The sequence below is a fragment of the Pseudomonas sp. HS6 genome, from assembly GCF_023375815.1.
Lineage (GTDB): Bacteria > Pseudomonadota > Gammaproteobacteria > Pseudomonadales > Pseudomonadaceae > Aquipseudomonas.
The window spans coordinates 5,080,356-5,311,041 of the sequence record NZ_CP067412.1 but is presented as its reverse complement, the minus strand read 5'-3'; the positions used below and the strand labels follow the sequence as shown (position 1 = coordinate 5,311,041).

Annotated in this window: 199 protein-coding genes, 10 tRNA genes and 1 pseudogene (2 of these 210 only partly in view); 88 read left to right on the top strand and 122 right to left on the bottom strand. The window is 60.4% G+C overall.

What is annotated here, in order from left to right:
• From JJN09_RS24075 to JJN09_RS24060, 4 genes are all read right to left on the bottom strand, one after another.
• Nucleotides 1-481, bottom strand: the 5' end (the start) of a protein-coding gene (locus JJN09_RS24075; protein ID WP_249484063.1) for a HAMP domain-containing sensor histidine kinase. 1,013 nt of this gene lie to the left of the window's left edge; 481 of the gene's 1,494 nt are visible here — the first part of the coding sequence; the start codon lies at nt 479-481; its stop codon lies off the left edge, out of view.
• A gap of 102 nt (nt 482-583) precedes the next feature.
• Nucleotides 584-1,654 carry an SCO family protein gene (locus JJN09_RS24070; RefSeq protein ID WP_249484062.1) on the bottom strand — a complete coding sequence of 357 codons (1,071 nt, stop codon included), beginning with the start codon at nt 1,652-1,654 and terminating at the stop codon, nt 584-586.
• Nucleotides 1,655-1,671: 17 nt separating this feature from the next.
• Nucleotides 1,672-4,479, bottom strand: a complete 2,808-nt coding sequence (locus tag JJN09_RS24065; RefSeq protein ID WP_249484061.1) for a multicopper oxidase domain-containing protein — start codon at nt 4,477-4,479, stop codon at nt 1,672-1,674.
• 158 nt (nt 4,480-4,637) lie between these two features.
• On the bottom strand, nt 4,638-6,086 hold the full coding sequence (locus JJN09_RS24060; RefSeq protein ID WP_249484060.1) for an ATP-binding protein: 1,449 nt from the start codon (nt 6,084-6,086) through the stop codon (nt 4,638-4,640).
• A 307-nt stretch (nt 6,087-6,393) separates the two neighbouring features.
• Here JJN09_RS24060 and JJN09_RS24055 point away from each other — a divergent pair, with 307 nt between their 5' ends.
• The 6 genes from JJN09_RS24055 to JJN09_RS24030 all read left to right on the top strand — a co-directional run bounded on the left by JJN09_RS24055 (nt 6,394) and on the right by JJN09_RS24030 (nt 12,790).
• A complete protein-coding gene (locus JJN09_RS24055) occupies nt 6,394-7,737 on the top strand; it encodes a hypothetical protein (RefSeq protein WP_249484059.1) in 1,344 nt (447 codons plus the stop codon).
• Nucleotides 7,738-7,772: 35 nt separating this feature from the next.
• A complete protein-coding gene (locus JJN09_RS24050) occupies nt 7,773-10,007 on the top strand; it encodes an Ig-like domain-containing protein (RefSeq protein ID WP_249484057.1) in 2,235 nt (744 codons plus the stop codon).
• Between the two features lie 104 nt (nt 10,008-10,111).
• Nucleotides 10,112-10,576 carry a curlin gene (locus tag JJN09_RS24045; protein WP_249484056.1) on the top strand — a complete coding sequence of 155 codons (465 nt, stop codon included), beginning with the start codon at nt 10,112-10,114 and terminating at the stop codon, nt 10,574-10,576.
• Nucleotides 10,577-10,602: 26 nt separating this feature from the next.
• Entirely contained in the window at nt 10,603-12,054 is a 1,452-nt protein-coding gene (locus JJN09_RS24040; protein ID WP_249484055.1) for a curlin, read from the top strand.
• A 270-nt stretch (nt 12,055-12,324) separates the two neighbouring features.
• Nucleotides 12,325-12,531, top strand: coding sequence for an antitoxin (locus JJN09_RS24035; RefSeq protein ID WP_085613439.1), 207 nt, complete (start codon nt 12,325-12,327; stop codon nt 12,529-12,531).
• Entirely contained in the window at nt 12,521-12,790 is a 270-nt protein-coding gene (locus JJN09_RS24030; protein ID WP_249484054.1) for a type II toxin-antitoxin system RelE/ParE family toxin, read from the top strand. Before JJN09_RS24035 ends, JJN09_RS24030 begins: the two co-directional genes overlap by 11 nt.
• A gap of 272 nt (nt 12,791-13,062) precedes the next feature.
• On the opposite strand, the gene JJN09_RS24025 is transcribed toward JJN09_RS24030, so the two are convergent.
• The 22 genes from JJN09_RS24025 to JJN09_RS23920 all read right to left on the bottom strand — a co-directional run bounded on the left by JJN09_RS24025 (nt 13,063) and on the right by JJN09_RS23920 (nt 36,860).
• On the bottom strand, nt 13,063-13,254 hold the full coding sequence (locus JJN09_RS24025) for an antitoxin (RefSeq protein ID WP_249484052.1): 192 nt from the start codon (nt 13,252-13,254) through the stop codon (nt 13,063-13,065).
• 71 nt (nt 13,255-13,325) lie between these two features.
• Nucleotides 13,326-13,706, bottom strand: coding sequence for a hypothetical protein (locus JJN09_RS24020; protein ID WP_249484051.1), 381 nt, complete (start codon nt 13,704-13,706; stop codon nt 13,326-13,328).
• A gap of 926 nt (nt 13,707-14,632) precedes the next feature.
• Entirely contained in the window at nt 14,633-15,493 is an 861-nt protein-coding gene (locus tag JJN09_RS24015) for a CsgG/HfaB family protein (protein WP_249484050.1), read from the bottom strand.
• 29 nt (nt 15,494-15,522) lie between these two features.
• Nucleotides 15,523-15,954: a curli assembly protein CsgF gene (locus JJN09_RS24010; RefSeq protein WP_249484049.1), complete on the bottom strand. Its 432-nt coding sequence runs from the start codon at nt 15,952-15,954 to the stop codon at nt 15,523-15,525.
• Nucleotides 15,951-16,343: a curli production assembly/transport protein CsgE gene (gene csgE, locus JJN09_RS24005; protein WP_249484047.1), complete on the bottom strand. Its 393-nt coding sequence runs from the start codon at nt 16,341-16,343 to the stop codon at nt 15,951-15,953. Before csgE ends, JJN09_RS24010 begins: the two co-directional genes overlap by 4 nt.
• The gene (locus tag JJN09_RS24000) at nt 16,340-16,891 is read right to left on the bottom strand and encodes a type II secretion system protein (RefSeq protein WP_249484046.1); all 552 of its coding nucleotides are present in this window, start codon (nt 16,889-16,891) and stop codon (nt 16,340-16,342) included. Before JJN09_RS24000 ends, csgE begins: the two co-directional genes overlap by 4 nt.
• The gene (locus tag JJN09_RS23995; RefSeq protein WP_096821322.1) at nt 16,866-17,240 is read right to left on the bottom strand and encodes a type II secretion system protein; all 375 of its coding nucleotides are present in this window, start codon (nt 17,238-17,240) and stop codon (nt 16,866-16,868) included. The genes JJN09_RS24000 and JJN09_RS23995 overlap by 26 nt, the downstream gene beginning before the upstream one ends.
• A 5-nt stretch (nt 17,241-17,245) precedes the next feature.
• A complete protein-coding gene (locus JJN09_RS23990) occupies nt 17,246-17,719 on the bottom strand; it encodes a type II secretion system protein (protein WP_249484045.1) in 474 nt (157 codons plus the stop codon).
• 2 nt (nt 17,720-17,721) lie between these two features.
• Nucleotides 17,722-19,569 carry a secretin N-terminal domain-containing protein gene (locus JJN09_RS23985; protein WP_249484044.1) on the bottom strand — a complete coding sequence of 616 codons (1,848 nt, stop codon included), beginning with the start codon at nt 19,567-19,569 and terminating at the stop codon, nt 17,722-17,724.
• A complete protein-coding gene (locus JJN09_RS23980; RefSeq protein WP_249484043.1) occupies nt 19,566-20,084 on the bottom strand; it encodes a hypothetical protein in 519 nt (172 codons plus the stop codon). The genes JJN09_RS23985 and JJN09_RS23980 overlap by 4 nt, the downstream gene beginning before the upstream one ends.
• Complete coding sequence (locus JJN09_RS23975; RefSeq protein WP_249484042.1) at nt 20,084-20,632, bottom strand: GspMb/PilO family protein; 549 nt, start codon at nt 20,630-20,632, stop codon at nt 20,084-20,086. Before JJN09_RS23975 ends, JJN09_RS23980 begins: the two co-directional genes overlap by 1 nt.
• Nucleotides 20,619-21,164 carry a PilN domain-containing protein gene (locus JJN09_RS23970; RefSeq protein ID WP_249484040.1) on the bottom strand — a complete coding sequence of 182 codons (546 nt, stop codon included), beginning with the start codon at nt 21,162-21,164 and terminating at the stop codon, nt 20,619-20,621. The genes JJN09_RS23975 and JJN09_RS23970 overlap by 14 nt, the downstream gene beginning before the upstream one ends.
• A gap of 1 nt (nt 21,165) precedes the next feature.
• On the bottom strand, nt 21,166-21,969 hold the full coding sequence (locus tag JJN09_RS23965; RefSeq protein WP_249484039.1) for a hypothetical protein: 804 nt from the start codon (nt 21,967-21,969) through the stop codon (nt 21,166-21,168).
• Nucleotides 21,950-23,656, bottom strand: coding sequence for a GspE/PulE family protein (locus JJN09_RS23960; RefSeq protein WP_249484038.1), 1,707 nt, complete (start codon nt 23,654-23,656; stop codon nt 21,950-21,952). The genes JJN09_RS23965 and JJN09_RS23960 overlap by 20 nt, the downstream gene beginning before the upstream one ends.
• An 83-nt stretch (nt 23,657-23,739) precedes the next feature.
• On the bottom strand, nt 23,740-24,273 hold the full coding sequence (locus tag JJN09_RS23955; protein WP_249484037.1) for a response regulator: 534 nt from the start codon (nt 24,271-24,273) through the stop codon (nt 23,740-23,742).
• Nucleotides 24,274-24,508: 235 nt separating this feature from the next.
• Entirely contained in the window at nt 24,509-25,270 is a 762-nt protein-coding gene (locus JJN09_RS23950) for a SurA N-terminal domain-containing protein (protein ID WP_249484036.1), read from the bottom strand.
• 15 nt (nt 25,271-25,285) lie between these two features.
• On the bottom strand, nt 25,286-26,836 hold the full coding sequence (locus JJN09_RS23945; RefSeq protein WP_249484035.1) for an ABC transporter substrate-binding protein: 1,551 nt from the start codon (nt 26,834-26,836) through the stop codon (nt 25,286-25,288).
• 9 nt (nt 26,837-26,845) lie between these two features.
• Nucleotides 26,846-27,466, bottom strand: coding sequence for an SCO family protein (locus tag JJN09_RS23940; protein WP_249484034.1), 621 nt, complete (start codon nt 27,464-27,466; stop codon nt 26,846-26,848).
• Complete coding sequence (locus tag JJN09_RS23935) at nt 27,463-28,113, bottom strand: SCO family protein (RefSeq protein ID WP_249484033.1); 651 nt, start codon at nt 28,111-28,113, stop codon at nt 27,463-27,465. The genes JJN09_RS23940 and JJN09_RS23935 overlap by 4 nt, the downstream gene beginning before the upstream one ends.
• A 13-nt stretch (nt 28,114-28,126) precedes the next feature.
• The gene (locus tag JJN09_RS23930) at nt 28,127-30,049 is read right to left on the bottom strand and encodes a cytochrome D1 domain-containing protein (protein ID WP_249484032.1); all 1,923 of its coding nucleotides are present in this window, start codon (nt 30,047-30,049) and stop codon (nt 28,127-28,129) included.
• Nucleotides 30,050-30,226: 177 nt separating this feature from the next.
• Nucleotides 30,227-36,046, bottom strand: coding sequence for a manganese-oxidizing multicopper oxidase MnxG (gene mnxG, locus JJN09_RS23925; RefSeq protein WP_302851918.1), 5,820 nt, complete (start codon nt 36,044-36,046; stop codon nt 30,227-30,229).
• A 202-nt stretch (nt 36,047-36,248) separates the two neighbouring features.
• Nucleotides 36,249-36,860, bottom strand: a complete 612-nt coding sequence (locus tag JJN09_RS23920) for a lytic transglycosylase domain-containing protein (protein WP_249484031.1) — start codon at nt 36,858-36,860, stop codon at nt 36,249-36,251.
• Between the two features lie 202 nt (nt 36,861-37,062).
• On the opposite strand from JJN09_RS23920, the gene gspG reads away from it, so the two are divergent.
• From gspG to JJN09_RS23905, 3 genes are all read left to right on the top strand, one after another.
• Entirely contained in the window at nt 37,063-37,491 is a 429-nt protein-coding gene (gene gspG, locus JJN09_RS23915; RefSeq protein WP_102622369.1) for a type II secretion system major pseudopilin GspG, read from the top strand.
• Nucleotides 37,492-37,505: 14 nt separating this feature from the next.
• Complete coding sequence (locus JJN09_RS23910) at nt 37,506-38,693, top strand: type II secretion system F family protein (RefSeq protein ID WP_249484030.1); 1,188 nt, start codon at nt 37,506-37,508, stop codon at nt 38,691-38,693.
• Nucleotides 38,694-38,769: 76 nt separating this feature from the next.
• On the top strand, nt 38,770-39,369 hold the full coding sequence (locus JJN09_RS23905; protein ID WP_249484029.1) for a hypothetical protein: 600 nt from the start codon (nt 38,770-38,772) through the stop codon (nt 39,367-39,369).
• Between the two features lie 169 nt (nt 39,370-39,538).
• On the opposite strand, the gene JJN09_RS23900 is transcribed toward JJN09_RS23905, so the two are convergent.
• Nucleotides 39,539-40,438 carry a LysR family transcriptional regulator gene (locus tag JJN09_RS23900; RefSeq protein ID WP_249484028.1) on the bottom strand — a complete coding sequence of 300 codons (900 nt, stop codon included), beginning with the start codon at nt 40,436-40,438 and terminating at the stop codon, nt 39,539-39,541.
• 162 nt (nt 40,439-40,600) lie between these two features.
• Between JJN09_RS23900 and JJN09_RS23895 the strand changes: the two genes are divergently transcribed.
• Both JJN09_RS23895 and JJN09_RS23890 read left to right on the top strand, forming a co-directional pair.
• Nucleotides 40,601-41,617, top strand: coding sequence for an alpha/beta hydrolase (locus JJN09_RS23895; protein WP_249484027.1), 1,017 nt, complete (start codon nt 40,601-40,603; stop codon nt 41,615-41,617).
• Between the two features lie 63 nt (nt 41,618-41,680).
• Entirely contained in the window at nt 41,681-43,108 is a 1,428-nt protein-coding gene (locus JJN09_RS23890; RefSeq protein ID WP_249484026.1) for a mechanosensitive ion channel family protein, read from the top strand.
• 296 nt (nt 43,109-43,404) lie between these two features.
• On the opposite strand, the gene ycaC (JJN09_RS23885) is transcribed toward JJN09_RS23890, so the two are convergent.
• The 5 genes from ycaC (JJN09_RS23885) to JJN09_RS23865 form a co-directional block, all read right to left on the bottom strand.
• Nucleotides 43,405-44,031 (bottom strand): isochorismate family cysteine hydrolase YcaC, encoded by a 627-nt coding sequence (gene ycaC, locus JJN09_RS23885; RefSeq protein ID WP_096821302.1) that lies wholly within the window; start codon nt 44,029-44,031, stop codon nt 43,405-43,407.
• Between the two features lie 66 nt (nt 44,032-44,097).
• Nucleotides 44,098-45,942 (bottom strand): amidohydrolase, encoded by a 1,845-nt coding sequence (locus JJN09_RS23880; RefSeq protein ID WP_249484025.1) that lies wholly within the window; start codon nt 45,940-45,942, stop codon nt 44,098-44,100.
• A gap of 45 nt (nt 45,943-45,987) precedes the next feature.
• Nucleotides 45,988-46,614 (bottom strand): antibiotic biosynthesis monooxygenase, encoded by a 627-nt coding sequence (locus JJN09_RS23875; protein ID WP_249484024.1) that lies wholly within the window; start codon nt 46,612-46,614, stop codon nt 45,988-45,990.
• Complete coding sequence (locus JJN09_RS23870; protein WP_085698570.1) at nt 46,607-47,023, bottom strand: DoxX family protein; 417 nt, start codon at nt 47,021-47,023, stop codon at nt 46,607-46,609. The genes JJN09_RS23875 and JJN09_RS23870 overlap by 8 nt, the downstream gene beginning before the upstream one ends.
• 182 nt (nt 47,024-47,205) lie before the next feature.
• Nucleotides 47,206-48,126 carry a LysR family transcriptional regulator gene (locus JJN09_RS23865; RefSeq protein WP_134826157.1) on the bottom strand — a complete coding sequence of 307 codons (921 nt, stop codon included), beginning with the start codon at nt 48,124-48,126 and terminating at the stop codon, nt 47,206-47,208.
• A 210-nt stretch (nt 48,127-48,336) separates the two neighbouring features.
• On the opposite strand from JJN09_RS23865, the gene JJN09_RS23860 reads away from it, so the two are divergent.
• Nucleotides 48,337-48,738 (top strand): helix-turn-helix domain-containing protein, encoded by a 402-nt coding sequence (locus tag JJN09_RS23860; RefSeq protein ID WP_249484023.1) that lies wholly within the window; start codon nt 48,337-48,339, stop codon nt 48,736-48,738.
• 7 nt (nt 48,739-48,745) lie between these two features.
• On the opposite strand, the gene JJN09_RS23855 is transcribed toward JJN09_RS23860, so the two are convergent.
• Nucleotides 48,746-49,315 (bottom strand): flavodoxin family protein, encoded by a 570-nt coding sequence (locus tag JJN09_RS23855; RefSeq protein ID WP_249484022.1) that lies wholly within the window; start codon nt 49,313-49,315, stop codon nt 48,746-48,748.
• Between the two features lie 332 nt (nt 49,316-49,647).
• Between JJN09_RS23855 and JJN09_RS23850 the strand changes: the two genes are divergently transcribed.
• Nucleotides 49,648-52,434 (top strand): winged helix-turn-helix domain-containing protein, encoded by a 2,787-nt coding sequence (locus tag JJN09_RS23850; protein WP_249484021.1) that lies wholly within the window; start codon nt 49,648-49,650, stop codon nt 52,432-52,434.
• Here JJN09_RS23850 and JJN09_RS23845 read toward each other — a convergent pair.
• Complete coding sequence (locus tag JJN09_RS23845) at nt 52,396-53,868, bottom strand: winged helix-turn-helix domain-containing protein (protein ID WP_249484020.1); 1,473 nt, start codon at nt 53,866-53,868, stop codon at nt 52,396-52,398. The genes JJN09_RS23850 and JJN09_RS23845 overlap by 39 nt on opposite strands.
• A 90-nt stretch (nt 53,869-53,958) precedes the next feature.
• Entirely contained in the window at nt 53,959-54,909 is a 951-nt protein-coding gene (locus tag JJN09_RS23840) for a GlxA family transcriptional regulator (RefSeq protein ID WP_249484019.1), read from the bottom strand.
• Nucleotides 54,910-55,122: 213 nt separating this feature from the next.
• Between JJN09_RS23840 and JJN09_RS23835 the strand changes: the two genes are divergently transcribed.
• Nucleotides 55,123-55,845 (top strand): pirin family protein, encoded by a 723-nt coding sequence (locus JJN09_RS23835; RefSeq protein WP_249484018.1) that lies wholly within the window; start codon nt 55,123-55,125, stop codon nt 55,843-55,845.
• Between the two features lie 51 nt (nt 55,846-55,896).
• Here the strand turns inward: JJN09_RS23835 and JJN09_RS23830 are convergent, their stop codons facing one another.
• Both JJN09_RS23830 and JJN09_RS23825 read right to left on the bottom strand, forming a co-directional pair.
• The gene (locus JJN09_RS23830; RefSeq protein WP_249484017.1) at nt 55,897-56,802 is read right to left on the bottom strand and encodes a hypothetical protein; all 906 of its coding nucleotides are present in this window, start codon (nt 56,800-56,802) and stop codon (nt 55,897-55,899) included.
• A 232-nt stretch (nt 56,803-57,034) separates the two neighbouring features.
• On the bottom strand, nt 57,035-57,928 hold the full coding sequence (locus tag JJN09_RS23825) for a LysR family transcriptional regulator (RefSeq protein ID WP_249484016.1): 894 nt from the start codon (nt 57,926-57,928) through the stop codon (nt 57,035-57,037).
• A 145-nt stretch (nt 57,929-58,073) separates the two neighbouring features.
• On the opposite strand from JJN09_RS23825, the gene JJN09_RS23820 reads away from it, so the two are divergent.
• From JJN09_RS23820 to JJN09_RS23810, 3 genes are all read left to right on the top strand, one after another.
• Nucleotides 58,074-59,072, top strand: a complete 999-nt coding sequence (locus JJN09_RS23820; protein WP_249484015.1) for an NAD(P)H-quinone oxidoreductase — start codon at nt 58,074-58,076, stop codon at nt 59,070-59,072.
• 112 nt (nt 59,073-59,184) lie between these two features.
• On the top strand, nt 59,185-60,135 hold the full coding sequence (locus tag JJN09_RS23815; protein WP_249484014.1) for an alpha/beta hydrolase: 951 nt from the start codon (nt 59,185-59,187) through the stop codon (nt 60,133-60,135).
• A 151-nt stretch (nt 60,136-60,286) separates the two neighbouring features.
• On the top strand, nt 60,287-60,700 hold the full coding sequence (locus JJN09_RS23810) for a VOC family protein (RefSeq protein ID WP_249484013.1): 414 nt from the start codon (nt 60,287-60,289) through the stop codon (nt 60,698-60,700).
• A 56-nt stretch (nt 60,701-60,756) separates the two neighbouring features.
• Here JJN09_RS23810 and JJN09_RS23805 read toward each other — a convergent pair whose 3' ends face one another.
• On the bottom strand, nt 60,757-61,086 hold the full coding sequence (locus JJN09_RS23805) for a hypothetical protein (RefSeq protein WP_096821286.1): 330 nt from the start codon (nt 61,084-61,086) through the stop codon (nt 60,757-60,759).
• Nucleotides 61,087-61,417: 331 nt separating this feature from the next.
• Between JJN09_RS23805 and JJN09_RS23800 the strand changes: the two genes are divergently transcribed.
• Complete coding sequence (locus tag JJN09_RS23800) at nt 61,418-63,391, top strand: acyltransferase family protein (RefSeq protein ID WP_249484012.1); 1,974 nt, start codon at nt 61,418-61,420, stop codon at nt 63,389-63,391.
• A 538-nt stretch (nt 63,392-63,929) separates the two neighbouring features.
• Here JJN09_RS23800 and JJN09_RS23795 read toward each other — a convergent pair.
• The 9 genes from JJN09_RS23795 to thrS form a co-directional block, all read right to left on the bottom strand.
• A tRNA-Pro gene (locus JJN09_RS23795) sits at nt 63,930-64,006 on the bottom strand.
• 89 nt (nt 64,007-64,095) lie between these two features.
• The gene (locus JJN09_RS23790; RefSeq protein ID WP_003179985.1) at nt 64,096-64,452 is read right to left on the bottom strand and encodes a MerR family transcriptional regulator; all 357 of its coding nucleotides are present in this window, start codon (nt 64,450-64,452) and stop codon (nt 64,096-64,098) included.
• A complete protein-coding gene (gene ihfA, locus JJN09_RS23785; RefSeq protein WP_002553164.1) occupies nt 64,433-64,735 on the bottom strand; it encodes an integration host factor subunit alpha in 303 nt (100 codons plus the stop codon). The genes JJN09_RS23790 and ihfA overlap by 20 nt, the downstream gene beginning before the upstream one ends.
• Before the next feature lie 3 nt (nt 64,736-64,738).
• On the bottom strand, nt 64,739-67,117 hold the full coding sequence (gene pheT / locus JJN09_RS23780) for a phenylalanine--tRNA ligase subunit beta (protein ID WP_249484011.1): 2,379 nt from the start codon (nt 67,115-67,117) through the stop codon (nt 64,739-64,741).
• Nucleotides 67,118-67,143: 26 nt separating this feature from the next.
• Nucleotides 67,144-68,160: a phenylalanine--tRNA ligase subunit alpha gene (gene pheS, locus JJN09_RS23775; RefSeq protein WP_085732504.1), complete on the bottom strand. Its 1,017-nt coding sequence runs from the start codon at nt 68,158-68,160 to the stop codon at nt 67,144-67,146.
• Between the two features lie 109 nt (nt 68,161-68,269).
• Nucleotides 68,270-68,626 carry a 50S ribosomal protein L20 gene (gene rplT, locus JJN09_RS23770; protein ID WP_007913489.1) on the bottom strand — a complete coding sequence of 119 codons (357 nt, stop codon included), beginning with the start codon at nt 68,624-68,626 and terminating at the stop codon, nt 68,270-68,272.
• 28 nt (nt 68,627-68,654) lie between these two features.
• On the bottom strand, nt 68,655-68,849 hold the full coding sequence (gene rpmI, locus JJN09_RS23765; RefSeq protein ID WP_002553160.1) for a 50S ribosomal protein L35: 195 nt from the start codon (nt 68,847-68,849) through the stop codon (nt 68,655-68,657).
• 60 nt (nt 68,850-68,909) lie between these two features.
• A complete protein-coding gene (infC, locus tag JJN09_RS23760) occupies nt 68,910-69,461 on the bottom strand; it encodes a translation initiation factor IF-3 (RefSeq protein WP_172604547.1) in 552 nt (183 codons plus the stop codon).
• Nucleotides 69,461-71,383: a threonine--tRNA ligase gene (gene thrS / locus JJN09_RS23755; RefSeq protein WP_249484010.1), complete on the bottom strand. Its 1,923-nt coding sequence runs from the start codon at nt 71,381-71,383 to the stop codon at nt 69,461-69,463. The genes infC and thrS overlap by 1 nt, the downstream gene beginning before the upstream one ends.
• Before the next feature lie 382 nt (nt 71,384-71,765).
• Between thrS and JJN09_RS23750 the strand changes: the two genes are divergently transcribed.
• Nucleotides 71,766-72,065 carry a hypothetical protein gene (locus JJN09_RS23750; protein WP_249484009.1) on the top strand — a complete coding sequence of 100 codons (300 nt, stop codon included), beginning with the start codon at nt 71,766-71,768 and terminating at the stop codon, nt 72,063-72,065.
• 292 nt (nt 72,066-72,357) lie between these two features.
• Nucleotides 72,358-72,570, top strand: a complete 213-nt coding sequence (locus JJN09_RS23745; protein ID WP_003179963.1) for a cold-shock protein — start codon at nt 72,358-72,360, stop codon at nt 72,568-72,570.
• 72 nt (nt 72,571-72,642) lie between these two features.
• Here the strand turns inward: JJN09_RS23745 and JJN09_RS23740 are convergent, their stop codons facing one another.
• Together JJN09_RS23740 and JJN09_RS23735 are read right to left on the bottom strand one after the other, a co-directional pair.
• On the bottom strand, nt 72,643-72,960 hold the full coding sequence (locus tag JJN09_RS23740; protein ID WP_249490843.1) for an I78 family peptidase inhibitor: 318 nt from the start codon (nt 72,958-72,960) through the stop codon (nt 72,643-72,645).
• A gap of 166 nt (nt 72,961-73,126) precedes the next feature.
• Nucleotides 73,127-73,432: a hypothetical protein gene (locus JJN09_RS23735; RefSeq protein WP_192560243.1), complete on the bottom strand. Its 306-nt coding sequence runs from the start codon at nt 73,430-73,432 to the stop codon at nt 73,127-73,129.
• A gap of 135 nt (nt 73,433-73,567) precedes the next feature.
• Between JJN09_RS23735 and JJN09_RS23730 the strand changes: the two genes are divergently transcribed.
• The gene (locus JJN09_RS23730; RefSeq protein ID WP_085712027.1) at nt 73,568-73,780 is read left to right on the top strand and encodes a hypothetical protein; all 213 of its coding nucleotides are present in this window, start codon (nt 73,568-73,570) and stop codon (nt 73,778-73,780) included.
• A 33-nt stretch (nt 73,781-73,813) separates the two neighbouring features.
• Here JJN09_RS23730 and JJN09_RS23725 read toward each other — a convergent pair whose 3' ends face one another.
• From JJN09_RS23725 to JJN09_RS23690, 8 genes are all read right to left on the bottom strand, one after another.
• Complete coding sequence (locus JJN09_RS23725; protein WP_096821274.1) at nt 73,814-74,842, bottom strand: nucleoside hydrolase; 1,029 nt, start codon at nt 74,840-74,842, stop codon at nt 73,814-73,816.
• Nucleotides 74,843-74,886: 44 nt separating this feature from the next.
• Nucleotides 74,887-75,291 (bottom strand): D-ribose pyranase, encoded by a 405-nt coding sequence (rbsD, locus tag JJN09_RS23720; protein ID WP_249484008.1) that lies wholly within the window; start codon nt 75,289-75,291, stop codon nt 74,887-74,889.
• The gene (gene rbsK / locus JJN09_RS23715) at nt 75,288-76,205 is read right to left on the bottom strand and encodes a ribokinase (RefSeq protein WP_249484007.1); all 918 of its coding nucleotides are present in this window, start codon (nt 76,203-76,205) and stop codon (nt 75,288-75,290) included. Before rbsK ends, rbsD begins: the two co-directional genes overlap by 4 nt.
• A gap of 24 nt (nt 76,206-76,229) precedes the next feature.
• Entirely contained in the window at nt 76,230-77,249 is a 1,020-nt protein-coding gene (locus JJN09_RS23710; RefSeq protein ID WP_249484006.1) for a LacI family DNA-binding transcriptional regulator, read from the bottom strand.
• A gap of 3 nt (nt 77,250-77,252) precedes the next feature.
• Nucleotides 77,253-78,230: an ABC transporter permease gene (locus tag JJN09_RS23705; RefSeq protein ID WP_025111208.1), complete on the bottom strand. Its 978-nt coding sequence runs from the start codon at nt 78,228-78,230 to the stop codon at nt 77,253-77,255.
• A complete protein-coding gene (locus JJN09_RS23700) occupies nt 78,227-79,780 on the bottom strand; it encodes a sugar ABC transporter ATP-binding protein (protein ID WP_249484005.1) in 1,554 nt (517 codons plus the stop codon). The genes JJN09_RS23705 and JJN09_RS23700 overlap by 4 nt, the downstream gene beginning before the upstream one ends.
• Before the next feature lie 55 nt (nt 79,781-79,835).
• Nucleotides 79,836-80,795: a sugar ABC transporter substrate-binding protein gene (locus JJN09_RS23695; RefSeq protein WP_249484004.1), complete on the bottom strand. Its 960-nt coding sequence runs from the start codon at nt 80,793-80,795 to the stop codon at nt 79,836-79,838.
• 201 nt (nt 80,796-80,996) lie between these two features.
• Nucleotides 80,997-81,449 carry a hypothetical protein gene (locus tag JJN09_RS23690; RefSeq protein ID WP_249490842.1) on the bottom strand — a complete coding sequence of 151 codons (453 nt, stop codon included), beginning with the start codon at nt 81,447-81,449 and terminating at the stop codon, nt 80,997-80,999.
• Nucleotides 81,450-81,796: 347 nt separating this feature from the next.
• Between JJN09_RS23690 and JJN09_RS23685 the strand changes: the two genes are divergently transcribed.
• The 3 genes from JJN09_RS23685 to JJN09_RS23675 all read left to right on the top strand — a co-directional run bounded on the left by JJN09_RS23685 (nt 81,797) and on the right by JJN09_RS23675 (nt 84,049).
• Nucleotides 81,797-82,885 carry an asparaginase gene (locus tag JJN09_RS23685; RefSeq protein ID WP_249484003.1) on the top strand — a complete coding sequence of 363 codons (1,089 nt, stop codon included), beginning with the start codon at nt 81,797-81,799 and terminating at the stop codon, nt 82,883-82,885.
• Nucleotides 82,886-83,064: 179 nt separating this feature from the next.
• Nucleotides 83,065-83,355: a DUF1654 domain-containing protein gene (locus tag JJN09_RS23680; protein WP_096821268.1), complete on the top strand. Its 291-nt coding sequence runs from the start codon at nt 83,065-83,067 to the stop codon at nt 83,353-83,355.
• Between the two features lie 4 nt (nt 83,356-83,359).
• A complete protein-coding gene (locus JJN09_RS23675; protein WP_249484002.1) occupies nt 83,360-84,049 on the top strand; it encodes an endonuclease in 690 nt (229 codons plus the stop codon).
• A gap of 53 nt (nt 84,050-84,102) precedes the next feature.
• Here JJN09_RS23675 and JJN09_RS23670 read toward each other — a convergent pair whose 3' ends face one another.
• Both JJN09_RS23670 and JJN09_RS23665 read right to left on the bottom strand, forming a co-directional pair.
• Complete coding sequence (locus JJN09_RS23670; protein ID WP_249484001.1) at nt 84,103-85,014, bottom strand: siderophore-interacting protein; 912 nt, start codon at nt 85,012-85,014, stop codon at nt 84,103-84,105.
• A gap of 87 nt (nt 85,015-85,101) precedes the next feature.
• Nucleotides 85,102-85,470, bottom strand: coding sequence for an SPOR domain-containing protein (locus JJN09_RS23665; protein WP_249484000.1), 369 nt, complete (start codon nt 85,468-85,470; stop codon nt 85,102-85,104).
• Nucleotides 85,471-85,720: 250 nt separating this feature from the next.
• On the opposite strand from JJN09_RS23665, the gene csrA reads away from it, so the two are divergent.
• Nucleotides 85,721-85,915: a carbon storage regulator CsrA gene (csrA, locus tag JJN09_RS23660; RefSeq protein WP_003179932.1), complete on the top strand. Its 195-nt coding sequence runs from the start codon at nt 85,721-85,723 to the stop codon at nt 85,913-85,915.
• Nucleotides 85,916-86,129: 214 nt separating this feature from the next.
• On the opposite strand, the gene JJN09_RS23655 is transcribed toward csrA, so the two are convergent.
• Complete coding sequence (locus tag JJN09_RS23655) at nt 86,130-86,585, bottom strand: DUF2214 family protein (protein ID WP_249483999.1); 456 nt, start codon at nt 86,583-86,585, stop codon at nt 86,130-86,132.
• Nucleotides 86,586-87,029: 444 nt separating this feature from the next.
• On the opposite strand from JJN09_RS23655, the gene JJN09_RS23650 reads away from it, so the two are divergent.
• On the top strand, nt 87,030-87,323 hold the full coding sequence (locus JJN09_RS23650; protein WP_249483998.1) for a hypothetical protein: 294 nt from the start codon (nt 87,030-87,032) through the stop codon (nt 87,321-87,323).
• Nucleotides 87,324-87,597: 274 nt separating this feature from the next.
• Here JJN09_RS23650 and JJN09_RS23645 read toward each other — a convergent pair.
• Nucleotides 87,598-87,674: transfer RNA gene (locus JJN09_RS23645), tRNA-Val, on the bottom strand.
• 184 nt (nt 87,675-87,858) lie between these two features.
• Between JJN09_RS23645 and JJN09_RS23640 the strand changes: the two genes are divergently transcribed.
• Entirely contained in the window at nt 87,859-89,142 is a 1,284-nt protein-coding gene (locus JJN09_RS23640; protein ID WP_249483997.1) for an FAD-binding oxidoreductase, read from the top strand.
• 51 nt (nt 89,143-89,193) lie between these two features.
• On the opposite strand, the gene JJN09_RS23635 is transcribed toward JJN09_RS23640, so the two are convergent.
• From JJN09_RS23635 to leuC, 23 genes are all read right to left on the bottom strand, one after another.
• The gene (locus JJN09_RS23635; protein WP_249483996.1) at nt 89,194-90,165 is read right to left on the bottom strand and encodes an XdhC family protein; all 972 of its coding nucleotides are present in this window, start codon (nt 90,163-90,165) and stop codon (nt 89,194-89,196) included.
• A gap of 2 nt (nt 90,166-90,167) precedes the next feature.
• Nucleotides 90,168-91,403 carry a cytochrome c gene (locus JJN09_RS23630; protein ID WP_249483995.1) on the bottom strand — a complete coding sequence of 412 codons (1,236 nt, stop codon included), beginning with the start codon at nt 91,401-91,403 and terminating at the stop codon, nt 90,168-90,170.
• A 2-nt stretch (nt 91,404-91,405) separates the two neighbouring features.
• Nucleotides 91,406-91,945, bottom strand: a complete 540-nt coding sequence (locus JJN09_RS23625) for a (2Fe-2S)-binding protein (protein WP_249483994.1) — start codon at nt 91,943-91,945, stop codon at nt 91,406-91,408.
• The gene (locus JJN09_RS23620) at nt 91,938-94,769 is read right to left on the bottom strand and encodes a xanthine dehydrogenase family protein molybdopterin-binding subunit (RefSeq protein ID WP_249483993.1); all 2,832 of its coding nucleotides are present in this window, start codon (nt 94,767-94,769) and stop codon (nt 91,938-91,940) included. Before JJN09_RS23620 ends, JJN09_RS23625 begins: the two co-directional genes overlap by 8 nt.
• 421 nt (nt 94,770-95,190) lie before the next feature.
• Nucleotides 95,191-95,267: transfer RNA gene (locus JJN09_RS23615), tRNA-Asp, on the bottom strand.
• Nucleotides 95,268-95,361: 94 nt separating this feature from the next.
• Nucleotides 95,362-95,438, bottom strand: a tRNA-Asp gene (locus JJN09_RS23610).
• Between the two features lie 55 nt (nt 95,439-95,493).
• Nucleotides 95,494-95,569: transfer RNA gene (locus JJN09_RS23605), tRNA-Val, on the bottom strand.
• 90 nt (nt 95,570-95,659) lie between these two features.
• The gene (locus JJN09_RS23600; protein WP_249483992.1) at nt 95,660-96,436 is read right to left on the bottom strand and encodes an SDR family oxidoreductase; all 777 of its coding nucleotides are present in this window, start codon (nt 96,434-96,436) and stop codon (nt 95,660-95,662) included.
• A complete protein-coding gene (locus tag JJN09_RS23595; protein WP_249483991.1) occupies nt 96,433-97,644 on the bottom strand; it encodes an O-succinylhomoserine sulfhydrylase in 1,212 nt (403 codons plus the stop codon). The genes JJN09_RS23600 and JJN09_RS23595 overlap by 4 nt, the downstream gene beginning before the upstream one ends.
• Before the next feature lie 80 nt (nt 97,645-97,724).
• Nucleotides 97,725-99,230, bottom strand: coding sequence for an amidophosphoribosyltransferase (purF, locus tag JJN09_RS23590; RefSeq protein ID WP_007956466.1), 1,506 nt, complete (start codon nt 99,228-99,230; stop codon nt 97,725-97,727).
• 41 nt (nt 99,231-99,271) lie between these two features.
• Nucleotides 99,272-99,832: a CvpA family protein gene (locus tag JJN09_RS23585; RefSeq protein WP_007956464.1), complete on the bottom strand. Its 561-nt coding sequence runs from the start codon at nt 99,830-99,832 to the stop codon at nt 99,272-99,274.
• Between the two features lie 98 nt (nt 99,833-99,930).
• The gene (locus JJN09_RS23580; protein WP_249483990.1) at nt 99,931-100,593 is read right to left on the bottom strand and encodes an SPOR domain-containing protein; all 663 of its coding nucleotides are present in this window, start codon (nt 100,591-100,593) and stop codon (nt 99,931-99,933) included.
• On the bottom strand, nt 100,577-101,884 hold the full coding sequence (folC, locus tag JJN09_RS23575; RefSeq protein WP_249483989.1) for a bifunctional tetrahydrofolate synthase/dihydrofolate synthase: 1,308 nt from the start codon (nt 101,882-101,884) through the stop codon (nt 100,577-100,579). Before folC ends, JJN09_RS23580 begins: the two co-directional genes overlap by 17 nt.
• Nucleotides 101,881-102,801: an acetyl-CoA carboxylase, carboxyltransferase subunit beta gene (gene accD, locus JJN09_RS23570; protein WP_249483988.1), complete on the bottom strand. Its 921-nt coding sequence runs from the start codon at nt 102,799-102,801 to the stop codon at nt 101,881-101,883. Before accD ends, folC begins: the two co-directional genes overlap by 4 nt.
• Nucleotides 102,802-102,993: 192 nt before the next feature.
• Nucleotides 102,994-103,608 carry a phosphoribosylanthranilate isomerase gene (locus JJN09_RS23565; RefSeq protein ID WP_249483987.1) on the bottom strand — a complete coding sequence of 205 codons (615 nt, stop codon included), beginning with the start codon at nt 103,606-103,608 and terminating at the stop codon, nt 102,994-102,996.
• 64 nt (nt 103,609-103,672) lie between these two features.
• Entirely contained in the window at nt 103,673-104,497 is an 825-nt protein-coding gene (truA, locus tag JJN09_RS23560; RefSeq protein ID WP_173861340.1) for a tRNA pseudouridine(38-40) synthase TruA, read from the bottom strand.
• Nucleotides 104,498-104,648: 151 nt separating this feature from the next.
• Entirely contained in the window at nt 104,649-107,330 is a 2,682-nt protein-coding gene (locus tag JJN09_RS23555) for a FimV/HubP family polar landmark protein (protein ID WP_249483986.1), read from the bottom strand.
• A 209-nt stretch (nt 107,331-107,539) separates the two neighbouring features.
• Entirely contained in the window at nt 107,540-108,550 is a 1,011-nt protein-coding gene (locus JJN09_RS23550) for an aspartate-semialdehyde dehydrogenase (RefSeq protein WP_249483985.1), read from the bottom strand.
• Nucleotides 108,551-108,662: 112 nt separating this feature from the next.
• Nucleotides 108,663-109,775: an aspartate-semialdehyde dehydrogenase gene (gene asd / locus JJN09_RS23545; RefSeq protein WP_249483984.1), complete on the bottom strand. Its 1,113-nt coding sequence runs from the start codon at nt 109,773-109,775 to the stop codon at nt 108,663-108,665.
• 66 nt (nt 109,776-109,841) lie between these two features.
• On the bottom strand, nt 109,842-110,924 hold the full coding sequence (leuB, locus tag JJN09_RS23540; RefSeq protein ID WP_249483983.1) for a 3-isopropylmalate dehydrogenase: 1,083 nt from the start codon (nt 110,922-110,924) through the stop codon (nt 109,842-109,844).
• A gap of 69 nt (nt 110,925-110,993) precedes the next feature.
• Entirely contained in the window at nt 110,994-111,761 is a 768-nt protein-coding gene (locus JJN09_RS23535) for a class I SAM-dependent methyltransferase (RefSeq protein WP_249483982.1), read from the bottom strand.
• 144 nt (nt 111,762-111,905) lie between these two features.
• Nucleotides 111,906-112,550, bottom strand: coding sequence for a 3-isopropylmalate dehydratase small subunit (gene leuD, locus JJN09_RS23530; protein ID WP_249483981.1), 645 nt, complete (start codon nt 112,548-112,550; stop codon nt 111,906-111,908).
• Nucleotides 112,551-112,560: 10 nt separating this feature from the next.
• Entirely contained in the window at nt 112,561-113,979 is a 1,419-nt protein-coding gene (leuC, locus tag JJN09_RS23525) for a 3-isopropylmalate dehydratase large subunit (protein WP_096821194.1), read from the bottom strand.
• Between the two features lie 140 nt (nt 113,980-114,119).
• On the opposite strand from leuC, the gene JJN09_RS23520 reads away from it, so the two are divergent.
• The gene (locus tag JJN09_RS23520) at nt 114,120-115,010 is read left to right on the top strand and encodes a LysR family transcriptional regulator (RefSeq protein WP_085711996.1); all 891 of its coding nucleotides are present in this window, start codon (nt 114,120-114,122) and stop codon (nt 115,008-115,010) included.
• Between the two features lie 68 nt (nt 115,011-115,078).
• Complete coding sequence (locus tag JJN09_RS23515) at nt 115,079-118,357, top strand: PAS domain S-box protein (protein WP_249483980.1); 3,279 nt, start codon at nt 115,079-115,081, stop codon at nt 118,355-118,357.
• Between the two features lie 46 nt (nt 118,358-118,403).
• Here JJN09_RS23515 and JJN09_RS23510 read toward each other — a convergent pair whose 3' ends face one another.
• The 10 genes from JJN09_RS23510 to gltX form a co-directional block, all read right to left on the bottom strand.
• Nucleotides 118,404-118,847, bottom strand: a complete 444-nt coding sequence (locus JJN09_RS23510; protein ID WP_085711994.1) for an Hsp20 family protein — start codon at nt 118,845-118,847, stop codon at nt 118,404-118,406.
• Between the two features lie 120 nt (nt 118,848-118,967).
• Nucleotides 118,968-119,927 (bottom strand): tRNA-dihydrouridine synthase, encoded by a 960-nt coding sequence (locus JJN09_RS23505; protein WP_249483979.1) that lies wholly within the window; start codon nt 119,925-119,927, stop codon nt 118,968-118,970.
• 35 nt (nt 119,928-119,962) lie between these two features.
• The gene (locus tag JJN09_RS23500; RefSeq protein ID WP_249483978.1) at nt 119,963-120,424 is read right to left on the bottom strand and encodes a thioesterase family protein; all 462 of its coding nucleotides are present in this window, start codon (nt 120,422-120,424) and stop codon (nt 119,963-119,965) included.
• A 47-nt stretch (nt 120,425-120,471) separates the two neighbouring features.
• Nucleotides 120,472-121,305 carry an alpha/beta fold hydrolase gene (locus tag JJN09_RS23495; RefSeq protein ID WP_085732470.1) on the bottom strand — a complete coding sequence of 278 codons (834 nt, stop codon included), beginning with the start codon at nt 121,303-121,305 and terminating at the stop codon, nt 120,472-120,474.
• Nucleotides 121,306-121,335: 30 nt separating this feature from the next.
• The gene (locus tag JJN09_RS23490) at nt 121,336-121,875 is read right to left on the bottom strand and encodes a TetR/AcrR family transcriptional regulator (RefSeq protein WP_007956432.1); all 540 of its coding nucleotides are present in this window, start codon (nt 121,873-121,875) and stop codon (nt 121,336-121,338) included.
• Nucleotides 121,876-122,056: 181 nt separating this feature from the next.
• A tRNA-Glu gene (locus tag JJN09_RS23485) sits at nt 122,057-122,132 on the bottom strand.
• A 78-nt stretch (nt 122,133-122,210) separates the two neighbouring features.
• Nucleotides 122,211-122,286 (bottom strand) — tRNA-Ala (locus JJN09_RS23480).
• Between the two features lie 53 nt (nt 122,287-122,339).
• Nucleotides 122,340-122,415 (bottom strand) — tRNA-Glu (locus tag JJN09_RS23475).
• A gap of 79 nt (nt 122,416-122,494) precedes the next feature.
• Nucleotides 122,495-122,570: transfer RNA gene (locus JJN09_RS23470), tRNA-Ala, on the bottom strand.
• A gap of 202 nt (nt 122,571-122,772) precedes the next feature.
• Complete coding sequence (gene gltX / locus JJN09_RS23465) at nt 122,773-124,254, bottom strand: glutamate--tRNA ligase (protein ID WP_249483977.1); 1,482 nt, start codon at nt 124,252-124,254, stop codon at nt 122,773-122,775.
• Between the two features lie 230 nt (nt 124,255-124,484).
• Here gltX and JJN09_RS23460 point away from each other — a divergent pair, with 230 nt between their 5' ends.
• A complete protein-coding gene (locus JJN09_RS23460) occupies nt 124,485-125,534 on the top strand; it encodes an HlyD family secretion protein (RefSeq protein ID WP_249483976.1) in 1,050 nt (349 codons plus the stop codon).
• A gap of 49 nt (nt 125,535-125,583) precedes the next feature.
• Nucleotides 125,584-127,074: an MDR family MFS transporter gene (locus tag JJN09_RS23455; RefSeq protein WP_249490841.1), complete on the top strand. Its 1,491-nt coding sequence runs from the start codon at nt 125,584-125,586 to the stop codon at nt 127,072-127,074.
• 139 nt (nt 127,075-127,213) lie between these two features.
• Here the strand turns inward: JJN09_RS23455 and uvrB are convergent, their stop codons facing one another.
• Nucleotides 127,214-129,229, bottom strand: a complete 2,016-nt coding sequence (gene uvrB, locus JJN09_RS23450) for an excinuclease ABC subunit UvrB (RefSeq protein ID WP_249483975.1) — start codon at nt 129,227-129,229, stop codon at nt 127,214-127,216.
• Nucleotides 129,230-129,565: 336 nt separating this feature from the next.
• On the opposite strand from uvrB, the gene JJN09_RS23445 reads away from it, so the two are divergent.
• Both JJN09_RS23445 and JJN09_RS23440 read left to right on the top strand, forming a co-directional pair.
• A complete protein-coding gene (locus JJN09_RS23445; protein ID WP_249483974.1) occupies nt 129,566-130,762 on the top strand; it encodes an amino acid aminotransferase in 1,197 nt (398 codons plus the stop codon).
• Nucleotides 130,763-130,874: 112 nt separating this feature from the next.
• Complete coding sequence (locus JJN09_RS23440; RefSeq protein WP_007956421.1) at nt 130,875-131,075, top strand: hypothetical protein; 201 nt, start codon at nt 130,875-130,877, stop codon at nt 131,073-131,075.
• On the opposite strand, the gene JJN09_RS23435 is transcribed toward JJN09_RS23440, so the two are convergent.
• Nucleotides 131,072-131,302: a hypothetical protein gene (locus JJN09_RS23435; protein WP_249483973.1), complete on the bottom strand. Its 231-nt coding sequence runs from the start codon at nt 131,300-131,302 to the stop codon at nt 131,072-131,074. The two genes, JJN09_RS23440 and JJN09_RS23435, sit on opposite strands and share 4 nt — an antisense overlap.
• Before the next feature lie 228 nt (nt 131,303-131,530).
• Between JJN09_RS23435 and JJN09_RS23430 the strand changes: the two genes are divergently transcribed.
• A tRNA-Asn gene (locus JJN09_RS23430) sits at nt 131,531-131,606 on the top strand.
• A gap of 124 nt (nt 131,607-131,730) precedes the next feature.
• Here JJN09_RS23430 and JJN09_RS23425 read toward each other — a convergent pair.
• Complete coding sequence (locus JJN09_RS23425) at nt 131,731-133,251, bottom strand: nucleobase:cation symporter-2 family protein (protein ID WP_249483972.1); 1,521 nt, start codon at nt 133,249-133,251, stop codon at nt 131,731-131,733.
• Nucleotides 133,252-133,506: 255 nt separating this feature from the next.
• Between JJN09_RS23425 and JJN09_RS23420 the strand changes: the two genes are divergently transcribed.
• Nucleotides 133,507-133,797 carry a BrnT family toxin gene (locus JJN09_RS23420; RefSeq protein ID WP_249490840.1) on the top strand — a complete coding sequence of 97 codons (291 nt, stop codon included), beginning with the start codon at nt 133,507-133,509 and terminating at the stop codon, nt 133,795-133,797.
• Entirely contained in the window at nt 133,794-134,123 is a 330-nt protein-coding gene (locus JJN09_RS23415) for a BrnA antitoxin family protein (protein ID WP_249483971.1), read from the top strand. The genes JJN09_RS23420 and JJN09_RS23415 overlap by 4 nt, the downstream gene beginning before the upstream one ends.
• Before the next feature lie 3 nt (nt 134,124-134,126).
• Here the strand turns inward: JJN09_RS23415 and JJN09_RS23410 are convergent, their stop codons facing one another.
• The gene (locus tag JJN09_RS23410; protein ID WP_249483970.1) at nt 134,127-134,954 is read right to left on the bottom strand and encodes an arylamine N-acetyltransferase; all 828 of its coding nucleotides are present in this window, start codon (nt 134,952-134,954) and stop codon (nt 134,127-134,129) included.
• Nucleotides 134,955-135,152: 198 nt separating this feature from the next.
• Between JJN09_RS23410 and JJN09_RS23405 the strand changes: the two genes are divergently transcribed.
• Nucleotides 135,153-135,740 carry a GNAT family N-acetyltransferase gene (locus JJN09_RS23405; RefSeq protein ID WP_249483969.1) on the top strand — a complete coding sequence of 196 codons (588 nt, stop codon included), beginning with the start codon at nt 135,153-135,155 and terminating at the stop codon, nt 135,738-135,740.
• Nucleotides 135,741-135,746: 6 nt separating this feature from the next.
• Here the strand turns inward: JJN09_RS23405 and JJN09_RS23400 are convergent, their stop codons facing one another.
• From JJN09_RS23400 to JJN09_RS23390, 3 genes are all read right to left on the bottom strand, one after another.
• Nucleotides 135,747-137,189 (bottom strand): mechanosensitive ion channel family protein, encoded by a 1,443-nt coding sequence (locus JJN09_RS23400; protein WP_249483968.1) that lies wholly within the window; start codon nt 137,187-137,189, stop codon nt 135,747-135,749.
• A 149-nt stretch (nt 137,190-137,338) separates the two neighbouring features.
• On the bottom strand, nt 137,339-137,965 hold the full coding sequence (gene ycaC / locus JJN09_RS23395) for an isochorismate family cysteine hydrolase YcaC (RefSeq protein ID WP_249483967.1): 627 nt from the start codon (nt 137,963-137,965) through the stop codon (nt 137,339-137,341).
• A gap of 159 nt (nt 137,966-138,124) precedes the next feature.
• A complete protein-coding gene (locus JJN09_RS23390) occupies nt 138,125-138,991 on the bottom strand; it encodes a pirin family protein (RefSeq protein WP_249483966.1) in 867 nt (288 codons plus the stop codon).
• A gap of 104 nt (nt 138,992-139,095) precedes the next feature.
• Here JJN09_RS23390 and JJN09_RS23385 point away from each other — a divergent pair, with 104 nt between their 5' ends.
• Both JJN09_RS23385 and dkgB read left to right on the top strand, forming a co-directional pair.
• Nucleotides 139,096-140,004 carry a LysR substrate-binding domain-containing protein gene (locus JJN09_RS23385; protein ID WP_249483965.1) on the top strand — a complete coding sequence of 303 codons (909 nt, stop codon included), beginning with the start codon at nt 139,096-139,098 and terminating at the stop codon, nt 140,002-140,004.
• A 116-nt stretch (nt 140,005-140,120) separates the two neighbouring features.
• Complete coding sequence (gene dkgB, locus JJN09_RS23380) at nt 140,121-140,924, top strand: 2,5-didehydrogluconate reductase DkgB (RefSeq protein WP_249483964.1); 804 nt, start codon at nt 140,121-140,123, stop codon at nt 140,922-140,924.
• 4 nt (nt 140,925-140,928) lie between these two features.
• Here dkgB and JJN09_RS23375 read toward each other — a convergent pair whose 3' ends face one another.
• The 7 genes from JJN09_RS23375 to JJN09_RS23345 form a co-directional block, all read right to left on the bottom strand.
• On the bottom strand, nt 140,929-144,147 hold the full coding sequence (locus JJN09_RS23375) for a transporter substrate-binding domain-containing protein (RefSeq protein ID WP_249490839.1): 3,219 nt from the start codon (nt 144,145-144,147) through the stop codon (nt 140,929-140,931).
• Between the two features lie 14 nt (nt 144,148-144,161).
• Nucleotides 144,162-144,788, bottom strand: a complete 627-nt coding sequence (locus JJN09_RS23370) for a response regulator transcription factor (RefSeq protein ID WP_249483963.1) — start codon at nt 144,786-144,788, stop codon at nt 144,162-144,164.
• A gap of 145 nt (nt 144,789-144,933) precedes the next feature.
• The gene (locus tag JJN09_RS23365) at nt 144,934-145,365 is read right to left on the bottom strand and encodes a chemotaxis protein CheY (RefSeq protein ID WP_249483962.1); all 432 of its coding nucleotides are present in this window, start codon (nt 145,363-145,365) and stop codon (nt 144,934-144,936) included.
• 109 nt (nt 145,366-145,474) lie between these two features.
• Entirely contained in the window at nt 145,475-146,191 is a 717-nt protein-coding gene (locus JJN09_RS23360; RefSeq protein WP_085711975.1) for an MgtC/SapB family protein, read from the bottom strand.
• Nucleotides 146,192-146,244: 53 nt separating this feature from the next.
• The gene (gene mgtA, locus JJN09_RS23355) at nt 146,245-148,944 is read right to left on the bottom strand and encodes a magnesium-translocating P-type ATPase (protein WP_249483961.1); all 2,700 of its coding nucleotides are present in this window, start codon (nt 148,942-148,944) and stop codon (nt 146,245-146,247) included.
• Between the two features lie 493 nt (nt 148,945-149,437).
• Nucleotides 149,438-150,775: a lysine N(6)-hydroxylase/L-ornithine N(5)-oxygenase family protein gene (locus tag JJN09_RS23350; RefSeq protein WP_249483960.1), complete on the bottom strand. Its 1,338-nt coding sequence runs from the start codon at nt 150,773-150,775 to the stop codon at nt 149,438-149,440.
• 133 nt (nt 150,776-150,908) lie between these two features.
• Nucleotides 150,909-151,391 carry a sigma-70 family RNA polymerase sigma factor gene (locus JJN09_RS23345; protein WP_302851917.1) on the bottom strand — a complete coding sequence of 161 codons (483 nt, stop codon included), beginning with the start codon at nt 151,389-151,391 and terminating at the stop codon, nt 150,909-150,911.
• Nucleotides 151,392-151,715: 324 nt separating this feature from the next.
• Between JJN09_RS23345 and JJN09_RS23340 the strand changes: the two genes are divergently transcribed.
• The 3 genes from JJN09_RS23340 to JJN09_RS23330 are packed head-to-tail and all read left to right on the top strand — an operon-like array spanning nt 151,716 to nt 156,255.
• Nucleotides 151,716-152,879 carry an efflux RND transporter periplasmic adaptor subunit gene (locus JJN09_RS23340; protein ID WP_249483958.1) on the top strand — a complete coding sequence of 388 codons (1,164 nt, stop codon included), beginning with the start codon at nt 151,716-151,718 and terminating at the stop codon, nt 152,877-152,879.
• Entirely contained in the window at nt 152,880-154,853 is a 1,974-nt protein-coding gene (locus JJN09_RS23335) for a MacB family efflux pump subunit (RefSeq protein ID WP_249483957.1), read from the top strand. It abuts the gene before it with no gap.
• A 7-nt stretch (nt 154,854-154,860) separates the two neighbouring features.
• A complete protein-coding gene (locus JJN09_RS23330; RefSeq protein WP_249483956.1) occupies nt 154,861-156,255 on the top strand; it encodes an efflux transporter outer membrane subunit in 1,395 nt (464 codons plus the stop codon).
• A gap of 58 nt (nt 156,256-156,313) precedes the next feature.
• Here the strand turns inward: JJN09_RS23330 and JJN09_RS23325 are convergent, their stop codons facing one another.
• The gene (locus JJN09_RS23325) at nt 156,314-157,939 is read right to left on the bottom strand and encodes a PvdJ/PvdD/PvdP-like protein (RefSeq protein ID WP_249483955.1); all 1,626 of its coding nucleotides are present in this window, start codon (nt 157,937-157,939) and stop codon (nt 156,314-156,316) included.
• Nucleotides 157,940-158,156: 217 nt separating this feature from the next.
• Between JJN09_RS23325 and pvdM the strand changes: the two genes are divergently transcribed.
• The 5 genes from pvdM to JJN09_RS23300 all read left to right on the top strand — a co-directional run bounded on the left by pvdM (nt 158,157) and on the right by JJN09_RS23300 (nt 166,090).
• Entirely contained in the window at nt 158,157-159,527 is a 1,371-nt protein-coding gene (pvdM, locus tag JJN09_RS23320) for a pyoverdine-tailoring dipeptidase-like protein PvdM (protein WP_249483954.1), read from the top strand.
• Entirely contained in the window at nt 159,524-160,810 is a 1,287-nt protein-coding gene (locus tag JJN09_RS23315) for an aminotransferase class V-fold PLP-dependent enzyme (RefSeq protein ID WP_249483953.1), read from the top strand. Before pvdM ends, JJN09_RS23315 begins: the two co-directional genes overlap by 4 nt.
• Nucleotides 160,811-160,847: 37 nt before the next feature.
• On the top strand, nt 160,848-161,735 hold the full coding sequence (locus JJN09_RS23310; RefSeq protein ID WP_249483952.1) for a formylglycine-generating enzyme family protein: 888 nt from the start codon (nt 160,848-160,850) through the stop codon (nt 161,733-161,735).
• A 109-nt stretch (nt 161,736-161,844) separates the two neighbouring features.
• Nucleotides 161,845-163,494: a cyclic peptide export ABC transporter gene (locus JJN09_RS23305; RefSeq protein ID WP_249483951.1), complete on the top strand. Its 1,650-nt coding sequence runs from the start codon at nt 161,845-161,847 to the stop codon at nt 163,492-163,494.
• A gap of 115 nt (nt 163,495-163,609) precedes the next feature.
• Nucleotides 163,610-166,090, top strand: coding sequence for a TonB-dependent receptor (locus JJN09_RS23300; RefSeq protein WP_249483950.1), 2,481 nt, complete (start codon nt 163,610-163,612; stop codon nt 166,088-166,090).
• A 56-nt stretch (nt 166,091-166,146) separates the two neighbouring features.
• Here JJN09_RS23300 and JJN09_RS23295 read toward each other — a convergent pair whose 3' ends face one another.
• From JJN09_RS23295 to JJN09_RS23265, 7 genes are all read right to left on the bottom strand, one after another.
• Entirely contained in the window at nt 166,147-167,103 is a 957-nt protein-coding gene (locus JJN09_RS23295; RefSeq protein WP_249483949.1) for an alpha/beta hydrolase, read from the bottom strand.
• Nucleotides 167,104-167,211: 108 nt separating this feature from the next.
• Nucleotides 167,212-180,873, bottom strand: coding sequence for a non-ribosomal peptide synthase/polyketide synthase (locus tag JJN09_RS23290; RefSeq protein WP_249483948.1), 13,662 nt, complete (start codon nt 180,871-180,873; stop codon nt 167,212-167,214).
• A 13-nt stretch (nt 180,874-180,886) separates the two neighbouring features.
• Nucleotides 180,887-188,722 (bottom strand): non-ribosomal peptide synthetase, encoded by a 7,836-nt coding sequence (locus tag JJN09_RS23285; RefSeq protein WP_249483947.1) that lies wholly within the window; start codon nt 188,720-188,722, stop codon nt 180,887-180,889.
• Entirely contained in the window at nt 188,719-192,120 is a 3,402-nt protein-coding gene (locus JJN09_RS23280) for an amino acid adenylation domain-containing protein (protein WP_249483946.1), read from the bottom strand. The genes JJN09_RS23285 and JJN09_RS23280 overlap by 4 nt, the downstream gene beginning before the upstream one ends.
• A gap of 187 nt (nt 192,121-192,307) precedes the next feature.
• Nucleotides 192,308-193,291, bottom strand: coding sequence for a TauD/TfdA family dioxygenase (locus tag JJN09_RS23275; protein WP_249483945.1), 984 nt, complete (start codon nt 193,289-193,291; stop codon nt 192,308-192,310).
• A 39-nt stretch (nt 193,292-193,330) separates the two neighbouring features.
• The gene (locus tag JJN09_RS23270; protein WP_249483944.1) at nt 193,331-194,071 is read right to left on the bottom strand and encodes a thioesterase II family protein; all 741 of its coding nucleotides are present in this window, start codon (nt 194,069-194,071) and stop codon (nt 193,331-193,333) included.
• Between the two features lie 72 nt (nt 194,072-194,143).
• Nucleotides 194,144-195,316, bottom strand: a complete 1,173-nt coding sequence (locus JJN09_RS23265; RefSeq protein ID WP_102621948.1) for an MFS transporter — start codon at nt 195,314-195,316, stop codon at nt 194,144-194,146.
• Between the two features lie 208 nt (nt 195,317-195,524).
• Here JJN09_RS23265 and JJN09_RS23260 point away from each other — a divergent pair, with 208 nt between their 5' ends.
• The 4 genes from JJN09_RS23260 (at nt 195,525) to JJN09_RS23245 (ending at nt 199,752) form a co-directional block, all read left to right on the top strand.
• Nucleotides 195,525-196,325, top strand: a complete 801-nt coding sequence (locus JJN09_RS23260) for a glucose 1-dehydrogenase (RefSeq protein ID WP_249483943.1) — start codon at nt 195,525-195,527, stop codon at nt 196,323-196,325.
• Nucleotides 196,318-198,144: a glycoside hydrolase family 15 protein gene (locus tag JJN09_RS23255; protein WP_249483942.1), complete on the top strand. Its 1,827-nt coding sequence runs from the start codon at nt 196,318-196,320 to the stop codon at nt 198,142-198,144. The genes JJN09_RS23260 and JJN09_RS23255 overlap by 8 nt, the downstream gene beginning before the upstream one ends.
• Before the next feature lie 308 nt (nt 198,145-198,452).
• Nucleotides 198,453-198,842, top strand: coding sequence for a hypothetical protein (locus JJN09_RS23250; RefSeq protein ID WP_249483941.1), 390 nt, complete (start codon nt 198,453-198,455; stop codon nt 198,840-198,842).
• Nucleotides 198,843-198,852: 10 nt separating this feature from the next.
• Entirely contained in the window at nt 198,853-199,752 is a 900-nt protein-coding gene (locus JJN09_RS23245) for an alpha/beta fold hydrolase (RefSeq protein WP_249483940.1), read from the top strand.
• Here the strand turns inward: JJN09_RS23245 and JJN09_RS23240 are convergent.
• Complete coding sequence (locus JJN09_RS23240; RefSeq protein WP_249483939.1) at nt 199,721-200,704, bottom strand: GlxA family transcriptional regulator; 984 nt, start codon at nt 200,702-200,704, stop codon at nt 199,721-199,723. The two genes, JJN09_RS23245 and JJN09_RS23240, sit on opposite strands and share 32 nt — an antisense overlap.
• Before the next feature lie 88 nt (nt 200,705-200,792).
• On the opposite strand from JJN09_RS23240, the gene inhA reads away from it, so the two are divergent.
• From inhA to JJN09_RS23225, 3 genes are all read left to right on the top strand, one after another.
• On the top strand, nt 200,793-201,479 hold the full coding sequence (gene inhA, locus JJN09_RS23235) for an isonitrile hydratase (protein ID WP_249483938.1): 687 nt from the start codon (nt 200,793-200,795) through the stop codon (nt 201,477-201,479).
• Nucleotides 201,480-201,710: 231 nt separating this feature from the next.
• Entirely contained in the window at nt 201,711-202,502 is a 792-nt protein-coding gene (locus JJN09_RS23230; RefSeq protein ID WP_249483937.1) for a CPBP family intramembrane glutamic endopeptidase, read from the top strand.
• A 102-nt stretch (nt 202,503-202,604) separates the two neighbouring features.
• Complete coding sequence (locus JJN09_RS23225; protein ID WP_096822476.1) at nt 202,605-204,170, top strand: PAS domain-containing methyl-accepting chemotaxis protein; 1,566 nt, start codon at nt 202,605-202,607, stop codon at nt 204,168-204,170.
• A gap of 526 nt (nt 204,171-204,696) precedes the next feature.
• Here JJN09_RS23225 and JJN09_RS23220 read toward each other — a convergent pair.
• Together JJN09_RS23220 and JJN09_RS23215 are read right to left on the bottom strand one after the other, a co-directional pair.
• Nucleotides 204,697-205,056 carry a DUF6124 family protein gene (locus JJN09_RS23220; RefSeq protein ID WP_249483936.1) on the bottom strand — a complete coding sequence of 120 codons (360 nt, stop codon included), beginning with the start codon at nt 205,054-205,056 and terminating at the stop codon, nt 204,697-204,699.
• A gap of 88 nt (nt 205,057-205,144) precedes the next feature.
• Nucleotides 205,145-205,510: a DUF6124 family protein gene (locus JJN09_RS23215; protein ID WP_249483935.1), complete on the bottom strand. Its 366-nt coding sequence runs from the start codon at nt 205,508-205,510 to the stop codon at nt 205,145-205,147.
• 430 nt (nt 205,511-205,940) lie between these two features.
• Between JJN09_RS23215 and JJN09_RS23210 the strand changes: the two are divergent.
• The 31 genes and pseudogenes from JJN09_RS23210 to bfr all read left to right on the top strand — a co-directional run.
• Nucleotides 205,941-206,375, top strand: a pseudogene (locus tag JJN09_RS23210) (EF-Tu/IF-2/RF-3 family GTPase); the annotation flags it as partial.
• A gap of 157 nt (nt 206,376-206,532) precedes the next feature.
• The gene (gene rpsJ, locus JJN09_RS23205) at nt 206,533-206,844 is read left to right on the top strand and encodes a 30S ribosomal protein S10 (RefSeq protein ID WP_003186070.1); all 312 of its coding nucleotides are present in this window, start codon (nt 206,533-206,535) and stop codon (nt 206,842-206,844) included.
• 80 nt (nt 206,845-206,924) lie between these two features.
• Complete coding sequence (gene rplC / locus JJN09_RS23200; protein ID WP_007955641.1) at nt 206,925-207,560, top strand: 50S ribosomal protein L3; 636 nt, start codon at nt 206,925-206,927, stop codon at nt 207,558-207,560.
• Nucleotides 207,561-207,572: 12 nt separating this feature from the next.
• Nucleotides 207,573-208,175: a 50S ribosomal protein L4 gene (gene rplD / locus JJN09_RS23195; protein ID WP_003228735.1), complete on the top strand. Its 603-nt coding sequence runs from the start codon at nt 207,573-207,575 to the stop codon at nt 208,173-208,175.
• Nucleotides 208,172-208,471: a 50S ribosomal protein L23 gene (gene rplW, locus JJN09_RS23190; protein ID WP_002555488.1), complete on the top strand. Its 300-nt coding sequence runs from the start codon at nt 208,172-208,174 to the stop codon at nt 208,469-208,471. The genes rplD and rplW overlap by 4 nt, the downstream gene beginning before the upstream one ends.
• 14 nt (nt 208,472-208,485) lie before the next feature.
• The gene (rplB, locus tag JJN09_RS23185; RefSeq protein WP_003186055.1) at nt 208,486-209,310 is read left to right on the top strand and encodes a 50S ribosomal protein L2; all 825 of its coding nucleotides are present in this window, start codon (nt 208,486-208,488) and stop codon (nt 209,308-209,310) included.
• A gap of 16 nt (nt 209,311-209,326) precedes the next feature.
• Nucleotides 209,327-209,602 (top strand): 30S ribosomal protein S19, encoded by a 276-nt coding sequence (gene rpsS / locus JJN09_RS23180; RefSeq protein WP_011336172.1) that lies wholly within the window; start codon nt 209,327-209,329, stop codon nt 209,600-209,602.
• 11 nt (nt 209,603-209,613) lie between these two features.
• Nucleotides 209,614-209,946: a 50S ribosomal protein L22 gene (rplV, locus tag JJN09_RS23175; protein ID WP_003103908.1), complete on the top strand. Its 333-nt coding sequence runs from the start codon at nt 209,614-209,616 to the stop codon at nt 209,944-209,946.
• A gap of 13 nt (nt 209,947-209,959) precedes the next feature.
• Nucleotides 209,960-210,646: a 30S ribosomal protein S3 gene (gene rpsC / locus JJN09_RS23170; protein WP_003176422.1), complete on the top strand. Its 687-nt coding sequence runs from the start codon at nt 209,960-209,962 to the stop codon at nt 210,644-210,646.
• A gap of 12 nt (nt 210,647-210,658) precedes the next feature.
• On the top strand, nt 210,659-211,072 hold the full coding sequence (gene rplP, locus JJN09_RS23165; RefSeq protein ID WP_003228729.1) for a 50S ribosomal protein L16: 414 nt from the start codon (nt 210,659-210,661) through the stop codon (nt 211,070-211,072).
• Nucleotides 211,072-211,263 carry a 50S ribosomal protein L29 gene (gene rpmC, locus JJN09_RS23160; RefSeq protein WP_002555481.1) on the top strand — a complete coding sequence of 64 codons (192 nt, stop codon included), beginning with the start codon at nt 211,072-211,074 and terminating at the stop codon, nt 211,261-211,263. Before rplP ends, rpmC begins: the two co-directional genes overlap by 1 nt.
• Nucleotides 211,264-211,265: 2 nt before the next feature.
• Nucleotides 211,266-211,532, top strand: coding sequence for a 30S ribosomal protein S17 (rpsQ, locus tag JJN09_RS23155; RefSeq protein ID WP_003194644.1), 267 nt, complete (start codon nt 211,266-211,268; stop codon nt 211,530-211,532).
• A gap of 23 nt (nt 211,533-211,555) precedes the next feature.
• Nucleotides 211,556-211,924 carry a 50S ribosomal protein L14 gene (gene rplN / locus JJN09_RS23150; protein WP_002555479.1) on the top strand — a complete coding sequence of 123 codons (369 nt, stop codon included), beginning with the start codon at nt 211,556-211,558 and terminating at the stop codon, nt 211,922-211,924.
• A gap of 11 nt (nt 211,925-211,935) precedes the next feature.
• Complete coding sequence (gene rplX, locus JJN09_RS23145; protein WP_003186046.1) at nt 211,936-212,250, top strand: 50S ribosomal protein L24; 315 nt, start codon at nt 211,936-211,938, stop codon at nt 212,248-212,250.
• A 20-nt stretch (nt 212,251-212,270) separates the two neighbouring features.
• Nucleotides 212,271-212,810, top strand: coding sequence for a 50S ribosomal protein L5 (gene rplE / locus JJN09_RS23140; RefSeq protein WP_003210069.1), 540 nt, complete (start codon nt 212,271-212,273; stop codon nt 212,808-212,810).
• Nucleotides 212,811-212,823: 13 nt separating this feature from the next.
• On the top strand, nt 212,824-213,129 hold the full coding sequence (gene rpsN / locus JJN09_RS23135) for a 30S ribosomal protein S14 (RefSeq protein ID WP_003228726.1): 306 nt from the start codon (nt 212,824-212,826) through the stop codon (nt 213,127-213,129).
• 209 nt (nt 213,130-213,338) lie between these two features.
• The gene (gene rpsH, locus JJN09_RS23130) at nt 213,339-213,731 is read left to right on the top strand and encodes a 30S ribosomal protein S8 (protein WP_003228724.1); all 393 of its coding nucleotides are present in this window, start codon (nt 213,339-213,341) and stop codon (nt 213,729-213,731) included.
• Between the two features lie 12 nt (nt 213,732-213,743).
• Nucleotides 213,744-214,277, top strand: a complete 534-nt coding sequence (gene rplF / locus JJN09_RS23125; protein WP_025129400.1) for a 50S ribosomal protein L6 — start codon at nt 213,744-213,746, stop codon at nt 214,275-214,277.
• A 10-nt stretch (nt 214,278-214,287) separates the two neighbouring features.
• Nucleotides 214,288-214,638: a 50S ribosomal protein L18 gene (gene rplR / locus JJN09_RS23120; protein ID WP_003186037.1), complete on the top strand. Its 351-nt coding sequence runs from the start codon at nt 214,288-214,290 to the stop codon at nt 214,636-214,638.
• Nucleotides 214,639-214,641: 3 nt separating this feature from the next.
• Nucleotides 214,642-215,142, top strand: coding sequence for a 30S ribosomal protein S5 (gene rpsE, locus JJN09_RS23115; RefSeq protein ID WP_007955637.1), 501 nt, complete (start codon nt 214,642-214,644; stop codon nt 215,140-215,142).
• Nucleotides 215,143-215,144: 2 nt separating this feature from the next.
• Nucleotides 215,145-215,321: a 50S ribosomal protein L30 gene (rpmD, locus tag JJN09_RS23110; RefSeq protein WP_003176408.1), complete on the top strand. Its 177-nt coding sequence runs from the start codon at nt 215,145-215,147 to the stop codon at nt 215,319-215,321.
• 3 nt (nt 215,322-215,324) lie between these two features.
• Nucleotides 215,325-215,762: a 50S ribosomal protein L15 gene (rplO, locus tag JJN09_RS23105; RefSeq protein ID WP_003228720.1), complete on the top strand. Its 438-nt coding sequence runs from the start codon at nt 215,325-215,327 to the stop codon at nt 215,760-215,762.
• On the top strand, nt 215,763-217,091 hold the full coding sequence (secY, locus tag JJN09_RS23100) for a preprotein translocase subunit SecY (RefSeq protein WP_003228718.1): 1,329 nt from the start codon (nt 215,763-215,765) through the stop codon (nt 217,089-217,091).
• A 27-nt stretch (nt 217,092-217,118) separates the two neighbouring features.
• Nucleotides 217,119-217,235 carry a 50S ribosomal protein L36 gene (gene rpmJ, locus JJN09_RS23095; protein ID WP_002555468.1) on the top strand — a complete coding sequence of 39 codons (117 nt, stop codon included), beginning with the start codon at nt 217,119-217,121 and terminating at the stop codon, nt 217,233-217,235.
• A 130-nt stretch (nt 217,236-217,365) separates the two neighbouring features.
• Nucleotides 217,366-217,722, top strand: a complete 357-nt coding sequence (gene rpsM / locus JJN09_RS23090; RefSeq protein ID WP_009045849.1) for a 30S ribosomal protein S13 — start codon at nt 217,366-217,368, stop codon at nt 217,720-217,722.
• 30 nt (nt 217,723-217,752) lie between these two features.
• Complete coding sequence (rpsK, locus tag JJN09_RS23085; protein ID WP_002555466.1) at nt 217,753-218,142, top strand: 30S ribosomal protein S11; 390 nt, start codon at nt 217,753-217,755, stop codon at nt 218,140-218,142.
• Nucleotides 218,143-218,160: 18 nt separating this feature from the next.
• Nucleotides 218,161-218,781: a 30S ribosomal protein S4 gene (rpsD, locus tag JJN09_RS23080; protein WP_003176404.1), complete on the top strand. Its 621-nt coding sequence runs from the start codon at nt 218,161-218,163 to the stop codon at nt 218,779-218,781.
• A 22-nt stretch (nt 218,782-218,803) separates the two neighbouring features.
• Entirely contained in the window at nt 218,804-219,805 is a 1,002-nt protein-coding gene (rpoA, locus tag JJN09_RS23075) for a DNA-directed RNA polymerase subunit alpha (RefSeq protein WP_003186012.1), read from the top strand.
• A 42-nt stretch (nt 219,806-219,847) separates the two neighbouring features.
• Nucleotides 219,848-220,234, top strand: a complete 387-nt coding sequence (rplQ, locus tag JJN09_RS23070; protein ID WP_007955635.1) for a 50S ribosomal protein L17 — start codon at nt 219,848-219,850, stop codon at nt 220,232-220,234.
• Between the two features lie 238 nt (nt 220,235-220,472).
• Nucleotides 220,473-221,927: a catalase gene (locus JJN09_RS23065; RefSeq protein WP_249483934.1), complete on the top strand. Its 1,455-nt coding sequence runs from the start codon at nt 220,473-220,475 to the stop codon at nt 221,925-221,927.
• Nucleotides 221,928-222,076: 149 nt separating this feature from the next.
• The gene (gene bfr, locus JJN09_RS23060; RefSeq protein ID WP_085733015.1) at nt 222,077-222,544 is read left to right on the top strand and encodes a bacterioferritin; all 468 of its coding nucleotides are present in this window, start codon (nt 222,077-222,079) and stop codon (nt 222,542-222,544) included.
• A gap of 65 nt (nt 222,545-222,609) precedes the next feature.
• Here the strand turns inward: bfr and uvrA are convergent, their stop codons facing one another.
• Nucleotides 222,610-225,444: an excinuclease ABC subunit UvrA gene (gene uvrA, locus JJN09_RS23055; protein ID WP_249483933.1), complete on the bottom strand. Its 2,835-nt coding sequence runs from the start codon at nt 225,442-225,444 to the stop codon at nt 222,610-222,612.
• A gap of 191 nt (nt 225,445-225,635) precedes the next feature.
• Between uvrA and JJN09_RS23050 the strand changes: the two genes are divergently transcribed.
• The 3 genes from JJN09_RS23050 (at nt 225,636) to JJN09_RS23040 (ending at nt 229,034) form a co-directional block, all read left to right on the top strand.
• Entirely contained in the window at nt 225,636-227,033 is a 1,398-nt protein-coding gene (locus JJN09_RS23050; RefSeq protein ID WP_007955631.1) for an MFS transporter, read from the top strand.
• Between the two features lie 9 nt (nt 227,034-227,042).
• On the top strand, nt 227,043-227,561 hold the full coding sequence (locus JJN09_RS23045; RefSeq protein WP_003228709.1) for a single-stranded DNA-binding protein: 519 nt from the start codon (nt 227,043-227,045) through the stop codon (nt 227,559-227,561).
• A gap of 267 nt (nt 227,562-227,828) precedes the next feature.
• A complete protein-coding gene (locus JJN09_RS23040; RefSeq protein ID WP_249483932.1) occupies nt 227,829-229,034 on the top strand; it encodes an acyltransferase in 1,206 nt (401 codons plus the stop codon).
• 65 nt (nt 229,035-229,099) lie between these two features.
• Here JJN09_RS23040 and JJN09_RS23035 read toward each other — a convergent pair whose 3' ends face one another.
• The gene (locus tag JJN09_RS23035; RefSeq protein WP_249483931.1) at nt 229,100-230,257 is read right to left on the bottom strand and encodes a glutathionylspermidine synthase family protein; all 1,158 of its coding nucleotides are present in this window, start codon (nt 230,255-230,257) and stop codon (nt 229,100-229,102) included.
• 2 nt (nt 230,258-230,259) lie between these two features.
• A protein-coding gene (locus tag JJN09_RS23030; protein WP_249483930.1) for a DUF1190 domain-containing protein crosses the window boundary here: on the bottom strand, nt 230,260-230,686 show its 3' portion. It continues 272 nt past the right edge of the window; only the last 427 of its 699 coding nucleotides appear in the window; its start codon lies beyond the right edge, outside the window — the gene reads right to left on this strand; its stop codon occupies nt 230,260-230,262.

Here is a 230,686-nt window from a genome sequence, read left to right as displayed (position 1 = left end):
ACTCGTCCAGCTCGTCGTCGTCCTCGAATTTCACGCCGACCAGCTCCGGGTTGGTCGACCAGATCACCGTGCGATCCAGGGCATAGACCGTCGCCAGGAGGATGTCCGGCAAGTGTTCGACATGATCGAGAAATTCGGCCCGCGCCGAGACATGCGCCAGCGGGTCGACATCGGGGAAGTTCTTGTCCTGACGCGGGTCGAGCATTTCACCCATGGTGCGCAGCGGCGTGATGCCGGCGTGGCGCATTTCCGCATCGCCGATGGCCTGGACAAATTGCGCCGTGAGCATCGCATCGCGCTCTACGCTTTCGGTGACCACGAACCGCGTGGAGATATAGCCCAGACCCAGCGCCACGGCGGCGATGATGAAAAAACTGGCCAGCGAGAACCAGCGCAGCAGGTTGAACTGTCCGCCCCAACTCTTGATGGCTGCTGCCGCGACGTTCGGCGCAGGTATTTTTTGTTCTTCCAGTCGTTGCATGGGGGTGCCCTGGCATTTTGTATCGAACCGGTTACAGCCACCTCACGAGTGAGTGTAGGTGGCAATGACCGTGACACAGGTCTCAATGATGCTATTTAGCCGCTAGCGCATGCGACTCACCGTTTCGCTGCTTGTGTCCGGACTTATTGGCGTCAACGCCCCGTCAGCCAAGGGCTGCGCGGTTGGGTGCTGACGCTCGGTTTCATCGCGCAGGAAGTCGATGATCGACTGCGCTGACTGTTCGTCGAGGCGCAGATTGGGCATCGAAATCCGCTCGTATTGTTCGAACAGTTGCAGCGCGATCGGGTCCTTTTCCGCCAGTACCCGATCCGGTTCGCGGATCCAGCGGTTGAGCCAGGCCGGGTCACGCTGGCGGGTCACGCCGATCAGGTCCGGGCCGATGTTGCGCATGCCGATGCCTTCGCCGTCCTGTGGGCCGAGGCTGTGGCACGAAGCACAACGGGTGCGGAACAGTTCTTCGCCGTTGCTCGGCGGCCGAATTTCCGGCGCATTGGCATAGCTTTCCTCGATGCTTGGCTGCTTCCAGTTCTGCAAGGTGTTGGCCAGTTGATCGGCGAGAATCCACGGATTTTCGAACGGCGAGGCCTTCATCCAGCGCCCGGTGCTCTGGTTGCCGACAATCAGGCTCAGGTTGTGATCCTTGGTGCGGCCGTTGTCGACGCCTTCGATGAACAGCCCGAGTTTCTTGCGCAGGTCGGTGACGTCTTCGAATTCGCCAGTGAGGAATTTCCAGCCGGGGCCAACCTTGAAGCGTTGCGAATAAGCCTTGAGCACTTCGGGGGTGTCGCTGAGCGGATCGATGGTGATCGAGTAGAAAAAGATGTCCTGCCCGACCCGGTCCCCCAGCAGTTTCTGCACCTGGCGCAGGCGTGCAGTTTCCAGTGGGCAGGAGTCGCTGCAGGAGGTGAAGATGAAATTGATCACCACCACCTTGTCTTTGATCAGGTCATCGAAAAAGCGCACCTGCTTGCCGTCCTGATCGGTCAGCAGGGTGTTGGGGAAATAGTCGCCACCCCACGGGGTGGCGGATTCGCTGGCGCCTTCGGGCAGCGCTTGATGAGCGATGAGCACCTGACTGCCGAGCAGGCAGGTGACCAGCACCAGGATCAAGTGCATGCCAAGGGCGCGGGAGCGCGGCGTTGGCTGGGTCATGTCGGCTCCCTCCCTTTTCATTTCTTCACGGTCACTTGCGGGCCGAAGCCATCGCCAGCGCGGAAGGTTGGCAGCGCGGCGGAGTTGACGTAGCGCACGCCATCCCAGCTCGGCAGCGGTGTCGGCATCAATTGCAGTTGGCCGGGCTTCTCAAGGTCCCAACGCAGCAGCATCGAGTTGTCCTCATGCTGGGTGTTGTGACAGTGCTCCATGTAGGTCCCGGCGAACTCGCGGAAGTTGATCGCCATTTCCACGCTGTCCAGCCCGTCGGCTTCCGAACCGATGCGATAGACGTCCTTGCGCGCCCATTTTTCCCACTCAGGCGGGGCCTTGCCGCCACGGCTGAGGATGATCCCTTCCTCGAAGTGCACGTGCACCGGATGGCTCCAGCCCTTGCCGCCAAGCTTGATATTCCACACCTCCAGAGTGCCGAACCCGGCGGTGCCTGCGTCGGTCGGACCGCTGGCCAGTTTGGTCGAAGCGTTCAACCGGCGCGGGTCCATGTGGAAGCCGAAGCCACCATCGGTCTTGACCGTCCACGGTGCTTCATCGGTGCCGTCGCTGCGGCCGAAGGTGAAGGTGCGGTGACGGGCGTTGGCCAGCAGCGCTTTGTCGGCGGCGTTGTCGCGGTGGATTTTCAGCGGGATCATCACCATGCCTTCGGCCTTGCCCGGTTTGGCCGGTTCGTAGGCTGCCGGGTCCATGGCCAGGTCCTGGCCGGTGAAAGGCTTGACGTTGAGCTGCAAGACCTTGCCCACCGCCGGATCGCCCTTGTCCCACTGCGGGCCTTTGCTGGTCTGTTTGATCACCGCCAGGTACTTCTCGGAGAGCACGTCGGACAGCGAGATCGTCTCTTTCGGGCCTTTGCCGTCGTCCTGGGCCTGGAGGTTGACGAAGAACAGCTTGTCGCCCGGTTTGATGCCGTTTTTCGAGAAGTTGACGATGATGTCGAACCGCTCGGCGATGCCCTGGGTCGGCAGGATCGCGTTGTGGTTCTGTTTGTCGCCGTCGGCGTCGAGGTCCATCGAGCCGTCGAACGGCACGCTGTGTTCCATGATGTTGCCGTCGTTGGCGATCATGTGGAACGGCACGCGGCTGTAGGAAACACCGGAGTTCTTCGGCCCCTGGAATTCACCGCTGGTGCCTTTGATTTCCCGTACCAGAGCGAGTTTGAAGTAACGCGACACAGAGCCGTTGAGGATGCGGAAGCGATAACTGCGGGCGCGTACGTCGAGGGTCGGTTTCCACTGCCAGTTGACCAGCACCTGATCGCCGATGAAGCCATCGGTGTTGAACGGGTTGAACCACAGTTGGCCTTCCTGATCCCAGGCCTTGTCCGCGAACACCAGGTTGACGTCGTAGTCGCGGTTGCCCCACGGCAAGGCGCTGCCGCTGGGGAAACGCAGGTTGACCCCGTCGTTCACCGATTCGTTACCGCGATCCAGGGCGCTGTAGTAGTTCATCATCGCCGCGTTGCCCTTGTAGACGTTCTGCGCGGTGAAATCGAGCATGTGGTCGTGGAACCAGTGGGTGCTCATGGTTTCGCGCCAGTCGCCACGGATCTTGATAGTGCCGTGGTCGCAGGTCTTCTTCGCCGGTGCAAGGTCGTTGACCCACAGGGTTTCCCCCGGTGCGCAGGGGAACGCCGCGCGGGGATCTTCAGCCTTGGTGTTGATGCTGTCGTAACCGGCGAGCTGGATCGGCCAGCGATAGTCGTAATACTGGCCGGGGAAGAAAAACGCGTTGGCATAGCCATCGCTTTCCGCCGGCGAATGGCCGTTGTGTTCGTGGGTGGTGATGGTGTGCAGACCGAAACCACGGTTGGCCGCCGGATCAATCGGCAAGCCATTGTAGTGACGCATGATCACCGGTTGGCCGTAGCGCACCATCAGCAGTTTCGGTGGCAGCGTGCCGTCGAATGTCCACACCGAGTTGTGGTTCTGCACCGGCATCGCCGGGTGGAAACGCGCATCGACGCCCTTGGCCGTGCCATCGGTTGCCGGCACGCCAGCGACGTTGTGGTACAGCCCGCCGGGGCCGAACTCGCCGACGGCATAACCGTGCATCTGCCGACTGTCACGCAGGCCACCGTTCAGACGTGCACCGGTTTGTACGGTCTTGTAGGCGACTTGGGGGTAGAACTCGTTCCAGCGCTGGTGAGCCCAGCCTTTTCCCGGTGGCCGGCCTTCGGCGGATGAGCCGATGTGACGGTTGAGGAACAGTTCAATTTGCGACTGCCACGGGTTGCGGTCGACCACGTTGGAGAACTGACTCGGGAACGGCGTCAGCCCCGGTTGACGCAAAAAGGCGTCCAGCGCGGTGCCGGGTGGCGCACTGCGGGCGATGCTGTTCGGGTCCTGGGCCGGTGCCGGACCGATGGCGGCCGGTGGAAAGCTCAGCGGCGCGGCCGGGGTGGTCGGGTCGAGTTTTTCCGGGCCGAACTCTTCGAACAGGACGATTTGCTGAGTGAACGGCTGGGCACCGTACAACGGGCTCGGCTTGCCATTCGTGGGGTAATTGAAACTGGTCTGCACGGTCGGCGGCAGGATGTTTTCCGAACGCGTGGTGTTGCGCGTGCCTTTCACCCCGTCAGGCAGATCGAAGGAATCTTCGTTGGCCTCGGGCATGGTCAGGATGGCGTTGAGTGCCGCCGGCTCATCGGCCGGCTCGTCGTAATACGCCGACGGGTCGGAGGTTTCCGGCTGGTTCTCGTCATCAATCGGGCTCGCTCGAACCCCGGCCATGGTGCCGAGGGTCAATGCCAGAAAGACGCTTAACGGCGTCAGCAGGAATAACTTGTTGGGGTAACGCGTTGCTCTGTCCATCACCAGCCGCCTCATCTAAGGAAGGGGTGATGGTGTTTTGCAATTACCTCGCCAAAGTATTAATCCCCGCTGAAACAAGCCGTTACAGACGCTGTTGGATTCCCCACTCCCCGGTGACCGGGGGCTGACACCCGCTCCTGGGGGAAGTTCACCCCAATTTACTGGATGAGTTGAAACGCCAGACGAACGGTGGTGCCCTCGCCTTCGCGACTGTCCAGGGTCACGCCGCCGCCGAAACGCTCCATGATCCGCTTGACCAGCACCAGCCCCACACCGAGCCCTCCCTGCTTGGTGGTGAAGAACGGCCGGAAGGCCATGCTGCGCTGTTCCTCGTTCATGCCTTTGCCGGTGTCGCTGAGCATGACGCTGACGCCGCGATTATCCGTGGGCTCCAGCGTAATGGTCAGCGTGCCACCCTTGTCCATGGCCTCCAAGGCGTTGGCCAGCAGGCTGTTGAGAATTTGCGTCAGTTGCACCGGTTGGCTCAGCACCATCGGTGTCTGCTGCGGATGAAACACCACCTGCACACCGGCCTTGGCGATCTGTTGCTCGAACGCGACCAGACTTTCATGCAGCGCCGCCACAAGGTTCACCGGCTCCGGTTCGTCGTTGAGCGGTCGCAGCGACTGGAGCAGTTCGCGCACCCACTTCGACATGCGATCGACCTGGCCGATGATGTCCTTGATGTTCTTCTGCGCCGGCCCCGCATCGAACTCCAGGGCCAATTCGGCGCTGGAGCGGATGGTCGCCAACGGATTGCGCAAACTGTGCGCCACCGCCGAGGACATCTCACCCAGCGCGACAAAGGTTTCATTGGCAATCAGTTGCTTTTGTTGCGCCGCCAACAGAATCGCCGCCCGGCGCACGATCCAGTACAACCCCAGATAGATCAGCCCGCCGCCCAGCGCGGTGGCCAGCCAGATCAGGGTCAGGCCGCGCTCCATGCGGGCGATCAGGTCTTTGGGTTCCTTGTAGATCTCGACCATCGCCGTGACGTTCTTGCCATCGGCGTCGAACAGCGGGATGTAGTTTTCGATAAAGATGTAATCCGGCGGCACCACGAACTTCTGTTCTTCACGGCCCTTGTCGACGTCGTGATAACTGGCCGAAACCGGAATCTTTTCATTGAACGCCCGGTCGAGATCGTCATCGGCATGAATCCGCGTGCCGGTCAGCGCCGGGTTGGTCGACCAGATCACCAGGCGATCCGGCGAGTAGACATTGGCGAGGATCACATCGGGCAAATGCTCGATGTGATCGAGAAATTCACCCCGGGCGCTGGCCCGTGCCCTGGGGTCGACATCGGGAAAGTCGTTGTCCTGACGCGGGTCGAGCAACTCGCCCATGGTGCGGATATTGGGGATCGAGACGTGACGCACCTCTGCCGACGCGATGGCCTGAATGAACTGCGCGGTCAGCAAGGCATCACGCTGCACGCTCTCTTCAATCACGAAACGCGTCGACACCGTCCCGAGCGCCACGGCCACCGTGCCGATCACCGCCATACTGATCAATGAAAACCAGCGCAGCAGATTGAACGGCTGCTTGCGCAAACCCAGGCGCAGGCTGCTCTCCTCGACCGGTAGCGATTTTGACTGCATGTTCATGGCGGCGACTTCCCGATACGTCCCTATAGGGTTATAGCCCACGGTTGGGTGATTGCCCGGATGCGGGGGGTGAACGGCCCCACGATCACCGATCTGCAAATCCGCCTTGCCGATTGATCCCCACAATCCCCAATCCTGGGGACTGTCGCCCGATGTCCGCGCTGCAAAAAATCTCCACCCGCACTCGCCAACCCTTGCGCCACGGGCCTCTCCCGACCGTTACGCGGTCGTTGGTATGGAAGTTGTAAAGCCCCTCTGCAACTGACCCACCCCCAAGGGGCAGGCACTTCGATAGAGGGATTAACTCATGCACCCTTTACTGTCCAAAACCGCGACCGTCCTGGTCGTGAGCGCCTTGGCCCAGGGCATTGCCCAGGCCGCTCTGTTCGCCGTCGATCCCGGCCCCTATGCCCCGGCGACCGGCGGATTTGCCAGTTGGTATCAGGACACCCACGGTCGCACGCTGGATCTGTGCCTGTCCAAAGCACTCAGCTCGCGCGTACCGAGTACGCCCGGCGCCCCTTCGTACATGTGCTCGCTGATTCCGACGCCCGGTGTGTTCGACGACGCCCAACCGATCGTCTTCCCGACCAACTTTCCCGACGAAGCGTTCTGGTTCACCGCCGACGGCACTGTTGTCGATGCGGCCCGGGGCATCAATCTGTCCTACGGCTCGGCCATTGAAGCTGCGTTCAGTGGCGGTGATCCGGTGGAAGGCGACCAGATCAGCTTCGCCCGGATCCGTATTCGGGTCGACGTCCCCACCGCCGGCACCTACGTGATCACCCACCCGTACGGCGTCGACGTGTTCACCGTCGACACCCCCGGTCGCCGCGCGATCAACATGACCCGTGACATCGGCATCGGCAGTCCGAAAACCTACGACGGCGCGCTCAAGGGTGACGTCGGGCCGTTCCTGCGCAGCGTCAACGGGCCCTACACCGAAACCAATCCGGCGGGCGGTGCCGAGCAATTCGTCGGCGACCCGAACCTTGAAGAAGCGGTGACCGGCAGTCCGTTCAACACCAATTTCATCCGCATCGAAGGCCCCGGCGGCATCGACCTGCGCACCACGGTGTTTGCCGTCTCCGGCAAGTTGTCGACGGTGGTTCGGCCAACGCCGCTGATCACCGAACGCAGCACCTACTCGCGCAAACCCGGCGACAGCGCCCCGGTGGCCCAACAAGACGTGTTCGTCAAAGCTCCGCCTGCCCCGGCCACCGTAGCCGTCACCAGCAGCACGCCGGTGCTTAACCTCAAAGAGGCCGACAGCACCGGTAGCTGGTACGCGCAATCGCAGGTCAACCCGACCTTGCCGAGCACGCTGCAAGTGACCGCCGACAACCACCTGGCTATCGCTACCAGTTCGCCGACCACCCTGCCCATGACCCTGACCGACCTGGTGGTGATCCAGCGCGCCGAATACAGCCTGAGCTCCGGGCAACTGACGTTGGTGGCTTCGACCAGTGACGAAACTTCGCCGCCGGTACTCACCGCCACCTCCGGCAGCGGCGCCGCTATCGGTGCGCTGGGCGGCGACGGCGCAGTGAAAACCCTGACCACCGGGATCACCCCGATTCCACCGGCCAAGGTGCGAGTGACGTCGTCCAACGGCGGCAGCGATACCGAAGAAGTGGTCATCGTGCAATGAACGCTCACATGCCCAGATCCGCATCAGGAGGCATCATGAACAAGTGGCCACGCTTCGCGCTCAACGCGCTCGGGCTGACAATCTCGCTGACCGGCAGTGCGTTCGCGCAACTGGCCGCCGTCGACCCCGGCCCCTACACCTTCGCCACCGGGAAATTCCCGATGTGGTATCAGGACAACAACCTGCTGTCGATGGAGCTCTGCCAGTCGCGCGCCGCCAGCTCGCGAGTGCCGGCCGCCACCCCGCCGGCGTACATGTGCACCCTGCTGCCCGAGCCGGGGATTTTTGACGACACACTGCCAATGGTGTTCCCCGACAACTGGCCGCCGGAAGCCTTCTGGTTCCTGGCTGAAACCAATATCCCCAACAACGGCGCCGGTTTTGGTATGGACGCCTACGTCGCCGGGGTAGAAGCGGCCTTCGCCTCGGAAAACCCGATCGATGGCGACCAGCAAAGCTTTGCGCGGATCCGTATCCGGGTGAACGTCCCCGTGGCCGGCACCTACACCATCACCCACCCCTATGGCGTGGAAACAGTCACCGTCACCACGCCGGGCCGGCGGGCGATCAACATCACCAAGGACGTCGGCATCGGCGCCCCGGGCAATTTCAGCGGCGCGCTCAACGGTGCCATCGGACCGTTCCTGCGCAGCATCAACGGCCCGTACACCGAAGTGAACCCGGACAGTGGCAGCGTCGAAACCTTCGTCGGTGACCCGAACCTCACCGAAGCCGTGACCGGCAGCCCGTTCAACACCAACTTCGTGCGGATCGACGGTCCCTCGGGCGCGGGCTCGATTCAGACCACGCTGTTCACCGTCGCCGGCAAGGTCCTCGACAACCGTCAACAGACCCACGTAGCCCTCGATCGCGCGACCTATCGCCGGACGTCGGCCGGCGTGCGTACCGAAGTGTTCGCCAAGTCTGACAGCAGCTCGACCCTGTGCTTCCGCGAAACCCTGGCGCTGCTGCCAGGACCGCCGAAAACGCCGTGCCAGACCAGCCTGTTGGGTGACAACAACGGCCTGTTCTTCGGCCAGCGCCTGGGCAACGGCACCTTGCCGTCGGTGGTGGTCGTGACCGCCACCAATCCGGCCGGCACCACCCGTCCAACCTCGGTCTCGGCGAAGCTCACCGACGTGGTGAAAATCCAGACCGCCCGCTACAGCTGGGCCAACCACAGCCTGCTGATTGAGGCCACGTCGACCGATGAAGTCGCCGTACCGGACATGGTTGCCCAAGGTTACGGACGCCTGTCGAAAACCGGCACTCTGCAAAAAATCACCGTCGCCGACCTGACCCAGCCACCGGCCACCGTCACGGTCAAATCCGCCGCCGGCGGCAGCGACACCGAGCCGGTGGTAGTCGTCGGCAACGCACCGGACACCGGTGAAAACCAGGCGCCGCTGTCCGTCGCCGACACCGGCAGCACCAGCTTCGGCGTGCCGATCACCCTCAACGTGCTGACCAACGACAACGACCCGGACGGCAACGTACCGCTGACCATCACCGCGCTGACTCAACCGGCGGCCGGTCAGGGCACCGTCGCCCTGAATGGCACCACGTCAGTGGTCTACACCCCACCAGCCGTGGTCAACGCACCGCTGACCACGACCTTCACCTACAAAGCTCAGGACAGCAAAGGCCTGGCCTCGGTGAACCCGGCCACGGTGACCATCAGCGTGGCGCCGAACCGGCCACCGACCGCCGTCGCCGACAGCGTCGCAACACTGGGCGTGGCGATCCCGATCAACGTGCTGGCCAACGACACCGATCCGGAAGGCAACACGCCGCTGGGCGTCGCCAGCCTGACCCAACCGCCGGCAGGACGCGGCACGGTCAGCACTGACGGCACGGTGATCACCTACACCCCACCGGCCACCGTGACCACCGCGTTCACCACGACCTTCACCTACATCGCCCGGGACAGCTTCGGCGCCCTGTCGACGCCGGCCACGGTCACCGTGCAAGTGTCGCCACGGCCAGCGGCGGAAACCTTCACGATCACCACCTCGACCGTGCAGGCCCGTTCCGGCAACCGCTTCAACTGGGACTTCGCCGGCACCTCGTCCGTGACCACCGGCAACACCATCACCGTGCAGGTCACCACCCCGACCGGGCTGGTCACCCTCGGCACGACGACGGTACCGGTCACCGGACGCTGGCGGTTGACGCTGAACAACACGACGGTGGTGCCATCGGCCAACCCGACCGCCACCATCCGTTCGTCCCAAGGCACCGTGCGCACCATCTCGGTGACCACCCTCTGAGCCCACGCCCCACCCGCCCCACACCGCCTGAGCGCGGAGTGGGTGGGGCTGCTCTCAGCCACGATTTCAGGTTTAAGCAACACGACACAGCACAGGATAACGCCATGAACACGCCGACCGCCGCCCTGCTTTGCCTGCTCGCCCTGTGCGGCAGTGCGGGTGTGCGCGCCGACGACCTGATGGAAAACGATGACTTGGCGCCCAACAGCGCCGATCTCGGCGAACTGCCGCCCCCTGTGGGCCAGCAAGCCCTGATCGACCAGAACGGCCAGGCCAACCTCGCGCTGCTCTCGCAGAACGGTCAGTCGCTGCTTGGAAACATCGTGCAGTCGGGCAGCAATCAGGAAGCGTACATCCTTCAGCAAGGCAGCGACCTGATGGCGTTGATCACGCAAAACGGTTCCGGCAACGCCGCATCGATCACACAAAACGGCAGCCACAACCGCGCGCAGATTTCGCAAAACGGCAACAACAACGACGCCAGCATCGAGCAGGCCGGCACGGGGCTGCAAAGCGCCGTGACCCAGTCGGGCAACGGCATGAGCGTTTCGGTCAAGCAATATCGCTAAGCACTGCAATCATCGGAGAGTTCATCATGTTCAAACTGACGCCCCTCACCGCCGCCATCCTGGTCATGTTCAGTGCCCAGGCCATGGCCGACGACAGCCTGTCCACCCAGAGCCAGGTCGGTACTGCCAACATCGCCGATGTGAAGCAGACCCAGGCCCCGTTCAGCAGCGCCACCCAGACCCAACTCGGCCAGGGCAACGACGCCGCCGCCGTGCAAGACACCGCCAGCAGCGTCATCACCCAGGACGCGGTCGGCGACTACAACGCCGCGTATGCCGAACAACTTTACGAAGACAATGGCACCATCACCCAACAACAGGTCGGCGCCTTCAACACCACCCACGCCAGCCAGTCGCTGGGCTTCGGCTCACCCAACACCGTCCTGCAACAGCAGCAAGGCACCGGCAACTTCTCGTTCGTCTACCAGGACTCGCAGAACGGCAGCGAAGGCAAGACCTTCCAGTTCGGCGACAGCAACGAAGCCAACATCGAGCAACTGTACGAAGGCAGCGGCAACAGCTCGGTGATCACCCAATACGGCACCGCCAACTACGGCACCGCCGAACAGGTCACCCACAACGGCGGGCAGATCGGCATCAACCAGGCCGGCGAAAACAACTACGGCTACGCCGACCAGCGCAACGGCACCGGCGGCAACATCACCATCAACCAGTTCGGCAACCTCAACGGCAGCGAAATCTGGCAGGACACCCAACTGGCCAGCCAGGCCACCGTCAACCAATACGGCGACAGCAACGAAACCGTGGTCGACCAGAGCTTCGGCGAAAACAACACTGCCGCCGTCACCCAGGTCGGCAACACCAACGCCATCTACGCCGACCAGTTCGAGTCGGTCAACTCGACGCTGTCGCTCTATCAAGTCGGCAACGGCAACGTGCACTACACCTACCAGAGCGGCGACGGTCACACACTCAACGCCACCTCCGTGGGCAACGACAACAAGGTCTACGCCAGCAACTGGAAAGGCCCGCAACACGGCGGCCAGTTCGGCAGCAACCAGCGTGCGACGATCAATCAGGCGGGTAACGGCAACATCGCCAGCTTCACCCAGGATGGCGTCGGCCACACCATGACCACCCACCAGACTGGCACCGGCAACAAAACTACAGTCAGCCAGGCTGATTCCTACAACGAGCTGTACTTCGACCAGAACGGCAGCGACAACATCCTGATCTCCGATCAACGCGGCACCACCAACCTGGCCCAAGGCACCTCGAACGGCACTGGCAACAGCACCGAGTTCGACCAGTCCGGCACCGGCAACCAGGCGTACACCGCGCAGCTGTATGGCAGCGACAACATGATCACCGTGAAACAGGCTGACACCATGAACGTGGCGTACGTGACCCAGGGCGGGACGGGGAACATTGCTAATGTGGATCAGAGCGGGATGACGCAGACGGCGAATATTCAACAGTTTGGGTCGGCTAACCAGGCGACGGTGTTGCAGCAGTAAGGGTTGAGTGTTGGAAAACCGCGACCTGCTGAGGGTCGCGGTTTTTTTTGCGCTGAGGCTCGAGTGGCGTCCTACGGAAAACGTACCGTTTTCAGAAGATCGGGGACTTTTCTGACGAATTCTGGCGGTTGGCCGTCGGAAGTGCAGGCTCTAGGATTTGCCGGGACAACTTGATCCTCATGGAGCTTGGCCAACATGCAATTCATCCAGACAGCGACGACAGCGATACCATTACCGAATAGACTTCCAGGCACCAAACCCGGAGGTTCCATGATCGACCCGTCTTTGATCGACCCACTGTGCCCGGTTGTTTCGGATCTTGGTCCCGAGGAGCAGGCTGCGAGTTATGACCGTTGGTTGATCGCCAAAATACAAGCCTCCATGAATGACCCACGTCCGAGCATTCCTAATGATCAGGTGATGGCCGAAATGCATGCCCTGATGGAAGCAAAGCGTAAAAAATACGATGCAGGTTGAGTGGCAGCCCGAAGCTCGGGCTGAACTCCTGCACATTCTTGACTACATCAGTGACCGTAATTTCAAAGCGGCTAACAAGCTTTCAAACGCTATTGAAGCCGCCACGATTATCGTTGCCAAACATCCACACCTCTATCGAGTGGGGCGAACTCCCGGCACTCGTGAGATGGTGGTACATCCCAACTACCTGCTCATTTACCAAGCGGTGGGCCGGATAAATATTCTGGGCGTTGTGCACGCACGTCAGGAATATCTGTGATGTGGCGCTCGGTCACACAATGAATAACCTCACTGAAGCAAAAAATGCGCTCCCTTTGGGGGGCGTTTTTTTTGCGCTGAGACTTGAGTCGTTGATTGTTTCCACGTCGAAACGTCGAGCAGACTCAGTTGGAAATGCCTCCAGGGACGCTTCGCGCTCCAGCTCGCGAATTTGACGCGGAGCAACAAGGGCTGCATTCCCACGCAGAGCGTGGGAACGATCAAAAATCTACATTGCGCTTTTCTACTTTTCACATTTCCGACGCACAGAACTCACCTCGCCTCATACTTTCTTCGTTGCTCCTCCATGAGGGCCGAGATTTCAGCCAGCACCTGTTCATGCGAAATGCTGGGCCTTGGATCATCGATTGACGCTTGGACTTCGGCAAGGAACCAGCGGTCGTAGCTGGCGGCCTGCTCTTCACTTTCGAAGTCTGAAACGATTGTGGAGATCAGGGGATCCATGGTGACTCCAGTTTGAATGTGAAAAACGCGACCCATTGCTGGGCCGCGTTTTTTATTGGGGATGTGCTGGATCAGCCCTTCAGTTCGACGTGATCCAAGGCCTGATTTACGGCCAGCTCACTCAACATGAGGATCTGCGCGATACCCAATGCGGTCTTGCGGTGGGCGGGGTCGAGGGTGGCGGCGAAGTTGTTGAGCATCTCGCTGGCCGAGCCCAGGGATTCGCTGGCGTTGGCGAGCAGGGATTCGGTGTTGTAGGCCGGGTTGGCGAGGTACATCGGGGCGGGTTCGTTGACGCTGCCCATGATGTGGGCGCCGGGGCAGAGGTAATGGTCCAGGGCGCGCTCGGCGGCTTCGTGGAGTTTTTTCGAGTCGATGGAGGTGTATGGGGAGGTTGGGTCGGTTTCGAGGTTGGCTTGGGTTTCGGGTGGGTTGGGTGTTGGTTTGAACATGGTGAATCTCCGATCCTGAAATGAAGCTGGCCCATTCGGTTTCCGAACGAATGGGTGGCAGCTGTACGCAGGCTGGAAACCCGGGGAACGGAGAACCCGGTTGACCCGAAGGTCTCCCGCGCACAGCCGCCATAACGGAGTGCACACTTTTCAAGGTGCGCAAGCATACGTTATGAAAAGCGCTTGTGCGCTCGGTTCTCGTCGGGGTTTCCAATCCCGATCGCTGAATTGGCAGCGACAGAAACAGGCTAGAGCCCGCGCTTCCGACGGACAACCTGAAAACCTTGTGGGAAGGATCGTTAAAACAGACACAACTTTTAAACATTCGAGAATGGGACGCGGAGCGTCCCGGGCTGCATTCCCACGCGGAGCGCGGGAACGATCAAAGCAAAAGCAGTCCGCTTTCTGCTTTCTGCCTTTCGCCTCTCACCACTCAACACAATGAGCGTTAGCTCGAGTACCGCTTTTGACGTGCCGGCCCCTTCGGCAGGCTGAGTGGAGGGATTCATCCGGGGGTGGGAGCGCATCGACCGTTTGGCGAAGCCAAACACATCGAGAGGAGGTGCAGCGAAGCAAACCGTAGGCGATGCCCCCGGATCGATCCCGGAGCGAAGGAACCCGAGCCACAGCGAGGGCCGAACGTCAGGGTAAAGCCTTTTGGGTTACCTTTTCGGCGTTTGGAAAAGGTGACTCGCCGTCAGGGCGAAACCCTAAGCAGCCGTTACCGCAGAAATGGATATGTACCCGGCCAGAAAGCCCCCCACCGACTGACCGGGCGCCATCGCTGGCAAGCCAGCTCCCACAGGGTTCCGGGTAAATTCGCAATAACGCCCACGTCTGAAAAATAGCCATCGCCAGCAGGCTGGCTCCCAAAATTTGAACCGGATACATCAGCCAGAACCTGGTCGCCCCAAAGGCCGCCAAGTTCACTCCGCATCCGGATCCACCTTGTTCTGAGTCAAATAGCGATTCAAGACATCATCCTGCCCAGGCGTAGAAGCATCCCCCGCCACCTGCCAAAGATGCCGCTCAATCCCCTGCGCCACCATATGCCCCACCGCCGCCTCAATCGCCGAAAGCACACACAACTGCGCCGGCTCATTAGTCGTATACCCGACCTCAGCCTCAAGCAACTTCTTGAACTCGATAAACTTGAAAATCCCCGCACTGCGCGCCACCGAATAAATCGTCTTACTGGTCATGACATTCGCCAACACCTGCCCGCTACGAACATCCACCGCACGCAAATTCACAGTCACCTGGTCAACCCGGTATTCACGGGACAAATCGATCCCCAAATACCGCGCCCCTTCCCCACCGCTGCGCACGTTGGTGTCGTAAGCAATGATCCCGCCCTCAAGCATCATGTTCGCCGCCTGCAACGGTGGCAGCTCACCCTGGATGTTCACCGGCGTATTGGGTTTCTTCTGCGACGCACGAATGATCTTGCGTTCAGTCAGCAGGTTCTGCAGCCCCTCGCGTTCGAGCACCACAAACCAGCCGCTGGCCTGCATCGCGTCCATCAACATCGACGCCGCGCCCTGGGTGACACTGGTGGAAAATGAACTCGCCGGAGTCGGTTTGTACTGCCCGGTCTGGTCACGGAAGCCGTACACCACCGCCATCAAACGGCCCTTGGGTCGAGGCATTTTCAGCAAGTCGTAGTAGGTCGAGGCCCTGGGGGTCAGGGTCGGAGTGTCGGTGTCCTGCTCGGCCGGCATCGGCTCACGCAGACCACACCCTTGTAATGCCGCCAACATCAGCCCTAGCGCTATTATTTTTTTCATGTCCATCACTCCCCGGAACCGTCATCCCGTCATGGGTTGAGGCCGTTCACCTTGATTTCAGAAACCTCGCCGCTCGCTCGGTCGGTCACTTCAATCGTGAGTGCCCCCGAGTCATCGACGACGTTGACGATAAAAGCGTCGGTGGACAGGCTCCCCGTGTTGCCGGTGGAGATGTTGTCCAGCAGTTGCCCTAGCAACCGCGACTGCAATTGACTGGTGAAACGTTCGAGCGCCGAAGTGCCGGCCACAGTCGTACGTTTCTTGAGGTCCGGATCATCGAAATCGTTTTGCGCCTGGGCGTTGTTGAGCAGCCAGGTGCCGTTGAGCGGGTTGCCGCCGAACGACGGGTTGACCGGCGTGTAGACCAGTTCGGTGGCCTGGACGCCGGCGGCGCTGGCAAGCCCGATCAACAACCCCGAGATCCAGAATCCGCGGCGCCGTGAGAACGTTGTCGTGTTCATAGTTCGTCCTTCTCAAGGTCGGTGGTGTCCTGCAACAAGGCTTCCAGCTTGCGCCGGACGACCTCCAGTCGAACCGAGTCGGCGGCCTCGTAGGCCTCGTCCTTCAGTTCTACGGTGTTCGGCGGCAGGAAGCGCCGATACACCAGGCGTTGCTGATATTCCACGGTCACCAGGCTGCCCCAGCGCGCATCGGGGCGCTCGCGCACCACCAGGTTGAAATCCATCGGACTGGTGTCGCGCAGGCGTTCGCTGAACGAGTAGTAAAAGTCGTGGCCGATGTGCGAGATCGTGTCGTCGACGATGAAACCCATCATTTCGTCTTCCTCGGCGGCGCTGGCGAAAGACGCCACGGCAGCGAAGATCAACGCGCACCACCATTGCCGGCTCATGGCTGCAACGCCTGCGGCAAGGCCGACTGGCCTTTGACCGGGGACCCGTTGCCAGGGCCGGTGCCATCGAGAAAGGCTTTTTCAGCGACGAACTGCCAGTCCGAATAACGCTGCATGCCTTCAAAGTCCGACCATTGCGACGGGAAGTCCGCCTGCTTCAACGGCACCTCGGTGGACGGACTGTTGATCCCGGTGATGCGTCCGTCGAAGCCCCGTTGCAGCGCCCATTCGCCGCCGCCAATCGGGTCAGGGTAGAGCTGACGCAGGTGATGCCGGGCTTCTGGAAAACGCTGGTCGTCGAGCAAGTCAGCGAGTTCTTTCGGGTACTGCGCCAACCCCGGCGAACTGCGGTAGTAGCTGCGCAGCGCCTGGGCGTACTGGGTGCCGACCCACAGCAGTTGCTTCTCGCGATCACGCCGCGAAACCGTCGACCACAACTCGCCGGCACTGGCCAGGCCCATGCCCATGATCACGATCAGGAACAGCACGCCCAGGTAGGTGAACCCGCCCTGCTCCGCGCGCTTACCACTCGGAATACTGGCTGCCATCACGCGCCCTCCCGGTAGCACCGCTCTTGATATCGGCCACGCCACCCGCCACACCTTCCGGCGGCGCGACCAGCACCCACTGGTCATTGCGCTCAGTGATCGGGTCCAGTGGCGCATTGCGCAGGTAACGCTGTTCGACCAGTTGCTCGATGGAATCGGGATAACGCCCGGTGTCGCCGTAGTAGTGATCCAGCGCCTCGCGCATAGCCGACAGGCTCTGGTGCAACGTGGTCTCTTTCGAGGCTTCGAGACTGTTGAAGTAGCGTGGCAAGGCGATGGTCATCAGGGTCGCGATGATCGCCATCACCACCATCAGTTCGAGCAAGGTAAAACCCTTTTCCCGGCGCATGAGAGTCACCACTCGCTGTAAGCGATGCCGTTGAGGCCACGGCCCTTGGCGTGGGAGTAGACGTCGAACACGTCTTCGCCATCGCGCGGGTTCTGGGCTGAACTGTCGTAGGCCCGCAGGCCCCAACCGCCGTTGTCGTCACGCTTGGCCGGCACCAGCGGATCGCGGGGTATCCGGCGCAGAAAGTAGAACTTGGCCCCCTTGGCACTGCGCACGTCGCGCACGCCTTCCACCAGTGCCTTGAGGTTCGGCGGGTAACCGCTGCTGTTCAGCGATTTCTCGATGTAGCCGGCATCGAAGGCACGCTTGTAGGCGTCGATGCCATCGCGGATCTGATACAGCGCGGTGCGCAGTTCCTGCTCCTTGCCACGCCGCACCAGGGTCTCGGTCAACGGCGCGGCCATGCCGGCCAGCAGGCCGATCAGGGCCAGCGTCACCACGACTTCGATCAAGGTAAAACCGCGCTGGGAGGCGTTCATGATCAAGGCTTCTCGACAGTGACACGAGTGGTTGCCACGGCGGCATCACCGATGGCGCGAGGCTGCGCGGCAGGCGTTGGCATCACGAAGTTCTGCGAGCGATCCGGCGCCTGGATGTGCATGCTGGTTTCGGTGCCGGTCGGGAATTCCATGTCCGACGGACTCTGGTAAGGCAGGTTGCGCACGATCCGTGGGGTGATCGAGAGCACCAGTTCCGATTTGCCGACGGTATCCTTGTTGCTGCCGAACAGCCGGCCCAGACCCGGAATGTCACCCAGCCCCGGAATCTTGTTGCCGGTGGCGCCATGGTCGTTGCGCACCAGCCCGGCGAGGATCTGCGTTTCACCGTCATGCAGGCGTAGCGAGGTCTGCGCGTTGCGGGTGTCGACCTGCACCGGGATCGTGCCTTGGCGGGTCGGTTCCAGCGGTGTGGCGTTACTCACTTCCAGCGCAATTTTGATCGCCACTTCGTTGTTCAGGTGCACCGTTGGAGTCACCTCGAGCTTCAGGCCGACATCCAGATAGGTCACGCTTTCGGTGATTACCGGGCCTTGCGTGGACGGTACCGACGTGGCGCTGATGATCGGCACGCGTTGACCAATGTGAATGCGCGCCTGTTCGCGGTTGCTGACGCGGATCACCGGGCTGGCGAGGGTGTTGATGTCGTTGTCCTGCGCATTGATCTTGGCCTGCGGCGATGGCCCGATCGAGATGCGGTCGGAGTTGATGCCCTTGAGCTGGCCCAGCAGCGTGACGGGCGAACCGTCACTGTTCAGCACGCCGAAGGTGCTCGGCCATTGCAGGCCCAGATCGAGAATGCGCTGGGTGGCGACTTCCATCACTTCCACTTCCAGCACCACTTCAGGGTTGGACTGATCTTGCGATTGCAGGAGCTTCTCGGCCATACGGATCGCGTCTTCGGTGTCGCGCATGGTCAGGGTGTTCAGGCGCTCGTCAACGAACACGTCGCGGGTCTTGAGCATGGTCTTGATCATGTTCAGCGCGGTGTTGGCGTCGATGCTGGTCAGGTAGAACGTGCGCATCACCAGCTCTTGATAGTCCTTGAGCTTCTGCGGCGAGTCCGGGTAGATCAGCAAGGTGTTTTCGTTCACCACTTTCTGGTGCAACTGGTTTTGTTGCAGCAGCAAAGCCACCGCGTCTTCGATGCGCACGTCACGCACGAAGATCGTGGCTTTCATGTCCGGACGCAGGTCTTTGTCGAAGATGAAATTCAGCCCGGCAACCTGGGACAGCACTTCGAAAATGGTCTTGAGGTTGGCGTCGCGAAATTCCAGGGTCACCGGGCGGTCGAGTCGGGTGCGCAGTTGTGGGTACTGGATCACGTTGCGGCTTTGCACCAGGCGGATGTTGCCTTGCAGCTCCAACGCACCGTCGTTTTTCGGGTCCAGCTCGAGGATCTGTTTGACCTGCCGGTCGGCGCCGTAGATGTCGCCACGACGCAGGTCGCCACGGGCCAGCTCGAGTTTCTCGTCCATGCTGCGCAGGTAGTCGAGCTGGCGCAGGGCATCCTGGGCGCGGCGGTTGTTCGGTTCGATGGTCAGCACGCGGCTGTAGGCCAGGCGTGCGTTGGCGAAGTCGCGGCGGGCGCGGTCGGTGTCACCCGACGTCAGCAGGGCTGTGATCGCCTTGGCCCGGCCGCTGTTGAGCAGCAGGTGCAGTTCGGTATCCCGTGGATTTTCCCGCAAGCCTTCCTGGATCCGGGCCAGGCCCGCCTCGTACTGCCCCTGATCGATCAGGTCGGAAGCCTCCTTGTTGGCGACCTGTGCGGTGCTGCACGCGGCCAGCCCGGCGCACAGGCCAAGGCTCATCAGCAAACGGGATCTGTTCATTGCGTACTCCCCACAGACAAGGTCTGCGACAAATGCAGAGGCAGGTAGACCAGGCTCAATTCCAGATCGGAAATGCCGGTGATCTTCCAGGTGTCGTCGATCACATCCCCGTTGCGCACGACGTAGATTTTTTCGCCGTCCTGCAAAAACACCTGCAGGTCGCTGCGGTCATGCAGGCGGCCGACGAACTGGAACGGCACCGGTGGCAGGCTCGGGGCTTGCACCACCGGGGTCAGGTTGACGGGTTGTTCGGTGACCGTGGCCAGGGTCGGCGCAGCCTTCCAGGACTTGGCGGCAAACAGGTCGCCGGCCGGGCTCAGGTCCTTGATCGGTGTTGCTCCAGCCTTGGCACTGCTGGCCGGCAAGGCGCCAATGGCGGTGGCTTTGGCCGGGGTCGAAACGGCGACGTCAGTGGCGTCCGCGTCGTCGCTCGGCGAGAAATATTCGGGCAACCAGGCCAGCGCCGCCGCCACGCCGAAGAACGCCACCCACCCTGTTACGCGCTTGGTGTTCATCACGACCTCGACAGGTAAAGGGTCATACGGATCCGGCCGTTGAGGTCGGTGTCGGCGATCTTCTTGCGTTGAAACTCGACGTCTTCCACCACCACCGCCGGCAACTGGCCGAGCAAGGCGTGCAGGAAGCGGCGCAGTTGCGGGTAGCTGCCACGCACCGGCAACAGGATTTGGTAGCGCGCCAGGTGAGTCTTGGGATCGACGCCGAGGGCGTATTCGCCGCGCGCCAGGGTGATGTGTTCCTGCGCGGCCAGGGCGTAGATGCGGTCGATGGCGACGGTGGCCTGCGGCTGGGCCGGCAGCTTGTTGCGAAAATCATCGAGCTGACGTTGCGGCACCACCGGCGGCGCGATGCTGCCGTCCTCGACCTTGGCCAGGTATTCGGTGGCCTCCTGGGTCTGCTGGCTGAGCTGTTGCAGCGATTGCCAGCCCGGCAGCAAGCCGCCCAGTGCCCAGATCAACGTCGCCAACAGCAGCGCCAGCCCGACCAGGCCCGGAACGCCGAGGCCTTGCAGGTATTCGTGGACGATCAGTCTAGGGATTCGCATCGCCCATCTCCCAGGTTGCCGACAGGTTGAATTGCACCGGTTGCTCCGGCGATTTGACGACGATTTCGTGGCTCAGCAGCGACACGTCGGACAGCTCGTCGCTGGCCTCCAGCCGTTTGTGAAAATCCAGCATCGCTTGCAGATCCCGCGCCTCGGCGCTGATCCGCACCTGACCTTTGCGTGCATCCGGGGTCAGGGTCAGCAAGGCGATGTCGTCGCGCGGCATGGCTTCGAGCATGGCGAACAGGCGTTCCCAGGGGCGACGCAGTTGCTGCGAGACCTTGCGCATTTCGGCGAGGTTCTGCGCCTGCTCGCGGGTTTCCGCCGGGCTCAATGTTGTTTTGCTGCCGCTGTCGCCGGTGAGCTGGCGCTGGGTGTGCTGCAAGTGACCTTGCTGCTGTTCGGCCTGATCACCGAGATGCTGCTGGACGCCGAAGCAAACCAGCGCAAGGAACACACCGCCGCCGAGCAAGCTCCAGCCCAACGGGCCGGAACGCGGACGTGGTTGAAAGTCGAGGTTCAAGGCGCGCATGTCAGGCCACCGCCCGGGACATGACGTACAAGGCGTCACGCACGGTCATCGAATCGTCTTCGAGGGTGCGCAGGTGCACCCCCGCCACATCCGGTTGTGCATCGAGACGCGCCGGGGCATGCAGATAAACGTTGAACGCGCGTTCGCTGGTGGAGGCTTGCAGTTGCCGTTCGCGACCGATCAGCGCCGTCAACGCCGCGTCACTGTCGCTGCCACCCACCGAGCGCACCGACACCCAGCGTCCTTCCCTTGCCAGCAACAGAACGCTGCGTTGCGGTTCGGCGACCACGAACAGGAAGTCGCCAGCGTCGAGGCTTTTGTCGAAGCGGTTGAAGGCACTCATCAAGTACGGCTGCACCGAGCGCAGACGCAGGTTGCGACCGCTGACCAGGGTGCGCAGGCGTTCCAGCAAATCCTGCGGCAAAGCGCTGGCGATCCGGTCGTGACCGGCCGACTCGGCGGACAGCACCAGGCTCCAGGGTTGCGTCGGCACGCCGAACAGGTCTTCGAAACACAGTTGGGCGAAGCCGCGCAGTTCCTCGGGCGTACTGATCTGCTCGCTCCATGGCACCAGACAGAAGCGGCTGAAGTGCCCGGAGATCACCACGCTCAGCTCCGAGCCTGCGCGGGCGTGTTCGCCGAGCAGACGGTCGAGGGTGTCCAGCGCCACGGTGTAGCTGTGGAAGCCTTCGTCGATGTAGCCGACGCTGCCCAGCCACAGGGTTTCGTTGCCCCGGCGCTGACCGAGGCCGACACCGCTGGCGCCGAGCACGGCGATAAATTGATCACGCGATAAAAGTGACACGATTGATCTCCTCCAGCGTGGTCCGACCGTGCTCCACCAGCTCCAGCGCCGATTCGCGCAACAGGCGCAAACCACGGGCGCAGGCCAGGGCTTTGATCTGGGTGATGGGTTGGCGCTCGACGATCATTTGCCGCAGTTCATCGTCCAGGTGCAGCAACTCGGCAATCGCCGTGCGCCCGCGATAACCGCTGCCCCGGCAGTGACCGCAGCCTTTGCCGTGGACGAAGTGGTAATGGCCGACCTTGTGCGGGTCGAGGCCGGAGGCGCGCAGTTCCTCGTCACTCGGGGTGGCCGGTGCGCTGCAACTGCTGCACACCAGACGGATCAGGCGTTGCGCGAGAATCGCGTTGAGCGCCGAGACCAGGCTGTAGGGGTCGATTTCCATTTGAGTGAAACGACCAATCACGTCGAACACGTTGTTGGCGTGAATGGTGGTGAAGACGAGGTGACCGGTGAGCGCCGATTGCACGGCGATCTGCGCGGTGTCCGGGTCGCGGATCTCGCCAACCATGATCTTGTCCGGATCGTGGCGCAGGATCGAACGCAGGCCCCGGGCAAAGGTCAGGCCTTTTTTCTCATTGACCGGAATTTGCAGCACGCCCGGCAACTGATATTCCACCGGGTCTTCGATGGTGATGATCTTGTCCACGCCGTGGTTGATCTCGGTGATCATCGCGTACAGCGTGGTGGTCTTGCCGCTGCCGGTGGGGCCGGTCACGAGCACCATGCCGTAGGGTTCGGCAGCGAGGCGACGCAGCTGGCGCAGGGTTTCATCTTCAAAGCCCAGTGCTTGCAGCTGCACGCCGCAGACCTTGTCGGCCAGGTCCTGTTTGTCGAGCACTCGCAGCACCGCGTCTTCGCCGAAGATGCTCGGCATGATCGACACTCGGAAGTCGATCTGCCGGCCGCTGATGCCGATCTTGAAGCGTCCGTCCTGAGGCACGCGTTTTTCGCCGATGTCCAGTTCGGCCATGACCTTGACCCGGGAAATCACCTGTTCGGCGAATTCGCTGCCCTGGATCTTGCTGATGTTGTTGAGCACGCCGTCGATCCGGTACTTGATCACCAGACCGTTGCCGGTGGTGCCGAGGTGGATGTCGCTGGCGTGCATTTTCAGCGCGTCGTAGAGGGTCGAGTTGACCAGTTTCACCACTACGCTCGAGTCTTCGCTGATGCTGGTCAGCGAGAGGCTTTGCAGGGTGTCGACCTCGCTGCCGGCGTCGGCCTGGGCGTTAAGCGATTCGACGGCGTGGAAGCTTTCTTCGTGACGGGCCAGATAGGCCTTGAGGTCGTCGGCGTGCACCAGATACAGCGGCGCGCCGTGCAGGCATTCGTCGATCCAGGCCAGGCGCGAGGTGTCGAAGGGGTCGGCAAAAACGCCGATGACTTCGTCGTTGTGCCGCAGCAGGATGAATTCACGTTTGAGGCATTGCGCGAGGGTGACCCGGTCGAACACCGGAGTCGCCAGAAACAGGGTGTCGGTGTCGAGCACCGGGTAATGCAGGGTGGCACCGAGGCTGGCAATGAACGGCATCGGCGCCAGTTCGCAAAGGACGTTGAGTGCGTCGAGCACCCGTTCCCCGCTAGTGGTGGCTCGCGCCCGGGCCTGGGCCAGTTGCTCACTGGAGAAGCGTGTCGGGGCACACGCAGGCTGCAACGCTTCGACGACAACGGACAGACGTTCCATGGCTTGCTCTCCAACACCCGGGGCTTGAGGCCCTGACGGCGCGGGAGGCGAGTTCGGCGAGTGCCGGAACGTCTATCGCGCCATTACTCCCCGGTGAGCATTTGATCGTCGTCCGGTGCCATGACCTCCAACCTGTTTCGTCGGCGGTCCGCCAGCACCCAACTGCCATCGTACAACTGCAACGGGAAGCTCTCGGTCCTGCTCTGGCGTCGTTCGACGAAGCCTTCGGATGGGCTCGCACCGGGTTTCGCTTCGCGCTGGATCCCCAGAAGGTCGCAGACAGCTCGAGCCAGTTCCGCCAGTGGAAACGGTTTGAACAGGATGTGACTGACCCCCAGTTGCCGCGCCCGCTCACAGACTTCAGCGGTCGGGTGACCCGTTATCAGCACGAAATGACACGTCCTGTTCTGGCGGACCGCGTCGAGCACCTCGAACCCTTCCATATCGGGCAAGCGGTAATCGAACACCAGCACGTCGGGAGCGAAGGTCTCGGCCTGGCCGATTCCGTCTGCGCCGTCATGTGCAATCCGGACATCCAGCCCTTGCGCCGACAGATAATCCTGAAGGTTCTGTGCAAGCAGCTGTTCGTCTTCGACAACCAGTACTTTGTTAACCAAGGTCTACTCCTTGCAGCGACAGATCCGGCCTTTTCACATCTATTGCCCGAACCCACTGGAGTGCGCCTCACAAGAGGTAACGCACACTTCATGCCAGGCCGAGTGCCGGTAAATTTTGGTCTTCATGTCCTTGAATTTGATGACAATGCCCGCTCGTCCCGGTACCCCGTTCCCCAGAAACGGGGAAGCACCTGAATGGGCATCGAAGCCATTCCCCACTATTGGGGGGGAACCTTCAATCGTCGTCAATTCGTTCGATCCTGTTCTGCGCCCGCAATTGCGCGAGCACCTGGCGACGAGCCTGGGCCTGTTGCTGTCGGGCACGCTGTACCCGGACTGTTGCAAGCCCCTGCATCTGTGGGACATCGGCTGCCTCCAAGTGGTTCTGCAAATAAATCAAATGCCAGCCGAATGGGGAGCGAACGGCATCGCTGGCGAACGTTGCGCCCTCGACCACGGAGGCGCGTATCTGCATCAAGCGTAGACGCGCCGCCGCGTCTGTGGCGGCATCGGCATCCGGCGCCACCCGAACCAGCAGATGCCGAGCCTGCAAGGTGTTGGCGCGGATCAACTCGGCAAACATCTGCTGCGCCGCGAGTTCACGGCGGGTGTACTCAGTGAACGAGGCTTCGTCAAACCCCGCATCCTGCAGGCGCCGCATGAACTTGTCGCTACCACCGATGGCGACGCGGATCTGCTCGACCTGTTCCTGCACCGCTTGATCGTCAACCTTCAGGCCTCGTTTTTGCGCCTCCTGCCACAGCAATTCCTTGTCGATCAGCGTGTCCAGCGCGGCCTGACGCAGTTGTTTATAGGCCTTGGGACTGCGGATGCTCGCGACGGCGCGGCCCTGGTCTTCCAGGTATTCGGCGAAAAACCGCTCCAGGCGAAACTCGGAAATCACCTCGCCGTTGACCCGCGCCGCCACCGGTTCCGTATGGGCGAACGCGATCGGCAACCAGCACGCCAGCAGCCACAACACGCTTTTGAGCTTCATGATCAAGGCCTCCGTTCAGGGGCTCGCGAGAATCGGTTTGTAGGGCGCGACCAGATAGAAACGCTGATCGGGCAAATCGACGGTGACCACATGCGCGCCGCTCAGGCCTGATCGTCGTCCGGGACCGAAGCTGAGGCGCGGGGTCAGGCCGGTGTCGAAGTCATGCAGGCCTTCGAGGGCCGTCACCATTTTTTCGCGGCTGGCGTCGCGCCCGGCCTGCTTCATGGCTTCGCTGAACAGCAGCATCGAGGCATAGGCGCCGACTTGCAGCACCGCATGCTGCGCGCCGAGGCCCTGATGTTCGCGCAGCAGGGTCAGGGCCATGCGCCCGGCCTGGGTCCAGTCGCTGGGTACGAAGGGATAGGCCAGAAACACCCGCCGGGAAAAGCCCTTGGGCACTTGCAGCAAGTCGCCCGCCACTTGGCCCGACGTCGCGAACAGATACGGTACTTGCCCGGCATTTTGCAAACCCGCCGCCATCTGACTGAAACCGCTGCCGCTGCCCAGGTAGAACACTGAACGCGAGCCCAGCGGCAAGCTGTCCGCCACCGGGTTGTAAGCCTGTAACCGGACTTTTTGCCAGCCGTGATCCTGCAAGTACTGCCCCAGCGCCTGCGCAGCCTGCACCTGGGTCGGGTCGTCGGGATAGGCGATCAGCGTCGGCCCTTGCAGCACTTTCAGGCTGGCGGTGGCGTAATCGGCCAGGGCGATCAATTGTTCACGCAATCCCGGCAGCGGTTCGAAAATCTGCGCACTGGCCTGCACCGAGCCCATCAAGGACAGCGGCCCGATCAGCGGCAGACCGGCGTGTTCCAGACGTGGCGCCAGTTCGTTATCCAGCGCCGGGGCCAGGGGGGCGATCAGCGCAAAGACCTTTTCCTCGTCGATCAGCCGTTGCAGGGCCTGCTCGGCGCTGGCGCGATCCGGGCCGGGATCGACCACAGTCAGACGCAGCTGCCGGCCATGAATGCCACCCGCCTGATTGATCCGCGCCACGCTGCCGTTGAGCACCGCCGCGACTGTTGCGCCCTCCTCGGCCAGCGGCCCCTGGCTCGGCAGCAAAGTGCCCAGGTGCAAGGTCTGGTCATCGAGCCCCGGATCGCGATCATCGGCCAGGCGCTTGAGATAAGCGGTGAGGTTGCGCTGATCCTTCATCGACAGCAGGAAGCGCGGCATGCTCGGATCGAGCTGATTATTGCCGGGGTCACGGCCCTGCTGGATCACCTGCGCCAGGCTGCTGTCGGTGTACGCCGGGTAGTTGCGCCCGTTGATCTGTTGCTGACCGTGGAGGCTGGTCAGCCGCGACCAGTTGAGCTCCGGCGGACGCACCCCACCTTCGGGTCGGCCGAGGCCGTCGGTGCCGTGGCAGTTGGCGCACGGCAGGCTAGTGGCCGGCAGCAACACGTCCGCCGCGCCGACCCGCGCCATGATCGCCTCGCCGCTGGCCGACAGGCCTTCGCGGTACAGGCGCTTGCCGGCGCTTTCTTCATCGGTCAGCGGCAACGCGGCCGCACCGAGGCTGACGCCAGCGAACAGGATCAGGGCGAGGACGCGGCGCAGGTTCATGGCGCGGACTCAGCGACCGGCCACGGGCATTGTCAGCAACTGCAAGCGCTGGGCAATGGCGGCGGCCGGGGCGTCGGGGCGAATCTTGCTCCAGCGTTTGTTGGCGACATCGCCGACGATCAGCTGGGTCGAATGCTGCTCCGGCGTCGGCACGATCTGACCGATGCGACCGAGCACCAAATCCATCTGCGCCTTGTCGCCGGTAAGGAAAAGCCAGTGAGGGTCATCGGCACCCTGCTTCAAGGTGTAAGCCTTGAGCACCGCCGGCGTGTCGCGCAGCGGATCACTGGTAAGGGAAATGAAGGTGACGCCATCGGCCTTGTCACCCAGCAGCTCGCGGACTTCCTTGAGCTTGCGGGTGATCAATGGGCAGGCGTCGTTGCAACTGGTGAAGATCACGTTGAGCAGCACCACGCGATTGTGCAGCGCATCACTGTAGAAACGCTGGGTGGCGCCGTGCTGATCCAGCAACGGCGTGTCGGTGAACCAGGTTTTCGCATCGTGAGTGCCTTGGGCCGGCGCGGCGGCCACCGTCGCCGGGGCCTCGGGCGCATGACCCTCGTGCGCAAACGCCACGTTGCCGAGAATCAGGAAACAGATCGTCAGGGAGATCCAGTCGAGCAGTCTCATGGCTGTTGCTCCATGGCTATCGCGGTGTGTTTGGCGTGGGTGCGCAGGCCGCTGAGTTTTTCCACTTCCTTGGCCAGCAGCGCCGGATCGGTGAAGCCGTAGTAGCGCATCCAGTGGCGGCTGTTGCCGTCACCGACGAGGATCAGCGGCTGGTGATTCTTGAAGTCACCGCTGAAACTGCCGAGCCCCTTGAGCGTGGCGTTGATCGACTGTGGCGAACCGGTCAGCCAGCTCCAGCCCGGCCCGCGCTGGAAAGAGCGGGCGTAATCCTGCAGGCGTTTCGGGTCGTCGCGCTGCGGGTCGATGCTGATCGACACCAGCTGCACTTCGCCGCCGACCCGCGAGCCCAGCTGTTTTTGCACCTTGCCCATGATCGACGAGACCACCGGGCAAACCGTGGTGCAACTGGTGTAGATGAAGCTCATGACGACGATTTTGTTGTGCACCAGATCCTGTTCCAGGCGCACGGTCTTGCCGTTCTGATCGAGCAGCGGCACGTCGACGAATTTGACCTGGGTGTGTTCCTGGGTGCTGGCGGCCGGTGCCTTGTGCCCCGCGTGTTCATCCGCCGAGTGGGCCTGGGCCTGATGAATGCCGGCGGCCAACAGACACAGAGTCAGCAGGCCGGATGATGCGAATCGGTTCATGGCGTTGTCCTCGTCACTGAGTCTGGCCGGGCAGCACCCGGACACTGGCAAATGTCTTGTCGTCGAAACCGGCGCCCAGCGATGCCGCGCGCACATGCAGGTACCAGGCGCCGCTGTGGTCGAGGGTCACCGGGGCTTCGTACACGCCGTCGGCGACTTCCAGCGCCGCGACTTCACGGGGCCTGGACGTCGGCGCGAGGAAGTAGCGCAACTGCACGTCTTTCACGCCCGTGCGCTGTACCTTCTGTTTGCCTTCGACGATGCGGAACCTCACCACGTACGGGTCGTTGAGCGCCACGGCAGCCTTCCCCGGCAGGAACTCGACTTTCGGCGGGCCGACGTGCTTTTCAGCCGCGCCGTCGGGCTCCACCTGCGCGCTGAAGCAATGAATGATGTTCGGTTGATTGAGCAGGAACGCCACGTCGAAACGCCCCGCCGCCGGCAATTTCACCCGGGCGCTGTACAGTCCCGGCGACACCTCGCGCAGGCTGCGGTCGACAACCATTGCCGCGCGTGCAATCTGCCCACGATTGGGGTAGCCGGACATCGGCGCGTTCATGCCTTCGGCGTAGAAATAGGTGGTGTTGTCCACCGGGTTGACCACGAACACCGCGTTGTCGTCCCGCGACACGGCGAGGCTCGACGCCAGCGGCAAATCCCCGGCCAGCCGTGGCGGCTGTGGCCCGGCCTCGAAACCCTGGCTGATGGGCTGGCGTCCTTCGCCGAGTGAGGCGAGGTTGATCATGGTGACTTTCGGCGAGGCCAGTCCGCGCACGTAGGCATAGGCCTTGGTGAACACCACTTGATAGGGCTCGGCGGACACCTCCAGGTCATGGATCGCTGAATCATTGGCCGCATCGATGACCGTGGCGCGATTCTCCACGGTGTTCAACACCACGCCGAAGCGGCCATCGGCGCTGAAACCCATTGGGCCTAGGCCCTGTTGCAGCTTGATCACCCGCCGCACGGCGCGGCTGTTGCTGTCGATCACCGTGACGGTGCCGTCCTTGCCGTCAGCCACGTACACCGCGCCGGACAGCGACGAGTACGCCACCGACAACGGGCTGGAGCCGGTTTTCACCTGTTGCAGGAGGCTCAGGCTGGCGATGTCGATGACGCTCAACGTGCCGTCGTCGCGGTTGCTGACGAAGGCGAAGCGGCTGTCCTTGCTGAAGGTGATTTCGTGATGCCCGCGACCGGTCGCCAGGTGCTTCAGCGGTTTCAGGCTTCGGGCGTCGATCACGGTGATGCCGGATTCGTCGGCCTTCGCCGCGTTGTTGCCGACCCACAGCAGGCGCTCGTCCGGTTGCAGCGCGAGCCGCACCGGTTGGCTGCCGGCGGCCACCGAGTCCAGCACCTTGAATTGCTCGCTGTCGATCACCGCGACTTCCCCCGCCGTCGGCATCGACACGAACACCCGTTTGTTGTCCTTGGGCGTAACCCAGTCCATCGGCGGTTGCTTGAGTTCGATCCGCGCCCGCGTGCTGGTGATGCCGCCGACCGACACCGACGGATCAATCACCGAAACGCTGGCATCGCGGTTCATCACCAGCAGAAAGTAACTGTTGAGATCGAGCAACGGCCGCGCGCCGATGTTGGATTTGAGGAACGTCCCGACCCGTGATTTGCAGCTCTTGTCGCGGCCCTGGGCCTGGTCGGCGGCAACGGTTTCCGGATCGATCCACGCCCCCGGTGCCACACCGGACAGCGGCTGGCCGGAGGCGCCGTCGGTGACGCGAAACTGCACGTCGGCGAACTCGCCTTCACGCAATTTGCCGTCGCGGGCCAGCGGTTGCAGGTTGAAGGCAATCGACACGCCGTCGCGGGTCAGCAACTGACCCGGCCCGGTCTGCGCCAGGGCAATCTCGCTCAGCGTGAGCAACGCCCCGGCCATCGCCAGCAGGCAGACGCCGATGATGTTGATGATCCTGTTCATACATCTCTCCCCTGACACGTTGTCCGAAACATCACCATCCCCTGTGGGAGCGAGCTTGCTCCGGGCGGCGTTCCGACGAAGGCGTCAGACGCCTCACCACTCGAAACCGAGTTGCTTCCATTCGCGAGCAAGCTCGCTCCCACTAGGTTTTGCACCCACCGATCCATCGCATTCCAGCTACTGAGCAGGCGGTGCCGGCTCAGGCTCATTGGTCACCCGCAACAATCCCCACAACCCCGCCGTGTTGCCGAACGAGGCGTTATCGCGAAACAGGTAGTCCCCCGCTATCGCGTTGGCACCGCCGGCGCTCGGCAACATGAAGCTGAAGTGCGCCGCCGGCAGCACGCTCTCGCGGGCGCCGATGTACATCGACATCGGGTTGTAGCCGAACTTCACCGAACCCACGCCGGGGGTGTTCATCGGGTAGCCGCCGACATCGCTCTTCTCGGACTGGAACGGGTTGACCGACCACAGATGCCCGTCGAGCTGGAAGGTCGAGCCACGGCTGCCACCGGTCGGCATCAGGATGTGGGTGCGGAACGGCTGCCCCGGCCTGGCGTAGAACACCGGGGTCTGCGGATCGCCGCCGACCAGCGCATTGCTGTAGGCCATGTGTGCGTTCGGCACGTCGCCGTAACCGTGGCCGTCGGCACGGCCGAACGGTGCATCCGGCGCCAGGCCGAAGCGGTACCACATCGGTTCGGCCTTGTAGTTGATGGCCATGCCGGCGTTGTCCTTCGGATCGTTCGGCACACCCATGCCTTCGGAGGCAATGCCCTCCACCGGCCGGCCATTGGCCCAGCGCAGGTTCAACGCGCGCTGCCAGACCATCGCAAAGTCGCGATAGACCGTTTGCCCCGCCGCCGTCACCGTGGCGCTGACTTTGCGTGCGTCGTCGACCCAAGTGGCGCCGCTCGGCAGGATACTCATCGCCCCGCCCAGGCCTTTTTGCGGTTGCTTGATCACATCCGCCGGGGTGAAGTTGAGGCCGCCAAACTCCACCGCCGTGGCGTTGATGTTGTCGACGTTGCGCCCCAGTTGGGTGATCGGTTTGCCTTCGCGCTCCAGGTGCCCGGCGTAGTACTGATAGGTACGGGTCGGGTACGCCCCGGTGCTGCCGACACGCGGCGGCACGGTCTGGACCGGGTTGGCGCCGACGTTCACCCCGTCGGATTTGGTGATGTCGTAGGCCAGCAGTTGCGCGTGCAGTCCGACGTGGCTGGACGGCCGCAGCAGGTTGTTGTTGAAGGTGGTCGAGCCGTCGCCACCGTTACGGTCGCGTTTGACCAGACCTTGCAGAATCGCGGTCTGCGCCAGATCGGGCATTACGCTCGGCAAGCGGTTTTCCAGAGTGATGTTGATGCAGTCGCCGGCAGCGGCGCGCAACACCAGCGGCTCCACCGGAATGCCGGGTTTGAGCTTGCCGGTGGCCGGATCGAGATCCGCCTTGCGCACATAAAGGATCGCGGTCGGGTCATGGATCGGCCCGCTCTGGCCGCCGATGGTGATCGTCTCGCCATCCTCAGGATCAGTCACCGTCACCTGCGGAATGCTCACCGGCCGCGAGTTGAACACCAGCGTGCCGCCCGCCGGATTCAACGGCCCGCCAACGTGCTGGCCGAGCCCGGCCGGATCACCGATGGCCAACCCCAGCGGGTTGCGCAGGATGTCGTTGGCCAGCGCCGCGACCACTTCATAGTTGCGCTGCACGGTGGGCCGGGTGCCGATACCGTTGGGGTTGGCGCTGATCCGTGGGCAGGTGCCTTCGAATGCCACGGTGTTGCGCATACCGGTGGGTTTCGAGTTGTTCGGCAGCGCGAACAGGTCGTTGCGTTGCGCGGTGTAGTTGCGCATCACGCCCCAGATGCCGTTCCAGTAGCCTTCGATCGAAGCGTCCATCGAGTACAGATAATCCCCGGTGGTCGCCGCCGAACTCGACAGCATCGACACCGGCGCGATGAAGCCCATCTGCTCGGAGATCCCGACCATCTGCGACGCGCGCCAGCCGGAGTTGGAACTGTTGCCAAACCCGGAGCCGCTCTGCAGCCACTTCACGCCGTGCAGGGTGACGTTGTGCTCTTCTTCGTGACCGCCGGCATGCACCCGCAGCCGCACGTTGTCGCCGGTGTAGGTGCGCAGCATCGGCGTGAACGGATCGCCAGGTTCAGCGCCGCCCTTGTTGATGTGCGGCGGAAACTGCGTGGTGCCGCCGGTAGGCCCGGTGGCCGAACTGATCTGATTCGGCGCCAGGTTCAGCGCCGGGATCGCCCGGTCGGTGCGACTCTGCATGGCGTACGCCAGATCACCACCGAGACCGTCGGCCTGCATGCCGCGCTTGCCGTCCGGAGCAACCTTGTTCGGGTCGAACACCCGCAGGCCCAATGGTTCGTTGCGGTAGTTGACGACAAACATGCCCGGGTCATCCACGGAAATCGCCTGCGGACATGGCCGGCTCGGACAGCCCGGTTTGATCCCGCCGCGCGCCTCGACCACCGCTTCGAGCAGGTTGCCGGCGTTGTTGCGCACCGGCGGGTTGATCGCAAACCGGAAGCTGTCGGCCGTGGCCGGGAACGCTTGTGCATTCGGGATGCCGTTCGGCCCGGCGCCCACGTAAACCCCGGCTTCATAGGCGTGCTGGAAGTCGCTGTACTCCAGGAAGAACTCGCGGAAGCTGTCGTTCAAGCCGTCGCCGTCGAGGTCGCCGGTATTGATCACCGCTTGCCACGACGTCGGCCCGCCGTCCTGCCGCGCGCCGCTGTACAGAGGCTCGCCGGTTTCGGCGTGGAACCAGGTGGAACCGGCCGGTTCAGCCAGCACGGTGGCATAGAGGCCAATCTGTTGGTGTGTCGATGGGCCGAGGTGGTCGTGGGTGAAGATCGTGCCCAGACCGCGATCCACCCCTTTGCTGTTGATCACCGGGTCGACGAACCAGCGCTGCATCGCCGTGCGCGCGCCCATCCAGTCGCTGCGTCCGTACTGGCCGAAGAACGGATGCGCCTTGGCTTTCGGGCAGGCCGGAGTGCCGTCGCGCGGGTCGGTGCCGGCGCACTGGTTGAACTCGCGAATGGCGTGCACGCGTTCCTGCACGGCGCCGGGGGAAAGCACGCCGTCCTCGTAGTTCCAGCCGTTGGAGGAACCGTCGGCCGCCGTCAGGTCCCACTTCGGCAGGTGAATGTGCTGGCCGATCACGTCGGTCGGGGTGCGCACCTGATAGTCGTCCATCTCGTAGACGGCCGGCACCAGGTTGGTTTGCTGGTACTGCACGCAGTCGAAGGTGTTCATGCGCATCACCAGCGGTTCTGGCGGACGCTGCTTGGTGATCACCGGCCAGGCGTCTTCCCACAGCGCCAGGATGCGCGCTTGCGGGAAGTGATAACCGACCTTGTTGTACACCGCGTCGAACTGGATGTTGGCGGCCTTGTAGACTCGCGGCCGGTCGGCGGTGAACGCCGAGGCGCCGACAAACGACATGCCGTCGATGCGCTCGCCGCTGTTGAATTCGCCGGTGCCGGCGCTGCTGGTCAAACGTTTCTGACGGTCGTCCATGCACGGCTCGTAATACGGCGCGCCGGCAATCGGCAGAGCGCCGTTGGTGCGGAAGGCCTTCGCCACGATCTGATTACCGGGCAACAAGGCAAAACTTGGGTGATCCTTTTTCGCGTGGAAGGCCATCGCTGCCTGTTCGACTTCGGTGCCTTCTTCCGGCAGGTAAATCGGTTTGGCGCGAGTGACTTCCTTGGAGAAATCCAGCGACGTGGTCACGGTGACCGCTTCGCCGCCAGCAGACTTTCCGTCCAGTGCATGACGCGGCAAACCACCGTCCCAGCCGCCGGATTGCGTCGGATCAAGGTTGGCCCACAGCGCCTTGCCGCTGGCTTTGAGCGATTGCGCGGTGGCGGCATCGAGCATGTCCAGCGGTGGCGTCGGTGGACGTTGCCCGACCGAGCTTTCCATGCCGCCGATCCAGAACGGATAGCCGGGGTTTTTCAGGCTGCCGTCAGCGTTGCGATTGGCTTCGCTGCGATCCACCAGGGCCAGCGAACCCACAGCCTGACCGCCAGCGTTGCCGCCGTGGTGATCATCGTCGCCCTCTTCTTCCTCATCGTCGTCATCGTTGCCGGCGACCAGGGTTTCGCCGATTTTCGGCACGACCACAACCTTGCCCGGCATCGGCGCCATGGCTTTGCCCGGCAGCGGCACGATGGCGGGGATAGGCGTGCCGGCAATGATTTCGCCGTCCGGCAAGGCGCGGGCGCCAGCGGCAGGTTTACCGCTGCGCAGGGCATAAGGCTCGCTGTGGAAACCGTCGACACCTTGCTGGGAAACCTCAAGTTGGGTGCCTTCTTCAAACACATCGTGCACCCGCCACATGGCCCACATGCCTTGGGCAAAATGCGGATAGAAGTGGCAATGGTAAATCGCATCGCCCGCCACGCGGTTGCGGTTTCCCGAGCCGCCATTGGCGATTTCATAGGTGTAACCGGCGCCCGGGCCGATGCCCTGGGCGTCGACGTAATCGGAGTTGTCATCATTGGGGTTAAACAGCCACTGATGGCCGTGCAAGTGGAAAATATGGTGTTCGTAACCGTTATGGGTGTTGCGGAATTTGACGAAGTCACCGATGTAGCTGTGGGCGACGTTCGATGGCTCTGACGGATACAGCGCCATCGTCGCTTTGACGCCGACCTGATCGGCTCGTGGCGTCTGGCCGGGGGCGATGTTCTCAAGCCCGGTGTTGGCCGGCACGTCCACCAGCATCGCCACGTCGCCGACGGTGTGCGAGCTGAGGAAGAATTCTTCGTAGGCGCAGGACAGGCAATCGTGCATCGGCCCCACGCCTAAACGGTTGGCGATCACTTCGGCGCCCATGCCGCCAGCGCCATAGTTGATCATGAACGAGTCGCGGGTCGGCTCCAGCACGTGGCCCATCACCGGGTCGGCGAAGTACGCCGGGAACGCCTGGGTGACAGCGGTTTCGTCCTGGAACTGCGCGGCGAAATCGCGGAACGGCTCCAGCCGGTTGGGCAGCGCCGGGTTGCGTTTGCCCACCGATTCCAGTGGATAGGTGATCGGTGGAAAGCTGCCGTCGGGGTTGCTGCCCATGACGATGGCGTCGCTTTCGCTGGAGATGATTTCGCTGCCGTCGACCATGCTGATGATCGGCGTGCCGGCCTTGCCTTCGCGCAGCCACGGCTCGCGCTGCGGGTAGCGGGCCTGGTAATCGACGATGGGATGTCCGGCGGGAGTGCGGCCAGTGCTGGCCAGACGCATTTCTTCTTCAGTGAGGGTGTTGCGGTAAGTGCGACCGCCCTTGGGCACAACCACCACTTGGGCAAACAGACCATTGGCATTGTTGCCGGCCGCGCCCTCCCCGCCGAACGTCGCACCACGGCTGCTGACATCGAACGCCCCTTCGCGCTCGGCGTACAACAGGTAGGAACGGCTGGCACCGGGAGCGACCAGACTGTTGGCGTTGCGCCCGGTGAACGAGGCGATGTCGTCGATGCTGTTCACCGCTTGCAGGCCGTTGACCTGGAAACCGACGTGCCGGTCGGCGACTTGCTCGTCGGCCTTGAAGGCTTCGCCGACGTTGGCGTTTTCCTCTTCGCCCTCAGGCTCAGCGTGATGGTTCGGGTTGGCCTGATACGCCAGAAGATTCTGCAGGTTGATGGTCAGGCAATCCCCCGCCGCCACGCGCAGCACCATCGGCCGTGGACGCTTGTCCGGGCGCAGCGACACTTTGCCTGGCACCGCCGAACCGCCCTGGGCCAGCGACCGGTCATGGTCATCGACCACGTCGCGGCGCAAGGCGAACATCATGCCGTTGACGTTCTGCGCACCGAGGCGGTTGAACATCAGCGGTTGATCGAAGGCCACGACGTTGGCCACCAGATTGCGTTCGCAGCGCACAGCGGCGCTAGCCAGTTCGACGCTAAGCATCGAGGCCAGCAACAGCAGCCAGTTCAACAGGGACGGTGCGTGGTGAATGCCAACCATGATCGGAAACCTCGTAGTGGGTGCTCACAGGGAATGATTCTCGACAAACCCGCTGGAGCAATCCGCATGCCACAAAAAATTGCATTACAGCTCAGTCAGTTACAGAAGCCACTTGAGAATCCGGGGGAAATTCCCCACCCGATTCCCCGATTTTCCGACCCGGCGTATTTACCCCGAAAGTGGGGAAAACCGGGTTGAAGCTTTACAACGGCGCGTCCGCTGCCAACCCCTGCAAACGCCGGTACTGGCGCAGGACGCTAGGCACATAACGCTGGGTTTCGGCAAACGGCGGGATCACCCGGCCACGGCTCAACACCGCGTCGGGGCCGGCGTTGTAGGCCGCCACGGCGAGCGCGATATCGTTGTCGAACAGGGTCATCAGGCGCTTGAGATACCGGGCCCCACCCTGGATGTTGGCCTGGGGGTCATAGACGTCGGTCACCCCCAGTTCCCGGGCGGTGTCGGGCATCAGTTGCATCAGCCCGCCGGCGCCTTTGGGCGAGGTGGCGCCGGGGTTGTAGTTCGACTCGGCGTTGATCACCGCGTGCAGCAGTGCTTCGGGCAAGTGATTGGCCGTGGCCGCCGCCGACACCAGTTCCGCGTAGGGCTGGTTGGCGATCAGTTGCGGTTGCCGGTCAAGGCTGACCACGGGCATTTGCGCCTCGTGAATCACCCGTTCGTAGGTGCGTCCGGGGCGATGGACGTTGGACAGCACGTAGCTGCCCTTGGCGTCCACGGAGACAAACACATCGGCCTCGGCGATGCCGGTCAACAGCATGCAGCCAAGCAGTCCTGCGCAGATTGGATTGAGCATTGGGCCTCCCCTGACAGGCCCCGAAAAATTGGGGGAAATGCCCCACTGACCTGTCGTGAATCAGCCGTACGCAAGCACTGTGCCGACTCTTGAGAAGCCCGTATTTCAAGGGATTCAGCCCACACGCAGGATTTATCGGGGGCTGAGCATGGCAATTGCATAAGCCCTCAGGCGACTCGGCTGCCACTCACCGGAGGTCATCATGAAGCTGCATGTTCGTCCGCGCGCCCAACAGGGTTTCACCCTGCTCGAATTGCTCGTGGTGCTGGTGGTGCTCGGCCTGTTGGCCGGGATCGTCGCGCCCAAATATTTCGCCCAGCTGGGGCGCTCTGAAGTGAAAGTCGCCAAGGCGCAGATCGAAGGCCTGGGCAAGGCGCTGGATCTCTATCGACTGGAAGTCGGCCACTACCCGTCCACCGAACAAGGCTTGCAGGCACTGGTGACAGCGCCGAGCGACGAAGCGAAATGGACCGGCCCGTACTTGCAGAAAAAACTCCCGCAGGACCCCTGGGGCCGTAACTACACCTACCGCTACCCCGGCGAAAACGCCGAGTACGACCTGCTGTCGATGGGCAAGGACGGCCAGCCCGGCGGCGAAGGCGAGAACGCCGAAGTCACCAACTGGCAATGAGCGGAGCACACGGCATGCGTTTTCATCTGAAGGCAGTGGGCAAGGCCGGCGTGGTGTCGCTGAACATCGAGGCGCCCGGTCACAGCGAAGCGCGGCGCATTGCCGAGGATCAGGGCTTGCGCGTGGTCAGCCTGCACGCCGAACGGCACTGGCGTTCGTTGCGCCTGAGCAAACGAGAGACCTTCAACCTGGTGCTGTTCAGCCAGGAACTGACCACGTTGCTCAATGCCGGCCTGCCGTTGATCGATGCACTGGAAAGCCTGGCGGAAAAAGAGACCGCGCCCGCTGCCCGCAAAACCTTGAGCGAGCTGGTGCGGCTGCTGTACGAGGGCAAATCGTTCTCTCAGGCACTGGGCCAGTTGTCGGCGGCTTTCCCGCCCTTGTACGTGGCGCTGGTACAGTCCAGCGAGAAGACCGGCGCGGTCGGCGATGCGCTGGGACGTTATGTCAGCTATCGCCAGCGTATGGACGAGGTGCGGCAGAAGATCGTCAGCGCCTCGATCTATCCCTTGCTGTTGCTGGTGGTCGGCGGTGGCGTGGTGCTGTTTCTGATGGGGTACGTAGTGCCGCGCTTCAGTCTGGTGTTCGAAGGGCTGGGCTCGAACCTGCCATGGCTGTCGCAGATTCTGATGAGCAGCGGCATGTTCCTGCACGCGCATCAGGGTGAGTTTTTCGGAATTCTGGCGGCGATCATCACCGCCCTCGCCGTGTTGCAGAAACAACCGGCGTTTCGCCGTGGGCTGGATCGTCTGGTGGAGAAACTGCCCGCCGTGCACCAGCGAATCTTCATGTATGAGCTGGCGCGGTTTTATCGGTCACTGGGGATTCTGCTCCAGGGCGGGATTCCACTGGTGACCGCCATGGGCATGGTCCGCGGCCTGCTCACCGTCGCCTCGCGGGCGCGGCTGGACCAGGCCTGCGAGCGGGTCCGCGAGGGGCAATCGTTGTCCACCGCGCTGGAACTCAATCGGCTGGTGACGCCCGTGTCCCTGCGCCTGCTGCGCGCCGGCGAGCAGTCCGGCAACCTCGGGCAAATGATGGAACGCAGCGCCGATTTCTACGACGAGGAAATCAGTCGCTGGATCGAGTGGTTCGTGCGGCTGTTCGAACCACTGCTCATGACCTTCATCGGCCTGCTGATCGGGGTGATCGTGATCCTGATGTACATCCCGATCTTCGAACTCGCTTCAAGCATTCACTGACCCCGGGAACGGGTCGACTCAAGCGCAACACTGCACATCCAGGTTCCCAATCAAGACAACAAAGACGGAGAACGATATGCACATTCAAAAGCTCATGCTCGCAATGGCCATCGGCGTAGTCCTGTCGGCGTCTACCGTATTGATCCCGGACAACCTGTCCGGGGTGTCCAGCGTTCAGGCCAAGGAAGGTGGAAGTGGGGGTGGAGGAAGCGGTGGCGGTGGGGGCGGCGGAGGTAGTGGCGGCGGTGGAGGCGGCGGTGGTGGCAACGGAGGGGGCGGTAGCGGCGGAGGGGGCGGCGGCAACGGTGGCAGTGGCGGAGGCGGCAATGGCGGTAGCCACGGTGGCAGCGGCAGTGGTGGCAACAGTGGCAGCGGCGGCGGTGGAAACAGTGGCCACAGCGGCAGCGACCATGGTTCGGGCCATACCGGCGACAGCGCCTCTTCAGGACGCAACGGCACCCACGCCGAAGCGGGCGACGATCATGGGGTTCATCGGGCCGGAGAGATCGGTGATGACCACGGAGTCCACCGCGCAGGCGAGGCCGGCGATGACCACGGCGTACACCACGCGGGTGAAATCGGTGACGACCATGGCGTACACCGCGCTGGCGAAATCGGTGATAACCGTGGCGTACACGTTGGCGGCGAACCAGGCGATGACAAGCGCGCCAACTGACTCGAACTGAAATCACCACGATCCCTGTGGGAGCTGGCTTGCCAGCGATAGGGCCCGGTCAGATAAAGCATCACTACCTGACCCACCGCTATCGCGGGCAAGCCCGACTCCCACAGGGTTCATCGGTGTCCACAGAATTCCCGATCAATACATCTGATTTGCGCAGAACCTAGAGAGCGACATGCTTCTGATCCAGCCGCTCACGCAAAAATTCGATCAACGCCTGCACCGGCCGCGATGCCTGACGATGCTGCGGATACACCGCCGACAGAATCAACGGCTCCGGACGCAGATCGTCCAGCACCGGCACCAGCCGTCCATCCTTCAGCGCGGCCCCGACAATGAACGTTGGCAGATAGGTAATCCCCATCCCCGCCACCGCCGCATCCCTGAGCAACTCACCGTTGTTGACCCGCATCCGCCCGGTGACATTCACCAGCAGCGGCTTGCCCTGCCCCGCATTGAACCGCCACTGCACCGAGCGCCCGTGTCCGTAAGGCAGGCAGTCATGACTAAGCAGGTCTTCCGGCTTGAGCGGCGTGCCGCGCTCGGCCAGATACGCGGGACTGGCGCAGTACACCCGCTCGATGGCGGCGATGCGTCGGGCGATCAGGGTCGAGTCTTCCAGCACGCCGATGCGCAGCGCCAGGTCGTAACCCTCGCCGAGCAAGTCCACCGGACGGTCACTCAAATCGACCTCCACCGTCACCTCGCGATAACGCTGCAAGAACAGCGGCAGCAGACAGCCCAGGTGCGCCACCGCAAACGACAACGGCGCGCTGACACGAATCGTCCCGCGCGGCTCGGCGGTCTGTCCGGCGATGCCCTGCTCCACCTGTTCGACTTCGCTTAACAGCCGCAGTGCCGATTCGTAATAGCTCTGGCCCAGCGGTGTCACGTCCAGGCGCCGGGTCGATCGGTTGAGCAAACGCACGCCGAGGCGTTCCTCCAGTTGCATCAGTCGTCGGCTGACGAACTGCTTGGACAGGTCCAACTGGTCGGCGGCGGCGGTAAAGCTGCCGGACTCCATCACCTGGCAAAAAATACGCATGTCTTCGAACGGGTTCATTGTCACTCTCTGGTTGACAGTTAAACGCTTTATAGCCGCTTTTTCACTTTGCGGCACCTCATTAATCTGTGCTCACGGTGTTGCTGAGGCCTGAAGCCCAGCGCCACAGCAGCCCGATCCCAAGGCATACAAAAACTCAAACGACTTAAAAAGGAATTGCACATGAACATCAAGAAAACCCTCGCCGCTTCCCTCCTCGCCCTGTCCATCGGCAACGCGTTCGCCGCCGAAGGCACTGGCGTCGAACACACTACCCAGTCCTTCCTCGACGCTCTCGCCGCTGGCGGTGGCAAACCACTTGAGCAACTGAGCCCGAAAGACGCCCGTGAGGTGCTGACCGGCGCCCAGGCTTCGGTGAAGGTTGACCTGTCGGGCGTTGAAGTCAGCGACAAAGCGATCAAGGTCGATGGCCAGACGATCAACCTGAAAGTGGTGCGCCCGGCCAAGGTCAAGGGTGAACTGCCGGTGTTCATGTTCTTCCATGGTGGCGGCTGGGTGCTGGGCGACTTCCCGACGCACCAACGCTTGATTCGTGATCTGGTGGTGGGTTCTGGCGCGGTTGCGGTGTACGTCGATTACACGCCGTCGCCGGAAGCGCAGTACCCGACCGCGATCAATCAAGCCTACGCCGCAACGAAATGGGTGGCCGAGCACGGCAAGGACATCGGTGTCGACGGCAAGCGTCTGGCGGTGGCCGGCAACAGCGTCGGCGGCAACATGGCGGCGGTCGTGGCGCTGATGGCAAAGGAACAGAAAACCCCGGCCCTGCGCTTCCAGTTGCTGATGTGGCCGGTGACCAACGCCGGGTTCGATAACGGCTCGTATCAGCAATTCGCCGAGGGCCACTTCCTGACCAAGGGGATGATGCAGTGGTTCTGGGACAACTACACCACCAACCCGGCCGAGCGTGCGCAGATCCATGCCTCGCCGCTCAACGCCAGCAGCGAACAGCTCAAGGGCCTGCCCGCTGCGCTGGTGCAGACCGCCGAGTTCGACGTGCTGCGTGACGAAGGCGAAAGCTACGCCCGCCACCTCGACGCGGCCGGTGTGCCGGTGACCTCGGTACGCTACAACGGGATGATTCATGACTTCGGTCTGCTCAATCCGCTGAACGGGATACCTGAAGTGAAAGCCGCCGTGCGCCAGGCCGCGGCGGAACTCAAGACCCATCTGAACTGAGTCCAGCCACTCGCCACACCTTCGGGTGTGGCGTTTTCTTTTGTGCCCGCCGGAGTTCATCCCATGAGCCTTTTTTCTGCCCACCTGCTGTCCTGGAGCGCCCTGCTGCTGATGCTCGACGCCCTGCTCTGGCACCTCGCGCCGTTCAAGCATCGCGCGCAACGGGTCGGTGTGCGGCTGGTGCTGTTTCTGGCCTTCAGCGCGCTGATCATCAATGCCGGCGTCAGCCCGTTGCAGGCGCCGCTGTTTGCCGATGATCAGGTGGCGCAACTGGGCGCGACGGCCCTGGGAATTTTCTGGTGGCTGTACGCCGCGCGGGCAGTAACCGAAGTGATCGGCCTGATTCTGATGCGCCGCATCGGCCACAGCGGTCGCTTGTTGCAGGACGTGATCGGTGCGCTGGTGTTTCTGGTGGCCATCGTCGCGGCCGCCGGTTACGTGCTGGAGCTGCCGGTGAAAGGCCTGCTCGCGACCTCCGGAGTGTTTGCCATCGTGGTCGGTCTGGCGCTGCAAAGCACCTTGAGCGACGTGTTCTCGGGCATCGTGCTCAACACCACCAAGCCGTATCAGGTGGACGATTTCGTGGTGATCGACGGCGTCGAAGGCAAAGTGCTCGACATCGACTGGCGCGCCACGCACCTGCTGACCAGCGCCGGCACCCTGGCCGTGGTGCCGAACTCGGTGGCGGCCAAGGCCAAGATCGTCAACCTCAGCCGCCCGAACAACCTGCACGGCGTGTCGATCAGCATCAAGGTGCCAAACCACATTCGCCCACGCCGGGTCCTCGACGCCCTCGACCGCACCCTGCAAGGCAGCAGCAGTCTGCTGCTGACGCCCGCGCCTAAAGCGGTACTCAAAGAGGCCGGCGAAGAAATGTCCGAATACGTGGCCAGCGGTTTTATCGCCGAGCTGGGCAAAAAGGCTGAAGTGCGCAATCAACTGTTCGACCTCGCCCATCGTCATCTCGAAGCGGCCGGTATTTCGCGGCATCCGGACGGCGTGATTGAACCGTCGACCCGCGCCCGTGCGTTGCTCGATGAAGTGAAAATCTTCCGCTCGCTGAGCCATGAGGAACGTGATCGCCTCGCCGAATCGATGGTCGCGCAGCAGTACAGCGCCGGGCAGGTCGTGCTCAACCTGGAGGAAGTGCCGGACAGCCTGTTCGTGATCGCCACCGGCGTGGTCAGCGCCAGCGTGCCGGACGGCAATGGTTTCACCGAGGCTGGCCGTATGGGGCCGAGTGAAGTCATGGGCGAGCAAAGCATTTTTGCGGATACACCTTCGCAGGCGGCGTTCACGGCGCTGACGTCTTCGATCATTTATCGACTCGACAAGAACCTCACCCGTGCGTGTATGGAACAGCGCGGCGAAGTGGGTCGGGCGTTGAATAAATTGCAGGCGGTACGGCAGCAGAATAGTCGGTTGGCGTTGATGGCCAAGCCTGTGCCGGTTCGCAAGGGTGGGTTTTTGGGGTGGTTGCAGAAGCGGTGACATGAACAATTCGAAATCTTTTTCAGCCATGAGATCGCTCCCCCTCATCGGAACGCCGCCCGCCCAGCCCTCTCCCCCAAGGGGGCGAGGGGGAAAGGGAGCCGATTGGGGGCTTGTCAAGACCTGAGTTCGACTCGATTTTTCAGGTCGATGTACCTCGAAAGAACACCTCGGTCAGCTCCCTCTCCCTCCGGGAGAGGGCTGGGGTGAGGGCTGGTTTTCGAAGTGAAAATACATACTCATCAACACCGCAAAAAAAAATGCCCACTCTTCAGCAGGCATTTTTCTTCAACCCATTACTTGGCAGTGAACTTGGTATAGCTATTAATCAAATTGCGATAGTTCGGCAGACGATTCGACAGCAGATTCGCCAAACCTTCCATGTCGTTGCGCCAGTCGCCCTGCAGCTCGCAAGCCACCGAGAACCAGTTCAACAGTTGAGCACCGGCCGCCGACATGCGCGCCCACGCCGCTTGCTGCACGGTTTCGTTGAAGGTGCCGGACGAGTCGGTCACCACAAACACTTCAAAGCCTTCAGCCAGTGCCGACAAAGTCGGGAACGCCACGCAGACGTCAGTCACCACACCGGCGATGATCAGTTGCTTGCGGCCGGTGGCCTTGATGGCTTTGACGAAGTCTTCGTTGTCCCAGGCGTTGATCTGGCCTGGACGCTGAATGAACGGCGCGTCCGGGAACTGTTCGCGCAGTTCAGGCACGATCGGGCCGTTGGGGCCGGCGTCGAAACTGGTGGTGAGGATGGTCGGCAGTTTGAAGAACTTGGCGATGTCGCCCAGTGCCAGCACGTTGTTCTTGAACTCGTTCGGCGAGAAATCCTGCACCAGCGAGATCAGTCCGGTCTGGTGGTCGACCAGTAGGACCACGGCGTCGTCTTTGTTCAGGCGCTTGTAAGGAACGTTGCTCATGTGAAACTCCTCGGGGATGGGTGATGCGGGAAACGCCGGCCCGGCAGACCGGCGTTTTTTACGGGATCAAAAAGCGAAGCAGGAGCAACCGAACGCGCCCCAGAAACCGGCGAAATCGCTGACCGGCGCATTCGACATCCGGGCTTTTTCATGGCTGTGGGTATGCACTGCGCACGGGCCGCTGCACTGATGCACCTGGGCCTGCAACGGCGCATTCGGGCGCCAGTGGCCCGGGACTTTCGCCACCGGCGACCAGTCCGGCAGCACCGGCAATGCACGTGGGCCGAGGTCTTCGAAGTCGCCGGCGGAATAAACGATCTTGCCACCCACCACGGTCAGTACCGACTCGATCCACTTGATCGCTTCTTCCTCGACGTGGAAAAAGTCCGCGCTCAGTGCTGCCAGATCCGCCAGTTGGCCGACCTTGATCTGGCCCTTGTTGCCCTGCTCGGACGAAAACCAGGCGCTGCCGTGGGTGAACAGCTCCAGCGCGGTGGCGCGTGGCAAACCTTCTTCGTACAGCGCCAGACCGCCGACGGTGCGACCGCTGACCATCCAGTACAGCGAAGTCCACGGGTTGTAGCTGGAGACCCGTGTGGCATCGGTGCCGGCGCCGACTGGCACACCTTCGGCGAGCATGCGTTTGATCGGCGGTGTGGCTTCCGCGGCCTGCTTGCCGTAGCGGTCGACGAAGTATTCGCCCTGGAACGCCATGCGATCCTGAATCGCAATACCGCCGCCCAGCGCTTTCACTCGCTCGATGTTCTGCGGGGTGATGGTTTCCGCGTGGTCGAAGAACCACGGCAAGCCGTTGAACGGAATGTCACGGTTGACCTTCTCGAACACATCCAGCATGCGGCTGATGGATTCGTTGTAGGTGGCGTGCAGACGGAACGGCCAGCGCTGCTCGACCAGGTGGCGCACCACCGGCTCCAGTTCCTGTTCCATGGTCTGCGGCAGGTCCGGACGCGGTTCGAGGAAGTCTTCGAAATCCGCTGCCGAGAACACCAGCATTTCCCCGGCGCCGTTGTGGCGCAGGAAGTCATCGCCCTGATGCAACTTGACGCTACCGGTCCAGTTCTGGAAATCGGTCAGCTCTTCTTTCGGCTTCTGGGTGAACAGGTTGTAGGCGATGCGCACGGTCAGTTGCTCATCCTTGGCCAACTGTTCGATCACCTGATAATCGTCCGGGTAGTTCTGGAAACCACCACCGGCATCGATGGCACTGGTCAGGCCGAGACGATTGAGCTCGCGCATGAACTGACGGGTCGAGTTGACCTGATATTCCAGCGGCAGCTTCGGCCCCTTGGCCAGCGTCGAGTACAGGATCATCGCGTTCGGCCGCGCCACCAGCATGCCGGTCGGGTTGCCGTTGGCATCGCGCACGATTTCGCCGCCCGGTGGGTTTGGCGTGTCGCGGGTGTAGCCGGCCACGCGCAACGCGGCGCGGTTGAGCAACGCACGGTCATACAGGTGCAGGATGAACACCGGGGTGTCCGGCGCTGCCTGGTTGATTTCTTCGAGGGTCGGCATGCGCTTTTCAGCGAACTGGAATTCGTTCCAGCCACCCACCACGCGCACCCATTGCGGGGTCGGCGTGCGATCAGCCTGATCCTTGAGCATGCGCAGCGCATCGGCCAGCGACGGCACGCCTTCCCAGCGCAGTTCGAGGTTGTAGTTCAAACCACCACGGATCAGGTGCAAGTGCGAGTCGTTGAGGCCGGGGATCACGCAGCGGCCCTTGAGGTCGACAACCTGGGTGCCGGCGCCGCGCAGGGCCATGGCTTGCGCATCGTTGCCGACGACGGCGAAGCGGCCGTCCTTGATCGCCACGGCACTGGCGAGGGGTTTTGTGCGGTCTACGGTATGAAATTGGCCATTGAACAGAATCAGATCAGCGTTGGCGTTCATCGCAGTTCCTTCGATATAAGTGAAACGAAGCCCAGACCTGCCGGCTCAGCGCGGCGGGTTGGTGTTGGAATCCAGGTGTTCATGGGGCTGACTGGCCGTCAGCCACGGTGCGAACAAGCGAGTCGCGGCCGGCATGCAGACGTACACCACCGACAGCACGATGGTCAGGGTGATCAGGAACGTGGCGACCACGTAGTTGGAGAGAAAGGCATTGAGCTGCAGCAGCGGCCCCCAGATCAACGGCACCAGCAAGGTGTGCGGCAGGATCACGAACAACGTCACCACAGCCTGCTTCCAGCGCGGGGGTGGCGAGGCGGCATCAGCCAGTGGCGTGAACCAGAACTCGTTGGCCGCATTGACCTCGGTCTGGTCACCGTCGGCGAGCATCGGCGCCGCTTCGTCGATCAGCTTCTGACGCTGTGGCGAATCGAGCCAGCGCTGCATCGCCTCGGTCGAGCAATAACGCAGCACGCAGGTGAACAGTGCGAGGCCACCCTGCTGGCTGCGCATCACGTCCACGCCCAAATGCCCTTCTTCGCGCCCCGCCACGCTGACGATATTGCGCAGCCAGGCTTCGTACGGCTGCTCAAAACCGGCCTTGACCCGGTGCTTGACGATCAGCGTCACGGTTTCTTCGGGTCCCGGTTTTTTCAGGGTCTGGGCATCAGGCATAACGGAGCACTCCGGGCAAACGAACATTGAGCGCCAGCCGTCCCGGCCCGGCGATCAGAACAGTGGTGAAGAGGATCAACAGCAACCAGCCGAACTGCCCTTCGGCCACACTCCATTGCGGATGCACGAGCAGCAGCGCCACCAGCAGCACAAACAGAATAGGCAAGCACGCCAGACGCGCCAGCACCCCGGCGACGATCAGCAGCGGACAGAGGACTTCGGCGAAGATCGCCAGTATCAAAGTGAGGTGGGCACCGAGGTGGAACGGGTCTTCGATCAGTTGCAGCTGCGCGGTGAAGTCCAGCAGCTTGGGCAAGCCGTGGACGAACAGCAGAAACAACCCGCCAGTGACCCGCAGGAACAGCAGGCCGAGGTTTTGCGCCTGGTCATTGCGTTGTACAGCGTTCATGGGCCCACCCTTGATCAATCATTGCAGGCCATGGTGCAACGATTGATCGGGGGGAAATTGGATGGGTGTGCTCTTTTTGGGAGAACACGCAGAACCCACGAACGACACAAATCATTGTGGGAGCGAGCAAGCTCGCTCCCACAGAGTTATGAATCGATGACCGAATTGTGTTTCAGGTCTTGTTAGGCCGGAATATCCAGCGACACCGACATGAACTGACTGATCCGCGACCGCAGCCATTTCTCCGCCGGATCGTTGTCATGCACCCCGCTCCACGCCATCGACAGTTGCGCCGCATCAATCGGGAACGGTGGATCTTCAGCCCGCAACGCACACCCTTCGACCAACGCACACGCGGCGTAATCCGGCACGGTGGCGATCATCTCGGTGCCCGCCAACAGCGCGCGCAAGCCGCTGAACTGCGGCACTCCGAGCACCACTCGGCGGCTGCGACCGACCTTGGCCAGGTCCACGTCGATGTTGCCGCTCAGATCCCCCGAGAACGACACCATCGCATGAGGCCGCTCGCAGTATTCGTCGAGGGTCAGCGGGCCCGGGCGGTCATCACCGCGCAGGACTTTGCAGGGAATGTCGCGCAGTTTCTTGCGCTTGGCGTTAGCCGGCAGATCGGTGGTGTAGCTCACGCCGACGGAGATTTCCCCGGATGCCAACAACGTCGGCATCAGCAGGTAGTTGGCGCGGCGCACCACGACCACGATTCCCGGCGCCTCTTCCTGTAACTGGCGCAATAGCGGTGGAAACAGACCGAACTCGGCGTCATCCGACAGACCGATGCGGAACACGTCGCAACTGGTCGCCGGATCGAATTCCTTGGCGCGGCTGACCGCGCCGGAAATCACGTCCATCGCTGGTTGCAGTTCCTGAAGAATCGCCAGTGCACGCGCTGTCGGCTCCATGCCGCGACCGTTGCGCAGCAGCAATGGATCGTCGAACAGATCGCGCAAACGGCCCAGCGCCGCGCTCACCGCCGGTTGGCCCATGAACAGTTTTTCGGCGACGCGGGTCAGGTTTTTTTCGAACATCAACGCTTCGAAAATCACCAGCAGGTTCATGTCGACGCGGCGCAGATCGTTTCGGTTCATGGGCGTGTTTTCCTTTTTGGCCAGGCGCAAGTGCTACGCACTTTACTTGATCAGCGGCCTTTCGAAATCAGCTTTGGCGGCGGAATTAACAACGTTTAACTCGTCAGCCTTCGCCCCTCGCCAAACAATGAATCCCTCTGCGCAGCGTTGTTTTATTGACCTGAGGGAAAGCGCTGACCGTGCCTTCCCCCCCCGACACGGACCTTGGCCATGGCTCACTCACAGCAAACCGTCGCCCTCGCCCCTGCCAGCGAACCCCGCAAAATCAGTACCGGGGGTCTTAGCCCGCAACGGGAACGGCTGGTGAAACAACTGATCCTCGAACGCCTGGGCGACAGCCTTGAAGTCACCGAACTGGCCAGCGCCTGCGCACTGTCGCGCAGTCACTTTTCCCGGGCGTTCAAGTGCAGCACCGGGTATTCGCCGCAAGACTGGATCCGCGCCCAGCGCATTGCCCGGGCCAAACTGTTGATCCAACACACCAACCACAGCCTCACGCAGATCAGCCTGGAATGCGGCTTTTGCGATCAGGCGCACTTCTGCCACATCTTCACCCGCAGCGAAGGGATCAATCCGTTTGCGTGGCGTTGTCAGGTCATGAAAAACCGCTGAGGCGGTTTCATTCCCCCGCCATCCGCTGAGCCAGTCGTGCCACCCGCTCGCCGAGGTGCGCGGCAGTCAGTTGGTCCTCCAGTGGCGGTGCCTGTTCGGGTGGCTGCTCGACAGAAGATTGGGACATCGCGCCGAGGGAGCTGCCGAGGCGATTCAATTGACCATCGAAGGCACCAGCATGTGCTCGTGCCGGCAACAGATCGAGCCCGACCCAGATCATCGAATGCTGGGCGGCGAACACCGCCAGTTGCAGCAGAGTGTTGAGTTTGTCGCCACACAGACTGCCAGAATTGGTGAAGCCCGCCGCGAGTTTATTGCGCCACGGCCGGGCAAGGTAGAACGGGGCCGTGGCCTCCATGAATTGCTTGAACGCCGCCGAAGCGCTGCCCATGTAGGTTGGCGCGCCGAAGATGATGGCGTCGGCGCGGTGCAGGTCGTCCCAGTGTGCTTCCACATCTTCCACCGCCAGCAACAGGCAAGTGCTGCCCAAGTGGCGCTCCACACCTTGGGCCACTGCCTGCGCAATGACGCGGGTGTGCCCGTAGCCACTGTGATAGACCACCACTACCTTGCTCATCGCAGCGTCCTCCGGACGTATGCACTCCATTGCCTTGGAGTTTTGGCTCTAGAGCGGGCGCGGACGAGTTAATCGTTGTTAATTTTTCCCGGCTGTCGGGCGAACCGACACAGGTTCCAGCCTTTAAATACAGTGGTAATGGCACTGGATGCCGACCGACGTCCAAACGGCAGGACTTCACGCCCGTTGCGCTGGCATCAAATCCTGAGGAATATGCTCGGATACCGCGGATTAGACCGCTTGCGTGACCCTCAAGTCTCTATCCGCCCTGCCCGTCACAGGTTCTTCACCCCGACAGCGCAGGATTACAAAAACATCGCAGGAGTGAGCGGTTGAGTCTTTCCCCGAATCAGGCCATCGGATTTGGCCCCTATCGGATTCACCCCGGCCAGCGGCTGGTGCTTGAGGGCGACCAGCCTTTGCGCCTGGGCCGCCGCGCCATGGACATTCTGCTGATCCTGCTGGCCAACGCCGGCGAGGTCGTGAGCAAGCAACAGTTGATCGCCGAAATCTGGCCGGACAGCGTGGTGGAAGACATCAACTTGCGGGTGCACATGGCCGCCCTGCGCAAGGCACTCGGCGACGGTCAGGCCGGGCAGCGCTACATCGTCACGGTGGCGCAGCGCGGCTACAGTTTCGTCGCGCCGATCCTGCTGCAATCCATCGAACAACGCCCCGCCACTGACCCCATCGGTCGGCACAACCTGCCATTGCGTCGCACGCGGATGATCGGTCGCCAGTCGGTGGTCGACAGTCTGATGGCGCAACTACCGCGTCAACGCTGCATCACCCTGGTCGGCCCCGGCGGCATTGGCAAGACCACGGTGGCCCTGCGCGTCGCCGAGCAACTCATCGGATGCTATCGCGATGGCATTCGTCTGCTGGATCTGGCTCCGCTCAACGATCCGGGCTCGATCTGCTCGCACCTTGCCGCCCTGCTGGATCTTTCGCTGCATGACAGTGAGCCGATGGCGTGCCTGGTCAACAGCCTGCGCGAGCGGCAGATGCTGTTGGTGATCGATAACTGCGAGCATTTGATCGACGCCGTGGCGCTGCTCAGTGAAAGCATTTTGCGTGGCGCGCCGCAGGTGCACATCCTGGCCACCAGCCGCGAAAGTCTGCGCGCCGAGGGCGAATACGTGCAGCGACTGGAATCACTCGACTGTCCGCCGCCGATCGCAGTGCTAGACCGCGATCAGGCGATGGGTTTTTCCGCGCTGCAACTGTTTGTCGAACGGGCAATCGCCGCCCACGAACACTTCGAGCCGGGCAATGCCGACCTGCCCTTGATCGTCGAAATCTGCCGTCGGCTGGATGGCATCCCGCTGGCGCTGGAACTGGCGGCCGCGCAGGTGGCGAGCCTTGGACTGAACGGTGTGCTGAGTCAGCTTCAGGGAAGCTTGCCGGCGGGCAACCAGACTCACCTCGGCCGACATGAAACCTTGCGTGCCACGCTGGACTGGAGCTTCAACCTGCTCAACGGCTGCGAACAGACCGGTTTGCGCCGACTGGGCGTGTTTCGAGGTGCATTCACTCTGGAGTCTGCGGCGGCGGTCATCGTTGGTCAGCATATCGAGCCGGGCGAAGTGTTCGCCTCGATCACGCAACTGGTCGCCAAGTCGTTGCTCAACGTCGAGGTCGGCGATGAAGAAGTGTTCTATCGCCTGCTCGATACCACCCGCCGTTATGCACTGGAAAAACTCGATCAGGCGGCCGAGCTCAGCGATACCCGCGAGCGCCATGCCGAGCGCTGCCTGGCGCTGATGCATCAGGCCCAGGCCGATTGGGAGAACACGCCGACCGGGTTATGGATCGAGCGCTATGCCCGTGGCCTCGAAGACCTCCGGGCCGCACTTGACTGGACGCTGAACGATGAAGGCTCGCGCCCTCTCGGCGTTCGCCTGACGGCGACTTCGGCGCCGTTGTGGCAAGAGTTGTCCCTGCTCAAGGAATACGGTGTTCATGTGCGCCGGGCGCTCGCGTTGCTGGAGTCATCCGAGGAGCCTTGCCCACGCCTGGAAATCGCCTTGAAACTGGCGCTGGGTAGCGCCTGCTACCACACCTGGGGAGGCACACCGGAAACCATCGAAGCCTTCGTCAGCGCCCGCCTGCTGGCGCAACGACACGATGACAAGGCCGGGCAATTGCGTGCGGTGTCGGGGCACATGGCGGTCAATCTCAGTTGCGGTCATTATCGGATGGCGCTGGAGCAGAGCGAGCAATTCGAAAGCCTTGGCCTGCACGGCGATGCACAATTGTCCTTGAGTACCCACCGTTTGCGGGTGCTCGCGCTGCACTACGCCGGCGATCAACATCAGGCGCGGATCCACGCCGAACAGGTGATCCAGCGCATGGCTCAAAGCGGCCACCTCAACCGTTTCACTCACGGCTTTGGCGTGCAATACGATCAGAGCGTTGCTTCGCTGACCGTTCTCGCCCGAGTGTTGTGGCTGCAGGGATTTCCCGAGCAGGCCTGGCGCACGGCACGGCAGGCGCTGGACATCGCGGTGCAGATCAACCACGGCACCTCGATCTGCTACACCCTGGCACTCGCTTCGTGTCTGATCGCCCATTACAACGGCGACGTGCAAAACGCCCGCGCGTTGCTGCAACTGCTGCTCGAACAGGCGCAGAAGCATTCGGTGCTGCTGTTCTACACGTGGGCGCGGCACTATGCGCAGGTGATCGACGCCGACAAGGCTCCTGCAATCCCGCCCGCCGATAGCGGCCTGGTCAGGGAAATCATGGTCACTCTGGATCCGGGTTTCGTTGATGATGCTTTGCTCGAGCGGGCACTGAGCGGCGCGGCGGGCTGGAGCACGGCGGAGATTTTTCGGGCTCGGGCCGAGCGATTGCTGGCCGCTGACTCGGCCTGCCATCACACCGTCGAAAGCGCCTTGCAGCAATCGCTTGTAATTGCGAGGACGCAAGGCGCCCTGGCGTGGGAACTGCGCAGTGCGACTTCGCTGGCTCAGTTGTGGCAGCGCCAGTCGCGCTACCGCGAGGCACTGGAGTTACTGACACCTGTCTACCAGCGCTTCACCGAAGGCTATGCCACCCCGGATTTGCGCAAGGTGCGTTTACTGCTCGACGAATTGCACAGTCAGTTGCGGGCGTGAGTTCGATCGCGCGCGTCCCAAGTAACGCGCATGCCGACGCTCCACATCACCCAACTCACCGCCCTGCTCCAGTTGCTCAAGGGCATAGTGGCGAGTGGTGTTGAGCATTCGATAACGCAGTATTCCGCTGGATCGGTCTGTTGTCAGCAATGACCTAGCCGCCAACTGCTCGACCACGGACACCAGCGTCGAGGGTGGTAGTTGTGCACAACTGATCACGCCGATGGCGGCATCCAGCGTGAACGCCATCTTGAACACCGACAGGCGTTGCAGCACGCGTTGTTCGTGCTCGCTCAGGCGCTGATAGCTCCAGTCAAGCGCCGCTTGCATCGACTGATGACGTGGCACCGCAGTCCGGCGGCCATGACTCAAGACTTGCAGACCGAGGTCCAGCTGCGCCTGAAGCCCGACCAGCGCCAGTGCGTCGATCTGTGCCGCTGCCAGTTCGATCGCCAGCGGCAGGCCGTCGAGCCGCCGACAAATGTCGCGCACCGTTTCCAGATCCTGCTCACGCAGAGAGAAACCGTGTTGACGCGCTCGGGTGCGACTGACAAACAGCTGCACCGCCGAATACCCCATGACCTCGCCGACGCTGTTGAGCGCCGAGGTTTTGGGAACGGTCAGGGGTGGCAGTGGTTGCAGGACTTCCAGACCGAGACGCAACGGCTCGCGGCTGGTGGCAAGAATCGACAGCCGGGGCGCTGCGTCGAGCAGTGTTTGCAGCAAGCCTCGACAGGCTTCGTGCAGGTGTTCGCAGTTGTCCAGCACCAGCAATGCGTGGCGCGCCGCCAGGGTGGCGAAATCGATATCGAGGGTTTGCAAAAGATGATCGACGAGTGAGGTCTTCTCGTCGACCAGGGATAAATCCACCTGCCATACACCATCGCGAAAATGTTGCAGCAGCAGTTCCGCTGCGCGCAGTGCTACGGTACTTTTGCCAACGCCGGCAGGTCCCGTCACCGTTATCAGTCGGGACAGCGGCAATTGCCGCACCAGACCACCGACCAGTGAATCGCGGCCGGTGACAGGCGTCAGCCGTGCGGGCAAATTGTGTTGGGGTGGTTGCAGGCTTTCGAACACCACTTGGGCGACGCTATCGCCGTGCACCGGCGCAACGAAGCTGTACCCACATTGCGGCACGTTGACGATGTAACGCTGACCGTTCTCGCCGTCGCCGAGGGCCCGGCGCAATGCCGCGATGTGCACCCGCAGGTTGATCTCCTCGACCACCGAGGTCGGCCACACCAGCGCGATCAGTTGCTCCTTGCTGACCACCCGGCCGGCGCGCTCGACCAGCACTTGCAGAATGTCCAGCGCACGACCGCCCATGCGCAGTTGCCGATCCCCTTCGAGGATCAGCCGTTGGCGCAAATGGAACGCGTACGGGCCGAAACGCAGGACCGACGCCGAGTTCAATTCGTTGAGGCTGTTCATGTCCGTTATCTTGGCAGGCCACGATGACGGTACAACCGTCACGCAGGGCGCAGTACGGACATCCGGGTGCGGGTGACGGACAGAATCGCTCTAGCTGAACTGTTCGCGATACTGGGCCGGGGTCAGCCCGAGCTTTTCGCCGAACAGAAAACGCATGTGCCGTACGCTGCCGAAACCACTTTTGTAGGCCACGGTCTTCAACGGCAGATCGCTGGTCTCCAGCAGATTGCGGGCGCAATCAATGCGCGCACTTTGCAGAAACTCCATGGGCGTCATGTTGACCTCGCGGGCGAACACCCGGGCGAAATGGCGAGCGCTCATGTTCGCAAGTCTTGCCATGCGTTCGATGGTGAAGCTTTCTTCAAGGTGTTCCAGAACGTGATTCTGGACCCGGGTGATCGGGGTTTCCTGGGGCGAAACCGCCGCCATCAGTGGACTGAATTGCGCCTGTCCGCCCTGACGCTTCATCACCACCAGTAGCACTTTGGCTACGTCCTGAGCGAGTTTCTTGCCATGATCACGGGCCACCACGGCCAACGCCATATCAATACCGGCTGTGACACCGCCGGACGTGATCAGGTTTCGATCCTCGACAAAGATCTGGTCGGTGGCGACATCCGCCTTGGGGAAGCCCTTGATCAAGCGTTCGGTGTAATTCCAGTGGGTGGTCACGCGATAGCCGTCGAGCAACCCGGCATAACCCAGCACAAAGGCCCCCGTGCAAATCGAACCATAGCGCTCCGCACGACCAACTGCGCCTTGCAGCCAGGCCAGCAACGGTGGGCATTTTTCGTTGTAGGCCCCAGGGCCGCCCGGTACCAACAGCAGGTCATACCGATCACTGACTTCGTCGATGTGCCGGTCTGTGTGCACCAGCACACCGTTGGAAGCACGCAGCGGCCCACGCTCTGTGCCCAGAAGCGTCAGTTGATAATGGGCGTCCGGCTTCAGGTATCGGTTAGCAACCGAAAACACTTCCAGCGGCCCGGCCATATCGAGCAGAAGAAAATCGGGAAACAACACCATTGCCACGGTTTTCATGAGCAGACATCACTGAAATCAATGAACATTTATAAGTTGCCGCATTATGGCCAAGTACAACGCGAACGTTGAAAAAGAATGCGTGAACTAGCGCACACAACTGTCAACCCTGAAGAGACAGTGTTTCAATTTTCATCTACTTATTGCATGCCGCAGTAACCAGTAACCTTCTCCTCACTCGGACGAATCAACGTCCTGAAAGGAGATTTCATCATGCTGACCCTTCGCAAAGCTTCCGACCGTGGTCTGGCCAATCATGGCTGGTTGAAGTCCTTCCACACCTTTTCTTTCGCCAGTTATCGCGACCCGCGTGAACAGGGTTTCTCCGACTTGCTGGTGATCAACGATGACCGCGTCGCCGCCGGCAAAGGCTTCGGCCAGCACCCGCACCGCGACATGGAGATTTTCTCCTATGTGCTCGAAGGCGCGCTGGAACACAAGGACACCCTGGGCACCGGTTCGGTCATCCGTCCCGGCGACGTACAACTGATGAGCGCCGGCAGCGGCGTGGCCCACAGCGAGTTCAACCACTCGGCGACCAAACCTGTGCACTTCCTGCAGATCTGGATCGTGCCGGACGTCAGTGGTGCCAAACCACGCTACCAGCAAGAGCACTTCAGCGAGCAGAAAAAACGCGGTCGCCTGCAACTGATCATCTCACCCGAAGGCACCCACGGCTCGCTCAAAGTGCGCCAGGATGCACGCGTCTATGCCGGGCTGTTCGATGGCCAGGAAAGCGCCTCGCTCGAACTGCCGGCAAACCGCTACGCCTATGTGCATGTTGCTCGCGGCAGCATTGAACTGAACGGCGTGCAACTGAAGGAAGGTGACGGTGTTCGGGTTCGTGATGAACAGGTACTGACCTTGAGCAATGGCCAGGATGCCGAAATACTGGTGTTTGATCTGCGCCCGCAGGAGTTGCCGGAAATGCCATGAGTCAGCGGTATTCCTCGCTGACAAAAAACGGCCTTCATTGAAGGCCGTTTTTCATTCTGCAGGCAAAGCCATCAGCGCTGCCGGCGCAGAATTTCCAGCCTCTTTCACCGACTGAATCATGGCCAGGGTGGTCTGCATCGTGACAAGCACGTTTGCCTGATTCGCGTAGTAAGAACCCGCGAGTATGGCAACCATCCCGAGAAAATGTACGGCAGTTGCCGCCCAGTAATTCGCCTTGATCGTCGAGACCTGCCTGATGGCTTCGTCAATTCGCTCCAGAGACCTGTCCATGCGAACCGAGATGACCGCGTAACGTTGGTCGCGCTCCAGGTGAGCTTTTTCTTGCTCCAGTCTGACTTTTTCATAGGCTTTTTCTCGCTCGACCCTAGCCGTTTCCCGCTCCTGTCGCGCCGTCTCCAAGACCTTTTCATACCCCAGTCGAGCCTTCAAGCGCTCCTGCCGCAGGTTTTCCAGATTCTCCTCATGCGCCAGCTGAATTTTTTTCAGAGCCAGCTCCCGTTCCTGACGCACTTTCTCCTGAGCCTGCTCGCGCTCAAGCCGCACTTTCTCCTGAGCCTTCTCGCGCTCAAGCCGCACGCTCTTCTGAGCCTCTTCCCGCTCAAGGCGCGACTTTTCCTGAGACTGCTCCCACTCCTGCCGCGCAGTTTCCTGCTCTCGTTTCTGCTCCAGCCGCGCCACCTCTTGAGACCGCACCCGCTCCAGCCGCGCCGCCTCCTGAGAGCGCTCCCACTCGAACCGGGCCTCCTCCATAGAGCGTTTTTGCTCCAGCCGCGCCTGCTCCTGACTTTTTTCAACCTCCAGCCGTGCCTGGTCCCGCTCGGCCTGCAGGGTCAGAAAGCCATCGATTTTTGCGGACATGGACTCGATCCGTGCATCGATTCTTGTCTCGATGACTTCGATCCTGGCGCTGAATTCGTCTCGCGTTATGTAGGTCATAGACTCAGCTCTATCCGTTTGCCCGGCCATGTCGCTTGCTTGAAATTGGCTGACTTCCCTTGCAATCAATTCCGCACCTCTGACGTTTATCAATACTTCCCTGGATTGATTACCTCGGAGCATTTCACCTGCTCACTCCGGGTGTGAGAAACGATAGAACCCGGGTAAAAAACTCACAAGACAGCGGATTCTGGTGTGAATGTAGGCAATGTCGCCGGGTTACGTAGCCGTCCTACACGGTGTGAATAAGCCATTCATTTTCCAGCGCAAACGCCTCGACAATCTGTTCGATCACCGCCCTCACCCGCGCCGTATGACGCAAATCCGCATGGGTCACCAGCCACACTTCATAGGGCAGCGGTCGCGTACGATCCGGCCAGAGCCTGACCAGGCCATCGCGTTCCCCCATGTAAACCGGGATTTCTCCTACACCGAGACCGGCCGCAATCGAGCGTCGTATCAACAGGCTGGAATTCAGGCTCGCGACAATACGCCCGCGATTCACAGGCTCGCATACCAGGGTGATCTCCTTGTTGCCCTGTAAGTACGGCTGGTAAACCACCAGATCGTGACCCTCGAACGCACCTCCGGGAGGTGGCACACCATGGGCATCAACATAGGCCTGTGAGGCGAACAACCCCACCGGCCAGCGCGCGAGGCGCCGAGCGATCAGGTCAGGGTTGTCCGGTCGGGCGTTGCGTACCGCGATGTCCGCCTCGCGCTTGGCCAGACTGAGCATCTGCGTGGAAGCGTCGAGTTGCACACGCACGTCAGGGTGCTGACCATGCAAACGCGCGATGGCCGGGATCAGGAAATCGATGGCCAATGAATCGGTGGTGCTGACCCGCACATTGCCGGTCAGGCGATCGTCCAGGCCCTGAATCTGCCGCTCCAGTTCCAGCGCTGAATCCTCCATTTTCTCGACAGCCTTGAGGGCGGCCTCGCCCACGGCAGTCAACGCAAATCCCTCGGAAGTCCGCAGGAACAATGTGGCACTCAGTGACTTTTCCAGCGCCGCAATACGTCGCCCGACCGTGGCTTGGTCTACTTTCAATACTCGCGCGGCACCGCGCAATGTCGACTCGCGGCACACCGCCAGAAACACCCGCGCATCATCCCAATTCATGCTGTCCTCTCATGATGCAAAATCGCATCACTATCAAGCGAAATCGCTGCGTTTGTGCAGCCACGATAGCCGATATGCTCGATGTCATGAACCTTTGACGGGACCCAGTGCCCCAATGAAACCCCACCGCATGACAGGACCCGACATGACTTTGCCCACTGAAATGACCCGCATCGAAATCACCGAGCCCGGAGCTCCCGACGTTTTGCAACCACGGCGCGTGCCGCTGCCGGTCGTCGCGGAAGGCGAACTGCTGATTCGCGTGCACGCCGCAGGCATCAATCGGCCGGACGCCTTGCAACGTGCGGGCAAGTACCCGATGAGACCCGGGATGAACCCGATCCCCGGTCTGGAAGTGGCCGGCGAAGTCGTGGCGCTGGGCGCTGGCGTCAGCACTTTTGCCGTGGGCGACAGGGTTTGCGCGCTGACTAATGGTGGCGGATATGCCGAATACTGCACGGTTCCGGCGGGCCAGGCTCTGCCGATCCCCGATGGGGTGGGCTGGATTCAGGCCGCGGCAATCCCCGAAACTTTTTTCACGGTATGGGCCAACCTTTTCGGCCTCGGTGGTGCGAGCCGTGGACAGCGGGTGTTGATTCACGGTGGCACCAGTGGCATCGGCACTACCGCGTTGATGCTATGCCGAGAACTGGGTATCGAAGCCTTCGCTACTGCCGGAAGCGCCGATAAATGTGAGGCCATCCGTGAATTGGGCGGTGAGCCGATCAACTATCGCGAGCAGGATTTCGCTGCCGTGATCGCCGAGAAAACCAACGGCCAGGGTGTCAATGTGATCCTCGACATCATGGGCGGCTCGTACCTGAACGCCAACCTCAGCGCACTGGCAATGGATGGACGCGTGGTGATGCTCGGTTTTCTCGGCGGCGCCCGTGCCAACGATGTCGATCTGCTGACCATTCTTGGCAAACGAGCCGTGGTCACCGGCTCCTTGTTGCGCGCACGCACAAGCACCGAAAAAGCCGACATTGCCACGCAACTGCGTGAACACGTCTGGCCGGTCCTGGCCGCCGGACGCTGCCTGCCGATCATCGACAAAGTCTACCCGCTTGCCGGAGCGGCCCAGGCCCACGCGCACATGGAAACGGGTGATCACATCGGCAAAATCGTGCTGAACGTGGATTGAGCCACTGCATCCTTTTGTAATCATTGCAGGCGGGCGACGGTCGAAAATGTCACGCGCGGGCCATGGCATCTGGTAAAAAGCCTTCTTTGTCCGTGCTCTGGTGAAACGTTTTATGTTCCTTGCCTTCATGACCCGACTTCGTCGCCGTCGCCGTCGCCTGGCGTTTGCGTGCATGGTCGCCCTGATCTTCGGTCTGCCGGCGAGTTGCGCCGTACTGGAACACACCGAACGCAAGCTGCTGTTTCGCATCGAACCGGGCACGGCTGGCTGGTATCACGGTTTGCCCGGCAGCGTTCAGGAACTGGATCTGCAACCCAAAAGCTTCAAGGCCGGGCAGAACATTCATGCGTGGTGGTGGCCGGCGGAACGGGCCAATGCCCCCGCCATCCTGTATTTGCATGGTGTGCGCTGGAACCTGACCGGGCAATTGTTCCGCATCGAACAGCTACGCGCAGCGGGGTATTCGGTATTGGCCATCGATTACCGAGGCTTTGGCCAGAGTCATGGTGACTTGCCGTCAGAAAGCACCGTTTATGAGGATGCACGGGTGGCCTGGGAACGTTTCCAGCAACTGCAACCGGACCCGAGCAAACGCCTGATTTACGGCCACTCCCTCGGCGGTGCGGTTGCCATCGACCTGGCTGCCGAGCTGGGCCGGGACGCCGCCAGAAACCATACACCGCTCCCCGTTCGCGGCCTGGTGATCGAGTCCACCTTTACCTCACTGGCCGACGTCGCCGCTGCGGTGGCCAACACATCCCTGCCCGTTCGCTGGTTGTTGTCGCAGAAGTTCGACTCCATCGACAAGATTGCCGACATCCACATGCCGTTGCTGGTCGTGCACGGCCTCGCCGATGCGTTTGTGCCGTCACGCTTCAGCGAGCAACTGTTCGCGGCCGCCAGCCAACCCAAACGATTGCTGCTGGTACCCGGTGGGACGCACAACAACAGCATGGCACTGGGCGGACAAAACTATCGCAAGGCAATAGACGCATTGATGCAGACCAAGCCTGCCGCACGAGTCGCACGAGCAACATTGTTGCAAGGCGCGCGCGATTCCTGAGAACAGGGACCATCGGTCATCCCGGCGTAAATAATTGCAGCACTGACTGGCAATTCGTCGATCTGACGCTTTGCTGGATGGAGTCAATCCATGACGCAGCTTCGGCACACCCGGCCGCGCTGCGTTTCACTGCCTTTTCGGGAGCACCACTATGAAAATCAACCCGTACCTGATCTTCAACGGCGATTGCCGTGCAGCCTTCACGTTTTACGAGCAATGCCTGCAAGGCAAGCTTGAAGCGATGATGACATTCGGCGAAACGCCCGCTGCAGAGCATGTTCCGAAAGAGCATCACAATCTGATCATTCATACCTGCCTGAAGGTCGGCGACCAGATGCTGATGGCATCGGACACCACACCCGAACGCCCGACACAGGGCATGAGCGGTTGTTCCGTGTCCTTGAACGTCGACACCGTCGCCGAGGCTGAGAGAGTCTTCAACGCCCTGGCCAGGGACGGTCGGGTAGACATGCCACTAGAAGCAACCTTCTGGGCCGCTCGTTTCGGCATGCTAGTGGATCGTTTTGGCGTTTCGTGGATGGTCAATTGCGAAAGCGAGAAGTGATACTGCATTTGCAGCGGACATGAAAAAGCCCAACCTCTTCAGGTTGGGCTTTTCATTTATCGCTGAGCCAGTTCGTGTCTCACGCACTGTTCGTAATAGGTCTGCTTGACGGCTGCAGGCTTGAGGCGCGAGGTACTGTTGTAGGTTTGCTCGGTGATACCCATCGCGGTCATGCGCATCCAAGGCTGCTGAAACCTGCGTACCTGCAAGCGCTTGCGGGCGCCGTAAAGGGAAATCCCCGACAGCTTCGATTGTTGCGCGCCGGCCGCGATGTCCGAACCCCAGGTACAAGCAAAACGATGGCTCTTGCTCAGTTCCCTCGCCTGAGCACCCAGCGCGAAGAGAGCCAGGGAAAGCGTTGCAACGGTGATGACAGTCGTCCGCATAGGGCCAGCCTAACCTTTTGAAAAAGAGCGAGTTTGACCATGAACTTGCCAGACGAGGGCCAGCAGTTTGCCGCCTTCCATCAGTTTTTGGCTGGAACCGTTTTGAAGTGGCGGAACCACACCAAGGTGATGCTTATCTGGAATGCGCGGAAGGCTTGAGGCAAGGTCATTTGGCTCGGAGGGGGGGCCGCTGGGGCCGCATGGACCGGGGCAAGTCATCGAGTGGGGGGATCAGCGTGCCAAGCGCTGAGGTAGTTGAGTATTCATGTCGCGGCTCTTTACAATCTCCCCCCCCATCACGGCGGGCTGTTTTCAAACCAATAGGTAAATTATGAGTAATCCGAACATCCAATACCGTCCGGATATTGATGGGCTGCGCGCCCTGGCCGTTCTGGGTGTTGTCATCTACCATGCTTTCCCGTCCTTACTTCCAGGTGGGTTTGTTGGCGTCGATGTATTCTTCGTGATATCCGGTTTTCTGATCGGCACGATACTATTCAAAAGCCTCGCAAAAGACACATTCAGCTTCAGCGACTTCTACTCTCGCCGGATACGTCGAATATTCCCCGCTCTATTCGTTGTTCTGGCGTCCTGCTTGATAATAGGCAAACTAGTATTGCTTGACGATGAGTATCGACAACTTGGCAAGCATATCGCTGCCGGCGCCACATTCATCGCCAACTTTGCCTTTTGGAGTGAAAGTGGTTACTTCGATACTGCCGCAGAGCTAAAACCACTGTTACACCTCTGGTCCCTGGCTATTGAAGAGCAGTTCTACCTTATCTGGCCGTTAGTGTTATGGGCAGCATGGAAACTGCGCGCAAACATGCTGGCCGTGACCATCGTTATCGCGATCATTTCTTTTACTATCAATATCACCCAGATCGATAGCCATCCTGTTGCAACATTCTTCCTGCTGCCGAGTCGCGCATGGGAACTGCTTGCGGGTAGCGTCTTGGCTTGGCTCGCTCTTCAAGGCAGTTGGGCGAAAGAGCGGACGCCGCTTCGTGCATTGCTTGAGGATCTGGCAGGCTTGCTTGGGTTCGCCCTGGTTGTATGGGCAATGTTTTTTGTCCATAAGTCAGACGCGTTTCCTGGCTGGTTTGCACTCGCACCGGTTACCGGGGCTGTCCTGTTGATTGCTGCGGGTCCGCAATCACGCGTCAACCGTTTCCTGCTGTCGAATAAACCGGCAGTGTTTATCGGTTTGATCAGCTTTCCGCTATACCTGTGGCATTGGCCGCTACTGTCGTTTGCAAGGATTGTTCAAAGCGACGCGCTGAGCCGGGAAATCCGACTGGCAGCAGTCCTGCTTGCAATTGGACTTGCATGGCTCACATTCAAGTTGGTTGAACCCTCTTTTCGCAGCAGTAACCATAGATTGGGCAAAGTCGTAGCGCTAGTTTCAGTCATGGCTGTGGCTGGTGTCATTGGCTATAAGGGCTTTATCAGCCAAAGCGACGTTGATGAGACTCAAACCACGGCCTTGACAAAGAGCTATCAAACCATGGCCCAGTCACAGGAAAATTGTGAAAAACGGTTCCCGGACTGGACTAGCATCACCGACAACGCTTGCCGTTTCCAGAGAGAGTCAAACAACTCCGTTGCGATTGTTGGCGACTCTCATGCTGGGCAGCTTTTTCTTGGTATTAGTGAACGACTAAAGCCAAGCGAAGGGGTTGCGGTATTTGCAGCCAGCTGTGCAGCGCCATATATTGATATCGCCACTGCACAGCAAGACCAAAAGGCACAGAAAGTCAGGAAAGGCGCATATAAGCTTATAAATCGTGCGTATGATTACATCATTGACGACCCAAAAATAAAAGTCGTTATTCTGGCTCACCTCCCAATTTGCTCATACCAAGATGCCATCGACATGAGAAGTCCTGCCAATGGCGACTATAAAAAAGCTCTCACTGACGGAATGAAGCGGACTTTTTCGGCACTGACTCAAGCGAACAAGAAAGTAATTGTATTGCTGGATAACCCATACCTGCCCTACGACCCCGCAGCGTGCGCTGAACGCCCCTTCAGGCTTACAAAAAGCACTGATCACTGTTCATTTCCGCGCGAGCAATTCGACAAAAATCAGCCATTCGCAGATTACAAATCGCTTGTAGAGGCGGCAACAAAAGATTTCCCACAAGTTAAAATACTCGACCTTTCCACAAAGCTTTGCGATGAAAATCGCTGTTATCTCGCGAAGGATGGGCATTTGCTTTACAGCGATAACAGCCATCTAAACTTTGACGGATCTCGATATGTTGCTCCTTACTTGATTGAGGCCATTGAAAGCAATAATTAGTCTTTAAACAACTCTGGCTGGGTCTGCTCGGACGGACCCTATTGCTCTCTAATCAAGACCCATTATTCCAGAGGTGACACTAAAGCCTCTGGAATAAGCGCGTACAAAACTTTGTGTAACCGGAAGCGAGGGGCTGCTGGCTGCTGACATAGCTCTCCAAGCTATATCTAGTCCTCCCCTGCGAGTTTTTTGATTCGCCATCGTGCCATGTAACTCTTCCACAACACCCGACCCTCTCCTAAAGCCCGCCACTGAGCGGGCTTTTTTAAGATCATCAGAAAGGTGCGACCCGCCTCCACCGTCATGAAAAAACAGCGAAACCGGCACTACATCGAAGACCTTGAGCTCAGCGACATCACTGAAGGGTTTACGCGGGGTTTACGCGGGCTTTGCGCAGACACAAAAAAGCCGATCTATCTGATCGGCTCAAGGGACCGGCACTGACCATCTTCAAGAGAAAAACTCGATGCCCCCCGCAAAAATCCATACGCATGAAAAAGCCCAACTCGCGAAAGTTGGGCTAAGTCATTGAATTATATGGTCGGGACGGAGTGATTCGAACACTCGACCCCTAGCACCCCATGCTAGTGCGCTACCGGACTGCGCTACGCCCCGACTAGGCGTGAAACTCGCTTCTCATCTCGAGGAGCGCTCAAGAATATATCGCAAGCTTTTGAAAACTGGAAGTATTTAAAAGCAGGAAATTATTTCTTGAGGACCACCAGAACATCTTCGAGCTCGGCGATCATCTGGCGGATCATTTGCTTGTATTGGGTTGTGTCGTCTTTGGCTTCATCACCAGACAGTCGCAGACGTGCGCCGCCGATGGTGAACCCTTGATCGTAAAGGAGCGCGCGGATCTGCCGGATCATCAGCACATCCTGGCGCTGATAATACCGGCGGTTTCCGCGGCGTTTGACGGGGTTGAGTTGAGGAAACTCCTGCTCCCAGTAGCGCAGCACATGTGGTTTTACCGCACACAGCTCGCTGACTTCACCGATGGTGAAGTAGCGTTTGCCCGGGATGACGGGTAGTTCGTCGTTATGACTTGGTTCCAGCATAAGCCTCAACTCGGGCTTTCAACTTCTGCCCTGGACGAAAGGTGACCACACGGCGAGCCGTGATCGGGATTTCTTCCCCCGTTTTCGGGTTGCGGCCAGGCCGCTGGCGTTTGTCCCGAAGGTCGAAATTGCCGAAACCCGACAATTTGACCTGCTCGTTGTCTTCAAGAGCGTGCCTGATTTCCTCGAAAAACAGTTCAACCAATTCCTTGGCTTCCCGCTTGTTCAGGCCCAGCTCTTCATACAGACGTTCCGCCATCTCAGCTTTCGTCAAAGCCCCCATACGTCACTTCCTTAACGTGGCGTTCAACCTTTGTTCGAGCGAGGTGAGGATATTTTGCGTCGTCGAATTCACCTCATCGTCATTAAGAGTGCGCGATGGATGCTGCCAGGTCAAGCCGACTGCAAGGCTTTTTCTATCAGGATCAATACCTTTACCCTGATACACGTCAAATAGCCTGAGGTCTGTCAGCCATTCGCCTGCATTTTCACGGATTACGTCCAGTACAGCCGAGGCTGCAACGTCTTTGTGCGCAATCAGTGCAAGGTCACGACGCACTTCAGGAAAGCGCGACAACTCGTGGAATTTAGGCATTTTGCCCAATGCCACTTCAGCCAGAACCAGCTCGAAAACGAAGACAGGACGGTCGAGACCAAGGGACTTCGACAGCTCAGGGTGAATCGCACCGATAAAACCGACTTCACGCCCTTCACGCTCGATGCGCGCGGTTTGACCCGGGTGCAGCGCCGGGTGTTTGCCCGGAGTGAACGTGAACGAATCCAGCGCCCCCGCGAAGCCCAGTACCGCTTCCACATCAGCCTTGACGTCGAAGAAGTCCACGGTATCGCGACCTTGAGCCCAGCCTTCCGGCAGACGGCTACCGCAGACGACACCGGCCAGCATCGGCTCTTGCTTCAGGCCTTCCAACTGACCAACGAAGCGCAGACCGCTCTCGAAGAGACGGACGCGATCCTGCTGACGATTGAGGTTGTGTTGCAAGGACTTGATCAGACCCGGCCACAGCGACGAGCGCATGGCGGCCATGTCATTGGAGATCGGGTTCGCCAACAGCAGCGGTTCAACACCCGGGTTGAACAGCTCGAACTGTTTTGGATCGATGAAACTGTAGGTGATCGCTTCCTGATAGCCACGAGCCACCAGCAGACGGCGCAGCTCCGGCAGATCGCTACGCGCTTCAGCCTTGGCTTGCGGCGCCAGACGAGCTTGCGGGTAACGAACCGGCAGACGGTTGTAGCCGTACAGACGCGCCAGCTCTTCGATCAGATCGACTTCCAGGCTGATATCGAAGCGATGGCTTGGCACCTCTACGCGCCACTGCCCTGCTCCCTCGGCGGAAACTTTCAGACCCAAAGCGTTGAGCAGACGCTCGACTTCGGCCGAATCCATTTCCATGCCCAGCATCTGAGTGATGCGCTGAGCACGCAGAGTGATCGGCGCGATCGACGGCAAGTGCTGCTCGCTGACGGTCTCGATGATCGGACCAGCTTCGCCGCCAGTGATTTCCAGCAGCAGGCCAGTGGCGCGCTCCATGGCTTCACGGGCCAATTGCCAGTCCACGCCACGCTCGTAGCGGTGCGAAGCGTCGGTGTGCAGACCGTAAGAACGAGCCTTGCCCGCCACCGCGATCTGATCGAAGAACGCACTTTCAAGGAACACGTCACGAGTGGTCGCGGATACGCCGCTGTGCTCGCCACCCATCACGCCGGCAATGGCCAGGGCGCGAGTGTGGTCGGCAATCACCAGCGTATCGCTACGCAGGCTGACTTCCTGGCCGTCGAGCAATACCAGCTTCTCGCCCTCTTCCGCCATGCGCACACGGATGCCGCCGCTGATTTCAGCGAGGTCGAATGCGTGCAGCGGTTGACCCAGCTCAAGCATCACGTAGTTGGTGATATCGACCGCGGCATCGATGCTGCGCACTTCGGCGCGACGCAGACGCTCAACCATCCACAGCGGCGTAGGCTTGGACAGGTCAACATTGCGGATGACACGACCCAGGTAGCGTGGGCAGGCGGCAGGCGCCAGCACTTCGACCGAACGCACTTCGTCGTGCACGGCAGGAACCGTGAGAACCACGGGACGCGTAACCGGCGCGTCGTACAACGCACCGACTTCACGAGCCAGACCGGCCAGGGACAGGCAGTCGCCGCGGTTCGGGGTCAGGTCGACCTCGATGCTGGCGTCTTCCAGGTCCAGATAAACACGGAAATCTTCGCCCACCGGCGCATCGGCCGGCAGCTCCATCAGACCGTCGTTGCCTTCACCGACCTGCAGCTCGGTTTGCGAGCACAGCATGCCGTTGGACTCGACGCCACGCAGCTTGGCTTTCTTGATCTTGAAATCGCCCGGCAGCTCGGCACCGATCATTGCGAACGGAATCTTCAGGCCCGGACGCACGTTTGGCGCACCGCACACGACCTGGAAGGTTTCCGTGCCATTGCTGACCTGGCACACACGCAGCTTGTCGGCGTCAGGGTGCTGCTCGGTACTCAGTACTTCGCCCACCACCACACCACTGAAAGCACCGGCGGCCGGCGTAACGCTATCGACCTCAAGACCAGCCATCGACAGACGAGCAACCAGCTCGTCGCGATTTACCTGCGGGCTAACCCAGCCACGCAGCCATTGTTCACTGAATTTCATCCTGCTCTCCTAAGAATTCGTTACGACTAGCGAAATTGCGCGAGGAACCGCAAGTCGTTGTCGAAGAACAGACGCAAGTCGTTCACGCCGTAACGCAGCATGGCCAGACGCTCGACGCCCATGCCGAAGGCAAAGCCCGAGAACTCTTCCGGGTCGATCCCGGACATGCGCAGCACATTCGGGTGAACCATGCCGCAGCCCATCACTTCCAGCCAGCCGGTCTGCTTGCAGACGCGGCAGCCTTTACCGCTGCACATCACACATTCCATGTCGACTTCAGCGGATGGCTCGGTGAACGGGAAGTAAGAAGGACGGAAACGCACCGCCAGTTCTTTTTCGAAGAACACCCGCAGGAACTCTTCGATAGTCCCTTTCAGGTCGGCAAAATTGATGTCGCGATCGACCAGCAGACCTTCGACCTGGTGGAACATCGGCGAGTGGGTGATATCGGAGTCGCTGCGATACACACGGCCTGGGCAGACGATGCGGATCGGCGGCTGTTGCGATTCCATGGTGCGGACCTGTACCGGCGAGGTATGGGTGCGCAACAGCATGTTCGCATTGAAATAGAAGGTGTCGTGCATCGACCGGGCCGGGTGATGACCTGGGATGTTGAGCGCCTCGAAGTTGTGATAATCGTCTTCGACCTCAGGACCTTCGGCAATGCCGTAGCCAATATGGGTGAAGAACTGTTCGATACGTTCCAGAGTCCGGGTTACCGGATGCAGACCGCCGGAGGTCTGACCACGGCCCGGCAGGGTCACGTCAATGGATTCAGCGGACAGTTTGGCAGCCAGTTCGGCTTCCTCAAACAGAGCCATGCGCGCATTGAGAACGCCTGTGACACGTTCCTTGGCAACGTTGATCAGGGCACCGACTTGCGGACGCTCCTCTGCCGGCAAATTCCCCAGGGTCTTCATCACCTGAGTCAATTCACCCTTTTTGCCAAGGTATTGAACCCGGATTTGCTCCAGGGCATTGATATCTTCAGCGCTTTGCACAGCCTCTAGTGCTTGAGAGACCAGCGCATCCAGGTTTTCCATGTACAGACTCCAGATACAAAATAGGGGAAGAGCTTGAAGGCTCTTCCCCTATTTATGACGTTTACCACCTAGCCCCACAGAGGTGAGGCCGGGTGACTGTCGGGGGTACTTAAGCCAAGGTGGCTTTAGCTTTCTCGACAATCGCGGCAAACACCGCTTTTTCGTTCACTGCCAGATCAGCCAGAACCTTACGGTCGATCTCGATGGACGCTTTTTTCAGGCCAGCGATGAAACGGCTGTAAGACAGACCGTTAACACGAGCACCAGCGTTGATACGAGCGATCCACAGAGCGCGGAACTGACGTTTTTTCTGACGACGGTCACGGTAGGCGTATTGGCCTGCCTTGATTACCGCTTGCTTGGCAACACGGAATACGCGCGAACGTGCACCGTAGTAGCCTTTAGCAAGTTTCAGAATTTTTTTGTGACGCTTACGGGCAATGACGCCACGCTTTACACGAGCCATGAGTTACTTCCTCTATTCTTGACTAAAATTAACGAAGGCGCAGCATGCGCTCGACTTTTGCCACGTCAGACGGATGCAGCAAGCTGCTACCGCGCAGTTGACGCTTACGCTTGGTCGACATTTTAGTCAGGATGTGGCTCTTGAAAGCGTGCTTGTGCTTGATACCGTTAGCAGTTTTCAGAAACCGCTTAGCAGCACCACTTTTCGTTTTCATCTTTGGCATGTTCGGATACTCCGCATTCAGTTGATAAACATAATCAGAAGGCCTGCCGTGCCCTGTTGATTACTTCTTCTTTTTCGGGGCGATGACCATGATCAGCTGGCGTCCTTCCATCTTAGGATGCTGTTCGACCGAACCGTACTCGAGCAGGTCAGCTTCAACCCGCTTGAGGAGTTCCATCCCCAGCTCCTGGTGGGCCATCTCACGGCCGCGGAATCGCAAGGATACCTTGGCCCTGTCCCCGTCACTCAGGAAACGTACCAGGTTGCGCAGTTTTACCTGGTAATCCCCTTCCTCCGTCCCTGGACGAAACTTGATTTCTTTTACCTGAATCTGCTTCTGGTTCTTCTTCGCCGCAGCAACCTGTTTCTTCTTTTCGAAGATCGATTTGCCGTAGTCCATCACACGGCAAACCGGTGGGACTGCGTCTGCAGAGATTTCTACCAGATCAAGCTTTGCTTCTTCAGCAATACGAAGCGCTTCATCAATCGAGACGATGCCAATCTGCTCGCCATCAGCGCCAATTAACCGAACCTCGCGTGCCGAGATATTCTCGTTGATCGGGGCTTTCGGTGCAGCTCGTTTATCTTGTCTCATTTCACGCTTAATAATAATTACTCCGAATCTGGGCGACCACGCCGGGAAACCGCTTGCGCGAGAAACTCAGCGAACTGGGCGACGGGCATCGAGCCCAGGTCAGCACCTTCACGAGTACGCACAGCGACAGTCTGCATCTCGACTTCCTTATCCCCAATAACCAAGAGATATGGAACCTTGAGCAAAGTATGCTCGCGGATTTTAAAGCCGATCTTTTCATTTCTCAAGTCAGACTTGGCACGAAATCCGCTTTCGTTGAGAGTTTTTTCGACCTGAGCAACAAAATCTGCCTGTTTATCAGTGATATTCATGATCACTGCCTGGGTCGGCGCCAGCCACGCAGGGAATGCACCTTCATAGTGCTCGATCAGAATTCCGACGAAACGCTCGAACGAACCGAGGATCGCACGGTGCAGCATGACTGGATGCTTGCGGCTGTTGTCTTCGGAGACGTATTCGGCACCGAGACGCACTGGCAGGTTGAAATCGAGCTGCAAAGTACCACATTGCCACACGCGACCGAGGCAATCTTTCAACGAGAACTCGATCTTCGGACCATAGAAAGCGCCCTCACCCGGCTGCAGATCGTACGGAAGGCCCGCGCTATCAAGGGCCGCAGCCAAAGCAGCTTCGGCGCGATCCCACAGCTCGTCGGAACCAACACGTTTTTCCGGACGAGTGGACAGTTTCATCTCGACATCGGTAAAGCCGAAGTCGCGGTAAACATCCATGGTCAGCTTGATGAACGCAGCGGATTCGACCTGCATCTGCTCTTCAGTGCAGAAAATGTGGGCGTCGTCCTGAGTAAATGCACGCACACGCATGATGCCGTGCAGTGCACCCGACGGTTCGTTCCGGTGGCAGGCACCGAACTCGGCCAGACGCATCGGCAGTTCGCGGTAGCTTTTCAGGCCCTGATTGAACACTTGCACGTGGCAAGGGCAGTTCATTGGCTTGATTGCGTAGTCGCGGCTTTCCGACTCAGTGGTGAACATGTTGTCGGCGTAGTTGGCCCAGTGCCCGGATTTTTCCCACAGGCTACGGTCAACGACTTGCGGAGTCTTGATCTCGAGATAGCCATTGTCGCGCTGCACCTTGCGCATGTACTGCTCAAGCACCTGATACAGAGTCCAGCCATTCGGGTGCCAGAACACCATGCCCGGCGCTTCTTCCTGGGTGTGGAACAGGCCCAGGCGCTTGCCGATCTTGCGGTGATCGCGTTTTTCAGCTTCTTCAATACGCTGGATGTACGCAGCCAGCTGCTTCTTGTCAGCCCAAGCGGTGCCGTAAACGCGCTGCAATTGCTCGTTCTTGGCATCACCGCGCCAGTAGGCGCCGGACAGCTTGGTCAACTTGAAGGATTTCAGGAAGCGGGTGTTCGGCACGTGCGGACCGCGGCACATATCGACGTATTCTTCGTGATAGTACAGGCCCATGGCCTGCTCGTTCGGCATGTCCTCGACCAGGCGCAGCTTGTAGTCTTCGCCGCGAGCCTTGAACACTTCGATCACTTCGGCACGCGGAGTGACTTTCTTGATCACGTCGTAATCAGTATCGATCAGCTGCTGCATGCGCTGTTCGATCGCAGCCATGTCGTCTGGCGTAAAAGGACGTTCGAAGGCGATGTCGTAATAGAAGCCTTCGTCAATGACCGGACCGATGACCATCTTGGCCGTCGGGTACAACTGCTTGACCGCATGGCCAACCAGGTGGGCGCAAGAGTGGCGAATGATCTCCAGCCCCTCTTCATCCTTTGGCGTGATGATTTGCAGCGTCGCGTCGCTGTCGATGATGTCGCAGGCGTCGACCAGCTTGCCGTTGACCTTGCCGGCCAAGGTGGCCTTGGCCAGGCCTGCACCGATAGAGGCGGCGACTTCGGCTACGGAAACCGGGTGATCGAATGAACGTTGACTGCCGTCGGGAAGAGTAATAGTTGGCATGGCGCCTCCTCTCCTAGTGGTGACCCCTACCAAAGGTCACGTGGGTTGGGATGAGCCAGTACAAGATCCGATCCAGGCCATTCAATGACGAACGCCTGCCTTACAGCGGCAGGAGCCTTGCGGCCAACCGGAAAACCGAACCAGAGTGACTGGGATTCAAATCAGAGTATTCGTACGCCGCCGCCACCGGGACTGAAGGTCATCCGGAGCCTGCAAACGCCCGAGTCGGGCATCCTAGCACAGATGAACGGTCACAGAGGCGAACGAATTGAGTCAGCCACTGATTGCTCATTTTGACGGTGCGCGGTGAACTTGAGATGTACGGCTAACCTCAAATGGGCTGAGAATTACCCCGAATTACTCAAACCAAGGAGTTTCAGACATGCGCCTTATCCGACTTTTCGCCTTCGCGGCTCCCCTGGCAATGCTGCTGCCACTGAGCGCTCAGGCTGCCTGGCCTGCGGGCGTGAAAGAGCAATACATGAATGACTGCACCAAAGCGGCCAGCCAAAGCGTCAACCCGACAGTGGCCAAACAACACTGCACCTGCGGTGCCGACGTCCTGGAGAAGAAATTCACCACGCAGGAAATCGCTCAACTGATGGACAAGAACACCCCGCCAAGCGGCGAACTGGGCCAGCGCGCACTGAAAGAAATCTCGGTTTGCCGAGTGCAGAAATAATCTGTGGCGAAGGGATTTGCGGGCGTTCTGCAGGCCTGAATCGGTCAAAACGACCCTCAATTCGATATTTTACGCAGGTTTTATAGCTTTTTTTACACCCCTTCGTTTCGACTGAAAGCCGCTGAAACCGGGGGTTGTAGCCATTCAGAATGTCGAAACATCCGCAATATGAAAGCAAACAGCACGTCCGGGGGGCTACCAAAGCGAACATTTCGACTATGATACTCCGGTGTGCCCAGTTGGCCTGAGCAGCACAGTACTACTGAAAATATATGTTTCTTGGAGATACACCATGTCTAATCGCCAAACCGGCACCGTTAAATGGTTCAACGATGAAAAAGGCTTCGGCTTCATCACTCCTCAAGGTGGCGGTGACGACCTGTTCGTACACTTCAAAGCTATCGAATCCGACGGTTTCAAAAGCCTGAAAGAAGGCCAGACCGTTTCCTTCGTGGCTGAGAAAGGCCAAAAGGGTATGCAAGCTGCACAAGTTCGCCCAGAGTAATTTCTCGGCGCACTAAAAAAACCCCGTCCATGTGACGGGGTTTTTTATGGGCGTTACTAAAGCCTGTGCAACTCAGCCGCAGTTGACCCGGGTGACCACCAAATTGCCGTCGGTATTGAGGTTCAGCCGATCAGAGCGGTATTCCAAGGTGATCATGTCGTCAGGCTTGAGGAACCGGGCATTCTGCGCGCCGGCCTTTTTGCGCGCTTGCTCCAGCAATTCCGGCGAAGCCTTTTTGCCGACGGTGAACTCTGCAGCTGTTGCCTCGCAACGACTGTGGCCGTTTTCGGCCGCCACGGGCTCCTTCTGCGATTCGCTGGAGGTTGTCGTGCAGCCAGCCAGCATGGCAACCGCCATCAGAGTACCCAGTGACGCGAGCTTCCAAGGCATGAAGCCTCCTTTTTTCAATAGTTGAGCGAACATCGTGCGACCGCCGATACAGCGTTTGGTTTCATGGCTCGCGCCACTCCCCTGCCCCACGATCAGAAAAACGGCGAGTTTGCCTGAGCTACGCCTGATACTTCATCACACAATCGTCACTGAATATGAACGGCGCTCAGTAAACGTCAATGTAGTCATAGGGCGGGTTCGGCCAGTTGTCCTTGAGCGCGTTGAATATCTGCATTACCCAGACCTCGTCGCTGGCCGCAACATTGCCCACATAGCCCGAACCCTTGGCCCAGGTTTCCAGCCGAAACGACAGCCCGTCGATATCCTGACCACCCGTGACACCCGAAGAGATATAGGCAATGCCGCCCTTGGTTACACGCAACTGGGTGTGCTCATCATCACTGGCAGAAGCCAGCATCAGACGCACAGCGTCCAGCGTCAGGCCGCCGGGGGAATTCAAATCGATCTGCACAGCTAAACCCTTGGTTTTTTTTCGGATACGACCAAGTGTCGCATAGCTCTGCGCTCATGCCTAAGTCGCAGTGCCAAACGCCGGGCAAAGTGGTTAACTCAGAACTCCTGATCATGCGACCTCCCGAGCCCTATTATGACGACCGTAAGCATCTCCGCCGACATCAAGGCCCACTGGCCACAAGGGCACAGCTCTTACAGTCCGGGCAGCCCGGAGGAATTGGCGCTGATCAGCATAGACCTGCTGGTCAAGACACTGGGAACGCAGGCCGCGCAATCATTTATCGCCCAGCTGTTCGAGAAGTATCCGGATGACTTTAAAGGCACATCGGACATCGAGAAAGAATAAAGGCCCGCAGGCTGGCACCTGCGAGCCTGTCGCTTACTTCAGACGTTTCAGGCGCTCGGTCAACAGATCGAAGAAGCCCTGAGCATCACCATTTTCCACCCAGAAGGCATTTTTCGGGGCTTTCAGGCCGTCATACCAGTCGACAATTGTCTGCCCGAAGGTCGGACCTTCACGGCTGTCGACCACCACGTTCACCGAACGGCCGGTGAACAGTTCTGGTTTGAGCAGGTAAGCCACGACCGTGGCGTCATGCACCGGGCCACCCGGAATTCCGTAGTGCTCCATATCGCCCTTGATGTACTCGTTGAGGATGTCGCCGACAATCTTGCTCGCATTGTTGTTCAGCGCCGCGATCTGTTTCAGGCGTGCATCACTGGTGAGTATCTTGTGGGTCACATCCAGTGGCAGGTAAGTCAGTTTCACGCCGCTTTTGAGCACGACTTCAGCAGCTTGCGGATCGGCATACAAGTTGAACTCGGCCACTGGCGTGATGTTGCCGCCGTTGAAATGGGCGCCACCCATGATCACCACTTCCTTGATGCCCTGAACAATCTCCGGCTCCTGAATCAGCGCCAGTGCCAGGTTGGTTTGTGGCCCTAGCATGGCAATGGTGATGCTGTGCGGCTTGGCCTTTTTCAAGGTATCGATCAGATAGTTGACTGCGTTGCCTTCAGCCAAGCCTTTTTTTGGTTCGTGTACGGTGACACCCGACAGGCCTTCCTTGCCATGGATGTTCTCGGCGTAAATCGGCGTGCGCATCAACGGTTTCGGTGCGCCGGCGTAGACCGGCACCTCTTCGCGCCCCGCCCATTCACGGGCCAGCCGCGCATTGCGAGATGTCTTGTCGAGACGTACGTTGCCGGCCACGGTGGTCAGCGCACGAATATTCAGCTCCTCCGGCGATGCCAGAGCAAACAACAAGGCCACCACATCATCGGCACCCGGATCGGTGTCGATGATCAGATCGATCTTTTCCGCCGCCTGGGCGCCGGTCGCGGTTATCACGGACAAAAGCAGCAGACTCCGGATCAGTTGGTGCATTTTTTGAGCATAGCGGTGCATGGCGCATTCCTTGTGCATATGAAATCGAAAGGGTCTGAACCCTGTTAAAACGTAACCCCGGCCACCAGCACGATGTTGCAGTACGGCTGACATTCGCCTGTACGAACAATCGCTCGCGCCTGTCGGCTGAGAACCTTGAATTGCTCATGACTGAGCAGATCGCGCCGCCCGATTGCACCTTCTTCATTCAATGCGTCCAGCGAAGCCAGCGCATTGGGTTGTTTGTCGAAGATTTCCTGGGCGAGCACATGACTCTCCACCTGCATTTCGCTGAGCACGACCTTCAACGTGCTGACGAAATCCGGAACACCGTGGGTCAACGCGAGGTCGATCAACTCGACACCCGGCGGCACGGGCAAGCCGGCGTCACCGATCACGACCATGTCACCGTGACCAAGGGAAGCAATCAGCCGAGACAGCGCGATGTTGAGCAATGGAGTCTTTTTCATGCGGATTTGAACGCCTGTACATCGGATGAAGTAGGAATGGACGGCTGGGCACCCGCCCGAGTAACAGACAGCGCCGCGGCTATCTGACCAAAGCGAATGGCCTCGACTTCGGTTTTGCCAGCAGCCAGCGCTGCCGCGAAACCGCCGACGAAGGTATCTCCGGCAGCCGTGGTATCGACCGCCTTCACTTTGGGCGCCGGAAAATGCTGGTAACCCGATCCGTTGGCGAACAATGCCCCCTGAGCACCCAGCGTGACGATCACGTTGCCGGCGCCCATGGAAATCAGCTGGGCAGCCGCTTTTTCAGCGCTCTCCAGCGAGTCCACCGGCAAACCGCTTAGGGCGGCAGCCTCGCTTTCATTGGGAATCAGGTAGTCGATGGAAGCAAACCAGTCCGCCGGCAATGGGCGGCTGGCAGGGGCCGGGTTCAAGATGACCGTCTTGCCCAGCTCACGTCCGCGCTTTAGCGCGTGACCGACGGTAGCATCGGGAATTTCCAGCTGGCAGATGATGACATCCGCAGCCTGCAATACCACGTCGAACTGGTCGATCACCGCTGGCGTCATCGAACCGTTGGCCCCGGCCACAATGACGATTGCGTTCTGACTGTTGTCATCGACCACAATCAGCGCTACGCCACTGGATTCCTCGACCACGCTGACGGCTTGGCAATCGATCTGCTCGGCCAACAATGCGTCGCGCAACTGCACGCCGTAGTCGTCATTGCCAACACAGCCGACCATCGACACCTGCGCACCCAACCGAGCGGCAGCCACCGCCTGGTTGGCACCCTTGCCACCTGACACAGTGGCGAACGAATGACCGATCAGTGTCTCGCCCCCCCGAGGCAAACGAGGCGCCCGGGTGACCAGGTCCATGTTCAGGCTGCCTATTACCACTACATTTGCGGGCATACATCACTACTCATCAATTCGGTTTCAACGATATTCGGTGAACACGCCAGCCAGCGGCGCAGTCGACTCTCGCAAGACAATACTCGGGGTCACGATCCGCTGATCAGTGGCCAGATCCGGGCTAGCAATTCTTCGCAGCAACACTTCCGCCGCCATTTCACCCAGTTGCAGGATCGACTGTCCCACAGTGGTCAGCGCCGGATACACGTAACGGCTCATTTGGATATCGTCGAAACCGATCACCGACAACTCCGCGGGCACGCGCACATTGCGCTCGGCGGCGGCTCGCAGCACACCAATGCCGATCATGTCGTTGCCGGCAAAGATTGCACTGGGAGGATTGCGCTCCAGCAAGGCTGCAGCTGCGTTATAGCCTCCCGTGCTGGTGAAATCGCTTTCCAGCATCCGCGATGGCGGTACTTCAATATCCGCCTCTTTCAAGGCACGGCAAAATCCTGCCTGACGCATTTGCGCAACACTGGTGCTCGCCGGGCCGCCGATGGTTGCGATATCACGATGGCCGAGTTCGATCAGGTGCCTTGTCGCCAGATAGGCGCCATATTCATGGTCGATGCGCACAAGATCGGCGTCCACACCTTCAAGACCTCGGTCAACGATCACCATCGGCGTCTTGACCCCGGCCAGACCTTGCACCAGACCACTGTCACCGCCAGCGGAGGCGACGATCAAGCCATCGATGCGTTTCTCCAGCAGCACCCGAAGGTAGCTGCGCTGCTTGTCCGGGTTGTCGTCGGAATTGCAGAGAATCACGCAGTAGCCATTACGCTCACAGTAATCCTCGATCCCGCGCGCCAGTTCGGCAAAGTACGGGTTGAGACTGTTAGGCACCAACAAGCCAATGGTGGCAGTCGTCTTGGCCTTCAGCGATCGGGCCACAGCGCTCGGCACGTAGTCGAGGCTCTTGATCGCCGCCTCGACTTTCACCCGCACCTCCTGGCTCACCGGCCGGGTGTTGTTCACAACGTGGGAGACGGTGGTATAGGAAATTCCCGCAAGCGCCGCCACATCCTTGATTGTCGCCATGTCTCAGCCCCGCCGGCTTGCGCGTTGACTACGATACGTATCGAGCACTACCGCGATGACGATCACTGCGCCGGTGATGATGCGCTTGGTCGGCTCGGTTGCACCGATCTGCGCCAGACCGGCCGCCAGCACGGAGATGATCAATACGCCGAAGAATGTACTGATAACCGAACCACGGCCGCCCATCAGACTGGTGCCGCCGATCACAACGGCAGCGATGACTTGCAGTTCAAGGCCTGAGCCGGCGTTTGGATCGGCAGCTTCCAGGCGGGAAATCTGGAAAAGCGCCGCGATGCCCGCCAGCAGGCCCATCAGACTGAACACCAATATCTTGTAGGGCTTGGGGTTGATGCCCGCCAGCCGCACCGCTTCTTCATTTGTACCGATACCGATCAGGTAGCGACCGAACACGGTTCGGGTCAACACCGCCTGAGCAATGAAGATCACCAGCAAGGCAATGATGAACGATGGTGAAATGCCGAAAGCGATCGGGTTCGACAGCCACGCAAATGAATCGCCGATGTAGGCCGTACGCGAACCGGTCATCTGATAGGCCAGCCCCCTGGCCATTTCCAGCACACCGAGCGAAACGATGAACGACGGAATTCGCCAGGCAACCGTGATCGAGCCGGTCACCGTTCCGGCCAGTGCCGCCACTGCCATGCCCAGCAGCGCAGCCGGCAAGACACTCCAGCCCCAGCCCAGAATCGCCACGCTGACGGTCGACGCCGCAAGCGCCAGCACCGACCCCACCGACAGGTCGATCCCGCCGATGATCAGCACGAAGGTCATGCCCACCGCCAACACCATCAGGTCGGGGATCTGGTTGGCCAGGGTGCTGAAGGTGTTGTACGACAGGAAATGGCTGCTCATGACCGAGAACAGCGCGACCATCGCCAGCAAGGCACCGGCCAGGCCCAGGTAAGTACCCAGGCCGTAGAAGTTGCCACTACGTTTACCGGCAGAAGATGCAGTTTTCATGGGAGATCCCTAGGCGCTGCTTCGTTGAGCAACGCATCACGTTTTTGGTAGCCGGCGAACGCGGCGGCAAGCAAGTCATCCTGAGTCCAGCTGTCACGCTCGAACGTGTCGATCAGACGCCCCGCCGACAGCACTCCAATGCGGTCACAGATCAGCATCAACTCGCGCAGGTCACTGGAGACCACCACCAGCGCCTTGCCCTGCCGGGTCAGTTCGCCGAGCAGGTTATAAATGTCGAACTTGGCACCGACGTCGATACCGCGGGTTGGCTCATCGAACAGCAACACCGAACAGTCGCGCTCCAGCCAGCGGCCGATCACCACTTTCTGCTGGTTGCCGCCGGACAATTCGGATACCAGTTGAGTGGGGCTGGAACTGCGGATGCGCATGGCATCGATCTGCCGTTTGGCCAAGGAGATTTCGTCGCCATTATTGACAAAACCGCCACTGGAAATTTCCGGCATATTGCCCAAGGCAATGTTGGCGCTGATCGACTGACTCAGCAGCAGGCCTTCACCCTTTCGGTCTTCAGTGATCAGAGCAATGCCATTACGCACAGCGTCAACCGGCGAGCGGATGCTCACCACCTGTGCCGGCGAACCGAGGGCAACGCTACCGCTGTCGGCGAGATCGGCACCGAAGATCAGGCGCAACAGCTCCGTGCGCCCTGCCCCGATCAATCCGGAAATGCCGAAAATCTCACCGGCACGCACTTCGAAGGACACATCGCGTACCTTGTCGGAGCGAGTGAGCCCTTTGATCGTCAGCGCAGGAGCACCGATATTGCGCGGCCCCATGTCCATGTGTTCGCCCAACTCGCGACCGACCATCAAAGTAACCAGTTGCTCGCTGTTGTAGTTGGCCATCGGCTCGACGCAAACAAGATTGCCGTCACGCAGTACGGCGATGCGCTGTGCGACTCGGGCCAGCTCTTCAAGACGGTGGGAGATATAGATGATTGCAACGCCGCGCGCCTGCAGCCGGGTGATCTGCTCAAAGAGCATTTCGACTTCGCGAGCGGTGAGCATCGCGGTCGGCTCGTCGAGGATCAGCACATGGCAATCGCCGATCAGGTTGCGCGCAATCTCGACCATTTGCTGGTGACCGATGCCCAGCTCGCCGACCAGTGTATCCGGGTCGATGGCATCCAGGCCGACCTGAGCCATGGCCTCAATGGCAGCCTTGCGCAGTTGCTTGCGACTGATCCAGCCGCCGTTGCTCGGCAGGTTGTCGAGAAACAGGTTTTCCGCCACCGAAAGGGTCGGCAGCAGATTGAGTTCTTGCATGACCATGCGCACGCCAAGCTCTTCGGCCTGAGTGCGACTGCCGGGGCGATATTCCTTGCCCTGGAACTGCATCTGCCCGGTGGTCGGGGTTACCAGGCCACCAATGATCTTCGACAGGGTACTTTTACCGGCACCGTTCTCGCCGGTCAGCGCCAGCACTTCACCGCGCATCAGCGTCAAGTCGATGCCGGTGAGTACCGGCTGCGCATAGGTCTTACCGATACCGCTGACCGAGAGGACAGCGTTCGGGGCGGAAACTGACATAAAAACTCTCCATGCGCTCGCCCGGACGGACGAGCGCCATTGTGTCGCCGAAGGACTACTTCTTGGTGACCAGCTCGACCGGGGTTTCGATGACGCCGTTGGCGCCACTGTCGACTTTCTCGCCCTTGATGATTTTCAGCGCGGTCTCGATGCCGAACACGGCCTGTTTGGCGGCGAACTGATCGGCGGTTGCCAGCACACGACCATCCTGCAGCATCGGTTTGATGGCGTTGATGTTGTCGTAGCCGACCACCTGTACCTTGCCCGCCTTGCCCGCTGCACGTACTGCGGAAACGGCGCCGAGAGCCATGTTGTCGTTACCGGCCAACAATGCCTTGACGTCTGGGTATTCGCTGAGGATAGCGGCCGCGACCTTGTTGCCACCGTCCATTTCCCACTGACCGGATTGCAGCGAGACGACCTTGATATTCGCCGACTCCATCGCATCCTTGAAGCCCGCGGTTCGTGCTTGCGCGTTGGTGGTGGTGGACACGCCTTCGATGATGCCGACTTCGTCACCGGCCTTCAGCTGTTTGGCGAGGTACTCGCCAACCAGACGCGCACCCTTACGGTTATCCGGGCCTACGAATGGCACGCTGATGTTTTTGCTTTTGATGATTTCTGGATCGAGCTGGTTGTCGATGTTGATCACGGTGATACCGGCATCGACGGCTTTCTTGATCACCGGCACCATGGCCTTGGAGTCAGAAGGCGCGATGACCAGTGCATTGACCTTCGCCAGAATCATCTGCTCGACGATCCGGGTCTGACCCGCCGTGTCGGTTTCGTCCTTGATGCCGTTTGAGATCAGGTCGAAATCGGCGGAGTGTTCTTTCTGATAAGCCTTGGCGCCGTCTTCCATGGTGAGGAAGAATTCGTTGGCCAGGGACTTCATGACCAGTGCGACTTTTGGTTTTTCCGGGGATTCGGCGAAAGCCGAAGAGACAGGCAGTGCGGCGGATGCGGCGGCCAACATGGCGACAGCGAGAACACGTCCAGCGAATGGCAGCTTCATGGGTTCACTCCGATCTTATGATTATTGTGAGCAACGCTTGCGCTGGCGTAAGCTTCGCTGCGTTCCACAACGAGTTCAACTCATCGCGAAGGCCGCGCAAACGTTTGCGTAGACCGAACTATGCGAATCACGCCGACATTTGTCAACAATCAGAATCGGTATCGTATTGGAGGGCGAATCCGCGAATTCACCCTTGAGTGCTCAGGCCGTAGTGTTGACCACGTTACCGGCGGAAGAACCCTTCGACATTTCCTTGACCAGCGCAGCCGAGACTTCCAGCAGCGCACCGCTGGTTTGAGCGATCTGCCCCTGGATGGACATCACCGCTTGCGACTTGGCTTCGGGCGTTGGATAACTCGCAGCTTGCGCGGCAGCCAGTTGCTGTTGCTGCTCCTGAAGCTGCTTCTGCAATTCCTGCATCCGCTTCAGCAGCGTCTTGATAGTGACGCTCAGATTGTCACCGCCGTCAGCCTCGCTTGCGCTTGCTTCCTGGGCAGGACCACCGGTTCTGACCTGATTGGTTTCAACCTTCTCGGTACCCAGTGCCTCGGCGGATGCGTCGGCTTCAGCGTCACTCATTGCATTGATCGTCGCTGCAGTTTTGCCGCCGATCGTGACCGAACCGGGGTTTGAAAAACCGATCGTCAGTGACATGTGAACTCCCTCAATTCCATTTCCTTCAACACCCATCGGCCTGTAAGAAACTTTCTTTAGCAGAGAATCCAAATCCGACAACCTTACTTGTCCTGCAAAAGACGTAGTCCCTTTCGGAGAGCCGAACAGGAAAGCCTCCAATGTTCGGAATACCGGATCAACGCTTCAGCCCAGCGCTCGCCCATTCATAAAATATTGATATAAATCATCAAGTTAAACATTTCTCTAAAGCAAAGTACGGCTGGTACAGATCCTGCTCCCTTCCTGCACCCCTGGCATTCAGATCGGCCCGGGGCGCATCTAGATGAACCTGCACCAGCACCGTCTCACTACTAGAGAGAAAAATAATGAAATCTGCTTTCAACACATTGGTTCCGGGCGCTTTGGCCCTGTTGCTGCTCCTGCCCTCCGCACTTCAGGCAAAAGAAGTCGAAACCCAGACCAAATTGGCCAACGTGGTGGTCCTTGCCACCGGCGGCACCATTGCCGGCGCTGGCGCCAGTGCGGCCAACAGCGCCACCTATCAGGCCGCCAAGGTTGGCATCGAACAATTGATCGCCGGCATCCCTGAGCTGAGCAAACTGGCGAATGTGCGTGGCGAGCAAGTCATGCAGATCGCGTCGGAAAGCATCACCAATGAAAACCTGCTGCAACTGGGTCGCCGCGTATCTGAACTGGCTGAAAGCAAAGACGTCGATGGCATTGTCATCACCCACGGCACCGACACTTTGGAAGAAACCGCCTACTTCCTGAACCTGGTGGAGAAAACCGACAAGCCGATCATCGTTGTCGGCTCGATGCGTCCAGGCACTGCCATGTCGGCGGACGGCATGCTCAACCTGTACAACGCAGTCGCCGTCGCCAGCAGCAAAGAAGCCCACGGCAAGGGCGTGCTGGTGACCATGAACGATGAAATCCAGTCCGGCCGCGATGTCAGCAAAATGATCAACATCAAGACCGAAGCGTTCAAGAGCCCATGGGGCCCGCTGGGCATGGTGGTTGAAGGCAAATCCTACTGGTTCCGCCTGCCAGCCAAGCGCCACACCATGGATTCGGAATTTGATATCAAGAACATCAAAAGCCTCCCCGACGTAGAAATCGCCTATTCCTATGGCAACGTCGGCGACACCGCCTACAAAGCCCTGGCCCAGTCCGGTGCCAAAGCCATCATCCACGCCGGCACCGGCAACGGTTCGGTATCTTCCCGCGTCGTCCCGGCCCTGCAGGCCTTGCGCAAGGATGGCGTTCAAATCATTCGCTCTTCCCACGTCAATGCCGGCGGCTTCGTTCTGCGTAACGCCGAACAGCCTGACGACAAGTACGACTGGGTCGTGGCTCACGACCTGAACCCGCAGAAGGCCCGCATCCTGGCGATGGTCGCCCTGACCAAAACCAACGACAGCAAAGAGCTGCAACGGATGTTCTGGGAGTACTGATTCACCCTCGCCCGGTCTCATCGCGACCGGGCACCTGCCTCACCACTCGCCGACCTGGCGAGTGGTGCAATTACCTACACCGCCCTCGCACCTTTCCTGCACAAATATTTCGGATGAGCCACATCAAAACCGGAAAACCGCTGTCAGAGGATTTTCTTGATTTTTAAGCAGTTGCGAAAATGCTTACAGTTAAATACTGTATGCACGTACAGCTTAATAAGGATAACCTCGTGGCCACTTCCTCTGATGCTCCCGATGCCTACGAACGCATGGGCATGCGCGTTCAAAAGATCATCAACTCCCCCACCGCACAAAAAGCCAAAGCCGCTCTGATCTTCCGTCTTCCGGACGAACCGATGGATGAGTGGGAGCGCCTGCTGGAAGAAATCGACGAGAACGACAACGTCACCCTCGCCTATCGAGACGATGGTGGCGTGCAGATTTTCTGGGTTGTACCGAAGGAAGATTGACTCAATGATTGTCCGTTTGTTTGCTTTGCTTTTGCTGTTCATTTCCCTGGGCGCCCAGGCCGGCGCGCCCCGCACGTTCACCGAGGCCAAGAAGGTCGCCTGGAAGCTGTACGCCCCACAATCCACCGAGTTTTATTGCGGGTGCAAATACACGGGCAACAAGGTCGACCTGGCAGCTTGCGGTTATATACCGCGTAAAAATGCCAAGCGCGCCTCCCGCATTGAATGGGAACATATTGTTCCGGCCTGGGAGTTTGGCCATCAGCGCCAGTGCTGGCAGGAAGGCGGACGCAAGAATTGCACGCGCTATGACCCGAGCTACCAGAAAGCCGAAGCCGACCTGCACAACCTGGTACCCAGCATCGGCGAGGTCAATGGTGATCGCAGCAACTTCAGTTACGGTTGGCTACCGGTCGAAAAGGGCCAATATGGCTCCTGCCTGACCCAGGTCGACTTCAAGGCGAAGAAGGTCATGCCCCGCCCTTCGATTCGCGGCATGATCGCCCGCACCTATTTCTACATGAGCAAGCAATACGGTTTGCGGCTGTCGAAGCAGGATCGCCAATTGTATGAAGCGTGGGACAAGACGTACCCGGTGCAAGACTGGGAGCGCCAGCGCAATCAGAGCGTGGCGTGCGTGATGGGTCGCGGCAACGAGTTTGTCGGACCGGTGAACATGAAAGCCTGCGGCTGATCGTTCGCGCAAAAAAAGGGCCTCGCGCTTCAAGCTCGAGGCCTTTTTTGTGGTTAGCTGCCGGGTTTGTTGTAACGCCAGTAGCCCATCAGATTGAGTGATTCGCGAGGAATACCGCGCTCCTTGATCAGGTATTTGCGCAAATTCATGACAGCAGCGGATTCACCAGCGACCCAGCCATAGAAACCGTCAGTGGCGGATTCGGCGATTTCCCAGAGAATCTCCTGATCGATATCGACGTCGGCCAGCTCTATCGCCTGATTGACCGTCGATGCATCCACAGGTAGCGCAGCCTTTCGCACCGCCTCTACCATCAGCGTCCCGGCAACTGTCGCCCCCGCCTGCTCCCGAATCAGCCACTGCACCGAAAGGCCCGGCCAGTCCGGGACCGCAAGCATATCCTGCGAACTGTCGACCTCAAAGAAGGCTTGAGTCTGGGGTGGTTCTGCAAGTGCCGCCAGCCCATCGAGTATGCCCATCGCGGCGGGCAGTGCCGTTGAGTCGGCGACTAGCAAAAGCTGCTGAAGGGTTTGCGGAGGCTTCCATTCAAAGCCTCCGGCCTCTTCAGCCGAAAATCGGCTATCAGGCGCCAGGATTTGCATCGACTCGCCCGGCTGCGCCCGAAGAGCCCAGCGAGAAGCTGGCCCGGTTTCGCCATGCAGTACAAAGTCGATGTCGACTTCGCCCTGGCCGGCACGCAAGTGACGAATGGTGTAGGTGCGCATCGCCGGGCGTCGATCTGCCAGCATTGAGCGGAAACGAGCGTACCACCCCTCACCCTGAGAGAGCCTGGCTGGCGAACCGTCTGCGGACGGAAAAAACAGTTTGACGCGCTGATCAGGCGCCCAGGTTGCCATCTCGTTAACAGCCGGGCTGGCGAGCGTAATCCGCATGAGATGCGGGCTCAGCTGATGTTTGTGACGTAAAACGACGTCGAACAACTTGTAGGGGTTGGCGGAGGCCATGCGGAGCTCCTTCTGAGAATCTTCAGTGACTCCTGTAAAAACGAATCACGCCGGACACCCTTTAGTTAGCTCCGCTGAAAGGAATGTTTACTGTGCTGCGGTACGTTCGATCACCAGCGTCTCGATGTTCTGCTTTTTCGCCTTGATCAGCGCCGCATTCACATCAGCCTGTTTGGCTTCGGCTTCGGCTTTGGAATTGAATGGCCCCAGCAGGATCCGGGTCTTTCCGCTGGCGTCCTTGATGACATTGGCGATAAACGCATGCTCGATCAACCACCCGCTAAGGTCACTGACAGCCTGAGGCGTTTCGCCGCGCACCTCCAGATCCCACAGCGGTCCGGACACGGCTGCCGGCGCTGCCACCGCTACCGATTTTGGCTTTTGCGCATCCACGCTCTTGCCCTCACCACATCCTGCCAATGCCAGTGCCGCGACTACCCAGACCAATTTGCGCACAACGCTTCCCTCTGAATTCTCGAAATGGGGATCTTAACATTCACGAATACTTTCAGAGCCCCGCAAAATGGGCACAAAACAACGAGATTGATGATTGCGGCACCTGTATAGTTACGCGCTGGGAATTAATGCCGCATCTGCGCGTCAGAAAGAGGCACCCAAACCGTGAGACTTCGCACTAATCTATACGTACCACCGACCTCTGCACTGTCTGAATCAGGTGCCCTACAAAGCAATCAAGGAGAAGACCATGCTGATACTCACCCGCAAAGTCGGTGAAAGCATAAACATTGGTGATGACATTACGATCACCATCCTCGGCGTAAGCGGCCAACAGGTTCGCATCGGCATCAACGCGCCAAAGAACGTCGCCGTACACCGTGAAGAGATTTACCAGCGCATTCAGGCTGGCCTGACCGCACCGGACAAGCCACAAACACCCTGAGCCCTGCCGCAGTCAGTAGCCAGTCCGTTCACCTTCGCGTAATGACTGGCTAAAGATCCGAGCGCCGTATTGCCATCCCCCACCTCATTGGTGACGGCGCAGGTTATTTCCCCTCCTGCTGCAACTCCCTCCCCTTCCTCGCAATCGATACTAACCATCATTTCAGTGGCTGGCTGTCGGACGTTTCCGAATAAAAGCAGGGAATGGCGCCCAACTAGCCGAACGTCACCCCACGCGCCATTCCGGTGGCTGCTATCACCATCAGAACCAGCAACAGCGCTTCGGCGTGACTGATTCGTGCAAACACTTTGGCCCGCCCAATGTCGAGGGGAGTCCCGCGCGCCTGACCGACGCGCCATTTGATCAATGTAATCATCGGCGCGAGTTCCAGAAGCAGAATCAGCACAAATAGCGTCATCTTCAAATGGAACAGCGGCTGATGTAGATAGTAATCGGCGCCCTTCTCATAACCGCCAAAAGCTCGCATGCCACCCGTGACCAGCAGCACCAGCGCAGATATCCCCCACAGGTTGTCAGCGAGCAGAACTCGCCGAACATCACCAGCCCCGGCAGCCAGTCGGCTGAATGCCGTTCCGCGCGTCAACACGGCCCAGAAACCCAGGGCAAATGCCAGCAGATGGACAGCAGCAAGAAACCAATGAACCAGCATCGATGAACCCCCGCCAGACTGAAATGGAAATCGGCCAGACAGTAGTAGTCGAAAACGTGTGAACTTGCCCGATGCAGCACCAGAAAGGCACGCAGGTTGAGAGAGTCGGTAGGACGGAAGTTTGGAGGAGAGGCAAATCGCAGGCAAAAAAAATCCCAAGCAGCTGATGGGAGCTTGGGATTTAAAAATGCATAAACCGTGGTGGTGAACGCGGGGCGGATATTACTGATTTTTTCAGTATGTAACAACGTATTTTTGATAACCGGTTGGTTAAATAAAATCGTAAGCCGTTAAATATCCACACTATTTTTATGGTCGTAGAGATTTCGAAGATCAAAAAATCACTTGCAGGAAGCTACTCTCATCAGAATCAGATAAGTCCTACATACTCATCAGGCGATCTGGCTTAAAACGCCCGAATTCTTATTTCTAATGGAGTTTCGGGTGACTAAACCATTCGATGGCTTGAACAGTAAGGCCGCAATCACTACGCCCCACACGCAACGATATGCCAGGAGGCTAGGCAGAGCTCTGAAAATGCTTATGGGGCTGGAAAGCGCCACACCGCGCGCAGTGCCTGTTCGCCTGTATCGGGAAGAATTTGAACACAGCCTGAAAAGACTAAACGGCTTGATGAGCCTCCCTCGATTGCCGAGTGGTGAATATGCCGATCCACACACCCAAGCGTCATGGCTTCAATGGAAAAGAGACGAACAGCAAAAAGATTTCAAGTCGTAACTCCGAGCCCAAAAACGCGAAGACGAATCTGATTCGAACTGCACAACTGAGCCGCACGACTCCGACCAGGATTCAGCCGGCTCAAACGGTTCGAAAGATACAAAAAAAATGAGTCGATGCGGTGACGGCACTACCGCCCAGAGATGCCCAAGCCCGAACGACGAGCTTTGCAGAACTCAGGTTATGAAATGAGGGATGTAAAAATCGCAGACAACAAAAAAGGGCCCACCTTTCGGTGAGCCCTTCTAGACCGCCCAGCAGAGCGGATTTTGTTTGGTAGGCGCGATTGGACTCGAACCAACGACCCCCACCATGTCAAGGTGGTGCTCTAACCAACTGAGCTACGTGCCTGCTGTGAGGCGGCATTCTACGGAATTCCGGAGGGGTGTCAACACCTTTTTTTCACCTAACCCTATGAATATGCAAAATATTTAATTTCGACCCGCCGCAAGAAGATTTCCCGGTGGCTGGCGGAGGTTTTTCAACTCGGGTAGGATCGTCGCACTCGTAAAATATATTAAACAGAGGCTGCAGGATGGCGAACACCCCTTACCCAGAGTCTTATTACGCGGCGTCGGCCAACGCCGTACCACCACGCCCTGCCCTGCAGGATGACGTGGAGACGGATGTCTGTGTGATTGGCGCTGGTTATACGGGACTTTCCTCGGCCCTGTTCCTGCTGGAAAACGGTTTTCGTGTGACCGTGCTGGAAGCCGCCAAAGTCGGTTTCGGTGCTTCTGGGCGCAACGGCGGGCAAATCGTCAACAGCTACAGTCGTGACATCGATGTGATCGAGCGCAGCGTCGGCCCGAAGCAGGCTCAATTGCTCGGGCAGATGGCATTCGAGGGCGGCCGGATCATTCGTGATCGCGTCAGCAGGTACAACATCCAGTGCGACCTGAAGGACGGCGGTGTATTCGCTGCAATCACCGCGAAGCAGATGGGTCACCTGGAAGCGCAGAAACGCCTGTGGGAGCGTTTCGGGCACACACAGCTTGAACTGCTCGATGAACGGCGCATCCGCGAAGTGGTGGCCTGCGATCAATACGTCGGTGGCATGCTCGATATGAGCGGCGGCCATATTCACCCGCTTAACCTGGCGCTGGGCGAAGCCGCCGCCGTGGAATCCCTGGGTGGCACTATCTATGAGCAGTCGCCCGCAGTGCGCATAGAACGCGGCGCCAACCCGGTCGTGCATACGCCGCAGGGCAAGGTCAGGGCCAAATTCATCATCGTTGCCGGTAACGCCTACCTTGGCAATCTGGTGCCGGAACTGGCAGCCAAATCGATGCCCTGCGGCACTCAGGTCATTACTACTGAACCCCTCGGCGATGAACTGGCCAAAACCCTGCTACCGCAGGATTACTGCGTCGAAGACTGCAATTACTTGCTCGACTACTACCGTCTCACCGGCGACAAACGCCTGATTTTCGGCGGCGGCGTGGTGTATGGCGCGCGGGATCCGGCGAATATCGAGGCGATCATCCGCCCGAAAATGCTCAAGGCTTTCCCACAACTCAAGGATGTGAAGATCGACTACGCCTGGACCGGCAATTTCCTGCTGACCCTGTCGCGCCTGCCTCAGGTCGGGCGCCTGGGCGACAACATCTATTACTCCCAGGGTTGCAGCGGCCATGGTGTTACGTACACGCACCTGGCCGGCAAGGTATTGGCCGAAGCACTGCGAGGCCAGGCCGAGCGCTTCGATGCGTTTGCCGATCTGCCGCACTATCCATTCCCCGGCGGGCAATTGCTGCGCACGCCGTTTGCCGCACTGGGCGCCTGGTACTACGGACTGCGCGACAAGCTCGGTTTCTAACGCGCAAAAAAAGGGCCGCTGAAAAGCGGCCCTTTTTACATCCAGCACGAACTACAGCTGATCCCGCGCAATCCCGCTGCGAATCCGCAGGATATCCGCCAGCACCGCCAAGGCAATTTCCGATGGGGTCTTGCTGCCGAGGTTAAGTCCGATCGGCGCATGGATCCGCGCCAGCTCGCCCTCCCCCAGGCCGCCAATCCGACGTAAACGCTCGAAGCGCTTCTGCGACGTCTGCTGCGAGCCCATCACACCGATGTAGAAAGCCTCGGTGCGAACGGCCTCCATCATCGCCAGATCGTCGATACGCGGATCGTGGGTCAACGCCACCACCGCCGTATCACGGTGACAGCCGCCATCGGCGATGAACACCGACGGCAGTTGCCGGCGAATCTCCACACCATTGAGCACCACGCCCTCCAGCACCTCGTCACGCGGGTCGCAGAGAATCACTTCGAAGCCGAGACCGACCGCGAACTCCGCACACGCCTGCGCCACGCTGGAATAGCCGGCCAGCAACAAACGCTGGGCAGCCCCGATGCGGATCCGTACCCGATCGATTTCACGCTCGATCCGCGCACCTTGCTCGCGATCTGCAAACACGCTGCGCGCGCCAGTGGCTAGATCGACCTCGCGAATCAACCGGCGCTGACCCAACAACGCTGATTCGAGCTCACGCAGATGCGCCTGCACATCGCAGTCGGCGTCAAATTTCTCTACCAGTACATCGAGGATGCCACCACACGGCAGGCTGACCCGCGAACGAGGATCGTCACCTTCGCCATAACGCACGACATTGATCGCATCGAGAAACGCACCTTCAGCGACGCGCTCGAGAAAATCTTCCTCGACGCAACCACCGGACAGCGACCCGATCCACTGCCCGACGTCGTTCACCGCCAGCAGCGAACCTGGCGCGCGAGGCGCCGAGCCGTAGGTCGTCAGCACGGTGCAGAGCCAGATGCGCTGCCCCGCCGTCGACCATTCCAGTGCTCGCCGCACAACCTGCAGATCGAGATGCTGCATGATCAGTGCGCCTTGTGCTCGATGGACGGGGCGTCAACCTTGAGCTTCTGCACATCGCCCACCGCCAATTCAGCAGACTGACCACCCCAACCCTGACGCAGGTAGTTCAGCAGATCGGTCAGTTGTTCAGCGCTGAGCTTGTCGGCAAAACCGGGCATCGGCTGCATGTGTTCGAACCCGGCGAATTTCTGTTCGCCGATGCCGTCCTCGATCACTCGAACGAGATTGCGCGGATCTTCCAGACGCAGCGTGGTGTTGCCGCGCATGGCCACCGCGATGTGCGGTTTGCCTTCGCCACCGGCGGCGTGACAGCCAGCGCAGACGTTCAAGTATTCCTGACGGCCGCGTTGAGCGCTGGCACTGAGTTTTTCCACCGGCACGTCGGTCAGCTCTTTCGCCGCTGGCGGCTTGTCGCCGAGCAGGAAAGTCGCCATCGCCGCCAGATCCGGATCATTCAGGCCCTGGGTGCTGTTGTGGAACACCGGGAACATCTCGTTGAACATCGTGCCCTGGGCGCTCATGCCGTGCTTGAGGAACGTGCTCAGATCCTGATGGTTCCAGCCGCGCGCCGCCAGATCCGTCGCCAGCAGGCTCGGTGCCAGATAGCCGTTGAGGATGCCTCCGGTCAGTCGCTTGTCCAACTGCATCGCGCCCGGCAGGCCGCGTGGCGTATGGCATTCGCCGCAGTGACCAAGCACTTCGACCATGTACTGGCCGCGCTTCCAGGCATCACTTTTGCCTTCGGCAGGCTCCAGCTTCAAGGCTTTGCCGTACATCATGTTCCAGCCCATCAGGCCCGGACGCACGTTGAACGGGAAGCTCAGGCTCGTCACTGGTGCGGCGCGCTCGATTGGCTCGATGGTTTTCAGGTACGCGTGAATCGCATCCGAATCCGCACGCGGCATCAAGTGATACGAGGTGTACGGCATCGCCGGGTACAGGTTGGCGCCATCACGACGCTTGCCTTCAGTCAGCGCAGCGAAAAACTCGTCATCGTTGTACAGACCGATGCCGTGCTCCTTGCTCGGGGTGATGTTGGTGCCGTAGATCGTGCCGAACGGCGACACGATCGGCAGACCGCCGGCAAATGGTGCACCGCCGGGCGCCGTGTGGCAGGCCATGCAGTCGGCCGCGCGGGCGAGGTATTCGCCGCGCTTGACCTGATCATCCGCATGCGCCGCCAACACAGGCGCAGCCAGCCCGACCGCCAGGGTCAGGCGGGTCAGTAATCGCTTCATGCTTAACCCTCCTTGACCAGGCCGAGATCGGTCAGCACGTTGCGAGTGGCGTTGTAGTAACGCACGTACCCGGTGCAACGGCAGACATGATGGCCGAGGCTGTCCTCGATGACTTGTTCCAGTTTGCTTTTGACGATGGGCTGGCGTTGCAGCTTTTCCACCAGCACGGTCGCGGCATTGACGAAACCCGGTGCGCAGTAGCTGCACTGAAAGGCAAATTCATCGACGAAACGCTGCTGGATCGGGTTCAGCTCGGTCACCTGGCCTTGCTCGTCACGCTTGGCGTGGCCTTCGATGGTGCGGACTTTCTTGCCCTCGAAGTAATGCGCGCCAGTGATGCAGGTGCGCACTTCTTCGCTGGTGCCGTCCTGGTTGTCGACGATCACCACGCAGGCGTGGCAGATGCCCTGGCCGCAGCCCAGGCGCGAACCGGTCAGATTCTTGTATTCGTGCAGGTAGTCGATCATCGGCAGGTCATCAGGGATGTCCACCGGGCCGACGGTTTGACCGTTGAGGGTCAGTTGAAGCGGACGGTTAGCCATTGAGGGCCTCCTTGATGCGCGCAGCAGTGATTGGAAGATCGCGAACACGTTTACCGATGGCGTGCGCCACGGCGTTACCGATGGCGCCGACCACCGGGATCATCACCACTTCGGCGATGCCTTTGGACGGGTCGCTTGGCGACAGCGGTGGCAGGATTTCCGACGTCTGCTTCCACACCGCCACATGGCGCGCCATCGGCAGGCGATAACGGTTGAAGTTCCAGTCACCCTCCCCCGGCCCGCCTTCGTACAGCGGCATTTCTTCCATCAAGGCGTGACCGATGCCCATGGCGATACCGCCTTCGAGCTGGCCACGAACCAATTCCTCGACTAGCACCCGACCGCACTCCAGCCACGAGTGATGGTTGAGCACTTCGACTTCTGCCGAACCTTTGTTGACCTTCAACTCGACCAGCGTCGCCACCGGGCTGTAGTAAGTCACGGCGGCGTTGTTCAGTTGAACCACCGGATAGGCGATGTTCTGCCGATCCAGCAGATGGAAACCGTCGCTGGTCATCTGCGCTTTCTTGGCTTTCGGAGCGCCGTCGCCGTACTTCACGGCCAGACCGTCGAGCGGCAGACGCTCGCGCACGCCGTCGATGCTGTATTCGGCTTCTGCCCAGCTCCAGCGGTTGAAACCATGGACCGTGGCGGCGGTAACCAGACCGCGCTCGTGGGCGCGTTTGGCCAACTCTTCAAAGCTCAGCGGCTGCATGCCGTTGGCGGTCAGTTTGCCGTCGACCCAATGCGCATCTTCGCGACGCACCACGTAGGGGTTGGCCTGGCCGCCGTACGGGCCCTGACGCCAGATTTCCAGTGCCGCCGGCCACAGACCGTGATTGAACAGCACGCGTGCCGCTTCACGGGTGGCGTGGCTGAAGTAGTAGGCGGAGTTGGTCGCGGACGAAGCCGATGCCAGCTTGCCGACCCAGCGCGGGTTACGCAGGAAATTGTCCTGTTCGGCCTGGCTCATGATGTAAGGGTTGCCGGCAGTAACCAGCTGCATTTCCTTCCATTCTGTCTCGCCGGTCTTCACGTCGTGAGCCGGGCTGCCGAGGAAGTCAGCCACCACCAAAGCTTGCGAGGTGGACATGCCGGTGCCGATCTCAATACCGATATGACGCAAGGAAATGCGCCCGTCAGCGGTGAATTCGATGCTGGCCATCGGCGCCTCGGAACCGGTGCCGAAGTCTTTCTGGCAAATGGCGAAACCGACGCCGTACCAGTTGTCCGGATCCGCCGCTTCGCGCTGTTTCTTTATCGCGTCGCGGTTTTTCCAGACTTCGTGCAGTGAAGCCTTGTCGAGGATCTCGTGCAGGCGCAACGCACCGGCCGGAATCGCGCCCTGGGTGTTTTTCATCCCGGAACGCAGCGCATTCTTGCGACGCAGATCGATCGCATCGACACCGAGGCGGTCGGCGATTTCGTCGACCATCATTTCGGTGGAAGCCATGCTCTGCAACGTGCCGTAGCCGCGCATCGAACCAGCCTCAACTCCACGGGAGTGGTAAGCGGTAACTTGCAGGTCGTTTTGCGGCATGTAGTAGATCGACTGCGCCGCAGTGGCGCCAACGGCGGCCACCGACGGGCTGTAGTTGATCCGACCGCCACCATCGACGCTCATTTCGGCGCGGAAAATCTTGAAGCTGTGATCGGTCTTGTCCACCGCCAACTGGTAGCGGATGTCGAACGGGTGGCGCTTGATGCCGCTCTGGAACTGCTCGTAGCGGTCGTTGGCCAGGCGAATCGGCACACCTGCGCCGTACAACGCTGCCAAGGCTGCGTAGTAGACGAAAATGTTGTGGTCCTTGGAACCGTAACCGACGGTGTAGCCCGGGTGCATGTTCAAGTTGGCCAGGCCGAAGCGCGACGGCGAGATCATCTTCGCGGTCTCGGTTGCCGCTTCCAGCGGGCACTGAGTAGCGACGACAAAATGCAGCGTCTTGGTCGTAGGGTCGTACCAGCCGTTGCCGTTGTCCGGCTCCATCGCGGCGGGCTCGATCGACGGCGTTTTGTAGCGCTCGTCGAACACCAGCCAGTTGTCCGGCGGCGTGTCGATCTCTTTCTTCATGCGGTCGGCGTAGAACAGGCCGCGTTCGGTCAGGTTACCGTGCAGGTTCGGTTGGGAATTCCACACCGGGCGACGGTTTTTCAGCATCGGGAACAGGATCGAGTCCTTGAGGCTGGCGAATTCGTCTTCATCTGCCGAGGTCGGGCCGCCGACGCGCACGTAGCGGAAACTGCCATAGGGATCGCCTTCGTAGAACGGTACTTGCGCACCGTAACGAATCGCTTTGTCATTGAATTTGAGTTTGTTCTTGGCCTGACGGAAACGCTCGAAATCGTTCCAGATCAGGATCGCGACTGGGTGACCGATGAACATCGGCACTTTGCCTTCCGGCAGCAGAGGATCCGGGGCGTGCTCTTCCGGGAACACGATGCCGTCCTTGTCCAGGTCGGCAGCGGTGACGATGCGATCAGGCTGCAGATCGGCGCCGAGCCACGACAGGTCGTAGCCATCGTAGATTCGGTCGGCCTTGATGGTTTTCAGCAACATGGCGTGGCCTTGCTGCTGCGGCCAGCCCGGCATGTCCTTGGAACGGATGTCGCGGGCAAACACCTTGCTGCCGCAGACCTTGGACAAGGCATCGTTACGCTGACGTGCCTTGCCGTTGTTGCCGAGCCACTGCTCGGACGGCACGGTCACGCTATTTTCCATCAAGGCAGCCAGCGCCTGACTGCTGAGCGGCGTGAGCGTAACGCTCACACCCGCCACCAGCCCGCCCTGAAGGAACGAGCGCCGGGATATTTCACGGTTGGACATGGATCATCCTCTGGGCGGTTATGGATCCGCCCTTCTGGTTATCTACTGGGAATCTCGAGTCTTGCAGAAGCCCTTTTTGGCTAAACAAAGGGCATGATGACAGTGCAAAGCTGACCGAAAGGTTAACTTTAAAGGTTTCTGCGCTCGCAGCAAACAACCAGTTACAAAAATCTGACTAAAGAATCAAAAATCAATGCGGCATTGCATCGCAGTGACCCAAAGACGCAGGGGGATTGTCCGGCGGCATCGAACGAGCCGCAGCTCGCGTTCGTCGCTGCACAGCAGAGGAGGAATTTGGGAAAGGTCAAATTTCAGACACAAAAAACCCCGGTCTTTCGACCAGGGTCTTTGCTATCGATTCCGAACCAACCAACGGTTGCTTTCGGTGTTCCAAGGCGTTCAGTGGTCCTTGAAACAGATATGGCGCAGCGGACGGGACTCGAACCCGCGACCCCCGGCGTGACAGGCCGGTATTCTAACCGACTGAACTACCGCTGCGTATCGCTTTGAGCTTGCGCTCAAGTAACTCGTTTGACTGGAAAGCTTCGGTGCTTTTCAATCGCGAACCAGACAGTGTCTGACTCGTTAAATATGGCGCAGCGGACGGGACTCGAACCCGCGACCCCCGGCGTGACAGGCCGGTATTCTAACCGACTGAACTACCGCTGCGCGTCGGTGGAGGCACTTTCAGCCTACCTCTTGCTTTCGCAAGTTTCTCGGGGAGTGGTGGGTGATGACGGGATCGAACCGCCGACATTCTGCTTGTAAGGCAGACGCTCTCCCAGCTGAGCTAATCACCCGTTTGCATCTCCGAGGCCGCGAAATTTACGCAGGTAGCGAACCTAAGTCAATAGCAGGATTGAAGTTTTTCTCAAAAAGACAAAAACATGTCATTCCGAGTAGATCATCTTCTTGGTCATACCGCCGTCGACCACGAATTCCTGCCCCGTTACAAACCCGGCATTCTTCGACAGCAACCAGGCCACCATCGCCGCCACGTCCTCGACCGTCCCTACCCTGCCCGCCGGGTGCTGGGCATGGTCGATATCGGTCAGCGGCTCGGCGCGGCGCGCAGAAGGATCCCGCGCGTCGATCCAGCCCGGACTGACCGCATTGACGCGAATCTCCGGCCCGAGGCTGATCGCCAATGCATGAGTCAACGCCAGCAAGCCGCCCTTGCTCGCCGCATAGGCTTCGGTATCAGGTTCCGACTGCGCCGCACGAGTTGAGGCCAGATTGACGATCGCCCCGTTGTGCGCACGCAGATACGGCGCACAATGCTTGGCCAGCAACATCGGCCCGCTGAGATTCACCGCCAACACCCGATTCCAGTAGGCCAGATCCAGGCTTTCCAGAGTGATGTTGTGCGGATCGGCCACCGCCGCGTTACACACCAACGCATCCAGACGACCAAATTGCCCCAGCACTTCCGCGACGCCGAGCGCCACCTGCCCCTCATCCGCCACGTCCATAGCAATGAACCAGGCGTTCTCACCCAGCACCTTCGCCACTTTCGAGCCGCGCGCACGATCCAGATCACTCAGCACGACTTGCCAGCCTTCACTGATCAGCCACGCCGCGATCCCCAGACCGATTCCGCGAGCGGCACCCGTGACTAGCGCAACGCGGCCATGGGTGCCTGTCTTCGGAGTGGACAACTCGATCACAACGCCGCCAGACCGCGCGCCAGATCGGCTTGCAGGTCAGCGACGTCTTCCAGGCCGACCGCAATGCGGATCAGGCTGTCACGAATCCCCGCCGCCTCACGCTCCTGCGGCGCCAGACGGCCGTGGGACGTGGTGCTTGGATGAGTGATGGTGGTTTTGCTGTCACCCAGGTTGGCGGTGATCGAGATCAAACGGGTCGCATCGATGAAACGCCACGCACCCTCTTTGCCACCCTTCACCTCGAAGCTGACTACAGCACCAAAACCCTTCTGCTGACGCTGGGCCAATTCGTGCTGCGGATGGCTCTTGAGACCGGCGTAATGCACCTTCTCGATGCCGTCCTGTTGCTCCAGCCACTCGGCCAGTTGCTGGGCATTGGCACAGTGCGCCTTCATCCGCAGGTTCAGGGTTTCCAGACCTTTGAGGAAGATCCAGGCGTTGAACGGGCTCAGGGTTGGCCCGGCGGTACGCAGGAAGCCGACGATTTCCTTCATCTGCTCGCTGCGACCGGCAACCACGCCGCCCATGCAACGACCCTGGCCATCGATGAACTTGGTGGCCGAATGCACAACGATGTCTGCACCGAGCTTCAGCGGCTGTTGCAGCGCAGGCGTGCAGAAGCAGTTGTCGACCACCAGCATCGCGCCCTTGGCGTGCGCAATCTCCGACAGCGCGGTGATATCCACCAGCTCAGCCAACGGGTTGGACGGCGATTCGACAAACAGCAATTTGGTGTTCGACTTGATCGCCGCATCCCAGGCCGACAGATCGGCCAGCGGTACATAATCGACTTCCACGCCGAATCGCTTGAAGTACTTCTCGAACAGGCTGATGGTCGAACCGAACACACTGCGCGACACCAGCACATGATCGCCAGCACTGCACAGACTCATCACCACCGCCATGATCGCGGCCATGCCAGTCGCCGTGGCCACCGCTTGCTCGGCGCTTTCCAGCGCGGCAATGCGCTCTTCGAAGGCGCGAACGGTCGGATTGGTGTAACGCGAGTAAACGTTGCCCGGCACTTCCCCGGCAAACCGCGCAGCGGCGTCGGCGGCGGTACGGAACACGTAGCTGGAAGTGAAGAACATCGGATCACCATGCTCGCCTTCCGGCGTACGGTGCTGACCGGCACGTACGGCCAGGGTATCGAACGCTACGCCTTCAAGGTCGCTGTCCAGCCGACCGGCATCCCATTCCTGACTCATGCTGTCACTCCTTGCCCTGTTCTCGATAAATAAAAGTCTTTTGCCAGATACAAAACCGGCCCCTAAGGGCCGGTTGAAACTCAGTTGTTGTACAGATCGATGATCGCACTGACCGCCTGGGTCTTGACCTTCGAGGCATCGTTGCGTGCCTGTTCGATCTTGTTCAGGTAAGCCTCGTCGACGTCGCCGGTGACGTACTTGCCGTCAAACACCGCGCAATCGAAGTTTTCGATCTTGATCTTGCCGCCACCGACCGCTTCGATCAAGTCAGGCAGGTCCTGATAGATCAGCCAGTCAGCGCCGATCAGGTCAGCGACATCCTGAGTCGAACGATTGTGCGCGATCAGCTCGTGAGCGCTCGGCATGTCGATGCCGTACACGTTCGGGAAGCGAACAGCCGGAGCGGCCGAACAGAAGTAGACGTTTTTCGCGCCGGCTTCGCGGGCCATCTGGATAATCTGCTTGCAGGTCGTGCCGCGAACGATCGAGTCATCCACCAGCATCACGTTCTTGCCGCGGAATTCCAGCTCGATGGCGTTGAGCTTCTGGCGTACCGATTTCTTGCGCGCGGCTTGGCCAGGCATGATGAAGGTACGGCCGATGTAACGGTTCTTGACGAAGCCTTCGCGGAATTTCACGCCCAGGTGGTTGGCAAGCTCCAGCGCGGCAGTGCGGCTGGTGTCCGGAATCGGAATGACCACGTCGATGTCGTGCTCCGGACGCTCGCGCAGGATCTTCTCGGCCAGTTTCTCACCCATGCGCAGACGGGCCTTGTAGACCGACACGCCGTCGATGATCGAATCCGGACGCGCCAGATAGACGTGTTCGAAGATGCACGGGGTCAGGGACGGGTTGGTCGCGCACTGACGGGTGTGCAGCTTGCCGTCTTCAGTGATGTAGACCGCTTCGCCCGGTGCCAGGTCGCGGATCAGAGTGAAACCGAGCACGTCCAGCGAAACGCTTTCGGAGGCGATCATGTACTCGACGCCTTCGTCGGTGTGACGCTGGCCGAACACGATCGGGCGGATGCCGTGCGGGTCACGGAAACCGACGATGCCGTAACCGGTCACCATCGCCACGACGGCGTAACCACCGACGCAACGGTTGTGCACGTCGGTCACGGCGGCAAACACGTCTTCTTCGGTCGGTTGCAGCTTGCCGCGCTGGGCCAGCTCGTGGGCGAACACGTTAAGCAGCACTTCCGAGTCGGAACTGGTATTGACGTGACGCAGGTCGGATTCGTAAATCTCTTTGGCCAACTGTTCAACGTTGGTCAGGTTGCCGTTGTGCGCCAGGGTGATGCCGTACGGCGAGTTGACATAGAACGGCTGAGCTTCGGCCGACGTCGAGCTGCCGGCAGTCGGGTAACGGACATGGCCGATACCCATGTGGCCGACCAGGCGCTGCATGTGACGCTGTTGAAACACGTCACGCACCAGGCCATTGTCCTTGCGCAAGAACAACCGGCCATCATGGCTGGTCACGATACCGGCAGCGTCCTGGCCGCGGTGCTGGAGCACGGTTAGCGCGTCATACAGCGCCTGATTGACGTTCGACTTACCGACGATACCGACGATGCCACACATGCGACGCAACCCCTACTTAATGGATCTGAACTGAACAACACTCACTGAGGCGTTTTGGCCGACGGCAAGAGTTGCTCCTTGAACGGAATATCAGCGGGTACGCTGATTCCGCTGGCAAGCCACTGACTGCTCCACCCGAGAATCAGGTTCTTGGACCAGTCTGCGACCAATAGAAACTTTGGCACGAGCTGTGATTCTTTCCACCACCCGTCCTGCTGTACCGGCCCCAGGCTCAACAGCCCGACCGCCACGACCACCAGCAATACGCCACGCGCAGCGCCGAAGGCCATGCCGAGGAATCGATCGGTCCCGGACAACCCGGTGACGCGAACCAACTCGCCGATAAGATAATTGATCATTGCGCCCACGATCAGTGTGGCGACAAACATGATGGCACAGCCCGTGATCACACGAGCTGACGGAGTTTGAATGTATCCGGCGAGGTACTCGGACAGTGAGCCACCGAACATCCAGGCAACAGCTCCTGCGATGATCCAGGTCACCAGCGACAATGCTTCTTTGACGAAGCCGCGGCTCAAACTGATCAATGCGGAGATGGCGATGATTGCAACGATCGCCCAGTCAACCCAGGTAAATGGCACAGTGCAGCCTACAGACGGATAAGGCGGCGCATTTTAGCAGAGCGCAGGGCTGTCGGTAAGCTGCGAATGTCAGTGCATTTCAATCGAGGTGATAGTTTTCAGCCACGTTCAGGCTGGAAGCGCACCACAAACCCCTTGAGGTTCTGTTGCCGGCCCAGCAGATCGCGCAAACGATCGGCTTCAGCGCGCTCAATCAGCGGACCGACGAACACCCGATTTTTGCCATCGGCGGAGCGGATATAAGCGTTGTAGCCCTGACTGCGCAGGGTTTTCTGCAGGCTCTCGGCGCTGGCGCGACTCGACAGACTGGCCAACTGCACCGACCAGCTCACCGACAGGCCATTGGCGTCGACGCGACTCTGAGTGGTATCCGGCTTGGCAGAAAGCGCGGCGATCGGCTGGGCTGGAGCTGCGGCAGGCTTGGCCACGGGAGCAGGCGCCGGAGCAGCCGCAACCGGTTTGGTTACTGGCACAGGAGCCGGAGCTGCAGGCGCAGTCGGCGCCGTAGGTGCAGTTTGCTCGGCAACTTCGTAATCACTCGGCACCGGTTCTTGCGGCAGAACCTGCGGTTCAGGCACGGCGACCGTCTCCATCTGGATCTGCGCCACGGCGGGCGCCTGCGGTGCAGCAGGCGCCTCGACAGTCACCTGACGCTGTTCATCCTGACGGGAAAACAGCATCGGCAGGAAAATCACTGCCAGCGCTATCAGCACCAAGGCCCCGACCATGCGTTGCTTGTACGCCTTATCCAGCAAAGCCATTTGCCGCTTCCTCCGTGGAGCGCCGAGACAACCATTCCAGGGCCTCGGCGACACAATAAAATGATCCGAACAGCAAGATCTCGTCGTCGCTGGTGGCCACTGCGCACTGCCCTTCCAGAGCGGCCGCCACGCTGTCATAAGACGTGACCGACGCGCCAAGGTTCTGCAATGCCTGATTCAATTCAGCCACCGGACGCGCACGCGGCGAATCCAGCGGCGCCACCGCCCAATGCTGGACGCTGGCATTCAATTCACCGACCACGCCGTCCAGGTCCTTGTCCGCCAACAGGCCGAACACCGCCAGGCGCTTGCCGACCGGTGGACGAGCAGCCAGACGCCGAGCCAGATACTCCGCCGCATGCGGGTTATGACCAACATCCAGCAACAGGTTCAGGCGCTTGCCGTTCCACTCGAACGAACGGCGATCAAGCCGACCGACCACACGAGTCGCCTGCAAGGCCGCAACAATCTGCCCGGCCTCCCACGGCAACCCGAGCAGCAGATAAGCCTGCAACGCCAGCGCAGCGTTTTCCATCGGCAGGTCGAGCAGCGGCAAATCACGCAGCTCGACGACCTGACCTTCAGCATCAATACCGCGCCACTGCCAGAATTGATCCGTGATGCCGAGATCGAAATCACGCCCACGCAGGAAGAACGGACAAGCAAGCTCGCGCGCCTTGTCCAGCAGGGGTTGCGGAGGATTCAGATCGCCGCACAGTGCAGGTTTGCCCTGACGAAAAATCCCGGCCTTCTCGAAGGCCACGGATTCGCGGGTATTGCCCAGGTAGTCGGCATGATCGACACCGATGCTGGTGACCAGCGCAATGTCGGCATCGACCACGTTGACCGTGTCCAGACGCCCGCCCAGACCGACTTCAAGCACCACCGCATCGAGCCCGGCCTGTTGAAACAGCCAGAACGCCGCCAGGGTGCCCATTTCGAAGTAAGTCAGGGAAGTCTCGCCCCGCCCGGCCTCGACCGCCGCGAAGGCTTCACACAGCTGTGCATCAGTGGCTTCGACGCCATTGAGCTGCACCCGCTCGTTATAACGCAGCAGGTGTGGGGAATTGTAGACACCAACGCTCAGGCCCTGCGCCCGCAGCAACGAAGCCACGAAAGCGCAGGTAGAACCCTTGCCGTTGGTGCCGGTGACCGTGATCACCCGAGGCGCCGGCTGGCCCAGCCCCATGCGGGACGCTACCTGTTGCGAACGCTCCAGCCCCATGTCGATGGCCGATGGATGCAACTGCTCAAGGTAGGCGAGCCACTCGCCAAGGGTGCGCTCGGTCATACGTTGGCAGGCACCGGCGGAACGACGATCGGCTCAATCGGCGCGGCAACGAAGGTCGGCGTCGGCTTGCCGGTCAGTTGCGCCAGCAGGTTGCCCAGACGCGGACGCAGCTCGCGACGGTCGATGATCAGGTCGATTGCACCGTGCTCCAGCAGGAACTCGCTGCGCTGGAAGCCTTCCGGCAGTTTTTCGCGAACGGTCTGCTCGATCACGCGCGGACCGGCGAAGCCGATCAGGGCTTTCGGCTCACCGACGATCACGTCGCCCAGCATCGCCAGACTGGCGGAAACGCCGCCGTAGACCGGGTCGGTCAGCACGGAGATGAATGGAATGCCTTCTTCACGCAGACGCGCCAGCACAGCCGACGTCTTGGCCATCTGCATCAGCGAGATCAGGGCTTCCTGCATCCGCGCGCCACCGGAGGCGGCGAAGCAGATCATCGGGCAGCGGTTTTCCAGTGCGTAATTGGCGGCGCGCACGAAGCGCTCACCGACGATGGCGCCCATGGAACCGCCCATGAAGCTGAATTCGAATGCCGAAACCACCACCGGCATGCCCAGCAGGGTACCGCTCATGGAAATCAGTGCGTCTTTCTCGCCGGTCTGCTTCTGGGCAGCGACCAGACGATCCTTGTATTTCTTGCCGTCGCGGAATTTCAGACGGTCAACCGGCTCCAGGTCAGCGCCCAGTTCGGCACGGCCTTCGGCATCCAGGAAAATGTCGATGCGTGCACGTGCGCCGATGCGCATGTGGTGGTTGCATTTAGGGCAAACGTCCAGGGTCTTTTCCAGCTCCGGACGATACAGCACAGCCTCGCAGGACGGGCATTTGTGCCACAGACCTTCAGGCACCGAGCTCTTCTTGACCTCGGAACGCATGATCGAAGGGATCAGCTTGTCTACCAACCAGTTGCTCATGCTTTCTTTCTCCAGTACCGGCGGCCCGAACGCTCTGGTTCGCGGCCCCGCGTATGCCCTTCAGCTAAATTCATGTGTGGCGATGATCGTCCGGACTGCCGGGTCAGCGGAACTGACCTGCGTACAACCCGAAAAGACCCTCAGCCTCTTTTGTACAGAGCTGTGGACGGCGGCAGTCTGCCAGCCGTCACATCAACGTACGGCGTTGATGAACGCCCGAATCTTTGCGTGATCCTTGATGCCCTTGCTCGCCTCTACCCCGCCACTGACATCCACCGCATACGGCCGCACCCGGGCGACCGCGTCGGCGACATTCTCCGGTGTCAGACCACCGGCCAGAATCAGCGGTTTACTCAAACCCTTGGGAATCAATGACCAGTCGAACGCCTCGCCGGTTCCACCGGGCACGCCTTCAACATAAGTATCGAGCAGCACGCCACTGGCGCTCGGGTAGGCATCGCAGGCGGCGGCGATGTCGTCGCCAGCCTTGACCCGCAGGGCCTTGATGTACGGCCGGTGCCAGCCTTCGCAGTCGGTGGCGGTTTCATCGCCGTGAAATTGCAACAGATCCAGTGGCACGGCATCGAGGATTTCCCCGAGCTCGCAGCGACTGGCATTGACGAACAGCCCGACCGTGGTCACGAACGGCGGCAATGCGGCGATGATCGCCCGCGCCTGCTGAACGGTTACCGCCCGTGGACTCTTGGCGTAGAACACAAACCCTATGGCATCGGCCCCGGCCTCGACGGCTGCCAACGCATCTTCTATGCGGGTAATCCCGCAAATCTTGCTGCGAACGGCCGACATGTCGATAAAAACCTCAAGGCAAATCCGGGAAAGTCCCGGATGGTAACAAATGCATTCGAGGGCGTCAGCCGTCAAGTTCCGAGAAACCCGTAAGGAAATGTGGCCCGATGAAACGCTCGGGCAACGGGAACTCGTCGTGGTACTCGACCTGCACCAGGTACAGCCCGAACGGATGCGCCGTGACCCCGCCCGAGCGCCGTTCGCGGCTCTCCAGCACTTCCTTCATCCACTCCGGCGAGCGTTCGCCGGCACCGATCGTCATCAATACCCCGGCGATGTTGCGCACCATGTGATGCAGGAAAGCGTTGGCGCGGATGTCCAGCACGATCATTTTGCCGTGACGGGTCACGCGCAGGTGATGCATTTTCTTGATCGGCGACTTGGCCTGGCACTGGCCGGCACGGAACGCGCTGAAATCATGGGTACCGATCAGGTACTGCGCGGCTTCGGCCATGCGCTCCACGTCCAGAGGACGGTGGTTCCAGGTGATTTCTTCATTGAGATGCGCCGGACGGATCTGATCGTTGTAGATCACGTAGCGGTAGCGCCGGGCGATGGCCTTGAATCGCGCATGGAAGTGCGCAGGCATGACCTTCGCCCAACTGACGCTGATGTCGTGGGGCAGATTGATGTTGGCGCCCATGACCCAGGCCTTCAGCGAACGATCGACCTGGGTGTCGAAATGCACGACCTGCCCACAGGCATGCACACCGGCATCGGTACGCCCGGCGCATTGCAGCGATATCGGCGAATTGGCGACCTTCGACAAGGCTTTTTCCAGGGTTTCCTGCACGGTGAGCACGCCTGTGGACTGGCGCTGCCAGCCGCTGTAGCGCGAGCCCTTGTACTCAACGCCCAGAGCGACGCGAAAAAAGCCTTCGGGAGCCATTTCGGCGACCGGGTTATCTATGTTTGCCAAGGTGGGACAGCCTGCTGATCTACAAAGGCGGGCATTATAAGGCTGCGCACCGGGGAAACCAGACCCAAACAAAAACGGCAGCCTCGAAGGGCTGCCGTTTCATTTACCGCTGAACGCTGACTCAGGCCAGGTGCGAAAGCATTTCCTTCGCTTCGCCACGCTGCTTGTCGTCACCCTCGGTCAACACTTCGTTAAGGATGTCGCGCGCGCCATCGTTGTCGCCCATGTCGATGTAGGCCTGAGCCAGGTCGAGCTTGGTAGCGGCTTCGTCGGTGCCCGCGAGGAAGTCGAAGTCCTCGTCGTTCAGATCACCACCCAGCGCTGCATCGGCCTCAGTGAAGCTTGGCTCGTTGATGCTGCCCGACAGGCGATCCAGTTCGGCGTTGACGTCATCCAGCTCCGCAGCGAACGCATCCGGCTCGGCCGGGGCCGCATCCATCTCATCGGCCAGGGACAGGTCGAAATCGGCTGGCAACTCCAGATCGTCCAGTGGCGGCTCTACGGCAACCGGCGGCTCGACAGACGACAGATCCTTAACGCCCTCGTCCAGATCCAGCAGGAAGTCGTCGTCAGCCAATTCAACCGGCACAGGCGCAGGATCAGCACCGAGATCCAGATCCAGGTCGAAATCAGACAGATCGTCGAGGTTTTCCTTGATCTCGGTCTGCTGTTGCAGAACCGACTCGAAGCTCAGGTCGTCATCCGCCGGGAACTCATCCAGCTCGACCGGCGCTTCAGGCTCGACAGCCGCCACGGGCGCAACAGGTTCCACCGGTGTGATGTTGTCGAGATCATCCAGGCTCAGGTCGAAAGCGCTGTCCAGATCGTCTTCCGCAGCAACTGGTGCTTCAGGTACTTCAGGCTCGTCGAGCAGCAGATCCTTGACGTATTCCGCGTCCAGTTCAGCAGCAATGGCAGCAGCGGCCAGGCCGCTCGCTACGACGGCAGCCATGGCCGGGAAGCGGCTTTTCAGCTCTTCGACCTTGGCGAAGTTATCGCCGTTGGCGACCAGTTGACGCTCCTGACCGACAAAGGCATCGCGATCACCCTGGCGACCGTAGACGTCCATCAGTTTCAGACGCAGGTCACTGCGCTGCGGCTCCAGACTCACGCCCTCCTCCAGCAACGCTGCGGCTTGATTCAGGCGACCACCGTCGATGTGCGACTGCGCCTTGTCCAGTACGTCGTCGGAACGCTCAGCCGCCGGGGCCACCAACGGCGCGGCGATCGGCTCGGCCATCACGACCGGAGTCACCACCGCAGCAGCAACAGGCGCTGGAGCAGGTGCCGGTGCCGGTGCCGGTGCCGGTGCCGGTGCCGGTGTGAGCTTGACGCTGGCGGCCGGCACTTCCAGGCCTTCGAAGCTGCTTTCCGGCAGATCGAGTTCAGGCGCGAACGATTGCTCCTCCAGCGCCCGAGCCATGCGCAGGTGCTTGTCGGCTTCCTGCTGAGCCTTGCGGCGGCGAGCCAACAGCAACAGCAGGAGCAACAGAACCACCGCACCGCCACCGACCAGACCCAGCAGGACTGGATTGGTCAGCAGTTCGTTAAAGGTTTTCTCGTCATCGGCAGCAGGTTTCGGCTCGACCACCGGCTCAACTGGCGTCGGAGCAACGGCTTCCGGCGCAGGTGTGGCGGGTGCAGCGTCTGCCGGAGTGGCCGGTGGCGTTGCAGCCAGTTCTGCGGTGATCGCTGGAACCGGCGCAACCGCTGGCGCGGCTGGCGTTGCGGCTGGCGCAGTGGCAGAACCTTCGGCCTGCATTTTCGCCAGCTGGTTGTTCTTCAGCTCGATCAGGCGTTGCAACTTGTCCAGCTGACTTTGCAGATCGGTCATGCGACTTTTCAGTTCTGCATTGTCACGACGGGTCGTGTCGAGGCTTTCCTGGGTTACCGCCAGTTTGTTGCTCAAGGCCTTGGCATCGCCCGCCGGGCCCTTGCCGCGGCCCTTGGCACCTTCAGCGGAAACCAGGCTCAGGTTGTCCTTGGCATTCTTGGCAGGACCGGTGTTGGCGCGGCCACGATTGGTCGCATCGAGCTGCTGCTGACCGGTGCCCGGCTTCGCCACATAACGACGCCCCTGACGCCAGGCTTCGTTCTGCGCCGCCACTTCGGCAATCGCTTTCGATTGCGGCAGCGCGGTGCTTTGCACGTCATCCGGCAGGCGCAAAACCTGACCGGTTTTCAAGCGGTTGATGTTGCCGCCGATGAACGCATCCGGGTTCAGAGCCTGGATCGCCAGCATGGTCTGCTGGACCGAACCGCCGGTGCGCGCCTTCGCTGCGATTTCCCACAGGGTGTCGCGTGGCGTGGTGGTGTGGGTCGAATGCGTTGCGCCGGTGGTCGGCGCGGTGATGGTTTGCGTCGGCGCCGGTTGCGCAGCGGCATCGGCGGTCTGTGGCGAGAACTTCGACGGATCCAGCAGCACGCTGTAATCGCGCAGCAGTCGGCCGTTCGGCCACATCACCTGCACGAGGAATTTCACCATCGGTTCTGACAGCGGCTTGCTCGAGGTAATGCGCAGCACGCTTTTGCCGCTGGCGTTGAGCACCGGTGTGAAAGTCAGATCATTGAGGAAGGCTTGGCGATCGACGCCGGCCTTGGCGAAATCTTCCGGCGAGGCCAGGCTCGGCACCACTTCGGCAGCGGTCAGATCCTTGACATCGAGCAGCTCGATTTCCGCCACCAGCGGCTGGTTCAGGGTCGACTTCAGGGTCAGCTCCCCGAGCCCGAGGGCATGCGCCATACCGGAGGACAGCGCCGAGGCGGCCGCTATTGCTAACACCAGTTTGCGAACTTGAACCATAGCCTCTTCCTTTGTTTGAACGTTCCTCGGCCAGCGAGAAGATGTTGAATTTCGCTGCCGTAAGGCATTGCGCGCGACGACGACAGCATGCCGCGCGCGATCATTTCTGTGATGCCCCGGAAAGTCCCGGAGGGTGTTACGTCATCAAGCGATCTGGCCAAGCATAGCGCCCGCCTAGAATCAGTCGACAAATTGTTGCCAAGTATCTTTTACAGCAGGCCTTTTATCAACAACTCGGCCACTTGCACCGCGTTGAGGGCCGCACCTTTGCGTACGTTATCTGACGTCAGCCACAGATTAAGTTCCGACGGCTCGTCGACACCGGCGCGAACCCGCCCGACATAGACCACGTCCTGCCCCACCGCGTCACCGACGGCGGTCGGATAATCGCCAGCTTCGACGAGCTCGATGCCGTCAGCGGCTTCAAGCGCAGCATTGACCTTTGCCAGGTCGACCGCGCTCGCTGACTGCAAGGTCACGCTAAAGCTATCGCCAAAAAACACCGGGGCTTGAACGCAAGTTGCGGAAATCTTTAATAAAGGCTTGGCCAGCACCTGACGCAACTCGCGCACCAGACGTTTTTCCAGCAGCGTGTGGCCTTGAGCGTCAGGTGTACCGACCTGGGCCAGCAAGTTGAACGCCATCTGGCGGTCGAAGAATGTCGGCTCCAGCGGACGCATGTTCAGCAACTCGGCGGTCTGGCGAGCCAGCTCGGTAACGGCTTCGCGGCCTTGAGCGGAGACCGCCAGATTGGCGGTGACATGCACGTATTGCAGCTCGACCAGATCAAGCAGCGGTGCCAACACCACGGCCAGCGTCGTGGCCGATGGGCTCGGGCTGCTGACCTGGAACGGCATTTTCAAACCGGCCAGCACCTCGGCATTGGCTTCCGGCACCACTTGCGGCGCCTGATCCGCCGGCAATGCGCCGGACAGATCGACCAGCGAGCAACCCGCCGCGTGAGCCCGGGCGGCGTAACTCAGGGTGATCGCCGGGCCGGCGGCGAAGAACACAAGCTTGACCTTGCTGAAATCAAACTCGTCGACCTCACGCACGCGCACGTTCTTGTTGCGATACAGCACCGAACTGCCGGCGGATTCGCTGCTGGCCAACAGGTGCAACGTGCCGACCGGGAAGTCGCGCTCTTCGAGAATCTGTACAAGGGTTTCGCCGACAGTACCGGTGGCGCCGATCACGGCAATATCAATGGTCTGGCTCATGGTGCTACCTCTGGCGAAACGGGGGGAGCGGCACTTTACCGGGTGGCCGCCATGCAGGCAAAAAAAACCCGCGCCTCTTTCAAGGCGCGGGTTCTTTCATTGCTTCAAGCGATCAACGTTCAAGCAAGATTCGCAGCATGCGACGCAGCGGTTCGGCCGCACCCCACAGCAGTTGGTCGCCAACGGTGAAGGCGCCCAGATACTGGGTGCCCATGTTCAGCTTGCGCAGACGACCCACTGGCACATTCAGGGTACCGGTGACTTTCGTCGGGCTCAGCTCCTGGATGCTGACTTCGCGCTGGTTAGGCACCAGTTTGACCCAAGGGTTGTGCTGGCTGATCAGCCCTTCGATGTCGGCGATCGGCACGTCTTTGTTCAGCTTGATGGTCAGCGCCTGGCTGTGGCAACGCATGGCGCCGATGCGCACGCAGATGCCGTCAACCGGGATCGGGCTCTTGAAGCGACCGAGGATCTTGTTGGTCTCTGCCTGGGCCTTCCACTCTTCGCGGCTCTGGCCATTCGGCAGCTCTTTGTCGATCCACGGGATCAGGCTGCCGGCCAGCGGTACGCCGAAGTTTTCGGTCGGGTACGCGTCGCTGCGCATGGCTTCGGCCACACGACGGTCGATATCGAGGATCGCGCTGGCAGGATCGGCCAGTTGATCGGCGACAGCCGCGTGGGTCGCGCCCATCTGCTTGATCAGTTCACGCATGTTCTGCGCGCCGGCACCGGACGCCGCCTGATAGGTCATGGCGCTCATCCACTCGACCAGACCGGCCTCGAACAGACCGCCCAGGCCCATCAGCATCAGGCTGACGGTGCAGTTGCCGCCGATGTAGTTCTTGGTGCCCGCGTCGAGCTGCTGGTCGATGACCTTGCGGTTGACCGGATCGAGGATGATGACTGCGTCATCGTTCATCCGCAGGCTCGAGGCCGCGTCGATCCAGTAACCCTGCCAGCCGGCTTCGCGCAGCTTCGGGAACACTTCGCTGGTGTAGTCGCCGCCCTGGCAGGTCAGGATCACGTCGAGGGTCTTCAGCTCATCAATGCTGTAAGCGTCCTTGAGCGGAGCAATGTCCTTGCCCACGGACGGGCCTTGGCCACCGACGTTGGAAGTGGTGAAAAACACCGGCTCGATAAGATCGAAATCCTGCTCTTCCAGCATCCGCTGCATGAGCACGGAACCGACCATGCCGCGCCAACCGATCAGACCTACACGTTTCATCGCAACTACACCTTCTTGAAAAGTGGGCCGCTGCTTTGTCTTGAATTTCGCAGCGGGCCCGAGAGATTACAGATTCCGCAGCGCGGCGACTACTGCGTCACCCATTTCCTGCGTACCGACTTTAGTGCAACCGTTCGAAAAGATGTCGCCGGTGCGCAGACCTTGATCCAGCACCACGCTGACCGCTTTCTCGATGGCATCGGCCGCGTCCTGCAGATTGAAGCTGTAACGCAGCATCATCGACACCGACAGAATGGTCGCCAGCGGGTTGGCGATGCCTTTGCCCGCGATGTCCGGTGCCGAACCGTGGCAAGGCTCGTACATGCCCTTGTTGTTGGCGTCCAGCGAGGCCGACGGCAGCATGCCGATGGAGCCGGTGAGCATCGACGCTTCGTCGGACAGGATGTCGCCGAACAGGTTGTCGGTGACGATCACGTCGAACTGCTTCGGTGCACGCACCAGTTGCATGGCGGCGTTGTCGACGTACATGTGGCTCAGTTCGACGTCCGGGTAATCCTTGGCGACCTGCTCGACCACTTCACGCCACAGTTGGCTGGAGGCCAGCACGTTGGCCTTGTCCACCGAGCACAGCTTCTTGCCACGCACGCGGGCCATGTCGAAACCGACACGGGCGATGCGGCGGATTTCGCTTTCGCTGTACGGCAGCGTGTCGTAGGACTGGCGCTCGCCGTTTTCCAGGGTGCGAGTGCCGCGCGGCGCGCCGAAGTAGATGCCGCCGGTCAGCTCACGGACGATCAGGATGTCCAGGCCGGCAACGATTTCCGGCTTCAGGCTCGATGCGTCAGCCAGTTGCGGGTACAGGATCGCCGGACGCAGGTTGCCGAACAGGCCCAGTTGCGCACGGATTTTCAGCAGACCGCGCTCAGGGCGGATGTCACGCTCGATGGTGTCCCATTTCGGGCCGCCCACGGCGCCCAGCAGTACGGCGTCGGCTGCGCGGGCACGGTCGAGGGTCTCGTCGGCCAGCGGCACGCCGTGTTTGTCGATGGCCGCGCCACCGATCACGTCATGGCTCAGCTCGAAGCCCAGGCTGTACTTGTCGTTGGCCAGCTCCAGCACCTTGACCGCTTCGGCCATGATTTCCGGACCAATACCGTCGCCTGGGAGAATCAGAATCTGCTTGCTCATGCTTTCCTCGTGTCTTCAGTCGGTGCGCCATCGACTGGCGCGCCCGGAAAAATTCTTATCGTTCCAAGATTACTTTTCAGCCCAGAGCACCAGTACATCTGTACTGAACGAACCATCGGCCTCAATCTCAAAATATTCGCGCACTTCGTTGCCCATCGATTGCTGCAACTGGCGGATCGCTGCGCGCATCACTTCGGGTGTGCGCATGCGCTCGACCCAGCTGTTGTACTCCAGACGCAGGCGCTGACGCGTGGTGCTGCGGGTGTGCAGACCGGCCTCGCTGACCTGGCGCAGCCACTCTCCGGCAGAATAATCGCGTACATGGCTGGTGTCGCGCAGCACTTCGACACTCTGCAAATAGGTGTCGAACAGCGGACTGCCCGGCGACAGCACATCGATGAACGCCGCCACGCCACCCGGTTTCAGCACCCGACGCACTTCGCGCAGGGCCAGGCCGAGGTCACTCCAGTGATGCGCCGAGTAACGGCTGAACACGAAATCGAACTCGCCATCGGCGAACGGCAGACGCTCAGCGGCACCGTTGACCGTAGACACGTTATTCAGACCGCGATCGACCGCAGCGGCGGCGACCACGTCGAGCATCTGCTGCGACAGGTCGTAGGCCACCACTTCCTTTACCAGCGAAGCGACGTGAAAACTCACGTGCCCGGCGCCGCAACCCAAGTCCAGCACCCGAGCCTCGCCCTGCCCCGCCAGTTCAGCCTGTAGCAGCGCAAATTCAGTGCCTTGAGCGTGAACGGCGCTGCTCAGGTAGGCGGCGGCCTGTTCACCGAATTGCTTTTGTACAACCTGACTGTGCTGGGCGGTGCTGGTCATGAGTACTTCCTTTTCTGGGTCAAGTCTTGCGCTGCCTTTGCCGGCCTCATCGCTGGCAAGCCAGCTCCCACAGTCATTGCAGCGTTCACAAAACTTGTGGGAGCGGGCTTGCCCGCGATGGGGCCAGCCCTGACTACATCAATCTCAAGCGTCGCGGAACAACCACGGCTGGCTCGCACGATGCTTGGCTTCGAACGCGGCAATCGCGTCGCCGTCCTGCAAGGTCAGGCCGATGTCGTCCAGACCGTTGAGCAGGCAGTGCTTGCGGAACGCATCGATCTCGAAGCGATACACCTTGCCATTCGGGCTGGTCACGGTCTGTTCGTGAAGATCAACCTGCAACTGATAGCCCGGCGCGGCCTCGACCTGCTTGAACAGTTCGTCGACTTCGGCGTCGCTCAAGATGATCGGCAGCAAGCCGTTCTTGAAGCTGTTGTTGAAGAAGATGTCGGCATAGCTCGGTGCGATGATGCTGCGGAAACCGTACTCTTCCAGCGCCCAGGGCGCGTGTTCACGGCTGGAGCCGCAACCGAAGTTCTCGCGGGCCAGCAATACGCTGGCGCCTTGATAACGCTCGGCGTTGAGCACGAATTCCTTGTTCAGCGGGCGCTTGGAGTTGTCCTGATATGGCTGCCCCACATCAAGATAACGCCACTCGTCGAACAGGTTCGGGCCGAAACCGGTGCGTTTGATCGACTTCAGAAACTGCTTCGGGATGATCTGGTCGGTGTCGACGTTGGCACGATCCAGAGGTGCGACAAGGCCAGTGTGCTGGGTAAAAGCTTTCATGCTGCGCTCCTCAGATCAATTCACGAACGTCGATGAAACGACCGTTCACCGCCGCCGCAGCGGCCATGGCCGGGCTGACGAGGTGGGTACGGCCACCGGCGCCCTGACGGCCTTCGAAGTTACGGTTGGACGTCGAGGCGCAATGCTCGCCGGACTCCAAACGGTCCGGGTTCATCGCCAGGCACATCGAGCAACCCGGCTCGCGCCATTCGAAACCGGCTTCAAGGAAGATCTTGTCCAGACCTTCGGCTTCGGCTTGAGCCTTCACCAGACCCGAGCCCGGCACCACGATGGCCTGCTTGATGGTCGAAGCAACCTTGCGGCCCTTGGCGATCACCGCTGCCGCACGCAAATCTTCGATGCGCGAGTTGGTGCAGGAGCCGATGAATACGCGGTCGAGCTGAATGTCGGTGATCGCCTGATTGGCGGTCAGACCCATGTATTTCAAGGCGCGGACGATCGAGTCGCGCTTGACCAGATCCATCTCTTTAGCCGGGTCCGGCACGTTCTGATCAACGGCCAACACCATTTCCGGCGAAGTGCCCCAGCTGACTTGCGGTTTGATCTGCGCGGCGTCGAGCTCGACCACGGTGTCGAAATGCGCGTCGGCGTCGGACACCAGGTCTTTCCAGGATTCGACGGCCAGATCCCACTCGGCGCCTTTCGGTGCGAACGGACGACCCTTGACGTAATCCACAGTCTTTTGATCCGCCGCCACCAGACCCACACGGGCGCCGGCTTCGATGGACATGTTGCAGATGGTCATGCGGCCTTCAACAGACAAGTCGCGGATGGCGCTGCCGGCGAATTCGATGGCGTGGCCGTTACCGCCGGCGGTGCCGATCTTGCCGATCACGGCGAGGACGATGTCCTTGGCGGTCACGCCGAACGGCAATTGGCCTTCGACGCGAACCAGCATGTTCTTCATTTTCTTGGCGACCAGGCACTGGGTGGCGAGCACGTGCTCGACCTCGGAAGTGCCGATACCGTGAGCCAATGCGCCGAAGGCGCCGTGGGTCGAGGTGTGCGAGTCGCCGCAGACCACGGTCATGCCCGGCAAGGTCGCGCCCTGCTCCGGGCTGATCACGTGGACGATGCCTTGGCGGACGTCGTTCATCTTGAATTCAACGATGCCGTATTCATCGCAGTTGTCGTCGAGGGTCTGAACCTGCAAACGCGAGACCTGGTCGGCAATCGCAGCGATGCCGCCTTTGCGCTCCGGGGTGGTCGGTACGTTGTGGTCCGGGGTCGCGATGTTGGCATCGATGCGCCATGGCTTGCGCCCGGCCAGACGCAGGCCTTCAAAGGCTTGCGGCGAGGTCACTTCATGGATGATGTGACGATCGATGTAGATCAGCGCGGAGCCATCGTCGCGCTGCTTGACCAAATGCGAATCCCAGAGCTTGTCATAGAGCGTTTTGCCGGCCATCAGACGTTTCCTCATCAGCTTGTTTCTATGCCCTGGGCTTATCAATAACCCTTTGGCTTGTGAGGCCGATCCTATGGGGTTAGATTGAATAACTCAAATTCATATTTTTTATGCTTTGGATAACCAACTGGAATACGAACATGGATCTGGCCAACCTCAATGCTTTTATCGCCATCGCCGAGTCCGGAAGCTTCTCCGGCGCCGGTGAACGCCTGCACCTGACGCAACCGGCGATCAGCAAACGCATCGCCGGGCTGGAGCAGCAACTAAATGTGCGGCTGTTCGACCGACTGGGCCGTGAAGTGGGCCTGACCGAGGCCGGCCGGGCCTTGCTGCCACGGGCTTATCAGATTCTCAACGTGCTCGATGACACCCGCCGCGCCCTGACCAACCTGACCGGTGAAGTGACCGGCCGTCTGACACTGGCCACCAGTCACCACATCGGCCTGCACCGTTTGCCGCCCTTATTAAGGGAATACACCCGCCGTTACCCACAGGTTGCGCTGGATATTCAGTTCCTTGATTCGGAAGTGGCCTACGAGGAAATTCTCCACGGCCGAGCGGAGCTGGCGGTGATCACCCTGGCGCCAGAGCCGCACACACTGGTCAAAGCCACGCCGGTCTGGGATGACCCGCTGGATTTCGTGGTCGCCCCGGAACACACATTGATCAGCAACGGCGCTGTCACATTGGCGGACATTGCCGGTCATCCGGCGGTTTTCCCCGGCGGCAACACGTTTACCCACCATATTGTCCAACGCCTGTTCGAGGCACAGGGGCTGACACCAAACATCGCCATGAGCACTAACTACCTGGAAACCATCAAGATGATGGTGTCGATCGGCCTGGCCTGGAGCGTTTTGCCACGCACCATGCTCGATGAACAGGTGGCGCGCATACCTTTACCGGGCATACAGCTCAGTCGCCAGCTAGGCTATATCCTGCACACCGAACGGACGCTGTCGAATGCTGCACGGGCGTTTATGGCCCTGCTGGACGCTCAAATCGATCTGCCAGGGACTCTCGGCTGACTTGTGCTACTCCTATAGAGCTGCCGTCCCTGTGCCTAACGCCCAAATCAGCTCAAGGCCCCTTAACAATGCCGAAATCTGTTGACCGTATTCCGCCGATGCCGCGTATTCAGGCCATTGATCCACGGCGTTCCGAGCAGAGCTGGGAGAGCGCGCCGCAATTGCTCGCGGCGCTCAATGGTGCCCGGCTCGGCGCCTGGTATTGGGACATCGAGCGCGGGCAGATCAGTTGGTCGCGGGGCACTCAGGCCTTGTTCGGCTTCGATCCACGGCAGCCGTTGCCCGAAGACCTGGAATACCTCGACCTGCTGCCGCCGGAAGACCGGGCGAAAACCGTTCGCGCCTTCCACGCGGTAATAGCCGGCGCGCCGCTGGAACAGGCGATGCACCACCGCATTCGCTGGCCCGATGGCAGCCTGCACTGGCTGGAGATCAATGGCAGCCTGCTGCCTGACAAGAACGGCCGGCCCCGAATGATCGGGGTGATCCGTGAGATCACCCACCAGCGGCAACGGGAACAGGCCCTCACCAGTTCGGAGAAACGTTTCGCCACACTGTTTCATCTGTGCCCGAACATGGTGTTGCTGACCCGCCAGGAAGACGGCCTGATCAGCGAGGCCAACCAGTATTTCGAAAGCCTGTTCGGCTGGCCGGTACAAAGCGCAATCGGGCGCACCACCCTGGAGCTGGGCCTGTGGGTGCATCCCGAGCAACGGGCGGAGCTGGTCAAGAAAACCAAGGCCAAGGGCGAACTGATCAGCATGGAAGTGCAGTTCCGCGCCAGTAACGGTCAAGTCCATGACGGCATTCTCAGCGCGCAAAAGGTCGAACTCGAAGGCCAGCCGTACTTGCTGAGTACGTTTCTCGACACCACCGAGCGCAAAGCCGCCGAGCACGCCCTCAAGGACAGCCAGGAACGCCTTGATCTGGCGCTGGACTCGGCACAGCTCGGCACCTGGGACTGGCATATTCCCAGCGGCATGCTCTACGGCTCGGCCCGGGCCGCGCAATTGCACGGGCTGGAGCCTATTCCGTTTCACGAGTCCTTTGACGAATTCTTCGAAGGCGTGCCCGGCGAGGAACGCGACAGCATGCGCGACGCCTACCGCAGCCTGCGCGAGGGGCCGGCAGGCAATTATCAGCTGACCTACCGCGTACAACTGCCGGACGGCAGCTCGCGTTACCTGGAAAGCCGCGCCCGCCTCTATCGCGATGAAAACGGCGCGCCGCTGCGCATGGCGGGCACCTTGCTCGACATCACCGATCAAGTCGAACGCGAACAGCGGCTGGTGGCCTCGGAAGAAAAATTCGCCACGTTGTTCCAGGTCAGCCCCGACCCGATCTGCGTGACCCGTCAGGAAACCGGGGAATTCATCGAGATCAACTCCAGCTTCACCCAGACCTTCGGCTGGAGCGCCACCGACGTCATCGGCCATACCGCCGAAGAAATCGGCCTGTGGGACGCTTCGGCGAAAAGCCTGCAACGCATCGAACGGGTGATCCGCGAACAGGGCCTGAGCAACGTCGCGATCATCGTCCAGCACAAGGACGGCCAGTCGCTGACCTGTGTGATTTCCAGCCGTCAGATCAGCGTCGGCAACCAGCCATGCATCGTCACCACACTGCGCGACATTACCCAGCAACAGCGCTCGGAAGCGGCGCTCAAGGCCAGTGAAGAGAAATTCGCCAAGGCGTTTCACTCCAGCCCCGACGCGATCACCATCACCGAACGCGACACTGGGCGTTATCTGGAGGTCAACGACGGTTTCTGCCGCCTGACCGGCTATCGCGCCGACGAGGTGGTGGGCAAAACCGTGTATCAGGTCGGCATCTGGGCCGAAGAAAAACAGCGCTCGGGCCTGCTTGCCGAGCTACAGATCAAGGGTCGCGTACACCATCAGGAAATGCTCGGGCGCAACAAGCGCGGGGAGTTGCTGACAGTGGAGGTGTCGGTTGAACCGATCACCCTCAACGAAACCGCTTGCCTGCTGATGACCGCCCGGGACGTCAGCCTGCTGAAGAATGCCGAAGCACAGATCCGTCATCTGGCCTATCACGACCCGCTGACCAACCTGCCCAATCGTGCGCTGCTGATGGATCGCCTGAGCCAACAGATCGCCCTGCTCAAACGCCACAACCTGCGCGGTGCGCTGCTGTTTCTCGACCTGGATCACTTCAAGCACATCAACGACTCGCTCGGCCATCCGGTCGGCGACACGGTGCTGAAAATCATCACTGCGCGCCTCGAAGCCAGTGTGCGCATGGAAGACACCGTGGCCCGGCTCGGTGGCGACGAATTCGTGGTGTTGCTCAGCGGCCTGGAAGGCACGCGCAACGAAGTCAGCGCCCAGGTGCGCGAACTGGCCGACACCATTCGCGAATTGCTCTCGGAGCCGATGTTCCTCGACGGCCAGCGCCTGCAAGTGACGCCGAGCATTGGCGTGGCGTTGATACCCGATCACGGCTCGACCCCGACCGACCTGCTCAAACGCGCGGATATCGCGCTGTACCGGGCCAAGGATTCGGGGCGCAATACCACGCAGATGTATCACAACACCATGCAGAAAGCGGCCAGCGAACGGCTGCGCATGGAGACCGACTTGCGCCTGGCGTTGTCCCGTGGCGAATTCAACGTGCATTTCCAGCCGCAAGTGGACGCCCGGGACAATCGCATCATCGGCGCCGAAGCGCTGGTGCGCTGGAATCACCCGGAACTCGGCGCACAATCACCGACCGAGTTCATCAAGGTGCTGGAAGATAGCGGGCTGATTCTCGAGGTCGGCACCTGGATCCTCGATGAAGCCTGCGAGGCCTTCAAACAACTGATCGCCGACGGCCTGATCGATCCCCTGGCGTTCAGCCTTTGTGTGAACATCAGCCCCCGGCAGTTCCGCCAGAACGACTTCGTCGAACGCATCGAACACAGCATGACCAGCCATGGCCTGCCCTGTTCGCTGCTGAAGCTGGAGATCACCGAAGGCATCGTCATCCAGAACCTGGAAGACACCATCAGCAAGATGCGCCGCCTGAAAAAGCTCGGCGTGAGCTTCGCCATGGACGATTTCGGCACCGGCTATTCATCACTGACATACCTGAAACGCCTGCCGGTGGACACGTTGAAGATCGATCAGTCCTTCATCCGCGACGCCACCAGCGACCCCAACGACGCCGAGATCATTCGCGCCATCGTCGCCATGGCCCGCAGCCTGGAACTGGAAGTGATCGCCGAAGGCGTGGAAACCCCCGAGCAGCTGGAATTCCTGCAAGGGCTGGGCTGCCATTTGTATCAAGGGTATCTGCACAGTCGGCCGGTGGCGCTGGAGGTGCTGAAAACCTTGCTTGAATGACAGCCACAAAAAAGGGCGCCTTTCGGCGCCCTTCTTGTCTGTCGGCTTATTGCAGAGCCGGCTTCTGCGTCCCGTTGATCGGGATGCGTTTGGCTTTCGCTTCTTCCGGGATCACACGCAGCAGATCGATGCTCAGCAGGCCGTTGCTCAGGCCGGCGGCCTTGATCTCGATGTGATCGGCCAGGCGGAAGGACAGCTTGAATGCACGCTGGGCAATGCCCTGGTGCAGGAAAGTGACGCCTTCGTTCGCGTCACGCTTGCCGCCACTGATGGTCAGCACGCCTTTCTCGACTTGCAGTTCCAGGTCTTCTTCCTGGAAACCGGCCGCCGCCACGACGATGCGGTATTGATCGTCACCGTGTTTTTCGACGTTGTAAGGCGGATAGCTGCTGCCTGGCTCGTTGCGCAGGGCGGTTTCGAACAGGTCGTTGAAACGGTCGAAACCTACCGAGGAACGGAACAGTGGCGCGAGGGAAAATGCAGTACTCATGGTTCAAATCTCCTGAAAACAATCAGCAAGGTTTTTTGACTCCGCGACCCGAATTCGGCATCGCGTAACCCTTAGATAGGGACCTGCGTTTTGTTTTCAAGAGATTATTTTGAAATTTTTTCAGGCCGCCTCGGCGACCGGCAACCCCAGCAAACGCGAGACGTGGTCCGGTTCGGTTTCGCGGCGCAGCACGGTAAACAGCTCAGTGGCCTCGGGATAGTTGCGGGTCAGCATCGCCAGCCATTGCTTCAAGCGGCCCGGGGATTGGCGCGCGGTCATCTGCGCCTTGGCTTGCAGCCAGAAGTCCTGAATAAGTGGCAACAGCTCGGCCCAGGTCATCTCGACAACTTCCTCGCCGGCACGCGCTGCTGCGATCTGACGGGCCAGATCCGGACGCGACACCAGACCACGACCGAGCATGATGTCTTCTACGCCGCTGATTTCCCGGCAGCGGCGCCAGTCTTCGACGCTCCAGATGTCACCGTTGGCGAACACCGGCACCTTGACCACGTCCTGCACGCGCGGGATCCACTCCCAGTGCGCCGGTGGCTTGTAGCCGTCGACTTTGGTCCGGGCGTGAACCACGATGTGCTCGGCGCCACCTTCGGCCAGCGCGGTGGCGCACACCAGCGAGCCGTCGGGGCTATCGAAACCGAGGCGCATCTTCGCGGTGACCGGAATGTGTGCGGGTACAGCGCGACGGACGTGCTCGACGATCTGGTTAAGCAGCTCCGGCTCCTTGAGCAACACCGCCCCGCCCCGGGACTTGTTGACGGTCTTGGCCGGGCAGCCGAAGTTCAGGTCGATCACTTCAGAGCCCAGTTCGCAGGCCAGCGCAGCGTTTTCCGCCAGGCACACCGGGTCGGAACCGAGCAATTGCACGCGCAACGGCACGCCGGAAGCAGTGCGGGCGCCGTTGAGCAATTCAGGGCCGAACTTGTGGAAATAGGCCGGAGTCAGCAACTGATCGTTGACCCGGATGAACTCGGTCACGCACCAGTCAATACCGCCGACACGGGTCAGGACATCGCGCAGGATGTCGTCGACCAACCCTTCCATCGGCGCCAGAGCAATTTGCATGGGAAACACACACTCAAGGAAAAACGTGCGGCAGTTTACTGGGTTTCGCGGGTTAAACCCACGTCCGCTGTCTGGATGGCCGGGCCATAGCCTTCGATGAACTCGGCGGGCATGCGCTTGGGCTTGCCAGTGGACAGTTCGATGCAGACGAAGGTGGTCTGGGCGCGCAGCAGCGTGGTGTTGTCGCTGGGGCGGATCAGCTGGAAGTGACGGGTCATTTTCAGGCGCTGATCCCAATCGACGATCCAGGTCGCCAATTGCAACTCATCGCCTTCGTAGGCAGCGGCCAGATAATCGATTTCGTGCCGCACCACCGCCATCGCTCGATCCAGACGACGGTACTCGACCAGATCCAGACCCAGCCGCTGCGAGTGACGCCAGGCGCAACGTTCGAGCCAGGAGACGTAAACCGCGTTGTTTGCGTGTCCCAGCCCGTCGATGTCCTCGGCGCCTACTTGCAGATCAATGGTAAACGGCGTTGCCCGATCCCAGCCCATGCCCTACTCCCGATCAAATGATTCAACCGGGGCAGTGTAACGGATGGCTATGCCGATTGCCGCGCCTGAAGGCTGCGACCGGCCAGCAGTGATAACACGCCATCAATCACCCGAGGGTCGGCCAGCACGCGCTGATGACCGCCGGCTTCCAGGCGCAACAGTCGGCTGTCGAACCACGATTCGTGGATCAGTTGGGATTCCTTGACCGAGACGAAGGTGTCGTCCTCGGCATGCACGATCAGGCCTGGCATATCCAGCTGATAGTGGGCGACATCGAGAGTCGCGGCACGCATGCCCACGTCCTGTTCGACTTGGCGAATAAAGGCAGAGCGAGCTCGAGGTGGCATTCCGACGTAACGGGCAAACCCGCGCAACACGCCCAGGATGCGAGCCGGCGCGGCAATGCTGACAAGGGTTTCGGTGCGCAACCCCAATTGCACCGCGAGCATGGCGCTGGCGCCGCCCATGGAGTGGCCGATGACGGCTTGCAACGGAGGCAGTTCGGCGGCGGCTTCGAGCATGGCGCGCGCAAACAGTACGACGTTGGCTTCGCGCCCTGGCGAACGACCGTGGGCCGGGCCGTCGAGAGCGACAACGGTGTAACCGGATTCGACCAGTGCCGTGATCAGCGCGGCAAACTGGGTCGGCCGCCCTTCCCAACCGTGCATCAGCAGAACCGTCGGGCCTTGCCCCCAGCGCAGCGCGGAGAGACCGAAACGCAAAGTGATCCGCTCGGACTTCGCCAGCAGCGGCAACTCCCAATCCCGTGGCGCATTGGCGCGAGGGGTCATGAATGCCAACCGCATTTTGCTTGCCACCAGTTTCGGTGCAAACCAGCCTAAGGTGCCATTAACGCCACGAACCCACTTCAACGTGCTCATCGCTCTCTCCTCAGGCTCGTTGCCTTCAGGTCAACGCACCGCCGACTTGGCAGCGCGCAGCAATCGATCGGATAAATCACCAGGCCCCAACGCCCTTGAGAGCGCCAGCCCCCCTACCATCAAGGCCACGTCCGCCAACGCTTTGTCGATGTCTTCCGGGCTTGAAGCCAACTGCGCGATCATCAGCTCCAGATGCTCGTTCAGCGCGATGCGGAACTCTTCTGGCAGACGCCCCAGCTCACCGATGGACGCCGGGATCGGGCAAGCCGAATCGCTGGAATCACGGTGTTTGCGTGACAGGTAGAACGCGGCCACCAAGGCGCGACGCTCTTCGCCGGTCAATTCAGAGTCCATGTCGGCAATCAGGTCTCGGCGGCGACCCAGCAACTGCTTGAACGCCTCAAGCATCATTGCGTCCTTGCTTTCGAAGTGCGCATAGAAGCCACCGACAGTCAGGCCGGCGGCGCCCATCACTTCACCCACACTCGGCTCGGCCGGGCCACGCTGGATCAGTGCGGCGCTGGCAGCCTTGAGGATGCGTTCGCGGGTTTGAGCTTTTTTGTCGTTCATCGTTGCCTCCGAATATTACGATTAGAATATTATTCTCATAATAATATTCTGCAAGTCGAAAATATGACCGCTGGTCTGAAGCACAGTGTAAGGAAAAAGGAGAGTTGGCCAAACGCCAGACAAACAAAAGGGCCATTCAATAATTGAATGACCCTTATAAATCCCGCAGAGCGGGTAATCGTGGCGTCCCCTAGGGGACTCGAACCCCTGTTACCGCCGTGAAAGGGCGGTGTCCTAGGCCACTAGACGAAGGGGACACAAACCTTCTATACAACTGATCAGTGCTGAGATCTGATCGATTCAAGGCCGGTGTGGCCAGACCTTGAACTGTAAATTGGTGGAGCTAGACGGGATCGAACCGTCGACCTCTTGCATGCCATGCAAGCGCTCTCCCAGCTGAGCTATAGCCCCGGATTTTTCGCCTCGCGGCGGAGCGACATCTTGCAACATCGCTTCTGTAAAACTGGCGTCCCCTAGGGGACTCGAACCCCTGTTACCGCCGTGAAAGGGCGGTGTCCTAGGCCACTAGACGAAGGGGACGCAAACCCTTCTATACAACTGATCAACGCTGAGTGTTGATCGCTTCGAAGCCGGTGTGGCCAGGCTTCGAAGTGTAAATTGGTGGAGCTAGACGGGATCGAACCGTCGACCTCTTGCATGCCATGCAAGCGCTCTCCCAGCTGAGCTATAGCCCCTCATCGTTGATGTCATCGCTGAGGACGGGGCGAATCTTAAGGGCGTATCGAAAGGCTGTCAAACTTATTTTTGAAAAAATTCAAAATTTTTTGTCGGCATAACAATCACTTACCACCCTCCCCCCGTAAATTCGGGGGAAAACACCGAAGGACGGGATCAAATGATCCTGACCTCCGGCGCGTCCTGCAGAGTCAAACGCAATCAGGCGATAGTGCCCAACAGCTTTTCCCACTCTTTGTTTTCTTTCTTCGACACGCCGCCCAGCAGGTCAATTGCCTGACGAAGGCGGAAACGGGTCAGGTCCGGCCCGAGGATTTCCATCGCATCGAGCACCGATACCGAGCTTGCCTGACCAGTGATCGCAGCGAACATCAGCGGCATCGCGTCACGCAGCTTCAGCTCAAGGGATTCCACCACTGCCTGAATCGTCGCAGTGATGCTGTCCTTCTCCCACTGACGCAGGCTTTCCAGCTTCCACAGGATCAACTGCATCAGTTGACGAACCTGATCGCCCGAGAGCTTTTTCGATTCGAACAGTTTGGCATCCGGGTTAACGCCACCAGAGAAGAAGAAACCACCCAGCGGTGCAACCTGGCTGAAGGTTTCAACGCGGCCCTGAACCAGCGGCGCGATCTTCATCATGTATTCCGGATTCAGCGCCCAAGTCTGCAAGCGGCTGGCGAACTCTTCCACCGGCAGATCACGCAGCCACTGGCCGTTGAGCCACGACAGTTTCTCGATGTCGAAAATCGGCCCGCCCAGCGAGACACGCTTGAGATCGAAGTTGTCGACCATTTCCTGCAGCGAGAACTTCTCGCGCTCGTCCGGCATCGACCAGCCCATGCGGCCCAGATAGTTGAGCATGGCTTCCGGCATGAAGCCCATGCGCTCGTAGAACGTCACCGAGGTCGGGTTCTTGCGCTTGGACAGCTTGCTCTTGTCCGGGTTGCGCAGCAGCGGCATGTAGCACAGCTCCGGTTGTTCCCAGCCGAAGTATTCGTAGAGCAGGATCAGTTTCGGTGCCGACGGCAGCCATTCTTCGCCACGCAGCACGTGGGTGATGCCCATCAGGTGATCGTCGACCACGTTGGCCAGGAAGTACGTCGGCAGGCCGTCGGTCTTCATCAGCACTTGCATGTCCATGCGATCCCACGGGATCTCGACATCGCCGCGCAGCATGTCCGGCACCACGCAGACGCCTTCGCTCGGCACTTTCATGCGGATCACGTGCGGCTCACCCGCAGCCAGGCGGGCCGCGACTTCTTCCTTGGACAGCAACAGCGCACGGCCATCGTAGCGCGGGGTTTCGCCGCGAGCCATTTGCTCGGCGCGCATCTGATCCAGCTCTTCAGCGGTGCAGAAGCACGGGAAGGCATGGCCCATGTCGACCAGTTGCTGGCAGTACTTCTGATAGATATCGCCGCGCTCGCTCTGGCGATACGGGCCGTGCGGGCCGCCGACGTCCGGGCCTTCGCTCCAGTCGATACCGAGCCAGCGCAGCGCATCGAAGATCTGCTGTTCGGACTCGCGGGTCGAGCGCAACTGATCGGTGTCTTCGATGCGCAGAATGAACTCACCGCCGTGCTGCTTGGCAAAGCAGTAGTTGAACAATGCGATGTAAGCGGTACCTACGTGGGGATCCCCGGTAGGCGATGGCGCGATGCGAGTGCGGACGGTGGTCATGGCATGTCTCGAAAAGAATGAAAAGCAAAGAACGATCAAGCGGCGAATGGTAACAGGCGACACCCGCCCCGCTCCAGCGGACAGGGCATTTAAGCCAACTTTGCGTCTGTAACGCCCGTTGGCCGTGGTGAATGGCTGAATATCAGCAGATGGCATTTACCGTTCATCGGCTGTATGCCAGATTCGCCTGCTGATAACTTTCCTTACAATTCCTCGACTACAGTTTGCCCATGCCTGCCCAACTCAAGCGTCGCCTGTTCATTTTCCTGCTGCTCGTCCTGCTGATTGCCGGGGGCTTTTTTGCTCATTGGTTTTTCAAGGGGCGCTTTTATGAAAGCACCGACAACGCCTATGTCCAGGGTGAAATTACCCGCGTGTCGAGCCAGTTGAGCGCACGCATCGACGAGGTGCTGGTGCAGGACAACCAGCATGTGGAAAAAGGCCAGTTGCTGATCCGCCTCGAGGGCGAAGATTTCCGCCTCGCGGTCGATCGTGCCAACGCCGCCCTCGCCACACGCGAAGCCGAGCGGCTGCAAGCCCAGAGTAAGCTGACCCAGCAAGCCAGCCTGATTGCCTCCAGTGACGCCCAGGTGGCGACGACTCAAGCCACCCTCGGCCGCTCGCAGATCGACTTGTCGCGGGCAGAAACCCTGCGCAAACCCGGCTACGTCTCCGAGGAGCGGGTCACCACCCTCTCCGCCGACACCCACATCGCCCGCTCGCAAGTGGCCAAGGCCCAGGCCGATGCGCAGAGCCAGCGCCAGCAAGTCAACGCGCTGAACGCTGAAATCAAACGCCTCGATGCGCAGATCGCCAACGCCCGCGCCGACCTCGCCCAGGCCGAGCTGAACCTCACTCGCAGCGAAATCCACGCACCGATCAGCGGCCTGATCGGCCAGCGTGCCTCGCGAAATGGCCAGATCGTGCAGGCCGGCGCGTACCTGCTGTCGATCGTTCCGGACGAAGACATCTGGGTGCAGGCCAACTTCAAGGAAACCCAGATCGGCCACATGCTGCCGGGCCAGAAGGCCGAGCTGATCTTCGACGCCTATGGCGATACGCCGATCGAAGCCCGGGTCGACAGCCTGTTCGCAGCCTCAGGCGCGCAGTTCAGCCTGTTGCCGCCGGACAACGCCACCGGCAACTTCACCAAGGTCGTACAACGGATTCCGGTCAAGCTGACCTTCAAGGCCGATAACCCGCTGCACGGCAAAATCCGTCCGGGCATGTCGGTCACCGCCACCGTGAATATCAAAGACGCCCCAGACAATGGCCGGTGATTCGCTGATTCGTCCGGTCGGCGAGCCGACCCGACGGGACTGGATCGCGGTGATGAGCGTGATGCTCGGCGCGTTCATGGCAGTGCTCGACATCCAGATCACCAACTCCTCGCTCAAGGACATTCAGGGCGCCCTGTCGGCGACCCTGGAAGAAGGCTCATGGATTTCCACCTCATACCTGGTAGCGGAAATCATCATGATCCCGCTGACCGCGTGGCTGGTGCAGCTGCTGTCGGCACGGCGACTGGCGGTTTGGGTCTCGCTGGGATTTCTGATTTCATCCTTGCTGTGCTCGATGGCCTGGAGCCTCGACAGCATGATCGTGTTCCGCGCCATGCAGGGCTTCACCGGCGGCGCGCTGATCCCGCTGGCCTTCACTCTGACCCTGATCAAACTCCCCGAACACCACCGCGCCAAAGGCATGGCGATGTTCGCGATGACCGCCACCTTCGCCCCCTCCATCGGCCCGACCCTCGGCGGCTGGCTCACGGAAAACTGGGGCTGGGAATACATCTTCTACATCAACATCCCGCCGGGACTGATCATGATCGCCGGGCTGATGTATGGCCTGGAGAAGAAAGAAGCGCACTGGGAACTGCTGAAAAGCACCGATTACACCGGCATTCTCACGCTGGGTATCGGACTCGGTTGCCTGCAAGTGTTTCTTGAAGAAGGCCATCGCAAGGACTGGCTTGAATCGAGCCTGATCGTGGCGCTGGGCAGCGTTGCCCTGCTGAGTTTGATCACCTTCGTCATCGTGCAGATTTCCAAGCCCAATCCGCTGATCAACCTCGGCATCCTGCGCAATCGCAATTTCGGGTTGTCAAGTATTTCCAGCCTTGGCATGGGCGTTGGGCTGTACGGTTCGATCTATCTGCTGCCGCTGTACCTGGCGCAGATCCAGAATTACAACGCCTTGCAGATCGGCGAAGTGATCATGTGGATGGGCGTGCCGCAGTTGTTCCTGATTCCGCTGGTGCCGAAGTTGATGAAATTCGTGTCGCCGAAATGGCTGTGCACGATCGGCTTCGGCCTGTTCGGATTGGCGAGTTTTTCATCCGGCGTGCTCAATCCGGACTTTGCCGGGCCGCAATTCAATCAGATCCAGATCATCCGCGCCCTCGGCCAGCCGCTGATCATGGTGACCATTTCGCTGATCGCCACGGCTTACATCCTGCCGCAGGACGCGGGCTCGGCATCGAGCCTGTTCAACATCTTGCGCAACCTCGGCGGCGCCATCGGCATCGCCCTGCTCGCCACCCTGCTGGACGCGCGCACCAAGACCTACTTCGATTACCTGCGCGAAGCGGTGGTGCCAACCAATCCGCAGGTGGCCGAACGCCTGGCGTCGATGACCGATCGCTTTGGCAGTGACACGGCGGCGCTGGGAAAATTGAGTGAAATCGTTCATCAGCAGGCGCTGATCATGGCCTACAACGATGCGTTTCATTTTGTCGGGATAGCGCTGGGGATCAGCATGCTGGCGATCTTGCTGACCAAAAAGCTGCCCACCGGCCTGAAGGCCGGCGAAGCTCACTGATTTTTGCGGTGCCTGCACCGGCCCTATCGCTGGCAAGCCAGCTCCCACAGGTTACCTTGGTGTTCACACATTTTGTGTACGCCATCAATCCCTGTGGGAGCTGGCTTGCCAGCGATACGGCCAGATCAGGCGATAGAGATCAGACTGCCAACAATCGCTCGCGCATTTTGGCAATCTCGTCGCGCATCTGCGCCGCCGCTTCGAATTCCAGATCGCGGGCCAACTGGTACATCTTCTCTTCCAGTTGGCGGATGCGCTTGGTGATCTCGCTCGGCGAGCGCAGTTCGGCTTCGTACTTGGCGTTTTCTTCGGCGGCCTTGGCCATGCCTTTGCGCTTCTTGCTGCGCGAACCGGGCACGGTGGCGCCTTCCATAATGTCGGCGACGTCCTTGAACACGCCTTTGGGCGTAATACCGTTGGCCAGGTTGAAGGCGACCTGCTTGTCGCGACGACGCTCGGTTTCGCCGATGGCACGCTCCATCGAACCGGTCATGCGATCCGCGTAGAGAATCGCCCGGCCATTGAGGTTACGCGCCGCACGGCCGATGGTCTGGATCAGCGAACGCTCGGAGCGCAGAAAGCCTTCCTTGTCCGCATCGAGGATCGCCACCAGCGACACTTCCGGCATGTCCAGGCCTTCACGCAGCAGGTTGATCCCCACCAGCACATCGAACGTGCCGAGGCGCAGGTCGCGGATGATCTCCACACGTTCGACCGTGTCGATGTCCGAGTGCAAATAACGCACGCGCACGCCGTGATCGGCCAGGTAATCGGTCAAGTCTTCGGCCATGCGTTTGGTCAGCGTGGTGACCAGTACCCGCTCCTCCACCGCTACACGCTTGGAGATTTCCGAGAGCAAATCGTCGACCTGGGTCAGCGCCGGTCGCACTTCAACCTGCGGGTCGACCAGACCGGTCGGGCGCACCACTTGCTCGACCACCCGTCCGGCGTGCTCGGCTTCGTAGTTGCCGGGCGTGGCGGAGACGAAAATCGTCTGCGGGCTTACCCCTTCCCACTCGTCGAAACGCATCGGCCGGTTGTCCAGCGCCGATGGCAGACGGAAACCGTATTCCACCAGGGTTTCCTTACGCGAACGGTCGCCCTTATACATCGCGCCGACCTGCGGCACGCTGACGTGAGATTCGTCGATTACCAGCAGCGCATCCGCCGGCAGATAATCGTAGAGCGTCGGCGGCGCCGCGCCTGCTGGACGACCCGACAGATAGCGCGAGTAGTTTTCGATGCCGTTGCAGTAGCCGAGCTCCAGGATCATCTCCAGGTCGAACCGGGTGCGCTGCTCCAGACGCTGGGCTTCGACGAGTTTGTTGTTGTTGCGCAGGTATTCCAGGCGCTCCTGCAACTCGACCTTGATTCCCTCGATGGCGTCGAGCAGCGTCTCCCGGGGCGTCACATAGTGGCTTTTCGGGTAGAAGGTGAAGCGCGGCAGCTTGCGGATGACCTCGCCGGTCAGCGGGTCGAACGCGGAGATGCTCTCCACTTCGTCATCGAACAGCTCGATGCGGATCGCTTCCAGGTCGGATTCGGCCGGATAGATGTCGATCACATCACCGCGCACCCGGAACGTCGCCCGGGCGAAATCCATGTCGTTGCGGGTGTATTGCAGGTCGGCCAGACGCCGCACCAGCGCACGCTGATCGAGCTTGTCGCCACGATCAACGTGCAACACCATTTTCAAATAGGTTTCCGGGCTGCCCAGACCGTAAATGCACGACACCGTGGTGACGATGATCGCGTCCTTGCGCTCTAGCAATGCCTTGGTCGCCGACAGACGCATCTGTTCGATGTGGTCGTTGATCGACGCATCCTTCTCGATGAAGGTGTCGGACGACGGCACATAGGCTTCAGGCTGGTAGTAGTCGTAGTACGAAACGAAATATTCGACGGCGTTGTTCGGGAAGAACGACTTGAACTCGCCATACAACTGCGCGGCCAGGGTCTTGTTCGGCGCCAGCACCAGGGTCGGACGCTGCACCTGGGCAATCACGTTGGCGATGCTGAAGGTCTTGCCCGAACCGGTCACGCCGAGCAGGGTCTGGTGCGCCAGCCCGGCTTCGATGCCCTCGACCATCTGGCGAATGGCTTCAGGCTGATCGCCGGCAGGGTCGAATCGGGTGACGAGCTGGAATTCAGACATAAACACCTCTGGATTCGCGACGCTGCGGGCAAACCGCAGCACCACGAGAAAGACCGCAAACGACCGATGTCGCGCAAGGAAAAACGAAGATTGTGCTGAATGTGGAGCCGATTGCCTCGCCTTTCAAGGCAAACGTCCTACATCCGGTAAAGTCTCCGACAGATTCATTCGACTAACGGTCGAGAAATAATCGGAAAAACTTACCTTAAAAGCCGATTCGCCTGTCGCCATTGGTCGATGATGGCCTCTATACTAGCTCCCCGTTTGTGCACCGCTCTAGTGCATTCGGCTGGAGCGCCACACGTCCCTCCACTCTCCAATAGAGCTGCCGTAAAAATGAGCCTGTTCTCCGCTGTCGAAATGGCACCCCGCGATCCAATCCTGGGCCTCAACGAAGCATTCAACGCCGATACCCGGACCGACAAGGTCAACCTCGGGGTGGGTGTGTATTGCAACGAAGAGGGGCGAATTCCACTCCTGCGCGCCGTCATCGAAGCCGAAACCATTCGCGCCGCTCAGCACGCCTCCCGTGGCTACCTGCCAATCGACGGCATCGCTGCCTACGATCAGGCCGTGCAAAAGCTGCTGTTCGGCAATGATTCGCCACTGCTGGCGGCTGGCCGAGTTGTCACCACTCAGGCCGTCGGCGGGACCGGCGCACTGAAAATCGGTGCCGACTTCCTCAAGCAACTGCTGCCGAATGCCGTTGTAGCGATCAGCGACCCGAGCTGGGAAAACCACCGCGCGCTGTTCGAAACCGCCGGTTTCCCGGTGCAGAACTACCGCTACTACGACGCCGCCACCCACGACGTGAACCGTGCCGGCCTGCTGGAAGACCTCAACGCCCTGCCGAACGGCTCGATCATCGTGCTGCACGCCTGCTGCCACAACCCGACTGGCGTCGATTTGAGCCCGGCGGACTGGAACAACGTGCTGGAAGCGGTCAAGGCCAAAGGTCACGTGCCGTTCCTCGACATGGCCTACCAGGGCTTTGGTGACGGTATCGCCGAAGACGCCGCTGCCGTGCGTCTGTTCGCCGAGTCCGGCCTGACCTTCTTCGTGTCTAGCTCGTTCTCCAAGTCGTTCTCGCTGTATGGCGAGCGCGTCGGTGCCCTGTCCATCATCAGCGAATCGAAAGAAGAAAGCGCGCGCGTGCTGTCGCAAGTCAAACGCGTGATCCGCACCAACTACTCCAACCCGCCGACTCACGGCGCAAGCATCGTTGCCGCTGTGCTGAACAGCCCGGAACTGCGCGCCCAGTGGGAAGCCGAACTGGCTGAAATGCGCCTGCGCATTCGCGGCATGCGCGAGCAGATGGTCGCTCTGCTGGCGAAGAAAGCCCCGCAGCGTGACTTCAGCTTCGTCGGTCGTCAGCGTGGCATGTTCTCCTACTCCGGCCTGACCACCGAGCAGGTTCACCGCCTGCGCAACGAGTTCGGCATCTACGCCCTGGACACCGGCCGCATCTGCGTTGCCGCGCTGAACCAGAGCAACATCGAAGCCGTGACGGACGCCATCGTTCAGGTCATCTGATCTGACGCTGCACTGAAAACGGGAAGCTTTCGGGCTTCCCGTTTTTTATTTGTCTGAAGAAAAGCCGCTACACCCTCTAGACTGCACACAGACGATATTTCAGAGAGACACCATGAAAAACGATGACCTGCGCGCCGACCGCGACGATCTGGATGACTTCATCCCCCGCGCCCCGGCCAAACGTGGCAACAACCTGGTGCTGCAAGTCGCAGCCGGGGTGTTTCTCGGCGGGCTGGCGCTGTGGCTGGTGCAACTGGGCGCAACGATGCTTTACGCCAAACTGATGCTCGGCACCTTCACGTTCGGCGGTTAGGCCAGTTCCGATGCACGCTGAGTCGCCGCGTCGTCATAAACGACGTAGAGCGATTCGGCGACCTGGCTCTTGATGGCCTTGGTGCTTTCCAGACCGAGGACAAAACCTTCGGCCTTGCCGCCCGCGCGATTCAACTCTTCAGCCGTGGCGGCCTGGGTGATCGCGTCAAAGAGCTTTTCGGCGTGCGGGCCGACGCCTTTGGGCAGACTGATTTGCGCGGTGCTCATGCGAACACCTCGGCAGGACGATGGATTAGGGTGGGGCTATTCATGGCGCGTACCTTTTCGGCGAATGGCCGGCAGCGCGTGTGACCACTTCCGGGCGGCCATGGTAGACCTCTGCTACGGTTCTGGTAACCGCCAATCTCCGATAAACCGCCGTCCGTCCTGAGTTTTCCGAAAAACTTACAACTGGCGCTTGACTAGTCTTTTTAAATCAGTAACATACGCACCAATTCCGCAATAGCTCAGTTGGTAGAGCAAGTGACTGTTAATCACTGGGTCCCTGGTTCGAGTCCAGGTTGTGGAGCCAAATACAAAGCCCCTGAATCGAAAGATTCAGGGGCTTTTTTGTGGGCGCTGAAAAAAGTGGCGCCATAGAAAAAGGGCCGATCAGTTTTCCAACTGATCGGCCCTTTTTCATTCAGCTATAGCAGTCAGACGTGCTCGCTGCTTTTGGCATGTGCCTTTGGTGCACCATGACCGTGATCCGCGTCCGGATCGATCACCGGCACTTCATTGCCATCGCAATCATGCAGCTTGCCGTCGCTGAAGTAGTCGCCCTCGCGCAGCGCCGCCAGATCCCGGAAACGCAGGGTCCGCTCTTCCGCCGCCGCGAACACCGACTGCTGATCCGAGTTACCCGCCGTGAAGTGGTTGAACGCCAGGTTCAGCAAGATCGCCATGATCGCCGACGAGCTGATGCCCGAATGGAAAATGGTCGCGAACCAGCTCGGGAAGTGATCGTAGAAGTTCGGCGCGGCAATCGGGATCATGCCGAAGCCTATCGAGGTCGCAACGATGATCAGGTTGACGTTGTTGCGATAATCGACCTTGGACAGCGTGCGGATGCCACTCGCCGCCACGGTGCCGAACAGCACGATGCCAGCGCCACCGAGTACCGAGGTCGGCACTGCTGCGATCACCCGACCCATGAACGGCAGCAAGCCGAGGATCACCAGAAAGATGCCGCCGGTCGCCACCACATAACGGCTCTTGATCCCGGTCACCGCCACCAGCCCGACGTTCTGGGCGAAGGCGCTTTGGGTGAACGAGCCGAAGATCGGCGCAAACATACTCGACAGCATGTCCGCCCGCAGGCCATTGCCCAGACGCTTGGAGTCGACCTTGGTGCCGATGATTTCACCGACTGCCAGAATGTCCGCCGAGGTTTCCACCAGGGTCACCATGACCACGATGCACATCGACAGGATCGCGGCGAAGTGGAAGGTCGGCATGCCGAAATGGAACGGTGTCGGGAAGCCGAACATCGGGCCCTGTGTGACGTTGGAGAAGTCCGCCATGCCGAGGAACACCGCCAGCACCGTGCCGATCACCATCGCCAACAGGATCGACAGACGCGAGATGGTCGAGCTGCCAACCTTGCTCAGCAACAACACCAATACCAGCGTGACCGCCGCCAGACCGATGTTCTGCATGCTGCCGAAGTCCGGAGCATGGCTGTTGCCGCCCATGGCCCAGCGTGCGGCCACCGGCATCAGCGTCAGGCCGATGGTGGTGATCACGATGCCGGTGACCAGCGGTGGAAAGAACTTGGTGATGCGCGAGAACACCGGCGTGATCAGCAAACCGATCAACGACGCGGCAATCACCGCCCCGAGCACCGACTGAAAGCCGCCCTCCCCGCCACTGCTGACAATCGCCACCATGGTCGCGACACCGGAGAACGACACACCCTGCACCAGCGGCAACTGACATCCGAAAAACGGTAGACCCAGGGTTTGCAGCAACGTGGCCAGCCCCCCCGCAAACAATGAAGCAGCAATCAACAGACCAATGTCCGCCGGCGACAACCCGGCGGCCTGACCGATGATCAGCGGCACCGCGACGATACCGCCATACATGGTCAGAACATGTTGCAGGCCGTAAGCCATATTCGCGCCGACCCCGAGGTTTTCGTCCTCGGGCCGTTGGTGTGAAACATGGGGCGTTTTCATGGTGGGGGGTTCCCTGGTTTTTGTTATGCGCACACTGTATTCAATACTCGTGACAAATGTCCATAGAGTTGTATACAACTTATCAGTCACATTATGGATAGGTAGCCATCCAACCTTCTATCCCGCCCCTTCCATCCCTCCACAAATCCGGCAACACATCGTCAACTGACCCCACGTTTTATCCACCTAGGCTGAAGTGTTCACGGCGACCGACGGCGCGGCCGCGCTCTTTTTTATACATATAAAGTATGCATAATTAAGTCATTCAACATTCAGTTCGACAAAAGCAAGAATGCTGCCAACAAACTCAAGCACAGAGGGATCAGCCTCGCCGAGGCCGAGCCGGTCTTTCACGATGAGCGAGCATTGACGATTGAGGATAACGACCATGACGAACAACGCTGGATCACGCTCGGTAACGACGGCAAGGGGCGTTTGCTGGTCGTCGTGTACAGCTATCGGGAGCCGAATTTGGTTCGAATCATTTCCGCGCGCAGTGCAACGCCCAGCGAGCGACACCATTATTTCCGGAGATTTGATCAATGAAGGATGAATACGATTTCACCCAGGGAACACGAGGCGCCGTCGCCTCCAACAAGGGCAAGACCCGCATCACCATCATGCTCGATGACGCAGTCATCGAAGCCGCGCGGGGAGTCGCTGAGAGCGAGGGCTATGGCTATCAGACGGTCATCAACAACACCCTGCGCCATGCACTGCTCGACAGCCGTGGCACAGCCGATGAACTCGAGCATTCCATCGGGCAATTCAAGAAAGGCATCACCGCTACCGACCTCAAGAGCCTTGAGAAGAAACTGTCGGCGGCCGTGAATGAGATCCGGCGGGTGCTTGAACCGGACGTAAAACCGTAGGTTTCAGGCAGGCTGGATCAAGCGCGCCAAGGCCAGACGCGCACCAGGCTGGTGCGGCAAGCGCAGGCCGAATTCCCGCTCCAGCAATTCGATCAGTTCATCGACATCCGTCACCTCGCGTCGCTCGCTCTCGGCACCGATGCGATGGATCGCGAAACTGCCGTTGTTCAACGTGCGCCGCCAGCCGTCGCCCGTACGCGCGACCATCAGGCGCTGGGCGAACGGTGAATCCGGATGGGTCGAGACATACCAGTTGCCGAGGGTGTAATCGATGTCTTCCTGGCGTTGCAGGTCGAACAGGTACATCGGCCGCCATTCGCCGGCGACCCTGGCCCGCAGCATGTAGCCATCGGCCTGCACTTCGATGCGATAGGGTTCGTGGGGGGTGGACTGCTCGGCTTCGGTATCCAGAATCAGCGGCGCGGTCGGCACCATGCCGCCGAAGCCGACATCGGTGATGTACCGCACGCCGTCGAGGGTCACCAGACTCAAACGATGAGTCCGTGCCGTCCAGCTCCCTTCCGGCTGATTCATGACCACACGGCCACTGATGCCCCGCGCATCGAATCCCAGTTCCAGCAACAAGGCCAGAAACAGATTGTTGAGTTCGTAGCAGTAACCACCACGGGCATCGTTCAAGACCTTGCGCTGGATGGATGGCAGATCGATCAGCACGGGCTCGCCAGAGAGGGTCGACAGATTCTCGAAAGGAAAGGCGCCGGTATGACGCAACTGCAACAGTCGCAGGGTCTCAAGGGTCGGTGCCGGGGGCGTGTCGAACCCCAGCCGTTGCAGATACTGTTTCAGATTCGCCAGGCGTGGCTCGCTCATTGCTCAGTCCTTTTGCAGGGAGGCGCGGTTCGTTCCGCCGATGGTCGCCATGTATACGGGATCCGGCTATCGGACTGACAATTGATTTCACCAATCGGCTCTGTGGACTGATCTGATTCAGGCTCCATGAGCAGTTGCAACGACGACGCCCGTTGCGGCGTAATGGACGCTCGCCCGAACCGACAAGAGCCGCCCCTCATGCAAACCACGCTGCAAGGCCAGGGCATCCTCCTGCGCCCTCTTCAGTACACCGACGCCGATGCCCTGCTCCACGCCGCTGCCGACGGCGAGTTGTGGAACCTCACTGTCACCGTGGTGCCCTCGGCGACCACCGTCGACAGCTACCTGAAAAAGGCACTCGACGGCCGTGAGGCGGGCACGGTCATGCCATTTGCGATCGTATTGAAGGAGACCGGCGAGGTGATCGGTTCGACCCGGTTCTGGAAGATCGACCCGCTCAATCGCAAGCTGGAAATCGGCAGCAGCTGGATCTCGACTCGCTTTCAGAAAACCTTCGTCAACACCGAGGCCAAGTACCTGATGCTGCGGCACGCCTTCGAAGTGCTCGATTGCGTGCGCGTGCAATTCACCACCGACGAAAACAACCAGAAATCACGCAATGCGATCCTGCGCCTGGGTGCACAGCAGGAAGGCATCGTGCGTTACGAGCGGATCATGCCGGACGGCCGCAAGCGCAATTCGGTGCGCTTCAGCATCATCGATGACGAATGGCCACTGGTGCGCCTGAACCTTGAGCGCAAACTCGCTGGCTACGAACAACGCTGAAGGTCGTCACGCGCGATTGCGCAGCCATTGCAGGAAGCCTTTTTTCGGCGCAACCACCGTTTTTTCCTCGGTCAGGGATTGCGCTTTGTGCAAGCGGTAATCGAGCAATGCCTTCATCGCGTCGTTGATGTCGTGGCGGGCGTCCAGACAAGGCTTGAGATACGACTTTTCGATGCGATACAGCGCACAGAAGGTTTTGGCGGAAAAGTCCGCCGGCAGCGAGGTATCGGAAAGAATCCCCGCCTCGCCGATCACTTCACCCGGCCCCATGCGCCCGGACTCGAACGGTGCGCCGTGGCGTTTCAAGGTGACCGAGACCACGCCGGACTCAATGATGAACAGATGATCGCTGACCTCCCCGCCCGCCAGAATGATCTCGCCGGCGCGGAAGGTTTGCAGGGTCATGTTCTGGCTGAAGGTTTCTTTCTCTTCCTGACGCAGGGTGGAGAAAATCGGCGAGCTGTCGAGCAGCGCCCGTGGCCGTGAGAGATGGGCCGGGGCGGAGGGTTCATCGCTCGATAGCAGATTGACCCCGGACGCTTGCAGGTGACGGTAAGCCAGATCGAACAACTGATTGCGCACTGCGCGCTTCTCGTTCATCGAGGCCACGAACCCGCTGATTTCATACTCCGCACCGGCACTGCTGGAACTCTTCAGCGCCACGCTCGGCGCCGGGGTGTCCAGCAGCGGGCGACAGCCTTGCATCGCCCGCTCCAGGGCGTCGATCACCGAGTTCGGCCGCGCATGGGGGCTGACCTGCACGCTGACAGAGACCCCAAACATATTGCTCGGCCGGCTGAAGTTGATGATCTTGGCCTTCGCCGCCAGCGAGTTGGGAATCACCGCCATGCTGCCCTGTGAGGTCTGCAGACGCGTGGCACGCCAATCGATGTCGGTGACCCGCCCTTCCGTGCCGTCGATGGAAATCCAGTCATCGAGTTGATAGGGTTTGGTGGTGTTCAAGACGATGCCGGAGAACACGTCGCTCAGGGTACTTTGCAGCGCCAGACCGACGATGATTGCCAGCGCCCCGGACGTGGCCAGCACGCCTTTGACCGGCAGATCCAGCACATAGGCCAGTGCCGCAATAATGGCGATCAGGAAAATCACCGCGCCGAGCAGATCCTGCAACAGCCGCCCGGTGTGGCCGACCCGCTGCATCATCACCGCGCCGATCAACACTGTCAGGGTGCGCGCACCGAACAGCCACCAGCCAATCTGCAACCCGGTCGCCGCCAGATGCAACGGCACGTTGTCGGCCCACGGCGCCGGCTCCATCGGGTTGAGGCCTTCGTTGAACAGCAGCACGCTGAACAGGCTGAAAATCAGCACCCGCACCAGCAGCTTCCATTCGCTGCCGTGAGAGCTGATCAGGCGCCACAGGCCAAGGTCGAGCAGGATCAGGATCAACGCGCAGAACAACGGATGTTCAGTCAGCAGAGACAGCATCAAACAACTCCGACAGAGGTCAATCGCGAGAAGATCGCACAGATTGGGCTTAGTGTAGGAGCAATTGATTTGGCGGGATGAGTGCTATTTGGCGGGCACCGAAAAAACCTGTGGGAGACAACGTGCTCCCACAGGTTTTATGGCGCTGATTACTTGCCGCTGGTCAGCGTGCTGTAACTGGTCATCAGGTTGCGGTAGTCCGGGATGTGGTTGGAGAACAACGTGCCCAGCCCTTCGATATCGTTGCGCCAATCACGGTGCAACTCGCAGGCCAGACCGAACCAGGTCATCAATTGTGCGCCTGCGCTGGACATACGGTTCCATGCCGATTCACGGGTCAGCTCATTGAACGTGCCGGAGGCATCGGTCACCACGAATACATCAAACCCTTCTTCAAGGGCCGACAGCGCCGGGAATGCCACACACACCTCAGTCACCACGCCAGCAATGATCAGTTGCTTCTTGCCGGTGGCCTTGATCGCCTTGACGAAGTCTTCGTTGTCCCAGGCATTGATCTGGCCGGGACGGGCAATGTACGGAGCCTCGGGGAACAACGCCTTGAGCTCGGGTACCAGCGGGCCGTTGGGGCCGCTTTCGAAACTGGTGGTCAGGATCGTCGGCAGCTTGAAGTACTTGGCCAGGTCGGCCAGCGCCAGCACGTTGTTCTTGAACCGGTCAGGCTCAATGTCGCGCACCAGCGACAACAGCCCGGCTTGATGGTCGACCAACAGAACGGCGGCGTTGTTCTTGTCCAGACGTTTGTATTGAGTGCTCATTGCAGTAATCCTCGCGGGTTGTCGATCTCGACGGAAGGTCGAGGTCTCGGGTCAGCGCCGGGAATCCAGCGTTTTCTCTTTCTTTTGGGCAACAGCCATCCCTGGCCTTCGAACCGGCCTACGCATCCTGTGTAGAGCGGGGTGTGGAAGCGCGGCTTGTCAGCCGTGCATGCGGCCGAAGCGGCCGGACTGGAAGTCGGCGAATGCCTGGTGGATTTCCTGCTCGGTGTTCATCACGAACGGACCGTGGCCGACGATAGGTTCGTCGATCGGCTCGCCGCTGAGCAGCAACACCACTGCATCTTCACTGGCCTCAAGCGTCAGTTGCCGACCGTCACGCTCGAACAGCGCCAACTGGCCCTGGCGTACCGATTCCAGACCGTTGACCTGCACCGCACCGCGCAACAGCACCAACGCGGTGTTGCGGCCCTCGTGCAGATCCAGCGTCAGCAACTTGCCGGCGTTCAGGCGCAGATCCCACACGTCGATCGGCGTGAAGGTGCGGGACGGGCCTTTTTGGCCGTCGAACTCACCGGCGATCAGGCGCAGGCTGCCCGCGCCGTCCTTGAGCGGGATGCTAGGAATGTTGCGATCCAGAATGGTCTGGTAACCGGGCGCCGCCATTTTGTCCTTGGCTGGCAGGTTGACCCACAGTTGCACCATTTCCAGATTGCCGCCGGTTCTGGCGAAGTTGTCCGAGTGAAACTCCTCATGCAGGATCCCGGACGCAGCGGTCATCCATTGCACATCGCCCGGGCCGATGGTGCCGCCGGCACCGGTGGAATCGCGGTGCTGCACTTCGCCCTCGTAAACGATAGTCACGGTTTCGAACCCACGGTGCGGATGCTGACCAACGCCACGTCGTTCGGTGGTCGGGGTGAATTGCGCAGGCCCGGCGTGATCCAGCAGCAGGAACGGGCTGATGTGCTTGCCCAGATTGTCGTAGGAAAACAGCGTGCGAACCGGGAAACCATCGCCGACCCAATGGCCGCGAGGGCTGGTGTAGATACCGATGATGTTTTTCATGGTTGCCTCCAATCGGATGAATGACGCGATGGATTAAGCTTAAATCCATGACCATTGATGGACTAGACTGCAAAAATCAGCTTTAGCGTTCTATATGGAGAACGATGGTGGAAGACCTCAACACCCTCTACTACTTCACTCAAGTAGTGGAGCATCGCGGCTTTGCCGCCGCTGGCCGTGCGCTGGACATACCCAAGTCGAAACTCAGTCGGCGCATCTCGCAGCTCGAGGAACGCCTTGGCGTACGCCTGCTGCACCGCACCAGCCGGCATTGTTCGCTGACCGAAATCGGCCAGGCCTACTACCAGCGCTGCCTGGCGATGCGGGTCGAGGCCGAGAGCGCCGCCGAGCTGATCGAGCGCAATCGCTCCGAACCTCAGGGATTGGTGCGCCTGAGCTGCCCGACGGCGCTGCTCAATTCCTGGGTCGGGCCGATGCTCACCCGCTACATGCTAAAGTACCCGCTGGTGGAAGTGTTCATCGAGAGCACCAACCGCCGGGTCGACCTGCTGCACGAAGGTTTCGACATTGCGCTGCGCGTGCGTTTCCCGCCACTGGAAAACACCGACATGGTGATGAAGGTGCTGGGCAACAGCACCCAGTCAGTGGTCGGCAGCCCGATATTTGCCGAACGCTTGTCGTCACCGCCCTCGCCGGCCGATCTCAACGGCTTGCCGAGCTTGCATTGGGGCGCGGCGCAACGTGAGTATCAATGGGACCTGCTCGGACCGAACGACGCTTCGGCGCAGATCCGGCACACACCAAGGCTGGTCACCGATGACCTGATCGCCCTGCGTCAGGCAGTGATTGCCGGGGTCGGCGTCGCGCATCTGCCGAGCGTGGTCGTGCGCGAAGACATCGCGGCAGGACGCGTGGTGGAGTTGATCCCGGGCTGGGCGCCGAAATGCGGGATCGTGCATGCGATCTTTCCGTCGCGCCGGGGTTTGTTGCCGTCGGTGCGCACGCTGATCGACTTTCTGGGTGAGGAGTTTGCTCACAGCGACATCGCTTGAGACCTGCGATTGATTCGTGCCTTCTGGTCAAGAGTACTTTGCCCCGACAGCGGTTTTTCCGGAGGAATCAGACGCGGATACTCCCGTCTATTCCCACTGCAATCCTGGAGTTCTGCATGTCTGTTCCCGCTTTCGGTCTTGGTACGTTTCGCCTGCAAGGTCAGGTGGTCATCGATTCGGTGAGCACCGCCCTTGAACTCGGTTACCGGGTCATCGACACCGCACAAATCTATGAGAACGAAGCCGAGGTCGGCCAAGCCATCGCTGCCAGTGGCATCGCCCGCGACGAGCTGTTCATCACCAGCAAGATCTGGGTCGCCAACTTCGCCAAAGATCGGCTGATCGAAAGCCTCAAGGAGAGCCTGCAAAAATTGCAGACCGACTACCTCGACCTGACGCTGATCCACTGGCCGTCGCCGGAGCATCAGGTGCCGGTGGAGGAATTCATGGGCGCCCTGCTGGAGGCCAAACGCCTGGGCCTGACCCGGCAGATCGGTGTGTCCAACTTCACCATCGACCTGATGAAACAGGCAATTGCCGCCATCGGCGCGGAAAACATCGCGACCAACCAGATCGAACTGCACCCGTACCTGCAAAACCGTCAGGTTGTCGAGTTCGCGCAGAGTCAGGGCATCCAGATCACGTCGTACATGACCCTGGCCTATGGCGAAGTACTGAAGGATCCGCTGATTGTGCAGATCGCCGAACGTCTGCAAGCCACCCCGGCGCAAGTCACGCTGGCGTGGGCGATGCAATCGGGTTACGCGGTGATTCCTTCGTCGACCAAACGTGCCAACCTGCAAAGCAACCTCGGCGCCCCGGCACTCGCCCTGAGCGATGCCGACATGGCACTGATTGCCGCACTGGAGCGCGGCCATCGCCTGACCAGCCCCAAAGGCATCGCGCCGCAGTGGGACTGACCGATCAGGCCTGAAGATGCTGCGCGAGGTCGTGCATGGCCTTGCGCAGCGAATTGATGGCAGCCGTCAGCGCAGCTTCCGGCTCGTCGTCAAGGCAGGCCTGTTCGAGTACCCGGCAGGCCGAGACCACACGTTCGGCACCGATCATGTGCGCCCCGCCCGTGACGTGATGTGCCAGATCAAGCAAGCCTGCGCGGTCACCTTGCCGGCCTGATTCGTCCAATCGTTCGAGGTCGATGCGCAGGCTGCTCAGTACTTCTTCACGCAATTGGCCGATGAGCGGGTTATCCGCACTCGCCAGCTGCAACAGCGCACTCAGGTCGAATTCGGCCGGCCCTTGATCGTCCACGCTCTCGACCGGCGTTTCATCGGACCCGACGGCCATCAAGGCCTGGTTCAGCTCGCGAAGCAGAATCGGCTTGAACAGGCAATCGTCCATGCCGGCCGCCAGGCATCGCTGTTTTTCTTCGATCTGCGCATTGGCGGTAAACCCCAGAATGAGGCAAGGCGCCCTGCCCGTCGCCACCTCCTCTTCACGAATCGCTCGCGCCAGTTGATAACCGTTGGTCCCGGGCATGTTGATATCGGTGATCAGCGCATCGAAAGATTGCCCGCGCCACGCGACCAGTCCGTGCTCACCGTCCCCGGTGTCGACGGCGCGATGCCCGAGTTCGCTCAACTGCCGGCACAGCAACAAGCGATTGACCGGATGATCATCCACCACCAGCACCGTCAGCGACTTTACCGCCCTCACCGCTGGCGTCGTTGCGGCCTCCTGCATGAGCGGCTCCAGTACGGGCAGCTCCAGACGCAGCATGACTTGGGTGCCCCGACCCGGCTCGCTACTGATCCACAAGTCACCGCCCATGAGTCGACACAGATTGCGGCTGATCACCAGACCCAGACCGGAACCGCTGCGCGCTGACGGCTGATGGCTGCCGACCTGCACAAACGGGTTGAACAACCGTTGCTGATCCTCGGCACTGATCCCCCGGCCACTGTCTTCGATGATCACGCCGGTTTCCACCCCTCCGTCCTGCTCGGTGAACACCTGCAAGCGCAGGCTCACCTCCCCCTCATCGGTGAACTTGATCGCGTTGCTCAACAGGTTCGACAGCACTTGCTTGAAGCGTACGGGGTCGAGCATCACGTCGACGTCGCTGCGCTCATCCAGCTCCACGCGCCAGGACAATGACTTCTGCCGTGCCAGACCTTCGAACACCCGGCATACCGACGCCACCACCTCCCGCAGATTGGCCCGCTCGGGGGCCAACGACAGATGCCCGGACTCGATCCGCGCGATGTCGAGAATATCGCCGATCAATGCCAATAACTGCTGCCCCGCATGGGACGCCACTTCAATGGCCGGGCGATCGGTCACACCTTCGTCGGCACGCTTGAGCGCCAGTTCGAGCATGCCCAGCAATGCGTTCATGGGCGTGCGGATTTCGTGGCTCATGACCGCAAGAAACGTGCTCTTGGCTCGATTGGCTTCATCAGCCGCATCCTTGGCCTCCTGCAATTGAAGTAGCCATTGCTGACGCTGGCGAATCTGCCGGCGCTGAAAACCGATCCAGCCCAATGCCAGCAACAACAACCCCGCCGCAACGGCAAACCCGCGCAGGATTTGCTCCCGATGACGCTGCCAATAATTGTCCTCCAGCACCACGTTACGGCTCCAGCGCGCGACCAGATCGTCCATTTCCTGCGGGGCGATGCTCAGCAGCGCCTTGTTCAGGATCGATTGCAGCTGCGGAGCCTCAAGCGCCGTGGCCATCGCGATCCGGGCCGGCTGGTCGCCCAGCGTCGAGACAATACGCAAGCGATCGCGGTACTGGTGATCGATCTGATAGCGCGCCACCAACAACGAACTCAATGTCGCGTCGGCCCGACCGTCGAGCAGTGCCAGCGTGCCCGCCGCCGGACTTGGCAACTCGATCAGGCGGATCTGTGGCACGTGCTCCAACAGATAATCGTGTAATGGATTGCCGCGATAGAGCGCGAGACGCTTTCCCGTCATCTCGTCGAGGCTGCGCGGCCCTTGTGCCTTCGAATCGGCGATCAGCACAAAGGGACTGTTGGCGTACGCCCGGGTGAACAGCATTTCAAGTTCGCGCTCGCGGCTCGGTGTCAGTACCGGCAGCAAGTCCAGCTCCCCGGTCTTTAATTGCTCGACCTGGCTATCCAGGGACTGTCCGCGTACCACCTCGAATGTCAGGCCACTACGCTGACTGATCAGGTTAAGCAGTTGAGCAGCCAAGCCGCTGAAACGGCCGTCAGCGTTAAAGAACGTCAATGGAGCAAAGTCGTCGATAGCGCCGACCCGCACCACCGGATGCTGATCCAGCCATTGCTGCTCGCTGGCGCTGAGGCTCACTCGCGATTGCGCTGCCATGTCGGCGCGACCAGCGCTCCAGCGCTGCTCCATGGCCAGGCGCTGCTCCATGGGAATGGCCAGCAGGGCCTTGTCGACCAGACGCTTCAAGCGGGTGTTGCTACGCGTCAGGGCAAAGGCGAATGGATTGGCGTCAAGGCCGGAAGGGCCGGCCAATTGCAGGTCGTTGTGAAAACTGGTGTTGATCAGATAACTGGCGCTGATGAAATCCCCGAGGTACAAAGCATCCCGACCGAACGCCACGGCGCCAAGCGCATCGAGAATCGAACGGTAACGCTGCAGGGAGGCTTGCGGGTAAGCCTTCTCTATGGTCGCAGCCGGCAGGTAGTCATCCACCATGGCGATACGTTTTCCTGCCAGATCTCCCGGCAATGGCTCATCAAGCCGGGTCACCCACATTGGCTGATCCTCGGCGTAGGCACGAGACAGCATCAGGTCGGGATCAGCGATTTCGAAGTTGTTCGAGGTGAGCAGCAGGTGCAGATTTCCGTCCTTGAGCGCGGCCATGGCGGCTTCGCGGTCGGGGTAACACCAGACCTCGATCCGGACCTTCAGCACCTGTGCAATGGCGTCTGCATAATCGGCGGAAAGACCTTCCAGCTCGTGTCTGTTACGGGTCAGTTCAAACGGCGGGTAATCCGGCCCGGAGATACCGATTCGCAGCACCGGGTGCGCACTGAGCCACTGTCGATCCTGTTCATCAAGGCGTATCTGCACGCCTTCCAGCCGGGTGCGGGAGATGATTTCCAGTGATTGCGCAGTGTCGCTGGCTCGCAGCGAACCGGCGAGCATCAACAGCAACAGGCAGATGAAACTCAGTGGTCTCATCATGGAGCGGCCTCTCAGAACAGTCCGTTGCGTTTGACCAACTCTCGCAGCACCACCAGTGAACTTACTCCGAGTTTCAGCATCAGGCGGGTCTTGTAGGTGCTGATGGTTTTGTGACTGAGGTTCATCGCTTCAGCAATACGCTTGTTGGACTCACCTTGAGCCAGTTTCATCATGATCTCCATTTCGCGAGTGGACAGGCTTGCAATCGACTCTCGCTCATCGCGGTTCAGGTCGGATTGACTGGCACTGTTCACGAGCAATTCGGGGAAGAAGCTATAACCCGAACGGACTGCCTTGATCGCGTTCTGCAACTGCTGCAATTGGGCGGATTTGGTGACGAACGCCATCGCACCGGCACGCCGACAACGCGTCAGATAGTGTTCAGGGTCGGCCGAGGTGAAGATCACCACCTTGCAATCCAGCCCGATGGCTCTGATGCGTTCCAGCACCTCCAGGCCGCCGAAACCCCTGAGTTTCAGATCAAGCACAATCAGTTTCGGTGCATGCTGGCGAATCATCGGTACCACGTCGACGCCGCTCGAAGCGACATGAACCGTTTCATAGCCCAGTGACTCCAGAACCATTCTGACGGCACCGACTACCACAGGGTGATCGTCGACGACCAATGCTGAACTCATGACCACTCCCGGGGCGAATACATGACCATGACGCCCCCCGATCCCGCGTTAAAGGGACAATGGGTAGCGGCGCTACGACTGTTACACGGGACGCACGGCGAATCACCTGTCAGACCTGACAGTTGCGCCATCGACCGATCTGTGATCAGGCGCGCATTTGCGCCAGCGATTTTGTCTGGCCACTGCGCGACGAGTGCTCCAGGGAAGCCTCGACCGACTCCATCAACTGCACGATTGCATTCATTGACGGCAACGCGGCGTGGCAGGAAGTGATTTTTGCCTGAAAAAGCCCGGAAACAGCCGATGAGTTCGCCGGCTCACCGTAGACCAGCGCATGCCGGACTTGCGGGTGATCGAACAGGAAGCCACGCAGATCCGGCATCCCGGCCGCAAGCGCTGCATTGATCACCAGAACATCGAATGGCCGACAGCCGTAGTCGACCAGCGTCAGTAGCTCGGCGAGGTTCTGCACCGGTGCGATGCAGTAGTAATCGAGGCCATTGAACAGGCGCTCGATCTTCATCCGGTGAAAATGCTGCGAGTCGGCGATCAGGATACGCAAGGTTTTGTCGGTCATCGTGGGAGTCCCGGTAGTCGCTTCAAGTGGCGGCAAGACTACCCAAGCATCGGGACGAGCTCTGTAGGACTTTTCCGAAAATACCCGTCATTGATCCGGATTGAACGCTTTACTCCGTAGTACTCGGACTCCAGAACGCCTGCACCACCAAGTTCGAAGTTGAAATCCGCTTCACCAGTGCGTCCAGCTCATCGCCGTCCACCGAGGTGGTTGCGAGCGTGGCTTCGATCTCGATTTCATCGGCACCGAAGGCGTGCACGTCAACGTCACTGGCCGGGTAGTTGCTGCGTTCGAGCTCGGCTTCAAGCAAGGCGAACACGGCGGTCTGCTGCGAGCGCCGGGCAATGACGTAGACGATGTTGGTGACTTCCGCCGAGACCACATCCAGCGGCTGGCGGTTGATGTTGTTGACGATCGGCCGCAGCAACGTATTCGCGGCAAGCACGAACAAGGTGCCCAGTACCGCCTCGGCCAGCAGGTCGGCACCGGCACAGGCGCCGACCGCTGCCGAAGTCCACAGCGTGGCGGCGGTATTGAGACCGCGCACGTTGCCCTCTTCACGCATGATCACACCGGCGCCGAGAAAGCCGATCCCGGACACCACGTAGGCAACCACCCGGACCGCGCCTTCGGCCCCGCCGAGACGGTTGGCCATGTCGACGAAAATCGCCGCGCCGACCGCGACCAGCACGTTGGTGCGCAAGCCCGCCGTACGTTGGCGGTACTGGCGTTCGAAGCCGATCAGGCCACCGAGAATGAAGGCCGCGCTGAGGCTGACCAGGGTGTCGAGCAGCGAATCGAGGTTGATGTTGTTGATGGCTTGCATGTTGAACTCCCTGAAACCGCCCCCTTGCTCCCACAAGGGGGGAATCTTTCCTGTTACTGCCAGCCGAACCGGCGGATGTAGAAACCTTTCACGGCTTGGGTCAGTGCCATGTACGCCAGCAGGATCACCGGCAGGAACACGAAGTACATCGACGGCAGCGCCTGCAATTTGAAGTAGTGCGCCAGCGGCCCCATCGGCAGGAAGATGCCCACGGCCATGATGATTCCGGTCATCACCAGCAGCGGCATGGCCGCGCGGCTTTGCAGAAATGGAATCTTCGGCGTGCGGATCATGTGCACGATCAGCGTCTGGGTCAGCAACCCCACCACGAACCAGCCGGACTGGAACAGCGTCTGGTGATCCGGGGTGTTGGCATCAAACACGTACCACATCAAGGCGAACGTTGTGATGTCGAAGATCGAACTGATCGGGCCGAAAAACAGCATGAAGCGCCCGACATCCCCCGGCTGCCAGCGTTGTGGCTGTTTCAGCATTTCTTCATCGACGTTGTCGAACGGGATCGCGATCTGCGAAATGTCATACAGCAGGTTTTGCACCAGCAGGTGCATCGGCAGCATCGGCAAGAACGGAATGAACGCACTGGCCACCAATACCGAGAACACGTTGCCGAAGTTAGAGCTGGCGGTCATCTTGATGTACTTGAGCATGTTGGCGAAGGTGCGGCGCCCTTCCAGTACGCCCTCCTCCAGCACCATCAAGCTCTTTTCCAGCAGGATGATGTCGGCCGCTTCCTTGGCGATATCGACTGCGCTGTCCACGGAAATACCAATGTCCGCCGTGCGCAGCGCCGGTGCGTCGTTGATGCCGTCGCCCATGAACCCGACCACATGGCCGTTGCCCTTGAGGATGCGCACGATGCGCTCCTTGTGCGACGGCGTCAGTTTGGCGAACACGTTGGTGGTCTCCACCGCCACCGCCAGTTCCGCGTCGCTCATGCGTTCGATGTCGTTGCCCATCAACAGGCCTTGCTGGGCCAGGCCCACTTCGCGGCAGATCTTGGCGGTCACCAACTCGTTGTCGCCGGTCAGCACTTTCACGGCCACGCCGTGTTCGGCCAGGGCCTTGAGTGCCGGTGCGGTGCTTTCCTTGGGTGGATCGAGGAATGCCACATAACCGATCAGCGTCAGTTCCTGCTCGTCGCCCAGGCTGTAAGTGTCGCGACCTTCAGGCATCGACCGTGCTGCCACCGCTACCACGCGCAAGCCTTCAGCGTTGAATGCTGCTGTTACCTGACGAATTTTCGCCAGCAATTCATCGCTCAAGGCTTCGTCGACTTCACCGTGACGAACCCGGGTGCACACCGACAACACTTCTTCCACCGCGCCTTTGCAGATCAGCTGATGCGGTTGCCCGTGCCCTTCGACCACCACCGACATGCGTCGGCGATTGAAGTCGAACGGGATCTCGTCGACCTTGCGAAACGCCGTACCGACTTTCAGTTCACGGTGGACTTCCACATGCTCCAGCACCGCCACGTCGAGCAGGTTTTTCAGGCCGGTCTGGTAGTAGCTGTTCAGGTACGCCATTTCCAGCACGTCGTCAGAATCTTCACCCCAGACATCGACATTGCGCGCCAGGAAGATCTTGTCCTGGGTCAACGTGCCGGTCTTGTCGGTGCACAGCACATCCATGGCGCCGAAGTTCTGGATCGCATCCAGGCGTTTGACGATGACCTTTTTGCGCGACAGGAACACCGCACCCTTGGCCAGGGTCGAGGTGACGATCATCGGCAGCATTTCCGGGGTCAGGCCCACGGCGATCGACAGCGCGAACAACAGGGCTTCGGTCCAGTCACCCTTGGTGAAACCGTTGATGAACAGCACCAGCGGCGCCATGACGAACATGAAACGGATCAACAGCCAGCTGACTTTGTTCACGCCTTGCTGGAAGGACGTCACCCCGCGATCGGTTGCCCCGACCCGCAGCGCCAGCGTACCGAAGTAAGTGCTGTTGCCGGTGGTGAGAATCACCGCCACCGCCGTCCCGGACACCACGTTGGTGCCCATGAACAGGATGTTGTCGAGCTCCAGCGGGTTACGCGTATCGCGGTCCGCCTGACGGGGGAACTTCTCCACCGGCATCGATTCGCCGGTCATCGCGGCCTGGCTGACGAACAGGTCCTTGGCGCTGAGCACCCGGCAATCGGCAGGAATCATGTCGCCGGCCGAGAGCACAATCAGATCGCCGGGCACCAGTTCCTTGATCGGCAGTTCAGTGCGCGGCGCATCCCGGCGCAGCACGGTGGCGGTGTTGCTGACCATCGCCTTGAGCGCGTCGGCCGCCCGGTTGGATTTGCTTTCCTGCCAGAAGCGCAGCAGGGTCGAGAGCACCACCATCGAGAGAATCACGGTGGCGGCCTTGAGGTCGTCAGTCAGCCACGAGATCACCGCCAACAGAGTCAGCAGCAGGTTGAACGGGTTTTTGTAGCAGTGCCACAGGTGGGTCCACCACGGCAGCGGTTGCTCATGCTCGACTTCGTTGAGGCCATGCTGCGCACGCAGCACATCGACTTCGAAATCGGTGAGGCCATCAGTGTGCGTGCCAAGAGTCGACAGCAGCACGCCGCTGTCGCAATGGGAGGCGTCCACCAACGTGTTGGCCAGGGTGGGCGGCACTTCACGGCTGACCGTGGTGTCGCGAAGACTTTCCAGCACGGCCAGACGACGAAAGTGCCGGGCGATGTGACGGGTCCGCAGGAAGCCTGCGAAAAATTCCTTGAGCGTAAGTTTCATGGCTGTTGCCCCTATGGTCAGCCGGGAAACCGTCAAGCAGGTACGTCCAGCCCTCTTGCACCGAAAAATTCGGCACGGCAAGGGTTGGCGCGCCAGTCAAAAAAGACAGGCGTGTCGATAGGGCTGCGATTGCGACGATAAAGTCGAAACCACGCTCTTTTCAGCGTCGATGAGAAGGACGTCGGGACATGGTCTCAACTGACCATGATCGGGATGCCGCTGCTCGCTGTTCGGCGAGACAACGGCACAAAGGAATGCGCGTTATCTTGCCGAGAATCTGCCGGTTACAAGGACCGGCCGACAACTGTCACTCGAACAAGTACCCACTGTGGGTCTCCGCTATTGATGAAAACGCGCGAAGCTTACGCCCCGATGCCTGGAGAGTAAACCCGTAAAGGAAATGAGGTTGGGGGATGTGGAGGTCATTCAGGAAGGGTTCAGGATTGACCTCGAAACGACTCCCGCACTCAGCGCGGGAGTCGTCAGGAAGTCATCAGCTGGCCGTGGCCAACAACAAGTCCATCACCGAACGACTGTGCCCGCGATGCTTGCCATGCTCATACAGCGAGCCGGCAATTTCATCCGCGCGGATCGGCAGGATCGACAGCAGCGTGTCGCTCAGACCGTGGCTGGCCTGGCAGAAGCCCTGCATGTACAGACCGGCCTTGCAGCGCTCGTCGGTGATCAGTTTGTAATTGCGATCGACTTCGAAGTCGCCCAGGTACTCTTCCAGCGGCGCCAACAGCTTGCGATGCATCTGACGCTCGTAACCGGTGGCCAGCACGACCGCGTCGTAGGCACGTACGGCGACTTCACCGGTGGCGTTGTTGCGCACGGTCAGTTCGATACCGTGTTCGGTGGCGGTGGCTTTCTCGACGGTGGTCAGGGTGCGGAACGCATGGCGCGCCACGCCCGAGACTTTCTGGCGATAGAAGATGCCGTAGATGCGCTCGATCAGGTCGATGTCGACCACCGAGTAGTTGGTGTTGTGGTACTCGTTGACCAGACGCTCACGCTCGCTGCTCTTCTGCTGGAAGATCAGGTCGGTGAATTCCGGGGAAAACACTTCGTTGACGAACGGGCTGTCGTCCGCCGGCTTCAGCGCCGAGCCGCGCAGGATCATGTCGACCTGCACCGACGGGAACGAATCGTTCAGATCGATGAACGCTTCCGCCGCACTCTGGCCGCCACCGATGATCGCGATGCTCATCGGCTGGTTGCTGATGCACGGTTGCTTGGCCATCTCGGCCAGGTATTGCGAGTGGTGGAACACTCGGGCATCGCCCTTCAGTGCCTTGAAGGCTTCCGGAATGCGCGGCGTGCCGCCGGCGCTGACCACCACCGAACGTGCGGTGCGAACGAATTGCTGGCCGTCCGTCCCACGGGAAATCACCCGCAGCGCTTCGACCTGATGGTTGTGCAGCACCGGTTCGATGGTCAGCACTTCTTCGCCGTAACGGCTCTGTTCGGTGAACTGCGCGGCGACCCAGCGCAGGTAGTCGTTGTACTCCATGCGGCACGGGTAGAAGGTGCCGAGGTTGATGAAGTCCACCAGACGACCGTGGTGCTTGAGGTAATTGACGAACGAATACGGGCTCGTCGGATTGCGCAGAGTCACCAGATCCTTGAGGAAGGAAATCTGCAACTCGCTCTGGGTCGACAGCGTGTTGCCGTGCCAGCTGTAGGTCGGTTGTTTGTCGAGAAACAGCACATCCAGCTCGCCCTGGGTCGGGCCGCGTTCTTGCAGAGCGATGGCCAACGCCAGGTTCGAAGGGCCGAAACCGACGCCGATCAAGTCGTGAACGATGGGCGATGCAATTGCCTGTGTCATTTCCAGTGTCCTCTGGATAAACCCCCGAACAGCGCGGAGGAAGAGCTTGGGTGACCGGCCGGCCCAGGACAGGACAACAGGTCGTCTGTTGAGTAGGAACGAGGACAGTGAAATAAAATTTAACGTGGGCGCTTCAATGGGCATCCCATTGTTTGATTCGCTGGCGACAATGCTTCATGGCGTTGACGATGTGCTTTTCCACCAGGGCCTTGGAAATGCCAAGGTGTTCGGCGATCTCGGGATGCGACAGGCCTTCGATCTTGCGCAGCAGAAAACTCTCGCGGCACAGCGGCGAAAGCTCGGCCAGCGCTCGTTGCAACATGTCCAGGCGCTGACCATGATCGAGGGTGCTGTGGGGAGACGGGGTGAAATAGCGCTCTTCGCTGTCGAGCACTTCCAGCGGTTCGACCTGACGCGCGGCATTGCGCCGATGGTCGTCAATCACCAGGTTCAGTGCTGTGCGATAAAGGAAGGCCCGAGGCTGTTCGATCGGCGTATCGCTGGAACGCTCCAGCACTCGCACATAAGCGTCATGCACCACATCTTCGGCCACCTGTCGGTTGCCGAGCTTGGCGTTCAGGAAACACACCAGCTCGCGATAGTAGTTTTCCAACATGACTCCCGGCCGCTTGAGTGCGGGTTCTGTCCTTGAGCACACCGTTCTGCTGAACCGTGCGAGGCAGTAGCAAGATAGTGGCAACTTGAGGCGCGTAATTTATAGTAATTCTCATATAGATTTAAAGTGATGATTCTCCTCAGCTGACAAAAAGTCCTTTCCGGCAACCTGTAACTTCGTGTGTGAACACTTAAATTCCCTTGCACATTCATCGTTTACAGGACAGCTCCCCGTATCTGTCGTGCCTTGCGACAGCGTTCAGCGACCGACCGAACCTTTGCTCCTGCTGAACGACGGGCCGAATTCCACTGGCCGGATCCCTGCATGAAACGTCCCCGCCCCGCCCGCCGCGCCCTGTTCGTTGCCCTTTGCCTGGTCCCCGTCATCGCAGTTGCCGCGTGGCAAGTGTTGCCGCCCGGTCGTGAAACCCTTGCCACCGTTCAAGTGACTCGTGGCGACATCGAAAACAGCGTGACCGCTCTGGGCACCCTGCAACCACGGCGCTATGTGGATGTCGGCGCGCAGGCGTCAGGGCAGATCCAGAAAATTCACGTCGAGGCCGGCGATGTGGTCAAAGAAGGCCAACTGCTGGTGGAGATCGACCCCTCCACCCAAAAGGCCAAGCTCGATGCCGGCCGGTTTTCCATCGAGAACCTGAAGGCGCAGTTGCAGGAACAACGCGCCCAGCATGAACTGGCGCAGCAAAAGTACCAGCGCCAACAGAAACTTGCCGCCGGGGGCGCCACCCGCGAGGAAGACGTCCAGACCGCCCGAGCCGAAGTACGCGCCACCCAGGCCCGGATCGACATGTTCCAGGCACAGATCCGCCAGGCGCAGGCCAGCCTGCGCAGCGACGAAGCCGAGCTCGGCTACACGCGCATCTATGCGCCGATGTCCGGCACGGTGGTAGCCGTGGGAGCCCGGGAAGGCCAGACACTCAACGCGCAACAACAGACCCCGCTGATTCTGCGAATCGCGCGGCTTTCACCCATGACCGTGTGGGCCGAAGTTTCCGAAGCCGACATTGGCCACGTCAAACCGGGCATGACGGCTTACTTCACGACCCTCAGTGGTGGCAGCCGCCGCTGGAGCAGCACCGTGCGACAGATTCTGCCGGTGCCGCCGCGTCCGCTCGAACAGAGTCAGGGCGCCAGCCCCACCAGCGGTCGCAGCGGTAGCGAACGGGTCGTGCTTTACACGGTATTGCTGGATGTCGAGAACGCCGACAACACCCTGATGACCGACATGACCGCCCAGGTGTTCTTCGTTTCGCAGCAGGCACAGAACACCCTGACCGTACCCTCCGCCGCCCTGCAGCGCAGCGACCGTGCGGACTGGCAATTGGCGCATGTCGTCGCCGCCAGTGGCGAGGTTCAATCAAGGGAAGTCCGTACCGGCATCCGCGATCGCTTGCGCACGCAGATCCTCGAAGGGCTTGCCGAAGGCGATCATGTCCTGAGCAGCCCGGCCACTGGCAACGGAGGCTGAATGCAAACGCCCCTGATTGACCTGCGGCAGATCCGCAAAGCCTACGGCGGCGGCGACAGTCCGCTGGTGGAAGTGCTGCGCGGTATTGATCTGTCGATTCATGCCGGCGAATTTGTGGCGATCGTCGGCGCATCCGGTTCCGGCAAATCGACACTGATGAACATTCTCGGCTGCCTCGACCGACCGAGCAGCGGCGAATACCTGTTTGCCGGTGAAAATGTCGCCCACCTGGACACCGACGCCCTGGCCTGGCTGCGACGCGAGGCTTTCGGCTTCGTGTTCCAGGGCTATCACTTGATTCCGTCCGGTTCGGCCCAGGAAAACGTCGAGATGCCGGCCATCTATGCAGGCACGCCGGCCGCCGAACGCCACGCCCGGGCCCATGCCCTGCTCACCCGCCTGGGACTCGCCGGCCGCACCGCCAACCGTCCGCACCAACTCTCCGGCGGTCAGCAGCAGCGGGTGTCGATTGCTCGCGCATTGATGAATGGCGGTCATATCATTCTTGCCGACGAACCTACTGGCGCGCTCGACAGCCACAGTGGCGCCGAGGTCATGACCCTGCTCGACGAACTGGCGAACCAGGGCCACGTGGTGATTCTCATCACCCACGACCGTGAAGTCGCGCAACGCGCCAAGCGCATCATCGAAATCCGCGACGGCCTGATCATCAGCGACACTGCCGAGCAGTCACCGCCTCCCGCGCACGCTGCCGGCTCCGGCATGCTGCAAGCCGTGGATCTGCGAGAGCGCCTGAGCACCGGCAGCACGCAGACCGGTGCCTGGAAAGGCGAACTGGTAGACGCCGTACAAGCGGCCTGGCGCGTGATGTGGGTCAACCGTTTCCGCACCGCGCTGACCCTGCTGGGGATCGTCATCGGCGTCGCTTCTGTGGTGGTCATGCTGGCAGTGGGTGAAGGCAGCAAACGTCAGGTGATGGCGCAAATGGGCGCCTTCGGCTCGAACATCATTTACCTCAGCGGCGCAGCGCCCAACCCGCGCACACCACCCGGCATCATCACCCTCGATGACGTCGCCGAACTGGCAGCCCTGCCCCAGGTGGAGCGCATCATGCCGGTCAACGGTGCGACCGCCGGTGTGCGTTTCGCAAATGCCGACCACACCAGCTACGTGGGCGGCAACGACACCAACTTTCCGACCATCTTCAATTGGCCGGTGGTCCAGGGCAGCTATTTCACACAGGCCGACGAAGACAGCGCCGCTGCCGTCGCGGTGATCGGGACCAAGGTGCGCGACAAACTGCTCAAAGATGTCGCCGACCCTGTCGGTCAATACATCCTGATCGAAAACGTACCGTTCCAGGTGCTCGGGGTACTCGCTGAAAAAGGCTCCAGCTCCGGTGACTCGGACAGTGACAACCGGATCGCCGTACCCTACTCCGCCGCGAGCATGCGCCTGTTCGGCAGCCGCAATCCCGAGTACGTGGTCATCGCCGCACGAGACGCCCGCAAGGTCAAAGAGGCTGAGCAGGCCATCGAGCAATCGATGCTGCGCCGGCACAACGGTAAAAAGGATTTCGAGCTGACCAACAACGCCGCCATGATTCAGGCCGAGGCCCGGACTCAGGGCACGCTGTCGCTGATGCTCGGGGCAATTGCCGCCATTTCCCTGCTGGTGGGGGGTATCGGCGTGATGAACATCATGCTCATGACCGTGCGCGAGCGAACCCGGGAAATCGGCATCCGCATGGCCACCGGCGCCCGTCAGCGCGACATCCTGCGCCAGTTCCTGACCGAGGCAGTGATGCTCTCGGTGGTTGGCGGTATTGCCGGGATCAGCCTGGCAATGCTGGTCGGCGGCGTGCTGCAACTCAGCGGCGTGGCTATGGCGTTCCAGTGGATCGCGGTGATCGGCGCCTTCGGTTGCGCGCTGGCCACCGGCGTCATCTTCGGCTTCATGCCGGCCCGCAAGGCCGCCCGGCTCGATCCGGTCAAGGCCCTCACCAGTGAATGATCGACCTATGAAAGCCCACCTGACACTTCTCGCCGCCAGCATCCTGCTGGCGGCCTGCAGCAGCCCCGCGCCGCACCCCGACAGCGGCCTGCAACCTCCCCCCGCGTGGCAGTCGCCCGAACACCCCGGCGCCAGCCAAAGCGATCGACAATGGTGGACACACTTCGGCAGTACGGAACTCGATCACCTGATCGATCAGGCCCGATTGGGCAGCCATGACCTGGCCGCCGCAGTCGCCCGGGTCAGGCAGGCCCAGGCGACTGCAACAATCGCCGGCGCCCCGCTGCTGCCCGAAATCAAGGCAGGCTTGAATGCCAATCGCCAGAAACTCTTGCACGGCAAGGGCTACAGCCAACTCGACGTGAACCCGGACAAGCGCTCTCTGGATTACTACGACGCCGAGTTGAGCGCCAGTTACGAAGTCGACTTCTGGGGCGGCAAGCGAGCCGCCCGGGACAGCGCGGTGTTCGGTGTGCAAGCCAGTGAGTTCGACCGTTCCACGGTTGAGCTGACCCTGCAAAGCGCCGTTGCCAACAGCTATACCCAGGCCCTGGCGCTGCGTGAACAGGCGCGGATTGCCGAGCTCAATCTGGCCAATGCGCAAAGCGTGCTGCATCTGGTGCAGACCCGCTATGACGCCGGCAGCGCCACCGCGCTGGAACTGGCCCAGCAAAAAAGCCTGGTCGCCGAACAACAACGCAAACTGCCTTTGACGCAACAACAAGGACGCGAAGCCCTGATCACGCTGGCTGCGCTGCTCGGCCACCCTGTGCAGGAACTGCCGCCCCCCAGGCAGGCATTCGCCCAACTGCAGTGGCCGGACATCGCCAGTGGTGTGCCCAGCGACTTACTGCAAAGACGACCAGACATCGCCAGCGCCGAAGCCAAACTGGCCGCCGCCCAGGCCGATGTGACCGTCGCCCGCGCCGCCATGCTGCCCAAGATTACACTGACCGCCAGCCTGGGCACCGGTGCCGACCTCGCATCGGACCTGTTGCGCACGACCTTCTACAATCTGTCGTCAGGTCTGGTGGCACCCATCTTCAACAATGGTCGCCTGCGTGCCGAACGCGACAAAGCCACGGCGCGTCAGGAGGAATTGTTGGAGACCTATCGCGGCGCGATCATCAATGGCTTTGCGGACGTCGAGAAAGCCCTGACGAGCATCCGCGGCCTCGATGAACAGCGTCAGTGGCAAAGCGAAGAACTGCACCAGGCACAGACCGCATTCGATATCGCCCAGAGCCGCTATCAGGCCGGTGCCGAGGATCTGCTGACGGTATTGCAGACTCAACGCACGCTGTATGCCGCCCAGGACATGAACGTGCAGCTGCGGCTATCACGTCTGCAAGCCAGCATTGCGCTGTACAAGGCGCTGGGCGGGGGTTGGCAAGTCATCTGAAAACCGACTGATTCAAGGCAAAAAAAATCGCAGCCCGACGCTGCGATTTTTTTTGCCTTCAGAGCTGTCGCCCCTTGACCTTCAGATGCCTGGCATACCACGGCCGCTGCGGTATTTTGCGAAACAGGTCGGCCATGTTGTCTTCATCGCCAAAGGTGATGCGCAACGCCAGCTTCATGGTTTCCGGATCCATCTCCACCGACCGCCCCACCTGCAGGCCGGGAACGGTGCTGCAACCATGGGTGTCCGGGCCGAGCCACGGATCATCGACCTCCACCCAGCGCCCCGGTGCAAACCATGGCACCCCATTCACTCGCAGACGGCTCACCTCACCCGGATGGAAGCGTTCGTGAGCGCGATACCAGTCTTCGATGCGGTCATCGATCCAGCCATGGAAACGCCAGAACACCGGGTTCACATGAGAGGAAAACGGGTCGCCGAGGAAGTCGTTTTCCGGGGCATACCAACGCGCTGCGAAATCCGCCTGATCCCGCGCCATCGGCACCGGAATATCGTTGGACGGATCACGGGCCACCGACGCCCAGCGCATGTGCAGCCAGTCGTGCAGGCCCAGCTCGACTTCCGAGCCGAACTGGCCCAGCGTCAGTTTCGAAAGATAGCGTGGATCGCTGTATTGCGACTCCCAGACCTGGAAGTTGCTGTGATAAGTTTCGGCGGTTTTGATGTCGCTGACCCACTTCGTGTATTCGTCATCGCCTTCTGTCAGCCAGGTCGGCGGCAAGGCGTCGCCGTCGTGGTTGTCGAAGTAGCGGGCGAAGCCCTGACGATTACGTTCCAGTTCCGGTTGCGGCGCGGGGAATTTCAACCAGGACGGCAAGTCCTGCATCGAACGGGCGGTGCCCAGCATGTGCCGGTGCATGAAGAAAAAATCGACGCCCGAGCCGTTGCGATCCTTGCGCGGACCGCGCGCATCGCGCTCCTTGTCACGCGGCCCGGGTTGCCAGCCAATGCCGCGCAACGCGTCGCGTTTCTTCTCGGACAACTTGTGCCACTTGTCCCGCGAGGCGTGCCAGAGCTGGTGAAACAGGCGATGTTCGGGCGCCACCAGCCACGCCAGCAATGTCGGGTTCAGCCCGGTCCGCTCGCGCGCCTCGGGGAAGCGTCGCTTGATAGCGATGAAACGATTGTCGAGCTCCGGCAGACCCAGCGGCCGGTCAAGCCGCAGCACCTGGCCGGTAAAAGTGCCGCTGCCGGCATTACCGAAGGCCGCCCAGACTTCGTCCAGTTTGACTCTGAGCTCATAGACCGCCGGCGCTTGTGGTGTGTCGGTACGCATCAAGCGCCAATAAAGCTCCGCACCATTGCCCGGCGCCAGATCGCCGATGACGTCATAGCGTGGCGAGCCGTCAGTGCGCAAGCGAGGGCCGGTGTCGAGACAGCCGCGCAAGCCGCGCCCGCGCTGGGCAATATCGAGAAACAATTCCAGGCCTTCACGCGGCAGGTCGTCGAGCCCTGCATCAGCCCCCATGAAGCGGATGTCCCAGATCCCGCGCAGGTTGTCGGCCAGCTGCTGCCCGGCGGTGTCCGCCAGATCGACAGTGGCCTCGCCCGGCGTGATCGGCTCCTCCTCGCGGGTCAGCTCACGATGTGCATAAAAAGCGGCAGGCAGCGCAGCGCCCGTGAGTGCCATGCCCGCCATGAACCAGCGTCGAGAGATCGTCATTGCCCTACCTGTGTCAGCCATGAAGCAGGCTTTATCCAAGCTAGAACGTTTGCTGGATCAGTAAATTTATCGCTGCCCGAAAAGATCCTCGCCATACCCGAGCACCTTCGCGTGCTCTTTCGCCGCCACGCTAAATTCTTTGCCGCCCCAGTCGTTCCTCCCAGATAGCAAAGGCCCCTGCGCCTGTACCTCGACGGCGAACCTGAATGAGATGGCAATGACAAAACCGCGTTCGAAAAAGGCTCTATACATCGGCCTGCCGCTGGCCTTGGCGATCAGCGCCGGCGCAGGCTTTCTGGCCTGGGATTACTGGTTCAGGAACAACCCCGGCTACCCGGTCAAGGTGATGAAGCAGGCCACCGAACTGCAGGACCGGATCCTGTCGTTCGACAGCCACATCACGGTGCCCCTGAGCTTCGGCGCCCACGGCAATGAAGCCGACAAGGATGGCTCCGGGCAGTTCGACCTGATCAAGGCCAACCGTGGACGGCTGTCCGGCGCGGCGTTGACGGTGTTCGGCTGGCCGGAAATGTGGAACGGCCCGAACGCACCGCACCGCCCCACCGATGGTTTCGTCGAAGAGGCCCGCAATCAACAGGAAGTGCGCTACAAGATCATCTCGGGCCTGGTGCGCGACTTCCCCAATCAGGTCGGCATTGCCTACACCCCCGACGATTTCCGCCGCCTGCACGGCGAAGGCAAGTTTGCGATCTTCATCAGCATGCTCAATGCCTACCCGCTGGGTAACGACCTGAGCAAACTGGACCTGTGGGCCGGTCGGGGCATGCGCATGTTCGGTTTCAGCTACATCGGCAACAACAGCTGGGCGGACTCCTCGCGCCCGCTGCCGTTTTTCAATGATTCCCCGGATGCGCTCGACGGCCTCTCGGATATCGGCAAACAGGCCGTGCACCGATTGAACGACCTGGGCGTGATCATCGATGTCTCGCAGATGTCGACCAAGGGCCTGGAACAGGTCGCGCAACTGAGCCGTACACCGCTGGTGGCCTCGCACTCGGCGCCGAGGGCGGCGGTGGACATTCCGCGCAACCTCAGCGACAAGGAATTGCAGCTGATCAAAAACAGCGGCGGCGTGGTGCAGGTGGTCGGTTTCTCGCAGTACCTCAAACCGCTGACCCAGGGCACCCAGGACAAACTCAACGCGCTGCGGGCACGTTTCGATCTGCCGCCCCTACCGAACCTGGCCATGGCCCTGATGCCGGGCGATCCGATCATCACCGCCTGGTCGGAACAGAAACTTGGTCAGTACGCCAGCGGCCTGTACGGGATTCTTGAAGAAGAACCGAAAGCCACCCTCAAGGATCTCGGCGACGCCATCGACTACACCGTGCGCAAGATCGGCATCGACCATGTCGGCATCTCTTCCGACTTCAACGACGGCGGCGGCATCAAGGGCTGGGAGAACGTTGGCGAGATCCGCAACGTCACCGCCGAACTGATCCAGCGCGGTTACTCCGAAGCGGACATTGCCAAGCTGTGGGGCGGCAACTTTCTGCGGGTCTGGGAACAGGTGCAAAAAGCCGCCAAACCTGCACTGCTTTCTCGCCAGGACACGACCCGACCATGACTGATCGCCGCACCTTCCTGAAGCAGGCCGGCGTACTGGCGGCCACTCTGCCTCTGGGCGTCAGCCTGGCTGCACCGGCCCGCGCTGCCGCCGCGAACGCCTCGCCGCAAGACAAATGGACGACCCTGCGCGGGATGTTCGAACAGGATCCGGACGCAATCCACTTCGCCAACTTCCTGGTGACCTCGCATCCAAGACCCGTGCGCGAGGCTATCGCTCGTCACCGAGCGGACATCGACCGTAACCCGGGCCTGGCCATGGACTGGGATATGGGCGTCACCGAACGGCGCGAAGAAAACGTGCGGGTCTGGGCCGGCCAGTACTTGCAGGCCAAACCGAGTCAGATCGCCCTCACCGGCAGCACCACCGAAGGCCTGGCGATGATCTACGGCAGCGTGCACGTGCGCCCGGACCAGGAAATCCTGACCACGGTTCACGAGCACTACTCCACCCGCAACATCCTCGACTTCCGCACCGCACGCGACGGCACCCGGGTGCGCAAACTCTCGTTGTTCGAAAACCCGCAAAACGTTTCGATGGATCAGGTGCTCGACACCATCAATCGCAACATCCGCCCCGAAACCCGCGTTCTCGGCATGACCTGGGTGCATTCGGGCAGTGGCGTGAAACTGCCGGTCGGCGACATCGCCCGCCTCGTCGACGAACACAACCGAAACCGGGACGACAAGGACCGGATCATCTACGTGGTCGACGGCGTGCACGGCTTCGGCGTCGAAGACTTGAGCTTCCCGCAGATGAACTGCGACTTCTTCATTGCCGGCACGCACAAATGGATGTTCGGCCCCCGTGGCACCGGCATCGTCTGCAGTCGCAGCGACGAGGTGAAATACGTCAGCCCCAGCGTGCCGACCTTTTCCGAAGCCACGACCTTCGCCAATACCATGACGCCGGGCGGCTATCACGCCTTCGAGCATCGCTGGGCAGTGGACGAAGCGTTCAAGCTGCACCTGCAACTGGGCAAGGCCGACGTGCAGGCCCGCATCCACCAGCTCAACAGCTATTTGAAACAGCGTTTGCAGGAGCAGCCGAATGTCGAGCTGGTGACCCCGCTCGATCCGAAGGTTTCCGCCGGTTTCAGCTTCTTCCGAGTCAAGGGTCGCGACTGCGATGACATTGCCGCCCGCCTGATGAAAAACCGCGTGGTCTGCGATGCGGTCAGTCGCGACGTCGGCCCGGTGATTCGTACCGCGCCCGGCCTGCTCAACACCGAAGCCGAAGTGGACCGGTTCCTCGACTTGCTGGGCAAGACGCTGCGCGCCTGAACCCTGCGCCCCAGTTTCCTTTTAACAGAGACGACTCATGAAAAAGCCTCACGCCTCAACCGCTTCCAAGGTGTTGCCCGCTCTGGCCCTGACCGCCCTGTGTGCAGGCCTTCTGCCGGGCGCCGCCCTGGCAGCCACCCCGCCGGCGCCCGGCAAAGTGTTCAAGGACTGCAAGGACTGTCCGGAAATGGTGGTGTTGCCGACCGGCAGTTACACCATGGGCACACCGGACGACGAAGTCGGCCGCGAACCCGACGAAGGCCCGCGCCACGAAGTGACCTTCACCCGCCCGTTCGCCATCAGCCGCTTTCAGGTGCTGGTCGGCGAGTGGGACGCCTATGTTCGCGAAACCGGCGCCAAGCCCTATGACTTCGATGATCGCCCGGGCCGCCGCTGCACCGCCGGCAAGCCCGAGTTCAAACAGACCCAACGCGACCCGGCCGTGTGCATGAACGTGGCCGAAGCCCAGGGATACATCGACTGGCTGTCGAAAAAAACCGGCCACAGCTATCGCCTTCCGAGCGAGTCGATCCGCGAATACGCGGCCCGTGGCGGCAGCACCGGTTCGTTCCCCTTCCCGTTCGACGAAGGCAGCGAGTACCAGATCTCCAAACACGCCAACACCTACGGCGCCGCCGACGGTTATAACTTCACGTCCCCGGCCGGCACCTTCCCGGCCAACGCCTTCGGCGTGTACGACGCCCACGGCAACGTCTACGAATGGACGGCCGACTGTTATCACAAGGATTACTCCGGCGTGCCCAACGACGGCCGCCCGTGGGTGCAGGAAAACTGCGAACGCCAGGTCATGCGCGGCAACGATTGGGGCGAAGCACCGGTGTTTTCCCGTTCCGGCAACCGCAACAGCAGCTGGCCGACCAGCAAGGGTGACTGGCTGGGCTTTCGCGTAGTCCGCGACCTCTGATCCCGTCCTTCAGCGACCGCAGCCCGTCTGCGGTCGTTTAAAGAAACCCCGTGACCATTCGTTTTCCTTACATACCGGCACTCCCTCCGCACCGAAGCAGGAATCCTCCATGACCAAGCCAACGCGTGGGGCGATCAACGAATTGTTCGCCCTGCTCAAGCCCTTCCGCCTGATTGTCTGCGTGTCCATCGTGCTCGGCATGATCGGCGGCCTGAGCGTCACCGTACTGCTGGCAACCATCAACAACGCCTTGCACTCGTCCGATGGACTGACCCGCACTGTAGTGATGATTTTCGCCGGACTTTGCGCCCTGGCCTTGCTGACCACGATCCTGTCCGACATCGGCACCAACTATGTCGGCCAACACATCATCGCTCGCCTGCGCAAGGAGCTGGGAGAGAAAGTACTGTCGGCACCGATCGACCAGATCGAACGCTATCGCAGCCACCGCCTGATTCCCGTGCTGACCCACGACGTGGACACCATCAGCGACTTCGCTTTCGCGTTTGCGCCACTGGCCATTTCCATGACGGTGACCCTGGGCTGCCTCGGCTATCTGGCCATGCTGTCCTGGCCCATGTTTCTGATGATGCTGGTGGCGATCGCCATCGGCACCCTCATCCAGGCCATCGCCCGAGCCAAGGGCATGCGCGGTTTTTACGCCGCGCGCGACTCCGAGGACGAACTGCAAAAGCACTACAACGCGATTGCCGAAGGTGCCAAGGAACTGCGCATCCACCGTCCGCGTCGCCAGCGCATGTTTGTGTCGGGCATCCAGAAAACCGCCGAAAAAATCTGCGACACCCAGATCAAATCGATCAACACTTTCGTGATCGCCAAATCGTTCGGATCGATGCTGTTCTTCGTGGTTATAGGCATGGCGCTCGCCCTGCAATCGTTCTGGCCGAGCGGTGACAAAGCGGTGATGAGCGGGTTCGTGCTGGTGCTGCTGTACATGAAAGGCCCGCTGGAACACCTGGTCGGCACACTGCCGATCATCAGCCGCGCGCAGATCGCCTTCCGCCGGATTGCCGAACTGAGCGAGCAGTTTTCCTCGCCCGAGCCGCACCTGTTGCTGGAGGATCAGGGCAAGAAGCCCGGTGCCGTCAACAGTCTGGAATTGAACAATGTGCGTTATGCCTTCCCGCCGGTGGCTGGCAGCGAACCGTTCCGACTCGGGCCGGTCAACCTGCGCATCGAGCAAGGCGACATCGTGTTCATCGTCGGTGAAAACGGTTGTGGCAAAACCACCCTGATCAAACTCCTGCTGGGTCTGTACGCGCCCACCGAAGGCGAAATCCGGGTCAACGGCCAACCGATCACCGCGCTGAACCGTGACGACTACCGACAGAACTTCACCACGATCTTTGCCGACTACTACCTGTTCGACGACTTGATCCAGGGCGATCGCGAAGTACCACAGGACGCCACCCGCTACCTCGAACGTCTGGAGATCGCGCACAAGGTCAGCGTGCGCGACGGCGCCTTCACCACCACGGACCTTTCCACCGGCCAGCGCAAGCGCCTGGCACTGGTCAATGCCTGGCTCGAAGAGCGTCCGGTGTTGGTGTTCGACGAATGGGCCGCCGATCAGGACCCGACATTCCGGCGGATTTTCTACACCGAGCTTCTGCCCGACCTGAAACGGCTGGGCAAGACCATCATCGTGATTTCCCACGATGACCGTTACTTCGACGTAGCCGATCAACTGGTGCGCATGGAGGCCGGAAAGGTCAAAAGCGAACTGCAGACTGCTTGAAAGACAAAGCCGCGGCCAAACCGAAAAAGAATATTTTCCGGTTTACCGCGGCTTCCTCGTCTTAATGAGATGAATAAGAACCATTAACAACTATACCTGCCAAGGTCTTAACCTCATGTCCGTATCCCGCTTCATGCTTCGCCCTCTGACCCGAGCCCTGCTTGCGCACGGTGCCACCCGTTCCCGTCTGGCCACCACAGGCCTGGGGCTGGCAATGACGCTGGCCGTCGCCCCGTATGTCCAGGCCCAGGAATGGACCCTGAACATCCCGGCGCAGCCACTGGCCCAGGCATTGCAGTCGCTCGGTCAGCAGACCAGCCTGCAAATCATCTACAGCCCGGAAACGCTGCAAGGCCTGCATTCCACCGCCCTTAACGGCCGATACGCGGACGACAGCGCCATCGCGGCCATGCTCAAAGGCACCGGTATCCGTCATCAGCGTGACGGCAACACCGTGACGCTGCTGGCACCCGCCACCGGCAACGCGATGGAACTGGCACCGACCAACATCAACGGACAGCGTCTGACGGCCACCACCGAAGGCAGCAACTCCTACACCGCAGGCGCGGTCACAATCGGCAAAGGTGAGCACTCACTTAAGGAAACGCCGCAATCGGTCACTGTGATGACCCGCAAGATGCTCGATGACCAGAACCTCAACACCATCGAACAAGTGATGGAGAAGACGCCAGGCATCACCGTTTACGACTCGCCCATGGGCGGCAAGTATTTTTATTCCCGCGGCTTCCGCATGACCGGTCAATACCAGTACGACGGCGTGCCGCTGGACATGGGCAACGGCTATCCGCAAGCCGACAGTTTCAGCAGCGACATGGCTTACTACGACCGTGTCGAAATCCTGCGCGGCGCGGCCGGCATGATGAAAGGCTCGGGCGGCACCGCCGGTGCGGTCAACTTCGTGCGCAAGCGCGGTCAGTCCACCCCGCACACCGAGCTCACCCTGTCCGGTGGTTCCTACGATAACTATCGTGGCCAGATCGACACCGGTGGTCCGCTGAACGAATCCGGCACCCTGCGCGGTCGCGCGGTCATCGCTGAACAGACCCGTCAGTTCTTCTACGACAACGCCGACCGCAAAGACCAGATCTACTACGGCGCCCTCGATTACGACCTGACCCCCGACACCACCCTGGGCATCGGAATGGCCTATGAGGACGTCGACGCCCGTCCGTGCTGGGGCGGCCTGCCCCGCTACAAGGATGGCAGCGACCTGAAACTCAGCCGTTCCACCTGCCTGGGCGCGTCCTGGAACACCTGGCGCAGCAAGCGCGCCACGTACTTCACTGACCTGAGCCATCAGTTCAACGACAACTGGGCGCTGAAAGTCGCGGGCGTTTACTCCAGGAACACCCAGGACACCCAGTACGCGTTCTCCGAAGGTGCCGTGGCCAACAACAGCGCCAACACCACCATCCCGATGTACACCGGCCTGTTCGATTACGACCAGAAAGACTACGGGATGGATGCCTATGTCGATGGCAAGTTCGACGGTTTCGGCCAGCAGCACGAGCTGATTGTCGGCGTGAACGCCAGTCGCTCGAACAAGGACGACTTCTATTCGACCGCCGCACTCAAAAACACCCAGGACGTCTTCAACCCCAACCGTCACATCGCCAAACCGGATGAGGCCTACTACACCACCAACTCGATGCGTGGCGGCCCGGTGAAATCCCTGACCACCCAGTACGGGGCCTACTCGACACTGCGCCTGAAAGTTGCCGATCCGCTGACTGTCGTGCTGGGCAGCCGTGTCAGCTGGTACAAGTCCGATACCGATTCGTACTTCCTGGCGTGGAAATATTCCGAGAACGCCAAAACCAAGGAAACCGGTGAAGTCACGCCGTTTGCGGCAGTACTGTACGACCTGACCGACAACCTGACGGCCTATGCCAGCTACTCCGACATCTTCACCCCGCAGGGCAACTTCAAGTCCGAAGACGGCGCCGCGCTCAAGCCTCTGGTCGGTGAAAACTACGAGCTGGGGATCAAGGGTGAATGGCTGGACGGTCGCGTCAACAGCTCGTTCAACCTGTTCCGCACCATCCAGAAAGACCAGGCGCAGACTGACTACAACTCGTCCTGCGCTTCGTCCGACGGCTATTGCTACGTCAACGCCGGTAAGGTCCGCGCCCAGGGCTTCGAAGCTGAAGTCAGCGGCGAAGTCATCGACCGCCTGCAACTGTTGGCCGGCTACACCTACACCCAGACCAAGACCCTGGACGACCTCGACAGCACCAAGAGCGGTGCGGTGTTCAACAGCTACGTGCCACGCCACCTGTTCCGCGTGTGGGGTGACTATGCGCTGAGCGGTCCGCTGGATCGCTTCACCGTCGGTGCCGGCGTCAACGCCCAGAGCGACAACTACCGCGAATCGCGTACCACCAAAACCACCCAGGCCGGTTATGCCGTATGGAACGGTCGCATCGGCTACCGCATCGACGACACCTGGTCGGTGGCGCTCAACGGTAACAACCTGTTCGACAAGCGCTACTACACCACCATCGGCACCGAATCCTTCGGCAACTACTACGGTGATCCGCGCAACTTCACCATGACGCTCAAAGCCAACTTCTGATCGAATGGCCAAATGAAAACGCCCCGCAGTGCGGGGCGTTTTTTTTGCCTTCAAGTTCAGCCTAACAGCCGACTCAACGCACTCCCCAACCGTCCGTAAACTTCCAGCACGTGCGGTACGACAGACCCCAGGCGCAACAGGTCGTGGGTCAGGTCTTCGCACACTTCCAGCTCTACAGGCACACCGTGCTCACGCAGCTTGTCGGCATACGCCTGGCCTTCGTCCAGCAGCGGATCGAGCCCCGCCAGCATCACGATTGCCGGCGCGACCCCGCGCAGATCTTCGGCCAGCAAGGGCGAAAAACGCCAGTTCACACGATCCTCCGGATGGCGTGCGTATTGCTCGTAGAACCAGTCCAGCGTTTCGTTCTCCAGCAAGTAGCCTTCGCTGAACAGTTCCCGCGAGGCGTGGGTGCAGGAAGCATCCGTCACCGGATAACACAGCAGTTGCGCCTTAGGCCGGATGGCCACGCTCGACGGCTCGACCACTGCCTGTAACGCCAACACCGTCGCAAGGGTTGCTCCAGCACTGTCACCACCAAACGCAACACGACTGCTGTCCAGACCCAGTGACCGGGCCTGTTCGGCCAACCATGCCAACGCGTCCTCACCGTCCTCCAGTGCAGTCGGGAAACGGTGTTCAGGCGCCAGCCGATAGCCGACCGAAAGCACCGCGCAAGGCGTGTGCCGACAGAATTCGCGGCACACGCCGTCATGGGAATCCAGGCTGCCGACCACAAAACCGCCACCGTGGAAATACACCAGCACCGGCAACGCGCCTTCCACGCCGTGGGGACGGTAAAGACGCAACGGCAAACCGGCGCCGTCCCGGGTCGGGGCGTTCAGTTCAACCACCTGCACATCCTCCGGAGCCGCCCAGCGCAATTGGGCAGTGGTCGACTCGAACGTGGCGCGAGCCTGCGCGGGCGCCAGTTGATGGAGGGCCGGCATGCCCGCACTCTGGCTGTCCTGCGCCAGGTCAAGGAAGGCTTCAAGATCGGGGTGTAACGACATCATCGAGATCCTTGTTTATGAAAAACGAGTTTAGGCAAAGAGTTCGGCAAAAAAGAAAAGGGGCGCGCACAACGGCAGCGCCCCTCGGGGAACATCAGGCGGGACGACCTATCGCGCCACACGCGCCATGCAGTGCTCGATCAACGCCTGCAACTCGCGCTGATAATCGTGCATGAGCGTCTCCATCGTTTGCGTCCGATAACGCTGGGTGCTGTAGATGCAACGCAGCGTGAGCTGCCCTTCGTACACCTGACCGACTATTTCCAGCCAGTTGCCCAGATTGGCCTGCAAGCTGTAGTTGTCGCCGGCACTTTCCGCTGCCGGCACCAGCAATGCCTGCTCGTCGAAGCTCTGGTCGAACTGCCCCAGGTAGTTGAACGTCACGCGAGCCTGCGGCAATGCCGCCAACTGCCCGCCGACATCCGTTCCGGCCAGGTGACGCAGCACGCCATAACCGATGCCCTTGTTCGGCACCGCGGCCAGTTGCGCCTGAGTGCCCAGAATCGCACCGCCGATATCGGCGTCGGCACCCGGGCTCAGACGCACCGGGAACATGCTGGTGAACCAGCCCAGGCTGCGGCTCAGATCGATGTCTTCGAACAGGTCTTCACGACCATGTCCTTCAAGCTGGACCAATACCGACGACTGCCCGCTCCAGCGACACAGCACACGACTCAGCGCCGCCAGCAACAGATCATTGATCTGCGTGCGATAAACCGCCGGCACCTGCTTGAGCAATTGCTCGGTGTGTTCGCGAGACATCTCCAGGCGTGCCGTCGCCGTCTGCTTGACCTGATTCTTGCCGCGACGGTTATCGCACGGCAGGTCTACGCCCGGCTGATCCAGCTCGCTCATCCAGTAAGCCAGTTCCTGCTCGACCACCAGCGGCGCATGCGCCGCCAGCCCTTCGGCCCAGGCACGGTAACTGCTGGTACGGATCGGCAATTGTGGATCGACGCCGCGAACACACGCTTCATAAGCGACCTTCAAATCGTCGAGCAGGATTCGCCAGGACACCGTATCCACCACCAAGTGGTGGATGACCATCAGGACTCTCGCCTCACCGTCCGGCAGCGCGATGTGCACCGCTCGCCAGGCCGGGCCGTCTTCGAGTTGCAGGCTGCGCTGGGTCAGGTTGGCCAGCGCCTCGATCTCCTCACGGTTTTGTGCCTCCCGCTGCCAGAGCAATGGCTCGCGGCGGTCGGCCGGGGTGGCATAGCGCTGCATCCAGCGTCCGCCCTCCTGACTGAAGCGCAAGCGCAAGCCGTCGTGATGCGCTTCAAGCAAGGCCAGAGCCTGCTCCAGCGCCGCCAGGTCAAGTGCCTGACGTGCGCGCAACATCAGCGACTGGTTGTAATGATGCGGTTCAGCCATGCGCTCGGTGAAGAACCACTCCTGGATCGGGATCAGATTGAACAGGCCTTCATGCGCCGCTTGCGTGACGTCGACCGACGCCTGGCTGGCGGTGCCCTTGCCTTCGTCCTGCTCGACGATCCCGGCGATGGTCTGATAACGCATCAGGTCGCGCAGCTTGAGATCCATCTCCAAGGTCGGGTGGTTTCTCACCCGGGAAATCACCTGCAGACTGAGAATCGAGTCGCCGCCCAGCTCGAAGAAGTTGTCGGTGATCCCGACCTGTTCGACCTGCAGCACCTGGGCCCAGATCTCGGCCAGATGTTGCTCCTGCTCGTTGCGCGGAGCGGTGTATTCCTGGCTCTTGAACTCAGGTTCGGGCAAGGCCTTGCGATCGAGCTTGCCGTTGGGCGTGATCGGGAAGGCGCTCAGGCAGACAATCTGCGCCGGCACCATGTACTCCGGCAACGACGCTCTCAGGCCGGTCTTGAGTTCATCACCCAGATCCTGTCCTTCAGTCGTCACCACATAGCCGATCAGTTGCTTGCCGGAGACTGCATCACGGGCGATGACCAGTGCATCGGTCACATCTTCCAGTTGACGCAGGCTGGCCTCCACTTCACCCAGTTCGATACGGAACCCACGCACCTTGACCTGATGGTCGATGCGTCCCACGTAATCGAGCACGCCGTCCTGGCGCAGACGCACCAGGTCACCGGTCCGATAAAGCCGTTCACCCGCCACGAACGGGCTCGGCACAAAACGTTCGCACGTCAGGTCCGGGCGGCGGTGATAGCCCCGCGCAACGCCATAGCCACCGATGTACAACTCACCGGCAAACCCGGCCGGCAGCACGTTCAGATCCTCGTCCAGCACATACAGCGAGCGAGCACCCACCGCACGACCGATTGGTGCGTAGGCGGCTTCACATCGCTGCTCGACCGGCACCTTCCAGAGCATCGGCGTGACCACGGTTTCGGTCGGGCCGTAGCCGTTGGTGAAGTACTCGGGACGCAGCGCAGCCTTGACCTGTTCGAACGTCTGGTCAGGCACCGCATCACCGCCGAAGCAGTAGATGCGCACCGCCGGCGGAGCAATGCCGCTGGCCTCGGCGTACTCGGCCAGTTGCTTGAGATAGGCCGGCGGGAAGCACGCAATCGTCACGCCGTACCGGTGCAGCGCCTGATAGGTCTGCTCCGGCGTCCACAGGCAACCGTCACGAATCACCAACCGGCCGCCGCTGTACAGCGTGCTCAGCCAGCGCTCGTGAGCGCCGTCGAAAGCGAACGACATGAAGTGCAATTCGCAACTGCTGGCGTCCATCTCGTACAGTTCGGCAATGGCTTGACAGTGCATGCTCAGCGGCCCTTGAGTGACCGCCACGCCTTTGGGCCTGCCGGTCGAACCGGAGGTGTAGATCAGGTACGCGAGGTTCTGTTCCTGAACCCGGCACGGCGGCGTCGAGTCGGTGTAGCGCAAGGCATCCAGTCGATCGAGGTCCAGCCGTGGCAACCCTTGCGGCACCGGCAGATTCAGACCGCTGTGGCTGAGCAGCAGCGCCATGCCCGAATCCTCGACCATGTAGGCCAGACGCTCCGGCGGATAATCAATATCCAGCGGCACGTACGCGGCACCGCTCTTGAGCACGGCCAGGAAGCTCACGACCATCTCCAGCGAACGCTCCAGCGCGACACCGATCACCACTTCCGGGCCGGCGCCGTGCTCGATCAGGCAATGGGCCAGACGGTTGGCTTGTTGTTCCAGTTCGCCATAGCTCAACTGCCGCTCGCCGCATTGCAGGGCAATCGCCTGCGGCTGCTGCTGTGCATGGCGACTGATCAATTCCGGCAGCAAGGCCGGCTGATGGTTCGCCAACGGTTCGGCGCTCCAGGTGGCCATGGTTTGCAGCTGATCCTGTGACAGCCGCTGCAAATTGCCCAGTCGCTCATACGGCGCAGCCATCATCGCTTCGAGGTTGTTTTCCAGCGTGCGACGAATGCCCTCCACGGCGCCCACGTTGAAGCTGTTGCGCAGGAACAGGTACTCGATCGACAACGTATCGCCCAACGTCACTGCCAGGTCCATCGGTACGTTCGTCACGTCATGACCGATGGATTTGCCGAAGCTCAGCCCGGTGTCATTGTCTTCCTGGAGACGGTCATCGATCGGGTAGTTTTCGAACACGATGATGCTGTCGAACAATGCCTGCCCGCCCAGACCGGACCAACGCTGCACGTCGGCCAGCGGCGCCTGGGAATGGTCACGGATATCCAGGTTGTAGGCCTGGATCCGGTTCAGCCAGTCCGCCAGCGGCAGGTCCGGCTCCACGGTCTGAATGATCGGCAAGGTGTTGATGAACAGACCGAGCATGTTGCCGACGTTCGCCAGGCTTTCCGGGCGGCCGGACACCGTGGCGCCGAACGTCACGGTGCTTTGCCCGGTGTAGCGTTGCAGCAGCAACAGCCACGCGCCCTGGATCAGCGTGTTCGGGGTAATGCGCAAATCGCGGCAGAACTGCAACAGGCGAGCGGTCTGCTGCGCATCCCAATGGGAGTACAGCGCATTGTGGCCGGTTTCCTCGGACACATGCCGCGGGTGAATCGCCTGACTCAGTGCAGTCGCCTCGTTGACCGGCGCCAGCCGTGCTTTCCAGAACAGCTCGCGGGCATCTTGATCCTGGGCCTGCAACCAGGCGATGAAATCGCGGTAACGACCGTTTTCGCCTCGCACTTCCCCTTTGCCGTAGTGTTGGATCACCTCGCCGAACAGGCGCGAACTGCTCCAGCCGTCCATCAGGATGTGGTGACTGGTCCAGACCATCTGGTACTGATCGTCGCTGCTGCGGATCAACAGTACCCGCTGTAACGGCGCCCGGGTCAGCTCGAAACCACGCGCACGATCCTCCGCGGCCCGCTCGGCGATGTCCGCCTCGCTGACTTCGCGGCCACGCCAGTCGACCACTTGCAGATCCAGTGCAGCATGGCGCTGAACAATCTGCAGCGGCTTGGCCAGCCCATCGTGCCAATGGAAACTGGTGCGCAAGATCGCCTGCCGCTCGATGACAAATTCCCAGGCCTTGCGCAGGCGTTCGACGTCCAGACCGCTGACGGGCAGGCTGATCTGATTGACGTACAGACTGGAGCCGTTATCCGACAAGGTATGGAACAGCATGCCCTCTTGCATCGGCGACAGCGGGTAGATGTCCTCGATGTCTGCCGGGGCCACCGGCAGGCTGTCCAGACGGGGCTGGTCCAGACGGGCCAGCGGGAAGTCGGAAGGCGTGACGCCGTGGCTGTCGGGCAGGCAGCAATGCTCGATCAGTTGCTCCAACTCCCGGGCGTACTCGTCGGCCAAACGCTCGATGGTCGCGGTGTTGAACATCTGCGTGCTGAACGACCAGCCGACACTCAACTCACCGCCATACACCTGGCCGTTGAGCGTCAGCCAGTTACCCAGCAAGGCTTCGTCACTGTGCTCGGCGCCCTTGGCCTCGGCGGCCGGGACGAACAAGGCGCCCTTCTCGCTATCGAAACTGCCATCGAACTGCCCGAGGTAGTTGAAGGTGATACGAGGCGTCGGCAAGGCACGCAGCGATTCCCGGCCAGCCTCGTCACCCAGATAACGCAGCAGACCGTAACCGATGCCGCGATCGGGGATCGAACGCAGTTGCTCCTTGATGCGTTTGATCGAGCCGGGCAAGTCCTCGGCCGGCGTCAGCTTGACCGGGAACAGACTGGTGAACCAGCCCACGGTGCGGGTCAGGTCGAGGCCGTCGAACAGATCTTCGCGACCATGGCCTTCGAGCTGGATCAACACCGACGATTGTGCGCTCCAACGTGCGATCACTCGCGCCAGCGCGGTCAACAACAGGTCGTTGACCTGAGTGCGGTAGGCCGCCGGTGTCTGTTGCAGCAAGCGGCGTGTCGATGCCTGGTTCAACCGGCTGTAGAGCGTCACGGCATGACGGCTTTGCAGACTGCCCTGTGGATTGTCTTGAGGCAGCGGCGCCGTATCGTCCGCGCGTTGCGCCTGCCAGTAAGGCAGTTGTTCCAGTAACGCCTGGCTGCGGGCGTGACGTTGCAGTTGCAGCGCCCAGTCCTTGAACGAAGTGGTCTTGGCCGCCAGCGCCACGGGTTCGTTGGCGTGCAACTGGCGATAGAGTCCTTGCAGGTCTTCCAGCAGAATCCGCCAGGACACGCCATCGACCACCAGGTGGTGAACGATCAGCAACAGTCGCTGCTCGCCTTCAGGCAGCTCGAACAGCACCGCACGCAACAGCGGACCTTGTTGCAGGTCGAGACTGCGCTGGGCCTGCTCGGCGACGCGTTCCAGATCGGCGACATCGCTCACGGTTTCCAGCCACAGCGGCGATGCCCCTTGTGGCTCCGGCGAATGGTGGCTGGCCGTCCAGCCTTGCGGCTGCTCGGCAAATTCCAGACGCAGGCCATCGTGATGCCGGATCAGGGCCCGCAGGGCCTGTTCAAGCGTCGCAGCTGCCAACGGATTCAACGGTTTGAGCAACACCGACTGGTTCCAGTGATGACGCTCCGGCAATGCCTGATCGAAGAACCACTGCTGGATCGGCAACAACGGGCTCTCACCCGTGACCGGTCCCTGATCGGTCAGCACCGGCGCTTCACCCAGCTGCGCGACCGAAGCCAGCCCTTGCACGGTCTGCTGCTGGAACAGGTCTTTGGGGGTGAAACGAATGCCCTGCTGACGTGCCCGGCTGACCACTTGAATGGAAATGATCGAATCGCCACCCAGGGTGAAGAAGTTGTCGGTCACGCCGACCTGTTCGATTTTCAGGATGTCCTGCCAGACCTCGGCAATCTGTTGTTCCAGCGCGGTGCGCGGCGCCACGTAATCACGCTGCGACGAGGTGGTGTCCGGCGCCGGCAAGGCCTTGCGATCAAGTTTGCCGTTGGGGGTCAGCGGCAGTTGCTCAAGGAACACCCACTGCGCCGGCACCATGTAATCCGGCAGGTGGGCCTTGAGAGAAGCCTTCAACGCATCGCGCAAATCGTCCTGCTGCTGATGGCTCAGGTCGCCGTCAACCGGCACCACATACGCCACCAGTTGCTGACCGCCAAGACCGTCCACCGCCAGTACCACGCCTTCGCGCACGCTGTCCCGGGCCAGCAGTCGCGCTTCGATTTCACCCAGTTCGATGCGGAAACCGCGCACCTTGACCTGATGGTCGATGCGTCCCACGTATTCGATCCGGCCGTCGTCCAGCAAGCGTGTCAGGTCGCCGGTGCGGTACATCCGCTCGCCGGTGGTCGAGGCCGGGTTCGGCACGAAACGCTCGGCCGTCAGGCTTGGGCGGAACAGGTAGCCCCGGGTGATGCCGTCGCCGGCCAGGTACAGCTCGGCAGCCACGCCGATCGGCGACGCTTGCAGTTGCCCGTCCAGCAGGTACGCGGTGGTATTGACCAGCGGCCGGCCGATGTTCGCCGTGCCGTCAGCCTCGCGGCGGGTCCAGGTCGAATACGTGGTGTCTTCCGACGGCCCGTAAAGGTCATAGACGTGCTCGACCGAAGTCTCGCGATACAGGCTGTCGACCACACTTTGCTTGAGAGGCTCGCCGGCCAGGTTGATGATCCGCACGCTCGACGGGATCTGCCCGGCGCGATGCAAGGCTGCGATTGCCGAAGGCACGGTGTTGATCAACCGCACCTGATCACGCTCAGGCAGGTCCGGCAGTTCCAGGGCATTACGCGCCATGACGATCGAGCCGCCGCGCGCGAGGGTGACAAAAATCTCCCACACCGACAGGTCGAAGCAGACCGACGTCGAGGCCAGCACCCCTTGCAAGTCAGCCTCGCTGTAAACGTCGGCGGACCAGTGGATCAGCGCCTGGACGTTACGGTGGGCAATCGCCACGCCTTTGGGTTTGCCGGTGGAACCGGAGGTGTAAATGACGTAGGCCAGATTGGCCGAATCGCCACGGACGTCAAGGTTGTCGCCTGCCACGTCGGCAAAAGCCTCGCCACCCGCCTCCACCAGCACCACTTGCGCGTCGGTCTGCGGCAGTTGCGCCAGCAGCGATTGTTGTGTCAGCAGGACCTTCGCCTGGCTGTCTTCGAGCATGTAAGCCACACGGTCAGCCGGGTAGTCCGGGTCCAGCGGCACGTAGGTGCCACCGGACTTGAGCACCGCCATCAGGGCGATCACCAGTTCCGCCGAGCGCGGCATAGCCACGCCCACCCGAACCTCGGCACCCACGCCCAGCGTCGTCAGATGACGGGCCAACTGGTTGGCCCGGCGATTGAGTTCGGCATAGCTCAGGGCTGCGCCGCCATGGCTCAGGGCCAGAGCCTGCGGACGGGCCTGGACCTGCGCCTCGAAGCCTTGATGAATCAGACGTTCTGACGGATACGCCGCATGATTGTCATTCCATTGCGCCAGGGTGTCGTGCTCAGCGCTCGACAGCAGCCCGACCTCACCCAACAGGCGTTGCGGCGATTCCAGGAACTGCTGCAACACCGCTTCCAGGTGTGTGGCCAGTCCGACCACGCTGCGCTCGGCGAACTGCTCGGTGAGGTAGTTGAAGTCCAGGCTCAGGACCTCGCCGGCACCGGCGATCAGGGTCAGGCCGTAGTTGGTCTGCTCGCGGTGCTCCAGCCCACCGAAGCGCAAGCCGCCCGGGTTGGCTTCCAGGGTTTCCGAGACCGGGTAGTTTTCAAACACCAGCAACGTGTCGAACAGCGCTTCGCCATTGAGTTCGGCCAGGCGTTGAATGTCCTGCAACGGCGTCTGTTCGAAGTCGCGCAACAGCAGGTTCTTGTCCTGCACGCTGCGGACCCAGTCGCGCACGCTGACACCCGGTTGCGGACTGGCGATCACCGGCAGGGTGTTGATGAACAGACCCAGTTGCTGTTCGATGCCCGGCAAGTCCACCGGACGCCCGGACACGGTGGCGCCGAACGCGACCGTGGCCTGGCCGGTGTAGCGTTGCAGAATCAGCAGCCACGCCGCCTGCACCAGACTGTTGAGGGTGACTTGCTGTTGTCGGGAGAAACTGTTCAACCGGCGCGTGAAGGCGGCGTCAAACGTCAGGCGATGCACACCCTTGCCCGCACCGGGCCGGACCTTGCCCGGACACGCCGAGGCCAGGCGGGTCGGCTCGTCGAGTTCGGCCAGTTGCCCGCGCCAGAAAGCCTGCGCAGCCAATTTGTCCTGGCCTTGCAGCCAGGCCAGGAAGTCACGATAACGCCCCTGCGCACCGGGCACCGGATGGCCGGCGTAATCCTGCAGCACCTCACCGAACATCCGCGAGTTGCTCCAGCCATCCATCAGGATGTGGTGGCAGGTAAAGATCAGACGATGGCGGTCATCGGCCACGCGCAATAGACACAGGCGCAGCAGCGGCGGGTTCTGCAAATCGAAACCGCGCTCCAGATCAGCCCGTGCCCGTGCTTCCATGGCCACGGCCTGATCCGGTTCGTGGCGCATGTCCACTTCGGGCATTTCCAGGGTCAGCTGGCGATGGATGACTTGCAGCGGCGTGTCGAGGCCGTCGCGGCCCCAGATGAAACCGGCGCGCAGCACCTCGTGACGATCCACCACGCGCTGCCAGGCTTGCTGGAAGCGCGCCACGTCCAGACCTTCGATGTCCAGCAGCATCTGATAGACATAGGCGCTGGCATCGGCGTCGTAGAGACTGTGGAACAGAATGCCTTGCTGCATGGGCGCCAGCGGATAGATGTCCTCGATCTGCTGGGCGACAATCGGCAGGTGGTCCAGATGGGCCTGGGACAACCCGGCCAACGGTACGTCGGACGGCGTCAGACCACCGCTCGAAGGGGTCAGGCAATGATCGATCAGCTCGGCCAGCGCCCCTTCATAGGCGAGTGCCAAAGCATGAATGGTTGCGTCTTCGAACACATCGCCGCTGTAGGTCCAGGTCAGGCTCAATTGCCCTTGGTAAACCCGGCCGTCGATGGTCAGCGTGTTGGCCATTGGCGCTCGTTCGTCTTGTCCCGCGCCCTTGTCTTCGGTGGCCGGCACCCAGAGCGTGTCTTCATCAAAGTTGTTGTCGAACTGACCGAGGTAGTTGAACGTCACTTTCGGCTGCGCCGCACCGCTCAGGGCAGCCTGTGCCTCGGCGCTGCCCAGATAACGCAACAGACCGTAGCCGATGCCCTTGTTGGGGATCGCCCGCAGTTGTTCCTTGATGCCTTTGATCGAAGATTCGAAACCGACGCCAGGAGTCAGCCGCACCGGGAACATGCTGGTGAACCAACCCACGGTGCGACTCAGGTCGACATCGTCGAACAGGTCTTCCCGGCCGTGGCCTTCGAGCTGCACCAGTGCGCTGTCGGCGCCGGTCCATTCACACAGCACCTTGGCCAGCGCAGTCAGCAACAGGTCGTTGACCTGTGTGCGATAGACCGCCGGGGCCTGTTGCAGCAACTGCCGGGTGCGCTCGATATCCAGACGCGTATCGACGCTGCGTTCGAAACGATTGCTCAACTGTCCTTGCGGGTTGTCCAGCGGCAGCTCGACGCCTGCCCCCACCAACTGCCCGCGCCAGTAATCCAGCTCGGCTTCCAGCTCGGCACTGCGCGCATGTCCCTGCAGGCGCGCACCCCAGTCCTTGAACGCGGTGGTCTTGGCCGGCAGGCGCACAGCCTGCCCCGCCGTCAGCTGTTGATAAGCGGTTTGCAGGTCTTCCAGCACGATCCGCCAGGACACCCCATCGACCACCAAGTGATGAATGACCAGCAACAGTCGCTGGCTGGCGTCCGGCAAGTCCACCAGCACTGCGCGGATCAGCGGGCCGTTGTCCAGATCGAGGCTGCGTTGCAGTTCCTGGCACTGCGCCGGCAACGCCGCGCTGTCCTGCAAGGTCACGGTACGCAACAGTTCCAGGTTCTGTTCGACCGGCGCGTGGGTCTGTTGCCAGCCACCGTCGGTGTCGCGATAACGCAGACGCAATGCGTCATGGTGCCGTTGCAAATGCTGCAACGCCTGCGCCAGTGGCGCGGCCGCCAGAGGCGAAGCCGGCGTCAGCAGGATCGATTGGTTCCAGTGATGACGCGCCGGAATATCGCTGTGGAAAAAGTACTGCTGGATCGGCGTCAGTACCGCGTCGCCGAGCACATCGCCCTGGGTCGCAAGCACCACGTCGCTCAGCTGCGCGACCGTGGCCAGGCGCTGCACTGTCTGATGCTGGAAGATGTCCTTGGGCGTGAAACGGATGCCCGCCTGACGGGCGCGGCTGACCACCTGAATCGAAATGATCGAGTCGCCGCCCAGCTCGAAAAAGTTGTCGTTGAGGCCGACACGCTCGACTTTCAGCACGTCTTGCCAGATGGCGGCCAGTTGCTGTTCCAGTTCACTGCGCGGCGCGGCATACGCCTCCTGCACCTGAGCGACCTGCGGCTGCGGCAGTTGCTTGCGATCAAGTTTACCGTTGGCCGTCAGCGGCAGGCGGTCGAGGAATGCCCAGCTGACCGGCACCATGTAGTCCGGCAAGGCTTCGCGCAGTTGCGCCTTGATCGAATCGCGCAGCGTCGCCTCGGCATCGGCTTGCAGTGCCTCGTTCGGCACGATCCAGGTCGCCAGTTGCTGACCGCTCGGGCCTTCTACCGCCAGCACCACCGCCTCGCGCACCGCCGGATGCTTGAGCAGTTGGGTTTCGATTTCCCCCAACTCGATACGGAAACCGCGGATCTTCACTTGATGGTCGATACGACCGATGTACTCGATCACACCGTCGCCGCGCAGGCGCGCCAGGTCGCCGGTGCGGTACAGACGCTCGCCGGCCTGCGGGTTGAACGGATCGGGCACAAAACGCGTAGCGCTCATGCCTGGCTGATTCAGATAACCCCGGGCCAGACCGGCTCCGGCGATGTAAAGCTCACCGATGCAACCTTGCGGCACCAGGTTCAGCGCGCTGTCGAGCAGATACCACGACAGGTCGACAATCGGTTCGCCGATCGGGCTGCTGTGGCTTTGCTCAAGGTCGGCCATCGACAATGGGCGATACGTCACGTGCACGGTGGTTTCAGTGATGCCGTACATGTTCACCAGCGTCGGTGCACGGTCGCCGAAACGCTCGAACCAGGGTCGCAGGTTCTGCACTTCCAGGGCCTCGCCACCGAACACCACATAACGCAGCGAGTTGTCGCGCGAAGACTCGCTGGCCAGTTGCATCAGCGGCTTGAACGCCGACGGTGTCTGGTTCAGGACCGTGACGTTTTCATCGCACAGCAGGGTGTAGAAATCTTCCGGAGAACGGGTGACGTCGTGGGGCACAACCACCAGTTTGCCGCCGTACAGCAGCGCACCGAAAATTTCCCAGACCGAGAAGTCGAACGCGTAGGAATGGAACAGGGTCCAGCTGTCGTCCGGGCCGAAACCGAACCAGTGGTCGGTGGCGCTGAACAGGCGGAGGACGTTGCTGTGCGGGAGCAATGCACCTTTGGGCTTGCCGGTCGAGCCGGAGGTATAGATGACGTACGCCAGGTTGTCCGGCGTGGTCAGGCAGACCGGGTTTTCGCTGCGGCCCTGCTCCAGCGGCTGGCTCAGGTCCAGGCAGGTAAGCCCCGGCGGAATCGGCAGCTGAGCCTGCAGGTGACCCTGGGTCAGCAGCAGGCCGATGCCACTGTCCTCGATCATGTAGCTCAGGCGGTCTTCCGGGTAGCCGGGATCCAGTGGCACGTAGGCACCACCGGCCTTCAGCACCGCGACGATGGCGACGATCATGTCCAGCGAACGCTCGACCGCCACACCGACCCGCACATCCGGGCCGACCCCGTTCGCGATCAGCCGGTGCGCCCACTGGTTGGCCCGGCGATTGAGTTCGGCGTAGGTCAACCGTTGTCCGGCAAAGGTCACGGCGACCGCATCGGGATGCCGTTCAGCCTGAGCCTCGATAGCCTGATGGATGCACTGCCCGACCGGATGCTCGACCCACGTGGGGTTCCATTGATTCAACAGCTGTTGCTGACGGGCGTCATCGAGCATCGGCAACTGCCCGATGCTGCGCGACGGGTCTTCGACGATCGCCTGCAACAGTGCAGTCCAGTGCTGTGCCAGACGCTCGATGGTTGCCGCGTCGAACAGGTCGGTGGCGTACTTGAGCACCGCTTCGATGCCGTGGGCCTGTTCGGTGGTGTTGAGGGTCAGGTCGAACTGGGCGGTCTGGCTCTGCCATTCCAGCGGTTCGATGCTCAAGCCGTTGAGGCGCGTCTCGACACTGCTGCGGCGTTCCGCCTGATGGTTGAACATGACCTGGAACAGCGGACTGTGGCTCAGGCTGCGGCCCGGCTCCAGGGCTTCCACCAGTTGCTCGAACGGCAGGTCCTGATGGGCCTGGGCTTCCTGCGCGGTTTGTTTGACCTGACGCAGCAAATCGACAAACGGGGTCTGGCTGTCAACGTCGGCCTTGAGCACCTGCGTATTGACGAAGAAACCGATCAGACGCTCGATTTCCACCCGGCCACGGTTGGCCACCGGGACGCCGACACGGATGTCCGACTGGCCGCTGTAACGGTGCAACAGCGCCTGGAACGACGCCAACAGCAAGACGAACAGGGTGACGTTTTCCTGCCGCGCAAAGGCTTTCAGACCCTGGCTCAGCTGTGAATCGAGAATCAGGTTGTGGCTGGCTCCGGCAAAACTCTGATCGACGCTGCGCACGCGGTCGAGCGGCAGTTCCAGCACCGGTTGTTCACCGCCGAGCTTTTCCTGCCAATAGGCCAGTTGCCGTGCCTGTTCGCCCGCTTCCATCCACTGGCGCTGCCACAAGGCGTAGTCGGCGTATTGAATTGGCAGAGCCGGCAGACCGGCATCGTGACCGAGACTGAAACCGGCATAGAGCTGCACCAGCTCTTCGATCATCACTTGCAGCGACCAGCCGTCGGAGACGATGTGGTGCAGGGTCAACACCAGCACGTGGTCGTTCGGGTTGACCTGCAACAGGGCGGCGCGCAACAGCGGGCCTTGCTGCAGATCGAAAGTCTTCTGGCTCTGGGTCTGGACGAACGCCTGGATCGAGGCATCCGGGTCGCTCGCCAGCTCAGGGCTCAGTGGGTAAGTCTCCAGTGCAAACGATCCTGCCGGGAGGATCGTTTGCAGCGGTTGTTCGGTTTCCTGGGAGAACACCGTGCGCAAGGTTTCGTGTCGTTCGATCAGCGCCTGAAGGCTGCGCTCCAGCGCCGACTCATCCAGCGGCCCCTGTAAACGCAGGGCCGTCGGAATGTTGTAGGCCGCGCTGTGCGGCGCCCATTGCCAGAGAAACCACTGGCGCTGCTGGGCGTAGGACAGCAGCAGCGGCTCTTCGGCCGTGCGCTTGAAAACCGGGGCAATGTCAAAGAGGTTGACGCCTTTCTGCTTGAGCAGAACCGCCAGAGCCTTTCTTTGCTTAGCCGAAAGTTGTCCTACCGACTCGATTAACTCTTGCACGCGTTTTTCCCTCTCAAGAAATCAGTTTTTCCAGATCATCGAGGGATAGACGTTTGAGGGCCTCCAGGGATTTAGCCAATTCATCCTGAACGGGCGACATTTCGACACGCAGCGCCTCGATCCGGTTGCAGAACGCTTTCAGCGTATCGGCTTCGAACAGCTCCTTGAGCGGCACCTTGTCGCCCAGACGCTCCTTGATCCGGGTCACCACCAGTGTCGCCAGCAACGAATGACCGCCAAGCTGGAAGAAGTTGTCCGCCAGGCCCACGCGCTCGATTTCCAGCACTTCCTGCCAGACCGTCGCCACTTCCCATTGCAAGTCCGTCTGCGGCGCTTCGTACTGCTGCTGCGTCGGGTTGGCGCCCAAGGCCATCAGCGCCTTGCGGTCGAGCTTGCCGTTCGGGGTCAACGGCACCGCCTCGATCACCTGCAGATGCCCCGGCACCATGTGCGCCGGCAAACGACTGGCCAACGCTGCGCGCAGACGCTCGGTCAACGCCGCCGGATCGGTCGCCGGCTGCGCCGCCACGACGTAGCCGTGCAGGTGTTTGCCCGCTGCGCCGTCCTGCGCCAGCACCACCGCTTCGCGCACCTCGGCCTGCTCCAGCAAGCGCGCTTCGACTTCGCTCAGCTCGATACGGAAACCGCGGATTTTCACCTGATGGTCGGCGCGCCCCAGGTACTCGATGTTGTCGTCCGCGCCCTGGCGCACCAGGTCGCCCGTGCGGTAAAGCCGCTCGCCGTTGCTGGCATAGGGGTTGGGCACGAAGCGCTCGGCGGTCATGCCCGGTCGCATCAGATAGCCCCGGGTCACGCCGGCGCCGCTCAGGTACAGCTCTGCCGCCACACCGGCCGGCAACCCATTGAGCTGAGTGTCGAGCAGGTACGCCACGGTGTTGTCCAGCGGCCGGCCGATGTTGGCCTGACCTTGCGCGGTGCGCAGGGTGAACGTCGAATACGTGGTGTCTTCCGACGGCCCGTACAGGTCGTAGACCTGCTTGACCGACGTAGTCGCGTAAAGCGTGTCCACCAGGCTCTGCTTCAGCGGCTCGCCGGCCAGATTGATGGTCGCGACCGATGACGGAATCTGCCCGGCCCGTTGCAGCGCGGCTATCGCCGACGGCACCGTGTTGATCAGCGTCACCCGCTCGCGGGCCGGCAAGTCCGCCAGGGCCAGCGCGTTGTCCGCCAGCACCATGCAACCGCCGCTGGCCAGGGTGACAAAGATCTCCCAGACCGACAGGTCGAAGCAGATCGAGGTCGAAGCCAGTACGCCGCGCAGTTGCTCCTCGCGGTACACCCCTTGCGACCACTGGATCAGCGCGGTGAGGTTGGCGTGACTGATGGCCACGCCCTTGGGCTTGCCGGTGGAACCCGAGGTGTAAATGACGTAAGCCAGGTTTTGCCCGGTGATCCCCGCCACCGGTGCGGTAGACGAGTACCCGGCCAGCCATTGCTCGCCCTCCTCCACCAGCACCACTTGGGCGCTCAACGCATCGGGCAGCATCGCCTGCGCTGCCGGCTCTGTCAGCAACACCGCGGCTCGGCTGTCGTCGAGCATGTGCAGCAAACGTTCCTGCGGGTAGTCCGGGTCCAGCGGCACATAGGTGCCACCGGCCTTGAGGATCGACAACAAGGCGACCAGCATGTCCGGGGTGCGACGCATGCACACACCGACCCGCACTTCCGGGCCCACGCCCAGCGCTTGCAGCTTGTGCGCCAGACGATTGGCCCGCAGGTCGAGGGGGCGATAGTCGATCTGTTGCTCGGCGTAGACCACCGCCGGCGCATCCGGCCGCTGCGCGACACGGGCCTCGATGAACTCCAGCACCGTGCGCGGATCGGTCGCCGTGACGGCGGCCTTGCCCCAGTCGATCGCCTGCTCGCGCTGCGACCCGTCCAGCAGTTGCAACGTGCCCAACGGTTGCGTGGCGTTACCGAGGAACTGGCTCAACAGGCTTTCGAGTTGACGACTCAGACCGAGGATGGTCGAGGCATCGAAACAGGCCCGATCGTAGCTGACACCGAGGCTCAGTTCTCGGCCGGTGACTGCCACCAGCGTCAACGGGTAGTTGGTCTGCTCCTGGCGGCGGATCGCCGAGAACACCAGCCCGGTGTCCGGCCCCTGTTGCAGGGCTTCAGCCATCGGGTAGTTCTCGAACACCAGAATGCTGTCGAACAATGCACCCGCGCCCAGTCCGGCCCAACGCTGAATCTCGTAGAGCGGCGTGTGTTCGTGCTCACGCAGCGCCAGGTTGAGGCCCTGTACCTGTTGCAACCAACGCTCGACCGACAGCTCGGCGGATGGCGTCGCCACCACTGGCAAGGTGTTGATGAACAGGCCGATCTGTTGCTCGACACCGGGCAGATCGGTCGGGCGCCCGGCCACTGTAGCGCCGAAGGCGACGCTGTCCTGACCGGTGTAGCGCTGCAACAGCACCAGCCATGCCGCTTGCACCAGGGTGTTGAGGGTGACTTTCTGCTCCCGGGCGAAGCGATTCAGATCCGCCGTCAGCTGTTCACTGAATACATGCTGGTGATCGGCATAACCACCGGCACCGGTCTGCGCCATCGGCACGGCACTGGCCAGGCGCGTCGGCTCCTCGAGCTCGGCCAACGCCTGCTTCCAGAACGCCTGACTGGCCGGCTGATCGCGTTGACCCAGCCACTCGATGTAATCGCGATAACGTCCCTGGGCAGCGGCCGGAGTCAGGCCCGCGTAACGCTGCAGCACTTCGCCGAACAACTGCGAGGTACTCCAGCCATCCATCAGGATGTGGTGGCAGGTGTAGATCAGGTGATGCGTCGAATCATCGGTACGCACCAGCGAAACCCGCAACAACGGCGCGCCCGTCAGCTCGAAACCGTTGGCCAGATCGTCATTGGCCAGTTGGTCCAGTGCGGTGTCGAGGTCGCTTCGGCCACGCCAGTCCTGCACGCTCCACGGCATTTGTACGCTCTGGCGCACCACTTGCACTGCCGCAGACGCATCGCTCGGCCAGACAAACGCGGTACGCAAAATGTCGTGGGCGTCGAGGGTCTGCTGCCAGGCCTGACGGAAACGCTCGGCCTCCAGATGTTGCACGTCGACCCGCAGCTGGTTGGTGTACGCCGGGCTGTCAGGATCGTTAAGGCTGTGAAACAGAATGCCTTGCTGCATCGGCGACAGCGGGTACAGATCGGTGATTTCCCGGGGCGGAATCGGCAGTGCCGAGAGCTGCGCCTGCGTCAGGGTCACCAGACTGAAATCGGACGGCGTGACGCCGGCCTGACCACTGTCGCAGCAGTGGTCGATCAGCCGCTCCAGCTCAAGACGGTAAGCCTCGGCCAGGGCCTGCACCGTGTCGGCGCGGTACATGCCCGACCCGAAGGTCCAGGTCAGTTCCAGCTCGCCGCCATACACCTGACCGTCAATGCTCAGCCAGTTGCCCAACGGCGCCGTGGCGTCCTGATTGGCCCCGGTGCTATCACCGGACGGCACGAACAGTGTGCCCTCGGCGGCGCTGAAATCACCGTCGAACTGCCCCAGATAGTTGAAGGTCACCCGTGGCGGGGCCAGTGAGCGCAGCTCGGCGGCGCCGGTCAGGTGGCGCAGCACGCCGTAACCGATGCCTTTGCCCGGTACAGCGCGCAGTTGTTCCTTGATTGCGCACAACGATTCGCCCGGCGCTGCCTGCGGCGTCAGACTTACCGGGAACAGGCTGCTGAACCAACCCACCGTGCGGCTCAGATCGAGCTCGTCGAACAGGTCTTCGCGACCATGACCTTCAAGCTGGATCAGCACCGACGGCTGTCGGCTCCAGTCGCACAGCACCCGCGCCAGCGCAGTGAGCAGCAGATCGTTGATCTGCGTGCGATATGCGGCCGGGGCCACCTTGAGCAATTTGTGGGTCAGTGCCTGGCTCAGGCGCGAACTGACGCGTTGCGCCTGTGCTTGAGTCTGAACGTCTTGTGCAAAGTCCCGTGGCAATTCGGCGTCGGCCGTGCCCAGAGTCTTCAGCCAATACTCGCGCTCGCGGCCCAGCGCTTCACTCTGCGCATAGCGGTGCAGGTGTTCGGCCCAGCTCTGCAGCGAGCTGCTCTTGCCCGGCAGCACCAGTGGCTTGCCCGCCGCCAGTGCGGTGTAACCGAGCTGCAAGTCTTCCAGCAAAACACGCCAGGACACCCCATCGACCACCAGGTGATGGATCACCAGCAACAAACGCTGCTGACCGTCCGGCAGATTCGCCAGCACCGCACGCAGCAGTCGCCCTTGTTGCAGATCCAGACTGCGCTGAGCCTGATCCGCCAGCGTCGTCAGTTGATCCAGGCTTTCCAGATCGCGCACCCATAGCAGTTCAGGGTCGCGCGCGGTCTGGAACGTTGCCTGCCAGGCATCGCCCGACGCCTGGAAGTTCAAGCCCAGTGCATCATGCTGTTCGATCAATGCCGCCAGAGCGGCTTGCAGATGGCCTGCCTCCAGCGGCGCTTGCGGTTGCAGCATCACCGACTGGTTCCAGTGTTGACGCTGGGCAATCGGCGTTTCGAAAAAGCGCGCCTGAATCGGTAGCAATGCCAGCTGTCCGCCAACTTTCTGCGGCGCGGCCGCCACGGGTTTGGCTTCGATCAGCTTGGCCACTGCCGCCAACTGGCTGACAGTCTGCTTTTCGAACAATTGCTTGGGGCTTAGCTTGATGCCCTGACGCTTGGCCCGGGCAATGATTTGCAGGCTGAGGATCGAGTCCCCGCCCAGTTCGAAGAAGTTGTCGGTGCTGCCCACACGCTCCAGCTTGAGCACGTCGGCCCAGATCGCCGCGAGTTTTTCCTCGACCTCGCCCATCGGGGCGACGTAACGCTGAGTCACCACACCCGGCACCGGCAAGGCGCGCTTGTCCAGTTTGCCGTTGGCCGTCAGCGGCAATTGCTCCAGCAAGACAATCTGCGCCGGCACCATGTAATCCGGCAGGCAGGCTTGCAGTTGCTCGCGCAGGCTTTCAGCCTTCAACGCGACTCCCGCCGCCGGTACACACCAGGCCACCAGTTGCAGACGCGCCGCGTCGTCATCCAGCGCCAACGCCAATACGGCCGCCTCGCTGACACCGTCCAGACCGAGCAGTACCCGGGCGACTTCCGCCGGTTCCACCCGATACCCGCGCACCTTGACCTGATCGTCGGCGCGGCCGATGAACTCCACCGCCTGCCGACGATTGCGGCGCACCCGGTCGCCACTTCGATACACCCGCGCACCGGCCGGTCCGAACGGATCGGGAACAAAACGTTCGGCGGTCAGCCCCGGCTGGCCAAGATAACCGAGGGCGACACTGTCGCCGCCGATGTACAGCTCGCCCGCGACCTGATCGGCCACGCTGTTGAGCACATCGTCGAGCACATACACATGCGCCCCGGTCAGCGCCGTGCCGACCGGCACGCTGCGCCCCTCCGGTTCCAGCGAACCGACTTCGTGGGCCAACACACCCACGGTGGTTTCGCTCGGGCCGTAGTGGTTGATGATCCGGCAACCCGGCTTGAGCTGACGCACACGTTCCACCAGTGCAGGCGAACAGGCTTCGCCGCCGACGATCAGCGCCTGCTCCGGCAGCACGTCAGCCGCCCGGGATGCCTGCAATAAGGCCGCCAGATGCCCCGGAACGATTTTCAGCATGCCCACATGGTGCTCGGCCATGTATTCGGCGAAACGATCCGGGTCGAAGCCCAGCTCTTCCGGCAACACATGCAGCAAACGGCCCGAGCACAATGCGCCGAACAGCACGGTGAAACCCAGGTCTGCCGCAATGGTGGAGACCAGCGCCATGCTGGTGTCCGACGCCGGGTCGAGACGTTCCAGCACCCCGCGTACATAGCTGGCCAAGGCACCGTGGCTGACCAGCACCCCCTTGGGTTGACCGGTGGAACCGGAAGTGTGAATCACATAGGCCGGCGACTGCACCAACAGCTCGCAGGCCGGGGCAGTCATCGGCTGGTGTTGCCATTGCTGCGCATCGAATGCCAGCCCCTGACAACCGACGACCGCCAGTTCCGAAACCCGCAAATCGCCCTCGGCGCACACCACTGCCCGAGCCTTGGCGGCGCTGAGCATCTGCTGCAAACGCGCCGCAGGTGCCTTGACGTCCAGCGGCATGTACACCGCACCAGCCTTGAAGATCGCCAGCACGCACGTCAGCCAGTCGAGCGAGCGCTCCATCAGCACCGCCACCGGTTGACCGGCAACTGCGCCCTGGGCCAGCAAATGATGAGCGAGGCGATTGGCCGCCTGATCCAGCGCCTGGAAGCTCAAGCCGCCATTCAGATCCCGCGCGGCCAATGCCTGCGGCTGACGAGCGACTTCGCGTGCCCAGTGTTGCAACACCGACAATGCGGGATCCCGCGGGGCCGCGAAAGCGCTCGGCAACGCCGTCGCCACGCTGTGCAGCGGCGCTTGTGGCGCCTTCAGCAGCGCCCCGAACAGACCGAGCAAGGCCGGGACAAAAGCTTCAACCGTCGCGTGTCGATAGAGGTCGCTGGCGTAGGTCATCTGCCCGTGGATCAGCGTGCCGTCGTCGGTGATGTCCAGTGCCAGATCGAAGTGCGTGCCGTCCTTGTCCAGCGGATACTCCGCCACGCTCAGGCCCGGCAGCGCCATCGACCGTTGTTTCTGCATGCCGACGTTCTGGTTGAACTTGGCCTGGAACAACGGGTTGTGCCCCAAGGTACGTTCGGCGACCAGTTCGTCCACCAGCTGTTCGAACGGCAGCTCCTGATGAGCCTGGGCGCCAAACGACGCCTCACGCACCTGCGCCAGCAAATCCTCGAAGCTGCCCCGCTCGTCCACCTCGCAGCGCAGCACCTGGGTATTGACGAAGAAGCCGATCAGCCCTTCGACTTCGGCGCGACTGCGGTTGGCATTCGGCACGCCGACGCGGATGTCACGCTCCCCGGCCTGACGCGAGAGGAACAGCGAAAAACCGGCGAGCACCAGCATGAACAGACTGATGCCCTGAGCGCGAGCGAACCCGTTGAGCTGACGCGACAGATCCGTACCGAAATCGAAGCTCAGGGTCTGGCCTTCAAAGCTTTGGGTCAGCGGGCGGGCGAAGTCCGGGGCGACTTCCAGCAGCGGATGTTCCTCACCCAGTTGCTGGCGCCAGTAATCGAGTTGACGCTCGCCCTCGCCGGCTTCCAGCCAGCGCCGCTGCCAAATGGCGTAGTCGGCGTACTGCAACGCCAACGCCGGCAACAGCGGCTCGCGCTCCAGGCTGAACGCCTGATAGCACTGCACGAACTCCTTGACCATTACGTCCATCGACCAACCGTCGGAGACGATGTGGTGCATGCTCACCACCAGCACGAACTCATCGTCCGCCAGGCAAAACAGACTGGCGCGCAGCAACGGGCCGTGACGCAGATCGAATGGCTGCGCCGTCACGTCCTGCACTTGCAGAGCCAGTGCCTGCTCGCGCTCCGGGGCGGCAACACCGCGAAGGTCGATGCGCTCCAGCGCGACGCCTTGCGGCTCGAGTATGACTTGATGCGGCTGGTCGCCGTCGGTGCGGAACACCGTGCGCAGCACTTCATGGCGCGCCAGCAGGTGATCGAACGAGCGGGTCAGCGCCGATTCGTCCAGCCGCCCGTTCAGGCGCAGACCGGCGGCCATGTTGTACGCGGCGCTCTGCGGTTCAAGCTGCCAGAGAAACAACAGGCGCTGCTGGGCGAACGACAGCGGGATCTGTGCGCAGTCGTGGCGACTGACCGGCAGCGGCAGCAGACTGAAGTCCTTGCCCTCCTCGCGCAGCTTGGCCAGAAACAGCCGACGTTGCTCAAGCGGCAAGCCGACGAACCTTTTAGCGATACGATCCGCCATAGTGCCGCTCATACTTCTTCTCCTTCCAAAGCACTCATGAACAGGTCCATGTCGGACCAGTCGTTGTCCGTTGCACCGTCGGTCAGCAGCGCCACCGCCAGGGCCAGATCGCCGAGCAACGGTTTTTCGAACAGGTTGCGCAGCGGCAACACCACGTTTAGTTGTTTCTTGATCCGTCCGATCACTTGCGCCGCCAGCAGCGAATGGCCGCCCAACTCAAAGAAGTGATCGTCCAGCCCGACGCGAGGCACTTGCAGGACATCCGCCCAGATCTGCGCCAGGGCTTGTTCGATGTCCGATTGCGGGACGCGATAGTCGACCTGCAATTGATCCATGTCCGGCGCCGGCAAAGCCTTGCGATCGAGCTTGCCGCTCGGCGTCAGCGGCAATTCCGCCAACAACAGCAGGTGGCCCGGCACCATGTAGTCCGGCAGCCTGGCTTGCAGCGAAGCCCTGACCTGCTGACGGAACGCCGATTGACCAGCCACTCCGTCGAGCACGTCCTGATCGGCCACCAGATACGCCACCAGTTGCAGGCTGCCATTCAGCGGCAAGGCCAGCACCACGGCCTCGCGGATACCCGGGCACTGCTGCAGGCGCGATTCGATTTCACCCAGCTCGATACGGAAGCCGCGAATCTTCACTTGGTGATCCACGCGACCGACGTATTCCACCGCGCCGTCAGCGCGCAAACGTGCGCGATCGCCGGTGCGATACAAGCGTTCGCCACTGGCGAACGGGTCGGCAATGAAACGCTCGGCACTCAACGTCGGCTGTCGGTGATAACCGCGCGCCAGGCCCGGTCCACCGATGTACAACTCGCCTACCGCGCCTTGTGGCAGCAGGTTCAAATCATCATCCAGCACGTACAGACGACGTGCGGCCAGACCCTGCCCAATCGGTATGCCGCGCCACGACACAGCTTCCGCAGTCAGCGCCGAGCAGTCGTGGATCGTCGATACCACCGTCGCCTCGGTCGGCCCGTAGGTGTTGAGCAGACGCACATGACCCAGCCCGGCCTGTTGCCACAGGCGCAGACCGTCCACCGCCATCGCCTCGCCGCCCACGTGAATCTGGCGCAGGGCACCGAAGTGCGCCGGAGGATTGGCTGCGTATTCCTGCACCAGCCAGTACCAGTACGCCGCCGGCAGGTCGGCCAGGGTGATGCCGTGTTCGAGGATCACTTGATGCAATGTCGCGCTGTCCCACAGACGCGCATCGCGCAGCACCACGCTCGCGCCGTGACAGAGCGGCGGGAAAAACTGCTCGACGAACCCGTCAAAGCTGCTGGTTGCGAACTGCAACACCCGGTCGCCTTCGCGCAGGTCGCTGTAGTCGATGGCGCGCTCGATGAACTCGCTCAGCGCGGCGTGACTGATCGCCACACCTTTGGGCCGGCCGGTCGAACCGGAGGTATAGATCACGTAAGCCAGGTTTTGCGGCTCGACGGTCACCGGCAGATTGTCGCCGGCACCGTCGTCCGGCAACGTGTCCAGGCACAGGCTTTCCACGCCGTCGAGGGTCGGCAGACCGGCCAGTGTCTGGCGGTCGGTCAGCAACAGTTTCAGTCCGCTGTCGTCAAGTACGTGGCGCAAGCGCTCGCCCGGGGTCTGCGGATCCAGCGGCACATAGGCGCCCCCGGCCTTGAGCACGGCGAGCAAGGCGACGGCCAGTTCCAGCGAACGCCCCAGCGCCACGCCGACCAACACGTCCGGGCCAACACCCCGGGCGCGCAGTTGATGGGCCAGGCGATTGCTGCGTCGATTCAGTTCGGCATAGGTGATCGAGGGCGCCGACTCGCTCGCCAGAATCACCGCCGGTGCATCTGGCGTACGCGTCACTTGCGCTTCGAACAGGGTCTGAAAGCTGGCCAGTCGCGGGCTCGTTTCGGCGATCTGGATCAAGCCCTGCTGCTCGGCAACGTCCAGCATCGAAAGGTTGCCGATCAACTGCTGCGGATCGCGGCAGACCGACACCAGCACGTTGCGCCAGTGCCCGGCCAGCGCGGCGATGGTGGATTCGTCGAAAATATCGGTGGCGTAGGTAAACGCGGCGAACAGTTGCTCGCCCTCTTCGCGGGTATCGAGCATCAGATCGCTGGTGGCCGCGTGTTCGCGGCCACTGCCGGTCAGTTGCTCTTCGGTCAGGTAACCAACCTGCAAACCGGACGCCAACTGCGCCTGCTGCAAATCGGTCACCAGCGGCTGGTGGTTGAACATCACCTGGAACAGCGGGTTATGGCTCTGGCTGCGAGCCGGCTGCAACGCTTCGATCAAGGCGTCGAATGGCAGATCCTGATGGGACTGCGCGCCGGCCGCAGCTTGGCGCACGCTCTGCAGCAAATCGGCGAAACGGCTATTGGCGGTGACCACGCTGCGCAGGATTTGCGTATTGACGAAGAAGCCGATCAGGCCTTCGGTTTCGCTGCGGGTGCGGTTGGCGATCAGGCCGCCGACGCGAATGTCGGTCTGGCCGCTGTAGCGATGCAGCAAGGTCTTGAAGGCCGCCAGCAGAACTACGAACAGGGTCACGCCCTGACGTTGCGCGAGATTTTTCAAATCCTGACGCAGGCTGGCATCGATGACCGTTTCCAGACGCGCGCCGCGGTGACTGGCCTGGGCCGGGTACGCACGGTCGGTCGGCAGTTCAAGCACCGGATGCTCGTCACCCAAATGCGCGCGCCAATAATCGAGCTGCCGCTCACGCTCGCCCGCCTCCAGCCAACTGCGTTGCCACAGTGCATAGTCGCGGTAGTGCACGGTGATCGCCGGCAATTGTGGCTCGCGCCCGGCCACCAGCGCATCGTAGGTGCGCATGAATTCGTCGATGAGAATGTTCATCGACCAGCCGTCGGCAATAATGTGGTGCAACGTCAGCAACAGCACGTGCTCTTGCGCGTCCAGCCGCAGCAGGCGCAGGCTCAGCAGTGGCCCGTTTTCCAGATCGAAGGCTTGCGTGGCTTCCGCCATCATGTGCTGCCGGGCCAGCGGCCAGCGTTGATCCTCAGGCAAGGCGCTCAGATCTGTGAGGGCCAATTTGACCGGCCGGGGTTCGGCGACTTTCTGGAACGCTTGCTCGCCCTCCTGGCCGAACGTCGTGCGCAGGCACTCATGCCGCGCCGCCAACAGACTGAACGCCTGCTCCAGCGCCTCGGCCTGCAACTCGCCGCTCAGGCGCACGGCCATCGGCAGGTTGTAGGCGGCACTTTGCGGGTCCATCTGCCAAAGAAACCACATCCGCTGCTGGGCATAGGACAGGCCGTCACGCTCGGCGGCCCCGATGCAGGCGGTCATGGGCAGCTGCGCAAAATTGATCCCTTCACGGGCCATGCCGGCGAGGAACACACGGCGTTTGTCCTGAGGCAATTCGATAAAGCGGCGGGCTAGTTTCTGTGCGTCTGCGGCATTCATGCATTGGGTCCTTGCTGATCGGCGGCGTGACCAGGAGGCCCGGTCGTATCAACAAGAACGAATGGCAAACGCAATGATTTAGCGAGGCCGGGCAATCCCCGGTCGAGGGCAACAGGGACTGACGCACAAATGCCGAAGCCGGTACTTGACCGGCTTCGACAATAACCCGTTCAACTGTCGCAACGGGTCAGAGTGCGTCCTGGGAGTGACCTTCGGCCATGGCCACGATGACCTTGCGCGGGCCTTCGAACGGCGAGCGGGCATGAGCCGACAACATGTTGTCGAGCATCAGCACATCGCCTTCCTGCCAAGGGAAGCTGATGGCGCATTCGTCGAGCACAGCACGGATCTGGCTCAGGACCTCATCTTCAATCGGCGAACCGTCACCGTAGTAGACGTTACGCGGCAAGTCCTCTTCATCGACGATGTCCAGCAGGCTCTCGCGCACTTCCGGTTGCAGGTTGGAAATATGGAACAGGTGCGCCTGATTGAACCAGACCATGTCCCCGGTGACCGGGTGCTGCGCGACGGCCTGACAGGTCTGGCGGGTGCGCAGCTCACCGTCGTCCTTCCACTCGCAGACAATGCCGTGAGCCTGGCAGTAGGCCTCGACCTCAGCCTGGTCTTCGGTGTTGAACACATCTTCCCAGGCCACATCCAGCCCGTTACCGAAGTTGCGCACATACATCAGCCCCTTGCTGACGAAACGCTCGCGGATCGCCACCGGAATCCGACGATACACTTCACGACTGTCGGCAATCGGCGTTTCGCCACCGGACTTTGCCGCGATCATGCTGTAGAACCAGATCTTCATCGGCCAGTCCCGGGAGTACGCCTGCTCGTTGTGCAGCGGAATACTCTGGTGCGCCGGGTATTCGGTGGAGGTGTACACACCCTGGGTCACATTGGTGCGCGGCGTCGAGCCAAACTCGTAGTTCAACAGCGGATGACCGAAGCTCGCCGCAAACTCGCGAAAGCGTTCTGCGCCGTCCAGCCGGAACCCGCGAAACAGCACACCGCCGTCTTGCAGCAGATGCTCATCGACCAGTGTCTTCAATTCGTCGAACACCGCCAGCAAGTCTGTATCGGCGTCGCTTGCCTCCACCAGCAGCGGCAGGCGACCGCGGTGCGGCAACAACGGACGGACAGAAAATCCCTCAGCAACAGCCATGACTGGCCTCCTCAAAACACTCGATAGGTGAACCGCGCTTCACAGCGCCGGTGCCGCCGACAGCGCATGGCGCCGGTGATGGGCTTCCAGGTGACTCTTGAGCGTGCGGATGACCCGGGCTTCATGCTCATGAATGAAGAAATGACCACCGGTCATCATGTCCACCGAGAAGCTTCCCAGCGTCTCTTTGCTCCAGCCGATCAATTGTTCGGTGGTCGCCCGGTCTTCCTTGCCGCCCAGCACATGCACCGGACAATTGAGCAGAGGCCGTTCAATCGGCGTGAAGCGTCCGCACATCATGAAATCGGCACGCAGGACCGGCAGCGTCAGGCTCATCAGCTCCTGATTGGCCAGGACTTCTTCGCTGGTGCCCTGAAAGGTGCGCAACTGCTCGATCAACTCCTCGTCGCTGCGAGCCTCGGAAAAACCGCGGTCGTAGTCGCTGCGCATGCTCGGAGCGGCCGTACCGGAGGCAAACAGCGCCACCGGCTCGGGTGCACCAAGTTCGCGAAAGGCATGGGCCAGTTCACACGCGAGCAGCGCGCCCAGGCTATGCCCGAACAACGCATAGGGCGCCTGCAGCGAAGGTTTATGCTCGCGGGCCAATTGCCGGGCAAGGGCCCGCATGTCGATTTGCAGGGGTTCGTCGTAGCGCGCGCCGCGCCCGGGCAACTCCACCGGTTGCAGTTGCATCCACGACGGCAGCTGGCGCCGCCAGCGGCTGTAGACCATGGCGCTGGCGCCCGAATAGGGCAGGCACAGCAGTGTCAGCTTTGTCACCGCGTTTACCTCAATGGGTTATCTGTAAAAGAGAACGGATGAGGTACAGCGGGAATTAGTCCGGTGCATCGATCACTTCAAATGACGGAAACTCTGCACCGCCGAACACAGCACCACCGCACCCGCAGCGATCGCCAGCCAGAACCCGCTGCGGGCGCCGAACGCATCCACCAGTGCGCCGGAACCAGCGGCACCGATGGCCACGCCAATGCTCAGGCCGGTCACCAGCCAGGTCAGGCCTTCGGTGAGTTTGGCCGGCGGCACGATGCGCTCGATCAACGCCATCGCCACAATCAATGTTGGCGAGAAGAACAGCCCGGCGATGAACACCGCCACGGACAATCCGAAAATATTGGTCGCCAGCAGCAACGGCAGCGTGGTCACCGCCGTCGCCAGGCCGCCGTAGAGAAAGAGGCGCGGCAACGGCAGTTTCGAGCGCATCGCACCAAACGCGATACCCGCCAAACAGGAACCGATGGCGTACACCGACAACACGATGCTCGCCGCCGCCGGTTGCCCTTGTTGCTGGGCGAACGCAACGCTAACCACATCGACCACGCCGACGATCATGCCCATGGCGACCATCAACAGCAGCAGCCATTGCACGTCGGTCGAACGAATGATCGAACCTTGATGCTCTGATTCGTGAGGGTGCACCGGCGGCTCGGTGCTGCGCTGCGCGACAAACGCCGTCACGCCGATCGCCAGCATCAACAGCGCCGCCAGTGGCCCGGCCTCGGGAAACACGCCGACGCACAGCCCCACCGACAGCGGCGGCCCGACGATAAAGCAGACTTCGTCGAGCACCGATTCCAGCGCATACGCGGTCTGCAATTGCGGCTGGCCACGATAGATTTCCGTCCAGCGCGCCCGCACCATCGCCGACATGCTCGGCATGCAACCGGCCAGCGCGGCGCAGATGAACAGCGTCCAGGTCGGCGCCTGCAAACGGGTGCACAGCAGCAACATCAGCAACGCCCCGCCACCGATCAGCGCCGACACCGGCAAAATCCGTCCCTGACCGTAACGGTCCACCAGCCGCGACACCTGCGGCGCGCAGAACGCCGTGGCCAAAGCAAAGGTCGCCGCCACCCCGCCTGCCAACGCATAACCGCCGGTCAATTGCGAGAGCATGGTGATCACGCCGATGCCGGTCATGGAAATCGGCATGCGCGCGATCATCCCGGCCATCACAAAGGCCCGGGCGCCGGGGGCGTTGAACAGTTCGCGGTAAGGGTTTGCCATCGGATACAGCCTCATCAGGGGCGGCCAACTTGCCACAAAGCCTGACGGGCGGGAAAGCGAGGAATTGTTGGTGGAGTGTGAAGTCCCTGTGGCATGCAAGGCCAATCGCTGCGGCGCCAAGCTGTCGATCATTTCATGTACGCGGATGAACTCTCGCCGCCGGCCGCCAGTCAGCTAAGTAAGCCCTCAACCCAAGGCGCGACCCCGCATGCAGATTTCCCTCGCCCGCCAAGTGGCACTTGTCACCGGCGCCAGCTCCGGCATCGGCCATGGCGCCGCCAAAGCCCTGGCCGCTGCCGGTGCCGCCGTGGTCATCAACTACAACCGACAAGCCGAACCGGCCGAAGCGCTGGCCCGGCAGATTGTCGCCGACGGTGGCCAGGCCATTGCCATCGGCGCCGATGTTTCGAAGGAAGAAGAGGTAGAGCGACTGTTCCAGCAAACCCTCGACGCTTTCGGCACGCTGGACATTCTGGTGGCCAATTCCGGCCTGCAAAAAGACGCGGCGGCTGTGGATATGTCGTTGGCCGACTGGAACACGGTGATTGGCGTCAACCTCACCGGACAGTTCCTCTGCGCCCGCGCCGCGCTGCGGATCTTCAACCGCCAGGGCGTGCGCGAAGGCGTGTCGCGGGCCGCCGGCAAAATCATCCACATGAGCTCGGTGCACCAGCGCATTCCCTGGGCCGGGCATGTGAACTACGCCGCCTCCAAGGGCGGCGTCGATCAATTGATGCAGACCCTGGCCCAGGAAGTCAGCCACCAGCGAATCCGCATCAACGGCATCGCACCGGGGGCAATCCGCACGGCCATCAATAAAGACGCCACCGAAGGCGACGCCGGGCAAGCCCTGCTCAAACTCATCCCTTACGGGCGCATCGGCGATGTCGAGGACGTGGCCAACGCGGTGGTGTTCCTCGCCTCCGATGCTTCCGACTACATCGTCGGCACCACCCTGTTCATCGACGGCGGCATGAGCCTCTATCCGGAGTTCCGTGGCAATGGCTGAGCATCATTCCGAACGACAAAGCCCCATCGACGCCCACGGCATCATCGGCGACATGCGCAGCGCCGCGCTGGTCAATGACAAGGGCAGCGTGGATTTCTTCTGCTGGCCGGAGTTCGACAGCCCGTCGATCTTTTGTTCGCTGCTGGACACCCCCGATGCCGGGATTTTCCAGCTCGCGCCGGACCTGCCAGATGCCCGGCGCGAGCAAATTTACCTGCCGGACACCAACGTCCTGCAAACCCGTTGGCTCAGCGACCACGCCGTGGTGGAAATCACCGACCTGTTGCCCATTGGCGACAACGACGATGCGTTGCCATTGTTGATCCGCCGGGTGCGAGTGGTCAGCGGGCAGGCGACGTTTCATCTGCACTGCGCCGTTCGGCATGACTACGCCCGCGCTGAAACTCACGCCGCAATCGACAAGAAGGATGTACTTTTCAGCGCCAGCGGGCAGCCAACGCTACGGCTGGCCTCGGATCAAACCTTGAGCGTCGATAACGATGCAGCAGTCGCACAATTCACTCTCAAACAGGATCAGACGGCAGCGTTCATGCTCGGCGCCAGCGACGATCCGCGTTTTGCCGAAGGCGCCGCGCAGCTGTGCATTGAGCGCACCCTGAAGTTCTGGCGCGACTGGATTGGCCAGTCCAACTACCGCGGTCGCTGGCGCGAAATGGTCAACCGCTCGGCTCTCGCCCTGAAGCTGCTGACCTCGCGCCAGCACGGCGCAATCCTCGCCGCCGCTACGTTCGGCCTGCCGGAGACACCCGGCGGCGAGCGCAATTGGGACTATCGCTACACCTGGATCCGCGACGCGTCGTTCACCGTCTACGCCTTCATGCGCCTGGGCTTTGTCGACGAAGCCAACGGCTACATGCGCTGGTTGCGCGGGCGGGTCAGCGATTGCAGCGGCCAATCGATGAAGCTGAACATCCTCTACGCCATCGACGGACGCCAGGAACTTCCGGAAACCGAACTCTCGCATTTGTCCGGGCATGGCGGCGCAAAACCAGTGCGCATCGGCAATGGTGCGTACGACCAGATTCAACTGGATATCTTCGGCGAACTGATGGACGCCGTTTATCTGGTCAACAAGTACGGCGACGCCATTTCCCACGAAGGCTGGAAACATGTGATGGAAGTGGTCGATCAGGTCTGTGAGACCTGGCAGACCAAGGACGTAGGCATCTGGGAAATGCGCGGTGAGCAACATCACTTTCTGCATTCGCGGCTGATGTGCTGGGTGGCGCTGGACCGGGCCATCCGCCTGGCCTCGAAACGCTCGCTGCCGGCACCCTTCGCCCGATGGGACCAGACGCGTCAGGCGATTCATGCCGACATCTGGGACAACTTCTGGAACGAAGAACGCGGGCATTTTGTGCAATACCAGGGCGGCACCGCGCTGGATGGCTCGATGTTGTTGATGCCGCTGGTGCGTTTCGTCAGTGCCAAGGACCCACGCTGGCTCGCGACGCTGGAAGCCATCGAAAAACATCTGGTGCGCGACGGAATGGTTTACCGCTATCGCAACGACGATGCGGGCATCGATGGTTTATCCGGCACCGAAGGCGCCTTCGCTGCGTGCTCGTTCTGGTACGTGGAATGCCTGGCCCGGGCCGGGCAAGTGGAAAAGGCTCATCTGGAGTTCGTACAACTGCTGCGCTACGCCAATCCGCTGGGGTTGTACGCGGAAGAGTTCGACAACCGTGGCCGGCATCTGGGCAACACGCCACAGGCATTGACGCATCTGGCGCTGATCAGTGCGGCGAGTTTTCTTGATCGCAAGTTGAGTGGGGAGAAGAATTACTGGCAGCCGTAGTCATCATTTTTCGCCACACGCTGTAAGAAAGATCTCAACTCCAATCGCCGTTTGTAGGATGGCCACCTACGAACGGCAAACACCCCCGAGCCTTGCGGTTGAAGGGCTGGCCCACACAATCGATTCCTTTCGATACAACTTGTTGATGGCACGGCCTACAAAAACCTGCCAACCCCGTGTAACGCTTGGCCCGCAACTCGCACTTACACCCCGAAATACCTTGTTGCCAGCTGTTACATCCCCCCCTACCATCCACCGCAACGGGCACAGCGGAGCTGTCCAATAAAAACCCGATTCAAGGAACCAGAATGAGCCAACGCATCCACCGCCAGATCGATTCTCCTCTGCGCACGGGCCTGACCCGCGACGAACTGTGGGAAGCCGCCGACAAGGGCCTGATCAAATGCTGGGAAATCGGCCGTCAGCGCGCCACCCGCTTCCCCGACCTCGCCCAACGCTGCCGCGCCGACGAATTGCCGGTACTCGGCTGGAAAGGTGGCGTCAGTCGCAGCCTGAAGAAGAATGAAAAATACGGATCGCTGAAGTACTTGGCCCAGTGGCAGGGTTTGCGTGGGGAAGATCTGGATATTGATCTGGGTTCCGAACGGGTCATGACCTGCACGCGGACGAAAATGGTGGTGACGTTTACGCCGGATCGCAGCAAGTATTTCAATCAGGTGGCGGAAGCTGAAACTTGAGGAATCCCGTATGACCCAAGCCGTGATGCAGTTTTGCAAGACTGAAAGTCTGACCATCGCCTATGAGCATCACGGCCCGGAAAACGGCACGCCGGTCATCTTGCTCCACGGCTTCCCCTACTCCCCCCGCGCCTACGACGAAATCGCCCCGCCCCTCGCCGCCAAAGGCTATCGGGTGATCGTGCCGTACCTGCGCGGTTACGGGCCGACCCGTTTCAACAGCCCGGACACACTGCGCTCCGGCCAGCAAGCGGCGCTGGCCCAGGATCTGCTGGATCTGATGGATGCGCTAGGGATCGAGCAAGCGACGTTGTGCGGTTATGACTGGGGCGGTCGGGCGGCGTGCATTGTGGCGGCGTTGTATCCCGAGCGTGTGCGCGGGCTGGTGACGGGTGATGGCTACAATCTGCAGGACATTCCGCATTCGACCCAGCCGCTGGATCCGCAGAGCGAACATCGCTATTGGTATCAGTATTACTTCCACACGCCCCGTGGCGTTGAAGGATTGACGCAGAATCGTCGGGCGCTGTGCGAATTGCTGTGGCAGTTGTGGTCACCGACCTGGGCGCGGAACGCCGAGCGTTATCCGTTGAGCGCACCGGCGTTCGACAACCCGGATTTCGTCGAGGTGGTGATTCACTCCTACCGACATCGCTTCATGTATGCGCCGGGCGATCCGGCACTGGAGGGGATGGAGCAGGCGCTGGAGAAACAGCCAGCAATCGGCGTGCCGACGATTTCGCTGTGCGGTGCGGATGATGGCGTCGGTCCGGCGCCAGATGACGATGAAGATGCGCACCACTTCATCGGGCCTTATGAGCGGCGGGTGCTGGCCGGTGTCGGGCATAACATTCCCGAGGAAGCGCCGGGCGAGACGCTCAAGGCATTACTGGATCTGCTCCAGCACTGACCGAAAACCGCTCCCGATACGCCTGCGGCGTCACGCCCATGGCCCGCAGAAAACTGCGTCTTAAGGTCTCTTCACTGCCAAATCCACAGTTGGTCGCGACCCGTTTGATCGGCAATCCGGTATCACTCAACAACCGGCGGGCGGTTTCGACGCGGATCAGTTCGATGGCGCGGGCCGGGGTCTGGCCAGTGTCGGCGCGGTAGTGACGGACGAAACTGCGCTCGCTCATGCCGGCCTGTTCGGCGAGGGTCGGAATGCCCAGATCGCAGGTCAAGTGTTCGGCAATCCACGCGTGTAAATCATCGAAGCGGTTGCCCTGTTTTTGCAGTGACAGCGTCACGCTGAATTGCGACTGCCCGCCTGGGCGCTTGAGGAACACCACCAGTTGCCGGGCGACGTCCAGGGCCATGTCGCGACCGAGGTCGTCTTCGACCATGGCCAGCGCCAGGTCGATGCCGGCGGTGACGCCCGCTGAGGTCCAGACCGGGCCGTCGTTGATGAAGATCGGATTGGGCTCGACCTGCAAGCGCGGGTGCTTCTGCGCCAGTTGCTCGCAACGGGTCCAGTGGGTGACGACCCGGCGACCGTCGAGCCAGCCGCTGGCAGCCAGCAGAAATGCGCCGGTACAGACCGAGGCCACGCGCCGGCAGCCGCTCGCATGTTCACGCACCCAACTCACCAAATCGGCGTCTTCGGCAGCAGCGTAGACGCCCCAGCCGCCGGCGATGATCAGCGTATCGCTTGGCTGTTTCGGCAGCGGTTCGGCCAGCATCGCCAACCCGGCAGACGAGCTCACCGTCCCGCCGCCGCTGGCGATGACCGTTGGCGCGTAAGGCGCAGGCAAACCCTGCTGGCGGGCAATGTCGTTGGCCGAGGCGAAGACCTGCAACGGCCCGGTGACATCGAGCAGTTGCACATTGGCGAACGCGAGTACGTGGATGGTTTTCGGCATTTGGCGTAATTCGTGGGCTGATTGGCGTATGCGCCAAAACCTACGCGCCTACAGTGAAGCCGTCCACCCCTTTTCACGGAGATGAATCATGGCGTTGCAGATCGGTTTTCTGTTGTTTCCCCAGGTGCAGCAACTCGACCTGACCGGCCCGTATGACGTGCTGGCCTCGTTACCGGACGTGCAAGTGCACCTGATCTGGAAGGATCTGGTGCCGGTCACCGCCAGCACCGGGCTGGTGCTGAAACCGACCACCACCTTCGAGGACTGCCCGGATCTGGACGTGATCTGCGTACCCGGCGGCGCGGGCGTTGGGCCGTTGATGGAAGATGAACAGACGCTGGCGTTCATCAAGTCGCAAGCGGCGCAGGCGCGTTACGTGACGTCGGTGTGCACCGGTTCGCTGGTGCTCGGCGCGGCGGGTCTGTTGCAGGGCAAACGGGCGACCACACACTGGGCTTATCACGATCTGCTGCCGACACTGGGCGCGATCCCGGTGAAGGATCGGGTGGTGCGTGACGGCAATCTGTTTACCGGGGGTGGCATCACCGCCGGGATCGATTTTGCCCTGACGCTGGCGCAAGAACTGGTCGGCGTCGACACGGCGCAACTGGTGCAGTTGCAGCTGGAATATGCGCCGGCGCCGCCGTTTGATTCCGGCAGTCCAGAGATGGCGCCGAGCGCGGTTGTCGATGAGGCACGCAAACGTGCAGCGCCTTCGCTGAAGTTGCGCACTGAAATCACCGAGCGTGCCGCGGCAAAACTCAACCTGCGCTGACATTTCAGCCTTATACAAATACCTGTGGGAGCTGGCTTGCTAGCGATAGCGGTACATCAGTAGATGAAGATGTCGGCTGTACAGGCCTCATCGCTGGCAAGCCAGCTCCCACAGGTCTCGGTGTCAGCTACAGGTTTTTGTTTTGTCCCGGTTTCTCACCTCAACTTCACTTGTCCCCTCGCCCCCACCCGTGTAGAAAGCCTGTCCACAAATCGTGCACAAGGACTTTCCATGACAGCTCTGCCATGGCTCTATCTCGGGCTTCTCAGCCTTGGTTACGGATTGGCGCTGAGTTTCGGCCAGCTCGGCTGGCTGGCGCTGATCTCCATTGCACTGCTGGTTTTCGCCGGTTACGCCGTGCGCCAGCAAACCGTGCCGGTCGGGCGTTTTCTCGGTCATGGCCTGTTTGTCGTACTGGCCCTGGCGCTGGCCATGCATTGGCTGCCAGGCTTCTACAACGGCCGGGCCATTCCGGCGCAGCGCTTCACCGACAACGCCGTGCCGTTCTCGATGTTCGTGAATCTCGACAAACCGCTGATTGGCTTCTGGCTGTTGCTGGCCTGCCCGTGGATTGTCGCGCGGCGCTCGTTGCGCCTGACCGTGTACGCCACCGCACTGGCTTTGACGTTGAGTGTGATCCTGGCGCTGGGTGGCGCGGTGTTGCTGGGCATGATCGCCTGGGCACCGAAATGGCCGGATCAGGCGTGGCTGTGGGTGCTGAACAATCTGCTGCTGGTGACGCTGGTCGAAGAAGCGCTGTTTCGCGGCTATATACAGGGTGGCCTGAGTCGGCATTTCAAACACCTGCCCTACGGCGAAAACCTCGCGCTGCTGCTCGCGTCCCTGCTGTTCGGCCTGGTGCATGTGGGCGCCGGGTGGCAATGGGTGTTGCTGGCGGGCCTGGCGGGTGTCGGCTATGGTCTGGCCTACCGTTTTGGCGGGCTCGGCGCGGCGATCATGACGCACTTTGGTCTGAACCTGCTGCACTTCGGCCTGTTCACCTATCCGATGCTCGCGGGTTGAAGCAAGTCCCGTTTTGCGACGCCGTACTTATAAATGAAAAAAAACTTCAACAAATCGCCGACCCCGCCGACAACCTTTCAAAGCCTTGCGGATTGAAAAACCATGCGTAATAACCAGCCCATTACACAACGCGAACGGACTTTCCCGGCTCAGCAACGGTTGATTTCCACAACCGACGCCAAAGGCGTGATCACCTACTGCAACGACGCTTTCGTCGAAATCAGCGGGTTTTCGCGTGAGGAACTGATCCGTGCGCCGCACAACCTGGTTCGTCACCCCGACGTCCCGGCTGCGGTGTTTTCGCACATGTGGGGCACACTGAAACAAGGCTTGCCATGGATGGGCATTGTCAAGAATCGCTGCAAGACCGGTGATCATTACTGGGTGAACGCCTATGTAACGCCGGTGTTCGATGGCAGTCAGGTGGTCGGTTACGAGTCGGTGCGGGTCAAGCCGTCCGCCGAACAGATCCGCCGTGCCGAAGCGCTCTACCAACGCATCAACCAGGGCAAGTCGGCGATTCCTTCGAGCGACAAATGGCTGCCGATCGTGCAGGACTGGCTGCCGTTCATTCTGGTCAGCCAGTTGAGCTTCATGATCGGCGCCACCCTCAACTCGCAGTGGGGCTTCGCCCTCGCCGCCGGTCTGTCGGTGCCGCTGGGCCTGCTGGGCCTGCAATGGCAACAACGCGGGCTCAAACGCCTGCTGCGTCTGGCCGAGCAGACCACGTCCGACCCACTGATCGCGCAGATGTACACCGACAGCCGTGGCGCCCAGGCGCGTCTGGAAATGTCGATCCTCAGCCAGGAAGCCCGCCTGAAAACCTGCCTGACCCGTCTGCAGGACACCGCCGAGCACCTGACCGATCAGGCCAAGCAGTCCGACAGCCTGGCGCACAACAGCTCCATCGGCCTGGAACGCCAGCGCGTGGAAACCGAACAGGTCGCCACCGCCGTCAACCAGATGGCCGCCACCACGCAAGAAGTGGCGAGCCACGTCCAGCGCACCGCCGACGCCACCCAGGAAGCCAACCGCCTGACCGGTCGCGGCCGCGACATCGCCGGCGAAACCCGCGAAGCCATCCAGCGCCTGTCGGTCGTGGTCGGTGAAACCGGCCTGACCGTCACCCAACTGGCCAAGGACAGCGACGAAATCGGCGGCGTGGTCGACGTGATCAAAGGCATCGCCGACCAGACCAACCTGCTCGCGCTCAACGCCGCGATTGAAGCCGCGCGTGCCGGCGAAATGGGCCGTGGTTTTGCCGTGGTCGCCGACGAAGTCCGCCAACTGGCGCAACGCACCAGCGAATCCACCGGGCAGATCCACGCCCTGATCGCCAAGCTGCAACAGACTGCATCCAGCGCCGTACAAACCATGGAAGCCGGGCATCGTCAGGCTGAAGAAGGCGTGGCACGGGTTCTGGAAGCGGATCAGGCCCTGGTGGGCATCAGCGAAGCGGTGGCCAACATCACCGACATGACCACCCAGATCGCCGCCGCGACCGAAGAGCAAAGTGCCGTGGCTGAAGAAATCAGCCGCAACATCAGCAATATTTCGGAGTTGGCGGACCAGACTTCGGAACAGGCGCATAACTCGGCGTTGCTGAGTGAAGAGCTGACGAAGACTGCCAACACGCAATACTCGTTGGTGGAGCGGTTTAACCGCTGATTGCTCTGGCAATAAAGAAACCCCGGACAGCGAAAGCTTCCGGGGTTTTTATTGCCAGTCTGAAATGGACGTAGCCAGCACCGCCCTCTTCGTGGGCAAGCCCACTCCCACAGGGTTTCGCATTGGCCACGAAATCTCGCAACACCACCACCCATTGTGGGAGCGGGCTTGCCCGCGAAGAGGCCCAGCCTGCTGGCGAAAATCTCATTCAAAAAGCGCGGACAGTGCCTACAACTGAATCAGACCCAACTGACTGGCACGCGATGAAGCCCCGCTCTACTTTGTCGTTCAAACCTATTCACATGGGCTAGCCAGCATGAATACACCACCTACGCAGAATCCGATGATCAGGACCGACAAACCTGTGAGAAAGGAAGTCCGGGGCGAACTTACATTCCTTGATGTGCGGCGAGCTGCGCGTGATGGGCAGAAAGCATTCGATCAATTTGTGATCTCTGGCAGGCTGTGACCGTGTGATATCGATAAAAAAACCGGAAGGCAAACGCTTCCGGTTTTTTTGTGCCGTTTATTCCTTCGGCACGAGGTTATCCAGCGCCTGATTCACCGCCAACTCACCCAACATCACCACTTGCGCAATGCCCAACAGTGTCTTGCGGTTCGGCCCTTCCAGCAGGCCGGCAAAGTCACCGAGCATGACCGTGGCTGACGCGAGGGATTCGCAGGCATTGGCCAGCAAGGACTCCGTGTCGGTTTGCGGGTTGACCATGAACATGTCGTTTGGGGTGTAGGGAGTGGCCATGATCCGGGCTGTCGGGGTCAGGTAATAGTCGAGGGCGCGTTCGGCGGCGTCGTGGAGTTTTCTTGAATCGGGAAACTCGTAGGGGGACACCGGATCTTCTAACGGTGGAATGACGGTCTGGGACATCAGCTGGAACTCCGAAAAAGAGTCGCTTGAGGATTTGTATAGATGGCTGCCAGGCAGTGAGGGGACAAGTCCCTCTCCGAGGCGGCAACTACCGCGAGACGTGATGGTTATCCAGCACACGATTGACCAGCAGCTCACTCAGCATGATGACCTGCTGCAGTATCTGCATCGCCTTGCGCTGCGACGGATCGACGGTGTCGCCAATATCCCGGGCCATGTCACTGGCCGACGACAGCGTTTCGCACGCTTCGACCAGTAGCGTTTCGTCATCCATGGTTGGATTGACCAGATAGATCTTGCCCGGCTTACGCGAGGGCTTGGACGTCTTCTGCGCCCCAGGATCGAGGTAATGATTGATCGCCCGCTCGGTTGCCATTTTTATGTTTTCGGCTTCGAGTGCGGCGTCGTAGGGGATTGAATCGGTTTCTGGCGGGTTGGGTGTGGCTTTGAACATAGACGTAACTCCAGTTTCGAATGTTTAGGAGCCATCACCCTCGCTACCAAACGAAGGGTGGTGGCCATACGCGGGTTGGTAGACCGGTCGAAACGGGAAACCCGGCGCTCACAAAGGAGCCCCGCGCATGCCCACCATAAAATCTGAGCCCCAAATAAGGGACTGCATATGGTGACGCCATACGACGGTTTCGAAGCGGGCTACCAAACCCGATCACTGTTTTTCAGTGACAGGGAAACGATATAGCCCTTTCCGAACCGCGTAAGCCGGCGGATTCTGGCGTACGCGTAGGCAACGACGCAAGGTGTTGTAGCCCTTATGGCGTAACGGTTCGTGTACTTTAAACGTGGCCAGGCGATCGTGTTTATTTGATGGAAATGCTGGGCTGTGGGAGCTTTCAGTTTTGGTGGCGTGTCAGTGAAACCTTCCCACTACCGTCACCACCTGCACCGGTGTTGAAATGTTCCGCAAACTGCTCGACGAAGGTCGTGCTGGCGAGAACTGCGGCGTTCTGCTGCGTGGCACCAAGCGTGACGACGTTGAGCGTGGTCAGGTTCTGGTTAAGCCGGGTTCGGTTAAGCCGCACACCAAGTTCACCGCAGAAGTTTACGTTCTGAGCAAGGAAGAAGGCGGTCGTCACACTCCGTTCTTCAAAGGCTACCGTCCACAGTTCTACTTCCGTACTACTGACGTGACTGGTAACTGCGAGCTGCCAGAAGGCGTTGAAATGGTAATGCCAGGTGACAACATTCAGATGACTGTTACCCTGATCAAAACCATCGCGATGGAAGACGGTCTGCGTTTCGCTATCCGTGAAGGCGGTCGTACCGTCGGCGCTGGCGTCGTAGCCAAAATCATCGAGTAATCTCTTTTTTGAGATAGCTTTGATGAGTTGAAAAAGCCCCCGCTTAGCGGGGGCTTTTTTATTGGGTTGACACCTATCTGGGGCGTCTATAGAATTGCGCCTCCTTTTAACGGGCGTATTGCGCCCGGTGGGAATAGCAGCCGGAGTCTGAAATCCAATGCAAAATCAGCAAATCCGTATCAGGTTGAAGGCTTTTGACCATCGCCTGATCGACCAATCAACCCAGGAAATCGTGGAAACCGCGAAACGTACTGGTGCTCAAGTGCGTGGTCCAATTCCACTGCCTACCCGTAAAGAGCGGTTTACCGTTCTGGTTTCCCCGCACGTCAACAAAGACGCGCGTGACCAGTACGAAATCCGCACTCATAAGCGCGTTCTGGACATCGTCCAGCCAACGGATAAAACCGTTGATGCACTTATGAAGCTTGATCTTGCGGCCGGTGTGGAAGTGCAGATCAGCCTCGGCTAAGACTCGGTCTTAGTCGTGTAACGCTCTGAAATGGGCGGCCATAGCGGGTGAAAGCCCCGTACACTCATGAGGTTTACAACATGACTATTGGTGTAGTCGGTCGTAAAGCGGGTATGACCCGTATTTTCACCGAAGAAGGTGTCTCCATTCCGGTCACGGTCATTGAGATCGAGCCGAATCGCGTCACCCAGTTCAAAACTGAAGAAACCGATGGCTATCGTGCAGTGCAAGTCACTGTCGGCGAGCGTCGTGCTTCCCGTGTAACAGCTGCTCAGGCTGGCCACTTCGCTAAAGCGAACGTTGCCGCTGGTCGTACCGTAATGGAATTCCGCCTTGAAGAAGGCGAGTACCAGGCCGGCGATCTGATCAACGCTGAAATCTTCGCCGCTGGTCAACTGGTTGATGTAACCGGTCAGTCCAAAGGTAAAGGCTTCCAGGGTACGATCAAGCGTTGGAATTTCCGCGGGCAAGATAACACCCACGGTAACTCCGTATCCCACCGCGTCCCAGGCTCTATCGGCCAGTGCCAGACTCCTGGTCGTGTATTCAAGGGCAAAAAAATGTCCGGTCATATGGGCGCTGAGCGCGTGACCGTGCAGTCCCTGGAAGTAGTGCGCGTGGACGCTGAACGCAATCTGTTGTTGGTCAAGGGTGCTGTTCCTGGCGCTACTGGCGGCAACCTGGTTGTACGTCCAGCAGCCAAGGCTCGCGGTTAAGGGGAAGCTGACATGCAATTAAATGTAAATGACGCTCAAGCGATCGAAGTTTCCGAACTGACATTTGGCGGCGAGTTCAACGAGACGCTGGTTCACCAAGCAGTCGTGGCCTACATGGCCGGCGGCCGTCAAGGTAGCAAGCAGCAAAAGACCCGTTCCGACGTTCGTGGTGGCGGTAAGCGCCCATGGCGTCAGAAAGGTACTGGCCGTGCTCGTGCCGGTACTATCCGTAGCCCAATCTGGCGCGGCGGCGGCACCACTTTCGCAGCTCGTCCACAAGATCACTCCCAGAAGCTGAACAAGAAGATGTACCGCGCAGCAATGCGTTCCATTCTTGCTGAGCTGGTGCGTACTGATCGTCTGGTTGTGGTTCAGGATTTCGCAGTTGAAACTCCGAAAACCAAAGACCTGCTGGGCAAACTGAACAACATGAGCCTGACCGACGTTCTGATCGTGTCGGACGCTGTTGATCAGAACCTGTACCTGGCTGCTCGCAACCTGCCACACGTAGATGTACGTGACGTGCAAGGTTCCGATCCAGTTAGTCTGATCGCATACGACAAGGTGTTGATCACCGTGTCGGCCGTGAAGAAATTCGAGGAGCTGCTGGGATGAACCAGGAACGCGTATTTAAAGTTCTGCTTGGCCCGCACGTTTCCGAGAAGGCTACGGTTCTGGCAGACAAGAAAGGCCAGTTCGTTTTCAAGGTTGCTACTGACGCAACCAAGCTGGAAATCAAGAAGGCCGTCGAAAGCCTGTTCAGCGTGAAAGTTGAGCGTGTTACTACCCTGAACGTTCTGGGTAAGAGCAAGCGCACCGCTCGCGGTCTGGGCAAGCGTAATGACTGGAAGAAGGCAGTTATCTCCCTTCAGCCAGGCCAAGATCTCGATTTCAGCAGCAGTGCTGAGTAAGGAAGGGGTGCATCATGGCAATCGTTAAATGCAAACCGACTTCCCCTGGCCGCCGTTTTGTGGTCAAGGTGGTCAACCAGGAGCTGCATAAAGGCGCTCCTCACGCACCGCTGCTCGAGAAAAAATCGAAGTCTGGTGGTCGTAACAACAATGGCCGTATTACCACTCGTCACATCGGTGGTGGTCATAAGCAGCATTATCGTCTGGTCGACTTCCGTCGCAACGACAAAGATGGCATCGCTGCCACTGTCGAGCGTATCGAATACGATCCAAACCGTACTGCTCACATCGCTCTGCTGCTGTACGCAGATGGCGAGCGTCGCTACATCATCGCCCCTAAAGGCGTGAGCGCTGGCGACCAGCTGATCGCAGGTGCTCTGGCACCGATCAAGCCGGGCAACGCTCTGCAACTGCGCAACATTCCAGTTGGTAGCACCGTACACGGCATCGAACTGAAGCCAGGTAAAGGCGCACAAATCGCTCGTTCCGCTGGTGCTTCGGCTCAGCTGATCGCTCGTGAAGGCGTTTACGTGACTCTGCGTCTGCGTTCCGGTGAAATGCGTAAAGTACTGGCTGAGTGCCGTGCGACCCTGGGCGAAGTCTCGAACTCCGAGCACAGCCTGCGTTCGCTGGGTAAAGCTGGTGCCAAGCGCTGGCGTGGCGTTCGCCCAACCGTTCGTGGTGTTGCCATGAACCCGGTTGACCACCCACATGGTGGTGGTGAAGGTCGTACCTCTGGTGGTCGTCATCCGGTATCGCCATGGGGCTTCCCGACTAAGGGCGCGAAGACTCGTGGTAATAAGCGTACCGACAAAATGATCGTCCGTCGTCGCAAGTAAATAGAGGGATACGACAGTGCCACGTTCTCTGAAAAAAGGTCCTTTTATTGATCTTCACCTACTGAAGAAGATCGAAGTGGCGGCGGAAAAGAACGATCGCAAACCAATTAAGACTTGGTCGCGTCGTTCGATGATCCTGCCACAAATGGTCGGTCTGACCATCGCAGTACACAACGGTCGTCAGCACGTCCCAGTTCTCGTTAACGAAGACATGGTCGGCCACAAACTGGGCGAGTTCGCCGGTACCCGCAACTATCGCGGGCACGTGGCAGACAAGAAAGCCAAGCGTTAAGGGGTAAGGAAATGGAAGTAGCCGCTAAGTTGTCGGGCGCTCGAATCTCCGCCCAGAAAGCCCGCTTGGTCGCCGACCAGATCCGCGGGAAGAAGGTGGGCGAAGCGCTCAACCTGTTGGCTTTCAGCAGTAAGAAAGCCGCCGAGATCATGAAAAAAGTGCTGGAGTCGGCCGTAGCCAACGCCGAGCATAACGAAGGCGCAGACGTTGATGACCTGAAGGTCAGCACCGTTTTCGTCAACGAAGGGCGTTCGCTGAAGCGCATCATGCCACGTGCCAAAGGCCGTGCTGATCGCATCGTCAAGCGGTCTTGCCATATCACTGTCAAGGTTGCTGACAAGTAACGGAGTCGAAGAGATGGGTCAGAAAGTACATCCCATTGGCATTCGCCTGGGAATCGTCAAGGAGCACACCTCCGTCTGGTACGCAGACGGTCGGACTTATGCGGACTACTTGTTCGCTGATCTGAAGGTGCGTGAATACCTCCAAGACAAACTAAAAAGCGCGTCCGTAAGCCGTATCGATATCCATCGTCCGGCCCAAACTGCACGCATCACCATCCACACCGCTCGTCCAGGTATCGTTATCGGGAAGAAAGGTGAAGATGTTGAGAAACTGCGTCAGGACCTGACCAAGCAAATGGGTGTGCCTGTGCACATCAATATCGAAGAGATCCGCAAGCCGGAACTCGACGGTATGCTGGTTGCGCAGAGCGTAGCTCAGCAGCTGGAGCGTCGCGTAATGTTCCGTCGCGCTATGAAGCGCGCTGTACAGAACGCCATGCGCATTGGTGCCAAAGGCATCAAAATCCAAGTGAGCGGTCGTCTCGGCGGTGCTGAAATCGCACGTACTGAATGGTATCGCGAAGGTCGTGTGCCACTGCACACCCTGCGTGCCGACATCGACTATGCCAACTACGAAGCTCACACCACTTACGGTGTGATCGGTGTAAAGGTTTGGATCTTCAAGGGCGAAGTAATTGGTGGTCGCCAAGAAGAACTGAAACCACAAGCACCAGCGCCTCGTAAAAAAGCTGCTAAGTAAGGGGTACGCCAAATGTTGCAACCAAAGCGTACGAAGTTCCGCAAGCAGATGACCGGCCACAACCGTGGTCTGGCACTGCGCGGTAGCAAAGTCAGCTTCGGCGAGTTCGCGCTGAAGTCTGTAGCTCGTGGTCGTCTCACCGCTCGTCAGATCGAGTCAGCGCGTCGTGCTCTGACCCGTCACGTAAAACGTGGCGGCAAGATCTGGATCCGTGTATTCCCGGACAAGCCGATCTCCAAGAAGCCTCTCGAGGTTCGTATGGGTAAAGGTAAGGGTAACGTGGAGTACTGGGTTGCCCAGATTCAGCCAGGCAAAGTCCTGTATGAAATCGAGGGTGTTTCTGAAGAGCTGGCGCGTGAGGCTTTCGCCCTGGCTGCTGCAAAGCTGCCGCTCGCCACCTCCTTTGTTAAACGGACGGTGATGTGATGAAAGCGAATGAGCTTCGTGAAAAATCCGCACAGCAGCTGAACGAGCAACTGCTCGGCTTGCTGCGCGACCAGTTCAATCTGCGCATGCAGAAAGCAACTGGCCAGTTGGGGCAGTCTCATCTGCTCTCGCAAGTTAAGCGTGACATCGCTCGCGTGAAGACTGTGCTCAACCAGCAGGCAGGTAAGTGATCATGGCTGAAGCCGAAAAAACTGTCCGTACGCTGACTGGCCGTGTTGTCAGCGACAAGATGGACAAAACCATCACCGTTCTGATCGAGCGTCGCGTTAAGCACCCGATCTACGGTAAATACGTTAAGCGTTCGACTAAGCTGCACGCGCACGACGAAACCAATCAGTGCCACATCGGCGACAAAGTCACTATTCGTGAAACTCGTCCGATGGCCAAGACCAAGTCTTGGGCGCTGGTTGATGTTCTCGAACGCGCTGTGGAAGTCTAAGGGCTAGGGGTCGGAGAAATTATATGATTCAGACTCAATCCATGCTCGATGTGGCCGATAACAGCGGCGCTCGCCGCGTTATGTGCATCAAGGTGCTGGGTGGCTCCCATCGTCGTTACGCTGGTATCGGTGACATCATCAAAGTTACCGTGAAGGAAGCAATTCCTCGCGGTAAGGTGAAAAAAGGCCAAGTGATGACTGCTGTTGTAGTCCGCACTCGTCACGGCGTACGTCGTGCTGATGGCTCCATTATCCGCTTTGATGGCAACGCTGCTGTTCTTCTGAACAACAAGCAAGAGCCGATCGGCACCCGTATCTTTGGGCCAGTGACCCGTGAACTTCGTACTGAGAAGTTCATGAAGATCGTCTCGCTCGCCCCAGAAGTGCTGTAAGGAGATCCGACATGCAAAAGATTCGTCGTGACGACGAGATCATCGTGATCGCCGGCAAAGACAAAGGTAAGCGCGGTAAGGTGCTGAAGGTTCTTGCTGACAACCGTCTGGTTGTTGGTGGTCTGAACCTGGTCAAGCGTCATACCAAGCCTAACCCGATGTCGGGCGTACAGGGCGGTATCGTCGAGAAAGAAGCGCCACTGCACGCTTCTAACGTCGCCATCTTCAACGGCGAAACCAACAAGGCTGACCGCGTTGGTTTCAAAGTAGAAGACGGTAAAAAAATTCGTGTCTTCAAGTCGACCCAAAAAGCGGTTGATGCTTGAACACTGCTAGGTAGAAGACCATGGCACGACTAAAAGAGATTTACCGGAAGGAAATCGCTCCGAAACTTAAGGAAGAACTTAAGCTTTCGAACGTGATGGAAGTTCCGCGCGTTACCAAAATCACCCTGAACATGGGTCTGGGCGAAGCGATCGGCGACAAAAAAGTCATCGAGCACGCTGTTGCTGACCTGGAAAAGATCACCGGCCAGAAAGTCGTTGTGACCTACGCTCGCAAATCCATCGCTGGCTTTAAAGTCCGTGAAGGTTGGCCGATCGGCGTCAAAGTGACCCTGCGCCGTGAGCGTATGTACGAGTTCCTGGATCGTCTGCTGTCGATCTCCCTGCCTCGGGTTCGCGACTTCCGCGGCCTGAATGCCAAGTCCTTCGATGGTCGTGGCAACTACAGCATGGGCGTGAAAGAGCAGATCATTTTCCCGGAAATCGACTACGACAAGATCGATGCTCTCCGCGGTCTGGACATTACCCTGACCACCACTGCCAAGAACGATGATGAAGGCCGCGCTCTGCTGCGTGCTTTCAAATTCCCGTTCCGCAACTGATTGGAGTAGGAAAATGGCCAAGAAGAGCATGAAGAACCGTGAGCTGAAGCGTCAGCTCACCGTTGCCAAGTACGCCACCAAGCGTGCAGCGCTGAAAGCTATCATCGTTGATCTGAACGCAAGTCCAGAAGCGCGTTGGGAAGCTACCGTAGCTCTGCAGAAGCAGCCACGTGACGCAAGCGCTTCGCGCATGCGTAACCGCTGCCGCCTGACTGGTCGTCCGCACGGCGTTTACCGCAAGTTCGGCCTGGGCCGTAACAAGCTGCGTGAAGCTGCAATGCGTGGTGACGTTCCAGGTCTGGTTAAAGCCAGCTGGTAATTGCTGTCAAAGTCTCGATGTTCGGGTTCGCAAGAACCTGACCATCGGTGGCCTTGAACATGAATCAAGCCCCTTTTGGGGCTTGATTCATTTCTGGGGTATGTCTAGAATGACCGGCTCGCCTGAGCCCGTGTTTTTTATGCCCGGAATTTCTCGGCGACAAGTAGTAGCCGCAAGGCTAATTTTTCTGTATTAGGAGCGTCTAGCCCATGAGTATGCAGGACCCGTTAGCGGACATGCTAACTCGAATCCGTAATGCCCAGATGGCTGAAAAGTCCGTCGTAAGCATGCCTTCTTCCACGTTGAAGGTGGCTGTAGCTAAAGTCCTGAAGGACGAAGGTTACATCGCGGGTTATCAGATCAGCAGCGAAACAAAACCACTGCTGTCTATCGAGCTGAAATATTTCGAAGGCCGTCCGGTCATCGAAGAAGTCAAGCGCGTTAGCCGTCCAGGCCTGCGTCAGTACAAGTCCGTCGAAGATCTGCCAAAAGTACGTGGCGGTCTCGGTGTGTCTATCGTCTCCACCAACAAAGGTGTGATGACTGATCGTGCTGCGCGCGCTGCCGGTGTCGGCGGCGAAGTTCTTTGCACTGTGTTCTAAGGGGGGATAAGCATGTCTCGCGTCGCTAAGAACCCCGTTAAGCTGCCAGCCGGTGTCGAAGTCAAATTCGCAGGCCAACAGCTTTCGGTGAAGGGTGCCAAGGGCACTCTCGAACTGAACGTCCATTCGTCCGTTGAGATCGTTGAAGAAGCCGGTGAGCTGCGTTTTGCTGCTCGCAATGGCGATCAGCAAACTCGCGCAATGGCCGGTACCACTCGTGCGTTGGTTAACAACATGGTCCAGGGCGTAAGCCAAGGCTTCGAGCGCAAGCTCCAGCTGGTCGGTGTTGGTTACAAAGCGCAAGCAAAAGGCACAGTGCTGAACCTGGCTCTTGGCTTCTCGCACCCAGTGGATTATGAACTGCCGGAAGGCATCACCGCTGAGACCCCTAGCCAGACCGATATCCTGATCAAGGGCATCGACAAGCAGCTGGTAGGTCAAGTGGCCGCCGAGATCCGCGACTTCCGTCCACCAGAGCCGTACAAAGGCAAAGGTGTGCGCTACGCGGACGAAGTCGTCCGTCGTAAAGAAGCCAAGAAGAAGTAGGGCATAGCAAATGACCGACAAAAAAGTTACTCGACTGCGTCGCGCTCGCAAAGCACGCCTGAAAATGCACGAACTCGAAGTCGTGCGTCTCTGCGTGTTCCGCTCGTCGCAGCACATCTACGCCCAGGTCATTTCGGCCGACGGCAACAAAGTCCTGGCAAGCGCCTCGACTTTGGATAAAGAACTGCGTGATGGCGCCACTGGCAACATCGACGCGGCCACTAAGGTTGGCCAGCTGGTCGCTACGCGTGCTAAGGCCGCTGGCGTCTCGCAGGTGGCTTTCGACCGCTCTGGCTTCAAGTACCACGGCCGCGTTAAAGCGCTGGCTGATGCTGCTCGTGAAGCTGGGCTGGAGTTCTAAGTTATGTCAAATAACGACCAAAAGCGCGACGAAGGCTACATTGAGAAGCTGGTTCAAGTTAACCGCGTAGCCAAAACCGTTAAAGGCGGCCGTATCTTCACTTTCACCGCGTTGACCGTGGTTGGTGATGGTAAAGGGCGTGTTGGCTTCGGCCGTGGCAAGTCGCGTGAAGTGCCTGCTGCGATCCAGAAGGCAATGGAAGCTGCTCGCCGCAACATGATCCAGGTTGATCTGAACGGCACCACTCTGCAGTACGCAATGAAGTCCGCTCACGGCGCTTCGAAGGTGTACATGCAGCCTGCTTCTGAAGGTACCGGTATCATCGCTGGCGGCGCTATGCGTGCTGTCCTCGAAGTTGCTGGCGTTCAGAACGTTCTGGCCAAGTGCTATGGCTCGACTAACCCTGTAAACGTGGTTCACGCCACTTTCAAGGGTCTGAAGGCTATGCAGTCTCCTGAGTCCATCGCAGCCAAGCGTGGCCTGCGTGTTGAGGAGATCAAGTAATCATGGCTACCGTTAAAGTTACGCTGATCAAAAGCATGACCGGCCGCATCCCTAACCACAAACTGTGCGTTAAGGGTCTGGGTCTGCGTCGCATCGGTCACACTGTAGAAGTCCAGGATACTCCCGAGAATCGCGGGATGATCAACAAGGCTTACTACATGCTGCGTGTCGAGGGTTAATCGATGAAACTCAATGATCTGAGTCCAGCGCCGGGTTCCCGTCGCGAAAAGCATCGTCCGGGCCGTGGTATCGGTAGTGGTTTGGGTAAGACTGGTGGCCGTGGTCACAAAGGTCAGACCTCCCGCTCCGGTGGCACCATTGCTCCAGGCTTTGAAGGCGGTCAACAGCCGCTGCATCGTCGCCTGCCGAAGTTCGGTTTCGTTTCCCTGAAAGCCATGGACCGCGCAGAAGTGCGTTTGTCCGAGCTGGCTAAAGTGGAAGGCGACATCGTCACCGTGCAGTCCCTGAAAGATGCCAACGTGATCAACGTCAACGTACAGCGTGTGAAAATCATGCTGTCCGGTGAAGTGACTCGCGCTGTCACTATCGGCAAGGGAATCGGCGCCACCAAAGGTGCGCGTGCGGCTATCGAAGCAGCTGGCGGCAAGTTCGAGGAATAAATGGCTAAGCAAGGTGCTCTCTCTGCGCTCGGCAAAGGCGGTATGTCTGAACTCTGGGCTCGTCTGCGTTTTCTGTTCCTGGCGATTATCGTCTACCGAATAGGCGCACACATCCCGGTTCCAGGTATCAACCCGGACCGACTCGCGGACCTGTTTCGACAGAATGAGGGGACCATTCTTAGCTTGTTCAACATGTTTTCCGGCGGCGCGCTGGAGCGGATGAGCATTTTTGCACTGGGGATCATGCCGTATATTTCGGCATCGATCATCATGCAACTGATGACCGCCGTCAGCCCGCAGCTGGAGCAGTTGAAGAAGGAAGGTGAAGCTGGCCGTCGCAAGATCAGCCAGTACACCCGCTACGGCACCGTCGTCCTCGCTCTCGTCCAGGCCATTGGCATGTCCATTGGTCTGGCGGGGCAGGGCGTTGCGTTCACTGGTGACTTTGGCTTCCATTTCGTCGCGGTATCCACTTTTGTGGCTGGTGCGATGTTTATGATGTGGCTGGGTGAGCAGATTACTGAGCGTGGTGTAGGCAACGGTATCTCGATGTTGATTTTTTCGGGTATCGTCGCCGGTCTTCCGAGAGCAATCGGGCAGTCTTTCGAGTCTGCGCGTCAGGGTGATATCAACATCTTCGCCCTGGTTGCCATCGGTTTGCTGGCAGTAGCGATTATCGGTTTCGTGGTGTTCATTGAGCGTGGTCAGCGTCGTATCGCCGTTCACTACGCCAAGCGTCAGCAAGGCCGCAAGGTTTTCGCTGCGCAGACTAGCCACTTGCCGCTGAAGGTGAACATGGCCGGTGTTATTCCGGCTATTTTCGCGAGCAGCATTTTGCTGTTCCCGGCTTCGCTGGGTGCCTGGTTTGGTCAGTCTGAAGGTATGGGCTGGTTGCAGGACATCTCGCAGTCGATCGCTCCTGGTCAGCCGTTGAATATTCTGCTGTTTAGTGCAGGGATTATTTTCTTCTGCTTCTTCTATACGGCGTTGATGTTCAATCCGAAAGACGTAGCGGAAAACCTGAAGAAGTCCGGTGCCTTTATTCCGGGCATCCGTCCAGGTGAGCAGTCCGCGCGCTACATTGATGGCGTTCTGACTCGCTTGACCATGTTCGGTGCTCTTTACATGACGGCCGTGTGCCTGTTGCCCCAGTTCCTGGTGGTTGCAGCAAACGTTCCGTTCTACCTTGGCGGGACCTCGTTGCTGATCGTGGTCGTGGTTGTGATGGACTTCATGTCCCAAGTACAATCGCACCTCGTTTCGCACCAGTACGAATCCCTGATGAAGAAAGCCAACCTGAAGGGTTACGGCAGCGGCATGTTGCGCTGAGTACCCATAAGGTTCGAGGAGTTGGTGATGAAAGTTCGTGCATCGGTGAAAAAGCTGTGCCGTAACTGCAAGATTATTCGCCGCGAAGGTGTTGTTCGAGTAATTTGCAGCGCGGAACCGCGTCACAAACAGCGCCAAGGCTGAGTGTGATTGTGCTTCAAGCCCGGCAGCTAGTGCGCTGCCGGGTTGATTATTTGTTATTACAGCGATATTATCTCGCGCCCTATTTCTTGGCTTCCGGGGCGTAGGTAGCTGTCAATTGGAGTCCCACTGAATGGCCCGTATTGCAGGCGTTAACATTCCAGATAACAAGCATACTGTTATCTCGCTGACCTACATCTATGGTGTTGGTCGCACTACTGCACAGAAGATTTGTGCAGAGACTGGGGTAAACCCAGCCGCAAAGATCAAGGATCTGAGCGACGAGCAGATTGAACAGCTGCGTGGCGAAGTGGCGAAGTTCACCACTGAAGGTGACCTGCGTCGCGAAATCAACATGAAAATCAAGCGCTTGATGGACCTCGGTTGCTATCGCGGTCTGCGTCATCGTCGTGGTCTGCCAGTACGCGGTCAGCGTACCAAGACCAACGCGCGTACCCGTAAAGGTCCGCGTAAGCCGATCCGCAAGTAATCGCCCCAGCGAATCGACAGGAATTTAATCATGGCAAAACCTGCTGCTCGTCCTCGTAAAAAAGTTAAAAAGACAGTGGTTGATGGCATCGCCCACATCCATGCTTCTTTTAACAACACCATCGTGACCATTACCGACCGTCAAGGTAACGCTCTTTCCTGGGCTACCTCCGGTGGTTCGGGTTTCCGCGGTTCCCGCAAGTCCACCCCGTTCGCTGCTCAAGTAGCTGCTGAACGTGCTGGTCAAGCTGCGCTGGAATACGGCCTGAAAAACCTCGACGTGAACGTCAAGGGTCCAGGTCCAGGTCGTGAATCCGCAGTCCGCGCTTTGAACGGCTGTGGCTACAAGATCGCCAGCATCACCGACGTGACGCCAATCCCGCACAACGGGTGCCGTCCGCCGAAGAAGCGCCGCGTGTAATCCAGGAGATTGTAAAGAATGGCTCGTTACATTGGTCCAAAATGCAAACTCGCTCGTCGCGAAGGCACCGATCTCTTCCTGAAGAGCGGCGTGCGCGCGATCGAATCGAAGTGCAACATTGAAGCAGCACCTGGTATCCACGGCCAACGCCGCGGTCGCCAGTCCGACTACGGCACCCAACTGCGTGAAAAGCAGAAGGTCCGTCGTATCTACGGCGTTCTCGAGCGTCAATTCAGCGGCTACTACAAAGAAGCTGCTGGCAAGAAAGGTGCAACCGGTGAAAACCTGCTGCAACTGCTCGAATGCCGTCTGGACAACGTCGTATACCGTATGGGCTTTGGTTCGACTCGTGCCGAATCCCGTCAGCTGGTATCGCACAAGTCGATCAGCGTTAACGGTCAGACCGTAAACGTTCCTTCGTACCAGGTTCGTGCTGGTGACGTGGTCGCTGTTCGCGAGAAAGCAAAAAATCAACTTCGCATTGTCCAAGCTCTCGATCTGTGTGCTCAACGTGGCCGCGTAGAGTGGGTAGAAGTAGACACTGAGAAGAAGTCGGGCGTTTTCAAGAACGTTCCTGCTCGCAGTGATCTGTCCGCCGACATCAACGAAAGCCTGATTGTCGAGCTCTACTCCAAGTAAGGGCTAGAAAATAGGTGCATCCATGCAGATTTCGGTAAATGAGTTCCTGACACCCCGCCATATTGATGTGCAGGTTGTCAGTCCAACCCGCGCCAAGATCACTCTCGAGCCTCTCGAGCGTGGTTTCGGCCACACCCTGGGCAACGCGCTGCGCCGCATCCTGTTGTCCTCAATGCCCGGCTGCGCAGTAGTCGAGGCCGAGATTGACGGTGTGCTCCACGAGTACAGCGCCATCGAAGGTGTACAGGAAGACGTAATTGAAATCCTGTTGAACCTTAAAGGTCTGGCTATCAAGCTGCACGGCCGTGACGAAGTTACGCTGACCTTGTCGAAGAAGGGTTCGGGGGTGGTTACCGCTGCCGATATTCAGCTGGATCATGATGTCGAGATCGTTAATCCCGATCACGTAATCGCTAACCTGGCGTCTAACGGCGCCCTGAACATGAAGCTCACCGTAGCTCGTGGTCGTGGTTATGAACCAGCAGACTCGCGTCAGAGCGATGAAGACGAAAGTCGCAGCATCGGTCGCTTGCAGCTTGACTCTTCGTTCAGCCCGGTTCGCCGTATCGCATACGTGGTGGAAAACGCCCGTGTCGAGCAGCGTACCAACCTGGACAAGCTGGTTATTGATCTGGAAACCAACGGTACCCTGGATCCTGAAGAGGCTATCCGTCGTGCTGCAACCATTCTGCAACAGCAGTTGGCTGCGTTCGTCGACCTCAAAGGTGACAGTGAGCCAGTGGTTGTCGAGCAGGAAGACGAGATCGATCCGATCCTGCTTCGCCCGGTTGACGATCTGGAACTGACTGTACGTTCGGCTAACTGCCTTAAGGCGGAAAACATCTACTACATCGGTGACCTGATTCAGCGCACCGAAGTAGAGCTGTTGAAGACTCCGAACCTGGGCAAGAAATCCTTGACTGAAATCAAGGACGTTCTGGCCTCCCGCGGTCTGTCCCTCGGCATGCGCCTCGACAACTGGCCGCCTGCAAGTCTTAAGAAGGACGACAAGGCGACTGCCTGATCGTCGTAATCACCGAACGTTGTGTTTGGTAAGGAATGAACCATGCGTCATCGTAAAAGTGGTCGTCACCTGAGCCGCACCAGCTCGCACCGCAAGGCCATGTTCCAAAACATGGCGGTGTCGCTGTTCGAGCACGAGCTGATCAAAACTACTCTGCCAAAAGCCAAAGAACTGCGCCGCGTTGCCGAGCCGCTGATCACTCTGGCTAAGACAGACAGCGTTGCTAACCGTCGTCTGGCTTTCGACCGTACTCGTTCGAAAGCTATCGTTGGTAAGCTCTTCAACGACCTGGGCAAGCGTTACGCTACCCGTGAGGGTGGCTACCTGCGCATCCTCAAGTGCGGTTTCCGCGCTGGCGACAACGCGCCTATGGCGTACGTCGAACTGGTTGATCGTGCTGTCGGCGGTGAAGCTGTATCCGCTGAGTAAGACGTCAGTCTGAAACAAAGAACCGGGCCTAGTGCCCGGTTTTTTGTGCCTGCAAGAAACGCGCGGTTCGTACAAGCTTCTACCCTGTCTGGGTCTGCACTATGTGCGGGGATTTATCGTTAGTTTTTTTCTATTGATGACCATAACTTAATGAATTTGTGGCTGTCATGTTGATGATCGATACTCCCCAACAAGCCGATTAGCCGGCAGTTCAAGACTGACAGAGGAAGAAGATCGCATGAGCCAGAACAAGACGCTTACGACTGCCAGCGGCGCTCCAGTCGCCGATAACCAGAACTCCCGCTCCGCCGGGCCACGTGGTCCCTTGCTGCTCGAAGACTTTCACCTGATCGAGAAGCTTGCTCACTTCAACCGTGAAAACATTCCTGAACGCCGTGTACATGCCAAGGGTTCGGGCGCCTACGGTACTTTCACTGTCACCCGCGATATCACGCAGTACACGAGCGCCAAGTTGTTCTCGGCCGTGGGCAAGCAAACGCCGACTTTCCTGCGATTCTCCACAGTAGGTGGTGAGCGCGGATCGGCTGACACCGAACGCGATCCTCGTGGTTTCGCCCTGAAGTTCTACACCGAAGAAGGCAACTGGGACATCGTCGGCAACAACACGCCAGTGTTCTTTATTCGCGATCCGCTGAAATTCCCCGACTTTATCCACACCCAGAAACGCCTGCCGCAGAGCAATCTGAAAAGTGCGCAGATGATGTGGGATTTCTGGTCGCACTCGCCTGAGGCACTGCACCAGGTCACCATTCTGTTTTCTGACCGGGGTATTCCTGACGGCTACCGCCACATGCACGGCTTCGGCAGTCACACCTATAGCTTGATCAGTGCGCAAGGCGAGCGTCATTGGGTGAAGTGGCACTACAAAACCAAGCAAGGGATCAAGAACCTTGCGCCGGCAGATGCGGCACGCCTGGCAGGTACCGATCCTGATTACGCGCAACGTGATCTGTTCGAGGCCATTGAGCGCGGCGACTTCCCGAAATGGAGCGTGTGCATCCAAATCATGACCGAAGCCCAGGCAGCGGCGCATTACGAGAACCCGTTCGACGTGACCAAGACCTGGTCGCAGAAGGAGTTCCCTTTGATCGAAGTCGGTGAGCTGGAGTTGAATCGCAACCCGCTGAACTACTTCGCCGAAGTCGAGCAAGCTGCATTCGGCCCGAGCAATATGGTACCGGGTGTTGGTCTTTCGCCGGATCGCATGCTGCAAGGTCGCGTGTTTGCCTACGCCGATGCGCATCGCTATCGCGTAGGCACCAATCACCAGCAACTGCCAGTGAACGCCCCACGCAGTCCAGTGAATACCTACCAGCGTGATGGTTCGATGGCTTTTGGCAGCAACGGTGGTGCGACGCCTAACTACGAGCCGAACAGCTACGTAGAGTCGCCAAAGCAGGCGCCGCATTACGCTGAGCCTGCGCTGGCCTTGAGTGGCGCGGCTGATCGCTACGATCACCGCGAAGACACCGACTACTACAGCCATGCCGGTGCGCTGTTCCGTTTGATGAGCGACGAACAGAAAGCGCTGCTGGTCAGCAACATTGCTGGTGCGATGGCGGGTGTTTCGAGTGATGTCGTCGACCGCCAGTTGCAGCATTTCTACAAGGCCGACCCGGCGTATGGAGAAGCAATCGCAAAGCTGCTCAACGTACAGCTTAACGAAGTCTAAACGAGAAGCAGAACCGCCCTCATTAGGGCGGTTTTTGCGTTATTTAACCTTCTTTTCTCAGAATATCTTCGCTTTTATTGCGCGAAGTGAGTGACCTCGCAGTCAGGTTGGTTCAAACTACAGTCTTTCAAGAAGGGAGATGTAGGGCGATGCAAGGCCACCCAGACGTTATCGATTACCTCAACACGTTGCTGACCGGCGAACTGGCCGCGCGTGACCAATATTTCGTTCACTCGCGGATGTATGAGGACTGGGGATTCACCAAGCTCTACGAACGAATCAACCACGAGATGGAAGAAGAAGCCGGTCATGCTGACGCTTTGATGCGCCGCATTCTGATGCTGGAAGGCACACCGCGTATGCGTCCGGATGATCTGGACGTTGGCACCACAGTGGAAACCATGCTCGAAGCGGATCTGCGCCTTGAATACAAGGTGCGTGCCGCGCTGTGTAAAGGCATTGAGCTGTGCGAAAAGAATGGCGACTATGTAAGCCGCGATATTCTCAAGCTTCAGTTGCACGATACCGAAGAAGACCACACCTACTGGCTTGAGAAGCAGTTGGGCCTGATCAAGCTGATCGGCATTCAGAACTATCTGCAATCCCACACATCCTGATTGCAGCCAATACAAAAAAGCCCCTGCCACTGGTGAAGTGACAGGGGCTTTTTCATGCCCGGCAATCAGGCTCGATCGCGGATCAGCAGCGGCTTGAGGTAGTGGCCGGTGTGAGATTGCTTCATCTCGGCCACTTCCTCCGGCGTGCCGGTGGCAATGATCTGCCCACCTTTCGAACCGCCCTCGGGGCCGAGATCCACCAGCCAGTCGGCGGTCTTGATCACGTCGAGGTTGTGTTCGATCACCACCACGGTGTTGCCGTGGTCGCGCAGTCGATGCAGCACATCGAGCAGTTGCTGGATATCCGCGAAGTGCAGGCCGGTGGTCGGCTCATCGAGGATGTACAGGGTCTTGCCGGTATCGCGCTTGGACAGCTCGCGAGACAACTTGACCCGCTGCGCCTCACCGCCGGACAGTGTGGTCGCCGACTGCCCGAGCTTGATGTAGGACAGGCCCACATCCATCAGCGTTTGCAGCTTGCGCGCGAGCGCGGGCACCGCGTCGAAGAACTCCCGCGCTTCCTCAATGGTCATTTCGAGGGTTTCGTGGATGCTCTTGCCCTTGTATTTGATCTCCAGGGTTTCGCGGTTGTAGCGCTTGCTCTTGCACACATCGCAAGGGACGTAGATGTCTGGCAGGAAGTGCATTTCCACCTTGATCAGGCCGTCGCCCTGGCAAGCCTCGCAACGACCGCCCTTGACGTTGAAGGAGAAACGCCCCGGACCATAACCACGGGAACGGGACTCGGGCACGCCGGCGAACAGTTCGCGGATCGGCGTGAACAGGCCGGTGTAGGTCGCCGGGTTGGAGCGCGGTGTACGACCGATCGGGCTCTGGTCGATATCGACGACCTTGTCCAGATGCTCCAGCCCCTTGATGCTGTCATGGGCTGCCGCTTCCAGTGTGGTCGCGCCATTGAGTGCCGTGGCGCTCAGCGGGAACAGCGTGTTGTTGATCAGTGTCGATTTGCCCGAGCCGGAAACTCCGGTCACACACGTCAGCAGGCCGATCGGGATCTCCAGGTCGACGTTGCGCAGGTTGTTGCCCCGCGCGCCCTTGAGCGACAGCACCTGTTTTTTGTTACGCGGCGTGCGCTTGGCCGGCACTTCGATCTTGACCCGGCCCGACAGGTATTTGCCAGTCAGCGAGTCCGGGTGCGCCATGACTTCGGCCGGCGTGCCTTCGGCGACAATCTGCCCACCATGAACCCCGGCGCCCGGGCCGATATCCACTACGTAGTCAGCCAGTCGGATCGCGTCTTCGTCGTGTTCGACCACGATCACCGTGTTGCCGATGTCGCGCAGGTGCTTGAGGGTGCCAAGCAGGCGATCATTGTCGCGTTGGTGCAAACCGATGGACGGCTCGTCGAGGATGTACAGAACCCCGACCAGGCCGGCCCCGATCTGGCTGGCCAGACGGATCCGCTGTGCCTCGCCGCCGGACAGCGTATCGGCGCTGCGATCCAGCGACAGGTAATCCAGCCCCACGTTGACCAGAAACTGCAGGCGCTCGCGAATTTCCTTGAGAATCTTGTCGGCGATTTCACCGCGCCGGCCAGTCATCTTCAGCTCGCCGAAGTAGTCGCAGGCATCGCCGATCGGCAGGTTGGTCACCGCCGGCAGGGTTTTCTCGCCAACCCAGACGTGCCGCGCTTCGCGACGCAGGCGAGTGCCACGACAATCCGGGCACGACTGGGTGCTGAGGAACTTCGCCAGTTCTTCACGGACACTGGCCGATTCGGTCTCGCGGTAGCGACGCTCGAGGTTCGGGACGATGCCTTCGAACGGGTGCGAGCGTTTGACGATGTCGCCCCGGTCGTTGAGGTATTTGAAATCGACGTTCTGCGAGCCGCTGCCGTGCAGGATGTGTTTCTGCTGATCGGCCGGCAGCTCGTTGAACGGTTGCTCCAGACTGAAGCCGTAATGCGCGGCCAGTGAGCCGAGCATCTGGAAGTAATAGACGTTGCGTCTGTCCCATCCGCGTATCGCACCTTCGGCCAGGGTTAGCTCACCGTTGACCAGGCGCTTGATGTCGAAAAACTGCTTCACGCCCAGACCGTCACAGGTCGGGCAGGCGCCGGCCGGGTTGTTGAAGGAAAACAGCTTCGGTTCCAGTTCGCTGATCGCATGGCCGCAGATCGGACAGGCGAAGCGCGCGGAGAAGATCATCTCTTCGCCCGGCTCGTCATCCATCGGCGCCACCAGCGCGATGCCATCCGCCAGTTTCAGCGCGGTCTCGAAGGACTCGGCCAGACGCTGTTGCATGTCGGCGCGTACCTTGAAGCGGTCGACCACGACTTCAATCGTATGCTTCTTCTGTTTATCCAGTTTCGGCAGTTCGTCCAGCTCGCAGAGCCGGCCGTTGACGCGGGCCCGGACGAAGCCCTGAGCGCGCAGTTCTTCGAACACCGACAAGTGCTCGCCCTTGCGCTCGCGGATCACCGGCGCCAGCAGCATCAGTTTGCTGCCTTCCGGTTGTGCCAGCACCAGATCGACCATCTGGCTGACAGTCTGGGCTTCCAGCGGAATGTCGTGATCCGGGCAACGCGGCGTACCGACGCGTGCGTAGAGCAGACGCAGGTAGTCGTAGATTTCGGTGATGGTGCCGACCGTGGAGCGTGGGTTGTGCGAGGTCGACTTCTGTTCGATGGAGATGGCCGGCGACAGACCTTCGATGGTGTCGACGTCGGGTTTTTCCATCATCGACAGGAACTGCCGGGCATAGGCCGACAGAGATTCGACATAGCGGCGCTGACCTTCGGCGTACAGCGTGTCGAAGGCCAGGGACGACTTGCCGGATCCGGACAGGCCGGTGATGACGATCAGTTTGTCCCGTGGCAGGGTCAGGTCGATGTTCTTCAGGTTGTGGGTACGGGCCCCACGTATCAGGATCTTGTCCAAAGTGGCCTCGCTCGGCGGGCGTCGAAAACACAGGAGTATACGGCCAAATACTGGATGGATGCACACTATCAAATAAAGGGTTTTTTGCCTTACATGAAGAGAGTTTCATCTGTACGCGGCAAAGCGTCGCGATATACCCCGTCTTTCGATGGGACTGGTAGAATCGCCGCCGGTTCACACGAGGTTTTTCCATGCACGATCCCCACAGCGAACGCATGAGTGGCAGCGAGACCCGCGCAGCGAGCGGTCTGGCCCTGGTGTTCGCCTTCCGTATGCTTGGCATGTTCATGGTGCTGCCGGTACTGGCAACCTATGGCATGGATCTGGCGGGAGCGACCCCGGCCCTCATCGGGTTGGCGATTGGCGCTTACGGCCTGACCCAGGCGATTTTCCAGATTCCGTTCGGGATCATTTCCGACCGCATCGGCCGCCGTCCGGTAATTTACCTGGGGCTGATCGTCTTCGCCCTCGGCAGTGTGCTGGCGGCTCAGGCCGATTCGATCTGGGGCGTGATTGCCGGCCGGATCCTGCAGGGCGCCGGCGCAATTTCCGCGGCAGTCATGGCGTTGCTGTCCGACCTGACTCGCGAACAGCACCGCACCAAAGCGATGGCCATGATCGGCATGACCATCGGCCTGTCGTTCGCCGTGGCCATGGTGGTCGGCCCGTTGCTGACCCGCGCATTTGGTCTGTCCGGCTTGTTCCTGGCCACCGGCGGGATGGCACTGGTCGGGATCGTGATCGTGATGTTCATGGTGCCGAAGTCCACCGGGCCGCTGAGCCATCGTGAGTCCGGCGTGGCGCGTCAGGCGTTGATGCCGACGCTCAAGCACCCGGACCTGCTGCGCCTGGATCTGGGCATCTTTGTGTTACATGCGATGTTGATGTCGAGCTTCGTCGCGCTGCCCCTGGCCCTGGTCGAAAAAGCCGGGCTGCCCAAGGAGCAGCACTGGTGGGTCTACCTCACAGCCTTGCTGATCTCTTTTTTCGCCATGATCCCGTTCATTATCTACGGCGAGAAAAAACGCAAAATGAAACGAGTTTTGCTCGGCGCCGTCATGACGCTGATGCTCACTGAGCTATTCTTCTGGCAGTTCGGTGACAGCTTGCGGGCTCTGGTGATCGGTACGGTGGTGTTCTTCACCGCGTTCAATCTGCTGGAAGCCTCGCTGCCGTCGCTGATCAGCAAGGTTTCACCGGCAGGTGGCAAAGGCACGGCCATGGGCGTGTACTCCACCAGCCAGTTCCTCGGTTCTGCGCTCGGCGGGATTCTCGGCGGCTGGATGTTCCAGCATGGCGGTCTGTCGGTTGTGTTCCTCGGATGTGCCGGGCTGGCTGCACTTTGGCTGGCCTTTGCTGTTACCATGCGCGAACCTCCCTACGTGACGAGCCTGCGCCTGCCGTTGTCGCCCGAAGCGATCCGCGAAGCGGGTCTGGTCGAGCGCCTCAAGGCCCTCGTAGGGGTAACTGATGCAGTCATAGTCGCTGATGAAGCGGCGATCTACATCAAACTGGACACCGAATTAATGGATCGCACCACTCTTGAGCGCCTGGTGAACAACCCGGCGCAGACTGCGTGCGAAGCCTAGGAGAACGTTATGGCCCGTGGGGTTAACAAAGTCATTCTGGTCGGTACTTGCGGCCAGGATCCCGAAGTACGCTACCTGCCCAACGGTAACGCCGTGACCAACCTGAGTCTGGCGACCAGCGAGCAGTGGACCGACAAGCAGACCGGTCAGAAGGTCGAGAAGACCGAGTGGCACCGTGTATCGATGTTCGGCAAGGTTGCCGAGATCGCCGGCGAATACCTGCGCAAGGGTTCGCAGGTGTACATCGAAGGCAAGCTGCAGACCCGTGAGTGGGAAAAAGACGGTATCAAGCGTTACACCACCGAAATCGTGGTCGACATGCAAGGCACCATGCAACTGCTGGGCGGCCGTCCACAACAGGGCGACCAACAAGGCGGTGGCAACAACTATCAGCAGCAGGCGCCACGCCAGCAGGCTCCGCGTCCGCAGCAGTCGGCACCTCAGCAGCGTTCGGCTCCGGCTCCACAGCAGGCCGCACCGCAACCGGCTCCGGATTTCGACAGCTTCGATGACGATATCCCGTTCTGATTGAGATCGCTGAACCACTTCCGGTTTGGATTCGAAGCCCCCGCATTGCGGGGGCTTCGTCGTTTTTGGCGGCGTAAACATCTTTTGGCTGATCGTGAACTGACTGATCAGTCCCTGCATTGAGGGCGGTAAAGTTTCACGAAGAACCTTGAAGGCGGCGGCAAGCCGATCCATGATCGGTCCCGGCGCTTTAGAGCCCGTCCATTTCTGCAAGAACGAGCTTCCCGAATTTGGGCGCCAGTTCAATCACAAGAACAAGAGAAACCGATGAGCAGTAGCAAGAACAAGGAAATCGAATACCTGCGTGGTGTGGCTATCCTGATGACGGTGTTTGCCCACAGTGCGCTGTTGCTGCCATTCCATGGTGCGTTCATGGAAAAGCTGTTCAACGTGTATTCCCCCTGGTCCGGCGTGGATCTGTTTTTCTGTATTTCAGGTTTTGTCGTCAGCAAGGCCTACCTCGACTACTTCGACAAGAACCGCGAGCAAGATCGCTACGGTCTCGCTGCAACGTCATTCTGGATTCGACGGGCCTATCGTCTGTTGCCCACCGCCTGGTTGTGGGTGCTCATCCCTCTGGCGTTTTCGATCTTCTTCAACCAGTCGAATGCGTTCCAGTCGTGGTTCGACAATGTGCGCAGCTTCACTGCCGTCGCGACATTCACCGGTAACCTGGCGAATCAGTACGGCGTGATTCTGGGGCCGAACTCGGTCTATTGGAGCCTGGCGCTGGAGGAGCAGTTCTACTTCATCTTCCCGCTGTTCCTGCTGCTGATTACCTCCACCCGTTGGCGAGTCATCACCCTGATTGCTCTGATCGCCGTGCAGTTTCCGCTCGACCGCAATGCCTTTGGTGCGGCACCGGCGGGGATGCTCTTCTCGTTCCGCCTGGACGCGATGATGTGGGGCATTCTGCTCTGCCTGTTCACGCGCACATCCTTGTACAAGGACATCGAGCCTGTCGCATTGGGTGGCAGTCTGATCAAACGACTGGGCATCACGCTGTTCCTGCTGTACATGATGGGGGCGATTGCCGGTCAGCTCATCGCAACGCCGATTGCTGTCGGTCTGCTGGCGATCAATGCCTTGATCCTGGTCTGGCTCTCCAGTTACCAGAAAGGCTACATCTACTGCCCGGCCATTCTGAGCGGCCTCGCCCAATGGCTGGGTTCGCGCTCCTACGCCTTGTACGTCGTGCACATGTTTGCGTACCACTTGAGCACCGAGATCTGGAGTCGAGTGGCCAGCGAAAGGGGCGTGGAGCTGGGTGGCGAATTCACCGTGCAACTGTTGCTGACTTCGTTCGCGATCATGGTGGTCTGCAGCGAGTTGAACTACCGGTTTGTCGAAACGCCGTTGCGTCGGCGTGGCGCGGAAATTTCGCGTCGGAGAATGGCCGGCCTTGGATCTGCCGAATCGGCGAAGGAAAAACCTTTGGCAGAGGCCCCGGCGCGTACGACCGAATTGTCTTGATCGATGCCGGAAACAAAAAAACCGTAGCGCACAAACGCTACGGTTTTTTTATTGCGAGCCTTGCATCAGTCAAGAATCAGGTGTGGCAAAAACCGACTTGAGTCCTTTGTGATCAGGCTGTTGTCTTCACGTACGCCGATACCGGCAGCCTGGTCACCGATCACCCAAGAGCCGATCAGCGTATAGCTGTCATCGAACTTCGGCAGCGGTGCAAATTCCTGCAGGATGAAGGGCGCGTCCGTGTAGGGACCGTCCTCTTTGACGATCAGACCGTCGGCAGTTTGCAGCTCGATGTTGGCGCCTTCCCGGGAAAAGTACGGTTTGCGTACCCAACCTTTTGGCACTGCGCTGCCCGGATTCGGATCGAGATGCGCCGCCAGCAGGTTCGGATGGCCTTTGTGCAGTTCCCAGAGCAGGGGCAGGGCGCCCTTGTTGGAGAGGATGGATTTCCAGGCCGGTTCGAAAAACTGCGTGTCGCATTCGGCGATGGCGGCACCGAACGGCTCGTGGAAGATGAACTCCCAGGCGTGCAGTTTGAACAGGTGCGGAATCCAGCGATCTTCAAGATCGACGAAACGTCCATCGGCAGTCAGTCCGATGTCTTCGATATCGATGTGCCGTGATTCGATGCCGACCTTTTCCGCGATCAGCCGCAAATAGTCCGTGGTGCCCCTGTCCTCGACCGAGTCTTTCATCGAGGCAAAATAGAACGGACGCTTGAGCTTTAACTGAGCAAACGCCTCATGCAGGCGGGTGTCGATACTGTTGAACTGGTCGGCATGGCGCGGCAGCATCCCGCGCTCGATGCATTGCTCCAGCCAGCCCCATTGGAACGCCGCCGCTTCGTACAGGCTGGTTGGCGTGTCGTAGTTGAGCTCCAGCAACTTTGCCGGGCCGTTGCCGCTGTAGGAGAAGTCCATGCGTCCGTACAGATGCGGATGACCTTCCAGCCAGGACGTTCGGATCATGTCGTAGTACGACGCGGGGATGCTCAGGCGATCGAGCAACTCTTCGCTGTGCACGACCCGGTCGACCAGGTCCATGCACATCTCGTGCAGTTCGGTGGTCGGATCCTCGAGATCGTTTTCGATCTGCGCGAGCGTGAACTGGTAGTAGGCGCGCTCGTCCCAGTAGGGCTCGTCGTCGATGGTGTGAAACAGGAAGCCGAGGCTTTCGGCGGTGTGTTTCCAGTCGTGGCGCTCGGCGCAATGGATCTTCTTCATGGTCAGCTGCTCGAACTGCCCCAGCCGCCCCAGCCACTGCGCGCACTGGACTGGCTGCCGAAGCCGCCACGGGAGGTCGAAGAGGCCACGTTGACCGATTTGCTGCGGGAGCTGGTGTAGTCCGAATCGTTTCGAGTCGTCGGAGCAGATTCAATCCGTCGGTTCAGCGTCGAAGTGTCGTACGTCTGGCGAGTATCACGATCGCGATAGACCGTCCGTGTGTCGCTTGCGCGATTGTTGCTCATGGCATTGCCGATCAGCCACCCGCTGAGCCAGCCGTTACCACCGCCACCGCCACCACTGGAAACATGGGAAGTGCTCTGTGTCGTCTGGGCAGGTGCCGAGTCACCCGCGGGCATCTGCGCATTGGCGATCGCATCGAGGTTCTGCGCCGGCTCAACGTTTTGCGGCACCTTGAAGCCGCCCAGC

Coding starts and splice junctions, on each gene's coding strand:
- JJN09_RS24070 (WP_249484062.1), bottom strand. CDS start 1,654: ATGACCCAGCCAACGCCGCGCTCCCGCGCCCTTGGCATGCACTTGATC.
- JJN09_RS24065 (WP_249484061.1), bottom strand. CDS start 4,479: ATGGACAGAGCAACGCGTTACCCCAACAAGTTATTCCTGCTGACGCCG.
- JJN09_RS24060 (WP_249484060.1), bottom strand. CDS start 6,086: ATGAACATGCAGTCAAAATCGCTACCGGTCGAGGAGAGCAGCCTGCGC.
- JJN09_RS24055 (WP_249484059.1), top strand. CDS start 6,394: ATGCACCCTTTACTGTCCAAAACCGCGACCGTCCTGGTCGTGAGCGCC.
- JJN09_RS24050 (WP_249484057.1), top strand. CDS start 7,773: ATGAACAAGTGGCCACGCTTCGCGCTCAACGCGCTCGGGCTGACAATC.
- JJN09_RS24045 (WP_249484056.1), top strand. CDS start 10,112: ATGAACACGCCGACCGCCGCCCTGCTTTGCCTGCTCGCCCTGTGCGGC.
- JJN09_RS24040 (WP_249484055.1), top strand. CDS start 10,603: ATGTTCAAACTGACGCCCCTCACCGCCGCCATCCTGGTCATGTTCAGT.
- JJN09_RS24035 (WP_085613439.1), top strand. CDS start 12,325: ATGATCGACCCGTCTTTGATCGACCCACTGTGCCCGGTTGTTTCGGAT.
- JJN09_RS24030 (WP_249484054.1), top strand. CDS start 12,521: ATGCAGGTTGAGTGGCAGCCCGAAGCTCGGGCTGAACTCCTGCACATT.
- JJN09_RS24025 (WP_249484052.1), bottom strand. CDS start 13,254: ATGGATCCCCTGATCTCCACAATCGTTTCAGACTTCGAAAGTGAAGAG.
- JJN09_RS24020 (WP_249484051.1), bottom strand. CDS start 13,706: ATGTTCAAACCAACACCCAACCCACCCGAAACCCAAGCCAACCTCGAA.
- JJN09_RS24015 (WP_249484050.1), bottom strand. CDS start 15,493: ATGAAAAAAATAATAGCGCTAGGGCTGATGTTGGCGGCATTACAAGGG.
- JJN09_RS24010 (WP_249484049.1), bottom strand. CDS start 15,954: ATGAACACGACAACGTTCTCACGGCGCCGCGGATTCTGGATCTCGGGG.
- csgE (WP_249484047.1), bottom strand. CDS start 16,343: ATGAGCCGGCAATGGTGGTGCGCGTTGATCTTCGCTGCCGTGGCGTCT.
- JJN09_RS24000 (WP_249484046.1), bottom strand. CDS start 16,891: ATGGCAGCCAGTATTCCGAGTGGTAAGCGCGCGGAGCAGGGCGGGTTC.
- JJN09_RS23995 (WP_096821322.1), bottom strand. CDS start 17,240: ATGCGCCGGGAAAAGGGTTTTACCTTGCTCGAACTGATGGTGGTGATG.
- JJN09_RS23990 (WP_249484045.1), bottom strand. CDS start 17,719: ATGAACGCCTCCCAGCGCGGTTTTACCTTGATCGAAGTCGTGGTGACG.
- JJN09_RS23985 (WP_249484044.1), bottom strand. CDS start 19,569: ATGAACAGATCCCGTTTGCTGATGAGCCTTGGCCTGTGCGCCGGGCTG.
- JJN09_RS23980 (WP_249484043.1), bottom strand. CDS start 20,084: ATGAACACCAAGCGCGTAACAGGGTGGGTGGCGTTCTTCGGCGTGGCG.
- JJN09_RS23975 (WP_249484042.1), bottom strand. CDS start 20,632: ATGCGAATCCCTAGACTGATCGTCCACGAATACCTGCAAGGCCTCGGC.
- JJN09_RS23970 (WP_249484040.1), bottom strand. CDS start 21,164: ATGCGCGCCTTGAACCTCGACTTTCAACCACGTCCGCGTTCCGGCCCG.
- JJN09_RS23960 (WP_249484038.1), bottom strand. CDS start 23,656: ATGGAACGTCTGTCCGTTGTCGTCGAAGCGTTGCAGCCTGCGTGTGCC.
- JJN09_RS23950 (WP_249484036.1), bottom strand. CDS start 25,270: ATGAAGCTCAAAAGCGTGTTGTGGCTGCTGGCGTGCTGGTTGCCGATC.
- JJN09_RS23945 (WP_249484035.1), bottom strand. CDS start 26,836: ATGAACCTGCGCCGCGTCCTCGCCCTGATCCTGTTCGCTGGCGTCAGC.
- JJN09_RS23940 (WP_249484034.1), bottom strand. CDS start 27,466: ATGAGACTGCTCGACTGGATCTCCCTGACGATCTGTTTCCTGATTCTC.
- JJN09_RS23935 (WP_249484033.1), bottom strand. CDS start 28,113: ATGAACCGATTCGCATCATCCGGCCTGCTGACTCTGTGTCTGTTGGCC.
- JJN09_RS23930 (WP_249484032.1), bottom strand. CDS start 30,049: ATGAACAGGATCATCAACATCATCGGCGTCTGCCTGCTGGCGATGGCC.
- mnxG (WP_302851918.1), bottom strand. CDS start 36,046: ATGGTTGGCATTCACCACGCACCGTCCCTGTTGAACTGGCTGCTGTTG.
- JJN09_RS23920 (WP_249484031.1), bottom strand. CDS start 36,860: ATGCTCAATCCAATCTGCGCAGGACTGCTTGGCTGCATGCTGTTGACC.
- gspG (WP_102622369.1), top strand. CDS start 37,063: ATGAAGCTGCATGTTCGTCCGCGCGCCCAACAGGGTTTCACCCTGCTC.
- JJN09_RS23910 (WP_249484030.1), top strand. CDS start 37,506: ATGCGTTTTCATCTGAAGGCAGTGGGCAAGGCCGGCGTGGTGTCGCTG.
- JJN09_RS23905 (WP_249484029.1), top strand. CDS start 38,770: ATGCACATTCAAAAGCTCATGCTCGCAATGGCCATCGGCGTAGTCCTG.
- JJN09_RS23900 (WP_249484028.1), bottom strand. CDS start 40,438: ATGAACCCGTTCGAAGACATGCGTATTTTTTGCCAGGTGATGGAGTCC.
- JJN09_RS23895 (WP_249484027.1), top strand. CDS start 40,601: ATGAACATCAAGAAAACCCTCGCCGCTTCCCTCCTCGCCCTGTCCATC.
- JJN09_RS23890 (WP_249484026.1), top strand. CDS start 41,681: ATGAGCCTTTTTTCTGCCCACCTGCTGTCCTGGAGCGCCCTGCTGCTG.
- ycaC (WP_096821302.1), bottom strand. CDS start 44,031: ATGAGCAACGTTCCTTACAAGCGCCTGAACAAAGACGACGCCGTGGTC.
- JJN09_RS23880 (WP_249484025.1), bottom strand. CDS start 45,942: ATGAACGCCAACGCTGATCTGATTCTGTTCAATGGCCAATTTCATACC.
- JJN09_RS23875 (WP_249484024.1), bottom strand. CDS start 46,614: ATGCCTGATGCCCAGACCCTGAAAAAACCGGGACCCGAAGAAACCGTG.
- JJN09_RS23870 (WP_085698570.1), bottom strand. CDS start 47,023: ATGAACGCTGTACAACGCAATGACCAGGCGCAAAACCTCGGCCTGCTG.
- JJN09_RS23865 (WP_134826157.1), bottom strand. CDS start 48,126: ATGAACCGAAACGATCTGCGCCGCGTCGACATGAACCTGCTGGTGATT.
- JJN09_RS23860 (WP_249484023.1), top strand. CDS start 48,337: ATGGCTCACTCACAGCAAACCGTCGCCCTCGCCCCTGCCAGCGAACCC.
- JJN09_RS23855 (WP_249484022.1), bottom strand. CDS start 49,315: ATGAGCAAGGTAGTGGTGGTCTATCACAGTGGCTACGGGCACACCCGC.
- JJN09_RS23845 (WP_249484020.1), bottom strand. CDS start 53,868: ATGAACAGCCTCAACGAATTGAACTCGGCGTCGGTCCTGCGTTTCGGC.
- JJN09_RS23840 (WP_249484019.1), bottom strand. CDS start 54,909: ATGAAAACCGTGGCAATGGTGTTGTTTCCCGATTTTCTTCTGCTCGAT.
- JJN09_RS23835 (WP_249484018.1), top strand. CDS start 55,123: ATGCTGACCCTTCGCAAAGCTTCCGACCGTGGTCTGGCCAATCATGGC.
- JJN09_RS23830 (WP_249484017.1), bottom strand. CDS start 56,802: ATGACCTACATAACGCGAGACGAATTCAGCGCCAGGATCGAAGTCATC.
- JJN09_RS23825 (WP_249484016.1), bottom strand. CDS start 57,928: ATGAATTGGGATGATGCGCGGGTGTTTCTGGCGGTGTGCCGCGAGTCG.
- JJN09_RS23820 (WP_249484015.1), top strand. CDS start 58,074: ATGACTTTGCCCACTGAAATGACCCGCATCGAAATCACCGAGCCCGGA.
- JJN09_RS23815 (WP_249484014.1), top strand. CDS start 59,185: ATGTTCCTTGCCTTCATGACCCGACTTCGTCGCCGTCGCCGTCGCCTG.
- JJN09_RS23810 (WP_249484013.1), top strand. CDS start 60,287: ATGAAAATCAACCCGTACCTGATCTTCAACGGCGATTGCCGTGCAGCC.
- JJN09_RS23805 (WP_096821286.1), bottom strand. CDS start 61,086: ATGCGGACGACTGTCATCACCGTTGCAACGCTTTCCCTGGCTCTCTTC.
- JJN09_RS23800 (WP_249484012.1), top strand. CDS start 61,418: ATGAGTAATCCGAACATCCAATACCGTCCGGATATTGATGGGCTGCGC.
- JJN09_RS23790 (WP_003179985.1), bottom strand. CDS start 64,452: ATGCTGGAACCAAGTCATAACGACGAACTACCCGTCATCCCGGGCAAA.
- ihfA (WP_002553164.1), bottom strand. CDS start 64,735: ATGGGGGCTTTGACGAAAGCTGAGATGGCGGAACGTCTGTATGAAGAG.
- pheT (WP_249484011.1), bottom strand. CDS start 67,117: ATGAAATTCAGTGAACAATGGCTGCGTGGCTGGGTTAGCCCGCAGGTA.
- pheS (WP_085732504.1), bottom strand. CDS start 68,160: ATGGAAAACCTGGATGCGCTGGTCTCTCAAGCACTAGAGGCTGTGCAA.
- rplT (WP_007913489.1), bottom strand. CDS start 68,626: ATGGCTCGTGTAAAGCGTGGCGTCATTGCCCGTAAGCGTCACAAAAAA.
- rpmI (WP_002553160.1), bottom strand. CDS start 68,849: ATGCCAAAGATGAAAACGAAAAGTGGTGCTGCTAAGCGGTTTCTGAAA.
- thrS (WP_249484010.1), bottom strand. CDS start 71,383: ATGCCAACTATTACTCTTCCCGACGGCAGTCAACGTTCATTCGATCAC.
- JJN09_RS23750 (WP_249484009.1), top strand. CDS start 71,766: ATGCGCCTTATCCGACTTTTCGCCTTCGCGGCTCCCCTGGCAATGCTG.
- JJN09_RS23745 (WP_003179963.1), top strand. CDS start 72,358: ATGTCTAATCGCCAAACCGGCACCGTTAAATGGTTCAACGATGAAAAA.
- JJN09_RS23740 (WP_249490843.1), bottom strand. CDS start 72,960: ATGCCTTGGAAGCTCGCGTCACTGGGTACTCTGATGGCGGTTGCCATG.
- JJN09_RS23730 (WP_085712027.1), top strand. CDS start 73,568: ATGACGACCGTAAGCATCTCCGCCGACATCAAGGCCCACTGGCCACAA.
- JJN09_RS23725 (WP_096821274.1), bottom strand. CDS start 74,842: ATGCACCGCTATGCTCAAAAAATGCACCAACTGATCCGGAGTCTGCTG.
- rbsD (WP_249484008.1), bottom strand. CDS start 75,291: ATGAAAAAGACTCCATTGCTCAACATCGCGCTGTCTCGGCTGATTGCT.
- rbsK (WP_249484007.1), bottom strand. CDS start 76,205: ATGCCCGCAAATGTAGTGGTAATAGGCAGCCTGAACATGGACCTGGTC.
- JJN09_RS23710 (WP_249484006.1), bottom strand. CDS start 77,249: ATGGCGACAATCAAGGATGTGGCGGCGCTTGCGGGAATTTCCTATACC.
- JJN09_RS23705 (WP_025111208.1), bottom strand. CDS start 78,230: ATGAAAACTGCATCTTCTGCCGGTAAACGTAGTGGCAACTTCTACGGC.
- JJN09_RS23700 (WP_249484005.1), bottom strand. CDS start 79,780: ATGTCAGTTTCCGCCCCGAACGCTGTCCTCTCGGTCAGCGGTATCGGT.
- JJN09_RS23695 (WP_249484004.1), bottom strand. CDS start 80,795: ATGAAGCTGCCATTCGCTGGACGTGTTCTCGCTGTCGCCATGTTGGCC.
- JJN09_RS23690 (WP_249490842.1), bottom strand. CDS start 81,449: ATGTCACTGACGATCGGTTTTTCAAACCCCGGTTCGGTCACGATCGGC.
- JJN09_RS23685 (WP_249484003.1), top strand. CDS start 81,797: ATGAAATCTGCTTTCAACACATTGGTTCCGGGCGCTTTGGCCCTGTTG.
- JJN09_RS23680 (WP_096821268.1), top strand. CDS start 83,065: ATGCTTACAGTTAAATACTGTATGCACGTACAGCTTAATAAGGATAAC.
- JJN09_RS23675 (WP_249484002.1), top strand. CDS start 83,360: ATGATTGTCCGTTTGTTTGCTTTGCTTTTGCTGTTCATTTCCCTGGGC.
- JJN09_RS23670 (WP_249484001.1), bottom strand. CDS start 85,014: ATGGCCTCCGCCAACCCCTACAAGTTGTTCGACGTCGTTTTACGTCAC.
- csrA (WP_003179932.1), top strand. CDS start 85,721: ATGCTGATACTCACCCGCAAAGTCGGTGAAAGCATAAACATTGGTGAT.
- JJN09_RS23655 (WP_249483999.1), bottom strand. CDS start 86,585: ATGCTGGTTCATTGGTTTCTTGCTGCTGTCCATCTGCTGGCATTTGCC.
- JJN09_RS23640 (WP_249483997.1), top strand. CDS start 87,859: ATGGCGAACACCCCTTACCCAGAGTCTTATTACGCGGCGTCGGCCAAC.
- JJN09_RS23635 (WP_249483996.1), bottom strand. CDS start 90,165: ATGCAGCATCTCGATCTGCAGGTTGTGCGGCGAGCACTGGAATGGTCG.
- JJN09_RS23630 (WP_249483995.1), bottom strand. CDS start 91,403: ATGAAGCGATTACTGACCCGCCTGACCCTGGCGGTCGGGCTGGCTGCG.
- JJN09_RS23625 (WP_249483994.1), bottom strand. CDS start 91,945: ATGGCTAACCGTCCGCTTCAACTGACCCTCAACGGTCAAACCGTCGGC.
- JJN09_RS23620 (WP_249483993.1), bottom strand. CDS start 94,769: ATGTCCAACCGTGAAATATCCCGGCGCTCGTTCCTTCAGGGCGGGCTG.
- JJN09_RS23595 (WP_249483991.1), bottom strand. CDS start 97,644: ATGAGTCAGGAATGGGATGCCGGTCGGCTGGACAGCGACCTTGAAGGC.
- purF (WP_007956466.1), bottom strand. CDS start 99,230: ATGTGTGGCATCGTCGGTATCGTCGGTAAGTCGAACGTCAATCAGGCG.
- JJN09_RS23580 (WP_249483990.1), bottom strand. CDS start 100,593: ATGGCTTTGCTGGATAAGGCGTACAAGCAACGCATGGTCGGGGCCTTG.
- folC (WP_249483989.1), bottom strand. CDS start 101,884: ATGACCGAGCGCACCCTTGGCGAGTGGCTCGCCTACCTTGAGCAGTTG.
- accD (WP_249483988.1), bottom strand. CDS start 102,801: ATGAGCAACTGGTTGGTAGACAAGCTGATCCCTTCGATCATGCGTTCC.
- JJN09_RS23565 (WP_249483987.1), bottom strand. CDS start 103,608: ATGTCGGCCGTTCGCAGCAAGATTTGCGGGATTACCCGCATAGAAGAT.
- truA (WP_173861340.1), bottom strand. CDS start 104,497: ATGGCTCCCGAAGGCTTTTTTCGCGTCGCTCTGGGCGTTGAGTACAAG.
- JJN09_RS23555 (WP_249483986.1), bottom strand. CDS start 107,330: ATGGTTCAAGTTCGCAAACTGGTGTTAGCAATAGCGGCCGCCTCGGCG.
- JJN09_RS23550 (WP_249483985.1), bottom strand. CDS start 108,550: ATGAGCCAGACCATTGATATTGCCGTGATCGGCGCCACCGGTACTGTC.
- asd (WP_249483984.1), bottom strand. CDS start 109,775: ATGAAACGTGTAGGTCTGATCGGTTGGCGCGGCATGGTCGGTTCCGTG.
- leuB (WP_249483983.1), bottom strand. CDS start 110,924: ATGAGCAAGCAGATTCTGATTCTCCCAGGCGACGGTATTGGTCCGGAA.
- JJN09_RS23535 (WP_249483982.1), bottom strand. CDS start 111,761: ATGACCAGCACCGCCCAGCACAGTCAGGTTGTACAAAAGCAATTCGGT.
- leuD (WP_249483981.1), bottom strand. CDS start 112,550: ATGAAAGCTTTTACCCAGCACACTGGCCTTGTCGCACCTCTGGATCGT.
- leuC (WP_096821194.1), bottom strand. CDS start 113,979: ATGGCCGGCAAAACGCTCTATGACAAGCTCTGGGATTCGCATTTGGTC.
- JJN09_RS23520 (WP_085711996.1), top strand. CDS start 114,120: ATGGATCTGGCCAACCTCAATGCTTTTATCGCCATCGCCGAGTCCGGA.
- JJN09_RS23515 (WP_249483980.1), top strand. CDS start 115,079: ATGCCGAAATCTGTTGACCGTATTCCGCCGATGCCGCGTATTCAGGCC.
- JJN09_RS23510 (WP_085711994.1), bottom strand. CDS start 118,847: ATGAGTACTGCATTTTCCCTCGCGCCACTGTTCCGTTCCTCGGTAGGT.
- JJN09_RS23505 (WP_249483979.1), bottom strand. CDS start 119,927: ATGCAAATTGCTCTGGCGCCGATGGAAGGGTTGGTCGACGACATCCTG.
- JJN09_RS23500 (WP_249483978.1), bottom strand. CDS start 120,424: ATGGGCTGGGATCGGGCAACGCCGTTTACCATTGATCTGCAAGTAGGC.
- JJN09_RS23495 (WP_085732470.1), bottom strand. CDS start 121,305: ATGAGCACGTTGAAGTGGGTTCGTGGCGTTAATGGCACCTTAGGCTGG.
- JJN09_RS23490 (WP_007956432.1), bottom strand. CDS start 121,875: ATGAACGACAAAAAAGCTCAAACCCGCGAACGCATCCTCAAGGCTGCC.
- gltX (WP_249483977.1), bottom strand. CDS start 124,254: ATGACCACCGTCCGCACTCGCATCGCGCCATCGCCTACCGGGGATCCC.
- JJN09_RS23460 (WP_249483976.1), top strand. CDS start 124,485: ATGCCTGCCCAACTCAAGCGTCGCCTGTTCATTTTCCTGCTGCTCGTC.
- uvrB (WP_249483975.1), bottom strand. CDS start 129,229: ATGTCTGAATTCCAGCTCGTCACCCGATTCGACCCTGCCGGCGATCAG.
- JJN09_RS23445 (WP_249483974.1), top strand. CDS start 129,566: ATGAGCCTGTTCTCCGCTGTCGAAATGGCACCCCGCGATCCAATCCTG.
- JJN09_RS23440 (WP_007956421.1), top strand. CDS start 130,875: ATGAAAAACGATGACCTGCGCGCCGACCGCGACGATCTGGATGACTTC.
- JJN09_RS23435 (WP_249483973.1), bottom strand. CDS start 131,302: ATGAGCACCGCGCAAATCAGTCTGCCCAAAGGCGTCGGCCCGCACGCC.
- JJN09_RS23425 (WP_249483972.1), bottom strand. CDS start 133,251: ATGAAAACGCCCCATGTTTCACACCAACGGCCCGAGGACGAAAACCTC.
- JJN09_RS23415 (WP_249483971.1), top strand. CDS start 133,794: ATGAAGGATGAATACGATTTCACCCAGGGAACACGAGGCGCCGTCGCC.
- JJN09_RS23410 (WP_249483970.1), bottom strand. CDS start 134,954: ATGAGCGAGCCACGCCTGGCGAATCTGAAACAGTATCTGCAACGGCTG.
- JJN09_RS23405 (WP_249483969.1), top strand. CDS start 135,153: ATGCAAACCACGCTGCAAGGCCAGGGCATCCTCCTGCGCCCTCTTCAG.
- JJN09_RS23400 (WP_249483968.1), bottom strand. CDS start 137,189: ATGCTGTCTCTGCTGACTGAACATCCGTTGTTCTGCGCGTTGATCCTG.
- ycaC (WP_249483967.1), bottom strand. CDS start 137,965: ATGAGCACTCAATACAAACGTCTGGACAAGAACAACGCCGCCGTTCTG.
- JJN09_RS23390 (WP_249483966.1), bottom strand. CDS start 138,991: ATGAAAAACATCATCGGTATCTACACCAGCCCTCGCGGCCATTGGGTC.
- JJN09_RS23385 (WP_249483965.1), top strand. CDS start 139,096: ATGGTGGAAGACCTCAACACCCTCTACTACTTCACTCAAGTAGTGGAG.
- dkgB (WP_249483964.1), top strand. CDS start 140,121: ATGTCTGTTCCCGCTTTCGGTCTTGGTACGTTTCGCCTGCAAGGTCAG.
- JJN09_RS23375 (WP_249490839.1), bottom strand. CDS start 144,147: ATGAGACCACTGAGTTTCATCTGCCTGTTGCTGTTGATGCTCGCCGGT.
- JJN09_RS23370 (WP_249483963.1), bottom strand. CDS start 144,788: ATGAGTTCAGCATTGGTCGTCGACGATCACCCTGTGGTAGTCGGTGCC.
- JJN09_RS23365 (WP_249483962.1), bottom strand. CDS start 145,365: ATGACCGACAAAACCTTGCGTATCCTGATCGCCGACTCGCAGCATTTT.
- JJN09_RS23360 (WP_085711975.1), bottom strand. CDS start 146,191: ATGCAAGCCATCAACAACATCAACCTCGATTCGCTGCTCGACACCCTG.
- mgtA (WP_249483961.1), bottom strand. CDS start 148,944: ATGAAACTTACGCTCAAGGAATTTTTCGCAGGCTTCCTGCGGACCCGT.
- JJN09_RS23350 (WP_249483960.1), bottom strand. CDS start 150,775: ATGACACAGGCAATTGCATCGCCCATCGTTCACGACTTGATCGGCGTC.
- JJN09_RS23345 (WP_302851917.1), bottom strand. CDS start 151,391: ATGTTGGAAAACTACTATCGCGAGCTGGTGTGTTTCCTGAACGCCAAG.
- JJN09_RS23340 (WP_249483958.1), top strand. CDS start 151,716: ATGAAACGTCCCCGCCCCGCCCGCCGCGCCCTGTTCGTTGCCCTTTGC.
- JJN09_RS23335 (WP_249483957.1), top strand. CDS start 152,880: ATGCAAACGCCCCTGATTGACCTGCGGCAGATCCGCAAAGCCTACGGC.
- JJN09_RS23330 (WP_249483956.1), top strand. CDS start 154,861: ATGAAAGCCCACCTGACACTTCTCGCCGCCAGCATCCTGCTGGCGGCC.
- JJN09_RS23325 (WP_249483955.1), bottom strand. CDS start 157,939: ATGACGATCTCTCGACGCTGGTTCATGGCGGGCATGGCACTCACGGGC.
- pvdM (WP_249483954.1), top strand. CDS start 158,157: ATGACAAAACCGCGTTCGAAAAAGGCTCTATACATCGGCCTGCCGCTG.
- JJN09_RS23315 (WP_249483953.1), top strand. CDS start 159,524: ATGACTGATCGCCGCACCTTCCTGAAGCAGGCCGGCGTACTGGCGGCC.
- JJN09_RS23310 (WP_249483952.1), top strand. CDS start 160,848: ATGAAAAAGCCTCACGCCTCAACCGCTTCCAAGGTGTTGCCCGCTCTG.
- JJN09_RS23305 (WP_249483951.1), top strand. CDS start 161,845: ATGACCAAGCCAACGCGTGGGGCGATCAACGAATTGTTCGCCCTGCTC.
- JJN09_RS23300 (WP_249483950.1), top strand. CDS start 163,610: ATGTCCGTATCCCGCTTCATGCTTCGCCCTCTGACCCGAGCCCTGCTT.
- JJN09_RS23295 (WP_249483949.1), bottom strand. CDS start 167,103: ATGTCGTTACACCCCGATCTTGAAGCCTTCCTTGACCTGGCGCAGGAC.
- JJN09_RS23285 (WP_249483947.1), bottom strand. CDS start 188,722: ATGAGCGGCACTATGGCGGATCGTATCGCTAAAAGGTTCGTCGGCTTG.
- JJN09_RS23280 (WP_249483946.1), bottom strand. CDS start 192,120: ATGAATGCCGCAGACGCACAGAAACTAGCCCGCCGCTTTATCGAATTG.
- JJN09_RS23275 (WP_249483945.1), bottom strand. CDS start 193,291: ATGGCTGTTGCTGAGGGATTTTCTGTCCGTCCGTTGTTGCCGCACCGC.
- JJN09_RS23265 (WP_102621948.1), bottom strand. CDS start 195,316: ATGGCAAACCCTTACCGCGAACTGTTCAACGCCCCCGGCGCCCGGGCC.
- JJN09_RS23260 (WP_249483943.1), top strand. CDS start 195,525: ATGCAGATTTCCCTCGCCCGCCAAGTGGCACTTGTCACCGGCGCCAGC.
- JJN09_RS23255 (WP_249483942.1), top strand. CDS start 196,318: ATGGCTGAGCATCATTCCGAACGACAAAGCCCCATCGACGCCCACGGC.
- JJN09_RS23250 (WP_249483941.1), top strand. CDS start 198,453: ATGAGCCAACGCATCCACCGCCAGATCGATTCTCCTCTGCGCACGGGC.
- JJN09_RS23245 (WP_249483940.1), top strand. CDS start 198,853: ATGACCCAAGCCGTGATGCAGTTTTGCAAGACTGAAAGTCTGACCATC.
- JJN09_RS23240 (WP_249483939.1), bottom strand. CDS start 200,704: ATGCCGAAAACCATCCACGTACTCGCGTTCGCCAATGTGCAACTGCTC.
- inhA (WP_249483938.1), top strand. CDS start 200,793: ATGGCGTTGCAGATCGGTTTTCTGTTGTTTCCCCAGGTGCAGCAACTC.
- JJN09_RS23230 (WP_249483937.1), top strand. CDS start 201,711: ATGACAGCTCTGCCATGGCTCTATCTCGGGCTTCTCAGCCTTGGTTAC.
- JJN09_RS23225 (WP_096822476.1), top strand. CDS start 202,605: ATGCGTAATAACCAGCCCATTACACAACGCGAACGGACTTTCCCGGCT.
- JJN09_RS23220 (WP_249483936.1), bottom strand. CDS start 205,056: ATGTCCCAGACCGTCATTCCACCGTTAGAAGATCCGGTGTCCCCCTAC.
- JJN09_RS23215 (WP_249483935.1), bottom strand. CDS start 205,510: ATGTTCAAAGCCACACCCAACCCGCCAGAAACCGATTCAATCCCCTAC.
- rpsJ (WP_003186070.1), top strand. CDS start 206,533: ATGCAAAATCAGCAAATCCGTATCAGGTTGAAGGCTTTTGACCATCGC.
- rplC (WP_007955641.1), top strand. CDS start 206,925: ATGACTATTGGTGTAGTCGGTCGTAAAGCGGGTATGACCCGTATTTTC.
- rplD (WP_003228735.1), top strand. CDS start 207,573: ATGCAATTAAATGTAAATGACGCTCAAGCGATCGAAGTTTCCGAACTG.
- rplW (WP_002555488.1), top strand. CDS start 208,172: ATGAACCAGGAACGCGTATTTAAAGTTCTGCTTGGCCCGCACGTTTCC.
- rplB (WP_003186055.1), top strand. CDS start 208,486: ATGGCAATCGTTAAATGCAAACCGACTTCCCCTGGCCGCCGTTTTGTG.
- rplV (WP_003103908.1), top strand. CDS start 209,614: ATGGAAGTAGCCGCTAAGTTGTCGGGCGCTCGAATCTCCGCCCAGAAA.
- rpsC (WP_003176422.1), top strand. CDS start 209,960: ATGGGTCAGAAAGTACATCCCATTGGCATTCGCCTGGGAATCGTCAAG.
- rplP (WP_003228729.1), top strand. CDS start 210,659: ATGTTGCAACCAAAGCGTACGAAGTTCCGCAAGCAGATGACCGGCCAC.
- rpmC (WP_002555481.1), top strand. CDS start 211,072: ATGAAAGCGAATGAGCTTCGTGAAAAATCCGCACAGCAGCTGAACGAG.
- rpsQ (WP_003194644.1), top strand. CDS start 211,266: ATGGCTGAAGCCGAAAAAACTGTCCGTACGCTGACTGGCCGTGTTGTC.
- rplN (WP_002555479.1), top strand. CDS start 211,556: ATGATTCAGACTCAATCCATGCTCGATGTGGCCGATAACAGCGGCGCT.
- rplX (WP_003186046.1), top strand. CDS start 211,936: ATGCAAAAGATTCGTCGTGACGACGAGATCATCGTGATCGCCGGCAAA.
- rplE (WP_003210069.1), top strand. CDS start 212,271: ATGGCACGACTAAAAGAGATTTACCGGAAGGAAATCGCTCCGAAACTT.
- rpsN (WP_003228726.1), top strand. CDS start 212,824: ATGGCCAAGAAGAGCATGAAGAACCGTGAGCTGAAGCGTCAGCTCACC.
- rpsH (WP_003228724.1), top strand. CDS start 213,339: ATGAGTATGCAGGACCCGTTAGCGGACATGCTAACTCGAATCCGTAAT.
- rplF (WP_025129400.1), top strand. CDS start 213,744: ATGTCTCGCGTCGCTAAGAACCCCGTTAAGCTGCCAGCCGGTGTCGAA.
- rplR (WP_003186037.1), top strand. CDS start 214,288: ATGACCGACAAAAAAGTTACTCGACTGCGTCGCGCTCGCAAAGCACGC.
- rpsE (WP_007955637.1), top strand. CDS start 214,642: ATGTCAAATAACGACCAAAAGCGCGACGAAGGCTACATTGAGAAGCTG.
- rpmD (WP_003176408.1), top strand. CDS start 215,145: ATGGCTACCGTTAAAGTTACGCTGATCAAAAGCATGACCGGCCGCATC.
- rplO (WP_003228720.1), top strand. CDS start 215,325: ATGAAACTCAATGATCTGAGTCCAGCGCCGGGTTCCCGTCGCGAAAAG.
- secY (WP_003228718.1), top strand. CDS start 215,763: ATGGCTAAGCAAGGTGCTCTCTCTGCGCTCGGCAAAGGCGGTATGTCT.
- rpmJ (WP_002555468.1), top strand. CDS start 217,119: ATGAAAGTTCGTGCATCGGTGAAAAAGCTGTGCCGTAACTGCAAGATT.
- rpsM (WP_009045849.1), top strand. CDS start 217,366: ATGGCCCGTATTGCAGGCGTTAACATTCCAGATAACAAGCATACTGTT.
- rpsK (WP_002555466.1), top strand. CDS start 217,753: ATGGCAAAACCTGCTGCTCGTCCTCGTAAAAAAGTTAAAAAGACAGTG.
- rpsD (WP_003176404.1), top strand. CDS start 218,161: ATGGCTCGTTACATTGGTCCAAAATGCAAACTCGCTCGTCGCGAAGGC.
- rpoA (WP_003186012.1), top strand. CDS start 218,804: ATGCAGATTTCGGTAAATGAGTTCCTGACACCCCGCCATATTGATGTG.
- rplQ (WP_007955635.1), top strand. CDS start 219,848: ATGCGTCATCGTAAAAGTGGTCGTCACCTGAGCCGCACCAGCTCGCAC.
- JJN09_RS23065 (WP_249483934.1), top strand. CDS start 220,473: ATGAGCCAGAACAAGACGCTTACGACTGCCAGCGGCGCTCCAGTCGCC.
- bfr (WP_085733015.1), top strand. CDS start 222,077: ATGCAAGGCCACCCAGACGTTATCGATTACCTCAACACGTTGCTGACC.
- JJN09_RS23050 (WP_007955631.1), top strand. CDS start 225,636: ATGCACGATCCCCACAGCGAACGCATGAGTGGCAGCGAGACCCGCGCA.
- JJN09_RS23045 (WP_003228709.1), top strand. CDS start 227,043: ATGGCCCGTGGGGTTAACAAAGTCATTCTGGTCGGTACTTGCGGCCAG.
- JJN09_RS23040 (WP_249483932.1), top strand. CDS start 227,829: ATGAGCAGTAGCAAGAACAAGGAAATCGAATACCTGCGTGGTGTGGCT.
- JJN09_RS23035 (WP_249483931.1), bottom strand. CDS start 230,257: ATGAAGAAGATCCATTGCGCCGAGCGCCACGACTGGAAACACACCGCC.